Source organism: Pseudomonas sp. BNK-7, assembly GCF_048072025.1.
Taxonomy (GTDB): Bacteria; Pseudomonadota; Gammaproteobacteria; order Pseudomonadales; family Pseudomonadaceae; genus Aquipseudomonas; species Aquipseudomonas danubii.
The window spans coordinates 4839565-5064270 of sequence record NZ_CP182252.1 but is presented as its reverse complement, the minus strand read 5'-3'; the positions used below and the strand labels follow the sequence as shown (position 1 = coordinate 5064270).

Annotated in this window: 214 protein-coding genes, 2 tRNA genes and 11 pseudogenes (2 of these 227 cut by a window edge); 116 read left to right on the top strand and 111 right to left on the bottom strand. The window is 62.3% G+C overall.

Annotated features, from left to right (window positions below):
* Window positions 1-1340, top strand: partial view of a DUF2357 domain-containing protein gene (locus tag ACMGF8_RS23015; protein WP_416757233.1) — the 3' portion only. 415 nt of this gene lie to the left of the window's left edge; only the last 1340 of its 1755 coding nucleotides appear in the window; its start codon lies beyond the left edge, outside the window; it ends in the stop codon at window positions 1338-1340.
* Window positions 1341-1555: 215 nt separating this feature from the next.
* Here ACMGF8_RS23015 and ACMGF8_RS23010 read toward each other — a convergent pair whose 3' ends face one another.
* From ACMGF8_RS23010 to ACMGF8_RS22960, 11 genes are all read right to left on the bottom strand, one after another.
* Window positions 1556-2620, bottom strand: coding sequence for a tyrosine-type recombinase/integrase (locus ACMGF8_RS23010; protein WP_416757231.1), 1065 nt, complete (start codon window positions 2618-2620; stop codon window positions 1556-1558).
* A gap of 3 nt (window positions 2621-2623) precedes the next feature.
* Complete coding sequence (locus ACMGF8_RS23005) at window positions 2624-2890, bottom strand: DUF4224 domain-containing protein (protein WP_416757229.1); 267 nt, start codon at window positions 2888-2890, stop codon at window positions 2624-2626.
* A 9-nt stretch (window positions 2891-2899) separates the two neighbouring features.
* Window positions 2900-3643, bottom strand: a complete 744-nt coding sequence (locus ACMGF8_RS23000; RefSeq protein ID WP_416757227.1) for a DNA cytosine methyltransferase — start codon at window positions 3641-3643, stop codon at window positions 2900-2902.
* Entirely contained in the window at window positions 3601-4581 is a 981-nt protein-coding gene (locus ACMGF8_RS22995) for a hypothetical protein (protein ID WP_416757226.1), read from the bottom strand. The genes ACMGF8_RS23000 and ACMGF8_RS22995 overlap by 43 nt, the downstream gene beginning before the upstream one ends.
* Complete coding sequence (locus tag ACMGF8_RS22990; RefSeq protein ID WP_416757224.1) at window positions 4578-4997, bottom strand: hypothetical protein; 420 nt, start codon at window positions 4995-4997, stop codon at window positions 4578-4580. The genes ACMGF8_RS22995 and ACMGF8_RS22990 overlap by 4 nt, the downstream gene beginning before the upstream one ends.
* Window positions 4998-5041: 44 nt before the next feature.
* Window positions 5042-5368 (bottom strand): pyocin activator PrtN family protein, encoded by a 327-nt coding sequence (locus ACMGF8_RS22985; protein ID WP_041118669.1) that lies wholly within the window; start codon window positions 5366-5368, stop codon window positions 5042-5044.
* On the bottom strand, window positions 5361-5540 hold the full coding sequence (locus tag ACMGF8_RS22980; RefSeq protein ID WP_016966897.1) for a hypothetical protein: 180 nt from the start codon (window positions 5538-5540) through the stop codon (window positions 5361-5363). Before ACMGF8_RS22980 ends, ACMGF8_RS22985 begins: the two co-directional genes overlap by 8 nt.
* Window positions 5527-5811, bottom strand: coding sequence for a phage antirepressor KilAC domain-containing protein (locus ACMGF8_RS22975; protein ID WP_102863746.1), 285 nt, complete (start codon window positions 5809-5811; stop codon window positions 5527-5529). Before ACMGF8_RS22975 ends, ACMGF8_RS22980 begins: the two co-directional genes overlap by 14 nt.
* A gap of 9 nt (window positions 5812-5820) precedes the next feature.
* On the bottom strand, window positions 5821-6405 hold the full coding sequence (locus tag ACMGF8_RS22970; RefSeq protein ID WP_416757221.1) for a hypothetical protein: 585 nt from the start codon (window positions 6403-6405) through the stop codon (window positions 5821-5823).
* The gene (locus ACMGF8_RS22965; RefSeq protein WP_258717740.1) at window positions 6402-6581 is read right to left on the bottom strand and encodes a hypothetical protein; all 180 of its coding nucleotides are present in this window, start codon (window positions 6579-6581) and stop codon (window positions 6402-6404) included. The genes ACMGF8_RS22970 and ACMGF8_RS22965 overlap by 4 nt, the downstream gene beginning before the upstream one ends.
* A gap of 77 nt (window positions 6582-6658) precedes the next feature.
* Window positions 6659-7408, bottom strand: a complete 750-nt coding sequence (locus ACMGF8_RS22960; protein WP_041118665.1) for an XRE family transcriptional regulator — start codon at window positions 7406-7408, stop codon at window positions 6659-6661.
* A gap of 101 nt (window positions 7409-7509) precedes the next feature.
* Here ACMGF8_RS22960 and ACMGF8_RS22955 point away from each other — a divergent pair, with 101 nt between their 5' ends.
* The 17 genes from ACMGF8_RS22955 to ACMGF8_RS22875 all read left to right on the top strand — a co-directional run bounded on the left by ACMGF8_RS22955 (window position 7510) and on the right by ACMGF8_RS22875 (window position 20819).
* Window positions 7510-7734 (top strand): helix-turn-helix transcriptional regulator, encoded by a 225-nt coding sequence (locus tag ACMGF8_RS22955; protein WP_080774206.1) that lies wholly within the window; start codon window positions 7510-7512, stop codon window positions 7732-7734.
* Between the two features lie 326 nt (window positions 7735-8060).
* A complete protein-coding gene (locus tag ACMGF8_RS22950; RefSeq protein ID WP_263001015.1) occupies window positions 8061-8579 on the top strand; it encodes a phage regulatory CII family protein in 519 nt (172 codons plus the stop codon).
* Window positions 8572-8796, top strand: a complete 225-nt coding sequence (locus ACMGF8_RS22945) for a TraR/DksA family transcriptional regulator (protein ID WP_060839754.1) — start codon at window positions 8572-8574, stop codon at window positions 8794-8796. The genes ACMGF8_RS22950 and ACMGF8_RS22945 overlap by 8 nt, the downstream gene beginning before the upstream one ends.
* Entirely contained in the window at window positions 8789-11008 is a 2220-nt protein-coding gene (locus ACMGF8_RS22940) for a VapE domain-containing protein (RefSeq protein WP_416757217.1), read from the top strand. Before ACMGF8_RS22945 ends, ACMGF8_RS22940 begins: the two co-directional genes overlap by 8 nt.
* A complete protein-coding gene (locus ACMGF8_RS22935; protein WP_258717734.1) occupies window positions 11001-11366 on the top strand; it encodes a hypothetical protein in 366 nt (121 codons plus the stop codon). Before ACMGF8_RS22940 ends, ACMGF8_RS22935 begins: the two co-directional genes overlap by 8 nt.
* Before the next feature lie 520 nt (window positions 11367-11886).
* The gene (locus ACMGF8_RS22930) at window positions 11887-12228 is read left to right on the top strand and encodes a phage holin family protein (RefSeq protein ID WP_123430619.1); all 342 of its coding nucleotides are present in this window, start codon (window positions 11887-11889) and stop codon (window positions 12226-12228) included.
* A gap of 60 nt (window positions 12229-12288) precedes the next feature.
* The gene (locus ACMGF8_RS22925) at window positions 12289-12606 is read left to right on the top strand and encodes an HNH endonuclease (protein ID WP_416757214.1); all 318 of its coding nucleotides are present in this window, start codon (window positions 12289-12291) and stop codon (window positions 12604-12606) included.
* A gap of 174 nt (window positions 12607-12780) precedes the next feature.
* Entirely contained in the window at window positions 12781-13311 is a 531-nt protein-coding gene (locus tag ACMGF8_RS22920; RefSeq protein ID WP_416757212.1) for a P27 family phage terminase small subunit, read from the top strand.
* Complete coding sequence (locus tag ACMGF8_RS22915) at window positions 13274-15109, top strand: terminase large subunit (protein WP_416757210.1); 1836 nt, start codon at window positions 13274-13276, stop codon at window positions 15107-15109. The genes ACMGF8_RS22920 and ACMGF8_RS22915 overlap by 38 nt, the downstream gene beginning before the upstream one ends.
* Window positions 15106-15294 (top strand): hypothetical protein, encoded by a 189-nt coding sequence (locus ACMGF8_RS22910; protein ID WP_102879060.1) that lies wholly within the window; start codon window positions 15106-15108, stop codon window positions 15292-15294. Before ACMGF8_RS22915 ends, ACMGF8_RS22910 begins: the two co-directional genes overlap by 4 nt.
* 2 nt (window positions 15295-15296) lie before the next feature.
* A complete protein-coding gene (locus ACMGF8_RS22905; RefSeq protein ID WP_077934314.1) occupies window positions 15297-16568 on the top strand; it encodes a phage portal protein in 1272 nt (423 codons plus the stop codon).
* Entirely contained in the window at window positions 16565-17548 is a 984-nt protein-coding gene (locus ACMGF8_RS22900) for a S49 family peptidase (RefSeq protein WP_416757208.1), read from the top strand. Before ACMGF8_RS22905 ends, ACMGF8_RS22900 begins: the two co-directional genes overlap by 4 nt.
* A gap of 81 nt (window positions 17549-17629) precedes the next feature.
* Window positions 17630-18949: a phage major capsid protein gene (locus ACMGF8_RS22895; protein ID WP_077934312.1), complete on the top strand. Its 1320-nt coding sequence runs from the start codon at window positions 17630-17632 to the stop codon at window positions 18947-18949.
* A gap of 54 nt (window positions 18950-19003) precedes the next feature.
* Window positions 19004-19351, top strand: a complete 348-nt coding sequence (locus ACMGF8_RS22890; protein WP_416757205.1) for a hypothetical protein — start codon at window positions 19004-19006, stop codon at window positions 19349-19351.
* A gap of 2 nt (window positions 19352-19353) precedes the next feature.
* On the top strand, window positions 19354-19941 hold the full coding sequence (locus tag ACMGF8_RS22885; protein ID WP_416757203.1) for a hypothetical protein: 588 nt from the start codon (window positions 19354-19356) through the stop codon (window positions 19939-19941).
* Window position 19942: 1 nt separating this feature from the next.
* A complete protein-coding gene (locus tag ACMGF8_RS22880) occupies window positions 19943-20305 on the top strand; it encodes a head-tail adaptor protein (protein ID WP_416757202.1) in 363 nt (120 codons plus the stop codon).
* Window positions 20298-20819: a hypothetical protein gene (locus tag ACMGF8_RS22875; RefSeq protein WP_207166031.1), complete on the top strand. Its 522-nt coding sequence runs from the start codon at window positions 20298-20300 to the stop codon at window positions 20817-20819. Before ACMGF8_RS22880 ends, ACMGF8_RS22875 begins: the two co-directional genes overlap by 8 nt.
* Before the next feature lie 275 nt (window positions 20820-21094).
* Here the strand turns inward: ACMGF8_RS22875 and ACMGF8_RS22870 are convergent, their stop codons facing one another.
* A complete protein-coding gene (locus ACMGF8_RS22870) occupies window positions 21095-21430 on the bottom strand; it encodes a hypothetical protein (protein ID WP_102881008.1) in 336 nt (111 codons plus the stop codon).
* A 446-nt stretch (window positions 21431-21876) separates the two neighbouring features.
* On the opposite strand from ACMGF8_RS22870, the gene ACMGF8_RS22865 reads away from it, so the two are divergent.
* The 16 genes from ACMGF8_RS22865 (at window position 21877) to ACMGF8_RS22790 (ending at window position 34767) form a co-directional block, all read left to right on the top strand.
* A complete protein-coding gene (locus ACMGF8_RS22865) occupies window positions 21877-22467 on the top strand; it encodes a hypothetical protein (RefSeq protein ID WP_416757199.1) in 591 nt (196 codons plus the stop codon).
* Window positions 22464-22664, top strand: coding sequence for a DUF2635 domain-containing protein (locus ACMGF8_RS22860; protein ID WP_077934305.1), 201 nt, complete (start codon window positions 22464-22466; stop codon window positions 22662-22664). The genes ACMGF8_RS22865 and ACMGF8_RS22860 overlap by 4 nt, the downstream gene beginning before the upstream one ends.
* A complete protein-coding gene (locus tag ACMGF8_RS22855; RefSeq protein ID WP_123473517.1) occupies window positions 22664-24160 on the top strand; it encodes a phage tail sheath subtilisin-like domain-containing protein in 1497 nt (498 codons plus the stop codon). The genes ACMGF8_RS22860 and ACMGF8_RS22855 overlap by 1 nt, the downstream gene beginning before the upstream one ends.
* A gap of 57 nt (window positions 24161-24217) precedes the next feature.
* Entirely contained in the window at window positions 24218-24565 is a 348-nt protein-coding gene (locus ACMGF8_RS22850) for a phage tail tube protein (protein ID WP_077934303.1), read from the top strand.
* A complete protein-coding gene (locus tag ACMGF8_RS22845; protein ID WP_416757197.1) occupies window positions 24562-24858 on the top strand; it encodes a phage tail assembly protein in 297 nt (98 codons plus the stop codon). The genes ACMGF8_RS22850 and ACMGF8_RS22845 overlap by 4 nt, the downstream gene beginning before the upstream one ends.
* A 130-nt stretch (window positions 24859-24988) precedes the next feature.
* A complete protein-coding gene (locus tag ACMGF8_RS22840) occupies window positions 24989-27043 on the top strand; it encodes a phage tail tape measure protein (protein WP_416757195.1) in 2055 nt (684 codons plus the stop codon).
* Between the two features lie 4 nt (window positions 27044-27047).
* Window positions 27048-28298: a DNA circularization protein gene (locus tag ACMGF8_RS22835; protein WP_210693388.1), complete on the top strand. Its 1251-nt coding sequence runs from the start codon at window positions 27048-27050 to the stop codon at window positions 28296-28298.
* A gap of 3 nt (window positions 28299-28301) precedes the next feature.
* A complete protein-coding gene (locus tag ACMGF8_RS22830; RefSeq protein ID WP_416757193.1) occupies window positions 28302-29417 on the top strand; it encodes a phage baseplate assembly protein in 1116 nt (371 codons plus the stop codon).
* A complete protein-coding gene (locus tag ACMGF8_RS22825; RefSeq protein WP_416757191.1) occupies window positions 29414-29920 on the top strand; it encodes a phage baseplate assembly protein V in 507 nt (168 codons plus the stop codon). Before ACMGF8_RS22830 ends, ACMGF8_RS22825 begins: the two co-directional genes overlap by 4 nt.
* A 2-nt stretch (window positions 29921-29922) precedes the next feature.
* Window positions 29923-30321, top strand: coding sequence for a phage GP46 family protein (locus ACMGF8_RS22820; protein ID WP_025128913.1), 399 nt, complete (start codon window positions 29923-29925; stop codon window positions 30319-30321).
* Window positions 30311-31351 (top strand): baseplate J/gp47 family protein, encoded by a 1041-nt coding sequence (locus tag ACMGF8_RS22815; protein WP_416757189.1) that lies wholly within the window; start codon window positions 30311-30313, stop codon window positions 31349-31351. The genes ACMGF8_RS22820 and ACMGF8_RS22815 overlap by 11 nt, the downstream gene beginning before the upstream one ends.
* The gene (locus ACMGF8_RS22810; protein WP_416757187.1) at window positions 31339-31947 is read left to right on the top strand and encodes a YmfQ family protein; all 609 of its coding nucleotides are present in this window, start codon (window positions 31339-31341) and stop codon (window positions 31945-31947) included. The genes ACMGF8_RS22815 and ACMGF8_RS22810 overlap by 13 nt, the downstream gene beginning before the upstream one ends.
* Window positions 31948-33210: a phage tail protein gene (locus ACMGF8_RS22805; protein ID WP_305949671.1), complete on the top strand. Its 1263-nt coding sequence runs from the start codon at window positions 31948-31950 to the stop codon at window positions 33208-33210.
* Window positions 33211-33220: 10 nt separating this feature from the next.
* On the top strand, window positions 33221-33646 hold the full coding sequence (locus tag ACMGF8_RS22800; RefSeq protein WP_416757185.1) for a phage tail assembly chaperone: 426 nt from the start codon (window positions 33221-33223) through the stop codon (window positions 33644-33646).
* A gap of 51 nt (window positions 33647-33697) precedes the next feature.
* On the top strand, window positions 33698-34249 hold the full coding sequence (locus ACMGF8_RS22795) for a glycoside hydrolase family 19 protein (RefSeq protein ID WP_305949673.1): 552 nt from the start codon (window positions 33698-33700) through the stop codon (window positions 34247-34249).
* Window positions 34246-34767 (top strand): lysis system i-spanin subunit Rz, encoded by a 522-nt coding sequence (locus ACMGF8_RS22790; RefSeq protein WP_416757183.1) that lies wholly within the window; start codon window positions 34246-34248, stop codon window positions 34765-34767. The genes ACMGF8_RS22795 and ACMGF8_RS22790 overlap by 4 nt, the downstream gene beginning before the upstream one ends.
* A 241-nt stretch (window positions 34768-35008) precedes the next feature.
* On the opposite strand, the gene ACMGF8_RS22785 is transcribed toward ACMGF8_RS22790, so the two are convergent.
* From ACMGF8_RS22785 to ACMGF8_RS22770, 4 genes and pseudogenes are all read right to left on the bottom strand, one after another.
* Window positions 35009-36250 carry an MAC/perforin domain-containing protein gene (locus tag ACMGF8_RS22785; RefSeq protein WP_416757181.1) on the bottom strand — a complete coding sequence of 414 codons (1242 nt, stop codon included), beginning with the start codon at window positions 36248-36250 and terminating at the stop codon, window positions 35009-35011.
* Between the two features lie 124 nt (window positions 36251-36374).
* A complete protein-coding gene (locus ACMGF8_RS22780; protein ID WP_115580271.1) occupies window positions 36375-37454 on the bottom strand; it encodes a hypothetical protein in 1080 nt (359 codons plus the stop codon).
* Window positions 37455-37543: 89 nt separating this feature from the next.
* Window positions 37544-37743, bottom strand: a pseudogene (locus tag ACMGF8_RS22775) (integrase core domain-containing protein); the annotation flags it as partial.
* Between the two features lie 42 nt (window positions 37744-37785).
* A pseudogene (locus ACMGF8_RS22770) lies at window positions 37786-38117 on the bottom strand (transposase); the annotation flags it as partial.
* A gap of 266 nt (window positions 38118-38383) precedes the next feature.
* On the opposite strand from ACMGF8_RS22770, the gene ACMGF8_RS22765 reads away from it, so the two are divergent.
* From ACMGF8_RS22765 to ACMGF8_RS22750, 4 genes are all read left to right on the top strand, one after another.
* Window positions 38384-38905 carry a fimbrial protein gene (locus ACMGF8_RS22765; RefSeq protein WP_416757179.1) on the top strand — a complete coding sequence of 174 codons (522 nt, stop codon included), beginning with the start codon at window positions 38384-38386 and terminating at the stop codon, window positions 38903-38905.
* A gap of 47 nt (window positions 38906-38952) precedes the next feature.
* Window positions 38953-39693, top strand: a complete 741-nt coding sequence (locus ACMGF8_RS22760; protein WP_416757175.1) for a molecular chaperone — start codon at window positions 38953-38955, stop codon at window positions 39691-39693.
* Between the two features lie 118 nt (window positions 39694-39811).
* The gene (locus tag ACMGF8_RS22755; RefSeq protein ID WP_416757173.1) at window positions 39812-42370 is read left to right on the top strand and encodes a fimbria/pilus outer membrane usher protein; all 2559 of its coding nucleotides are present in this window, start codon (window positions 39812-39814) and stop codon (window positions 42368-42370) included.
* A gap of 58 nt (window positions 42371-42428) precedes the next feature.
* Window positions 42429-43364 carry a fimbrial protein gene (locus ACMGF8_RS22750; RefSeq protein ID WP_416757171.1) on the top strand — a complete coding sequence of 312 codons (936 nt, stop codon included), beginning with the start codon at window positions 42429-42431 and terminating at the stop codon, window positions 43362-43364.
* Between the two features lie 123 nt (window positions 43365-43487).
* Here the strand turns inward: ACMGF8_RS22750 and ACMGF8_RS22745 are convergent.
* Both ACMGF8_RS22745 and ACMGF8_RS22740 read right to left on the bottom strand, forming a co-directional pair.
* A pseudogene (locus tag ACMGF8_RS22745) lies at window positions 43488-44554 on the bottom strand (IS630 family transposase).
* Between the two features lie 941 nt (window positions 44555-45495).
* Complete coding sequence (locus ACMGF8_RS22740; RefSeq protein WP_102863569.1) at window positions 45496-46458, bottom strand: bifunctional GNAT family N-acetyltransferase/nucleoside diphosphate kinase regulator; 963 nt, start codon at window positions 46456-46458, stop codon at window positions 45496-45498.
* A 354-nt stretch (window positions 46459-46812) separates the two neighbouring features.
* On the opposite strand from ACMGF8_RS22740, the gene ACMGF8_RS22735 reads away from it, so the two are divergent.
* On the top strand, window positions 46813-47151 hold the full coding sequence (locus tag ACMGF8_RS22735; protein WP_416757169.1) for a hypothetical protein: 339 nt from the start codon (window positions 46813-46815) through the stop codon (window positions 47149-47151).
* On the opposite strand, the gene ACMGF8_RS22730 is transcribed toward ACMGF8_RS22735, so the two are convergent.
* On the bottom strand, window positions 47115-47528 hold the full coding sequence (locus ACMGF8_RS22730) for a hypothetical protein (RefSeq protein WP_416757167.1): 414 nt from the start codon (window positions 47526-47528) through the stop codon (window positions 47115-47117). The genes ACMGF8_RS22735 and ACMGF8_RS22730 overlap by 37 nt on opposite strands.
* 265 nt (window positions 47529-47793) lie before the next feature.
* Between ACMGF8_RS22730 and ACMGF8_RS22725 the strand changes: the two genes are divergently transcribed.
* From ACMGF8_RS22725 to ACMGF8_RS22715, 3 genes and pseudogenes are all read left to right on the top strand, one after another.
* Entirely contained in the window at window positions 47794-48153 is a 360-nt protein-coding gene (locus ACMGF8_RS22725) for a hypothetical protein (RefSeq protein WP_416757165.1), read from the top strand.
* 193 nt (window positions 48154-48346) lie between these two features.
* Window positions 48347-48739, top strand: coding sequence for a VOC family protein (locus ACMGF8_RS22720; RefSeq protein WP_416757163.1), 393 nt, complete (start codon window positions 48347-48349; stop codon window positions 48737-48739).
* Window positions 48740-48821: 82 nt separating this feature from the next.
* Window positions 48822-49052 (top strand): annotated as a pseudogene (locus ACMGF8_RS22715) (IS5/IS1182 family transposase); the annotation flags it as partial.
* An 80-nt stretch (window positions 49053-49132) separates the two neighbouring features.
* Here ACMGF8_RS22715 and ACMGF8_RS22710 read toward each other — a convergent pair.
* From ACMGF8_RS22710 to ACMGF8_RS22700, 3 genes are read right to left on the bottom strand one after another with little or no spacing between them, the layout of a single operon-like run.
* Window positions 49133-50176, bottom strand: a complete 1044-nt coding sequence (locus ACMGF8_RS22710; RefSeq protein WP_416757161.1) for a hypothetical protein — start codon at window positions 50174-50176, stop codon at window positions 49133-49135.
* 36 nt (window positions 50177-50212) lie between these two features.
* The gene (locus tag ACMGF8_RS22705; RefSeq protein ID WP_102863142.1) at window positions 50213-50599 is read right to left on the bottom strand and encodes a hypothetical protein; all 387 of its coding nucleotides are present in this window, start codon (window positions 50597-50599) and stop codon (window positions 50213-50215) included.
* Between the two features lie 11 nt (window positions 50600-50610).
* A complete protein-coding gene (locus ACMGF8_RS22700; RefSeq protein ID WP_102863143.1) occupies window positions 50611-51171 on the bottom strand; it encodes a hypothetical protein in 561 nt (186 codons plus the stop codon).
* Between the two features lie 162 nt (window positions 51172-51333).
* Here ACMGF8_RS22700 and ACMGF8_RS22695 point away from each other — a divergent pair, with 162 nt between their 5' ends.
* A complete protein-coding gene (locus tag ACMGF8_RS22695; RefSeq protein WP_146036404.1) occupies window positions 51334-51813 on the top strand; it encodes a hypothetical protein in 480 nt (159 codons plus the stop codon).
* A gap of 464 nt (window positions 51814-52277) precedes the next feature.
* Here the strand turns inward: ACMGF8_RS22695 and ACMGF8_RS22690 are convergent, their stop codons facing one another.
* On the bottom strand, window positions 52278-52523 hold the full coding sequence (locus ACMGF8_RS22690) for a hypothetical protein (protein WP_250330675.1): 246 nt from the start codon (window positions 52521-52523) through the stop codon (window positions 52278-52280).
* A 199-nt stretch (window positions 52524-52722) separates the two neighbouring features.
* Here ACMGF8_RS22690 and ACMGF8_RS22685 point away from each other — a divergent pair, with 199 nt between their 5' ends.
* The 3 genes from ACMGF8_RS22685 (at window position 52723) to ACMGF8_RS22675 (ending at window position 54110) form a co-directional block, all read left to right on the top strand.
* On the top strand, window positions 52723-53226 hold the full coding sequence (locus ACMGF8_RS22685; protein WP_102863146.1) for a hypothetical protein: 504 nt from the start codon (window positions 52723-52725) through the stop codon (window positions 53224-53226).
* 75 nt (window positions 53227-53301) lie between these two features.
* The gene (locus ACMGF8_RS22680) at window positions 53302-53535 is read left to right on the top strand and encodes a YceK/YidQ family lipoprotein (RefSeq protein ID WP_102863147.1); all 234 of its coding nucleotides are present in this window, start codon (window positions 53302-53304) and stop codon (window positions 53533-53535) included.
* A gap of 122 nt (window positions 53536-53657) precedes the next feature.
* Window positions 53658-54110, top strand: a complete 453-nt coding sequence (locus ACMGF8_RS22675) for an anti-virulence regulator CigR family protein (RefSeq protein ID WP_416757157.1) — start codon at window positions 53658-53660, stop codon at window positions 54108-54110.
* A gap of 70 nt (window positions 54111-54180) precedes the next feature.
* Here the strand turns inward: ACMGF8_RS22675 and fabF are convergent, their stop codons facing one another.
* On the bottom strand, window positions 54181-55449 hold the full coding sequence (fabF, locus tag ACMGF8_RS22670) for a beta-ketoacyl-ACP synthase II (RefSeq protein ID WP_416757155.1): 1269 nt from the start codon (window positions 55447-55449) through the stop codon (window positions 54181-54183).
* Between the two features lie 115 nt (window positions 55450-55564).
* Between fabF and ACMGF8_RS22665 the strand changes: the two genes are divergently transcribed.
* Window positions 55565-56050: a winged helix-turn-helix transcriptional regulator gene (locus tag ACMGF8_RS22665; protein WP_416757153.1), complete on the top strand. Its 486-nt coding sequence runs from the start codon at window positions 55565-55567 to the stop codon at window positions 56048-56050.
* Here ACMGF8_RS22665 and ACMGF8_RS22660 read toward each other — a convergent pair.
* From ACMGF8_RS22660 to ACMGF8_RS22645, 4 genes are all read right to left on the bottom strand, one after another.
* Complete coding sequence (locus tag ACMGF8_RS22660; RefSeq protein WP_102863151.1) at window positions 56037-56942, bottom strand: hypothetical protein; 906 nt, start codon at window positions 56940-56942, stop codon at window positions 56037-56039. The two genes, ACMGF8_RS22665 and ACMGF8_RS22660, sit on opposite strands and share 14 nt — an antisense overlap.
* A gap of 190 nt (window positions 56943-57132) precedes the next feature.
* The gene (locus ACMGF8_RS22655) at window positions 57133-57846 is read right to left on the bottom strand and encodes an HAD family hydrolase (RefSeq protein ID WP_102863152.1); all 714 of its coding nucleotides are present in this window, start codon (window positions 57844-57846) and stop codon (window positions 57133-57135) included.
* 105 nt (window positions 57847-57951) lie between these two features.
* A complete protein-coding gene (locus ACMGF8_RS22650) occupies window positions 57952-58485 on the bottom strand; it encodes a hypothetical protein (RefSeq protein WP_102863153.1) in 534 nt (177 codons plus the stop codon).
* Between the two features lie 56 nt (window positions 58486-58541).
* Window positions 58542-59174, bottom strand: coding sequence for a TetR/AcrR family transcriptional regulator (locus ACMGF8_RS22645; RefSeq protein ID WP_102863154.1), 633 nt, complete (start codon window positions 59172-59174; stop codon window positions 58542-58544).
* Between the two features lie 93 nt (window positions 59175-59267).
* Between ACMGF8_RS22645 and ACMGF8_RS22640 the strand changes: the two genes are divergently transcribed.
* The gene (locus ACMGF8_RS22640; protein ID WP_207166007.1) at window positions 59268-59876 is read left to right on the top strand and encodes an NAD(P)H-dependent oxidoreductase; all 609 of its coding nucleotides are present in this window, start codon (window positions 59268-59270) and stop codon (window positions 59874-59876) included.
* A 574-nt stretch (window positions 59877-60450) separates the two neighbouring features.
* On the opposite strand, the gene ACMGF8_RS22635 is transcribed toward ACMGF8_RS22640, so the two are convergent.
* Complete coding sequence (locus ACMGF8_RS22635; RefSeq protein WP_102863156.1) at window positions 60451-60939, bottom strand: AAA family ATPase; 489 nt, start codon at window positions 60937-60939, stop codon at window positions 60451-60453.
* Window positions 60940-61306: 367 nt separating this feature from the next.
* Here ACMGF8_RS22635 and ACMGF8_RS22630 point away from each other — a divergent pair, with 367 nt between their 5' ends.
* From ACMGF8_RS22630 to ACMGF8_RS22620, 3 genes are all read left to right on the top strand, one after another.
* The gene (locus ACMGF8_RS22630) at window positions 61307-61570 is read left to right on the top strand and encodes a DUF1652 domain-containing protein (RefSeq protein WP_102863157.1); all 264 of its coding nucleotides are present in this window, start codon (window positions 61307-61309) and stop codon (window positions 61568-61570) included.
* Between the two features lie 280 nt (window positions 61571-61850).
* Window positions 61851-62057: a hypothetical protein gene (locus tag ACMGF8_RS22625; protein WP_416757149.1), complete on the top strand. Its 207-nt coding sequence runs from the start codon at window positions 61851-61853 to the stop codon at window positions 62055-62057.
* Window positions 62058-62424: 367 nt separating this feature from the next.
* Window positions 62425-62511 (top strand) — tRNA-Leu (locus ACMGF8_RS22620).
* An 80-nt stretch (window positions 62512-62591) separates the two neighbouring features.
* Here the strand turns inward: ACMGF8_RS22620 and ACMGF8_RS22615 are convergent.
* Both ACMGF8_RS22615 and ACMGF8_RS22610 read right to left on the bottom strand, forming a co-directional pair.
* Window positions 62592-62984: pseudogene (locus ACMGF8_RS22615) on the bottom strand (tyrosine-type recombinase/integrase); the annotation flags it as partial.
* Between the two features lie 27 nt (window positions 62985-63011).
* Entirely contained in the window at window positions 63012-63167 is a 156-nt protein-coding gene (locus ACMGF8_RS22610) for a hypothetical protein (protein ID WP_416757147.1), read from the bottom strand.
* Between the two features lie 283 nt (window positions 63168-63450).
* On the opposite strand from ACMGF8_RS22610, the gene ACMGF8_RS22605 reads away from it, so the two are divergent.
* Window positions 63451-63768, top strand: coding sequence for a hypothetical protein (locus ACMGF8_RS22605; RefSeq protein ID WP_416757145.1), 318 nt, complete (start codon window positions 63451-63453; stop codon window positions 63766-63768).
* A 125-nt stretch (window positions 63769-63893) separates the two neighbouring features.
* On the opposite strand, the pseudogene ACMGF8_RS22600 reads toward ACMGF8_RS22605, so the two are convergent.
* Window positions 63894-64219 (bottom strand): annotated as a pseudogene (locus ACMGF8_RS22600) (hypothetical protein); the annotation flags it as partial.
* A 39-nt stretch (window positions 64220-64258) separates the two neighbouring features.
* Between ACMGF8_RS22600 and ACMGF8_RS22595 the strand changes: the two are divergent.
* The 4 genes and pseudogenes from ACMGF8_RS22595 to ACMGF8_RS22580 form a co-directional block, all read left to right on the top strand.
* Window positions 64259-64573, top strand: a pseudogene (locus ACMGF8_RS22595) (hypothetical protein); the annotation flags it as partial.
* A 175-nt stretch (window positions 64574-64748) separates the two neighbouring features.
* On the top strand, window positions 64749-65045 hold the full coding sequence (locus tag ACMGF8_RS22590; protein ID WP_305949965.1) for a hypothetical protein: 297 nt from the start codon (window positions 64749-64751) through the stop codon (window positions 65043-65045).
* 92 nt (window positions 65046-65137) lie between these two features.
* A pseudogene (locus tag ACMGF8_RS22585) lies at window positions 65138-65789 on the top strand (hypothetical protein).
* Window positions 65786-66165 (top strand): annotated as a pseudogene (locus tag ACMGF8_RS22580) (phage tail terminator-like protein). The pseudogenes ACMGF8_RS22585 and ACMGF8_RS22580 overlap by 4 nt, the downstream one beginning before the upstream one ends.
* A gap of 90 nt (window positions 66166-66255) precedes the next feature.
* Here the strand turns inward: ACMGF8_RS22580 and ACMGF8_RS22575 are convergent.
* Window positions 66256-67035, bottom strand: coding sequence for an SGNH/GDSL hydrolase family protein (locus ACMGF8_RS22575; RefSeq protein WP_416760358.1), 780 nt, complete (start codon window positions 67033-67035; stop codon window positions 66256-66258).
* Between ACMGF8_RS22575 and ACMGF8_RS22570 the strand changes: the two genes are divergently transcribed.
* A complete protein-coding gene (locus ACMGF8_RS22570) occupies window positions 67004-67420 on the top strand; it encodes a hypothetical protein (protein WP_305949963.1) in 417 nt (138 codons plus the stop codon). The genes ACMGF8_RS22575 and ACMGF8_RS22570 overlap by 32 nt on opposite strands.
* A gap of 39 nt (window positions 67421-67459) precedes the next feature.
* On the opposite strand, the gene ACMGF8_RS22565 is transcribed toward ACMGF8_RS22570, so the two are convergent.
* Both ACMGF8_RS22565 and ACMGF8_RS22560 read right to left on the bottom strand, forming a co-directional pair.
* A complete protein-coding gene (locus tag ACMGF8_RS22565; RefSeq protein WP_416757143.1) occupies window positions 67460-67720 on the bottom strand; it encodes a hypothetical protein in 261 nt (86 codons plus the stop codon).
* A gap of 30 nt (window positions 67721-67750) precedes the next feature.
* Window positions 67751-67993, bottom strand: coding sequence for a hypothetical protein (locus tag ACMGF8_RS22560; protein ID WP_162884059.1), 243 nt, complete (start codon window positions 67991-67993; stop codon window positions 67751-67753).
* A gap of 224 nt (window positions 67994-68217) precedes the next feature.
* Between ACMGF8_RS22560 and ACMGF8_RS22555 the strand changes: the two genes are divergently transcribed.
* Complete coding sequence (locus ACMGF8_RS22555) at window positions 68218-68625, top strand: acyl-CoA thioesterase (RefSeq protein WP_207166003.1); 408 nt, start codon at window positions 68218-68220, stop codon at window positions 68623-68625.
* 353 nt (window positions 68626-68978) lie between these two features.
* Window positions 68979-69362, top strand: a complete 384-nt coding sequence (locus ACMGF8_RS22550) for a c-type cytochrome (RefSeq protein WP_102863236.1) — start codon at window positions 68979-68981, stop codon at window positions 69360-69362.
* 280 nt (window positions 69363-69642) lie between these two features.
* On the opposite strand, the gene ACMGF8_RS22545 is transcribed toward ACMGF8_RS22550, so the two are convergent.
* Window positions 69643-70173 (bottom strand): GNAT family N-acetyltransferase, encoded by a 531-nt coding sequence (locus ACMGF8_RS22545; RefSeq protein WP_416757140.1) that lies wholly within the window; start codon window positions 70171-70173, stop codon window positions 69643-69645.
* Between the two features lie 347 nt (window positions 70174-70520).
* On the opposite strand from ACMGF8_RS22545, the gene ACMGF8_RS22540 reads away from it, so the two are divergent.
* The gene (locus ACMGF8_RS22540) at window positions 70521-70658 is read left to right on the top strand and encodes a PA0050 family protein (RefSeq protein WP_240322014.1); all 138 of its coding nucleotides are present in this window, start codon (window positions 70521-70523) and stop codon (window positions 70656-70658) included.
* Window positions 70659-71152: 494 nt separating this feature from the next.
* Window positions 71153-71884 carry an ABC transporter substrate-binding protein gene (locus tag ACMGF8_RS22535; protein ID WP_416757137.1) on the top strand — a complete coding sequence of 244 codons (732 nt, stop codon included), beginning with the start codon at window positions 71153-71155 and terminating at the stop codon, window positions 71882-71884.
* 132 nt (window positions 71885-72016) lie between these two features.
* Here the strand turns inward: ACMGF8_RS22535 and mddA are convergent, their stop codons facing one another.
* Window positions 72017-72790, bottom strand: a complete 774-nt coding sequence (mddA, locus tag ACMGF8_RS22530; RefSeq protein WP_416757135.1) for a methanethiol S-methyltransferase — start codon at window positions 72788-72790, stop codon at window positions 72017-72019.
* 112 nt (window positions 72791-72902) lie between these two features.
* Complete coding sequence (locus tag ACMGF8_RS22525; RefSeq protein ID WP_416757133.1) at window positions 72903-73838, bottom strand: hypothetical protein; 936 nt, start codon at window positions 73836-73838, stop codon at window positions 72903-72905.
* A 343-nt stretch (window positions 73839-74181) separates the two neighbouring features.
* Between ACMGF8_RS22525 and ACMGF8_RS22520 the strand changes: the two genes are divergently transcribed.
* The 5 genes from ACMGF8_RS22520 (at window position 74182) to ACMGF8_RS22500 (ending at window position 76624) form a co-directional block, all read left to right on the top strand.
* Window positions 74182-74376: a hypothetical protein gene (locus ACMGF8_RS22520; protein WP_205413474.1), complete on the top strand. Its 195-nt coding sequence runs from the start codon at window positions 74182-74184 to the stop codon at window positions 74374-74376.
* 29 nt (window positions 74377-74405) lie between these two features.
* On the top strand, window positions 74406-75182 hold the full coding sequence (locus tag ACMGF8_RS22515) for an APH(3') family aminoglycoside O-phosphotransferase (protein WP_250330663.1): 777 nt from the start codon (window positions 74406-74408) through the stop codon (window positions 75180-75182).
* A gap of 198 nt (window positions 75183-75380) precedes the next feature.
* Window positions 75381-75773, top strand: a complete 393-nt coding sequence (locus tag ACMGF8_RS22510; RefSeq protein WP_102863243.1) for an MliC family protein — start codon at window positions 75381-75383, stop codon at window positions 75771-75773.
* A gap of 227 nt (window positions 75774-76000) precedes the next feature.
* Window positions 76001-76159, top strand: a complete 159-nt coding sequence (locus ACMGF8_RS22505) for a hypothetical protein (protein WP_162884058.1) — start codon at window positions 76001-76003, stop codon at window positions 76157-76159.
* Window positions 76160-76303: 144 nt separating this feature from the next.
* Complete coding sequence (locus ACMGF8_RS22500) at window positions 76304-76624, top strand: YbjQ family protein (RefSeq protein WP_102863244.1); 321 nt, start codon at window positions 76304-76306, stop codon at window positions 76622-76624.
* 34 nt (window positions 76625-76658) lie between these two features.
* Here the strand turns inward: ACMGF8_RS22500 and ACMGF8_RS22495 are convergent, their stop codons facing one another.
* Together ACMGF8_RS22495 and ACMGF8_RS22490 are read right to left on the bottom strand one after the other, a co-directional pair.
* The gene (locus tag ACMGF8_RS22495) at window positions 76659-77051 is read right to left on the bottom strand and encodes a VOC family protein (RefSeq protein ID WP_306400145.1); all 393 of its coding nucleotides are present in this window, start codon (window positions 77049-77051) and stop codon (window positions 76659-76661) included.
* Between the two features lie 88 nt (window positions 77052-77139).
* Window positions 77140-78780: an ABC-F family ATP-binding cassette domain-containing protein gene (locus tag ACMGF8_RS22490; protein WP_102863574.1), complete on the bottom strand. Its 1641-nt coding sequence runs from the start codon at window positions 78778-78780 to the stop codon at window positions 77140-77142.
* 173 nt (window positions 78781-78953) lie between these two features.
* Here ACMGF8_RS22490 and ACMGF8_RS22485 point away from each other — a divergent pair.
* A pseudogene (locus ACMGF8_RS22485) lies at window positions 78954-79337 on the top strand (carbonic anhydrase family protein); the annotation flags it as partial.
* A 195-nt stretch (window positions 79338-79532) separates the two neighbouring features.
* On the opposite strand, the gene modC reads toward ACMGF8_RS22485, so the two are convergent.
* The 9 genes from modC to ACMGF8_RS22440 all read right to left on the bottom strand — a co-directional run bounded on the left by modC (window position 79533) and on the right by ACMGF8_RS22440 (window position 86666).
* Window positions 79533-80615, bottom strand: a complete 1083-nt coding sequence (gene modC, locus ACMGF8_RS22480; RefSeq protein WP_207165993.1) for a molybdenum ABC transporter ATP-binding protein — start codon at window positions 80613-80615, stop codon at window positions 79533-79535.
* 4 nt (window positions 80616-80619) lie between these two features.
* Window positions 80620-81300 carry a molybdate ABC transporter permease subunit gene (gene modB / locus ACMGF8_RS22475; RefSeq protein WP_102863247.1) on the bottom strand — a complete coding sequence of 227 codons (681 nt, stop codon included), beginning with the start codon at window positions 81298-81300 and terminating at the stop codon, window positions 80620-80622.
* Window positions 81301-82068, bottom strand: a complete 768-nt coding sequence (gene modA, locus ACMGF8_RS22470; RefSeq protein WP_102863248.1) for a molybdate ABC transporter substrate-binding protein — start codon at window positions 82066-82068, stop codon at window positions 81301-81303.
* A 211-nt stretch (window positions 82069-82279) separates the two neighbouring features.
* Window positions 82280-83344 (bottom strand): NAD(P)H-dependent flavin oxidoreductase, encoded by a 1065-nt coding sequence (locus ACMGF8_RS22465; protein WP_250330659.1) that lies wholly within the window; start codon window positions 83342-83344, stop codon window positions 82280-82282.
* Between the two features lie 167 nt (window positions 83345-83511).
* Window positions 83512-84585: a bifunctional DNA-binding transcriptional regulator/O6-methylguanine-DNA methyltransferase Ada gene (gene ada, locus ACMGF8_RS22460; protein WP_416757128.1), complete on the bottom strand. Its 1074-nt coding sequence runs from the start codon at window positions 84583-84585 to the stop codon at window positions 83512-83514.
* A gap of 31 nt (window positions 84586-84616) precedes the next feature.
* On the bottom strand, window positions 84617-85351 hold the full coding sequence (gene alkB / locus ACMGF8_RS22455) for a DNA oxidative demethylase AlkB (RefSeq protein ID WP_416757126.1): 735 nt from the start codon (window positions 85349-85351) through the stop codon (window positions 84617-84619).
* The gene (locus ACMGF8_RS22450; RefSeq protein WP_305949955.1) at window positions 85341-86057 is read right to left on the bottom strand and encodes a 2OG-Fe(II) oxygenase; all 717 of its coding nucleotides are present in this window, start codon (window positions 86055-86057) and stop codon (window positions 85341-85343) included. The genes alkB and ACMGF8_RS22450 overlap by 11 nt, the downstream gene beginning before the upstream one ends.
* A 103-nt stretch (window positions 86058-86160) precedes the next feature.
* Window positions 86161-86331 carry a hypothetical protein gene (locus ACMGF8_RS22445; protein ID WP_162884057.1) on the bottom strand — a complete coding sequence of 57 codons (171 nt, stop codon included), beginning with the start codon at window positions 86329-86331 and terminating at the stop codon, window positions 86161-86163.
* A 32-nt stretch (window positions 86332-86363) separates the two neighbouring features.
* Window positions 86364-86666, bottom strand: coding sequence for a DUF1883 domain-containing protein (locus tag ACMGF8_RS22440; protein ID WP_011061687.1), 303 nt, complete (start codon window positions 86664-86666; stop codon window positions 86364-86366).
* A gap of 209 nt (window positions 86667-86875) precedes the next feature.
* Here ACMGF8_RS22440 and ACMGF8_RS22435 point away from each other — a divergent pair, with 209 nt between their 5' ends.
* The 4 genes from ACMGF8_RS22435 to ACMGF8_RS22420 all read left to right on the top strand — a co-directional run bounded on the left by ACMGF8_RS22435 (window position 86876) and on the right by ACMGF8_RS22420 (window position 89251).
* Entirely contained in the window at window positions 86876-87226 is a 351-nt protein-coding gene (locus tag ACMGF8_RS22435; RefSeq protein ID WP_102863253.1) for a hypothetical protein, read from the top strand.
* A 157-nt stretch (window positions 87227-87383) separates the two neighbouring features.
* Entirely contained in the window at window positions 87384-88034 is a 651-nt protein-coding gene (locus tag ACMGF8_RS22430; protein ID WP_305949954.1) for a c-type cytochrome, read from the top strand.
* A gap of 65 nt (window positions 88035-88099) precedes the next feature.
* Window positions 88100-88951, top strand: a complete 852-nt coding sequence (locus tag ACMGF8_RS22425; protein ID WP_371826213.1) for a c-type cytochrome — start codon at window positions 88100-88102, stop codon at window positions 88949-88951.
* 69 nt (window positions 88952-89020) lie between these two features.
* The gene (locus ACMGF8_RS22420) at window positions 89021-89251 is read left to right on the top strand and encodes a hypothetical protein (protein WP_102863256.1); all 231 of its coding nucleotides are present in this window, start codon (window positions 89021-89023) and stop codon (window positions 89249-89251) included.
* A 15-nt stretch (window positions 89252-89266) separates the two neighbouring features.
* Here the strand turns inward: ACMGF8_RS22420 and ACMGF8_RS22415 are convergent, their stop codons facing one another.
* Entirely contained in the window at window positions 89267-89548 is a 282-nt protein-coding gene (locus tag ACMGF8_RS22415; protein ID WP_102863257.1) for a hypothetical protein, read from the bottom strand.
* A gap of 464 nt (window positions 89549-90012) precedes the next feature.
* Between ACMGF8_RS22415 and galU the strand changes: the two genes are divergently transcribed.
* A complete protein-coding gene (gene galU, locus ACMGF8_RS22410) occupies window positions 90013-90852 on the top strand; it encodes a UTP--glucose-1-phosphate uridylyltransferase GalU (RefSeq protein WP_007935647.1) in 840 nt (279 codons plus the stop codon).
* Between the two features lie 131 nt (window positions 90853-90983).
* A complete protein-coding gene (gene gorA / locus ACMGF8_RS22405) occupies window positions 90984-92342 on the top strand; it encodes a glutathione-disulfide reductase (protein ID WP_115580245.1) in 1359 nt (452 codons plus the stop codon).
* Here the strand turns inward: gorA and ACMGF8_RS22400 are convergent, their stop codons facing one another.
* Window positions 92343-93350: a DNA-binding protein gene (locus ACMGF8_RS22400; RefSeq protein ID WP_416757121.1), complete on the bottom strand. Its 1008-nt coding sequence runs from the start codon at window positions 93348-93350 to the stop codon at window positions 92343-92345.
* 180 nt (window positions 93351-93530) lie between these two features.
* Here ACMGF8_RS22400 and ACMGF8_RS22395 point away from each other — a divergent pair, with 180 nt between their 5' ends.
* The 3 genes from ACMGF8_RS22395 to ahpF all read left to right on the top strand — a co-directional run bounded on the left by ACMGF8_RS22395 (window position 93531) and on the right by ahpF (window position 96883).
* The gene (locus ACMGF8_RS22395) at window positions 93531-94469 is read left to right on the top strand and encodes a site-specific integrase (RefSeq protein ID WP_416757119.1); all 939 of its coding nucleotides are present in this window, start codon (window positions 93531-93533) and stop codon (window positions 94467-94469) included.
* Between the two features lie 151 nt (window positions 94470-94620).
* Entirely contained in the window at window positions 94621-95184 is a 564-nt protein-coding gene (gene ahpC / locus ACMGF8_RS22390) for an alkyl hydroperoxide reductase subunit C (RefSeq protein WP_011061677.1), read from the top strand.
* Window positions 95185-95317: 133 nt separating this feature from the next.
* Entirely contained in the window at window positions 95318-96883 is a 1566-nt protein-coding gene (gene ahpF / locus ACMGF8_RS22385; RefSeq protein WP_102863261.1) for an alkyl hydroperoxide reductase subunit F, read from the top strand.
* Window positions 96884-97055: 172 nt separating this feature from the next.
* Here the strand turns inward: ahpF and gloA are convergent, their stop codons facing one another.
* Window positions 97056-97577, bottom strand: coding sequence for a lactoylglutathione lyase (gene gloA, locus ACMGF8_RS22380; RefSeq protein WP_102863262.1), 522 nt, complete (start codon window positions 97575-97577; stop codon window positions 97056-97058).
* 244 nt (window positions 97578-97821) lie between these two features.
* Here gloA and ACMGF8_RS22375 point away from each other — a divergent pair, with 244 nt between their 5' ends.
* Window positions 97822-98304 (top strand): DUF4946 domain-containing protein, encoded by a 483-nt coding sequence (locus ACMGF8_RS22375; RefSeq protein WP_240322092.1) that lies wholly within the window; start codon window positions 97822-97824, stop codon window positions 98302-98304.
* Window positions 98305-98536: 232 nt separating this feature from the next.
* Here ACMGF8_RS22375 and ACMGF8_RS22370 read toward each other — a convergent pair whose 3' ends face one another.
* The 3 genes from ACMGF8_RS22370 to ACMGF8_RS22360 all read right to left on the bottom strand — a co-directional run bounded on the left by ACMGF8_RS22370 (window position 98537) and on the right by ACMGF8_RS22360 (window position 101661).
* Window positions 98537-98902, bottom strand: a complete 366-nt coding sequence (locus ACMGF8_RS22370; RefSeq protein WP_102863264.1) for a histone-like nucleoid-structuring protein, MvaT/MvaU family — start codon at window positions 98900-98902, stop codon at window positions 98537-98539.
* 245 nt (window positions 98903-99147) lie between these two features.
* Complete coding sequence (locus ACMGF8_RS22365; RefSeq protein ID WP_250330653.1) at window positions 99148-100686, bottom strand: EAL domain-containing protein; 1539 nt, start codon at window positions 100684-100686, stop codon at window positions 99148-99150.
* Window positions 100687-100767: 81 nt separating this feature from the next.
* On the bottom strand, window positions 100768-101661 hold the full coding sequence (locus ACMGF8_RS22360; RefSeq protein WP_102863266.1) for a LysR family transcriptional regulator: 894 nt from the start codon (window positions 101659-101661) through the stop codon (window positions 100768-100770).
* Between the two features lie 85 nt (window positions 101662-101746).
* Between ACMGF8_RS22360 and ACMGF8_RS22355 the strand changes: the two genes are divergently transcribed.
* The 3 genes from ACMGF8_RS22355 to hpaR all read left to right on the top strand — a co-directional run bounded on the left by ACMGF8_RS22355 (window position 101747) and on the right by hpaR (window position 104583).
* The gene (locus ACMGF8_RS22355; protein WP_250330652.1) at window positions 101747-102703 is read left to right on the top strand and encodes a DMT family transporter; all 957 of its coding nucleotides are present in this window, start codon (window positions 101747-101749) and stop codon (window positions 102701-102703) included.
* A gap of 251 nt (window positions 102704-102954) precedes the next feature.
* Window positions 102955-104031: a 4-hydroxyphenylpyruvate dioxygenase gene (gene hppD / locus ACMGF8_RS22350; RefSeq protein WP_102863267.1), complete on the top strand. Its 1077-nt coding sequence runs from the start codon at window positions 102955-102957 to the stop codon at window positions 104029-104031.
* A gap of 129 nt (window positions 104032-104160) precedes the next feature.
* Window positions 104161-104583 carry a homoprotocatechuate degradation operon regulator HpaR gene (hpaR, locus tag ACMGF8_RS22345; protein WP_102863268.1) on the top strand — a complete coding sequence of 141 codons (423 nt, stop codon included), beginning with the start codon at window positions 104161-104163 and terminating at the stop codon, window positions 104581-104583.
* A 51-nt stretch (window positions 104584-104634) separates the two neighbouring features.
* Here the strand turns inward: hpaR and rarD are convergent, their stop codons facing one another.
* The 3 genes from rarD to ACMGF8_RS22330 form a co-directional block, all read right to left on the bottom strand.
* The gene (gene rarD, locus ACMGF8_RS22340) at window positions 104635-105516 is read right to left on the bottom strand and encodes an EamA family transporter RarD (protein WP_102863269.1); all 882 of its coding nucleotides are present in this window, start codon (window positions 105514-105516) and stop codon (window positions 104635-104637) included.
* A gap of 201 nt (window positions 105517-105717) precedes the next feature.
* Window positions 105718-106731, bottom strand: coding sequence for an aldo/keto reductase (locus ACMGF8_RS22335; RefSeq protein ID WP_207816297.1), 1014 nt, complete (start codon window positions 106729-106731; stop codon window positions 105718-105720).
* 203 nt (window positions 106732-106934) lie between these two features.
* Window positions 106935-107837, bottom strand: a complete 903-nt coding sequence (locus ACMGF8_RS22330) for a LysR family transcriptional regulator (RefSeq protein ID WP_102863271.1) — start codon at window positions 107835-107837, stop codon at window positions 106935-106937.
* Between the two features lie 100 nt (window positions 107838-107937).
* On the opposite strand from ACMGF8_RS22330, the gene ACMGF8_RS22325 reads away from it, so the two are divergent.
* Together ACMGF8_RS22325 and ACMGF8_RS22320 are read left to right on the top strand one after the other, a co-directional pair.
* The gene (locus ACMGF8_RS22325; protein ID WP_102863272.1) at window positions 107938-108669 is read left to right on the top strand and encodes an SDR family oxidoreductase; all 732 of its coding nucleotides are present in this window, start codon (window positions 107938-107940) and stop codon (window positions 108667-108669) included.
* Window positions 108666-109076: a hypothetical protein gene (locus ACMGF8_RS22320; protein ID WP_102863273.1), complete on the top strand. Its 411-nt coding sequence runs from the start codon at window positions 108666-108668 to the stop codon at window positions 109074-109076. The genes ACMGF8_RS22325 and ACMGF8_RS22320 overlap by 4 nt, the downstream gene beginning before the upstream one ends.
* 77 nt (window positions 109077-109153) lie before the next feature.
* Here the strand turns inward: ACMGF8_RS22320 and ACMGF8_RS22315 are convergent, their stop codons facing one another.
* The gene (locus ACMGF8_RS22315; RefSeq protein ID WP_207816299.1) at window positions 109154-110464 is read right to left on the bottom strand and encodes an MFS transporter; all 1311 of its coding nucleotides are present in this window, start codon (window positions 110462-110464) and stop codon (window positions 109154-109156) included.
* Between the two features lie 155 nt (window positions 110465-110619).
* On the opposite strand from ACMGF8_RS22315, the gene ACMGF8_RS22310 reads away from it, so the two are divergent.
* Window positions 110620-111750 (top strand): sugar diacid recognition domain-containing protein, encoded by a 1131-nt coding sequence (locus ACMGF8_RS22310; RefSeq protein ID WP_115580239.1) that lies wholly within the window; start codon window positions 110620-110622, stop codon window positions 111748-111750.
* A 257-nt stretch (window positions 111751-112007) separates the two neighbouring features.
* A complete protein-coding gene (locus ACMGF8_RS22305) occupies window positions 112008-113150 on the top strand; it encodes a glycerate kinase (protein WP_416757111.1) in 1143 nt (380 codons plus the stop codon).
* Window positions 113151-113626: 476 nt separating this feature from the next.
* Here the strand turns inward: ACMGF8_RS22305 and hpaI are convergent, their stop codons facing one another.
* The 8 genes from hpaI to ACMGF8_RS22265 all read right to left on the bottom strand — a co-directional run bounded on the left by hpaI (window position 113627) and on the right by ACMGF8_RS22265 (window position 121075).
* A complete protein-coding gene (gene hpaI, locus ACMGF8_RS22300) occupies window positions 113627-114427 on the bottom strand; it encodes a 4-hydroxy-2-oxoheptanedioate aldolase (RefSeq protein WP_102863278.1) in 801 nt (266 codons plus the stop codon).
* A gap of 10 nt (window positions 114428-114437) precedes the next feature.
* The gene (hpaH, locus tag ACMGF8_RS22295) at window positions 114438-115241 is read right to left on the bottom strand and encodes a 2-oxo-hept-4-ene-1,7-dioate hydratase (RefSeq protein ID WP_102863279.1); all 804 of its coding nucleotides are present in this window, start codon (window positions 115239-115241) and stop codon (window positions 114438-114440) included.
* A gap of 2 nt (window positions 115242-115243) precedes the next feature.
* The gene (locus tag ACMGF8_RS22290; RefSeq protein WP_416757108.1) at window positions 115244-116551 is read right to left on the bottom strand and encodes an MFS transporter; all 1308 of its coding nucleotides are present in this window, start codon (window positions 116549-116551) and stop codon (window positions 115244-115246) included.
* 162 nt (window positions 116552-116713) lie between these two features.
* Window positions 116714-117103, bottom strand: coding sequence for a 5-carboxymethyl-2-hydroxymuconate Delta-isomerase (locus tag ACMGF8_RS22285; protein ID WP_102882626.1), 390 nt, complete (start codon window positions 117101-117103; stop codon window positions 116714-116716).
* Between the two features lie 135 nt (window positions 117104-117238).
* Entirely contained in the window at window positions 117239-118090 is an 852-nt protein-coding gene (hpaD, locus tag ACMGF8_RS22280; protein ID WP_416757105.1) for a 3,4-dihydroxyphenylacetate 2,3-dioxygenase, read from the bottom strand.
* Window positions 118091-118144: 54 nt separating this feature from the next.
* On the bottom strand, window positions 118145-119605 hold the full coding sequence (gene hpaE, locus ACMGF8_RS22275; RefSeq protein WP_416757103.1) for a 5-carboxymethyl-2-hydroxymuconate semialdehyde dehydrogenase: 1461 nt from the start codon (window positions 119603-119605) through the stop codon (window positions 118145-118147).
* Complete coding sequence (locus ACMGF8_RS22270) at window positions 119606-120406, bottom strand: fumarylacetoacetate hydrolase family protein (RefSeq protein ID WP_416757101.1); 801 nt, start codon at window positions 120404-120406, stop codon at window positions 119606-119608.
* Between the two features lie 9 nt (window positions 120407-120415).
* On the bottom strand, window positions 120416-121075 hold the full coding sequence (locus ACMGF8_RS22265) for a fumarylacetoacetate hydrolase family protein (RefSeq protein WP_416757099.1): 660 nt from the start codon (window positions 121073-121075) through the stop codon (window positions 120416-120418).
* A 207-nt stretch (window positions 121076-121282) separates the two neighbouring features.
* Between ACMGF8_RS22265 and hpaA the strand changes: the two genes are divergently transcribed.
* Window positions 121283-122212, top strand: a complete 930-nt coding sequence (gene hpaA / locus ACMGF8_RS22260) for a 4-hydroxyphenylacetate catabolism regulatory protein HpaA (protein ID WP_416757098.1) — start codon at window positions 121283-121285, stop codon at window positions 122210-122212.
* Between the two features lie 122 nt (window positions 122213-122334).
* A complete protein-coding gene (locus tag ACMGF8_RS22255) occupies window positions 122335-123426 on the top strand; it encodes a DUF1176 domain-containing protein (RefSeq protein WP_102863287.1) in 1092 nt (363 codons plus the stop codon).
* Between the two features lie 9 nt (window positions 123427-123435).
* Here the strand turns inward: ACMGF8_RS22255 and ACMGF8_RS22250 are convergent, their stop codons facing one another.
* Genes ACMGF8_RS22250 through ACMGF8_RS22230 form a run of 5 tightly spaced genes read right to left on the bottom strand, consistent with a single transcriptional unit; the run spans window position 123436 to window position 129380 of the window.
* Entirely contained in the window at window positions 123436-125097 is a 1662-nt protein-coding gene (locus ACMGF8_RS22250; RefSeq protein ID WP_416757097.1) for a GMC family oxidoreductase, read from the bottom strand.
* Between the two features lie 35 nt (window positions 125098-125132).
* On the bottom strand, window positions 125133-126434 hold the full coding sequence (locus ACMGF8_RS22245) for a carbohydrate porin (RefSeq protein ID WP_416757096.1): 1302 nt from the start codon (window positions 126432-126434) through the stop codon (window positions 125133-125135).
* Between the two features lie 51 nt (window positions 126435-126485).
* A complete protein-coding gene (locus ACMGF8_RS22240; RefSeq protein ID WP_416757095.1) occupies window positions 126486-127550 on the bottom strand; it encodes a 2,3-butanediol dehydrogenase in 1065 nt (354 codons plus the stop codon).
* On the bottom strand, window positions 127547-128812 hold the full coding sequence (locus ACMGF8_RS22235) for an MFS transporter (protein ID WP_416757094.1): 1266 nt from the start codon (window positions 128810-128812) through the stop codon (window positions 127547-127549). The genes ACMGF8_RS22240 and ACMGF8_RS22235 overlap by 4 nt, the downstream gene beginning before the upstream one ends.
* 34 nt (window positions 128813-128846) lie before the next feature.
* Window positions 128847-129380, bottom strand: coding sequence for a 2,4'-dihydroxyacetophenone dioxygenase family protein (locus tag ACMGF8_RS22230; RefSeq protein WP_060839573.1), 534 nt, complete (start codon window positions 129378-129380; stop codon window positions 128847-128849).
* A 308-nt stretch (window positions 129381-129688) separates the two neighbouring features.
* On the opposite strand from ACMGF8_RS22230, the gene ACMGF8_RS22225 reads away from it, so the two are divergent.
* Window positions 129689-130657 carry a helix-turn-helix domain-containing protein gene (locus tag ACMGF8_RS22225; protein WP_416757093.1) on the top strand — a complete coding sequence of 323 codons (969 nt, stop codon included), beginning with the start codon at window positions 129689-129691 and terminating at the stop codon, window positions 130655-130657.
* A gap of 22 nt (window positions 130658-130679) precedes the next feature.
* On the opposite strand, the gene ACMGF8_RS22220 is transcribed toward ACMGF8_RS22225, so the two are convergent.
* The 5 genes from ACMGF8_RS22220 to ACMGF8_RS22200 form a co-directional block, all read right to left on the bottom strand.
* Window positions 130680-130940, bottom strand: a complete 261-nt coding sequence (locus ACMGF8_RS22220) for a hypothetical protein (RefSeq protein WP_250330642.1) — start codon at window positions 130938-130940, stop codon at window positions 130680-130682.
* 405 nt (window positions 130941-131345) lie between these two features.
* Window positions 131346-132467, bottom strand: coding sequence for a class II histone deacetylase (locus ACMGF8_RS22215; RefSeq protein ID WP_305949934.1), 1122 nt, complete (start codon window positions 132465-132467; stop codon window positions 131346-131348).
* Window positions 132468-132529: 62 nt separating this feature from the next.
* On the bottom strand, window positions 132530-133720 hold the full coding sequence (locus ACMGF8_RS22210) for an MFS transporter (RefSeq protein ID WP_416757092.1): 1191 nt from the start codon (window positions 133718-133720) through the stop codon (window positions 132530-132532).
* 24 nt (window positions 133721-133744) lie between these two features.
* Window positions 133745-134617, bottom strand: a complete 873-nt coding sequence (locus ACMGF8_RS22205; RefSeq protein WP_250330639.1) for a transporter — start codon at window positions 134615-134617, stop codon at window positions 133745-133747.
* A 136-nt stretch (window positions 134618-134753) separates the two neighbouring features.
* Window positions 134754-135731: a helix-turn-helix transcriptional regulator gene (locus ACMGF8_RS22200; RefSeq protein ID WP_102863297.1), complete on the bottom strand. Its 978-nt coding sequence runs from the start codon at window positions 135729-135731 to the stop codon at window positions 134754-134756.
* A 214-nt stretch (window positions 135732-135945) separates the two neighbouring features.
* Here ACMGF8_RS22200 and ACMGF8_RS22195 point away from each other — a divergent pair, with 214 nt between their 5' ends.
* Complete coding sequence (locus tag ACMGF8_RS22195) at window positions 135946-136797, top strand: helix-turn-helix domain-containing protein (protein ID WP_115580222.1); 852 nt, start codon at window positions 135946-135948, stop codon at window positions 136795-136797.
* An 83-nt stretch (window positions 136798-136880) separates the two neighbouring features.
* Complete coding sequence (locus tag ACMGF8_RS22190) at window positions 136881-137231, top strand: VOC family protein (RefSeq protein ID WP_102863299.1); 351 nt, start codon at window positions 136881-136883, stop codon at window positions 137229-137231.
* 17 nt (window positions 137232-137248) lie between these two features.
* Here ACMGF8_RS22190 and hpaC read toward each other — a convergent pair whose 3' ends face one another.
* Together hpaC and hpaB are read right to left on the bottom strand one after the other, a co-directional pair.
* Window positions 137249-137761: a 4-hydroxyphenylacetate 3-monooxygenase, reductase component gene (gene hpaC, locus ACMGF8_RS22185; protein ID WP_102863300.1), complete on the bottom strand. Its 513-nt coding sequence runs from the start codon at window positions 137759-137761 to the stop codon at window positions 137249-137251.
* Between the two features lie 154 nt (window positions 137762-137915).
* Window positions 137916-139478: a 4-hydroxyphenylacetate 3-monooxygenase, oxygenase component gene (gene hpaB / locus ACMGF8_RS22180; RefSeq protein WP_305949930.1), complete on the bottom strand. Its 1563-nt coding sequence runs from the start codon at window positions 139476-139478 to the stop codon at window positions 137916-137918.
* Between the two features lie 378 nt (window positions 139479-139856).
* Between hpaB and ACMGF8_RS22175 the strand changes: the two genes are divergently transcribed.
* Together ACMGF8_RS22175 and ACMGF8_RS22170 are read left to right on the top strand one after the other, a co-directional pair.
* Window positions 139857-141482 (top strand): methyl-accepting chemotaxis protein, encoded by a 1626-nt coding sequence (locus ACMGF8_RS22175; protein ID WP_102863302.1) that lies wholly within the window; start codon window positions 139857-139859, stop codon window positions 141480-141482.
* 85 nt (window positions 141483-141567) lie between these two features.
* On the top strand, window positions 141568-142767 hold the full coding sequence (locus tag ACMGF8_RS22170; RefSeq protein ID WP_416757091.1) for a pyridoxal phosphate-dependent aminotransferase: 1200 nt from the start codon (window positions 141568-141570) through the stop codon (window positions 142765-142767).
* Between the two features lie 90 nt (window positions 142768-142857).
* Here the strand turns inward: ACMGF8_RS22170 and ACMGF8_RS22165 are convergent, their stop codons facing one another.
* From ACMGF8_RS22165 to ACMGF8_RS22075, 19 genes are all read right to left on the bottom strand, one after another.
* Window positions 142858-143853: a 2-hydroxyacid dehydrogenase gene (locus ACMGF8_RS22165; protein WP_416757090.1), complete on the bottom strand. Its 996-nt coding sequence runs from the start codon at window positions 143851-143853 to the stop codon at window positions 142858-142860.
* Window positions 143854-143872: 19 nt separating this feature from the next.
* Complete coding sequence (locus tag ACMGF8_RS22160; protein WP_102863305.1) at window positions 143873-145168, bottom strand: MFS transporter; 1296 nt, start codon at window positions 145166-145168, stop codon at window positions 143873-143875.
* Between the two features lie 82 nt (window positions 145169-145250).
* Window positions 145251-146213 carry a sugar kinase gene (locus ACMGF8_RS22155; protein ID WP_416757089.1) on the bottom strand — a complete coding sequence of 321 codons (963 nt, stop codon included), beginning with the start codon at window positions 146211-146213 and terminating at the stop codon, window positions 145251-145253.
* The gene (locus ACMGF8_RS22150) at window positions 146206-146988 is read right to left on the bottom strand and encodes a sugar phosphate isomerase/epimerase family protein (RefSeq protein ID WP_250330634.1); all 783 of its coding nucleotides are present in this window, start codon (window positions 146986-146988) and stop codon (window positions 146206-146208) included. The genes ACMGF8_RS22155 and ACMGF8_RS22150 overlap by 8 nt, the downstream gene beginning before the upstream one ends.
* Before the next feature lie 75 nt (window positions 146989-147063).
* Window positions 147064-148089 (bottom strand): LacI family DNA-binding transcriptional regulator, encoded by a 1026-nt coding sequence (locus ACMGF8_RS22145; RefSeq protein WP_416757088.1) that lies wholly within the window; start codon window positions 148087-148089, stop codon window positions 147064-147066.
* A 122-nt stretch (window positions 148090-148211) separates the two neighbouring features.
* Window positions 148212-149177 (bottom strand): alpha/beta hydrolase, encoded by a 966-nt coding sequence (locus tag ACMGF8_RS22140; protein WP_250330633.1) that lies wholly within the window; start codon window positions 149175-149177, stop codon window positions 148212-148214.
* A 160-nt stretch (window positions 149178-149337) separates the two neighbouring features.
* Entirely contained in the window at window positions 149338-150279 is a 942-nt protein-coding gene (locus ACMGF8_RS22135; RefSeq protein WP_102863309.1) for a choline ABC transporter substrate-binding protein, read from the bottom strand.
* 237 nt (window positions 150280-150516) lie between these two features.
* Window positions 150517-152379, bottom strand: coding sequence for an autotransporter outer membrane beta-barrel domain-containing protein (locus tag ACMGF8_RS22130; RefSeq protein ID WP_416760355.1), 1863 nt, complete (start codon window positions 152377-152379; stop codon window positions 150517-150519).
* A 603-nt stretch (window positions 152380-152982) separates the two neighbouring features.
* Window positions 152983-153624: a DUF1345 domain-containing protein gene (locus ACMGF8_RS22125; RefSeq protein WP_102863311.1), complete on the bottom strand. Its 642-nt coding sequence runs from the start codon at window positions 153622-153624 to the stop codon at window positions 152983-152985.
* A 1121-nt stretch (window positions 153625-154745) separates the two neighbouring features.
* The gene (locus ACMGF8_RS22120) at window positions 154746-155372 is read right to left on the bottom strand and encodes a glutathione S-transferase (protein ID WP_102863313.1); all 627 of its coding nucleotides are present in this window, start codon (window positions 155370-155372) and stop codon (window positions 154746-154748) included.
* Window positions 155369-159010: an AAA family ATPase gene (locus ACMGF8_RS22115; protein WP_416757087.1), complete on the bottom strand. Its 3642-nt coding sequence runs from the start codon at window positions 159008-159010 to the stop codon at window positions 155369-155371. The genes ACMGF8_RS22120 and ACMGF8_RS22115 overlap by 4 nt, the downstream gene beginning before the upstream one ends.
* A complete protein-coding gene (locus ACMGF8_RS22110; RefSeq protein WP_250330815.1) occupies window positions 159007-160251 on the bottom strand; it encodes an exonuclease SbcCD subunit D C-terminal domain-containing protein in 1245 nt (414 codons plus the stop codon). Before ACMGF8_RS22110 ends, ACMGF8_RS22115 begins: the two co-directional genes overlap by 4 nt.
* Window positions 160252-160505: 254 nt before the next feature.
* A complete protein-coding gene (locus tag ACMGF8_RS22105; protein WP_250330816.1) occupies window positions 160506-162140 on the bottom strand; it encodes a BatD family protein in 1635 nt (544 codons plus the stop codon).
* Window positions 162137-163879, bottom strand: coding sequence for a VWA domain-containing protein (locus ACMGF8_RS22100; RefSeq protein WP_102863317.1), 1743 nt, complete (start codon window positions 163877-163879; stop codon window positions 162137-162139). The genes ACMGF8_RS22105 and ACMGF8_RS22100 overlap by 4 nt, the downstream gene beginning before the upstream one ends.
* The gene (locus tag ACMGF8_RS22095; protein ID WP_250330817.1) at window positions 163876-164952 is read right to left on the bottom strand and encodes a vWA domain-containing protein; all 1077 of its coding nucleotides are present in this window, start codon (window positions 164950-164952) and stop codon (window positions 163876-163878) included. The genes ACMGF8_RS22100 and ACMGF8_RS22095 overlap by 4 nt, the downstream gene beginning before the upstream one ends.
* Complete coding sequence (locus ACMGF8_RS22090; RefSeq protein WP_102863319.1) at window positions 164945-165439, bottom strand: DUF4381 domain-containing protein; 495 nt, start codon at window positions 165437-165439, stop codon at window positions 164945-164947. Before ACMGF8_RS22090 ends, ACMGF8_RS22095 begins: the two co-directional genes overlap by 8 nt.
* Window positions 165436-166377 carry a DUF58 domain-containing protein gene (locus ACMGF8_RS22085; RefSeq protein WP_102863320.1) on the bottom strand — a complete coding sequence of 314 codons (942 nt, stop codon included), beginning with the start codon at window positions 166375-166377 and terminating at the stop codon, window positions 165436-165438. Before ACMGF8_RS22085 ends, ACMGF8_RS22090 begins: the two co-directional genes overlap by 4 nt.
* A 5-nt stretch (window positions 166378-166382) precedes the next feature.
* Window positions 166383-167342, bottom strand: coding sequence for an AAA family ATPase (locus tag ACMGF8_RS22080; RefSeq protein WP_003218556.1), 960 nt, complete (start codon window positions 167340-167342; stop codon window positions 166383-166385).
* 576 nt (window positions 167343-167918) lie between these two features.
* A complete protein-coding gene (locus tag ACMGF8_RS22075) occupies window positions 167919-168275 on the bottom strand; it encodes a hypothetical protein (protein ID WP_102863321.1) in 357 nt (118 codons plus the stop codon).
* A 554-nt stretch (window positions 168276-168829) separates the two neighbouring features.
* Here ACMGF8_RS22075 and ACMGF8_RS22070 point away from each other — a divergent pair.
* On the top strand, window positions 168830-173689 hold the full coding sequence (locus tag ACMGF8_RS22070; protein WP_102863322.1) for an NAD-glutamate dehydrogenase: 4860 nt from the start codon (window positions 168830-168832) through the stop codon (window positions 173687-173689).
* Window positions 173690-173802: 113 nt separating this feature from the next.
* On the opposite strand, the gene ACMGF8_RS22065 is transcribed toward ACMGF8_RS22070, so the two are convergent.
* The 3 genes from ACMGF8_RS22065 to ACMGF8_RS22055 form a co-directional block, all read right to left on the bottom strand.
* The gene (locus ACMGF8_RS22065) at window positions 173803-174528 is read right to left on the bottom strand and encodes a DUF4377 domain-containing protein (RefSeq protein ID WP_416757086.1); all 726 of its coding nucleotides are present in this window, start codon (window positions 174526-174528) and stop codon (window positions 173803-173805) included.
* Between the two features lie 345 nt (window positions 174529-174873).
* Window positions 174874-176238, bottom strand: a complete 1365-nt coding sequence (locus tag ACMGF8_RS22060) for a hypothetical protein (RefSeq protein ID WP_416757085.1) — start codon at window positions 176236-176238, stop codon at window positions 174874-174876.
* A 181-nt stretch (window positions 176239-176419) separates the two neighbouring features.
* The gene (locus ACMGF8_RS22055; protein ID WP_416757084.1) at window positions 176420-176731 is read right to left on the bottom strand and encodes a hypothetical protein; all 312 of its coding nucleotides are present in this window, start codon (window positions 176729-176731) and stop codon (window positions 176420-176422) included.
* Between the two features lie 243 nt (window positions 176732-176974).
* Between ACMGF8_RS22055 and ACMGF8_RS22050 the strand changes: the two genes are divergently transcribed.
* From ACMGF8_RS22050 to ACMGF8_RS22040, 3 genes are read left to right on the top strand one after another with little or no spacing between them, the layout of a single operon-like run.
* Window positions 176975-177631, top strand: a complete 657-nt coding sequence (locus tag ACMGF8_RS22050) for an STN domain-containing protein (protein WP_416760353.1) — start codon at window positions 176975-176977, stop codon at window positions 177629-177631.
* Entirely contained in the window at window positions 177628-178173 is a 546-nt protein-coding gene (locus ACMGF8_RS22045; protein ID WP_102863326.1) for an RNA polymerase sigma factor, read from the top strand. Before ACMGF8_RS22050 ends, ACMGF8_RS22045 begins: the two co-directional genes overlap by 4 nt.
* Window positions 178174-178211: 38 nt before the next feature.
* The gene (locus ACMGF8_RS22040; RefSeq protein WP_102879105.1) at window positions 178212-179162 is read left to right on the top strand and encodes a FecR family protein; all 951 of its coding nucleotides are present in this window, start codon (window positions 178212-178214) and stop codon (window positions 179160-179162) included.
* Window positions 179163-179358: 196 nt separating this feature from the next.
* Here ACMGF8_RS22040 and ACMGF8_RS22035 read toward each other — a convergent pair whose 3' ends face one another.
* Both ACMGF8_RS22035 and gspH read right to left on the bottom strand, forming a co-directional pair.
* A complete protein-coding gene (locus tag ACMGF8_RS22035) occupies window positions 179359-179967 on the bottom strand; it encodes a PulJ/GspJ family protein (RefSeq protein WP_102863328.1) in 609 nt (202 codons plus the stop codon).
* Complete coding sequence (gene gspH / locus ACMGF8_RS22030; RefSeq protein WP_416757083.1) at window positions 179964-180428, bottom strand: type II secretion system minor pseudopilin GspH; 465 nt, start codon at window positions 180426-180428, stop codon at window positions 179964-179966. Before gspH ends, ACMGF8_RS22035 begins: the two co-directional genes overlap by 4 nt.
* Window positions 180429-180555: 127 nt before the next feature.
* On the opposite strand from gspH, the gene ACMGF8_RS22025 reads away from it, so the two are divergent.
* Window positions 180556-180984 carry a type II secretion system protein N gene (locus ACMGF8_RS22025; RefSeq protein ID WP_240322011.1) on the top strand — a complete coding sequence of 143 codons (429 nt, stop codon included), beginning with the start codon at window positions 180556-180558 and terminating at the stop codon, window positions 180982-180984.
* A 3-nt stretch (window positions 180985-180987) separates the two neighbouring features.
* Here ACMGF8_RS22025 and gspI read toward each other — a convergent pair whose 3' ends face one another.
* Window positions 180988-181374, bottom strand: a complete 387-nt coding sequence (gene gspI / locus ACMGF8_RS22020; RefSeq protein ID WP_416757082.1) for a type II secretion system minor pseudopilin GspI — start codon at window positions 181372-181374, stop codon at window positions 180988-180990.
* A gap of 148 nt (window positions 181375-181522) precedes the next feature.
* On the opposite strand from gspI, the gene gspG reads away from it, so the two are divergent.
* The 10 genes from gspG (at window position 181523) to ACMGF8_RS21970 (ending at window position 206516) form a co-directional block, all read left to right on the top strand.
* Window positions 181523-181969 carry a type II secretion system major pseudopilin GspG gene (gspG, locus tag ACMGF8_RS22015; protein ID WP_102863332.1) on the top strand — a complete coding sequence of 149 codons (447 nt, stop codon included), beginning with the start codon at window positions 181523-181525 and terminating at the stop codon, window positions 181967-181969.
* Between the two features lie 8 nt (window positions 181970-181977).
* Window positions 181978-182961, top strand: a complete 984-nt coding sequence (gene gspK / locus ACMGF8_RS22010) for a type II secretion system minor pseudopilin GspK (RefSeq protein WP_416757081.1) — start codon at window positions 181978-181980, stop codon at window positions 182959-182961.
* Window positions 182958-184142 (top strand): type II secretion system protein GspL, encoded by a 1185-nt coding sequence (gene gspL, locus ACMGF8_RS22005; protein WP_416757080.1) that lies wholly within the window; start codon window positions 182958-182960, stop codon window positions 184140-184142. Before gspK ends, gspL begins: the two co-directional genes overlap by 4 nt.
* Window positions 184135-184695, top strand: a complete 561-nt coding sequence (gspM, locus tag ACMGF8_RS22000) for a type II secretion system protein GspM (protein ID WP_102863335.1) — start codon at window positions 184135-184137, stop codon at window positions 184693-184695. The genes gspL and gspM overlap by 8 nt, the downstream gene beginning before the upstream one ends.
* Window positions 184692-187082: a type II secretion system secretin GspD gene (gene gspD / locus ACMGF8_RS21995; RefSeq protein ID WP_250330823.1), complete on the top strand. Its 2391-nt coding sequence runs from the start codon at window positions 184692-184694 to the stop codon at window positions 187080-187082. The genes gspM and gspD overlap by 4 nt, the downstream gene beginning before the upstream one ends.
* Before the next feature lie 1072 nt (window positions 187083-188154).
* Window positions 188155-189576 (top strand): type II secretion system ATPase GspE, encoded by a 1422-nt coding sequence (gene gspE / locus ACMGF8_RS21990; protein WP_102879117.1) that lies wholly within the window; start codon window positions 188155-188157, stop codon window positions 189574-189576.
* Window positions 189576-190787 carry a type II secretion system inner membrane protein GspF gene (gspF, locus tag ACMGF8_RS21985; RefSeq protein WP_102863338.1) on the top strand — a complete coding sequence of 404 codons (1212 nt, stop codon included), beginning with the start codon at window positions 189576-189578 and terminating at the stop codon, window positions 190785-190787. The genes gspE and gspF overlap by 1 nt, the downstream gene beginning before the upstream one ends.
* Before the next feature lie 543 nt (window positions 190788-191330).
* Window positions 191331-192488: a substrate-binding domain-containing protein gene (locus ACMGF8_RS21980; RefSeq protein WP_102879118.1), complete on the top strand. Its 1158-nt coding sequence runs from the start codon at window positions 191331-191333 to the stop codon at window positions 192486-192488.
* A 151-nt stretch (window positions 192489-192639) separates the two neighbouring features.
* Complete coding sequence (locus ACMGF8_RS21975) at window positions 192640-193800, top strand: substrate-binding domain-containing protein (RefSeq protein ID WP_102863340.1); 1161 nt, start codon at window positions 192640-192642, stop codon at window positions 193798-193800.
* A 335-nt stretch (window positions 193801-194135) separates the two neighbouring features.
* Window positions 194136-206516 (top strand): filamentous haemagglutinin family protein, encoded by a 12381-nt coding sequence (locus ACMGF8_RS21970; RefSeq protein ID WP_416757079.1) that lies wholly within the window; start codon window positions 194136-194138, stop codon window positions 206514-206516.
* Window positions 206517-206621: 105 nt separating this feature from the next.
* Here ACMGF8_RS21970 and ACMGF8_RS21965 read toward each other — a convergent pair whose 3' ends face one another.
* On the bottom strand, window positions 206622-207074 hold the full coding sequence (locus ACMGF8_RS21965; protein ID WP_102863342.1) for a hypothetical protein: 453 nt from the start codon (window positions 207072-207074) through the stop codon (window positions 206622-206624).
* A gap of 90 nt (window positions 207075-207164) precedes the next feature.
* Entirely contained in the window at window positions 207165-208370 is a 1206-nt protein-coding gene (locus tag ACMGF8_RS21960) for an MFS transporter (protein WP_115580191.1), read from the bottom strand.
* A gap of 124 nt (window positions 208371-208494) precedes the next feature.
* On the opposite strand from ACMGF8_RS21960, the gene ACMGF8_RS21955 reads away from it, so the two are divergent.
* Entirely contained in the window at window positions 208495-209403 is a 909-nt protein-coding gene (locus tag ACMGF8_RS21955) for a LysR substrate-binding domain-containing protein (protein WP_416757078.1), read from the top strand.
* Between the two features lie 13 nt (window positions 209404-209416).
* Here ACMGF8_RS21955 and ACMGF8_RS21950 read toward each other — a convergent pair.
* Window positions 209417-209491 (bottom strand) — tRNA-Gln (locus ACMGF8_RS21950).
* 171 nt (window positions 209492-209662) lie between these two features.
* A complete protein-coding gene (locus tag ACMGF8_RS21945) occupies window positions 209663-210367 on the bottom strand; it encodes a hypothetical protein (protein ID WP_416757077.1) in 705 nt (234 codons plus the stop codon).
* Between the two features lie 177 nt (window positions 210368-210544).
* Between ACMGF8_RS21945 and ACMGF8_RS21940 the strand changes: the two genes are divergently transcribed.
* From ACMGF8_RS21940 to ACMGF8_RS21915, 6 genes are all read left to right on the top strand, one after another.
* The gene (locus ACMGF8_RS21940) at window positions 210545-212140 is read left to right on the top strand and encodes an FAD-binding oxidoreductase (RefSeq protein WP_416757076.1); all 1596 of its coding nucleotides are present in this window, start codon (window positions 210545-210547) and stop codon (window positions 212138-212140) included.
* A gap of 4 nt (window positions 212141-212144) precedes the next feature.
* Complete coding sequence (locus ACMGF8_RS21935; RefSeq protein ID WP_416757075.1) at window positions 212145-213740, top strand: glycerol-3-phosphate dehydrogenase/oxidase; 1596 nt, start codon at window positions 212145-212147, stop codon at window positions 213738-213740.
* Window positions 213741-213760: 20 nt separating this feature from the next.
* Window positions 213761-215335 (top strand): FGGY-family carbohydrate kinase, encoded by a 1575-nt coding sequence (locus ACMGF8_RS21930; RefSeq protein ID WP_207816335.1) that lies wholly within the window; start codon window positions 213761-213763, stop codon window positions 215333-215335.
* A gap of 128 nt (window positions 215336-215463) precedes the next feature.
* Complete coding sequence (locus ACMGF8_RS21925; RefSeq protein ID WP_102863349.1) at window positions 215464-215967, top strand: hypothetical protein; 504 nt, start codon at window positions 215464-215466, stop codon at window positions 215965-215967.
* Window positions 215964-216212, top strand: a complete 249-nt coding sequence (locus tag ACMGF8_RS21920) for a DUF4287 domain-containing protein (protein WP_102863350.1) — start codon at window positions 215964-215966, stop codon at window positions 216210-216212. The genes ACMGF8_RS21925 and ACMGF8_RS21920 overlap by 4 nt, the downstream gene beginning before the upstream one ends.
* A gap of 154 nt (window positions 216213-216366) precedes the next feature.
* The gene (locus ACMGF8_RS21915) at window positions 216367-218493 is read left to right on the top strand and encodes a TonB-dependent receptor family protein (protein ID WP_416757074.1); all 2127 of its coding nucleotides are present in this window, start codon (window positions 216367-216369) and stop codon (window positions 218491-218493) included.
* A gap of 1 nt (window position 218494) precedes the next feature.
* Here the strand turns inward: ACMGF8_RS21915 and ACMGF8_RS21910 are convergent, their stop codons facing one another.
* Window positions 218495-218992, bottom strand: coding sequence for a hypothetical protein (locus tag ACMGF8_RS21910; protein ID WP_102863352.1), 498 nt, complete (start codon window positions 218990-218992; stop codon window positions 218495-218497).
* Between the two features lie 217 nt (window positions 218993-219209).
* Between ACMGF8_RS21910 and ACMGF8_RS21905 the strand changes: the two are divergent.
* Window positions 219210-219986 (top strand): annotated as a pseudogene (locus tag ACMGF8_RS21905) (PAS domain-containing protein); the annotation flags it as partial.
* Window positions 219981-220523, top strand: a complete 543-nt coding sequence (locus ACMGF8_RS21900) for a methyl-accepting chemotaxis protein (protein WP_371826212.1) — start codon at window positions 219981-219983, stop codon at window positions 220521-220523. The pseudogene ACMGF8_RS21905 and the gene ACMGF8_RS21900, both read left to right, overlap by 6 nt.
* Window positions 220524-220627: 104 nt before the next feature.
* Here the strand turns inward: ACMGF8_RS21900 and ACMGF8_RS21895 are convergent, their stop codons facing one another.
* Complete coding sequence (locus ACMGF8_RS21895; protein WP_115580184.1) at window positions 220628-222340, bottom strand: amidase; 1713 nt, start codon at window positions 222338-222340, stop codon at window positions 220628-220630.
* A 147-nt stretch (window positions 222341-222487) separates the two neighbouring features.
* Window positions 222488-223078 carry a hypothetical protein gene (locus tag ACMGF8_RS21890; RefSeq protein ID WP_416757073.1) on the bottom strand — a complete coding sequence of 197 codons (591 nt, stop codon included), beginning with the start codon at window positions 223076-223078 and terminating at the stop codon, window positions 222488-222490.
* Between the two features lie 521 nt (window positions 223079-223599).
* On the opposite strand from ACMGF8_RS21890, the gene ACMGF8_RS21885 reads away from it, so the two are divergent.
* Window positions 223600-224706, top strand: the 5' portion of a protein-coding gene (locus tag ACMGF8_RS21885; protein WP_416757072.1) for a diguanylate cyclase. It continues 279 nt past the right edge of the window; 1107 of the gene's 1386 nt are visible here — the first part of the coding sequence; it begins with the start codon at window positions 223600-223602; the stop codon falls past the right edge of the window.

Sequence of the window (224706 nt, the reverse complement as noted above, 5' to 3'; positions counted from 1 at the left end):
GTACAGACTACATTGCAATGCGCGATGAAGTGTCGGGCATGCTACGCAATTTGGCGATGGCGGCCAACGCACGTACCTACGGCCTTGCAGCTCCAGCTAAAGACCGCAACCCTACGCTAGTTGAGTGGTTTGCCTTGGTAGAGTCGCACTTTGGTGAGTTTTTCAAACTGGCCAATGCCATCGCTAGAAATCCGCATAGTGGTTTGATGAAGAAGACTGCGCTCGTTGCTACTGAACGAGCGCGCCGTGTCACTCGACAAACCATTGGTCGAGCTTTGCGCCGAGAAAACGGAGGTTCTGTAGTTCCATGCCTCGGCATAGCCCTACCACGCAAAATAGGCGAAAGCGTCTCGTCATCCACCTTTGACACGCCGGAAAACCGTTACTATAAAGCGCTGGTCAAAGAAACCTACCGAAACATTCGTACGCTCTCCAAAACCGAAAACTCTGGTGACGAAGATGCTAATCGTTCCGCAGAGGCCAAATTTTTCGAATCTATACGTCCTCGGCTCAAAGCAATGGAACGCCAGGTGGAGTCAGTCCTGCGCTCGCCATTTCTCGACCTGGTCACAGATGTAGGGCTTATGCGACCCAACTCGATGGTCCTGCATAAGCACCCGATATACTCTCGATTCGATAAGTTATGTCGACTACTCAACGGCGGCCTATCGTTTGCCGGCGACATAGTGCCCATTGGCATAAAAGAGACTTCACAGCTCTACGAGTATTGGTGCTTTCTGAAAATTGTCGCGCTACTACGTAGCCGCTTCGACCTGGCTGAACAAAGCGTGGTTGCTTTCCGACGACTTAAGATGACGGTCGCTCTTAAAAAAGGAAAGCAGTCAGCAATGCGGTTCGTACATAAGCCGACCGGGGGCGAAATGTTCCTAATATATAATCGGCTCTTCAGTAAGTTACCTACGATTGCCCAGCAGCCTGACAACGTTATTCAGTTCGCTAGTGCTGAGCGCTTCTACATTTTTGATGCTAAATACCGGATTCAATTCGACTACGACTATATCAATCAATATGGGGGGGTTGGGCCGACGACTGATGATGTGAATACGATGCACCGTTACCGCGATGCCATCGCCATTCCACACCCGATGAAAGCAGGAGCCTGGGAAAAGGGGGCGGTTATTGGGGCCGTTACTTTGTTTCCTTACCCAAATGAGGCCGCGTATCGCTCACACAAGTTCTTCAAGAGTATCGAGCAGGTGGAGATTGGTGGCCTCCCATTCATGCCTCAAGCAACTAATCTAGTGACCGAAAAAATTAGCGATATCTTAGCTAGTCAATATCCCGAGTTAATGGCTATCACAGCCGAAACAAAAAATTGAGTCAAAGCGTGAATTCACGCTCCTACTCTATTTTGTCTCCATCGTCAGCGCTAAGCTAAAAAGTCTTGCAGGACGAATGTATAGCGAAGAGTTCAAGAGCTAACGCGGACTCAAACCGTTCGAGTTCTGGCAAGCACAAATGAGCTGCAGACACTAAAGAATTAGAAAGCCGCATTTGGCTGTATGTTGCAAATCATAATTTTGGTGGTATGTGCCTATTTTGTAGGTTTAACAATCTCGCCAACACGGCGATAGACCTTCTTGGTCATCTCCTCGGTTGAGTGCCCGAGGAGCCGACTTGCATGCGTTAACTCAATTTCACTGGCCGCCTTCGGCCGTATGTCCTTGAACTGAAACTGCCGAATGCTGACCGCCAGTGCCGGATCGCCATCGGCCGCAGCCTTGATGGCGGCCTTCTCCCGCGCATCGTCCCAACGGTTACGAAGCATTTGCTGGCTCATCCGTAGCCCTGAGGCGTTGGTTATCAGCGTCGACGTTCTGATACCGTTGATGGCCCTGCGTTCCTGCAGATCCTCGATAAAGGCGCTCAACCCTGACTGGACGCCTTCCTCCGCCAGCCGCAGGCGCAGGCGCTTTTCGGTCTTGCCCTGGCCAATCAGCAAGAACCCATTGTTCAGGTCGGTGGCGGCGATCTTGAGCACGTCCGCGGGGCGTTGGCCGGTCAGGTAGGCCAGATCCATGGCGTCCTTCAGTTCCTGCACCGCCTCAGCGTAGACGGCATTCCATACGGTCTCGCCTGCGTAGTAGTCCCTGGGTTTTTCCTTGTTGCGGCGGACGCCGAAGCACGGGTTGGCTTTGTCGGTCAGGCCCCACTCTCGGGCAATGGTGAACGCGTGAGAGAGCAAGGCGATTTCTCGATTGGCCCGGACCTTGGCGGTTCTAGCATCGCGGTATTGGGCGATCACTTGGGGGGTGATCGATTCGATAGGCGCGTTCTCAAAGGCTCTCCTGAGCTGCTTGAGTTCCTTGCGGTTGTCCGACTGGGTGCGGATCGATTTGCCGGGGATGATCTCCTTTTCGTACCGATCGAATACGTAGCTCATCAGGTGGTTGGGCTTGGGTGGCGCTCTGCGCTCCAGCCTGGCCCATTCCACCTTGGCCTGATCGAGGTCGGTGCCCAGTGGGATTTCCTTGCGCTTGCCGGCGGCGTCCCTGCCGTCGTAGTAGTACGCCGTCCAGATCTGGCCGTTCTTGCCCTTTCTGATACGGCGCACCATGCGCGGCGGCAGGTCGCGGTTGGCTGTGGTTCTCTTGCGCATGTATCAGCTCACATTCGCAAGGTTGAGTGTCCAGACTTCAGTCACGGCACTAGCTGCAGAGGGTTTAATGCCGGCTAACTTCATCCTGGCGTAAACCCGGCCAACGATGGGGCGCCGTGCACCGGTCAGAACAAACTCCCAATGGTTGTTGGTCAGCCATTGGATCTGTTTGGACGGGAGCTGATAACCCGTGATGGTTGCGAGTTCTTCGTCGGCCAGGGTTTCGCTTTGTAATGAGTTAACTGCATATGGGGCGTTCTTAGTGCTCATGCGGCGACCTCACTTTGAAAGCTCAAGAAATGCAGTTGCTGCCACTCTTGGATCTTGGCCGTTTCCAATGGCGCGGTTCCTGTCCATCCGATCGGCCATCCCATGAGGCTTTCCCAGAAATCCGGGTTCACATAGAGCTTGCCGGTGGGTGTTCCACGAAGCTTGTTCTGGCTTCCTCCTACCTCCTGAAAGGTTCCGCCCCAGCGGCTGGAGCCATGGCATGGAGTCGGCCACGATCCAGCAACGGGTTCGGGTGTGGGGGGCGCCAACGTGGTTCGATCCCAGCACTCCCCATCGAGCAGAAAACCCCAGCTCGGCCAGGTCACCGAGCACTGTTCCAAGTCCTCGGTGAGTGAGAGCTGACGAGTTCTCCACGAACGCAAATCGGGGTCGTACTTCGCTAATGATTCTTGCCATGTGCCGCCAGAGGGAGCTCGCTTCCCCTTCAATACCGGCTTTTTTTCCTGCTTGGGATATGTCGGTGCAAGGAAACCCCCCAGAAACCACGTCAACAAACCCGCGCCATGGGTATCCGTCGAAGGTACGAACATCGTCCCATATGGGGAATGGTGGAAGGTTTCCTTCATTTTGGCGCTGGAGCAGTCGTCTAGCGCAGAAGGGATTGAGTTCCACGGCGCAAATGGGTATCCACCCAAGGAGTTTTCCTGCGAGAAGGCCGCCACCAGCCCCTGCGAAAAGTGCCAACTCATTCACGCAACCTCCTTCATAGACGCGACGTCTGGGAATGGGCATGCTCTTTTCTTTTTGATGGCTGGGAGCCATAACGCATGAAAAGTTTCAGCATGCCTCCGGAGATGAGGATCGCCAGTATTTGGGTCGTTTGGGTATTTATGGCGATAGGAGTGCTGGGGTGGGCGCTGTTTGTGTTGCTTGATGCGTTTGACTCCAAGAAGGACGCCGCTGCTTGGGTTCAGGCGATTGGGTCTATAGGTGCCATCTTGGCCGCTGGTGCCGTTCCAGCCTGGCAAAGGCGACTTGAAGCAAGACGCAAAGAAACAGATCAGATGCAGCAAAAAATTGCGGACTGCTTCCAGCTGAGACGCCTGATCGAGGAAGTTAAGCATCTGCTTGCCAGGGGAGTTAAATCCCCTAACTCCTTTGGTTCGGGCGTAGTACTTGTAGAAGCTGGGATGAGGGACATCCTCCAGCGTCTTAGCTCTTTGGAGGTTGGCCGCTCTGATAAGGTTTTGCTCAAATGCACCTATGACACTCGGCTGATTGTCTTGGATTTTCTTGGAATGATCAGGCCTCACGACGTGTGTGGTGATGGTCATCGTACCAATCTTGTAGGAAGGCTGGACGTTATCGATGATTGTCTTCCTCCCTACATTGTCAGTTTGGAGGACGGTGTTATGGAGATAAGTGCAGGCACCTAGTGCACCTCTATACCCCTCGACAGGCTGCGCGAGCGGCCCACTCTGAGCGTTCAGCGTTGCTCCAGGTGTGGCTGCCCCGCGCAGCTTTTCGTGGGGTGTTCGCGCCTCGGTGGTGCTGCTGGCAAGGGCAGTAATGCCTGCTGCTGCGCAGCAGAGGCTCTTTGTTTTCTGCGCGTCGACGCTGGCGGCGTTGCGGAGCAAAGCGGTCATGGCTTGGGCGGTGGGCTGAGCGTGCGGCATGCCGCTTTCCTCCGGTTTCTGATAGCGGGTTGGTCCACCGATCTGCTGGCTCATGCCGCTTCCTCCTTTGCTGCTGGCTCCACTAGGGCGGCCATGGCCAGGGCTTGATCGCGCAGCGAGCGCGAGTCTCTTTCGAGTTTTTTTCCGGTTTTGAAGGCGCTGAAGGTATCGGCGGCGATGCGCAGCAGATCTGCGATGGCCAGCAAGGTCTGCCGATGTGCTGGTTTGAGGGTTTGGCTGTCCTGCAGGCGTTCGTAGAGTTTCGCAAGCCGTTGGTTATCGGCTCGCACGAACTTGAGGGCGGTTTTCAGCTCGCGCAGGACTCTTGCGTTGTCCGCTTCGGCAACGGCTTTGCCTTCCTCGATCCCGGCCTCTCGGCCATTGCTCCGGCCAATCAGGTAGCCGGCCCAGTAGAGCAGGGCGATGGTGAGTATCAGGCCGATCAGGGCAATGATCTGTATGTGGGTCATGTGGTGTGCTCCGGTGGGTTTGGCTGGTGGTGGCAGCCTTTGGGTTATTGGTCGTGCTCGTTGGCGTCGTGCTGTTGCTTGGCGTGTTCTTCATCTGCCCGGTAGGCGCGGATGTCGATCAGAGCGGCAACGTGGCGGATGTGTGCGTACTTCGGGGCTTTACGGCTGCTATCCAGGGTGGTGACGGGCAGTTGAATGCGGCCGCTGCTGATCTCGGCGGCGAACGACTGTTCGTTGAGGTTGCGGAAGTACTGCACGCGGATCTTTTCCAGCGGGATCAGTACATCGCCGAAGGTGCGATACAGCAGCTCGACGGTGGCGGTTTCCGGTGCTGGCATCAGGCGCAGCGGGGTCTGGTTGGCGTTACTCATTGGCTTGCTGGCTCTCCATGCGCTGGCGGCGTTTCGGGTGGTTCCAGGTAATCAGGCAGTGGGCTTTGGTCAGCTCGCGCAGATGCTCGGGTACCTCAAGGAGCGCAGCGTTGCGCTCCTCTTTGGTCCGTAAGGCGATGATCTGGCGGGCGTACTCCCTAGGCCACGTCACGGCGATCTGCCGGGATAGCGGGCAGGGCGAGGCCCAGTTGTTCGGCAAGCCATGGGATGCCGGCCTGCCGTACCCGTGTTGACTGGCTGTACTGCATGCCAAGTCTGTCGTGGTACCAATTGCCGTCCTTGATGCGCAGGTACTCCCTATCCCGCACCGGGAAGGCCGGCAGGTTGTGTTCGGTGAGCAGGTGCTTCTCGCGCATCAGCTTGATCAGGGCAGGACGAGTGAGGCCGAAGTACTTGGCGGTCTTTTCAAGGTTGCGTTCCATGACCGCCTCCTAAGCAGCGTGCGCGGCGGGAGTCGCCAGCGCTGCCAAGTGCAGGATGGATTCACAGACGTCCTGGTACATCTGCACGTCGCTACCCGAGACGGTGAAGCACTTGGTCCGTGGGCTTTTGATGCCGATGCTCAGGATAACGGTGACGCCCTTGCGCGTTCGGGTGCGGTGCACGGCCAGACGAATCGGCAGTTCAAATCCGAGATCCAGATCGAGGAAGCCACCCAGGCACACCACACCAAACACCTGCTCGCGCTGTTGGGCGCTGAAGGCTCCGAACACGCGCTCGGCGTGTCGTGGTGGAGCCAGCTCGGCGTTAGGATCGATTGGGCCGTTGGCGATTTCTTCGATGAAGTCAGCCAGCTTCAAGTGGGCTTTCTTGTCGTTGGCCAGGGTCAGCGTGTGGCGTTCGCTGCCGACCTCGACCACAAAAGTGACGTCTGCCTGGGTGCGATCAACCTTCAGCCGAAGCTTCAGCGCCGTGCGCTGTGGTGAATCGCGCAGGGTGTGGTGGAAGGTTTCGCTCAGGTTGACCTGGGCCTTGAGCAGTTGCAGCGTGCGGTTGTCGACTCTGAATTTGTTCATGCCGCGTCGCCTCCGCCGTTCGGATCGAAGGGGGAGGGCCCGCGTTTTTTTGCCACGAGCTTAAGTTTTCTGTCGTGAAGGACAACCAGGCAGCCGGTATTGGATTGCAGCTGCTCGATCAGTTTTGGGTTTCTGGCACATGCCGGATGGACGTGCAGTGTCGCGGTGGTGTGCATGGTATTGCCTCGCTCTGTGGTGGAAGAGTGAGGCAAATATCACGCAGTGTGTTTGTCCGTGTCAATACGTTGTGTGATTAAATATCGGCCGAGTTATGGAGAAAGCGTGATGACTTCAAAATTCCCCCCACAAGGTGAATGTCTAAAACGTCTTCTTCTGGCACGTGAATGGGGGCGTGCAGACCATTAATGCTGTCTAGCCTGTACATCCCATCACGCAGGTAGATGAACTCTTTGATCATTGTTTTACCTGATGCGGTTCGGACCATCACCTCATCACCGCTGTAAAAGCTTTTGTTGGGCTCAATTAGGACAAATTCCCCGTTTTTTATTCGGGGCAACATGCTGTCGCCTGTCACTTTGAGCCCATAAGCATCGGGATCATCGCTGTGGATATTCAGATATCCATCATCATGCCCAGGTGGCAAGGCGAGCTCTTCGAAATAGCCCTCATTACCCAACTGGGCATTGCCTGTAACGGGGACTGTCCCGTCTTTTGCCCATCCTATATTGCTGCTTACAGGCTGCCCTTTGTCGCTAGAGCGGCCGAACTCCCTGACAGCTCGATCCTCAGAGCGAACACGGCCTTGGATGTGCTCGGGTAGCGATTCAATTTCGGATCGATCGCGGCCCGCCACTAGGTCGGGTAATGACACCCCGAGGGCAGTAGCCAGTATTTCTAAATCTTGCAGATTAGGTTGGCGTGTTCCTTTCTCATAATTGCCAATACGAGATTGGGACTCCCACCCACAGGCATGAGCAAGAGCCTGTTGGCTCATGCCGGTAGCCTTTCTTAATTGCTTGATGCGATTGCCTAGTGTGTTCATGTGCTTTTTTTACCACGATATGAAATTTATTTTTCACACTTTGCGTGTTGAAAAGTTCACGTTTCGTGCTTAAGATTGCCGCGTGTTATCGGAGACCCCTTATGAACCGTATTGCTGAGCACCGAGAGAAAGCAGGTATTAGGCAAAGAGATTTGGTGGTTGAGCTTGGTTGGACGCAGACGCGTGTTAGCAATTACGAGGCCGGGCGGCGCAATGCTGGGCTATCGGAATGTCGAGCAATTGTTCGTGCGCTAAACAAGCTTGGCGCTGCATGTTCGCTTGATGACGTTTTTCCGCCTGATTTAGGTGGAACTCAAGCAGCTTAGAAAAAAGGCGATCCGAAGATCGCCCAGTTCCTCCCGGCACACACCACCACAGTGTCGCCAGGTCGCGGTTTAGGTAGGCGTGCACACCACATGCAAAAACGTCTACTTCAACCGCGCTTTCAAGGCTCGGAAGCCTTGGGTTGCTGCCTTCTCCACCACAGATAGGGCAGCTGTTGCGCCAGAGGTGAACAACGGATTGTTCGCCTCGGCACGGTGCCGGTGTCGATCCCGAAGATCTCGCCGGCGTTTGGGCCCTTTCAAGCCACGCGGCAAATGTATCACCACTGCATGCTGCGCGGCACTGGCAACTTTTAAGGATTAATGCCATGAGCCGTATCGCTTTGAACTCTGTTGAGCGGGCCAAGCGGGAAGTCTTGCCGCTCGATCTCGCGCTTTACCATGCCGCCCGGGACTATCCTGGTGGCGCCGCAGCCATCGCCGCCACCACCGGCCGCAACCCGACCACGCTACAGCACAAGCTGTCTCCCACCCACCCTAGCCACAGCATCAACATTCAAGAATTTGGCGAAATCCTGGAGCTGACCAAGGACCGGCGCATTCTCGACGCGGTGCATGCCTTGGTAGGGGACACGATCTGGCAGGAGTTGGCCGAGGCTTACACCAACGACATGCCGGAGACGCTGACCACGGGCATCGCGGTGTACTTCCGTCAGGTCGCCGACCTGGCCGACACCTGGGCCAAGAGCATCGGCGATGGCGTGGTAAGTGATGCCGAGCTGGCCGAAATTCGTCTGCAGGTATTTCGCGGCATACAGGGGCTGCTAGGCATGTTCAACCGTGCCTGCTACGTCAACCAGACCACTCGGGGGGCGGACCATGGCTGACATTGCGGATTTTGCCAACGATCTGGTGCAAGAACGCCTCGATCAAGCGCTTGCGGCGCGTCAGTTGCTGAGACCTGAGTTGGCGGCGCATTCCTTCCTCATCTGCGAAGACTGTGACGGTCCTATTCCCGAAGCGCGCCGCTTGGCGCAGCCGGGTTGCACCATGTGTGTGACCTGTCAGGAGATCGATGATGTGCGGAGGGCCCGCCATGCTTGATGAGGTCTTGGGGCAGTTCGCCGATTACGGCCTGGAGCCCGCGCAGCCGTTGGTGTTCGGCAAGCTCACCCGCTGCAAAACGGCGCAGGATAAGGGCAAGGAGAAAAACGGCTGGTACGTGGTGCATGAGCACTACACCGAGAAGGGCGAAACACTGATCTTCGGCAGCTTTGGCGATTGGCGTTCGGGTGTGACGCAGAAGATCAAGGTCAAACCCGGGCGGATGAGTGCCGAGGAGCGTGAGGTGATGCGCGCCCGGCAGGAAGAGGCGAAACGCCGGGCGGCGGAAGTCGCCGCCAATGCAGCGCGTCGTGCGGCAAAGCGTGCCGCCGGGTTGTTCAAGCGGATGCCGGAGAAGGGCAAAAGCGCTTACCTAGACCGAAAGCAGATCGTTGGTTTCGGTGTGCGCTATGCACCGCGCTCGGGGGCTTTTCTGGTGCCCATGAGCAACGTGCGCGACCAGATTGTGGGCCTGCAGGTTATCTATCCTGAGAAGCAGCAGAACACTGGCCGCGACAAGTCCTATTGGCCTTACGGGATGTCGAAGGATGGGGCCTTTCATTTGGTCGGTCCACACCCGGAGCCGGGTGAGCCGATTCTGGTTTGTGAGGGGTACGCGACCGGCGTCAGCCTGCATATGGCGACTTCGCTGACTGTGGCCATTGCCTTTGATGCCGGCAACCTCATGCAGGTGTCCAAAGCGATGCGGGAGCGCTTTCCGGGTCGTCCGATCATTGTCTGTCGGGATGATGACTGGAAGACAACACGTCCTAACGGAGAACCCTGGAATCCCGGCAAGGAACGAGCGGAGAACGCAGCGGCGGTGGTCGGCGGCCAGGTGGTGGCGCCGATCTTTTCCGGCGAGCGAGAGATCAAGTGGACCGACTTCAACGACCTGCATTGCGCCGAAGGTTTGGAGGCAGTGCGTCGTCAGGTGCTGGCGGTGGTCAGGCCACCCGCTGCGGGTGGCTGGCGGGATCTGTTGGCTCGCAGCGACAGCGGCATGCTGATCGCGCACATGCAGAACGTTGAACTGATCCTGAGCAATGATGAGCGCTGGGCCGGGGTGATTGGCTTCTGTTCGTTCAGCGCCAAGATCGTCAAGCTGCGGGTACCGCCCTATGGCGGCGACACCGGCGACTGGGCCGACATCGACGACATGCTGGTGATGAAGTGGCTCGCGCAGCAGTACAACCTGCGGGTCAAGGTCGGGAACGTGATCGAGGCGGTGAGCGTGGTGGCGCACTATCGGGCGTTTCATCCGGTGCGCAATTACCTGCGCGGCCTGGAGTGGGACCGCGTGCCCCGGCTCGACTCCTGGCTCACCGAGATCATGGGCGTGGAGCCGACCGACTACAGCTCAAAGGTCGGCAAGCGCTGGATGGTTTCGGCGGTGGGCCGGGTGATGGCGCCGGGGTGCAAGGCGGACTCGGTGATGATTCTGGAAGGTGCACAGGGCGCCGGTAAGTCAACGGCCATGAGCATTCTCGGTGGTTCGTGGTTTATGGACACGCCGTTTACCCTGGGTGACAAGGATGCGTTCCAGGCGATTCGGGGCAAGTGGATTATCGAATTGGGCGAGTTGGACAGCTTCAACAAGGCCGAGTCGACCAAGGCCAAACAGTTCTTCTCGGCCTCGGTGGACACCTACCGCGAGAGCTACGGCCGCAGAACGATGGACGTGCCACGCCAGTGTGTTTTCGTGGGCACCACCAACCAGGATGAATACCTCAAGGACGCCACCGGCAACCGGCGTTATTGGCCTGTGGCCTGCACCAAGGTCGACCTAGAGCAACTGCGGCAGATCCGCGACCAGCTCTGGGCCGAGGCGATGTTCTGCTATCAGGCGGGTGATATCTGGTGGGTGATCCGTGACGAAGCGCCGTTGTTCGCCGAGGCGCAGGAAGAGCGCTTTGTGGTGGATGAATGGGAGGTGCCAATTCTGAAGTGGCTGGAAGAGTCGCACTTGGGGGAGACCACCACCGGCAGTCAGATCCTGGCCGAGGTTCTGAAAATCGACCCTAGCCATTGGGACAAGCCAGCGCAGATGCGTGTCGGCTCAATCATGCACCGGCTGGGGTGGCGCAAGAAGCGTATGCCAGCGTTGACGAAGAGCGGCGTGCGCCCGTGGGCCTATCAGAAGCCGACCAGCTGGGGGCGCGGCTCTGCATTGCAGGTGGCGCCGATGGAGGAGGAGCCTTGCTTTGATTAAGCGAATCGACGAGATGCTCAAACTCTGGGCTCAGGATCTGCACATGCCCACGACCCAGGCCATCGGCACCGCAGGCGGCGGCAACATGATCGCCATGCTGATGGAGTGCAAAGGCGAGCTGATACGGGGAACCCGTGGCAGTCGGGTGCTGCTGGATGAATCAGCCGATATCGAGCTGATCGTCAACAAGCACCTGCCGCCCGAGCTGGCACTGGTGGTGATGGAGCATTACTGCAATCACGACAGCCTGCTTTCGCAGAAGATGCTGCACTGCGGCTGTAGTGCCAGGACGTACTACCTGCGTTTGCATGAGGCTCACGTGTACATCGACGGATTGCTCATGGGGAGGGCTGCTTGAGCCTTACCCTGGCTGCGTCTGCTGCTGTCCTACTGGCTCGCCTTGTCCGACCGCGTTTTAACGCAGCAGGACAAGCGCGGGCCTTGTCATTCGTGGGCTGTCCTACTGTCCAACCGCTCAGCGCGTCATGCGCACACATGAGCGCAGCGGGCACACACTACGCGCCGTGGGCGCGCACGCGTGCCTTTCAATTTCTTCTTACAGGCGAGAAAGGAAAAACAGAGGTAGGACAGTAGGTCAGAGCCTTGTATTTCGGGGCCTGTAGCTGTCCTGCCTGACTCACTATCAGTGGGACAGGCAGGACAGCGCCCAAGGCGCTGATAGCCGAAATAAAGATATTCGCCGACATTGCCTAGGCGTTCACTAGACATTCACCGGGTGGCGTTAAAACAGGGTTGCTGCCAGTAAAATCCACCTGTAAAAAGTAGCCATCTTCGATAGGTGCGACCGCAGAGAGCGGCAGGCACCCACACACCAAACCCGGCCCTTGCGCCGGGTTTTTGCGTTTAAGGGGCAGGCGATGACGAACGAGCAACAAGCACTGGCAGAGATGCCGATCTGGTTAGTGATCGTCCTGGCCCTAGTGGGCGGCGTGTCCGGCGAGATGTGGCGGGCAGACAAGGAAGGGGCGCGAGGTTGGGCATTGGTTCGGCGTCTCGCGCTGCGTTCCGGTGCCTGCATCGCCTGCGGGATGGCGGCGATGATGTTGCTGATTGGTGCAGGGGTTTCGATCTGGACGGCGGGCGCCTTCGGTTGCCTGACGGCGATGGCTGGGGCGGATGTCGCCATTGGCTTGTACGAGCGGTGGGCGGCCAGGCGGATTGGAGTTTCGCAACCGCCCTCCGGCGATGGAGCGGTCTGAGCATCGCAGGGGTCCATAACCAGGGCTTTCCGGCTTGAGTTGGTAAAGGAGGATGAACTGATGCCCGCACCAGCAATGCCAGCGAAGGTCATCAGCCCCTACAACTACCGGTGGCAACAAGCGCGTGAAGGTTTTCTGCGCAAGCATCCGCTGTGTCGCAATTGCGAGCGGCGCGGCATCGTCGAGGCGGCCGGTGTGGTTGACCACATCGTTCCTCATCGCGGCGACATGACCCTGTTCTGGGATCGCAACAACTGGCAGTCGCTCTGCATCCCTTGCCACAACTCGTACAAGCAGCGGCTGGAGAAATCCGGGCGCGAGGTTGGCTGCGATCAGGGCGGAAAGCCCCTGGATCCGGGCCATCACTGGAATCGGTGAGCGCGCACCAAAATTGTGCAAAAAATGACCATTTTTCGGGGAGGGGGGGCAAAAAATCCTTTCCCGAAAACGTTCTAGACCGTTCGCCCCTCTCTCTGTGCAACGCCGGGAAAAATGGCAAGGGGGGGTATGAAAAGGTCAGGGGGTTAAGGCCCGATTTTCAAGGAGGTTCACATGGCTGGAAACGGCAACTCAGGTCGGACGGCCAAGCCGACAGTGCTGCATTTATTGGATGGCAACAAGAGCAAGAAGAACTTCGGCGCCTTGATGGATGACCTGACATCCTCGGCGATTCCGGTTCAGGCCCCGCCGATGCCCGACTGCCTTTCCGATGGTGCGGTCGCTGAGTGGGAACGCCTGATTCCAGACCTGCTGGTTCTCGGACTGGTGACCAAGCTCGACATGATGGCGCTCGCCAGTTACTGCGAAGCCGTCGCCGATTGGCAGAGCTTCCGTCGCCGGATTGCAGAGGTCAATGCCCAGCACGCCGGCCTGGAACAAGGCGACATCCAAACTTTCGCCACTGGAGCCAAGCAGATATCCATCTGGCGCCAGTTGGCGAACGACGCCGAGAAACGTGCCAACGCCGCCGGGGCGCAATTCGGATTCTCGCCTATGGCGCGTCGCAATCTGAAAGTCACGGCGCCACAAGGTGAGCTGTTCCCTAATGAGCCAAAAGACGCCGCCAGCAAGTACTTCAGCTGATCTGGACCGTGCCACCGAGTTCGCTCGGGCGGTCATTGCCAAGCAAATCGTTGCTGGCCCCGATGTTCGCAATGCCTGTCGTCGGCACATGCGCGACCTGCGTAGCGGGCACAAGCGTGGCCTGGTCTTCGACTTGGAGTCAGCCAATCGGGCCATCGGCTTTTTTGAGGATGTCCTCTGCCTCAACGGCGGCGAGTATGAAGGACTTCCCTTCATCCTGGCCCCGTGGCAAGCCTTCATCGTTGGCAGTCTGTTTGGTTGGAAGACTCAGGACGGTTACCGGCGCTTTCGGATTGCCTACATCGAGACGGCCAAAGGCAGTGGCAAGTCGCCCCTGGCGGCGGGCATCGGCCTGTATGGCTTGGTTGCGGACGGCGAGGCTCGGGCTGAGATCTACGCTGCAGCCACGAAAAAGGATCAGGCCATGGTCCTGTTCCGTGATGCGGTGTCGATGGTCGACATGTCGCCGCACCTCAACGCTCGGCTGCATCGTTCGGGTACCGGGGACAAGGTCTGGAACTTGTACTACCCGAACGCGGGTTCGTTCTTCAAGCCGATCAGTGCCGACGATGGCCAGTCCGGCCCGCGTCCGCACATCGGGTTGCTGGATGAGGTGCATGAGCACAAGACCGCGACGGTCATCAACATGCTGCGCGCTGGTACCAAGCACCGGAAACAGGCGTTGATCGTGATGATCACCAACAGCGGCTCGGACAAGACCAGCGTTTGCTGGGAGCACCACGAACTGGGCTCGCGGATCTGTGCAGGCAAGGAAGACAACGACAGTGTCTTCGCCTTCATCTGCAGCCTGGACAAGGGCGACGATCCGTTCAAGGACGAAAGCTGTTGGCCCAAGGTCAACCCAAGCTTGGAGTTTGCCCTCGACGGCCAGGTCGATGGGATCCCGGGTCGCAAGTACTTGCGTGAACAGGTCGCCGAAGCCCGCGGTATGCCATCAAAAGAGGCGGTGGTCCGGCGGCTCAATTTCTGCGAGTGGACCCAAGCCTCTGCGCCGTGGATCTCGTGGGACGTCTGGAGTCAGGCCGCGCAGCGGGTGCGGATGTCGGTGTTGCGTAACCGCCCTTGTGTGGGCGGACTTGACCTGTCCAGTACCACGGACCTGACGGCTTTTGTGCTGCTGTTCTTCCCCACATACGAGGATCCGCACTGGCGGTTGCTGCCGTATTTCTGGATACCAGATTTCCAGCTGGCTGATCGCGAGAAGCGCGACAAGGTGCCGTACCTGGCCTGGATCAAGGCCAAGGAGCTGGAAACCACGCCGGGCAAGGCCATCAGCAAGCTGTTTGTGCTGCGGCGGTTGCAGACCATCTGCGGCTACTTCGACGTGCGCAAGATCGCCTATGACCGCTGGCGTATCGAGGATCTCCAGCAACTTATGGATGAACATGACATTTGCTTGCCGGAGATCGCGCCCTTTGGTCAGGGCTACAAGGACATGGGCCCCGCGGTGGACGAGTTCGAGCGGCGTCTGCTGGGCAACATCGAGCGTGCGCCACCTGTGCTTGATCCGGACGCCGAAGACGCCGAGTTGATCAGCGATGCCACGGTGGCCGATCTGGTTGAGCCACTCCGGCACGACGACAACCCGGTCATGACCTGGTGCGCGAGCAACGCGGTCATCACCGCCGACCCGGCCAACAACCGCAAGGCGGACAAGTCCAAGGCCATCGGGCGCATTGACGGCATTGTCGCCAGCATCATGGCGACGGGCATCAGTGGGTCGGTCCCTGTGGCTTCCTCGGGTAAATCCATCTACGACGAAGGGGTAAGCATTTGACTCTTATCGCATGGGCCGCTTGGCTCGCTGGCGCGTTGGGCTTCGGCCTGTTCATTGCCGGTATCGCGTTGATCCACATTCCGGCGGCGTTCATCGCGGCCGGGCTCTGCCTGCTGGTCTGGGCCTACATTGCCGATAAGGCCGCCGCGGCCTTGCACAACAAACAATCCCCCGGAGGTGGCTGATCATGTTCTTCAGCAATCTGCTGGGGCCCCGTGACGGGCTTACTGTCAATGACGGTGCCGGATTGTGGAGCAGCCTCATTGGCTCTGTCCGGTCTGCGGCGGGGGTGAAGGTCACCGCGGAGAGCGCGCTGGCGATTACCGTTCTGCAGAACTGCGTCACGCTGTTGGCCGAGAGTGTGGCGCAGCTGCCGCTGGAGATGTACCGGCGCATGGGGGAGGGCAAGCGTGAAGCCGCCTTGAATCATCCGCTGTATGACGTGCTGCGCTACCAGCCCAACCCCTGGCAGACGCCTTATGAGTACCGGGAGTGCAGCCAGCTTGCGGTGGGTTTGCGGGGCAATGCCTATAGCTTCATTGACCGGCACGACGACGGATCGGTGAAGGGACTCTACCCCTTGCACAACGATAAGGTCAGCGTGCTGAAAGGGGCTGACCTGATGCCGTATTACCGGATCGGGGCGCAGGATCCGGTGCCTATGCGGCTGATTCACCATGTTCGCTGGCACACCAAGAACCACTACACGGGCATGTCGCCGATTGAGCTACATGCCGATGCTGTGGGGCTGGCCCAGGCAGTACGGCAGTACGCCGGCAAATCCTTCCAAAACGGCACGGCTGTCAGCGGCGTGATCGAGCGGCCAAAGGAGGCTGTAGCGATCAAGAGTCAGGCCGCGATTGATCACATTCTTGATCAGTGGGGGAGCAAGTTCTCTGGCATCGACAACGCCAAAAAGGTCGCGATGCTTCAGGAGGGGATGACCTTCAAACCGGTGTCCATGAACAACGTCGATGCCGAGCTGCTGGGCATTCTCAAGGTGACGGGCACCGACTTGGCGCGGATCTACAAGATCCCCCCGCACATGATCAACGACCTGGAGAAGGCCAGCTACAACAGCCTGGAGCAGTTGCTGATCCAGTATGTGATCTTCGCCTTGCTGCCCTGGGTCAAACGGCATGAGGAAGCAATGATGCGCGACTTCCTGCTGCCGGCCGAGCGCCGTGAATACTTCATTGAACACAACCTGTCCGGCCTGCTGCGCGGTGACCAGAAAAGTCGCTACGACTCCTACGCCGTGGGGCGCCAGTGGGGCTGGCTGTCGATCAACGACATCCGCCGCCTGGAAAACATGCCACCAGTGGCCAACGGTGACAGCTACCTGCAACCGCTCAATATGACCGACGTGGCCCACGGGCTGCCGAATCTGCACAACCCCGACGTCCGTGCCCAGCTTGAACAGCAGCGCGACGACATAGTGAGGATGCTTGCCGCATGAAACAACACCTGCGCGCCGCCAGTCTGCTGTTCAATCAGCCGCTGTTGATTACCCCGGACATGCTCGATCTGGCTGTCCGCTGGGCCAACCAAACCATGAGCCTGAATATCGTCAACCTCAACTTGTCCGGTGCTGGAGCAGATCCGGGTCCAAAGCTGGGTTTCTACGATGACGACGACGGCCCGAGTCCTGCCGAGCGGCTTGAAGAGCAGCGGCGCTCCGCCGTTGCTCAGACAGGCGTTGAGGTGATTCCGGTTCATGGCTTTCTGGTCAGTCGCGCCAATCACCTGAACGTGTGCGAAACCATGACCAGCTATGAGGGGCTGCGCGCTTCGCTCAAGCAGGCCGTTGCCGATCCTATGGTCGAGCGCATCGTGCTGGACATCGACAGCCCTGGCGGTAGTGCGGTGGGCTGTTTCGAGTTGGCCGCTGATATCCGCGCCGCGAGCCTGATCAAACCCATCACGGGCCTGGTCAACTTCTCGGCGTACTCGGCGGCCTATTTCATTGCTGCGGCTTGCACCGAAGTGGTGGTAAGCCAGACCTCGGGAGTGGGTTCGATTGGCGTGATTGCCAGCCACATGGACCGCTCCCGAATGCTTGAAGGGGCTGGGGTGAAAGTCACCACGGTCTACGCCGGCGCCCACAAGAACGATCTGAACCCCAACGAGCCGCTGAGCGAGCAGTCGTTGGCGTTTCTCAATGCCGTGGTGCAGGAAAACTATCAGCTGTTTACGGGGGCGGTTGCCCAGTATCGCAACCTCGACGTGGCCCAGGTTATTGCCACGGAGGCCGCCTGCTATTGGGGGCAGGCCGCTGTCGAGATCGGGCTTGCGGACAGGCTGGAGTCGCCGCAGATGGCGGTGGATGGCATCGCCCGTGCGGTTGCGCTCAGCCGTGCCCAGCGCTCGCCCGTCGCCCAAGCGCGGCAACGCATCGCCGTACAGGCCGCGGCCTTTGCAATCCAAGCCCAGGCTTGAGTTTCACTCACTCTGACCGCGTTCGCGGCAGTGATACCCAACCGCCAATCGGCGGTTTTTTATTGCCCAGGAGGCAACAGCATGTCTTTAGTCACACAACTGCGTAGCGAACGCGCCCGGCTCAACGGCGAGATCCAGGCGCTGGCCAAGATCGAAGCCGACGGTGGTTCGCTGTCTGTCGAGCAGCTCGCTCAGTTCACTCAGCTCGGGGCTGAATTCAATGCCCTGGGCGACAAGATCGCTCGCGCCGAGTCGGCCGAACGTGCTGCCGCGGCCAGTGCGACACCGGTCGAGGAGGGTGCTCAGGGCATCAACGGGCCGCCCCGTGTCGCTGGCCCCTATGCAGCCAAGCCAGTCCCGGGGGCCAACATGGCGCAAATGGTGCGGGTACTGGCCGCCACTCGGGGCGATCAGCACGCCGCGGCCAAGATGGCTCACGACTCCGGGATGAACCCTGAAATCGCCATGGCCCTCAGCACTGTGACTCCGGGGGCTGGCGGTGTATTGGTGCCGCAGGGCTTCTCCAGCGAGGTGATCGAACTGCTACGGCCGAAGTCGGTGGTGCGTAGCATGGGTGCGGTTTCGCTGCCGCTGCAGAACGGCAGCCTGACTATTCCGCGGATCAAGGGCGGTGCAATCGTCGGTTACATCGGCAGTGAAGAGGACATGCCCGCCACTGGCATGCAGTTCGATGACCTCAAGCTGTCGGCGAAAAAGCTGGCCGCGTTGGTGCCCATCAGCAACGATCTGTTGAGCTACTCGGGCGTAAACCCGAATGTGGATCGCCTGGTGGTGAACGATCTGACCAGCGCCGTGGGCCTGGCCGAGGATCTCTCTTTCTTGCGAGGTGCCGGCACCGGCAACCTGCCCAAGGGGCTGCGGTTCTGGGCGCCTGCTTTCAACGTGTTTGATGCACCCACTGATCAGACCCTCGCTGCGGTCGAGCTGGCGCTTTCCGCCCTGATCCTGCGGCTGGAAAACGCCAACTCCAACATGCTGGCGCCGGGGTTTGTGATGGCGCCTCGCACCAAGCGCTGGCTGTCGGCGCTGCGTGTTGGTGACGACGGTAAGGGCGCAAAAGCCTATCCGGAGCTGGAAGAAGGCAAGCTCAAGGGCTTCCCGGTGGCGACCACCACTCAAGTGCCGATCAACCTGGGGGCTGGCGGTGATGAGTCGGAAATCCATTTTGCTGACTTCGCCGACTGCTTCATTGGAGAGGATGACGCAATGGTCATCGACTTCAGCAAGGAGGCCACCTACAAGGATGCCGGCGGCAACCTGGTGAGCGCCTTCCAGCGGGATCAGACCCTGGTGCGGGTGATTGCCAAGCACGACTTCGGCCCACGTCATGTCGAGTCGGTAGCGGTCATGACCAAGGTCAAATGGGGCAGCACCCTTTAACCCTATCGGCCCGGTTTGCCGGGCCAACCCAATTCCCGATTAGAGGTTCAGCTCATGTCCGTTGCAGCGTTAATCATCGTGTTGTTCATCAAGGCTTGGCGCGGCTACGCCCCAGGCGAAATTGCCGGCTTCAATGAAGATACTGCCGAGGGGCTGATTCAGGGCGGTTTTGCAGAGGAATATACCGGCGCGGAGGGTCGGTCGCCCGCCGCCAGTGGCAAGTCTTCTACTCGGGCCAAAGCCCCGGCGAAGTCCAAGCCTCAGACCAAGGACAAGCTTGAAGGCGCTCCCGACTCACCCGCTACCGGTGCAGAGTTTGGTAGTGAGGGGGCAGGCGGGGCTGACAACGCTGGCGATGCTGATCCTGAAAAGGATGAGTCTGCCGACGATGAGAAGCCCTAGTCATGGCCATGCTGATCAGCTACACCGGGCCGGAGCCGCTGACGTATGACGATGTGGTCGCTCAGTGCCGGCTGGATCCCGACGACGATGACACCGCCGAGCGTGATCTGATCGAACGGATTGTTATCCCTGCGGCCCGTGGGCTGGCAGAGGAGGCAACCGGTGCAGCGATCCGCAAGGGGCAGTATCGTGAACATCTGCCGAAAGTCCCTGCAGGCAGTGCTTTTGCTGCCACCAAGGGCCAGGCTTTCGAGTTGCAGAGTATTGCCCTTGGTGCCACGGCGGGGGCGGCGTTGCTTGATCCTGCTGCGGCCTACCTGGTCAACGGTGGTAAGGAGTCGTTTGTTTACACTCAGCAGGGCCTGCCGTGGCGGGATGTGGTGGGTAGCTGTCCTCAGGGATTGATGGTCACCTATCAGGCGGGCATCGAGATCGAGGACCACCCCTCTGTTCGGCACTATCTACTCCTGGCCGCCGCCTGGGCTTACCGGCATCGTGAGTTGCTGGTACTTGGGCAAACCCTCAACGAGTTGCCAGACCGTTACCTGTTGACCTTGCTGGCGGGTATCACCGTTCCGCCGAGGATCTGAGATGGCCTTACGCGAACCCGGGGCGGGCGAGCTGAATCGGCGGGTGCGTGTCCGTCGCCGGTCGGATTTGCCCGCCGACAATATTGGACTCGACTCTGTTTTCTCTGAAAGCAAATGGCGCTGGGCGATGATCGTTCCGGCAGGGACGGGTGTGTATGTCGATGGCATCCAGACCGACAATAAATTCACCCACTGGATAACCCTGCGGTTCCTGAAGGGGGTCACCAGTGACCATGAGGTGGTACACGGCAGCACCCTCTACCGGGTCAAGCGCAGTGCCGATATGAACGGCAGCCATCGCTTTACGCTGCTGCAGGTGGAGGAGCTGGGCGAGTCTCAGGCAGGAGGCAACATCTATGTCTAACTCGGCTTCAGTTGATGGCTACTTGCACTTCGAAGGCTTCGACGAATTCCAGCGCGATGCCTTCGATAAGAAGGCGATCCGCGCCGGGATGCGCAAGGTTGGCCGGTTGGTCACCCAGCGGGCGCAGATGAACCTCGCCTTAGGAAAGGGCCAGGAAGGCTACCCGGTCAATCGCACCGGGGCGACATTGGAGTCGATTTCTTTCAAGGTGTCCCGCTCGGGTTTTCTGGTGAAGATCGCCCCCCGGAAAACTGCGGCCATGGCTGAGTTTTACCCAGCCTACCTGCACTACGGGGTGAAGCGCGGCAGGCGCCTGGGCAAGCTGGCGCCAGGAAAGGGCAAGGGCAAGTCCAACCGGCGAGCTGCTGGTGCTCGTGCGGCGGCCCTGGCAGAGCGTGCGGCGGGTGAGTGGCGTATCAAGCCTCGTGACAACTACATGGCTGATGCGCTGCAGGACTCAAGTTCTGATGTGAAGGGCATTCTCAGTGCGGCCTTCGCCAACGCCTTGCGTTGAAGGATGGTGATGCCTGTTCTGAACATGCGCTACATCAGGTAGCAGACCACTGTAATCCTTAAGACGTGCATCATGTTTGAATTAGCATCTTCTCGGCTCAGGGCTCTGTGGTTTGAGCATCCTCAGTCAGAAGGTTTGCAGGGCTTGGTAGTTGACCTGCTGCTGAGGATAGCGATGGCGGGAAAACCGGTGGCTGTGCGCTATGTGCAATAAGGGGGAAGTAGCTGATTGATTTGTAAATCGTTTTGAGCTGCGCCTAATACGGCGCAGTTCCCTTAGTTCGAAACTGCAGCTACTTTTTGGCCTGTTTCATTTAAATTGGCGAACACGCCGTAAACAGTCGTTACTGAAACCCACATAACAGCCGCGACGCCGAGCAAAATTGTTGCTCGCTGACTTGAGAGAACACCAAGGTCGGAAGCCTTCGCAACGCAAGTCTGGAACCCTAAATATAATGCGGGTGCAAAACTACCCCATGCTGTACAGATAATTACTGCATGTTGAAGATCTGGTTTCGCGCGAACCTTCCAAGAAATGATGAAGTAGATAATTAATAGCAGGATGGATCCAACGGCAAAGATTAAAGCTGCGCCGTCTAGCTCAATCTCCATTGGTCTCATCCTTAGCGGCGCTCCTGCCGATCATTGCTCCAATAACTGCTCCTACAAGAGCCCCGCCGATACCTGGAAAAAAAAGGTTAGCGACTGCTGCTCCACCGATGGTTGTGGCGAGCATTGTCACGTCTGGATTCGAAGTCGGGCTTTTTGGTTTGGTGACTTGTTCAGTCTCCTGGTCTGAGGAAGACCTGGGATCAAGATCTGTATTTTGCACCACTTACATACCCTCCATGTGTACGAGGACCACCATTTAAGCGGTCTCTAGTGGAAGTATAGCTATACCAACGTTTCGTTTACTAGGCCATGCCCTTCCTCACAATACGGGCCGAACCCCTTCAGCTATCGAGCTGTCGAGTGTTTTGCAGTCGCGCCAGGTCAACGCATTCTCTGAGCGATCACAGTCTCTCGAACACCTGACTCGATTTCGGAGTTTATCCCTAATGAAATTAAACCCTGTTGTTGCCCAGTTGCGGGCGACCTGTCCGACCTTTGCCCATCGGGTCACGGGCGGCATTGATTGGGATGCTGTGGCGGACAGCGCCAAGTTGGATTTGCCTGCCGCCTACGTGATCGCTTCCGCCGATGCGGCAGACGATAACGTGGCTCAGAACACCGTGGTTCAGCGAATCACGGACCAGTTCGCCGTTGTCGTCGTTCTTGAGGCCACGGACGAACGAGGGCAGGAAGCCAACGACCTGTTGCACGACATCAGGGCCGAGTTGTGGCGTTCGCTGATTGGCTGGAAGCCAGCGCCCGAGTACACGCCCCTGGAGTACGGCAAGGGCGCCTTGCTCCACATCAGCCGCGCTCGGGTCGTGTATCAGATGACCTTCGTCGCGTCCTTCCAGCTTGGCCGCAACCTTCCCCAAGAGCTTGGCGAAACCTGGGCCGAGCTGGCAGCGGATGGCCTGGTGCCGTTTGAGGGGGCGACTTTCAACATGGACTGCATCGATCCGGCGGATCCGAACCTGAAGCGGCCCGGCCCGGATGGGCGCATCGAAGTCAAATTTTCAGGAGACGCAACACCATGACCCAGCGCATCACAGTGGTACCGGCCTCGGGCCGCGCAGTGCCTGACCCAGAAGCCGGTGATCTGTTGCCGGCTGAGGGGCGGGAAGTTCCGGATAACGCCTGGTGGCGACGTCGCTTTTTGGATGGCGACGTAACGCTCAAGCCAACCAAACCCGCCAAGGCCGTCGCCGCGGCGACTCAAGAGGGGCCGAAGTAATGGCTATCGGATTCAGCAACATCCCCGCGGATATCCGCGTTCCGCTGTTCTATGCGGAAATGGACAACTCCGCAGCAAACACCGCCGCTTCGGCCATGCGCCGCTTGATCGTCGCCCAGGTGAACGACAACGCACCCAGCGAAGGTGCCGGCAAGTTGGTGCTGGTGCCCAGCGTGGCATTGGCGAAAAGCATTGGCGGCCAGGGTTCGATGCTCGCCGCGATGTACGACACCTGGCGCAAGGCAGATCCCATTGGCGAGATCTGGTGTTTGCCGCTGCTGAGCACTGAGGGGGTCAAGGCAGCGGCCAAGGTCACTCTGTCCGGCACTGCCACCGAGTCCGGTCTGTTGAGCCTGTATGTAGGCGGTGTTCGTGTTCAGGCCACCGTCACAGCGGCAGCAACTGCCGCGGTGGCTGCCTCGGCACTCGCGGTAAAAATCAACGCAGCCGCCGATCTGCCAGTGACTGCCAGCGCTGCTGGCGGCGTTGTGACGCTCACTTGTAAATGGTCGGGTGAGAGCGGCAACGATATTGGCATCGTCCTGAACCGCCTGGGCAAGACCAATGGCGAATTTACCCCGGCGGGGCTGACCGTTGAGCTGACCCAGATGCTGGGTGGCGCGGGCGTTCCGGATCAGGTTGACGCCATTGCCGCGTTGGGTGATGAGCCCTTTGAATTCATCTGTGTGCCCTGGTCCGATACCACCACGCTGAACCAGTGGCAGGCGGTCATGGATGACAACGTGGGGCGCTGGAGCTGGGCCAAGCAGTTGTTCGGTCATGTTTACAGCGCGAAGCGGGGCACCGTCGGCACCCTGGTGGCCGCCGGTCAGGCGCGCAACGATCAGCACATCACCATCCAGGCCCTGGAAAGCGGTGTGCCGCAGCCGGTGTGGGTCCAGGCCGCGGCTCTGGCGGCACGTACGTCAGTTTTCATTTCCGCCGATGCCAGTCGCCCCACGCAAAGCGGTTCGCTGCCGGGCCTGGATCCGGCCCCGGCCAGTGAGCGTTTCACCCTCACTGAGCGTCAGTCACTGCTGAGCTACGGGATCGCGACGGCGTATTACGAGGGGGGCTATGTGCGCATTCAGCGTTCGATCACCACCTACCAGAAGAACGCCTACGGTCAGGCTGATAACTCCTACCTGGACAGCGAAACCATGCACCAGTCGGCGTTCATCATCCGCCGGATGCAAAGCGTGATCACCAGTAAGTATGGGCGCCACAAGCTGGCGAACGACGGTACCCGGTTTGGCGCCGGCCAGCCGATTGTCACGCCGAGCACTATCCGCGGTGAGCTGATTGCCCAGTACGCCAAGCTTGAGCTGGAAGGGCACGTGGAAAACGCCGAGCTGTTTGCCGAGCACCTGGTGGTCGAGCGTGATTCGCGTGACCCGAGTCGTGTAAACGTCCTGTTCCCGCCGGACTACATCAATGGCCTGCGCATCTTTGCGCTGCTCAATCAGTTCCGCCTGCAGTACGACGCGGCGGCGTAACGCAGTCATTGCACCTACAGCCCGCCATGAGCGGGCTTTTTCATTCGGGAGAAGACCATGGGTCAATTAGTGGCGGGTACCGCCTACGTCAAAGTCGACGGTGCGCAGCTCACCATCACTGGCGGGGCTGAGGCTCCGTTGATGACGGTGAAGCGAGAGACGGTCGCGACGGGTTTCTACAAGGAAGAAGACCTGCCGCCGTACCTGAAGATGACAGCCATCCTGTCCCCGGATCTGGACTTCAAGAAGATCGTCAACGGGCGTGACATGACGGTCACCTGCGAGTTCAAGAACGGCAAGGTGTTCGTGTTGGCAGGGGCCTATCTGGTCGGGGAGCCCTCCTACAAGGGCGATGACGGTACCGCCGAATTTGAATTCAACGGCATCAAGGGGACTTGGCAATGAGTCAACCAATCAAGCTGCAGGTGCCGATTGAAGCGCACGGTGAAACGCTGGCCGAGCTGACCCTGCGCCGCCCGACGGTGCAGGAGGTGCGGGCCATCAAGGCGCTGCCCTACAAGATCGACAAAAGCGAAGAGGTCGGCCTCGACATGGACGTCGCCGCTAAATACATCGCGGTGTGTGCAGGCATCCCGCCTTCGTCGGTCAACCAGTTGGATCTGGTCGATCTGAACGCTTTGAGCTGGGCGGTGGCCAGTTTTTTCATGACTGCGGCGTCCACGCCATCGACGACCTGATCGCGCTGGCCTACGACCTGGCCTGGTTCTGGAAGATCGACCCCGAACAGATGATGGCCAGGCCCCTGGACCTCATTCTTGAATCGCTGAGCCACGCCCAGCGGATAAACCAATCCCAGCAGGTGCAGTGATGGCGGACAAGTTCCAGCTCAAGGCGTTGATCACGGGCGTTGACAAGCTGTCGCCAACGCTCACCGGGATCTGCAAGAACGTCGCGGGCTTTCGCAAACAGATGGAAAGCTCCGGCCTGGGCAAGATTGGTTTCCGGGATCTGCTGCAGGGCGGGGCATTCGCCGCGCCCTTTGTTGCTGGAGCGAAGGCGGCCATCGACTTTGAATCGTCCATGGCGGACGTGCGCAAGGTGGTGGATTTCGACACCCCGGAGCAGTTCAAGCAGATGGGCCAGGATGTGCTCGGGATGTCTGAGCAGATGCCGATGGCGGCGAGCGGCATTGCCGCGATTGTTGCTGCGGGCGGTCAGGCGGGCTTTGCTCGGGAAGAGCTGAAACAGTTCGCTGAAGACGCGGTAAAGATGGGGGTTGCCTTTGATCAGACCGCCGACCAGTCCGGCGACATGATGGCCAAGTGGCGAACCTCTTTCAAAATGACCCAGCCGGAAGTTGTGGCCCTGGCGGACAAGATCAACTACCTGAGCAACACAGGGCCTTCATCGGCGCAGCAGGTAGCGGACATCGTGACCCGCATCGGCGCGCTGGGTGGCATCGCGGGGCTTTCCTCGGGGCAGATCGCTGCCATGGGTGCCACCCTGGCGGGTGTGGGCGTGCCGAGCGAAGTAGCTGCAACAGGCATGAAGAACTTTATGCTGGCCCTGACCAAGGGCGGCGCGGCAACCAAGCAGCAGTCACAGGCGTTCAAGTCGTTGCGCCTCGATGTGAAACAAGTTGCCAAGAGCATGCAGCAAGACGCTCAGGGCACGATTGAGGACGTTCTTGATCGCATCGCGAAGGTTGACCCAGCAAAGCAGGCAGGCTTGCTCACACAGCTTTTCGGCACTGAGTCGGTGTCGGCGATTGCCCCCATGCTGACCAACTTGGACTTGCTGAAAACCAGCTTCTCCGCGGTAGGGAAAGAAGGCAAGTTTGCTGGCTCGATGCAGCTTGAGTATGAGACGCGATCCAAGACGACGGCCAACGCCTTGCAACTGATGCAGAACCGGGTGAATCGGTTGGGGGTTGAAGTCGGTGCAGCTCTTTTACCGCCGCTTAATAGTCTGCTTGCGGCGGTCGGTCCGCTGATCTCCCAGGTATCAGCACTGGCGGCAGAGCATCCTGAGGTAATCAAAGGTGTCTTGGGGGCAGGCATTGCTTTTACAGCAATGAGCGTGGGTGTTTGGGCCGCGGTTGCTGCAACGAAGGTGCTTAACCCACTGATTAAAGCTAACCCCATGGTTAGGATCGCAACACTGATTGCTATGGCTGTTGGGTTAATTATCGCCAACTGGTCCACCATCGGGCCGTACTTCCAGGCGCTGTGGGAGAAGATCAAGGGCCCGGCCATGGTGTTGTGGGGCTGGTTTAAACAAGCCTTCGCTTTCACTCCGCTGGGCTTGGTGATCGAAAACTGGGGGCCGCTGACCGAGTTCTTCAAGGCCATCTGGGGAGTGTTGGTTGCGATCTCTGGCCCGGCCTGGGATCTCATAAAGCACATGTTCGACTGGTCCCCGTTGGGAATCATCATCCAGAACTGGGAGCCGATCACCGCTTGGTTCAAGGGGTTGTGGGAAAAAATCAAACCCATCATTGAGCCGATCCTGCGCTTTATGGGCGCCGGGGAGGGTGGTGACGGAATCATCAAGACCGCGACCGATAAGGCCAACGCCTTCGCTGAGGAACAGCGCAAGCGCAATGCCGGGGAGGGCGGCGGTACCGGTGACTTCCTGCGCTCGGACGCTGCGAAGGTCATGCAAGAGCGGCAATCGTTCTTGAACAAGACCCAGGGCGGGGCCAGTGCCGGCGATCTGTTGCGGGCGCCGGGCCAGGTTCCGCCACCGGGTAGCCTGCTGCAGCAGACTGCCGCAGCAAACGCCCAAAGCCTGAAGGGCCAGATCGATATCAACCTCAACGGCGCGCCGCCCGGGTCCACGGTCGAAGAGTCGAAAACCAACCAGCGCGGCCTGAACATCAAGCCGAACGTTGGGCGGCGCACTGTCGGTGCAGAGAGGTAGCAGAATGGAAAGGACATGGCGCGACGAACTGCTGCCGGCGTCATTCAGAGGCATCAGCTTTCTGATTGACCGGGCCGCGGTGCCGGTGGGCATGAAAGGCCAGTTGCACGAATTCCCCCAGCGGGATGAGCCGTACTTTGAGCAGTTGGGCCGGCAGTCGCAGGTTCACGCCCTGACGGTGTGGATCATCGGTGACGACTGTTTCGAGCGGCGTGACAAATTTCTCGAGGCAGTCCAAACCCGGGGAGCAGGGGAACTGGTGCACCCCTGGCTCGGGCGAATGCAGGTCAAGGCTGGCGAATGTGAGATGAACCACAGCCGACGCGAGGGCGGCCTGGTCGCCTTCGACGTGGTGTTTTATCCGGATAAGCCGCTGCAATTTCCGGTGGCCCGGGTCAACACCCAGCAGCAGGTGGTCAAGTCGTCGGAAGGTCTGCTGGACTCCGCGCTGGCCCGGTACAAAGCAGCGATGGCGAAAGTTGACCAGGCTCGCCTGGGCATCATCGGTTTGCGCAATAGCTTGTCGAGCGTTTACAGCGTGATTCAGCAGCAGTTCGCGCCGCTGGTGGGCCTGTTCACGAACCTCAATGGTTTTGTGCAGTCGTTGATCAACTCGCCCGGAGCGCTGGGGGCGTTGTTCTCCAGCTACTTCAGCGACTTCACCGGCCTGGACTTCTCAAGCCCTGGATCCAGTTATCGCGGTTCCATTGCTTCCGCGACACAGCACAGCGAGGCGGTGACGGGCATCAACACGGTGAGCCAGGCCGCAGGGGCTGACACGAACGCAGCCGCACAGGCTACGGCTGATCTGGTGCAGGACGCACTGCTGGTGCAGGTGGCGCTGATCGTCAGCGAGATGCCGGTGGCGAGTCAGCCGGTATCGAACGACTCCACCCCATCGGTTGATCAGCAGGCTGTGCAGCCAGTTGAACGGCCCGAGGTGCCCGTGGCGGATGATGTCATTGAGCTGCGGGACAGCCTGAGCGAGGCGATCTATGAAGCCTCCCTCAAGGCGGACCCGCAGCACTATCAGGCCCTGACCAACCTACGCCAGACGCTGGTGAAGCACCTGACTGCCGTAGCCCAGTCTGGCGTGCGCCTGGTGGAGATCACCCCCGCCGAAGCGCTGCCAGCCCTGGTGCTGGCGTATCGGCGCTTCGGCGACGCCACGCGGGCCGGGGAGGTGGTGCAGCGCAACCGCATTCAACACCCCGGCTTTGTGCCGCCGGTCCCGCTCAAGATCGCACGGGAGTAACCCATGCTCGATACACAGAACGTCGTCAGCCTCACGGTTGACGGTGTGGATTACAGCGGCTGGAAATCAGTGGAGATCTCGGCAGGGCTGGAGCGCCAGGCCCGGGACTTCAACCTGGGTATTACCTGGAAGTGGGGCGATCAGAAGATCGAGGTGCCGATCAAACAGGGTGCAAAGTGTCAGGTGAGCATCGGCGATGACCTGGTGCTAACCGGCTGGGTGTTCGGTACGCCGATCAGCTATGACGACAAGCAGATCACTCGGTCGGTCACCGGGCGGTCGCTGCCGGCGGATCTGGTGGACTGCGCCGCGGTGAACAAGCCGGGGCAGTGGAATAGCCAGGGCGTGCTGTCGATCGTCAAGGCGCTGGCCGCGCCCTACAAGATCGCCGTGCGCAGCGAGATCCCCGAAAGCTCGAAGCTGTCCGACCACACCATTGAGCCCGGCGAGTCGGCGTTTGAGTCCATTGACCGACTACTGACGCTGTTCCGGGTGTTCTCCACTGATGACGCCCGCGGTAGGGCGGTGCTCGCCAAACCGGGCAGCGAGGGGCGGGCCTTCGATGCGCTGGCCGTGGGGCGGAACATCAAAGCCGGCGATGCTCCGCTCGACTTCTCTGGGGTGTATTCGGAGTACCAGGTGCTGGGACAAAAGACCGGTACCGATGAAGAGTTCGGCGAAGCAGCGGCGGAAGTGTCGGCCAAGGTTACGGACGAACGAACGACCCGACGGCGCGTGAAGATCATTCAGGAGTCGGGACAGGTCACCCAGGAGCTGGCCCAGGCCCGGGCCAACTGGGAGCGCAGCACGCGAATGGGCAAAGCGCTTTCCGCAACCTACACGGTGCAGGGCTGGCGGCAATCGAACGGCCAGCTGTGGAAGCACAACATGATCGTCCGTGTTGTAGATCCGATCATTGGCTTCGACCGCGACATGCTGATCGCCGAGATCACCTACAGCCTGAGCGACCAGGGCATGACCACGAAAATGCTGGTCGGCCCGCCGGATGGTTTCGAGCCCGAGCCGGACGATTCACACAAGAACCGCAAGCTGAAGAAGGGCGGCAAGGGCGACAACTTCGAATACCTGATTCCCGCTGACTACGAGCCTAAAAAATGAGCCTGATGAAGATGCTTGCCCGCGGCACGGTGGTACTGGCCGACGCGGCGAAGAAGCTGCAAACCCTGCAGGTGCGGCTGACGGCTGGAGAAGTGAAGGACAAGGTTGAACACTTCGAACCCTATGGCCTCACCAGCCACCCACTGGCGGGCGCTGAGGTGTTGACGGCGTTCCTCGGTGGGGATCGGTCCCATGGGGTGGTACTGGTGGCTTCAGATCGCCGGTACCGCGTGCAGGAGTTGAAGCCCGGTGAGGTCGCTATTTACAGCGACGAAGGCGACAAGGTGCACCTCAAGCGCGGACGGGTGATCGAGGTGGTCACCGAGACGCTGAACATCACCGCCAGTGGCGCCGTGAACATCGATACACCGCTGCTCACACAGACAGGGAAGATTGTTTCACAGGGTGACCAGATTGCTGGCGGCGTCAGCCAGATCAAGCACGTTCACGGCGGCGTCATGCCTGGCCCGGGCCAGACCACCGCGCCTGTTCCAGGGGGCTGACGATGATCATATCGGGAACCCTTGAAACCTCGCTTGTTCGGGCTGTGGTGATCAGCCTGTTTACCTGGCGCCGTGCCGCGACCGATGACCCGATTGACGATGAAGAGCGCTTCGGCTGGTGGGGCGATAGCTTCCCGGCGGTGGTCGATGATCGGATCGGCTCCCGCCTGTGGTTGTTGCGCCGGGTAAAGCTCACCCGAGAAACCCAGCTCGATGCCGAGTTCTATGCCCGGGAGGCCCTGCAATGGCTGCTCGACGACGGCGAGGTCATTCGCATCGAGATCCGCAGCGAGCGGGCCACGGACAGCCGCCTGAACCTCGGTGTAATTCTGACCATCTCCACGGGCGAACGCCTGGAGATCCACCCAACAGAGCTATGGCAGGTGATTTATGCCGTTTGAAACCCCCACGCTTCCCGTGCTGGTCAATCGCACACAAAGCGACCTGGCCGGCGATGCGTTGCGGCGCTCCGATGCTCAGGTGTTGGCCCGAACGCTGAGCGGTGCTGCCTTCGGCCTGTACGGTTACCTGGGCTGGATCGCCGAGCAGATTCTGCCGGACACGGCTGAAGTCGAAACACTGGAGCGGATCGCCTCCCTTCGCCTTAATCAGCCAAGGAAGGCTGCCCAGCCGGCCCACGGTACGGCCAGTTTTACCGCAGCTGCCGGCGCGGTGCTGGATGCTGACACGGTATTGCAGGCCAGTGATGGCCGGGGTTACCGCGTCACTGCTGAAGTAACCACCGTTGCCGGTACCAACACCGCAGCGCTTGAAGCGGTGGACGCTGGAACGCTGGGTAACACGGACGCTGGCCTGGTGCTAAACCTCGTTCAGCCAGTCCAGGGGGTAGCTGACTCGTTTGTCGTCCTAGCCCCCGGCCTGCTGGGTGGTGTGGCCCAGGAAAGCGTGGAGTCATTGCGGGCCCGCGTCATTCAGTCCTATCGCGTGATACCTCATGGCGGCTCGGCGGATGACTATGAAACCTGGGCGTTGGAATGCCCAGGCATTACCCGGGCTTGGACCCGACGGCTGTACCTGGGGCCGGGCACCGTGGCGGTGTTCGTAATGCGCGACGACGATACCGATCCGGTGCCAACAGCTGAACAACTGGCCGAGGTGAAGCAGTACATCGAGCCGCGACGACCGGTAACGGCTGAGGTGTACGTCTTGGCCCCAACGCGCAAACAGGTGGTGTACAGCATCCGGCTGAACCCGGATACCTCTGCAGTTCGAGCTGCAGTCGAGGCGCAGTTGCGTGACCTGCATGCGCGTGAGGCCGCGCTGGGTGAGGCTCTTTTGCTGACTCACATCGCCGAGGCCATCAGCGGGGCCGCTGGTGAATGGGACCACCGACTGGTGGCGCCGGTTACTGATGTAGCAGCCGAGCCTAACGAGCTGCTGACGTATGGGGGCTGCCTATGGCTGGCTTGAGAACGGCGCAGCAGTACCGCGCCCAGTTGAGGGCGTTGCTTCCCGCGGGGCCGGCCTGGGAGCCTGAGCGCGTCCCTGAGTTGGCGTTAGTGCTGACGGGCTTGGCGCAGGAGCTGGCGCGCATCGAGGCCCGGGCTTTCGCTTTGCTGAATGAGATGGATGCCGGCGGCGTGAATGAGCTGGTGCCTGACTGGGAGCGCGTCATGGGGCTGCCAGATCCTTGCATCGGGCTTGAGCCCGTATTTGAGGACCGCCGTCTGGCAGTGCGCCAACGGCTGACGGCAGTCGGCGGACAATCCTGTGGCTACTTTATCGAGATCGCGGTTCGCCTCGGCTACCCCGAACCCACCATCACGGAACGCCGGGCGCCGCGGTTTGGCCGCTCCCGCTTTGGCGCAGCCCACTTCGGCACCTGGTCAGCACAGTTTATGTGGACGCTCAACACCGGCCCGCGCCGCCGCCTGGGTCGGCGCTTCGGTGCCAGCTACTGGGGCGAGCGATTCGGGGTCAACCCGAGCGGCGCCCTGGAGTGTGTCATTCGTCGCAGCGCCCCGGCGCATGCACTGGAATCAATCAATTATGGGGTGGGTGTGTAGATGGACTATCCGAGAAGCGTACCGAACGTGGGGCTGGTCAATGGCAAGTTTGTTGACGAGAACACCGCGACCGGGCAAGTCGGCTCGCTGATCCCGTCGAGCTGGGGCAATGCGGTAACTGATGAGCTGCTGAACGTCATTCAGGCCGGTGGTGAGCAGCCAGCAGAGAACGACAATGACCAGCTGTTGGCCGCGATCAAGGCCATTGTGCGGGACTCGATCCCGCCGGAGAAGATCCGCACGACGCTTGCTGAGTACGGCATTACCGACGCTTACACCAAGTCGGTGACGTACACAAAGGCAGAGGTCGAGGCGCTGCTCAAGAACATGTCAGCGCTGCCTGTGGGTGCCATGGTGCCGTTTCCAAAAGGGACTGTGCCGGCGGGCTTTCTGGAGGTGGATGGCAGCGTGCAGAGCGCGGTGACCTATCCCGACCTGGCGGCGTACCTGGGGACCACATTCAACCAGGGTAACGAAGGGGCGGGGAACTTCCGGTTGCCTGATTCCCGGGGTGAATTCCTGCGCGGCTGGGACCATGGGCGTGGGGTTGATGCTGGTCGGGGGCTTGGCAGCAAGCAGCTTGACGCGATGGAAATCATTACAGGTAACGTCGGGGGAGTGCGCAATGACACCGCTTCTGTAACTCCGAGCGGACCGTTTTCCACTGTCAGCGAAGCGGGCAATTTCGCGACCGGTCCTGGTCGCCTTACCAGTGTTGTGTTCGATTCCTCAAAAGTTGTTAGAACGGCAACCGAAACTCGACCGCGCAATCTGGCGGTTATGTGGTGCATCAAGGCGTGGAACGCCCCAGTCAATCAGGGAAACATTGACGTTGCGGCGCTGGCCTCGCTAGCCGCCCAAGCGACTGAGATTAATCAGGGCACAGCAAAAGTCGCCACCACAGCGCAAATGCTTGATAGCGCGAACGACTTTGTTTTGTCGACACCGAAGAAGCTGCGTTGGGGCTTCTCGATCAGTCTCGCGGCGAATGGATACATTGCGTTTCCTTCCTGGCTTGGCGGACTGGTTCTTCAGTGGGGTGCATCCCTAGGTTTCAGCTCCACCCCTGTCGCTGTGACATTCCCGATGGCATTTCCTAATGCTGCTTTTGCGGTAGTGGCCACTACTCACATAGGGGCAACGAATGCCGCGCCGACCCAAGACGCTGTCGCATCGTTTGGGCTATCGCAGACGGGGGTCAGCTTCAGGACCAACGCGGGCGCCGCACCTAACGGCGCAAAATACATCGCAGTCGGCAACTGAGGGAGGCCATATGCGCTTTTATAGTCAGACAACTCAAACAACGTACCTGCGCGGCATGCACGCGTCGATGCCGGCAGATGCAGTCGAAATCACTGATGAGCTTTACATTGCGGTGGTCGGTAACCCTCCTGCAGGCAAAGCTCGCGCTCACGATGAACGCGGTCTGCCATACCTTGTCGATGCCCCTGAGGTGGTCCCAGATCCGGCAGCACTGGAGCGCGAGTGGCGCGACGATGAGCTGTCCTCGGTGATGTGGTTGCGCGAGCGTCACCGTGACCAGCTCGAAATAGGCACGGCTACCACGCTGACAGGTGATCAGTTCAACGAGCTGCTGTTGTACATGCAGGCCCTGCGCGACTGGCCGCAGTCATCTGACTTCCCACAAGCCGAGCACCGACCAGTGGCGCTGCCCTGGATCGCTGAGCAAGTCGAGTAGACGCCCCGCACCGACGGGGCGTTTTCATTTCTGACCTACGAGGTTCTACTTATGCCCATCACAACGCAGCAACTGCTGCAGATCCTCCCCAACGCCGGCGCTAAAGCCGGCGTTTTTGTTCCTGCTCTCAACGCCGCCATGAGCAAGTACGGCATCGTCACCCGCCTGCGCATGGCGGCGTTCATCGCGCAGATCGGTCACGAGTCCGGCCAGCTTCTGTACGTGCGCGAGCTGGGCAGCGATCAGTACTTGAGCAAGTACGACACCGGCACCTTGGCCAAGCGTCTGGGCAATACCCCCGAAGCGGATGGCGACGGCCAGAAGTACCGGGGCCGGGGGCTGATTCAGGTCACGGGCCGGGCGAACTATGAAGCCTGTAGCGAAGCGCTGTTCAGCGATGCTCGACTGCTCAACACCCCGGAGCTGCTGGAAACCCCAGTCTATGCCGCGCTGTCGGCGGGCTGGTTTTGGCAGCGGGCGAGCCTGAACACTCTGGCCGACAAGGGCGACTTTCTCACCATCACCAAGCGCATCAACGGCGGAACCAACGGCTTGGCGGATCGCGAGGCGCTGTATCAGCGTGCATTGAAGGTGCTGCCTTGAAGGCCCCGGCCTGGCTGTTGCCGGTCCTGGCCCTGGTGCTGGGGTTCGCCTTGGGTGGTTGGCTGGCCTGGACGTGGCAGGCCAACGCCTACGGCAAGGATCTCGCTGATCAGGCCGAGGCGTACAGCACTGATCGCGAGCAGGCCGCCACGGCGGTGATCAACTGGCAGGAAACCCAGCAGGACGCCCGCCGGGCGCTGGAGGACCGCCTGCAGGCGAATGACGAAACCCATTACAAGGAGCTGCGCGATGCTCAAACGAAGCAGGCTCGCCTGCGTGATCGGCTTGCTACTGCTGACCTGCGGCTGTCAGTCCTACTCAACACCGCCGCCTCGGGTGGTAGTGGTGGGGTGTCAGCCACCGCCAGCACCTGCGGCGTGGTTCATGGAAGAGCGCGAGCCGAACTTGACCCAGCGGCTGCTCAACGAATTGTCACCATCGCTGGAGACGGTGACCAAGGATTGATCGCTTTGGCGGCCTGCCAGAGCTATATCAAAGAAATCGTTTCAACGAAGTAAAAAGGAGCGGTCGGGCCAGATGCGTCAACATCTAACCCGGCTGCTGTCCTCGCAGAAAGTTTCTGCAAGTCCCGCCAAGGCTCTTGCTCTGTACATAAAGCGCGGCGAGATGAGGTGCTTCGGCCCATCGGAAGCATCCCGCCCGCGGAGGCCGAAGCAAACCACTGCACCGCTCTGGAAACTCCGGCCATAGCCCCCGTCACGAAGAGCAGTCAGCCCCCGGCAAAACTGGCGCGGTTCATCACCCGTTGCTGAACAGAATCTGCTGCACGTGGGTCGTATACTTGCCAATATCGATCACCGTCTGCCGGTTTCTGACCGTATTATAGGTATGATATTCGTCCATCAATTTCAGGCAACGTCGCGCCACCCGCATATCCCTGAGAAGCGCCAGGGTCGGGTAGAGTTCCATGTGATCGATCACGTCCCAATTGATGGCGGGTTTCAATGATTCCGTCCAAGCATCATAGGTGTTCGCGGTGACGGATCCGCCAATTTTGGTCAGGGACGTCTTCTCGTACTTGCTGATATTCGATTCCGATTCCTCATGGCCTTCGCTATGGGTGTAGTCCGAGCCACCACCGAAGCCCTTGATGGCCAACTTGAAGCCGACCGAGAACTCCTTTTCCTCCGACCGGGATTCCGTGTATTCCGATACCTCGGCGTTTTCCTCGCTGACCAGCATGCCGCCCAGGGTGAAGGTCCGAGCGACATAGTAGCCGCGGCTGTTCAAGGTTTCGATCAAGTTGACATAGGCGTCAATTTCGTAGCTTGGCGAGATGGCCGTGGCGATGGCGCTTTCGAAATCGGAAACCAGGACGAGGTTCGCGCGCTCTTGGGAGAGGGCGACCTTATTCACCATGTACTTGCCAAGCAGGTACTGTTTTACTTTTTTCGATGTCGTCGTATGGGATTGGGCATAGGAGAAGTCGGTCTGGCCTCCGCCGATGGGGGTTGTCACCGATACCGAGCTTTTGTCGGAAGTGGTCAGGGCCAAGGTGTTCCCCACCTCGGAAAAGGTGGAGATGACGCGGTTCTCGCTCATGTAGGTGGGCTTGGTCGACGCGGGGAGCTGGTTGGCGTTCCATGAGGCGATACAGGGCTTGAAGGTCCGATAAAACCCCTTGTCTTCCGCCGCCGTGATGCCCCGATAGATTTCAATCTCGTTGAACAGGGCCAGCTTTTGGCTGGTGGTGAGATGATTGTAACGGTCCACCGTCTTGTCCGGATCCTCCAGGCCCGTCGACGCCACGCCAATCATGAGCGTGCCGGAGCCATCGGCGCCGACCAAGGCCGACAAGTGCACGTCGTCTTCGTCATCCCGATCGACCGGGGCGCCGCGGAGAAGAAAATCATCGGCGGAGGTCATAAGCTCTTTGCTGGTCAGAACCTCGCGGGTTGCCGTTAATGAGGCGTTCAGATCCAGGGCCACGTTGCGACGTTGACCATCGGTGCGTTCGACTAAAACAAGTGTAGTTGCCATATGTCTTATTCCTTTTTTATGTGTATCTTTAAAGGGGATAATCCAATTACCCTAGAGGTGGTAAGTATCGTGGTGGGCGGTAGGGCGCGTTCATCTCATTTGATATGAGGTGCAGTGATCGTTTTCAATCCACGGCCCAAGGACCGGGCGTGTTCAGGACATTAATGACCTTGTCAGCGGATTCCTTGTCCTTGAAGACGAAGAAGTAAAAGATAACCGCGCCAATGACGTTCTGGTTGGGGTCATCTTCTTTGAGAACCTGGATCGAGCCGAAAGTTTGGTCTGATTGGGGGCCGCGCGAGGGGGCGCCCGTCTCGATGGAATCGCCCGGTACGTAGACATCCCCGGACGGGTCTCCTGGAGTGAATCGCTCGTTTGCCGCCACGCTCTTGAGATTTAGGCTCGCGCCCTGAAAAGCCATCGATCGGGGGGCGGTGGGCGCGGGCGCTTCCATGTTACTGGTGTAGGTTTTGCCATTTTTTTTATAACTAGTAAGACGCCATGTTTTCACCGTAATTTTTTGGTAATACACAACTTCCTGTGTTGGTATGTTGAGTGATGCCGTACTCTCAATTTGGATAGAATTATTAGAGCTTTGATAGCGTCTCAGGGTACTGAAGGATTGATGGTTGGGGTTGTCCCCATATGTATTGTAGAGGGAGCTGCAGATAGTGTCCTTTTCGCTGCTCACCGAATAACCAAAGCCAGCCGCGCCCCAGGAACTGATTTCGAAGTTCACCACTGAGCCTTTCTCGCAGATGACAACCCGATCGTAGAAGGCGTTGCTCTGCTCGTTGGTCGGTTGAACATCCCTCAGCATGATGGGATCGAATTTTCCCTGGTTGGCGGTTATGGCCTTGCTGTCACTCTTATTCAGAGTGATCCGAACCCCGGCGTTCCGGTTGTAGAGCCAATCCGTCTGGGTGCCAAAAAGGTCGGTCTTGTTTCCGGCCACCAAAGCCATTTGCACGATGGTGTTGGTGTTTGTCGTGGGGTCGGGAAAGGCAATGCTTGAAATGGGCTTGCGGGCCTCTACGGAGCGATCGTTCAGGATGGTTTTTTGTTCAGTGAACCCATTGTAATATATGAAGTTGTAATCATCCGCCGCCGCCCCGATCTTGTTCCGAAGCACGGAAAGGTAGTCTGTGGGGAGGGCATCAACAATACGTTTGTTACCGCTCAAATAGACGGAGTACTGTGACATGGGATATTGCTTCCTAGTTTGATGGATTCCCTAGGATAGTACATATACAAATTGGACTTGCCCCTACAAAACCGGACACCAACTCCCCGTTAAACTGATGCAGCTGCCAAGCGCCTGAACTCCCTCGGCGAGCGATAGTTCAATGCGCTGTGCGGATGCTGCTCACATTGTAATGCTCAAATGCAATTGCCAGGTTACGCAGCGCCGTTTCTCGATCCGGCTTGGGCATGTGCGCGACGTAATCCCGCTTGATCGTCTTCACGAAGCTCTCGGCCATGCCATTGCTCTGCAAGCAGCGATCGATGACGTCCAGGATGCCCAATGCCAGTTACTGCTTCTCCAGCAGATGTCGGAAATTCATGATCGTGGTGTCTTCGCAGATCGGAGCGCTGAGCGTCAGCCGGGCGAACTGACGCATTGAGGTGATTTCATAGAGCGCTTCTTCCATGTCGGGGTCGCTGAGAGAAAACCAGTTCTGCAGCAGATGAATGCGCAGCATGGTCTCGAATGGATACGGCTGCGACCACCGCCAGCCTTTGGGTAATGAGGTTCGATCAAGGCCACCTGTCCGCTCCAGGTAACGAACTGTTCCATCTCGGCCAGGAGTCGCTCGCGACGTGTCTGCTGGCGCTTGCCGGCATACTCGAAATCGGAAAAGCTCATCTGATTCGTGGGACTGGCTGGTGCTCGTAGCGAAAGGAGTGAGCTATTTCAGCACAGCAAGCGGATGCTGTACTGAACTTGATCGGAGAACCCTTAAGTCCAAGAGGTGCTTACAAAACCAAGGGCTATTCACAACAATTCACTATAAGAATCTTCCTATTTATTGAGAGAAATCTTGAAATTATCATTCAGGTGGCAATGGACTAGATAAAGGGCATGAAGCCGTTAATTTATCATTCTGATAGTGAGATCACGAGAAACTCCTAATGAAAAAAATTCTTATAACCCTCGCTGCTAGCGCAGCTGTAGTGAGCACCTTCAGTGCCTCTGCTGTTGACGGCATCATCAATTTCACTGGCTCGGTCAGTAACCAGACCTGCACCATTGAAGGCAACACTGGCACCACCGCCAAAACCGTGACCATGGATCAGGTAGCTGCTTCGTCGATGGCGGCCGTAGGCCAGACTGCCGGCCGCAAAGATTTCACCTTGGAGCTCACCGCGTGCACAGGCTCCAGTGCACTAGTGCGTTTTGAACAAGGCGCCACGGTTGACGCAGCCACCGGTAACTTGATCAACCAGACCGCTGGTGGTTCTAACGTTCAGATCCAACTCCTGAATGCCAACATGGAACCGATCAACTTACAGACCAACTCAAACTCTTTGTCGACTGCTATCACAGATAAAGAAGCTAGCGTGAAATTCTATGCGCAGTATGTGGCAGCAACAGCCGCTGCTACAGCCGGTCAGGTGACTTCGAGCGTGCAGTTCTCGATGGACTACAATTGAGTGCTAACGCTCGCAGCCTAGCTGCGAGCGCTTTCAGGGCCAATTTTATGAAAACCTGTCTTGCTTGCTTTGCCGCAATGGCGCTTGGCGGTTTACTGCTCAGTGCTATGAACACTGCTTCGGCCAATGTGGTAATTGCCGGCACTCGTTTGGTGTATCCCGCCAATGAGCGCGAAATCACCATCAAGCTGGATAACGTTGGCAATGAACCTGCGCTGGTACAAGCGTGGGTCGACAGTGGCAATGCGGACTCAAGAGCCGATCAGGCCAATGCCCCTTTTCTTCTAATGCCACCTGTGGCACGCATTTCGCCTAAACGCTCGCAAACGCTGCGGATGACTTACACCGGTGATCCGTTGCCGCAGGATGTGGAGTCTGTGTTCTGGCTAAACATACTGGACGTCCCACCGCTACCCAAAAGTGCCGATAACAACTTTATGCAGGTGGCTTTCAAATCCCGCATCAAGGTGTTCTTCCGGCCGGAAGGCTTGACAGGTTATGCCGATGACACACCTGCGGCAGTGACCTGGAAGCTGGTCCCGCACGGCGAAGGTTTTGCTTTACGCGGCACTAACCCGACTGTATTCAGCGCTTCGTACAACAAAACCGAGCTGTTGGTAGGTAGCAAAACCTACAGCAGCAACGGTGGATTGATTCCGGCCAGAGGCGTCTTCGAATTCCCGTTGGAAGGTCTGCAAGCTCGCCCGCAGGGCAGCGCCACTGTTCGTTACGAATGGATCAACGACTACGGCGCGGCTAAGTCGGTTGAGACCAAGCTGGGCGATTAACACTAGCTGCATTAGTCCACGCATATCCCCACGCACTTAACCCAATTAAGAGTCAGCCTATGCGGCTGCGCTGTGATTGCTTGCTTTTATGTAGCAGGCCGGCTCAGGACTCCCAGCGATGTTTGAACTCAGCCTTCTGCGTGCGCAGATCAAGGCGCAGCACCTCCGTACAAGCATGTTGCTTATCGCTATGCTAACCCCCTGTGTGGTACTGGCAGATGACGACGAACAAGTCGACTTCAACCCTAGCTTCATGACTGATAGCGAGGGTCGGTTGATGGACCTTTCTGCTTTCAAAAACGGCAACCCGCTTACCCCAGGGACCTACCGCACCGACATTTACCTCAACGGTAAATGGCAGGGGCGTGAGTCGTTGATCATCACCAAAGAGCGTGCTGGTGCGGCAGCACATTTTTGCTTCAAGCTCGAAGCCCTCAAGCGGTGGGGCTTGAACCTCGACTCGTTGCCCAACCAAGCTACCTTGGCTTCACTACTGCACGATACCGGTTGCGTCGAGCTGTCACGCCTAGCGCCTGATATCCAAGTCGACGTGGACATGAGCGAATTACGCGCGGACTTGACCATCTCCCAAGCTTATCTTAAGCGGGTTTCACGCGGTTACGTGGACCCCAATAACTGGGACAGCGGCATGAACGCAGCCTTTGTGAACTACAACTCCAACCTGTATCAGAGCGAGGCCCAAGGTGTGGCCAGTACTCAGTCTTATGTGGGGGTGAACACAGGCATCAACGTGGACGAGTGGCGCTTGCGTCATAACGGGTCCTATAGTTACAAGCGATCCGCCCGCAGCGCTTCGCAGAGTGGCTACACGTCCAACAGCAGCTACGTGCAACGTGACCTCACCGGGTTGAGGTCACAGCTGACCCTTGGCCAGTACTACACCCCCGGCGAGCTGTTCGACAGCGTGCCGTTCAGTGGGGTGCAAGTCAGCAGCGATGACCGCATGCTGCCTGACTCCATGCGCGGTTTTGCTCCGCCTGTGCGTGGTGTGGCCGACACTAACGCCAAAGTCACCATCCGCCAGGGCGAGAGTATTCTCTACGAAACCACCGTGGCGCCAGGCCCTTTCGTTATAGATGACCTGTACAGCACCGGCTACTCAGGCGATCTGTCGGTGACCGTCACTGAGGCAGATGGGCGTGCTCGCTCATTCGTGGTGCCTTTCGCCTCCGTGGCGCAATTGCTTCGCCCTGGTACTTCGCGATTCAGCGTGAGCGTCGGTAAGTACCGCGATGAGTTTTTGAGCAAAACGCCGAACTTCATTCAGGGCACGTATCAGCGCGGTTTGTCAGATAAGTGGAGCGCCTACACCGGCAGCATCATCGCTGAACGCTACATGGCCGTGCAAGGCGGTGCTGCCTGGAGTACACCTTGGGGGGCAATGGCACTGGACGTGACGGAGTCCCAAGCTAGCGATTGGGCGAAGACCCAAGCAAACCTCGATACGACCATGCGCGGTCGTAGCTATCGGCTGACCTACAGCAAACTGCTGGCCGCGACCCAGACCAACTTCACCGTGGCCGCCTATCGCTTTTCCAGCGAGGGCTACCTGAAATTCAGCGACTACGCCCAACTGCAAAGCGGCGATAACGCTTCAGGGCAACGTCAGCGCAGCCGTTTTCAGATCAACGTCAATCAGCCCTTGGGCAATGGACGCGGCAGTGTTTACTTCACCGGCTCGGCACAGAACTATTGGAATACCGAACAGCGTAGCAACGTGACGTATCAGGCGGGGTACAGCAATGGTTATAACTGGGGCTCATTCAACCTCAGCGCCAGCCGGACCAGCGACTATCAAGGCGCGTTTGACACTCAATATACGGTTGGCTTCAACATTCCGTTCGGTCGCACCCGCTCCAATTACGTCAGCACCACTATGCGCTATGCCGACAATGGCAACAGCAATACCCAAGTCAACTTGGGCGGCAGCGCGGGCGATGACAACCGGTTGAACTACAACGTTTACGGCTCAGCAGACAAAAACGCGGGAGCCTCTACCACGAGTGCGGGCTCGACCGTGCAGTACCGTACAAATAAAGCCCAAATCAGTGCTGGCGTGGACACTGGAAAAGACTATAAGCAGGCCAACGTGGGTATCAGCGGCAGCCTGGTGACCCATACGGGCGGGGTGACGTTCAGCTCAGAGCAAGGTGAAACCATGGCACTGATCGAAGCCAAAGGAGCCGCCGGGGCACGGGTCAATAACAGCTCGACTGCCGTGATCGACAGCAATGGTTATGCGCTGGTGCCGGGGCTGGTGCCTTATCACCAGAACGACATGTCTATCGACCCAAAAAACACCGATGACTCGGTTGAGCTCGAAAGCACATCGCAAATGATCGCACCGCGTTACGGGGCCATTGCACGGGTGCAATACGCGACCGTTTCCGGCACGCCAGTGTTACTGCACGTCACCCGTGACGACGGCAAAAGCCTGCCGATGGGTGCCCAGGTTGAAGACAATCAGGGCAACTACCTGACCATGGTGGGCCAGGGTGGACGGTTGTTCATTCGGACGGATAAGACCCAGGGTCAATTGGTGATCCGTTGGGGTAACAAAGAGTTTGAAAGTTGTAGTGTCGATTATGTTCTGGCGGCCGTAAATACTAAGCAGCGAGGCTATACTCGATTGGACAGCACGTGCGCAGTGCAATGAGGACTGTATTGATAAGCAGCCAAAGCCACTGCATTGTGAGATTATACAGAGAGGGGTTATGAAGGCACTATTATTCAGATCTAAGTCCTGGGTTGGTGCTGTAGCGGGAGTTTTTTTTGCCCTGGATTCAACAGCCTCATGGGCATACTGCAAGCCGATGACGCCGGGGGTGCCTAGATATAACTTTAGCGTGCCGACTCTGAGTATTCCTAGAGACACACCCAACGGCACTGAAATATATCGCTCGGATACAATATCGCTTGGCGCTATCGCTGCTATTATTTGTGACGCGCCCGGTGCTTCCGGTTATCGATCAATTAGAGGAGCCACAGGAAATTCCGACCCAAGCCCAATAGGAAGCTCGGGGCTGGGCTGGAGGTTGTGGATTGACAATGATTATGCCAAGCAATATCCGAGCGGAAAAACATATTATAAGGGTGGCCCCTATGAGACGAACCGTAAAGTTGGTATTGTTCTATATAAAATGAGCGAGATATCATCCGTAGATGCAGGTGTTTTAGGCCATTTTTATGTGCAAGATCAAATAATGTATTCTATAGCGCTAGACAATTCCATAAATGCTGTTGTACGTAGCTGCGAGACACCTTCAATAAATGTTAATCTTGGACCCCAGTACAGTGGTAAGTTTAAGGGGGTTGGCTCCACCATCGGCGAAAGGAATTTCAGTATTAAGCTCAATAACTGTCCGGCTGGTATCAATAGCATAAGTTATCGTCTTGATCCGGTAAATACTGCCCTAGACGCTAAAAGCGGTATCCTTGCACTTGATCCTAATGGCGCTACAGGCGTCGGTATCAAAATTATGGATGATAATGGTGCATCCGTAGGGTTAGGGGAAATCCGTAAGTTCCTAAGTAACGTCTCCGCAGGCAACCACACTATTCCTCTGAAAGCGGCCTACTATAAATCATCCGACTCGGTGACGGGCGGTGCGGCCAATGCATCAATGCAATTTACCATTATTTATCAATAAACCAAGCCTGAAGCGCTAAACTTTTACACCTAAATATTTAGGTGGGCTATACTCACTTTCGGGGTCGCAGAAATAGGTTTTTTCAACCTGACTTAGTTGCTGGCTTCCTAGTGTTCTGAGCGCTTAATTCATTAGCTTATTCTTTATCACACTCAGCTTTGCCATATGTATCGAACTGATGATGGTCGCTGCGGTCTTAGTACGTTTGAACGACTTGGCTGAATGCTCGTTATGAGCAGTAACACTGGTGAAGACACCTCGATACAGCACACGTCTCTCCAGCTGTTAAAACCAGCCTTCCACCGCGTTTAGCCAGGACGCACTGGTCAGCGTGAAGTGCAGCTTGAAGCGCGGATGTTTTTCCAACCGGTCTTAATCGCTGCGGTTTGTGGGTCGAATTGTTGTCCAGGATCGCATGGAGATCCAGCTCGGCAGGTGTGTTGTTATCAATCTGCCGGAGGAAATCCAGAAACTTCTTGGCCCGGTGCAGCTGGGTAATCCGGCCCATTACTTCACCGGTTATGATGTCGAACGCGACGTACAGGCTCGCCGTGCCATGGCGCTTGTAATCATGGGTTCGCCGCTCAATCTGCCCAGGCCGAAGTTGCAGCATTGGCTGAGTACGATCCAGCGCCTGGATCTGAGTCTTCTCGTCAACCGACAGCACCATGGCGTTGTCCGGAGGACTCAGGAAGAGCCCAACCACATCAATGACTTTCTCGGCGAAGTGCGGATCGTTGCTGATCTTGAATGTCTTCAGTCGGTGCAGCTTGAGATCGGACACAGCCTATATCTGTCGGACTTGCTAGGTGGTAACGCGAGCGTACTTGGCCATCAACCTGACGCTCCAGTGCGTAGCTTCCTTGGGAATTCGCTGTGTTGTCAGGGTCAGGATTTCTTTGACTTTCTCAGCGCCCAGCTTCAAATGCTGACCGCTACGCGGGAGGTCGTTCAGGCCGTCGATGCCCGACTCCAAATAACGCTTTCGCCACTTGAACACGGTCGGTGTCGTGATCAGTAACTGCCACAGATGGCAATGGGAGTCACCACTTCATTAAGCAAAAGCAGTATCCGTACACGCTAAGCAAGGCTCTGCTCAGGGTACTCATGCGCAGCCAACCTTGAAGCGTAAGAACGTCGGTGGGTTGCAGTGCAAAGTAAGCAACTGGACGAGGCAAGCCTGGAACCATATCGGGGTAAGGGGTGCACAGTATATCGTTGTAGATTAGAAAACGAACTACCCGCTCGCGACACTAGAGGCTTATCGAGCAGCGGCTGTCGTTGTGTTCTGAGCCTCTTAGGGGCGCAAATCAGTTCCGCAATCAAAATCAGGACCCGCGTAGGCCGTGGGCTGCAGCCTTTCTAGGCAATGGTACTTGCGGAACGGATATGTCACTAACTAACTGAAAATCATGAAGTTTTATCTGGATTGCAAATCCGCCTACGCCGGTTCGATTCCGACCTCGGCCTCCACCCTTGAAAACCCCGTAGATTAACGTCTACGGGGTTTTTTATTGCCCGCTTGAAAGTGCTGGCGCACCAAAACTTTCCTATTTCGTCGGGCTCGCGATGTCTCGGACGCGAACGTAAATCTTCTTCGTAGTCTCCTGTTTCGAGTGTCCGAGAAACCGGCTTGCATCGCCTAAATCGAGAATTTTAAGCGCTTACGCAAACATCTCGACACATGCAAAGGCCCTGAAGGCATGAGAGTTTGTGGCTTGGCTGGTGCCGGCAGAGCCAGATGTCTGCGACCCTTATTCAGCCCCCCAAAAAAAAGAAGAAAGGTCGCAGTGTGATCACTGTCGGCGGCGGTGCTTTCGGTGTTGGGAGGAGGCCGCAAGCAATAAATTAGTCAGTTTCCTATTTGCTCTTCAATGCTGCAGGCGCCGCCCTCCGTGACCGGTGGTGGCAATTTGATTTGGGTTGGGGGATTACGGGAATCCGTCGATTTAGAGAATTCAAATTGTCGTAGGAGTCGGCTAGATCCGTTCTGCCGACTCCTGCTTTCGCAACGGGCTCCGCGCCCACCCTTGCCCCTACAACGAGCCGCTCAGGCACAGAACGCGAGGCGCCGTCCTTTGGGTTGGGGAGTCCTCGCCTCTGATGGGTGAACACCGAGCGAAAGGCGCAATTATAGGTGGAAATCGCCCGCAGCCTCCGGCTGGTAAAGCACTTTCCTGATCTCAATCCGGCGGGTCCGATCAGAAATCCGCCAGTCGATGGTGTCCCCCTCCTGATAGCCAAGGATGGCGGCGCCTATATCGGAATACACGGAATGCTTCCCTGCGTTGCTGTCCGCGTCCTCAGGGTAGACCAAGGCTACTTCGATCTCTTCGTCGTCCAGTTGCAGCAGGGCCCTGGAGTTCATCGTGACGACATTGCGCGCCACCTGCTGCGGCTTGACGACAATGGCTCGCTCAAGCTCATGTTCGAGTTCAAAAACGGCCGGGCCTTGCTCGAGCGCGATCAGGCTCTCGAGCCTGGCCTTGTCGATTTCGGTGATGTAGATCTCAGTGGAGTCGGCAAGGGTACCTTCGCGCAATAACTGGAGATAGCGCCCCGCCGTCATGGAAAATGATGTCAATGTCGGCGTTTCGCTTTCAAGCAGAAAGCCGCTGCGCTGAAAGGCTTTCAGCGAGCGCGTGTTATCCGGGTGAATCTTGGCGATGAGCTTCTCGGCCCGCATGTCGAGGAAGGCCAGTTTCATGCCTTCGCGGATGGTGCGAGCGCCAAGGTTTCGGCCCCATTTGTCGCTGTCTCCGATGACCAGAACTATCTCGCAATTGGAGCCGGTCTTGATCAGACGGACAAAGCCCACCGGCGCGTCATGCCGGTCATAGGCCATGAAGAATCGGCCGCCCCGGTTGAACAGATGGGTCAGGATCGGCAATTGAGTTCGATCGATGACTTGCTCGATGGAGCGAGAGACATCGCGTGAATCGCTCAGATAGCAGGTAACGCGCTCATCCTCCAACCAATCCATCAACGTCAGCGCGTGCGCCCGAGTAATTTCAGGGCACAGCGAAATGAAAGGCTTGTTCATCTTAACCACACTTATTTGTAAAGGATGGAAGCCCGCCATGGCTATGGTCATTACGGTTCGTCGGCAGCCGGCCATTTTAAGATATACCGCGAGTAATGGCGAACATCCCGGCTAGTTCGAGTAAATCATCGTTTTGCCGAGCACGAGCACGAGCACAAGCACGAACCAGTCAAGCGCTCAAGCCTCGATGAAGCCGATTACATTCAGAATGATCAGCGCTGTATCGTTCTGCCCCTTGATGCGGTACCACACCAGCCGAGACACCTTTCTGGTGGAAATCGGCAAAAAAAAGAAGTTCGGCGAAGAGAGGACTCGTCAGCTCTGGAAGGCCTGCGTGGCTTGGATTGACGGTGTTCTGGAGGTTCGTCGAGAGGCCGCGTAGTTCCTTTCAATTATGATCTTTGAGTGGAGTTTTCTATCAAGGGAGGGAAGGGGAATGTCCAGTTCAGGAGGGTCATCAGCCAAGTATCGAAGGCAAACTTTTGGTGCAGCCTCGGTAGGCCGGGCCAATCCACGAGCGGCAAAGCTCTTGGCTCCGTCACCACCACCCGCGGCGACGTGAGCCGCTATCAGTTCCGCCTGGCTGCGTTTCAGCGCAGCACCGCCGATGTGTGCCTGGAGATGCCCAGCCTGGCCGATCTATTCTTTGAGCTTATGTTTCCTCTTGGCTGCAATAAAATCTTGAAAGCTTTTAATAAAGCCTTGTCTTATGTCGGGCAATTTTTTTTTAGAATCAGAAAGTAAAGATAGATAGGAGTTGTGTCACCTGTGCCTGCCTCTATCCAGCGCTCTTCAGTTTCAAAGCAAAAAAGAACAGAGCGTATGAGGAACGAAAAGTTTTCATCTGATTGACGGTGCTGTTTCTTTACCGCCCAGAGTTCTAGTACAAGCTTTCTCCGGAGATATCCATCGCTTTCTATACGCTCTCGCAGGATACTATCTTCAATATATGGAGTCAGCACCTTCAACTTAGAATCAGAAATGGTTGCAAGTACACCACCGTCAATCAGACTGAGCAAATAGCGAGCGTACTGACGTTTCATTTCGCCGAAAGACACGCTCGCTTCAAATAACGCCTCTTCAAGGCAATCAAACTCTTGAACCTCCAGGCTATCAATCATTATACAGCTCCAGCTTTTACTCTCATCGCGCAGCAGCAATCGGCCTAAAGCGGCCTGAGCAGATTCGGGAAGGGGTTCGAATCTCTATTTTCGCGACCCTGGTTGCATTTGGCGAACTGGTTGTTGGCTAGGGAGGTGAGGTTGTGGGGCAAAAATGGAGTAATCCATACGCCAAACTGAATCGCCCCTGCGCATCGTGCAGCTCGGGCACCGTCGATGTTGGTTAGAATGGCGTGTTGAAGTCTATTGCTCGCAAGGGAATCCAATGAGCACTGAAAAGCCAGAGCTTTTGTTCATCCTTCAAAGTTTTCTAGATAATGTTTATGAGAAGGCTTCGAAAAGCCAGAGTGTTTTCCTCAAAAGGAATCTTGGCCACTACACATACGCGGATGAAATACTCTTCGTCTACGTGACGATCTTCCCTAAAGAGGTTGAGCTTGTTTTTGAGAGCAAGCAGGTAAGTTGCGGAGTTTTTAGTATTGCTTTGGATATGTGCATGTCCAGTGGAGAAATACTGGCTGGCGACCTGCTGTCTCTGAATGGGAGATGCGAGGAGATCAGCGCGGCATTGGCTTTGCAAGAAGACTGGGTGTTGGCCCTGTTGTTAAAGTGCTTGGGCAACTGAGTCTTTTTTCAGGAGCGTGGACAACGCAGGCGTTCCGGTTTACCGGTTCGCGAGCGCGGAGTTTATGCAGTTGGCCCAGAGTGTGTAAAAACCGCTTCCAAGACCGGCGGAGTATGTTTCAGGAGAGGAGTTGAAAACAGCCTGGAAACTCTTGGTATGGTGCGAGACGGTTTCCTCTTATTAGGACAAAAAAATGATTTCACATGTATTCATCGGAGTGAATGACTTCAATCGAGCACTTGTGTTTTACCAAGGGGTCATGCAGATGCTCGGACTTGATCTCAAGTTCACAGACCTTGAACGCCCATGGGCGGGCTGGAAACACCCCGACACTGCACGCCCTCTTTTCGTGCTGGGCAAGCCGTTCGACGGCGAATCTGCGGCGCTAGGCAATGGGCAAATGATTGCTCTGCTGGCACCTAATCGACAGCGCGTAGACAACGCCCATGCCCTGGCGTTGGCATTGGATGGAACATGTGAAGGCGCTCCGGGCTCGCGACCCGAATACCACCCGAATTTTTATGGGGCGTATTTTCGAGACCCTGAAGGAAACAAGCTTTGCGTCTGTTGTCACGATCCGGAGTAGGTCAAGTGTGGGATCTATTTTTGGCCTGAAATCGTGAACAAAACATTGTCGAGAACCCCGGCGCCTGGAGCGAGAGGCTCAACGCAATTTCACCAGCGCCAAACTGAAGCGGCGAATGGAAGAAATTGAATCGAGCATCAACCGTTACCTGACGGCACTTGATGCTGCCGATCGGCAAGAACCAACAGTCTCCGAGCCCAGCGCCGTGCGGCTGGAAGAGAAAATCGTCAAGTTGAAGACGCAAATGAAAGAGCTTCAAGCAATTGAAGTTCAGCTCAACGAATCGCCGGACCTGAAAGCAGCCGTTCATGACTGACCCCTTTTGAGCATTGGAAGTCCCTAAGAAATCAGTTCCGCAATCAAAATCCTGCCCCGCATACCCCCGGACTTGCCTTACTTGGACAGCGACAACGGCACCCCCCAGATGGGATCTTCCATGCCTTGTTTGCCCAGCGGCGTGATCTGCATGGGCTGGAGCCTGGACAGCAGTTGCCGGTGCTTCTCGCTCAGGTTGCGCTGCTCGATGAGGTGCTGCGAAAAGCTCATGGGTGCCGGCCAGGTGTAGACGGTCAGGTTGTCGAGCGGACACTCGATTTTTTTCGGATCGATCGCTCGGCACTTCGACTGCTGGTACTTGTAGCCAGGGGTCTTCAGATGCATGCGCGGGGCCAGCAGCAATTGCCCGCCCTGGATGGTGAAACTGGCGAGCGCCTTGTCGACCGGCAGGCGCGCCTGGACCTTGATCGCGGGAATGTCGCGAGAGTCGGTCTGTTGGTAATAACCGGCCGGGGAGCCCGCCGTCGTCTGGGTATATTGCTGTTCACCCCAGCTCACGCAGGCACCCGAGGCCCTGACTACAGCGGTACAGACACGCTCGGTCTTGGTCTCGCTGCCATAGGTAGCGTCCTTCCAGACCTCTTCCCTGTAGTACTCGCGATACAGTTCAGGGGACAGGTAGGCGGTCCCGTTGGCGCCACGGCCCGAACCGGGTGGACCGCTGCGGGCGCCGACCTGGTCAAGCAAACCGCGGAGCTGGTAGTCATCGCCGCCGGTCAGCAAGTATTTGCCGGGTGGCAGGATATGCACCTCGAAGGCCTTGAACAGGTAGGTTTCGCCAGGCGGTCTCTGCAGCGCGTTGGTCTGGAACTTGCGGCCGAAGGTCACCTTCGGATTTTTCTCGTATTCCCAGATCACCGTTGGCGTCCATTGCGTCATGGTCAGCGCATCGCTCAGCGACTTGTGCGGCATCACGTCCGCCACCAGCACTACCGCCATGTTTGCCTTGAGTGCTGCGTCCACTTGGTCCAACAGCTGCGCGTAGCGCGGATCGTCTATGCTGCCGTAGGCACCCGAATCGAGATCGGAGACGCAGCCGCAGAGAGATAGGGAGAGAAGCAACGCCGTGGGAAGGGCAAAACGCAGTCGGAACAGTCTCATGTATCAGTCCTTGAACTATCTATGTCGGGCCAGCCACTAAGGCGCCAAGGCGACGCCCGTGCAGCGGCCACGAATGGAGAAGTCCTTGATCTGTCTGGCCTTGTCGACAGTCATGGAGAGGGTGCAGCCGCTCGTGTGAGTGACATCGTCCCAGTAGTTGGTGTGGACCATCACGCCGCCCTGCATCTCGCTGGAGCTGCCGACCACTTCCTTTTTCACGTAGGAAGTGTCGCGGTACCACTGCATTTGCACCTCGCTGCGGTCGGGCGAGGGCTGCATGCGTCCGGGCGGGCCGAAGAAGTCGATGGCTTCCTTGGCATCGCGTCCCTTCCATTGCTGGCCGGCCCTGTATTCCGGGAGGGTGGGAATGCAGCCGCTCAGCAAAGGCAACAGCAGGCCGAGGGCAAGTAGGTGCCGGGTCATGACGGCCTCCTTCATTGCGCGCTGTTGCCGAGCATTGCGTCCAGGCTCTGCACGGCCTCGCTGTTGGCCTGGATGCCGTACAGTTGCTGGAACATGGCCTGGACGGTCTCGACCATGCGGCCGGCGGCCATTTTGCCCATTGGCAGCATCTGGTTGTTCTCGCGGTTGCCTGCTGCGCAGACGAAGGCGAAGGTGCGCTGCAGCCAGTAGTCTTTCGGGGCGATCCAGCCCTGGGCAGTGGTCACGTCCTTCATGGCGTGGTCGAAGCGGCGCATGGCGCGGGCGCTGTCGAAGCGCACTTTGCGCTCCTTGCACTTGTACTGGATCTCGTAGGCCGCCAGCACGGGCATCGCCGGGTCTTCGAAGATCTGCATGATCATGGCCGACTGCACCCCCTGGGGCTTTTGCAGGATGCCGGCGGCATCGGCGACGAATACCTCGTTGTGGTAACGCTCGCCCTTGCCGTAGACGATCCAGTATTCACCTTGAGGCGTGGCGAGTGCCGTGCCGCTGGTACACAGCAGGATGAGTGATAGCGGCAACCATCTGGCGCGGGGGAATGGAATCGCCATGATATTTCCTTCCTTGATGGGGCTTGTCCGTGGCCGCATGGGACCGTCCAGAAGAAGGAATATAGGTCTGGCCGGCAGTAGCGGTCGATTAGGGCGGATGTGCTAATGGCGCATTGCCGTTATCGATCGGGTCAACGAAACCTGTGAGTGGCGGTCGTCTGCATGATCAGAACCTTGGGCATGCACAGGTGCGGTGTTAAAGTGCCGCCACTGAAAAGGGAGAGCGGGATGCGGGGCCAGATACTGGATATCTCGACAGAGGTCGAATCGTTGCTCCTGCAGCTGGGGGCATCAGGCCGAGGTCTGCATGAAAAACTGAGTTCCATTGAGGGAATGATCAGCCCCCCAATGGCGAAAAAGATCCGCTGGATTGCGAGCGTGCGCAACAAGGCGGTTCATGAGCGTGTTGTCGAGGTGGATCTTGAAGACTTCAGCAAGGGCGGGGTGCAAGTAGTCGCTTATCTGAAGCAGCTTGTTGCTTCGATCACACCTAAGCAGACCAAGCACAAAGAACCGCAAGGTTCGCCTGAGCCAGGCAAGTCCTGGGCCGAGAAGGATGGTTGGGAGAAGACCAAGACGGTCGGTACCTATATGGCGGCCGGCGCAGCTGTGGTCGCTTGGTTGTTCATGTCCTCCAAATGAGTCTTCACGATTGCTTATGGCCCGGTTCTCTTGCCGGGCTTTTTCGTTTCCGGCGGCCTGATGCTGGAAACTGTGGTTCTGGAAAGACGCGGTATTGCTGAGTATTGGGCGTTGTGTCACTGAGTGCTGCGTTGCCTGGCAATCACATCTCAATAGTTGGCATGGTGCTTTTGCCGCAACTTATCAGTTGCCCCGCCGTGACCTGTAGTCCACTTGTTGGTTTTGCCGCGTACCCGGCAAAGAAGCCGACGGACACCAATGCAATGTAGAGGACGGTTTTTCTCAGGGCCATGCTGGCACTCGCTCACTGTTTGATAGGGAAATGTCCAGCACTGATCCTCATTGACGGAAAAGGTTCCAGGTGAACGATGTTGCGCGTGCTTCACTAGGGACGATGCAAGTTTGGCCATTGGCGGTGATTCGGCCCCGGGCTCAACTTGCCACGGGGTGGCAAGTTGCACTATTCAGCAAAGGCTATCGGCTGGAGAGGGTATGGAAAGGGGTGGAAGGCCCACGTCGCGAATGGCCGCGGCGAGTTTGTCCTGATAGATCGTCAGAATGGAGTAATCCAGCTTTTGGGTGATGTTGGCGCCGTCTGCGCAATTGGCCAGGAGTTCATCCAGGGCGCCGGCCACCAGGTCTGCGGTGACTTGCAGGACATTCAATCCAAAGCGGTTATCGACAATGACCAGATTCGTTAAGTCGTACATACAGCCCCTATGGTCACTGTGCTTATGAGTAGTGGCTATGAGCCATGATTATTTTAACTAAACGGCAGGTGCGCTGTCATCGGGAGAAGATGGGCGGTGTCGCGGGCTGATAGGCGTTTGCGCTTCTGAATTTTCAGCACGCCTGTGGCAGCCCTGTGTACCATTGCTGCCCGCGAAAAAAGCACCAGAGGCAATCTGCATGCTGATATTGAAAAAGGGCGACAACCAGGGCTTGAGGGTAGGGCCGCGCTGGCCGTCCGCAAAGGTGTTGATGGAGCGCGAAGTCTTTGTGCAACTGCTCAAGGTCCAGTCCAGCCTGCCGCGTTCGGTGCAGTTGTTGGTGACCCGGGGCTACGAGCGCAAGAGCAGTTACCTGGGGTTTTTCAGGACGCTGTCACGCTGGCTGGGGATCAGGTTGTTCTGCCTGTGTTATCCAGGGCGTAAAGAGGAACTGGAGGATATCTTCGGTTCCAATGGCCATGATGTGGATGGCACTCATATCGATGTGTCCATTGTCTTCAATGGCAAGCGCCTGCGCTTTTTACCACTGGGGGTGTTTACCCCGCCGGCGCGCCAGCAACAGTTGCAAGGGCGGTACTCGGCTGTCGTTGATGAGGTCAAGAACCTGTTGAAGCGTCACGGTTTCGAGATTCATCGCAATCACACGGAAAGCCTGCAGATTCATTGCGACTACAAGGCCTGATAGCCAGGAACCGCCGTCCTGGGCTCGGCTGCCGAGTCCATAGCGCTCATGTCCTGAACGTAATAAGGAAGTTATGTGTTGCGAAGTCTGTTGTTGCTGGTGTTGAGCTTTGTCTTGAGTGGATGCACGGCCCTGATGACTCGCACTACTCCCATGAGTTGCCCCTATATCGGCGTGCGCATGGATTGGGCATTGGCTAAGGAGAACAACGGTGTGCTCTGGCCTTTTCTGGCGTTGGATGCTCCATTCTCCGGCGTGGTGGATACGCTGATGTTTCCCTTCGAATATCAGTACAGCTGCACGCTTTGATCTTGAGCTGGCCGATGACCTGCCGCTCACTCATGGCGGCCTCTGTGTGTCTGACCTTCGATCACTGACAGAGACGACCGTCTACAGTTAAGTGTGACCTTGGCTTCCCAAAGAGAACCGACATGCTCAAGTCTCGCTTGTTGATCGCTGTTCTTGCCGGCGTGCTCTTGGCTGGCGCTTCCCCTCTGGCGTTGGCCGACCCCGGAAATGGCAAGGGGCAGGGGCATTCCAAACACAGTTCTCAGGGTGACCAGGGGGGGCATGGCAAGGGGAAGAAGTCAGACGCCGATGACTGGAGTCATGGCCCCAGTGTCGATCGCGGCAGTGTCCTGGGCATATTGGGTGGGCACCGTGACTACTGGAGCCCGGGACCGGCGCTGCCTCCAGGCATTCAGAAAAACCTGGCTCGGGGCAAACCTCTGCCCCCGGGAATTGCCAAGAAGCTGGACCACCGGCTGTTGGGGCAGCTTCCTCGCTATGACGGTTATGAATGGCGGCAGGCCGGAACCGACCTGATTCTGGTGGCTATCGCCAGCGGGATCATCTACGAAGTGCTCAATGACGTCCTCAACTGATTGGCGGGCCTGTTGAGGTTTCAGCCTGTCGTGGCTGAAATCTCAACATCGAGTCCGTCTTCTCGAAGCGTTATTGCCAGCGCTTGAACAGCACGCTGGCATTGACCCCACCAAAGCCGAAACCATTGGACAGTGCGTATTCCATGGCCATTTTGCGTGCCTGGTTGCGCACCAGGTCAAGGCCCTCGGCGGTGCTGTCCGGGTTGTCCAGATTGAGGGTTGCGGGCGCGATCTGGTCACGCAGGGCGAGGATGGCAAAGATCGCCTCGATGCCGCCGGCGGCACCCAGCAGATGCCCGGTGGCGGACTTGGTGGCGCTGATGGCCAGGCCGCTGCCGGTGCCGAATACAGTCCTGATGGCAGCCAGTTCGCCCTTGTCGCCCACTGGCGTGGAGGTGGCATGGGCATTCAGGTGCTGGACCTGAGAGGCTTGCACGCCGGCCTGGCGCAAGGCTTGCTGCATGGCACGCCGGGCGCCGTCGCCATCTTCCGGCCCCGCGGTCATGTGGTAGGCGTCGGCGCTGGTGCCATAGCCCACCAGCTCCGCGATGGGCTGTGCGCCCCGAGCCAGGGCATGTTCCAGCTCTTCGATGACCAGCAGTCCGGCGCCTTCACCCATGACAAAGCCATCCCGTGCCTGATCGAAGGGGCGTGAAGCCCGTTCCGGGGTGTCGTTGTACTCGCTGGACAGCGCTCGGGCTGCGGCGAAGCCTCCCAGGCTGACCCGATGGATCGCCGCCTCAGCTCCACCACAGACGGCGATGTCGATTTCACCGGCGCGGATCATCCGCGCGGCGTCGCCAATGGCCTGGACTCCGGCAGCACAGGCAGTGACTGGCGCTCCCAATGGTCCCTTGAGGCCGTGGCGGATCGAAACGTGACCTGCCGCCATGTTGCTCAGGAATGACGGAATGGTGAACGGCGACAGGCGCCGCGGGCCCTTGCTGTCGGTGGTTCGCACGGCATCGGCGATGGCCGGGAAGCCGCCTACACCAGAGGCAATGATGGTGGCTGTACGTTCCTGGGCCTGGGGACTATCGGGTTTCCAGTTGGCCTGGGCCAGGGCTTCTTCGGCCGCCGCCAGGGCGAAGAGGATGAAACGGTCCATCTTGCGCTGTTCCTTGGGGGCCAGCAGCCGATCCGGGTCGAAGCCGGCCTGGGGATCCTCGAGCGCGTCTGGCACCTGGCCGCCAATGGTGGTGGGCAGCTCCTGGATAAACTCTTGCGGCAATTGACGGATTCCGGATTGTCCCGCCAGCAGGCGCTGCCAGACCTGCTCGACCCCACAACCCAGTGGAGTGATTGCGCCCATACCGGTGACTACGATGCGTTTACTCATGCGGGTCCTGCTCCTTAGTTGGTTTGCGTGGGGAACAACGAAACGTGGACGATACTATCATCATGAAAGTAACATCCGAATCCACAAATACTGAGGTGCATCGCAGGAGCCAGCCATGCAACGAAAAAGTCTGATCGACGCTGAATGTCCCATTGCCCGCAGCCTGGAGCGGGTCGGCGAATGGTGGAGCATCTTGATCATGCGCGACGCGCTGCATGGCCTGAGGCGCTTCGACGAATTCTCCCGCAGCCTGGAGATCGCCCCGAACATGCTGACCCGACGCTTGAACTCACTGGTGGAGGCGGGGCTGTTGGAGCGCCAGGCCTACAGCGAGCGCCCCTTGCGCTATCAATATGTGCCTACAGCCAAGGGCGAGGATTTCCGTGTCGTACTCATGGCCATTGTAGCTTGGGGCAATCGCCACTACGCGCCCGAGGGCGAAAGCGTGCAACTGGTCGAGCGTGAGAGCGGACGACCTGTGCAGCCAGTGATGGTGGATGTTGCCGATGGTCATCTGGTGCCGTTGCAGGCGTGCACGGTACAGGCGGGACCTGCTGCCAGCGTCGGCATGCGTCAGCGACTGATGGCTATGGTGGAGTGAGTCCGGTTTGGGGCTGGCTCCGTGGAGCGGCTGCGCTGCCGGGCGGCTCGCTCTGGACGGTGGGTCCCGGGAGAAGGACGGAAGGATTGAGGTTACTGGGGATCAATTTGCCTACCACGTAGCCGCTGTGGCTGATCAGGGCCAGCAACAGCAGTGTGTTATGCAGTTTCGGCAACACCTCCAGCACCCAACTGCCTGAGCCCAGGCTATGGCCGACGGCGGCGCCATAGACAAACACCACCACCATGGTGATCAGCAGCATCTGCAGGCGTGGCAGGTCGACGATGACGCCATTGGTCACGTCCTCGCCGCGAATCAGGTCGGCCAATCGCGCATCCTTCGGGTCACTCTTCATCAGTACCTGGCCTTTGGCTGACGGCAAGGCGACCAGGCTCTGGCTGTCGAGCAACTGCTGGCCGGTGGTTGCCAGAGCGTTGGTGTCTGCAGGCTGCTCGGCCTTGCGGTTCAAGGCCATGGGGGCTGTGACGAAGCTGGCCAGGCTGAAGCCCATCAACGCGATCAGGTTGTAGTCCAGGTCCACCATCAGCGCCGTAGTGGCGTTTCCCCGGACAATGTTGCCGATGTACACCGTATACAGAGTGGCCAGTACCAGCAGTGTCCACAGGGTCATTTGCAGGCGTGACAGCGAATACCGGTTGCGCTCGTCAATCAGCACCCCAAGTACCCGTCCGCGAATTCGCAGACCGGCGAGGACGAACAAGACGAACAGGCCGGCCAGGCAACTGGCCCAGGCGCCCAGGCGTGGCCAATCGAATGCAGGTGCAACTGTCAGGTACGAGGGAGGGGTGGGGTGACTCAGAAGTAGGGCGGCGGGTGCGCCGGTCGCGAGCAACACGGCCAGCGTACGCAGCAGATAGCCATTGGTTTTCATCGTGGCAGGCCCTCTCCTTGTGTGGGCGGCTGTTTTTCCTTGGTCTGCGAGGCCGCTCTTGTCTCCAGGCTGCTTGACGTCGCGGGCGCCCTCCGGCTCATGGCCGCAGGGGCGCCTGCTGTTGGGTATAGCGAATCTTTTTCCTGGCCGTTTGCCGTTGGTCGGGTGTTGTGTAGGGGGGCGGCGGGTGTCAGCGAGCGCCAAGCCCGCGGCGCCAGGCCGGGTGGAAGTGTCGCCAGTGCGCGTCCTGTGCCGCCGCCAGGAGTTCGCGGTCACCCCGGGTATCGCCCCAGGCCCTGAGTCGATATTGGTTCAATGGGCCGTAGACACTTTCCAGGCGCAGTACCTTGTTTTCGCAACGGCAATTGTGGCCGGCGATGCGGCCGGTCAGCACGCCATCGACCACCTCCAGTTCGGTTCCGATCAGGCTGATGCCCAAGCGTGTGGCGAAAGGCTGCAGCACCAGGGCCGGCGACGCCGAGCACAGGGTCACCAGCGCTCCGGAACGCAGTTCCCCGGCTACGGCTTGCAGCCCACTCGGGCGCATCAGTCGGGTCCAGGATTTCAGGCAGAAGGCTTCGGCCTGTTGCTGGAGCCACGCCGCCTCGATGCCCTTGAGAAAGGTGCTGATCAATTGCGCCTTGAGTCGGTCGCGGTCAACGCGACGAGTCAGGTAACCCAGACTGGGTAGCGCCAGCTTGAGTATCCGTTGGTTGAACCCGCGTTGCCCGAAGGCAAACTTCAGAAAGGGCACAAAACTGTCGTGGCGAGTGAGGGTTCCGTCGAAGTCGAATACCGAAAGCACTGGGTTGGCATCGGCGTTGAGTCCAACGGTGTCCGGGGGTAGCGGCTGTGTTTCAGCCTCAGCGCTCAGGGGCGGCAGGGTCTTAGGGGGGGGCGACATAGCTGTTCTCGGTGGTTGCAGCCGCTTGATTCGCGGCCGGTATTGCCAGTAATGGATGCAGTTTACGCGCTCCAGCCTTTAGCCGCGGGCCGGATAGCCGGAGGATCAGAGGCGCAGCATGGGCAAAGGTTTCCAGGGGCGGATCAGCAGTTGCTTGAAAGACAGCTGAACCAGGCGCAGATGAAAGCCTGCATCAGGAAAGGCTGAAAATACCCGGCGGCGATCGTCTCGCGAGAGGCCGAAATTCAACATTCCCAGCGACACATCTATCCAGTCGGCTCGGCGAAAACGTTCCACCAGGCTGCCTGGGGGTGGGGCGGCGGTGATCTTGTGGTGCTGTTCGATCATTGCCAGCACTTCGGCTTTCCACTCGGACCTGTCTATTTCATCCAGGTGGTTTTCAGCCAGGCGCAGCGATGGCGGTAGGTAGTCGAACGTCTTGGCGGTCCAGATGCCCAGGTCGTGGAAGGCGCCAGCTATGGCCAGTTTCTGCAACTGCTGGGCATCGGCATTGATGAGCAGGTTGCAGAAGTTGATGACCCGGTACACGTGGTTGCGATAGCCGGTGAAGTCCTTGCCCAACTCTTGGCGATAGCGTTCCAGCAATTGATCCAGCGGTTCCAATCGTGTCAGCAACATTGCTTTTCCCTTGCAGGACTGGCGCTGGGGCCGGTCATTGATATCCGGGCAGTGGCTCATTGGGTTGCAGAGGTGCTGGCGCGTGCTCTTTCAACCATGGCCACGATGGTGGCGCAGAGTTCTTCCTGGGCTTGTGCGGGAGTGATTTCTCCCAGCGCCGCCGCGTGGGAAACCGCTTCGGCCGCACCCAGCATGGCGCGCAGCCCGGCCCTTGCGATCACGGCTCCGGTAGCGAAGGGTTCCAGAGCATGGCGGCATTTCTCTAGGAATATTGCCTGGTACTCGCGCTTGATGATCTCAAGCTCCGGCGAACTGGCCAGGGCGGCAATCACCCCGGGGATTTCGCGGCCCTGCAGTAGCACGCAGTCGACGTAGGACGTGGCAATGACTGCCGCGCGGGCGGCAAGGGTCGGTTCGCTGGTTTGCAGGGCCTGTTCCATCAGCAGCGTCTGGCGCTGGTCGAAGTCCTGATACAGCGCCGCCAGGAGCACCGCTCGAGTGCCGAAATGGTCGTAGACCACCGGCTTGGTGACGCCGGCCTGTTCCGCCAGATATCCCAGGGTGAGCGCCTCGGTGCCGTGCTCACGGACAATCTGCCAGGCGACGGCCATCAGTTGTTGCAGGCGTTGCTCCCGCGACAGGCGCCGTCGCGGCGATGAAGTGGAATCGGTTTTCTGACTGCTTGACATGGCTATATACCAAAAGTAACTTATCGGCAGTAACTTACTAAAAGTATATAAAGCTCAATCCCCCAGCGCAATCCGTCCGCAGGAGTACTCGCCATGCATGCACTTATTATTGTCGCCCATCATGATCCCAAGTCTCTCACCCATAGCCTTGCGGCGCAGATTGCCGAGGGGCTGGGGGGCGGTTCCGGGCATTCATTCGAGATTGCCGATCTCTGGGCTGAAGGGTTCGAACCACGCTTCGGTGCTGCCGATATTGCTGTGCATCGTACCCAGGTGCTTCCTCCCGCCGATGTGCTCGCCGAACAGGCACGGATCGACCGCGCCGATGCTCTGGTGCTGGTCTATCCGGTTTATTGGTGGTCCATGCCGGCGCTGCTCAAGGGTTGGATTGATCGCGTGTTCTCCAATGGCTGGGCCTTCGATTTTCGCGCGGACGCCAAGCTGGAGAAGAAGCTAGGGCGTCTGAGCGTGCACCTGATAGGCGTTGCCGGGGCCGACGTTGGCACTTATGAGCGACATGGTTATCTCGGCGCGATGCAGACCCAGATCGACCATGGAATCTTCGACTACTGCGGCGCCAGGGTACTGACCTCGCAACTGATGTTTGACTCGGAGAGCGGCGATGTGGCGCCTTGCCTGGAGCGGGCACGAGCGCTAGGGCAGGCACTGTTCAGTACCACCGCAGTCGTCGAGTCGGCGTGAGAAGAGGGCTGGAACCGTTTTCAACGCAGTATCACTTTCGTACAAAGCCTAGCCCCAGCAACACCAGGCAAAGGTGGACAGGCACAGCATCAGGGGCAGGGCGTCGAGAAAGTCATTCATACCCACACATTCCATTCAGGCAAGTGCCGGCAATTTAAGGTGAGCAACGTTGTCTGTCTGTTGCGATTCTGTGAATTTTCAGCGCATTTTCGTTTAACGGTGGACGGACTCTCGCACTGCGGTGATGGGCAATTCAGGCGCATCATCTTGGTGCCTAAAAAGGTGCGAGAAGGCGTGACATGAAACTAAAGTACTCAAAAAAAGTGTGGATATTTAATGACTTAGGTGATTTTATTTGCGTTTTTTTCTTCAAAATATCTTGTTACAGAATGTACTGTTCCGTTACTATAGCTCCGCGTTCACCTACCACGGTTTATGCATTTTTAGCCCCAAGTGTCCATCAGCTACTTGGGCTTTTTTTTGCCTGAAATTTGTCTCCGCCGCCTTTCTCGACGCACCCTTCCTACGCAAGCTTCAGAAGCCGGCCCGGCATTACGGGCGACAATCCCGCAATTCAATGCTCCAGGATGTGCAGTCCTTCTTCAGTCTGTGGAAGCTCGAAGTAACGGCAGATCAGCTCGAATTGTTCCTTGCTGGTACTAAAGGGGTGATCTCCCTGGCTGTTACGTTCCCGCAGTCTTCTCAGGCAGACATCCTCATCGACATTCAACAGGTGCAGTCGATGCTCGACCTGTGCTTGATCTGCCAAGGCTCGCAACCAGGCGCGTTGGGCCAAAGTATTGGCGGGGAAGTCCAGTACGACATTGTTGCCACCACGCAACAGACTGATCAGCAAAGGCTCCAGCGCGTTTTTCAGGCGCTGGGCATGCAGCGCATAGTCAGCAACTGAATGAATAAGGCCCGGATACAACTGCGCCAGCCATTGGTCCTCACAGATCAACACGCTGCCGGGAGCCTGGGCCAGTCGCTTGGCCAGTGTGGATTTACCCGAGGCGATCTTGCCGCACAGCAGGTGTAGAACAGCAGGGGGTGAGTGGCTCATGTTTGTCTCCTGGGGTTTGCGCTTCAGAAGACGGGTGATAAAACCCGCCTCCGAGGCGGGATGATTAGGGGTTGAACGACCGCTAGCCCACCTTGCTGATGCAGGCGGTCATAATCGCGGCGGGGCGGGACTGAAGATTCAGGTTCATAGGTTTGAAACTTACACAACTGACGGAAAAAAGCACAGCGCAGAATAACGCTGGAGAAGCAGGTAGACCCAGGCGATCAGTGCGTGGCCTGGCGCAGAATCTGCGCAGTAGAACTGAGAGGTAGTTAGCATTTGTTGTGTGTTTTTTCGATACAAAGGATCAGGCGCTGACCTATTCTGAATGGGAAAAATCCACAAAATTCCACACAGGCGATAAGCCATGCTCTCCACCAGCGAGCTTTGCCACATCTTGGAGTCCGGCTTTCTCCCGCTTTCCTGCGTCTGCAGCGTGCATCCCAGCGGCTCCCTGACGATCAAGATCTACGATGCCGATTCAGGCCGGGTGGATTTATTGTTAACCGGAGTCTCGACTGCCGAGCTCACCAGTGTGCGCGACATCTCCAACCTGATCGGCGAGTTGCGTACTGAGCTGCGGGCAGGGCGCAGAGGCTTTGCCGGTGGTTTTACCAACTACGCTGGTTAACACCCCCCAGTTGTCATTGGTGACAGTTGAACATGTCATTCCGAACGCATAGTTTTGTGGCGTTCGCCCGGTATCTATGACTCTTTACCGGTTCATGGATGGCGAGGTCATGTGTACTGGGCGAACTCCGTTGGCTATCGATGTGCTTATATCCAGCCCAGGGCCTGTAGTATCCCATCGCAGCGTCAGTATCTGGTCAATGAACCGGGACGCGGCATGCCATGACTTTTGACTCTTCGATCTGTCCTTGCGGATTGACTCGATATCAAGGACGACCTCCATGAACATAGGCAATACGCCTCCCGCCAATTACACCTACGCACAACTGTCAAAGGTGCTGGAAAACAACCGCACAGCGACCCAGGTCAAGGGCCCCGAGGCGCCAGTGGAACAGGCGTTTTCGACTCACCTGGAAACCGAGTTGGCCGTCTCCCAGGACGACCCGCACAAACTCAAACTATCGTTGAATTTTCTGGCTGAGGCTTGAGACCTGCCAAGGGCCCGCTTCGCGCTGAACGCATTGCATGGTTTGACTGGCGCCCCTCTCGAATGAACTTGTGGCTGGTGATAAGTCTTTATAAATCAGTTGGTTGGATAAATTCTCCGTGTTAGTCTTGGCGCCGCTTAACAAGTCGACGCGATGTTTGATGACCCTATCCAGGATGATCAGACCGCCGCTGTAGGCTGCTGATTTACTGTGTTTTTTTACACAGGACTCAGAGTGAAGGGAGAGGTTTTTTTGCCTGCTTCGACCTTGCTTCACAAGGACTGGATGTATATATTCCACACCCTGCTTTAAGCACTGGCCGGTCTGATGCCGATTGACTGTTCCAGTGCCGCGTGATCGCGCTACCGCCCGAATGGCGAAACTGGTAGACGCATGGGACTTAAAATCCCCCGCTCGTAAGGGCGTGCCGGTTCGATTCCGGCTTCGGGCACCATCTATTTCAAGGGCTTGCACGGTTTTTTTGAGTGAGCCTTATCCTTAACTGCTCCGCAATTTCAAATACTGCTCCGCAATTCACTTTGTTGGCGAGACCTTCTTACCTATCCGATTGCGAATGTAGTGCTCGGTCATGACGACAGTTGTGTGCCCAAGCTGGTCGCGTGCCTGCAGAATATCTCCGCTAGCTTCGAACTTCTCCATGCCTGCTTTTGCGCGCAGATCCCTCATTTGAAAATCAGCCTTTTTAACCCCGGCCGCCTCTCGAGCAAGGTCGAATCTTCTTCGTAGCATTGCGACCGTCAATGGTGTGCCATCTTCCAAAACGATCAGCCGCGTCGAGCGGAATTGGTGGGAGTCCTTCCTCGCCATTATTCGATCAAGAACTATCTTCAGTTCGCCAGTGATTTCGATGCGGCGCTTTGCCTTGGTCTTTCCTTGTTGAACAGCTAAGCGGCCATCGCGGATATCCACGCCGCACGTAGCGGCAGAAGGTGGTTACTCGGCCTGCAGCCGGTAGTAGGTGGTGCACCGGCACCTTGGACAGATCATGTCGCTGACGCCCGAGCCGTACTTCTTGGTTGGCACTTTTAGCCGCTCGCTTTCCATGTCCTTGTTCTTGCAGCGGCAGCACTGAACTTTTATGTCGGACATGCGTGTTTCCCGCCCGCCATCGCCGGCAGGCTTTCCGATTGTGAGGGTGTTGTTTCAGATGGTGCTGATTTGCCCTGGCGTTGCGCCTGGCTGTGGTTTGCAGCGTTCGCCCGGCCTAGTCCTTCATTTCAAGTCCAGGGCTCTCGGGTCGGGTGGACTCTTCTGGACCAGTCCTGTCGGAGTGTGACCCGTCCGCTGAGTTTTACGACTCAGCTGGCTTGGGCCGTGACGGTTTTGTTGAACTTAGGTAACTTGGCATTTTCCCTTCACGGATGACGGACTCATGCCAAGAACGAATCGTATTGCAAAAAATGCCCTGAGCATCTCGCTGCTGGGCCTACTAGTCACTAGCACATTGACCTTGGCAGAAACTCAAAAGGTGACCGATCTGTTAAGCAGTGGCTATGAGATCAAAGCCGCCTACCAGTCGCCAGCAAGAGTCGGCACGGTTCACTTTCTAATCTTGCAAAAAGGCTCGTCTGCGTTCCAATGTATGAGCTACGGCTCCGAATTAAGGCCGAAATTCTTCGACTATTCCAACACCTACTCTTGCGCAAAAGTTCAGGATCTGATTCCGGTCCAGCCTAACCTCGGGCAATGAACTAAAAGTGCATTTACGGTTATGGGTAACGCTGGATTTGGTCTAGGCCGCGCAGGTTCGGCAACGTCATTCATGGCCTTGGTCCCGTGTAGATCCGGTAGAGCATGTAGAGGGCGGGGAGGACATGGCTGCACCTCCCGACGCGCCCAGTAGCAGACCGGGCCGTCGTCGGTGTCATGGATAGCCAAGCAGAACCAGCCTTCGCCTTCAGGCTTGCCCGGCTCCCAGTAGCCGCAGTGCGGCTCGTCGGACTGGAAGTAGCGATCTGCACCTCTTCCGGTGCGTCTGTCTCCAGGCTGATCATGACGAGCTTCAGGCCCTGCTGTGCGACCCAAGCCTTGCACTTTTCGCCGTCGCCCTCGTCGAAATCCGGCAACTCGGGGTGCTGGAACATTCCGTATTCGTCGCGAACGACCGGTGCTGCTTGGATCAGTTTGATTTCTTCAGGCATGACTTCGTCTTTGGCCGCCATAGCGGCTGACTTTGAAGGGGGAGGGAGGTAACCATCCGCGACATCAAGCCTGCCGAGTACGATCCTGATACCGACTCGGCCGGCCCTGACACCATCATCGAGCAGACGGCCAAGGGCATTCTGCTCGACTTCACAGGCCTGGAGTTCCAGAACAACAGCCTCATCAAGCAGGGCGACAAGAAGCTCAAGGTCGACGCCCAGGGGCTGGAGTGGGCGCCGGATCTGCTGAACAAGGTGGTCATACAAGGCCGCACCTGGTACATCGTTCCGCCGCTGAAAGAGATCAACCCGGCAGGTACGCCGATTCTGTACGAGCTGCAGGTGCGTTCATGAGCCGGCCCGAATGATGACGGCAGTTAAGATAAACCCTGGAGTTGCCTGTAAGGCGTAGGCTTCGAAAGGTGGCTTTCGCACTACCTGTATTGATGGGTGGGCAACGACTCGATGCCGTAACGGCGTTGTGCTTTTATCTTCCGGCTGTGAGTAAAGTATATGGATATGCGCGGTATTGTATTTGCTGTTGGCGCGGCTGTTTTCTTTTCAGTCGCTGCACATGCAGACACTGATGATCAAAAAAGAGATCGTTGATCGCTGCAAGTCACAGATGGATAAGTACGGATCAGTGATGGTGAAAGCCTGCGTTGACCAAGATCTAGAAGCGGTCACTGGCCTTAAGCAAATCCCAGATGAGCATAAGAATACCGTTGCACGCTGCATGAAGCAGATGCGTAAGTACGGATACAGTATGGTGAAAGAATGCGTCGATCAGGACCTTGAGGCGGCGAAAGCCTTAGGTGAGTACTGAGTCACTATTCTCTTATGCGATGACCTCCACTATTCGAAAGCCCGCCTCCAAGCGGGCTTTTTTACGACTGATGATCAGGGAGGTGTTCAGCCATGTCTTCGCGTTACGCGGGCAGGAACGGCAGCTTCGCCGAGAACATCCGCCAGTTCGCCGAGCAGGCCCAGGCCGGCATTGACGCTACCGTTCGCGAGATCGTGATCGAGATTGGCAGCAGCGTGATTCGCATGTCACCAGTGGGAACCCCAGAGATCTGGACGGCCAACGTGGCGCACCGTGCGGCCAATACGCGGACAGCCGACGACTACGACTTCAAGGTCTCGGTGCGCAACACGCTGATCAACCTGGACGAAAGCAACTTTACCAAGTCTGGCAAGCTGCGACATGAAGTACGCTAAGCCCCTGACCAAGGCCGAGCGTGACCAGAACTTCAGCGTCAGCGGCCTGGTCGCCGGCAAGGACTATGTCGGCGGCCGCTTCCGGGGGAATTGGCAGTCCTCGATCGATACACCCGCCGACGGTACGCTGGATCAGGTCGATCCTTCTGGAGGTGTGACCCTGGCCAAGCTGCGGCTGCAGGTCGGGCAGCTGACAGCAAGCCAGACAGCCTACATCGTGAACAACTTGCCTTATGCGGTGCCGCTTGAATACGGGCATTCAAAGCAGGGCCCCGGAGGCATGGTCCGGATCACGTTGGCCAGGTTCCAGCAGATCGTCGACGAAGCCATCAGGAACAACCAGGTATGAGCCATAACGTGGTCGCCACTAGCTACCAGGCCCGGGTTATTGCCTGGGCGAAAGCCAGAGTTCCACCGGTGAAAGTGGTCGTCGAGAACGAAGCCTACACGTTGCCGACGGACACTGCGAGCAACACCCTGGGTGGCATCACCGGATGTACAGCGGCGTCTTCCAGGCCAGCGTAGTAGTGCCATCTGGCAAGTATCGCGGTCCGGCCGGCGGTCTGGCTGACGAGATCAGCGCTCTGTTTTCGCTGTATGAGCGGAACGAGAAGGCCGGCCTGACGGTGGTGACCATGATGCCACCAGACCAGGGCCCCGGCATTCAGGGAGACACCAACTACTCCGTGCCCGTGTCCTTCCAGTACCGCGCCGACACCAACTGATCGTCATCACACCAGAATCGCACGCATGCAGATTGAGTGATCAGGGTTACACGATGGATGATGCAACAAAAGCGCGCTTGCAGTGGCTGACTACCAGCCCTTTGCTTTGATGAAGTCGTAAACAGTACTGGCAACGATCTTGTTTCCAGCATCATTCAAGTGAAGGCCGTCAATCAGCAGCGATGGCGGGATCTTGCCGGAGTTGAACGCGACCATGTCGTCAGATGATGCAGGATTGTAGCTACCTACAAGAGTCTCTCTTATATCAATCCAGTGCTCTGGGTATTTTTCGGAAAGTTGCTTGTTGAGTTCGACTATTTGCTTAAACTCGGCGCTCTCGGATGATTCAAAGATTGCATCAGTAACCCCCATGACAACAAAGTGGTCGTTGTCTTTCAGCGAGTTAATCATGAGTTCAATGTTTTCAACTATGGTCTCGTTTGAGAGTTTGCTGAGGATGTCATTCCGACCTGACCAGATTACGACGACGCTGCTTGTCCAGTCGGCCTGATCGATGATGAAGGGGGTATTAGGGCTTGTGGCGACTGGATCGCCTGACTTCGCGCGTTTGAATTTGGTTGTCCCGGCCAGGTCTGGTGCTTGCTCATTCCAGTCGACGGACAGCGTGCCCGGCACGCCCGCCAGCGAGCCCGAATACTTCAGCTTCCCGTAGTTCGACTTGCTGGACAGATTTGAGTGGGTCGTTGACTCAATGGCAACCTCGCCTGATGCGGGGATGACCCCACCTGCTACGGTCATCAGCGGTGGTTTCGCGCCGAACTTCGAAGCTATCTGGGTGGATGTCATTCCCTCGATACCGTTGTTTGTGACGGCCCTGATGTCCAAATTCTTAAGCGCCAGGGTTTGCAATATTTTGGGGTATGGTGCTGAAACTCCTTTTGCAGTACCGGACGTCAGCGAGTCACCCCAGCAGCTGATTATGGCTCTAGGATTTTTGTACTTAAGTACTCCCGGGATGGATATGAGCGAAAGGACTACAAACAGGATGATCGCAGTATTTCTCACAGGAAGAGTTTTGCCTTTAGTGTTGGATAAGGGAATGCAGGTTAACCTGTCCTCGATTGGAGCATTGTCTCAGGTTCCGAAGAGATTTTCTCGTTCGGCAGGACGCCAGAGGAAGAGGGATGATCAGTTTCAGCACATGAGCCAGCGCCGGAAAAATAGTACAGCAGGCAGTACATCGGAAGTCGTGCTTTTGAGGTTGGCCCAGCAAAGTCGGGTGTTTTTTGCCTGAATTAGACTCCGGCTTCGGGCACCATCTAAAATCAAGGGTTTACGAGCGAAAGCCGGTGTAGATGCCTGTACCTTTCCGCTCAGAAGTTATCCAATGGCCCGCAATTCGCTTTGTGGGTGAGACCTTCTTGTCTTTACGGTTGCGAATGTACTGCTCGGTCATCATTACGGTGGTATGCCCAAGTTGATCGTTGGCCTGCATGATATTGCCGCTCGACTCCACCTTGTCTGTGCCAGCAATGGCGCGCAAATCACGCATCTGGAAGTCGGGTTTTTCAACTCCTGCGGCCTCTCTGGTCATATCAAACGCGCCTGCGTAACATCGCCGTCGTCATGGCGTGCCAGCTTCTGCCACGGTCAGCCGCATCGAGTGGAGCTGGTGGGATTTCTTCCTTGCCATTATTCGATCAAGAACAATCTTCAGCTCGTCAGTGATTTCAACATGGCGTTTAGCCTTGGTCTTTCCTTGCTGAACAGTCTGACGGCCACGCACGACACCTTCAAAGTGGAGCATTCCCTTGAGCTGACGCTTGCTGAAGCCACGTAGCGCCGCGCCAGCGCGGCATACGCTCATTGTTACCCCAGACACGTCCATCGGCGGCGACCCAGCCGGTCACGGTCTAGATGCTCGCGGCTTCTGGGGATTGCTGCATCACGACTTTTTTCAGAAATGACTTCGTCCTTGGCCGCTATACCGTCTATGCAGTGGAGAAGGGAGGGAGGTATCGTGTCCTTGGGCAAACAGCAGCTGCGAGTTGGTTGTTATAACTTCGTCACTCAATATTAAGGATTGATCTTGTGCCGAACTCAGTGATTATCAAGAGGAAGGTATTGTTCGGCGACTGTGATCCGGAGGGGATTGTCTATACACCTAGGTTTTCGTACTTTGTGGTTGAGGCCGTTCATGATGCACTTACAGTTTGGCTGTCCGGACCCGGATTAAGAACGCTGCTAGGTTTTAATTTACTGCCTCCAGCAAGGGCCTTCTCGCTGGAGTTTCTTCATCCGGTCACTTGGGATGATGAGCTTTCAATTAAGGTAAGTGTTTCCAGTGTTGGGCTTCACTCGTTCGCATTTTTAGTCGAGGGCAGTTTGACGCCAGATGTTATGGCGTTTACTTCTAGCCTTACACACGTTTGCGTCTCACCGATTACCAGAGAAGTTATTGAAGTTCCTTTGCAACTGCGGGCGTTACTCCAGCCATGAGCGTTATAGTCGATTGGACGAGACAGAGTGGGCGTGGCGCGTGCGGGCTTAACCTTTTTCCAGCTCACCCAGTTTCCTGGCGTGCGGTGCGTCACCACTGAATTGCGTGCTGCTGATGACGTCGGCCAGTTCTAGAGGGGATTGTTCTGTTAAATCAACGAGCTGATATCAGGCTAGTGCTCGGGCATGTCAAACGAAATACCCTTTGGTCTGAAGTTTACTTCTCGGGGGGAAGCGTCTTGCTAATGAATGATCTCGGTCTAGATGTTCTCGAGAGAGTTGAATGTTGTAGAGGTATGACCGGGGTTTTCCTTCGATTCAGATCTGGTTTTTCCAATAAGGCCACATAAAAAATGAAAGCAAAAGTATTACTCATCGTTTCGCTAGGGGTTATGTCGTTGATTCAAGCATCTCTATCTTTCGCGGATAATGCCAATGGAAAAAATCTCTATTTACAGCGATGCGCTATGTGTCACGGAGCAGATATCAAGGGGACGGGGCCGTTGGCAAATAAAAGCAATCCGCCCACGCCTGATCTAACGACATCCGCATTTAAAAAGCGCCTAAATGATTATCCAGGCGTTATTGTTTCATCAGTCATACTGCGACCCAATGGCGACTTGATTCCAAGAACTTTACGGGAGAATGGTGTAAAGCTATCGCCATTCTCTTGGCGGGTTAATGATTTTCGCGATTTAAATCAATATATGAGTGGTGTGATTTTAAAAAGCCGATGATTTTTAGAAGAGGCGCGTGTACAGAGTTATAAGGGGGCGTGGCATCCTTCATTGCCAGTAACTGATCATGTACAAGTGCATGAGATACTCGGGTGTGCAAGGCTCACAGATCTATGGTGAGCGCTCTGCTGGAGTCAAGGGCTCACGAGCAACCGAGATTGATTTGCGAGAAATCAAGGTTCGCGGTGAGCTTGAAATAGACAGGAAGTGTATTGGTGGTACATAGCTGAATGCTCCTGTCTGTGAAATGCGAAGCCCGGCCAAATGCCGGGCTTTTGTATTAATCAAGGCGACTCGGCTTCTCTATTTTGTAGAGCAGGTACTCTTGAGTGCGATCAGTGAGTTGTCTGATGGCGCGATGGGAGAGGTGCCCGCCGATTTTTTCCATGGCGCGTTGAGAGCGAACGTTCTGGCTGTCAACGTGAAACCAAACGGTGTCCACCCATTGAAATGCATGGGTCAGCATTAAATGTTTCAACTCTCTATTGGTTCCGCCTCCCCAACGATCACGAGCCAGGAAGGTGTACCCGATCGTCACTTCTCGCTTCTTCTCATCGAACTCGTAATAACGAGAGGAACCGATCACTTGGTTATGGCTGCGATCGATAACGATAAGCGCGCCTTTTGAAGCAAGTGCCTCGTTAAACCAATGGTGAAATACGGGCTCCTGATAGCGCGTTGGGCTTGGATGTTGAGCCCAGATCAGAGGGTCGGATGCCACACGGTACAGCGCTTCGAAGTCATCATTTTCCAGTGGGCGCAGTTCAAGCGTTTCACCAATAGTTGAGGGGGCGAGTGGCAGTAGTTGCATCATTTTTTCCTTTGGGCTCAGGAGTGGGCTTGTCTGTTCACTGTCACGTAGGTGGCGTTATCGATTGGACTACCTTCGAAAGGTCTTAGCCTATCCGATAGGAGTGATGACTGCGGGTTCGCTTCGTCTCTGGCGCGACAATGCACCACACTGGCGCAACCGACGTGACTGGTCTTTTCTGTTTCGGGTCCTTTGGCGTGCTCGCTGACCGATCTGGTGGCAGGCGCGTGAGGGACGGGTGTTTGGGGCCCGGTTCTTGAACCTACGGTTTGCGAGTGCCCCTAAGTGTTTGCTCGTGCCCTCGATAGTGGGCATGGATTGCTCGTCTAATGACCAGGAGGTTACAAATGAAGAAAGTCATGTTGGCTGTGCTGCTGCTCTGTGGTTTTTCCCTGACTGCCCAGGCTGCGTGCCCGGTATTTGGCCCATCCAAGGACCCGTGCAGCGGTCCGGTGTTTGGTCCTTCTACTTGCGAATGCCCTTAGTGCAGGTCATCTGGCAGGTCCGGTTGAATCCGGACCTGCTTTCTGAAGTTGGCACTGTCCGCTCTCAAGCAGGCTATTAAGCGTGCCCCCCTTGGAACCCGCCCTGAGCGGGTTCTTTATTGCCTTGAGAAAAGATCGGCAGGGGAGCCAACCGAGTACGCTAGACGGTATGTGCTGTTTACCGCACTCAAACGGCGCGGTTCTGATTAAATGAGGCTGGTTTTTACAGGAGCTTCTTTGTTATGGAAAATCTGTTCAGGCAACCATTGTTCGTAGTTGGCATGACCCTGCTCGCTGTGGGAATGGGCACCTCTAACCCCGGTTTTTGGATACCCGGGAGCGTTTTTATGATGATCGGTTGGTCGCAACGGCGAAAGGGTTGAGGCGGCTGTTCTCATAGTGCAAAGACAGTGATGCGCGAGTCCGAGTCCATCAGTTAGCTGTTGCCGGTCACCGGTCCTGCTTTTTTCTGAACCTCATTCACGGAGCAAAACATGAGTGCTATCAACCAAGCGGTCCTGGACGATCTGGCACCGCAAGGCGTGCTGCGGGCCGCGATTAATTTTGGCAACCCAGTCCTGGCGCAAAAAGGTAGTGATGGTTCGCCGCAAGGTGTGTCGGTCGCCTTGGCAGGCGCTCTGGCTGAAGAGCTCGGCGTAAGTTTGCAGATGGCCACTTTCGATGCTGCCGGCAAGGTCTTTGCGGCGTTGGAGGAGGGCATCTGGGATGTCGCTTTTCTGGCTATCGAGCCAGTGCGTGAGGAGCAGATCGCCTTCAGCGAGCCTTACGTCATCATTGAGGGCACCTATCTGGTGGCGGCGGATTCACCTTTCCAGGCGGTCGAGGATCTTGACCAGCCAGGCCTGCGGTTGGCAGTGGGCAAAGGTGCGGCCTACGACCTGTTTCTGTCTCGTACGTTGAAACATGCTCAGCTTGAACGGGCGGAAACTTCGGCGGGTGCGGTCGAGCTTTATCTTCAACAGCATCTTGATGCGGCGGCCGGCGTGCGCCAATCCCTGGAGCAGATGGCGGCCAACACTCCGGGTTATCGTGTACTGGAGGGTGCGTTTACGGCTATTCGTCAGGCCATGGCAGTGCCGCGGCAGCGGGAAGCAGGCGCGACCTATGTCAGGGACTTCATCAAGCGCAAGAAGGCCGAAGGATTCGTCAAGGCCGCACTGGCCCGGAGCGGGCAGACCGATGTGACTGTCGCGCCTCTTCAATAGCGACGTATTGGTCATATCAGGTCCATGTCGACGGCAGGTGCGTTTCTCTTGAAGGACCTGTGGGGGAGGGGAGTGACTGTTGGAGACGTCCTCCCAATCAGGATTTCAAGAGCGTTCAACCTTCTTCGCAACTCAGGTTTTTTTGCGTGAAGGCAGCAGCATGCCAACCTGCTGTTTATAAGCCAGGTATTGCTTGCCAAAGACTCTGGCCATGTCTTTCTCTTCGAGATGGGTTCCCACGAATATGTAGGCGGTGCAGGTCAGTGCGAACACGAGGTGTCCGACAGTCATCTCAGGCGTTGCCCAGAAGGTTATGAGAAAGCCCAGGTACATGGGGTGGCGAACAACCTTGTAGAGAAAGGGCGTGATGAAGTTGAGGGGCTCCGGCTGGGTTTTGTAGATGCCACGGTAAGCCTGTTTCAAACCAAATAACTCAAGATGGCTGATCAGAAAGGTTGCCATTAGCGCAAGCCCCCATCCCGCCCAGTACAAGCCGTTCAGCAACCCTCTGAAACCCTCGGCCTGAACGGTCCAGACCACGGCCGGGATGGGTTGCCACAGGATGAACAAGAGGATCAGCATCAGGCTGCTGCATAGAACATAAGTCGCTCGCTCTATGGGGGCGGGAATGATCCTGGTTATTTTTTTCTTGAAGCCTTCGCGGGCCATGACGCTGTGCTGGACCGCGAACAGGGTGATAAGGGCGATATCTATAACTGTTGCAACCAGCCCATGGTGATATACCCCTGAGTCAATGTTTTTTGGTACCAACAACGAACAGAGAAAACCAATCAAGTAGAGAAAGGTCAGGAGAAAAATCACGTAGCTGCAGAGGCTGTAGAGCAGATAAAGCAGGTTTTTGGCAGTGTTTCCGGTTGTTTTTTTCAGTTTGTAGTCCGCGTTCATGAACGATTCCTTTCGGTCATGGCGGAGACTGCAAACTTGCGCCCAGAGTGGAAACTCAATTAATCGACGCTTAAACCTAGCACTGATTGTCGCTTGCTGTTCCTTGGCTGTTTCAGCGTTGTCCCGGATCCGGCTGCACTAGATGCCGCCAGGGAAATACTTGCCGGGCAAAATGCTTTACGTAGCCGCCTCCAGTGGCCTGGATCACCATGAACTGCAATGCAGGGCGCAGTTGTTGCAGGCTCTCGAGCTGTTCCAGGCTCAGGCAGGTGTTGCGCAGGCGCAGCGCCCTCAAAGGGTCGCAGGCAGTACTGGCGAATAGTTGTTCATAGTCGGCGAAGGAGGTGACGGACTGTTCTTCGCGCTGATCCGCCCAGTTGTTCTGCAGCGCGCTGGATTCGGTGAAGTCCAGGTTGCTCAGCCGCGGCAGATTGTCCGAGCTGGCCAGGTTGGCAATGAAGTGCTGGGTGTCCCAATGGCCGCCAATACGCAGGTTGGTAAGGTGCGGCAGATGGACCTGGAAGAAGCTCGAGTCGGGGGCATTGGGCAGGGTCAATTCGCTCAGATGCGGCGCCTTGGCGACAAAGCGGGCGATCTCTCCTGCTTCCTCCATCAGCATGCCGGCTTTCTGGATCAGCGAGGCATTGTGATCCTGGGGCTCGCTGGGGCGAACCGACAGCGACCTGAGAATGGGAAAGTTCACGTCGCTGTCCAACAAGGGCGTGAACTCCCATTCGCGGGTGCCGTTTGACCCTTGGTCCGGGCCAGAAAAGGCCAGGGAACTGAGGGTGTCGGCCACTGCCTGGTCGGCGAGGCATTCCAGGGTCCAGGCAAAGGGCTCTTCCCACAGGTCGCCATGAAACTCCAGATGCAGGCCACCACGCATTGGGGCCAGGGCCAGGTAGTTGTAGTCACTGACCCACAGCGGCCCCGTCAGGTCTTCGGGGTGGTCGTCGCGCTCGGCTGCCTGGTCCCGGGTGAAGCCATGGATGCGTTGCTGCAGGTCCAGCAGGCGCTGGTAACCCGGCGAGGACAAAGGGGTAGGCATGGCTGGAATCCGCTGTTGGGTGGGGCCGGGCTGAGCCGCTGGCGAGGGGCGTCGATGATAAGTCCTGTCGCCTACCTGAGTCTTGGTCCGGCACAGTGCCCTACACATTTTTCAACAAATTGACCATGTCCCCGGGGGGGCAGGGAGCACTAGGATCGCCCTTTCATGCACGGGTCTTGTGGACCTTTAGGAGTTTTACCCCATGCCACAAGGGCTATTGCCTCATTCAACCACTGGATTGCTGGCCAGCTCGCTGCAGGGCCGGGGCGTTGCCCGGCAGTTGCACCGCGAGCTTGAAGACTGGGCGGCCGGGTAGGGCGCGCGCTGGCTGCGGTTGAGCGTGGTGTTCGAGAACGTCCGGGCCGAGGGTTTCTGGAGAGCCTGTGGCTATGTCGAGGCCCGTACCCGTGACGGGATAGAGCTGGGCCAGTTACGGCACAGGGTGCGCATCATGATCAAGCCGCTGTCCTCGGACTCCCTTGAAGACTACTTGACCCTGATGCCCCGCGATCGGGTCGAGCCCCCGGTATCGGTCTGATAAAAATGGTTGGAAACAGTGTGACCCCCATGACATTGAAACTGCCTGAGGCCATCGCGCGCTTCATTGGTGATGCGCAGCTAGTCCCGGACACCGTGGGTGAGTCGCCTTGCCGTGTGTATAGCTTCCTTCGCGGCAACGAGCGCTTCTTCCTCAAGTTCTCGGCGGCTCTCTATGCCCCCACCACCTACAGCGTCTTGCGGGAGGCTCGTGTACTTGATTGGCTGGACGGGCGCCTCAAGGTTCCCGAACTGGTGCTGGTGGAGTCGGGGGGTGAAGGCGAGTTTATGATTACCCGCTCTGTGCCGGGTGTTCCATTGTCCTCTTGCATAGCCGCCGGCCAACCGGCACTGCCGCTGTTTCGCGAGGCGCTGCATCAAATGCAGTCAGTGGCGGTGGACGAGTGTCCATTCGATGCCGGAGTCTCGATGCGCCTCGCCGAGCTGGATTACCTGATGGCCCAGGGACTGTGCGCTGCGGAATATGACCTGGCCCAATGGCCTGGGTTGGCCGGCCCCGAGGCCCTGCGGACGCATCTGCAGCGTACCCGGCCCATTGAAGACCTGGTTTTTTCCCATGGTGATCTGGGGGACAGCAACATCTTCATCGATGGTCGCGATGAGCTGTATTTCATCGATCTGGGGCGGGGCGGGTTGGCCGACCGCTGGCTGGACATCGCCTTTATCCAACGCGATCTCCGCGAAGTGCTTTGCGAGGCGGACGCGGCTGAGTTTCTCCAAGGCTTGGGACTCCCGGACAATCCTTCAAGGCGGATCTTCTTTGAACAGTTGGACGAGCTGTTCTAGCTGATGGGATCAGGCACCTGTAACGGCGACGTGCAGGGTGGGGCGATGCATCAATATCTGGTTCCGCAAGCTTCAGCCCTGCACACGAGCCCTCTGCTCTGGAGCGGTCGGCAGGACCGGGCGAAGGCCTCTCGGGCATGAACTAAAATCGCTATCACCAGTCCCATGGGGCATCTTTGACCATTCGGGGGAAATACCGTGAAAACTCGTCTCGCAACGCTCTGCGCCGCGGCTCTGGCTTCGGCCCTGCCGATTTTGACCGAGGCTGCCCAGGCGCAGGCGCCCGCCCCTGAGCCGACCTATCAGAGCCAGGTGGCGCGCTATCAGTGCGAGGGTAATGTCCGCATCGATGCGGCCTACCTGAATATCGACAATGGCACCTCGTTTGCCACGCTCTACTACAAGGAGCAATTGATTCCCATGCACATTGCTCGCTCGGCTTCCGGCGCGCTGTATGTGGCAGACGATGAACAGAACAGCTTTCGCTGGCACACCAAGGGCAAGCTGGGCGTGTTGTCGTTCCTGGAGGCAGATCACACCGCCAAGGAGCAGCAACTGCTCAAGGACTGCCAGGAGATTGATCCGCAGTAACAGCTCCCCCGCAGAGGGGCTTGAGGCAAAAAAAAGCCCGCGCGAGCGCGCGGGCGAACTGTAGTTGCTTGAATGAGCGAAGCAACTATACACAGACGGAGTTAGCGTCTGGGTGAAAGAAGTTTCATCTTGCTCAGGGTGTGTTTTGTCGGCAAAAACGAGCCATTACCGGATCTGTTCTAACCTGAAATGGCGAGTCAAAAATCCCTTCAGGAAGAGAGGTGGGCATGGCAACACAACAGCAACGCCCTTATGAGCAGGAGCGCAGTGACGAGGCGGCGCAGTACCAGGTCGAGCACAAGGAGCCGCCACCGCAAACCTGGAAACACCCGGACGATGGCAAGAGCCTGTCGGAACTGGACGAAGAACGTCCCTTGAAGCCCTGATCCCAAGCCCCGCTCCAGAGCGGGGCTGTTGTGTGTGGCGACGCCATTGTCGCCCATGACCGACCCTCACCGTCGCTCTGATACCATCGCCAGCCTTAATGTCCCGGGAGCTCGGGACGGAATGTCTGTTCAAGGGAGAAATACATGATTGTCACCACCACCGCCCATATCGAAGGTCGGGAAATTGCCGCGTATCTGGACATCGTCAGTGCTGAATCCGTCCAGGGTATCAACGTGGTCCGCGATCTCTTTGCCGGCATGCGCGACTTCTTTGGTGGTCGCTCTCAGACCTTGGAGCGCGCCTTGAAGGAAGCGCGGATCCAGGCCACCAGTGAAATCAAGGAGCGGGCCCGTCAGTTCAACGCCGACGCAGTGGTCGGCGTGGATTTCGAGATCAGCATGCCTTCTGGGCGTGGCGGCATGGTGGTGGTGTTTGCCACCGGGACCGCCGTCAAGCTCAAGTAACGTTCTGCCCGACTTCCTCCCGTACTCCCTGGACTCAAGCACCCACTGGGGTGCAGAGCTCCACCAGGGTGCCATCCGGACAACGCACGTAGGACACCGTCTGCCCCCAGGGTTTGCTGCTGGGGGCCGCAAGTTCCTGGGCGCCCTGTTCCAGGGCTCGGGCATGGGCTGCATGGACGTCGTCGGTTACCAGTCCCAGTTCCATGCCCAGAGGGTGCGGCGAGGAATGGGCGGCGACGTGGCCAGCCTTGAAGTTCAGTTCTGCCAGGTCGTGATCGGCGAAGGCCAGGGTGGTGCCACCGGTTTCCAGTTCACCGTAGGTGCCGGACTCATGGAGAAACCGCCGCTTGAAGCCGAAAGCCTGCTCAAAGAAGGCCAGGGAATCTTCGACCTTGGGCACATAGATGATGGTGTAGCCGAACTGCATGGCGTGACGCTCCTTGTCTATGGATAAGAGGACGCGAATCTAGCATGGGCACGCGCCTGTCCGCGGTTTTTTGCGATAAGGCACTGTGTTATTGGCGACGCTCCAGTAACTCCCAGCCCCGTGGGGACCATTGCAGCTCATGGGTCGGTGCCAGGGCCTGGAGGAAGTCCTGATCGTGGGACGCCACTACCAGTGCCCCGGGGTAGTCCCGCAGGGCTTGTTCAAAGGCCTGTACCGATTCCAGGTCCAGGTGATTGGTTGGCTCGTCGAGCAGCAGCAAGCGCGCCGGGCTGCCCCCCCACAATGCCAGCGCCAACGCCGCTTTCAGCCGCTCTCCGCCGCTCAACAGGGCGCAGGGTTGCTGCACCCGCCGAGCATCCAGTTGCAGGCGTGCCAGGCAGGTGCGCAAGGCACTTTCCTCCAGTGGTGTAGCGGCATTGGCCAGTTGCTCCAGCAATGAGGTGCCGGGGGCCAGTTGCAGCAGGTGCTGGTCCAGATAGGCGCTGTTCACCGTCACCCGGCAGTCGCCGCTCAGGGGTTGCAATTGACCGGCGAGCATCTTCAGCAATGTGGATTTACCGCAACCGTTGGGGCCGATCAGGGCAATGCGTGCCGGGCCGCTGATGTTGCAGGTGAGATAGGACGCCGGCGACCGGCGGTCCAGCCAGGGCAATTGCGCCTGCTGCAGGTTGAGCACTGGCTGGCCTGCCTGCAGGGTGGTATCGGGCAGGGTCAGCAGGGTCGGTTGTTGCGCGGTAACCCGGGCATAGGCACTGCGTACTTGCTCATCAAGGGCGCTCTTGTGCCCCTGATGGCTGTGACGCACCTGACCCATGATGTCCCGGGCGGCGCCGAGTATCTTGGCTCGCTCGAAGCTGGAGATGTTGGCGGTCTTGGCGTATTTACGCGATGTAGCGGCGTGGCGCTGGATGGTGTCGTGCTCGCGTTGCAGACGCTTGTGTTCACGGCTGCGCTGGGTGCGGGCATGTTCCAGTGCCGCCTGGGCGGCATCGTCATGGGCCTGACGCTGAGCCTGGTACAGCGCGTAGTTGCCGCCGTAGACCTGGGCTCCCTGGGGACTGAGCTCAACGATGCGTTGTACCTGCATCAGCAACTGGCGGTCATGGCTGACCAGGATCAAGCCGCCGCGCCAGTGGCGCAGTTGCGCCATCAGCCAGCAGCGTCCGGCACGGTCCAGGTGGTTGCTGGGCTCGTCGAGCAACAGCAGGTCGGCGTCGCTGAGCAGAGCACCGACCAGCACCACTCGGGCCAGTTGCCCGCCGCTCAGGCTCGCCGCCGGATGATCCGGTTCCAGGTGTTGCAAGCCGGCCTCATCCAGAGCCTGACGCAGGCGCTCGGCCAGGTCCCAGCGGTCATCCACCCGCAGCAGGTCTTCCGGGTCGGCGTTACCGGCTGCCAGGCGCTGCAGGGCCCTCAGGGCATCAGCGACGCCTGCGACCTGGGCCACCGTCTGCTGCGGAGCAGGCAGCGGGTCCTGGGGGACATAGGCGAGGCTGGCGGCGCAATTGAGGCTGCCGGAAGAGGGCTGCAGTTCTCCGGCGATCAGGCGCAGCAACAGGGATTTACCCATGCCATTACGCCCGACTATGGCCGTGGGCAGGCGATCGAAGCTGAGGGTCAGGGCATCGAGCAAGGTTTCGCCATTGGCGAATTGATAAGTCAGCTGGTTCAGTGAAACCAGCGCAGGCAGCCGGGTGACGTGAGTCATCAGCACCTCCGGAAAATGTGTTAGCAGGCCAATGAGCACTTGCAGGGCTCATTGCGAAGACATTTTGGGAAGGCTTAGTTGTTCACGTCGGCAATCGTCCAGGGACGGGAAAGAAGGTGCGTAGCCTAACCGCGGAATTATCTGGCTGACAAGCCCGCTGAACCTTCAATGCCCGTATCGCCGGGAATGTCGCCAACAGTGACCTGATCGGCAGTCTGGAGTTCGCCTGTGCGGCCGCCGGGGCCAAAGTCATTCTGGTGATGGGGCATACTGCATGTGGCGCCATCAAAGGTGCTATCGACAATGTCGAATTGGGTAGCCTGACCGGGCTGCTGAACAAGATCAAACCGGCCATCGGTGCAACTAAGTACGCTGGAGAACGCAGCAGTAAGAACGATGAGTTTGTGGATGCAGTGGCCAAGACCAACGTGCAGAACACCATCAATGAAATTCGCCAGGAAAGTTCCATGCTGAGCCAGTTGGAAAAAGAAGGAAAAATAAAAATAGTCGGTGCCATGTATCACTTGAGCGGCGGAGTGGTTGAATTTACTACCTGAACTATTTCCCTCTGAAATAGTGTTGTCATTTGTCGTAGTTGCTCGATGGATCGAGACTCCAGGGCAACTACGATGAAGTAATCGAACCCGTTCTAGTGTGGAGACCTCTTTTTTATATCCAGGCGCGTTTCAACGTGAAGTTCAGGCGATCGGTACCGGTTCGGCGCGCATGCCGAAGGGCTGGCTTGCCCGGTGTCACGCCAGTACCGCCACCGCCTTGATCTGCGCCCAGAGTTGTTGACCGGGGTGCAGGTCGAGCTGATCCCGGGAGTAGCGGGTGATGCGGGCCAGCAGCGGGGTGCCGGCCGCGTCCAGGCGTACCAGGACGTGGGCGGCGTTATCTGCGGGAATCTCGTCGCTGACGGTCACCGGCAGGCGATTGAGAATGCTGCTGTGTTCGCTGGCCTGCAGGCTTAGGCTGACGTCCCGGGCCTGGACCTTGAAACGCAGGGACTTGCCCAGCGCCAGGGGCTGGTGGGCCACGCGAACCCGTAATTGACTGTCGGGCAGTTGCAGGGTCAGCAGTTGGTAGGTCGCGTCATAGTCGCTGACCCGGCCTTCCACCACGACCCCGGCGTCATCCCCCAGAGCCAGGGGCAGATCCAGTCGTGCCAGGGTTTGCCCGATGGGACCGCTGGCCAGTGCGCGGCCGTCACTGAGCAGCACGATATGGTCGGCCAGCCGCGCCACTTCATCCTGGGAGTGGCTGACGTACAGCACCGGGATATCCAGCTCGTCGTGCAGCCGCTCCAGATAGGGCAGGATTTCACCTTTGCGTTTCGAGTCCAGGGCTGCCAGGGGTTCGTCCATCAGCAGCAGCCGTGGGCTGGTGAGCAGGGCTCGAGCGATGCCGATGCGCTGGCGTTCGCCGCCCGAGAGGTTCTGCGGGTGGCGCTGGAGCAGGTGGCCGATGCCCAGCAACTCGGTGGCCTGGGCCATGTCCACCCGGCGCTGCTGCCGGGGAATGCGGCGCAGGCCGAACTCCAGGTTGGCCTGGACCGACAGGTGGGGAAACAGGCTGGCCTCCTGGAATACATAACCCAAGGAGCGCTTGTGGGGCGGGATGAACAGCTGGCGCTGGCTGTCCTGCCAGATTTCATCGTTGATCTGGATCCGCCCACGTCCGGCCTTTTCCAGGCCGGCAATGCAGCGCAGGCAAGTGGTCTTGCCCGAGCCCGAATGGCCATAGAGCGCGGTGACGCCGCGCCCCGGCAGTTGCAGGTCGAGGTCCAGGGCAAAGTCGTGGTAGTCCAGGTTCAGCTTGACGTGAATGCTCATCGACTCAGCTCCAGCCAGCACGGGTCTTGCGGCTGGAGTACAGCGCCAGCAGCACCAGGAACGAGAACACCAGCATGGCGCCGGCCAGCCAGTGGGCCTGGGCGTACTCCATGGCCTCGACGTGATCGTAGATCTGCACCGAGACCACCCGGGTCTTGTCAGGGATGTTGCCGCCGATCATCAGCACCACGCCGAACTCGCCGACGGTGTGGGCAAAGCCGAGAATCGAGGCGGTGATGAAGCCCGGCCGGGCCAGAGGCAGGATCACCGAGAAGAAAGTGTCCCAGGGATTGGCGCGCAGGGTGGCGGCCACTTCCAGAGGGCGGCTGCCAATGGCAGAAAAGGCGTTTTGCAGCGGTTGCACCACAAAGGGCATGGAATAGATCACCGAGCCCAGCACCAGGCCGCTGAAACTGAAGGTCAGGGTGCCCAGCCCCAGGGACTGGGTGAACTGGCCGAAGAAGCCGTTGGGCCCGAGGGCCAGCAGCAGATAGAAACCTATCACCGTGGGTGGCAACACCAGGGGCAATGCCACCACGGCGCCGATCGGCCCGCGCAACCAGGAGCGGGTGCGCGACAGCCATAACGCAATCGGAGTACCGATGACCAGCAGGATGAGGGTCGTCAGGGACGCCAGTTTAAGGGTCAGCCAGATGGCGGAAAAATCGGCACTCGAAAGGCTCATTTACAGTTGATAACCGTAGGATTTGATGACGGCGGCGGCTTTGGGCCCCTTGAGGTAGTCAACCAGCGCCTTGGCGGCCGGGTTGTCCTTGCCCTTGTTGAGGATCACCGCATCCTGCTTGATTGGATCATGCATCTGGGCCGGGACTATCCAGGCTGAGCCGCTGGTGACTTTGCCGTCTTTATAGATCTGCGACAAGGCGACAAAACCCAGTTCGGCGTTGCCGGTGGAGACGAACTGATAGGCCTGGGTGATGTTCTGGCCCTCGACGATCTTGGCCTTGACCTTGTCGGTCAGGCCCAGCTTGGCCAGCACCTGGGTCGCGGCCAGGCCGTAAGGCGCCGCCTTGGGGTTGGCAATGGACAGGTGCTGGTACTGATTGTCCTTGAGCACCTGGCCTTGGCTGTCGACGTAGCCGTCCTTGGCCGACCACAGGGCCAGGGTGCCGATGGCGTAGGTGAAGCGCGAGCCCTTGACGATGTCGCCCTCGCTTTCGAGTTTCTGCGGGGTGCTGTCGTCGGCAGAGAGGAAGACCTCGAAAGGCGCGCCGTTCTTGATCTGGGCATAGAACTGCCCGGTGGCACCGTAGGCGGCCACCAGCTTGTGGCCTGTGTCTTTTTCGAAGTCGGCGGCGATGGCCTGGATCGGTGCGGTGAAGTTGGCAGCGACCGCCACCTGGACTTCAGCGGCCTGGGCCGAGCCGAAGGCGAAGAGGGCGAGCAGGCTAGCGAGGCAAGTCGGGGCAAAACCTGAAGCACTAAGGTTCATCGAACAGCTCCATTGGAGAAAAGGGCGCGTTGGGCAGCGAATGCTCGGAGGGAGTCTGCACCCAGGGCAGCGAGTGTCGCTGTATAGCGAAATATATAGCGAATTCTCGATCAGCGGAACTGTGCCGCAGGCCTCGCTGGCAAAGGGCTGCAACCGGCACATCAACCGGTGCGGCAACCAGCACCGCGACCGTGGTCGCGGCGCCGGCCGGTCAGCGCCGCTTGAGCTGCGCCAGGGCCTGTTCGGCCAGACGCTGGGTCAGCTCGTAGGCAGGCAGCTCCACTCCCAGGCGCAGGGCCTGGCCGGACCAGAGATTGGCGAAGTCGGCATCGTCCTTGGCCTTCAGCGGCAGCAAGGCTCCGCCAGCGCGGGGAAACGCTGGCGCCAGGGAACTGATGGGGCCGATTTCGCGCATCACCCGGTTGACGATGCCTCTAGCGGGGCGGCCGGTGAACAGGTTGGTCAGTGCGGTCTGGCTTTCCTTGGCGGTACGCAGGGCCCGGTGATGGGCGGCGCTGATGTTGGCTTCTGGAGTGAACAGGTAGGCAGTGCCCAGCTGGACTGCCGAGGCGCCCAGAGCCATTGCCGCGACAATGCCCCGGGCGTCGCCGATGCCACCGGCGGCGATCACCGGCACCTTCAGTGCATCGACGATCTGCGGCACCAGGGCCATGGTGCCCACCTGGGTGTTGAGGTCGTCGCTGAGGAAGATTGCCCGGTGGCCACCAGCTTCGTAGCCCATGGCAATCACCGCGTCGCAGCCGCGCGCTTCGAGCCATAGAGCTTCGTCCACGGTGCTGGCCGAAGAGAGCACCTTGGCCCCGGTGGCCTTGACCCGGGCCAGCAGCGTCGGCTCTGGCAATCCGAAGTGAAAACTCACCACCTCGGGCCGCAGCTCTTCCACCAACTGGCAACCCGCTTCGCCGAAGGGCGCCCGATTGCTGACCGGCGTCGGTGCATCGAAGTCGGCGCCCAGTTCGCGGTAGTAGGGTTGCAGGGCGTTCTTCCAGCGGCTCTCCTGCGCGCTGTCCACGGCCTGTACCTGATGGCAGAAGAAGTTCAGGTTCAGCGGCTGCCGAGTGGCTGAGCGAATGACCTGCACTTCCTGGCGGATCTGTTCCGGGGTGAGCATGGCGCATGGCAACGAGCCCAGACCGCCGGCCCGGGACACGGCAATCACCATGGCGGAGCCGTTGGCGCCCGCCATGGGGGCTTGAATGATGGGCAGGTCGATGCCCAGCAGATCGAGGAGGCGACTATCGGTCCATTGGCTCATGTGCATGGTTCTCCGGCGGCAGGATTGGACGAGGCAGCCGGTGGTTTTTAGCAGGAGAGGGGCGTCCTCGGCCAGCTGACTTTTCCCGGGGGTGCTCAAGATCGGGCATTTGCCACGGACTTTGAGGTCTATACCAGCGCCGATTCGCTGGCGATCTACATCGGGATTCAGGCCTCGGACAGCGTTTCGCGTTCCAGCAACTGACGCTTGCGCTCCACGCCCCAGCGGTAGCCGGAAAGACTGCCGTCGCTACGCACCACCCGGTGGCAGGGGATCGCCACCGCCAGGGTGTTGGCCGCGCAGGCCTGGGCCACTGCGCGCATGGCCTTGGGGGCACCGATACGCTGGGCGATCTCGGCGTAGCTGGCGGTGCTGCCGACGGGAATGCTTTGCAGGGCCTGCCACACTCGTTCCTGGAATACGGTGCCGCGCAGGTCCAGGGGCAGGTCCAGGCCGATGGCCGGCGCCTCGACAAAGCCCACGACCTGGGCGACCAGGCGTTCGAAATCTGCGTCGGCACCGATCAGGTTGGCGCGGGGAAACTTGTCCTGCAGTTCCTCCACCAACGGGGTGGGGTCGTCTCCGAGGAGGATGGCGCAGACGCCCCGGTGACTCTGGGCCACCAGGATCGCGCCCAGGGAGCACTGGCCCACGGCGAAGCGGATATCGGTGTTGGGCCCGCCAGCGCGGTAGTCACTGGGTTTCATGCCCAGCAACTGATCTGCAGCTTCATAGAAACGGCTGTTGGAGTTGAAGCCGGCGTCGTACAGGGCGGTGGTCACCGTGTGCCCGCTTTGCAGATGGCTGCGGACTTTGCGCGAGCGTTGCGCATTGGCGTAGCCCCGCGGTGTTAGTCCGGTGGCGGCCTTGAATACCCGGTGAAAGTGGTAGCTGCTGACGCCCGCATGCTGCGCCAGTTGCTCCAGGCTGGGGGCCGACTCGGCGGCCTCGATCTGCCGACAAGCCGCGGCCACCAGTGCCGCATGGTGCGCGGCCACCTGGGTCTGGTCGCTGGCCTGACGCTTGCTCGGACGATAACCCGCCGCCTCGGCCTCTTGGGCGCTGTCGAAGAACTCGACGTTTTCCGCCTTTGGCAGGCGCGACAGGCTGCTGGGGCGGCAGTACACCCCGGTGGTCCGGACGGCATAGACGAACGTCGCATCGGCGCGGGCGTCGCGTTTGAGCACGGCTTGCCAGCGTGGGTCCTGTTCAATCTGTTGTTTGCGTGTCAGGGCATTCATGGTCGGTGCTCGGCGCGGAGTGGCGGCCAGATTAACGGCCCGGTGCCTGATCGGCACTCCGGGGCTTGCGGTTGAACTCTACCTCTGAGCCGGCACGGCGAAAGGTCAGGTTGATCCGTTGCTGGCCGAGCAGGGGATGGCTGCCGTCCTTGAGGGGCAGCACCCCGTGATAGCGCAGGCGATCGACGCCGCCCCAGACCACCACGTCGCCGTGCAGCAATGGCACCCGCTGGCTTTTGTCGCCGCGCTGCTGGCCGCCGAAAAGGAACATTGCCGGCAGACCCAGGGACAGGGAGACGATGGGGGCGCTGAAGTCGCGCTCGTTCTTGTCCTGGTGCAGGGACATCTTCGCGCCGGGCCGGTAGCAGTTGATCAGGCACGAGTCGGGGTTGAAGCCTTTGAAGCCGGCGGTTTCGGCTGCCGTCTGCGCCAACTGGCGGAACACCTCGGGCATTGCCGGCCAGGGACGCAGGCTTTGCGGATCAATAGGGCTGTAGCGATAGCCTTTGCTGTCGCTGGTCCAGCCCAACAGGCCGCAACTGCTCAAGCCGACGGACATGGTAAAGCCGCCGGGCGTGATCATGTGGCGAAACGGCGCCGCGGCCAGCACTTCCTCAAGTTGTGGCAGTAGCCCTTCGATCCACGGCAGGGCGAAGCCGCGCAGGACGCGGGACTGGGGGCCAAGCACCTCGATGCGTGCCGGCTGTTGCAGATCGCTTTCATCGAAAAGCCCGAGGCTGCCGGGCGGCTCATGGCTACAAGGCATCGTGAAAAATCACTCCAAGGGTGTGGCGCTGGCCGCTGTGTACGCGACTGACGCCATGGCGCAGGGTGACTCGATAGTACCCGCGGGAACCTTTTACCGGCCGATGATGCACGGCGAATATCACCCCATCACCTTGCTTCAGACCAATGACCTGTGGCCGTGACTGCATACGCGGACGCTGCTCGGTGAGCACCAGTTCGCCGCCGGTGAACTCCGTTCCAGGCTGGGACAGGAGGAAGGCCGCTTGCAAGGGAAATACGTGCTCGCCATACAGATCCTGATGCAGGCAGTTGTAGTCCTCGGGGCCGTACTGCAGTAACAGCGCAGTGGGGCGCTGCTGTCCCGCGCTCTGGCAACGCTGGATGAATGCCGAATGTTCTGCCGGGTAGCGGATGTCGATATTCAGGCTCTGGTTCCAACGATTGGCCTGGTCCACCAGATACGAATACAGCTGCTGGCGCAACTCGGCGACCGGTTCCGGCAAGGGGTAACGGAAGTACTGGTACTGGCCACGGCCGAATCCATGGCGGGCCATTATCACTTTCGAGCGAAACAGCGCAGGGTGTTTGTACAGATCCCTCAGGGACTGGCATTGGCCGGCACTCAGCAGGCCTTCGAGGCGGGCGCAGCCGTCTTGGTCGAGGGCCTGCTCAATACGGGCCCAGTCCAGTTGTTGCAGGCGATCCTGGAGCGAGGAAACAGGCATGGCGGGAGTGTCCTGGGTGCAAGAGATTTCCTCCAGTCTGGGGCTCAGGCACCCCATGCACACTCCGCTGCTTGCGCTTGAATCGGTCTTGGGCAAAGACGGCCTACAAGGCCTTGCTGACACTGACGTCGCTGATGACGTCGTCGGACTGGCCATGCAGGGCTTCCAGGGCGGCCCGGGCTTCTTCCTGGGTACCGTTTTCAAGCTGAGCAAATTCGAAGCGGCGCTCACCATTGAGCTTGTATTTGATGACGTATTTGGTGGTCTGAGGCACGGGGTTACCTGTTGTCGCGAGGAGGTTGGGGCTTAGCGCAGTTTCGAGCTGGAGCGACGAATGATGCGGATCGAGTGAGTCAGGTTCGGCTTGCGGGTCACGCTGATGGGGCGCCGATTGACGGTGTCGATGGTGATGTTCCAGAAGCCGGTGCTGGGGGCGGTGATCTTGGCGGGGAACTTGTCGAAGGCTCCGCCGTGATAGGTGTGACGACCGCCATTCTTGAAGCTGCGGAAGTTGGCGTCGCTCATCAGGCGAATGTTGCAGACCTGGGAGCATTCGATGACGACGATATCGTCTTCGTTCAGGTGCTCGCGCTGGTGGATGAATTTCATGGGCGCCTCCAGAAGGGCTATATCTACAAAAACAAAACGTTGGCGTGGGCGATGGCGCAGTTTATCAGGCCCAAAGGGTTATTATTCGGCCCCGGCCTCGGGCTTTGACAATTTAAAACAGTTATTTGGATTTTTATCGGCGATAAAGCCGTGCCTCTGGAGAAAAGCAGCGCCTGTGCTGTCGGATGGATTTTTATTGGAGATTTTATATGAAGCGCTGGGTGTGGGTTCTGGCCATGGCCATCAGCGGTTGTGCCTCCGTCTCGGATATCAACCAGACGCCGCCGACCCTGAGTGTCATCTCTGGCAAGAAGCCCCAGGAGTACGCCAATTGCCTGTCTGGGAAGCTCTCCGGCAGCCGTGGCGCACTGCAGGTTGAGCCGCGCAAGGAAGGTTACCGGGTGATCGTCCCGCAGAGCCTGTCGGCGGCTCCGGCGGCGGTGTTCTACATCGATGAGCGCTCTGGCGGCAGCAGCATCAAGCTGCATGAGCAAATGTCCAACAACCCCCTGCGGCCACAGGACGTGCGCAAGGCGGGGGAGGCCTGCATCTCCGGCTGACCCCAAGCCCAGGGCCGCGCCAGGGCCCGAAACGGCTCTCGTGAGCAGCATCAGATACCCGCACCAATTTCGCATTGTCGCTATGGATCGATTGCCCTACTATTTGTGTGCTTATACCCGCTGGGTCTAAGCATATAACTAGAATAATGGAGTCCATATGATCCCACTGGATCGAATGCTATTGAGTGGCCTGATGCTGCTGATTGCGCAATCTGCACACGCCGTGGATGGGCAGAAAGTCTTCACCCAAGGCGGCACTCAGCCTGGGGCAACAGCTTGTCTGGCCTGTCATGGAGCGGACGCGATGGGCCTGGCCCCCGCCGGGTTCCCGCGTCTTGCCGGCTTGCCGGCGGGCTATCTGGCCAAGCAGTTGCGTGACTTTCGCAGCGGTGCACGCAGCAGTCCGGTCATGCAGCCTCTGGCCAAGGCGTTGAGCGAAGACGAAATCACCGCCGTGACCGCCACCCTCGCGGCCATGCCCGGGCCGAAAACCCAAGCGATCGGCCGTAGCCAGGCCGCCAGCGGTGTCGGTGAACGCCTGGCCTTGCGGGGCGCCTGGGAGCGGCAGGTTCCCGAATGCGTCAGTTGTCACGGGCCTGGTGGTGTCGGTGTCGGTGTGGCTTTTCCGCCCCTGGCCGGGCAACCGGCCGGCTACCTGGTGGCGCAACTCAATGCCTGGCGCGATGGCAGTCGGCACAACGACCCCAACGACCTGATGGGGCATGTCGCCAAGTCCTTGAGTGCCGAAGAAGTCACCGCAGTGGCGGACTACTTTGCCAGCTTGCAACCTCAGGAGGCGCGGCCATGAAACTATTGATTGCCGGGCCGTTGATGGCATTGCTTGCCGTTCAAGTTCAGGCCGCCTCCATCGCCATGGAGGATCAGTCGCAGATACCGGCGCCAAGCGCTCCCGCTCATACCCAGTACTTCCAGCCGCCGGCCGAGGGCGAGTTACCGGACAATGCCTACGGCAAGCTGGTGCGCGAAGGTCATGCCTTGTTTGTCGACACCAAGCGCCTGGCGCCGCAGTACGTGGGCAACGGGCTCAATTGCAGCAACTGTCACCTTGACCAGGGCCGCCTGGCCAACTCCGCGCCGCTTTGGGGCGCCTATCCGATGTATCCCGCCTACCGCAAGAAGAACGACAAGGTGAACACCTTTGCCGAACGCTTGCAGGGCTGCTTCCAGTTCAGCATGAATGGTGGCAAGCCGCCGGCGGCGGACAGTCCGGAGATTACTGCGCTGTCGGTCTATGCCTACTGGCTGGCGAGCAAGGCGCCCCTGGGCGTGGAGCTGCCTGGAAGGGGGTATCCGGATGTGGCCCAGCCTGCCAAGGGCTATGACCTGAAGCGGGGCGCGGCGGTGTATCAGGCGCAATGCGCGGTCTGCCATGGCGAGCAAGGTCAGGGCCAGAAGGCTGGCGCGGACTATGTGATGCCGCCGCTTTGGGGCAAGGATTCCTACAACTGGGGCGCGGGGATGCATCGGATCAATACGGCGGCGTCCTTTATCAAGCACAACATGCCCCTGGGCAAGGGCGGCAGCCTGAGCGACCAGCAGGCCTGGGATGTGGCGGCCTTCGTCAACAGCCACGAGCGGCCCCAGGACCCGCGCCTGGTGGAGGGCTCCATCGAGAAGACCCGAATCAAGTTTCACGCCAATGACGGGGTAAATTTGTACGGTCAGACAGTAGAGGGCGTGCTGATAGGCCAGGGCATCCGATAAACTATCCCCTATCGTCAACGATGCCGCCCGGGTTCAAGCCTTGGCGGCATCGTCTTTTTGGGAGAAAGCATGAAGCGGGAACACGTCAGGGAAAAGCATGCAGAGGGCTTGATCTCTGCCACTCACGTGATTCAGAACCCGGCCAACTCCGGGGAATGGATTGTGTTTTTCAAGAAGAGTGCCGGACGCAGCTACTTTCTGGTGGATGAGAGCGACGAGGTGGAATCCTTTTCCCGTCTTGACGATCTGATCGAAACCATTCGCGGCCTGGGCATCAAGTTTGCCGAGATTCACATGTAGTGGGGCGTTTGCCCGCTATTTGCAGACGACTATCACGCTGCGGCTTTTGTAGTTGCCAACGTCGACTCCCAGGGTCTTGTCGCTTTCCTTGGGGGCGGGTGTGCCTTCGGTGCTGACGATCTGATAGCCCGTGCCGGCGCAGGACGCTTCGGCTTTTTCATAGCAGCTGGCCCAGGAGCCGGCTTCCCCGGAGCAGTCGATGCTCAGGCCTTGTTCGCCATTGGTCAGATAGGTGTTGGAAGCCGTGGCGCATCCGGTCAGAGCCAGTACAGCGGTGACTGCGAGAAGTCTGTTCATGGGGGGATTTCGTTGTCTGGGAGGGGGATGTGTTGGGAGGCGGGTATCGATGTGGCGATGCTATAGCTAATAGCCATTTCGGTACAGCGCATCACCTTAGTCCGCAGGCATTGCCGAAAAGTGCCGCATCTGGATATAGCAGCTCTTGTGTCGGGAATCCAAGGGCTATTTCGTTGCCGTCGACGGTGCCATCAGTGTTGCGTGGAAAATGCAATTGTCTGTGCCTTTGCGGGCTCGCATGGGAAGCATCTCGATCTGGCTGGTCAAGGCTCCAGGTGGCGGTTTACAAGCCCTGTGAGGTGATGAAGGTTTACGCCGTGCGCTATCTGGAGGATGCTGCGGAACTATCTGGCGCTTTATTTCTCTATGATGGCAGCGGTTAGCCAGCGCGGGGCATTGTAAGGTGCACGCGGCCTGATTAGACTGCGCCGAAACTCGTACGCACAGCCTTTTTAAGGACTCATATGATCAAGAAATGCTTGTTCCCAGCAGCCGGTTACGGTACTCGCTTCCTGCCAGCGACTAAAGCCATGCCTAAAGAAATGCTGCCGGTGGTGAACAAGCCACTGATCCAGTACGGCGTTGAAGAAGCGCTGGATGCTGGACTGACTGAAATCTCCATCGTGACCGGCCGTGGCAAACGCGCCCTCGAAGACCACTTCGACATCAGTTACGAGTTGGAAAACCAGATCAAGGGCACCGATAAGGAAAAGTACCTGGTTGGTATCCGCAAACTGCTGGATGAGTGCTCGTTCTCCTACACTCGCCAGACCGAAATGAAAGGTCTGGGCCACGCGATTCTGACCGGTCGCCCGCTGATCGGTGATGAACCCTTCGCCGTGGTACTGGCAGACGACCTGTGCGTCAACCTCGAAGGCGACGGCGTGCTGACCCAGATGGTCAAGCTGTACAAACAGTTCCGCTGCTCGATCGTGGCCATCCAGGAAGTCGACCCGCAGGAAACCAACAAGTACGGTGTGATCGCCGGCGAGATGATTCGCGACGACATCTATCGCGTTCACAGCATGGTCGAGAAGCCAAAGCCGGAAGACGCCCCGTCGAACCTGGCGATCATCGGTCGTTACATCCTGACGCCGGACATCTTCGATCTGATCGAGCAGACCGAGCCGGGCAAGGGGGGTGAAATCCAGATCACCGATGCCCTGATGAAGCAGGCGCAGAACGGTTGTGTAATGGCCTACAAGTTCAAGGGCACGCGTTTTGACTGCGGTGGCGCCGAGGGTTACATCGACGCGACCAACTTCTGCTTCGAGAACTTCTACAAGACCGGCAAGGCGTACTGATAGTCGCCTCGCGGGGTTGTCGGAAAAAGCCACCTTCGGGTGGCTTTTTCATTGCCCGCCCTTATGTAAAGCCACGGCGCTGACCCGATCGCCATCTGCGGTTATGCTGTCAGTCTGCCTGGGAGAGTGAAATGGCCTACGATTTTGATCTTTATGTAATTGGTGCCGGTTCCGGCGGTGTACGTTGCGCACGCTTTGCTGCGGGTTTCGGGGCGAAAGTCGCGGTGGCCGAGAGCCGCTATCTGGGCGGTACCTGTGTCAACGTCGGCTGCGTGCCCAAAAAACTCCTGGTGTACGGAGCCCACTTCGCCGAAGACTTCGAGCAGGCCTCGGGTTTTGGCTGGTCACTGGGCGAGGCGAACTTTGATTGGGCGACTTTGATCGCCAACAAGGATCGCGAAATCAATCGCCTTAATGGCATCTACCGTAATCTGCTGGTCAACAGTGGCGTGACCCTGCACGAAGGCCATGCCAAGTTGATCGATCCTCATCAGGTGGAGGTCAATGGCCAGCGCTACAGTGCCAGGCACATCCTGATTGCCACAGGCGGCTGGCCGCAGATTCCGGATATTCCCGGTCGCGAGCATGCCATCAGTTCCAATGAGGCGTTCTTCCTCAACGCTTTGCCAAAGCGTGTCCTGGTGGTGGGCGGTGGTTACATTGCGGTGGAGTTTGCCGGGATCTTCCACGGCCTGGGTGCCGATACCCAGTTGCTGTATCGCGGTGATCTGTTCCTGCGTGGCTTTGATGGCGCGGTGCGCAAGCATTTGCAGGAAGAGCTGACCAAGCGCGGCCTGGGACTGCAATTCAATGCGGATATCGAACGCATCGACAAGCAGGCCGATGGCAGTCTGGAGGTCACCCTCAAGGACGGTCGCAAGCTAGCAACAGATTGCGTGTTCTACGCCACTGGGCGTCGGCCGATGCTCGACAACCTGGGGCTGGAGAATACCGGTGTCAAACTCGATAAGCGCGGCTTTATCGAGGTCGACGACCAGTACCAGAGCAGCGAGCCGTCGATCCTGGCCATTGGCGATGTAATTGGTCGCGTGCAACTGACACCTGTGGCCCTGGCAGAAGGCATGGCCGTGGCTCGGCGTCTGTTCAAGCCGGAACAGTATCGCCCGGTGGATTATCGGATGATTCCGACGGCGGTCTTCAGCTTGCCGAATATCGGCACCGTTGGCTTGACCGAAGAGCAGGCGCGCGAGGCGGGGCACAAGGTGCAGATCTTCGAAAGCCGTTTCCGGCCGATGAAGCTGACGCTGACCGACTGCCAGGAGCGCACCCTGATGAAGCTGGTGGTGGATGCCGAGAGCGACAGGGTGCTGGGGTGCCACATGGTTGGACCTGATGCCGGGGAAATTGTCCAGGGCCTGGCGATTGCCCTGAAGGCGGGAGCCACCAAGCGCGACTTCGACGAAACCATCGGCGTGCATCCGACGGCTGCCGAAGAGTTCGTTACCCTGCGTACCCCTGTCGCGGACTGATCACGCGTCTGCAGGCGTGTCTGGCTGCGCCTTGGTTGCCGCAGCCAGGCGCAGCGCCTCAAGGCCGGCCTCGGCCTTGGCGGCGCGCAACTCCATTTCCTTGCTCAATCGAGCCTGGTTGTCGGCTCTTTCCATGAGTGCCTGAATCTCCTCCGAGGCTACGCGCAAGCGTTCCTGGAGCAGGGTGACGGCGCTGTCCTGACGCGCCAGCTGCTCGCTGAGCAGTGCTTGCGATACGGTGCTCTTGCTCGCGGCGTCCTGGGCCAGCTTAAGCTCCTTGTGGGTGGCTCGCTGCTCGCTGAGCAGACGTTCATTGTCACGATGCAGTTGGGTGATTTCGTCCTGGCGTACCAGTGCGCTCTGCTGAGCCTGGCGCAGCTCCATTTGCACCTGTTGGATCTGGCCTTCGTGGCGACGCTGTTCCTGTTCGCGTTGTTCCTTGCTGGCGGCGCGATAGTGCTCCAGGGCGTCCCGGGCATGCAGGTGCTTTTCTTCCAGGGAGCGGATCTGTTGCTCCTTGTCTTCCAGGCGCAGATGGCAATCCTTCAAGGCTTGATTGAGTTCGGCGTTGCGGGTCTGTTCGCTCTGCAGCATGGAGCGGGTGTCTTGCAGGGCGGCACTTTCCCCGGCCAGGGCGCTGGCCTGGATTTGTAGCTGCTGTTGCAGTTGCTCTTGGGTCTGCCGCGCTTGCTCCAATTGCTGCTCGAAGGCCCGCTTCTGTTGTTCGGAGTGGGCGAGGGCCTGTTCCAGAGGTTCCTGGGCCTGCTCCTGCAGGCGTTGAGCCAGTCGTCCCACCAGTTCGCTCAACTCTTCATCCAGCGGTATCGGGCCCGCATCTCGGCGGCTGGTGCCGTCATCCAGCTCCTTCAAATAGCGATGGATGGTGGTTTTCGAACCGGTATTGCCCATTTCTATGCGTACTGCATCGATGCTGGGGTGTTCGCCGCGGGCAAGAATCGCCTGACGCGCTTTCTTCACCACCGCCTTGTTTATGCCTCCGCGAGCCATGGCTCCTCCAACGATTTGATACTGTGATACATGGTATGTAATTGATGGTTATTGTACAGATGGATGAAGCTGCTAGATAGAGAAAATATGACCTGGGATATTGTAGTATTACCCAGTGTCATGGGGCATGCGGCGCTTCTTTGTCTTTTGTGGCCGTACATCTGCCGGGGTTGAATTGTCATGAGTGAACTGGATCGTTACCTGCAAGCCGCTACCCGCGATAACACCCGTCGCAGTTATCGGGCAGCGATCGAGCATTTCGAGGTGCAGTGGGGCGGGTTCCTGCCGACGACGGCGGAGAGCGTGGCCCGTTATCTCGCGGCCTACGCCGTGGAGTTGTCGATCAACACCCTGAAGTTGCGCCTTTCTGCCCTGGCTCAATGGCACAACAGCCAGGGCTTTGCCGATCCGACCAAGGCGCCGGTGGTACGCCAAGTGTTCAAGGGCATTCGTGCATTGCATCCAGTGCGTGAGAAACAAGCCGAGCCCTTGCAGTTACGGCACCTGGAGCAGGTGATTGGCTGGCTTGACGAGGAGGGCACAGCCGCTGCCGCCGAAGGCCGTCAGGCCGACCTGTTGCGAGCACGCCGCGACCGGGCGCTGATCCTGCTGGGGTTCTGGCGGGGTTTTCGCAGTGATGAACTGTGTCGCTTGCAGATCGAGCATGTGCAGGCTGTGGCCGGTTCCGGCATCAGCCTCTATCTGCCGCGCAGCAAGGGTGATCGCGACAACCTGGGGCGCACTTTTCACACGCCGGCGCTGCAGCGCTTATGCCCGGTGCAGGCCTATGTCGACTGGATCAACAGCGCCGCACTGGTGCGCGGTCCGGTGTTTCGCAGCATCGACCGCTGGGGCCACCTGAGCGAACAGGGGTTGCACGCCAATAGCGTGATTCCGTTACTGCGCCAGGCCCTGGAGCGCGCCGGCATTGATGCCGAGCATTACACCAGCCACTCCCTGCGCCGTGGTTTTGCCACCTGGGCCCATCGCAGCGGGTGGGACCTCAAGTCCCTGATGAGCTATGTGGGCTGGAAGGACCTGAAGTCCGCCATGCGCTACGTGGAGGCCAGCCCGTTCATGGGCATGGCGCTGATTGATCCGCAGCCGGTCCGCCGGTAATCAAAGGTTTCTTCTATTAATACTGTCGGCTGATAGTCAAAGCCAATCGATAGCATCAGGTTTGCCAATGAGCCAAGCGGCAAGTCATTGGTTAGGATTCTCCCCATCAAGTTTTCACCCAATGTTTTCAACCACTGATGGAGAGTCAACGATGCCTATCATCAACAGCCAAGTTAAACCGTTCAAAGCTACCGCATTCAAAAACGGCGCATTCGTCGAAGTGTCGGACGCTGATCTGAAAGGCAAATGGTCTGTCGTGTTCTTCTACCCGGCTGACTTCACCTTCGTTTGCCCAACCGAGCTGGAAGACCTGGCCGACAACTACGCCGAATTCCAGAAACTGGGCGTTGAGATCTACAGCGTTTCCACCGACACCCACTTTGCTCACGCTGCCTGGCACAACACTTCGCCAGCCATCGGCAAAATCCAGTACACCATGATCGGCGACCCGACCCTGGCCATCTCCCGCAACTTCGACGTGCTGATCGAAGAAGCCGGTCTGGCTGACCGCGGCACCTTCGTGATCAACCCGGAAGGCCAGATCAAGATCGTTGAAATCAACGATGGCGGCGTAGGTCGTGACGCTTCCGAGCTGCTGCGCAAGATCAAGGCCGCTCAGTACGTTGCCGCTCACCCAGGCGAAGTCTGCCCAGCCAAGTGGAAAGAAGGCGAGGCCACTCTGGCTCCGTCCCTGGACCTGGTTGGCAAGATCTAAGTCCATGCATTACCCAAGGGCGGTGATCCGCACTTAAGTCAGCTGCACCGCCCCTAAAACGCCCGGGCGAGATTCGCTCGGGCGTTTTTTTTTACCGAACCATCTCTTTATTCAGAACATGGAAATCGCCCGTATGTTGGACGCCAATCTTAAAGCTCAGTTGAAGTCATACCTGGAACGGGTCACCCAGCCGATCGAGATCGTCGCCTCCCTCGACGACGGTGCGAAATCCCAGGAAATGCTCGCGTTACTCAAAGACATTGTCAGTCTTTCCAACCAGATTACGTTGCTCGACAACGGTACCGATGGGCGCAAGCCGTCGTTCACGTTGAATCGCCCGGGAGGCGATATCAGCCTGCGTTTCGCCGGTATTCCGATGGGCCACGAATTCACTTCCCTGGTGCTGGCCCTGCTGCAAGTGGGCGGCCATCCGTCGAAAGCCAGTGCTGAAGTGATCGAGCAGATTCGCTCGCTCAAAGGCGAGTTCAACTTCGAAACCTACTTCTCGCTGTCCTGCCAGAACTGCCCGGACGTGGTCCAGGCCTTGAACCTGATGGCGGTCCTCAACCCGAACATCCGTCATGTGGCGATCGACGGCGCGCTGTTCCAGGCCGAAGTCGATGAGCGCAAGGTCATGGCGGTGCCCAGTGTCTACCTCAATGGCGTGAACTTCGGCCAGGGCCGCATGGGGCTGGAAGAGATCCTCGCCAAGCTCGACAGCGGTGCGGTAGAGAAGCAAGCGCAGAAGCTCAACGCCAAAGAGGCCTTTGATGTGCTGGTGGTCGGCGGCGGTCCCGCCGGTGCTTCGGCAGCCATCTACGCCGCTCGTAAAGGCATTCGTACCGGGGTCGCGGCCGAGCGCTTCGGCGGCCAGGTACTGGACACCATGGCCATCGAGAACTTTGTTTCGGTGAAAGAGACCGAAGGGCCAAAACTGGCCGCGGCACTGGAAGAGCACGTCAAGCAATACGACGTCGACATCATGAACCTGCAGCGAGCCAGTGCCCTGGTGCCGGCCAAGGAAGTGGGCGGCCTGCATGAGATTCAGTTTGAAAGCGGCGCCAGCCTGAAGGCCAAGTCGGTGATCCTGGCGACAGGTGCCCGCTGGCGTGAAATGGGTGTGCCGGGTGAGCAGGAGTACAAGGCCAAGGGCGTGTGTTTCTGCCCGCACTGCGATGGTCCGCTGTTCAAAGGCAAACGGGTGGCGGTGATTGGTGGCGGTAACTCCGGCGTCGAAGCGGCTATCGACCTGGCGGGTATCGTCAGCCACGTCACCTTGCTGGAGTTCGACAGCAAGCTGCGGGCCGACGCCGTGTTGCAGCGCAAGCTGTACAGCCTGCCCAACGTCAAGGTCATCACCAGTGCCCTGACCAGTGAAGTGAAGGGTGACGGGCAGAAGGTCACCGGCCTGGCCTACAAGGATCGCGATTCGGGTGAATTCCACACGGTGGACCTGGAAGGCATCTTTGTGCAGATCGGCCTGCTGCCCAACACCGACTGGCTCAAGGGCTCGGTAGAACTGTCGCCTCGCGGCGAGATCATCGTCGATGCCCGTGGCGAGACTTCGCTGCCCGGCGTATTTGCTGCCGGAGACGTGACCACCGTGCCCTACAAGCAGATCGTGATTGCGGTGGGTGAGGGCGCCAAGGCTTCCCTCAGTGCATTCGATCACTTGATCCGCACATCAGCACCGGCTTGATCGGCCGCTGAACAAACAAAACCCCATGAGCCTGGCTCATGGGGTTTTTTTATGGCTGCCTGGGTCGGCGCCGGCTTGCCAGTGAAGAGGCTGTTGGGCCTGGCGCAGTCCTTGCGGATGCGTTCGCTGGCAATCCAGTTCCTACACAGGCCGGCTCTGCACCTGTATCGGGTTACAGCGGCGCTGGCTGGATGATCTCGACCCAGTAGCCATCGGGGTCCTTGATGAAGGCCAGGCTCTTCATGCGACCATCATTCAGGCGCTTCTGGAAGTCGCAGCCCAGGGTCTCGAAACGTTCGCAGGCAGCGACAATATCCGGTACCGAGATGCAGATATGGCCGAAGCCACGCGGGTCGGTGTTGCCGTTGTGGTAGGCGAAATCCGGATCGTTCTCGGTGCCGTGGTTGTGGGTCAGTTCGAGAATCCCGGGGATCGACTTCATCCATTCGGTACGGGCCGCAGCGTCGGCCGGAATCTGCGACTTGTCCACCAGTGCGAGGAAGTACAGGCTGAATTCGGCTTCGGGGAAATCACGTTTTTCCACCAGGGAAAAGCCCAGGACCCGAGTGTAGAAGTCCAGGGAGCGAGTGATGTCCTTGACCCGCAGCATGGTGTGGTTGAAGACGAAACGAGCAGTGGCTGCGTCCGGTTGGGCGGTCACGCCAGGGAAAGTGTTGAGTTCGTTGAGGCTCATGGGCCCTCCAGAAGAAAGTGCGGCAAAGGCTGCCCGCGAGGGCGGGGAAGTCCTTGTCTGGCAATGGTTCGGACATCCTTGGAAGCGGGCAATGATACGCAACTGGACAGGATGGCGCCAAACCCAAAGCTCCTGATCTATTGCCCATTCCTGGCGCCGGGCTCAGACTTCAAGGCCCGTTTCTTTAGTGTGCCAATCCATGATCGAGTCGCTTAGAGCCCAGGCTGTGGCCGTTTTACTGTTGATGTTTGCGGGCGTTGTCCAGGCGCAACCGGAGGTTGCCTGGCCCGAGGGCTGGACTGTGGAGCCAGTGCCGGTCCAGGAGGCGGATCAGGCTGCCCAGGTTTCCCGGCAGCGGGCGGTGAAGAATGATGCCGCGGGCAATCCGCAACTGGTCATGGAGTTGACCATGACCCAGGTGGAACGCGGGCATGTAGTCAATCTTCAAGGGGTATTGCTGGAGATGCGCAAGTCAGTGCAGAAAGACTTTGCCCGCAGTGGATATCAGAGTGTCTGTAACAAGATTCATGCTGCGCAGTTGAGTCGTCTGGACGCTCTGGAGACCACTTGTACCATTACCCAGAATGGGCGACATGTGTTGTCGCAAACACTGGTGGCGGCACTGGATGAGGATAAGGCTTATGTACTTTCATACGCCGGTCAGGCGGCGGCTTATGCCGATAGTCAGGATCAGATACTGGCTGTACGAAATAGCCTCAAACTTTAAGGAAAAATCTGAAACAGTCGGTTTGCTTTTCGCGTGTAGCGAGTTCGTTTTCGAGAAAGGCATTAAGCGACTAGTTGCTTTGGGGGCTGGCTTTATAGCAAAGCCTATCGCGAGATGGCTGATTGCCATCGGTTGGGCTGGATCTTCCCTTAGATTCAAGTCGTAATAAGAATACTCTTGTCAATGTAAAAGGCCCTGCATATGCAGGGCCTTTTTCAGGTGGCGGCTTTGTTCAAGCGCGCAGCCAGGAATCCACAGTGGCAGCACCGTACTGTTCTTTCCAGGCTTTCAGGCCGCGATGATTGCCGCCCTTGGTTTCAATCAGTTCACCGGTGTGCGGGTTCTGATAGACCTTCACCACACGTGCGCGGCGCTGTTTAGGGGCGTTGGCTTGTGGCAGGCCGCTTTTGCCCAGGTTGGGATCAAGGATTGCGATAATGTCACGCAAACTCTTGTCGTAGGATTTCATCAGGGCCTGAAGTTTCTCTTCGAACTCGATTTCCTTTTTGAGTCCGGCGTCGTTCTTCAGGGATTCAAGCTGCGCGAGCTGTTCTTGAAGTGCTTTTTCTGCAGCACGAAATTCAGCAAGTCTGGACAATATCTTCACTCCAATAGTCTATTTTGGCTGATACAAACCACAAACAAAGCTATAAGCCATAAGCCGGTTAAGGCTCGATTAAGTGGCCTACCTGTGAATCTTGTACAGGCGGGAAAAATTGTAGTAGTTAATGGCGCGAGAGTAAATCAGGTTGTTCTTGTTCAAGCCTGTATTTGCCAATTGAATCAAATTGGTGCGTATCCCGAGTTACCGTAGTCGAGCACTTAATGTTCTGGTATGGCTATTTAATGGCGCGCCAGGGCCGCAACAAATTCCGCACTGGGCATGGGGCGCCCAAATAAATAACCCTGCAGGAAATCCACGCCTTGAGCCGCCAGGTAATCCCGCTGCTCGGCAGTTTCAATACCTTCGGCGACGATGCCCAGATCGAGTTTGGTCGAGAGTTGAATAATGCTGTCGAGTATATGCAGCGACAGTGCGTCGGCACCGATCATGGCGACAAAGCTTTGATCGATCTTCAAGTAATCGACATTGAACTGACGCAGATAACCCAGGCTGGAATGCCCGGTGCCGAAGTCGTCGATGGCGATCATTACCCCGAGTTCATGCAGAGCGGCAAACAGCTGCTGGGTGGTGGCTGTGGGCTCGATCAGTTCGCGTTCGGTCAACTCCAGCACCAGGATCACCTTGCCGGGAGGGAAGGCGGCGAGAAACTCCCGGCAGTCCTCCAGCAACTGCAAGTCATGGCAGTGACTGGCAGTGATGTTGATGCCGATATGAAAACCGTCGGTGAAGCCAGCGGCGTGGGGGGCCAGCACCTGCATCGTCTGCTGCATCAGCGAACGGGTCATGGGCACGATCAGCCCGGAATGTTCGGCGAAAGGGATGAACAGGTCCGGACGCACGAGTCCCTCTCGCGGATGTTGCCAGCGCATCAGCACTTCAATGCCGGCCCATTGCAGCGTGTCACCGCGCACCACCGGCTGAAAGTATGGGATGAACTCCCGGGCTTCCAGTGCCCGGCGCAATTCATGGCTGGGAGAGGCGGAGCGCTTCTGCAACCAGTGGGCCAGGACACCGGCGCCGGCACCGAGAAAGACCAGCAGGCTGAACAACGCCGGGTACTGGCTTTTCATGTATTTCCAGATGTCCCCCTCGGGAAATCCTGTACTGACGCTGTAGGGATAACGCGATGAACTCAGATGCAGGGGGGCCACTGCTGCCAGTGGCGGTGCGCCGTCGTGGACCCCGCCATCACTGGACAGCCAATGCTCGCCCACCTGCAGCCGCAGATGAGCGAAGCGGCTGATCAGGCGCAGGGCGTTGGTCAGGTGATAACCGTCGATGGTCGCCAGGGCCGAGCGCTCCAACTCACTCAAGCGGTAGATCAGCAGCGCGGTGTTGGGGGTGACGGGGTTGCCACTCATGAGCCAGAGCCGGCCGTCAACGTAATCCCGGGGATCGAGGGGCACCGGATAGCTGCCCAGCAATGAACTGCAATAGTTGTTGTTGCGCCACACCAGGTTGGTCGAGCGCACGAATGGTCGGCGAGTCACTTGGTTCCTCAGGGCCAGTTGCCGTACCTCGTCGCACTCCAGGCCTGCCTGGGGCAGCAGCGCCCTGGCGGCAATATCGGTGTTGTCCAGCATCAGGTCGAACTGGCGGATGGCTTCCTCGGCGGTTTCCAGGCTGCTGCGCACCAGCGCTCGTTCGGCCTGGGCGTAGAAAATGACGGCCCCCAGTCCGATGGGAAGCACAATCGCCAACACTGTCCAGAGTCTGCGGGTAGAACGCTTGAGCGGACCTTTGGCGGTCAGGGGCATGGATCGAACCTGTGGCGGAGGAGGGGCGGGCCAGCGTCTGGCTGCCGCAGCGGTGGCGGCAGCCTCCTGACATTGTCTGGATCATCGCAGGATAGACGGCTTTGGATGACGATACAGACGTTGCGCATGCTGGATGAAGGCCAGTGTCGCCGGCGATGCCTGGCGCCGATCGAGCACGGCGATCCCCACTTGGCGCCGCACCGGCGGCGACAGGGGCTTGCTCCCATAGCGGGCGTCCGCAGTCGGGGGCAAGGACAGCTCGGCCAGAATGCTCAAGGCGTCACCCCGGGCCACGGTTTCCAGGGTGCTGAGCAGTTGCGAACTGCGGTAGCGGATGTTGGGGCTCAGGCCGGCGCCGATGAACAGGCGCGTAACCAGCTCGGCCGAGCCGGCTTCGGTCAGCACGAAGGGATCGTGACACAGCTGTTCGAGGCGGATCTCTTGCTCCCGGGCCAGGGCATGACCTGCGGGAATCAGCGCCATCAACTGGTCCTCGATCAGGGCGAAGGTATCGAAACGCTCCTCGGGCAACACCACGAAGCCGACGTCGACCCGTCGCTCCTCCAGCCATTGCAGCACCTGGCGATCCGGCCCCTCGTCGATATGCACCTCGATCCCCGGATGCTCGCGCCGGTACTCCTCGAGGATGGATGGCAACAGGCGCATGGAGGAGGTGGGGCCAAAGGAGCCGATGCGCAAGGTGCCGCGCTTCATGCCCCGAGCGTCGGCGGCCTCCTGTTCCAAGGTCGCCGCCAGCCCCAGCATGGCCCGGGCCCGCAGCAACAGTTGGCCACCAATATCGGTGAGCTCGACCTGGGCCTGATGGCGGCGGAACAACTCGACCCCCAGTTCCTGTTCCAGGGACTTGATGGCGTGGGACACGGCCGACTGGGTGATGCCCAGGCGCGTGGCGGCGCTGGTAAAACCCGCCAGTTCGGCCACCCGGGAGAAGATCTCCAATTGGGTCAGGGTCATGAGTAAAAGCTCATTTTACGATGATTAGTCATTAGACAAAGAATGACCTCAGAGCACAAATCCACGACCACAGAGCAGCATGATCATGAGTGAAAGCAGTATTAGCGGCGCCCTGGCGGCCGATCACGCAGACCTGTCGGTCTATTGCAAACTGGTGGCAGTGACCATGATCTGGGGCGGCACCTTCGTCGCCGGGCGTTACCTGGCCGGCGGGCTTTCCCCCTGGCTGGCTGCCAGTCTGCGCTTCTTGCTCGCCAGCCTGGCCCTGCTTGGCTTCATGGCGGTGGCGCGCATTGCCCTGGTCAGACCCAGCCTCAAGCAGCTCGGCCAACTGGCGCTCCTGGGGTTCTTCGGCATCTTCTTCTACAACCTGTGCTTCTTCCTCGGCCTGCAACAGGTCAACGCCTCGCGGGCGTCCCTGATCGTGGCGCTCAATCCTGCGGTGATTGCCCTGGCGTCCTGGGCACTGTTCAAGGAACGCCTGAGCCGGCGCAAGTTGTTGGGCATCCTGTCGTGCCTGAGTGGCGCGGCCCTGGTGATCTGCAGTCGCGATCCTTCGGCCCTGGCTGCCGGGGCAGGGGGCTGGTATGGCGACCTGCTGATACTCGGCTGCGTCCTGGGTTGGGGGGTGTACTCGCTGTGTTCCAAAGCTCTCAATCAGCACCTTGGCCCGTTGCAGACCGTTACCTATTCGATCCTGATGGGAACCCTGATGCTGTGGGCTGCAACCCTGGCCCGGGGTGAGTTCGACCTGCATGCCATTGTCCGCCTGGACCTGAGCCAGGGCTTGAGCCTGCTGTACCTGGGCGTCCTGGGTTCCGCGCTGGCCTATATCTGGTATTACGACGGCCTGCGACGCATCGGTGCCACCCGCTCCGGAGTATTCATTGCCCTCAACCCGCTGACGGCAGTCCTGCTGGGCGCACTGTTGCTGGGAGAGCAACTGAGCCTGGTGATGGGAATGGGCGGGGTGTTGATTCTCGGCGGCATCTACCAGTGCAACAAACCCCTTGCGGGCCAGGCGAAAAAGGCGATTTTATAGAGAATGCGGACAAAGGCTTTTACGCTGTGTAGAATCCGGTTACGCATACAATAATAAAGTCTTCTGGCAGCAGAAGCCTCGTCCCCCAGCCTGTAAGACAGGGTCGAAATGAAGATTCTCGGGTTTCAACTGATCTACGGTGACTTCCTCGCCCGCAGCGTGCGGGGCATCTCCTGCGCACCGCCTTCTTTCCTCAGCATTGATAGCAACTAACGATCCGTTAATTCTAAAAATATGATGAGGCGCCAACCATGGCAGATATCTTCGAAAACCCAATGGGCCTGATGGGCTTTGAATTCATCGAATTCGCATCGCCTACCCCCAATACCCTCGAACCGATCTTCGAGATCATGGGTTTCACCAAAGTCGCGACCCATCGTTCAAAAGACGTGCATCTGTACCGCCAGGGTGCGATCAACCTGATCCTCAACAACGAACCCCACAGCGTTGCCTCGTACTTCGCCGCTGAACACGGCCCGTCGGTATGCGGCATGGCGTTCCGGGTCAAGGATTCGCAAAAGGCCTACAAGCGTGCCCTGGAACTGGGCGCCCAGCCGATCCACATTGAAACCGGGCCGATGGAGTTGAACCTGCCGGCAATCAAGGGCATCGGCGGCGCGCCGTTGTACCTGATCGACCGTTTCGGTGAAGGCAGCTCGATCTATGACATCGACTTCGTGTTCCTCGAAGGCGTGGACCGCAACCCACCGGGTGCCGGCCTGAAGATCATCGACCACCTGACCCACAACGTGTATCGCGGGCGCATGGCCTATTGGGCCGGCTTCTACGAGAAGCTGTTCAACTTCCGCGAGATCCGTTACTTCGACATCAAGGGCGAATACACCGGCCTGACCTCCAAGGCCATGACCGCTCCGGATGGCATGATCCGTATCCCGTTGAACGAGGAATCGTCCAAGGGCGCCGGGCAGATCGAAGAGTTCCTGATGCAGTTCAATGGCGAGGGCATCCAGCACGTGGCCTTCCTCACCGACGATCTGGTGAAGACCTGGGACGCGCTGAAGAAGATCGGCATGCGCTTCATGACCGCGCCGCCGGCAACCTACTACGAGATGCTCGAAGGCCGCCTGCCGAACCACGGCGAGCCGGTCAATGAGTTGCAGTCCCGCGGCATCCTGCTGGACGGCTCCTCGGAAGCCGGTGACAAGCGCCTGCTGCTGCAGATCTTCTCGGAAACCCTGATGGGGCCGGTATTCTTCGAATTCATCCAGCGTAAAGGCGACGATGGTTTCGGCGAGGGCAACTTCAAGGCACTGTTCGAATCGATCGAACGCGACCAGGTGCGTCGCGGGGTACTGGCCACCGAGTAACCCTCGGCAGGCTTGAACACAGAGCCCGATCAGGCCATGCCTGATCGGGCTTTATATTGCCTGTCGGTTGACGATAGTGAATGTGTTAATGTTTCCGCCTTTGTTTCCCAGCCCTTGACCGATGCCTCGATGAACACACCCAGACCGTCCCTGACCTTGACCCTGTTGCAGGCCCGTGAGGCCGCCATGGCCTTTTTCCGCCCCTCGCTGAACCAGCACGACCTGACCGAGCAGCAGTGGCGGGTGATCCGCATCCTGCGCCAGAACGGCGAGCTGGAGAGCCACCAACTGGCAAAGATGGCCTGCATCCTGCCACCGAGCATGACCGGCGTGCTGACCCGCCTGGAGCGTGACGAGTACGTCAGCCGTCGCAAATCCCCGGAAGACCAGCGCCGCCTGTTCATCACCCTGACCGACAAGGGCCAGGCCTGTTTCGAATCCATGAGCGGCGACATGGAAATCAACTACCAGAAAATCCAGCAGCAATTTGGCGAGGACAAGATGCAGGCCTTGCTGGCCCTGCTCAATGAGCTCAAGCAGATCAAACCCTGATCCCCAACGGCGCCCGAACCTGGGCTGCCCAGGCCCATGCGGGCGCGTCGATCAGTTGCGGCGCTGGCGCAGCAGGTGCCTGACCCCTTCGAGCACCAGCACCAGCACCGCCAGCCAGACCGGGATGTAAGTCAGCCATTCCCCGGCCTTGATGCTTTCCCCCAGCAGCAACGCGACAAACAGCAGCAACACCGGTTCCACGTAGCTGAGCAGGCCGAACAGGCTGAAGGCCAGCAAGCGGCTGGCAATGACATAACACGCCAGCGCCGAAGCGCTGATCACCCCCAGCAGAGGAATCAGCAGGTACAGGCCGGGATGGCTGTCCACCACGGCAAATCCCTGTTCGCCGCCTTGCACAAACCACAGTGCCACCGGGATCAACAGCGCCATGTCCAGCCACAGGCCACCCAGATGATCGGTGCCCAGGCGCCGCCGCAGGACGAAATACACCGGGTAGCCCACGGCCACCACCAGGGTCGCCCAGGAAAAACTGCCCACTTGATACAACTCGTTGAGCACCCCGAGGCAGGCCAGCAGCGTGGCCACTTTCTGCAGGCGCGACAGACGCTCGCCATACACGATGCGTCCGGTCAGGACCATGGTCAGCGGCAGCAGGAAGTACCCCAGTGACACATCCAGGCTGTAGCCGTTGAGCGGCGCCCACATGAACAGCCAGAGCTGCACCCCCACCAGGGCCGACGACAGCAGCAACACCAGGCTCAGCAGCGGTTTGCCTGCCACCTGGCGCAGCACTTGGCCGACCCGGTGCCACTCGCCGCTGAAGATCATGAACAGGGTCATGCAGGGCAGGGTCAGCAGCATCCGCCAGCCGAAAATCTCCACCCCGGTCAGGGGCGTCAGCAGGGAGGTGTAGAAATACATGACGGCAAACAGCACCGACGCCAGGACCGATAAGGCAATTCCTTTAGACACACTGTCCTCGTAATACCCGAACGCTCGGGACACATAGAAATAGGGGGGAGAAGCGAGGGGGAATATAGAGGGTCAGGCGCGAGTTTTTTGCTCTGATTGCGCCATCGTGGCGGGATTTTTTCTCGTTTATGGCCACAGTGCCGCCGAGCCTGCTGAGCCCAAGGCCGGTGGCGCGCACCTTTGCGCCGCCACCGGCAGCGTTCAGCCCAGGTGCGGAAAACGACCGGAGACGAAATGACTCACATCGTTGAAGCCCGGCGTCGAGGCGTGCCCCGGGGTCACCAGGGCGTCGATGAAGGCTTCATCCTCTGGGCTGATCTTCACCTCAAGGGCCCGGGTGTAGGCGTCCCACTGGGCTTCGGTACGCGGACCGACAATCGCTGAACTCACCGCCTGGTTGTTCAGCACCCAGGCGATGGCGAACTCGACGATACCGATCCCGCGGTCCTGGGTGTAGGCCTGGATCTGCTGGGCGATGCGCAGGGATTCCACCCGCCACTCGGTTTCCAGGATGCGCTTGTCCTGGCGTCCGGCGCGGCTGCTGCTGTCCGGGGCCGTGTCCGGCGCGTACTTGCCACTGAGCACGCCACGGGCCAGTGGGCTGTAAGGCACCACGCCCAGGCCATAGGCCTTGGCCGCGGTGATCTGCTCGGCCTCGGCCTGGCGGTTGACGATGTTGTACAGCGGCTGGCTGATGACCGGGCGGTCCACCCCCAACTGGTCGGCTACGCGAATGGCCTCGGCAATCCGCCAGCCTCGGTAGTTGGACAGGCCCCAGTAGCGGATCTTGCCCTGGCGCAGCAGGTCGCCGATGGCCGAGAGGCTCACCTCCAGCGGAGTGTTGTGGTCCTCGCGGTGCAGGTAGTAGATGTCCAGGTAGTCGGTGCCCAGGCGGGTCAGGCTGGCCTCGATGCCGTTGAAGATGTGCTTGCGGCTCAGGCCGCTGCGGTTGGGCACGCCATCCGCCGGGCCGAAGCCGACCTTGGACGCCAGCACCCACTCATGGCGGTGGCGGGCGATGGCTTCACCGACGATTTCCTCGGAGCGGCCCTGGGTGTAGACGTCCGCGGTGTCGATGAAGTTGATCCCCTGGTCCCAAGCCTTGTCGATGATGCGCAGCGAGTCTTCGGTGCTGGTCTGCTCGCCGAACATCATGGTGCCCAGGGTCAGGCTGGAAACCTTGAGACCGGAATGGCCGAGGGTGCGATAGCTCATGGGCGAAATCCTTGTGCTAGAAGGGTGGCCGGGGCATCTCCGGCCGTGGGGGCGACCATCAAATACCACAACGCCGGGCTAGCGCAATGCCTGAATGGCGCCTCCTCGCCGGGGCCGGCCTTTCGGCAAAGAGGCCCATGAGATCGCCTGCAAGGACATTGCGCAGGAGCCGGCTTGCCGGCCAGCCGCCCCCGGACCGGCGCTCAACACGGGCACAGCGCCCGACAGCGCTGCAACACAAAGCTGTGCAGCAGGCGCACCCGCTCGGAAACCTGCAGGCGATGGGGGCACAGCAGATTGAACGGCGCCCGTTCCCCTTGCCAGTCGTCGAGCAGCGGCACCAGGCGCCCGGCGCGGATATCCTCGGCCACATCCAGCCGGGCCTTGTAGACAATGCCGTGGCCGGCCAGGGCCCAGCGCCGGGCCACTTCGCCGTCGTCGCACAGGTAGTCGCCGCGCACGGGCACCTCGCGAGTCTCGGCGCCACGGCTGAAACGCCAGCTGTCATAGGGTTGGCCGTTACGCAGGTAGAGCAGGGCACTGTGGTGCGACAGGTCTTCGGGGGACTGCGGGGTGCCGCAACGGGCCAGGTAAGCCGGGCTGGCGCACACCAGGCGACGATGTTCGGGGAGGATCGGCAGGGCCACCAGGCTCGAGTCCGCCGGCACGCCAAAGCGCAGGGCCACATCCACGGTGTCGCGGAACAGGTCGGCGTGGCGGTCATTGAGCCGCAGTTGCAGGCGCAGTTGCGGGTGCTCGGCCTTGAATTCGTCAAGCCAGGGCAGCAGCGCGTTGCGTCCGAAATCCGAGGGCGCCGACAGTTGCAGCACACCGGCCAGGCCCTGGCTCTGCTGCTTGAGCGCCTGCTCACCGTCCTCCAGGGTGGCCAGGGCCAGACGCACGCTTTCCAGGTAGCGGCGCCCCTCTTCGGTCAGGCGCATGCTGCGGGTGGAGCGCGCCAGCAGGCGGCTGCCCAGGCGGGTTTCCAGGCGCTTGAGGGCGATGCTGGCCGCAGCGGCCGTCATGCCCAGGGAGCGGGCGGCGGCGGAAATGCTCCCGGAATCGGCCGTGCGCACGAAAATTTCCAGGTCGAGGATTGAGCTCATTAGTAAAAATCCTTTAAAGATCTTTGCGTTTTAGCGGGATTTTTCCTCGATTGGCAAGCTGTGAAGATGCAATCACCTTTACATGACCCAGGGGATCGCAATGACTCTTTCCAATCCAAGCTTGCAGCACAAGACCGTGGTGGTGATTGGCGCCGGCAGCGGCATCGGTGCTGCCGTGGCCCGTCAGGCGGCCGCACGCGGGGCCAAGGTGGTACTCGCCGGGCGCAGCCTCGACGCCTTGCAACGGCAGCAGGCGCAGTTGCCGCCCTCGGCCCGCAGCCTCGCCGTGGACATCACCGACGCCGCCAGCCTCGGTGATCTGTTCAGCGCCGTGGGCGCCTTTGACCATCTGGTGATCAGTGCCGGTCCGGCGATCACCGCCAAGCCCCTGGCCGACACCGATCTGCTGGATGCCCAGCGGGCGTTCGAGGTGAAGTTCTGGGGCGTGTGGCGCGCGGTCCAGGCGGCGCTGCCCCATCTGGCGGCTCAAGGCAGCATCAGCCTGACCTCAGGTTTGCTGTCACGCAAAATGGTTCCCGGACAAGTGCTCAAGACCACCCTCAATGCCGCTCTCGAAGCCCTGGGCAAGCACCTGGCCAAGGAACTGGCGCCACGCCGGGTGAATGTCATCAGCCCTGGGGTCACTGCCACCGAAGCCTATGCTGGTCTGACGGCAGAGGCCCGGGCAGCAATGTTTACCCGCACCGCCGCCAGCCTGCCGGTGGGTCGTGTCGGCCAGCCGGATGACATCGCCGCGGCCTTTATCCTGGCCATGGAGAACGGCTTTATCAGCGGCAGCCTGATCGACGTCGATGGCGGTGGCCTGCTATGAGCTGGCGCTTCGATCACCTGGCGTTCAACTGTGCCCAGGGCCAGGCGTTGCAGCAGGCATTCGCCGATCTGTTGGGCCTGCAAGCGGGACGGCGTCCCCCGTTTCCCTTTCCCGGGCGCTGGCTGTATCAGGACCGGCAGGCGCTGGTCCACGTCATCGAACAGGCCGATAGCCCCGAGCCGCAACTGAGCCACATCGCCTTCAGCACCCAGGAGGCGGCCGACGCCGTGTTACGGCGAGTGCAAGCCAGTGGCCTGGAGCATCAGGTGGCGCAGGTCCCGGAAGACGGCATCTGGCAGATCTTTGTCCGCTTGCCCGGCGGCCTGGTGCTGGAGCTGGATGCCCCGGCGGCGGGGGAATTGAGCATCAGCCACGACTACGCCCGGCACGGTGGCGCCCCGAGCTGAGGCCGGCCATGAAAAAGCCCGTTGGAGCAGAGGCTCGAACGGGCTTTTTTCGTTGCTGGGCGGTGTGTTGCCGGGGTTCAGCGGTTCAGGGTGCGGGTCATGCGCAGGGCCAGCAGGCTACCGCCGACAATCACCCCGGCCAGCAGGTACAGCGCGGCATCGGTGGAGCCGGTGCTGTCCTTGACCCAACCGACCAGGTAAGGGCTGAGGAAGCCGGCCATCTGGCCCATGGAGTTGATCAGCGCCAGGCCACCGGCCGCGGCTCCGGCACTGAGCAGGGCGGTGGGCACCGGCCAGAACATCGGCAGGCCGGTGAGGGCGCCCATGGTGGCGAGGGTCAGGCCGAGGATGGCCAGGGCCGGGGTGCTGGCGAAGTTCACCGCGATCAGCAGGCCCACGGCGCCCATCAGCATCGGCACCACAAGGTGCCAGCGGCGCTCCTTGCGCAGGTCCGCCGAACGGCCCACCAGCAGCATGAACACCGCCGCCAGCAGGTAGGGAATCGCACTCAGCCAGCCGATCACCAGATTGTCGGCAAAGCCCAGGTTCTTGATGATCGACGGCAGCCAGAAGTTGATCGCGTAGACCCCGCTCTGGATGCAGAAATAGATCAGGCCGAAGGCCCAGATCGCCGGGTTCTTGAACACGGCTGCCAGGGAATCGCTGGTGGTTTTCGGCTGGTTGGCGGCGTCCGCGGCCTGGTCGGCCTCCAGCACCGCGCGTTCAGCCGGCGTCAGCCACTTGGCGTGGGCGAAGCTGTCGCTGAGCAGGAAGAACGCCAGGGCGCCGAGTACCACCGTGGGAATGCCCTGCAGCAGGAACATCCACTGCCAGCCGGCGAGGCCGCCTTGTCCGGCCGCGAAGTGATTGAGAATCCAGCCGGAAAACGGGCTGCCCAACAACCCTGAGACCGGGATCGCCGACATGAACAGGGCCATGATCCGGCCCCGGCGGAAGGTCGGGAACCACTGTGAAAGGTACAGCACCACCCCGGGGAAGAAGCCGGCTTCGGCGGCTCCGGTGAACAGGCGCAAGGTATAGAACTGGGTCGGCGTGGTGACGAACAGCAGGCAGGTGGACAGGGTGCCCCAGGTGATCATCATCAGCGCGATCCAGCGCCGTGGGCCGAACCGGTTCAGCGCCAGGTTGCTCGGTACGCCGCACAGCACGTAACCGATAAAGAAGATCCCGGCGCCCAGGCCGTAGACCGTTTCACTGAATTTCAGGGCATCGAGCATCTGCAACTTGGCGAAGCCAACGTTGACCCGGTCGAGGTAGTTGAACAGATAGCAAACGAAGATGAAGGGGATCAGGCGCAGGGTGATGCGCTTGTAGACGGCGTGCTTGTCGTCAGCCTGGGCCAGTGGGGCAGCGGCGCTCTGTGACATGGAGTGTCTCTCTTTATTATGATTTTTTGCGGTGCAAGGGTAACGTTGACCGCCCCGAGAGTCTCAGTCACACCGAGGTCGCTGTCTTTGTGCCGGCGCACAGCGATTGGCCGCCGACCCTGTGCCACTGAACAACGTCCAAGGACCTTCCCTCTATGTTCGAACTCGATCATGACCTGGCACAGGACATCGTCGACCGCACGATGGCCATCCTGCCCTACAACGTCAACGTCATGGACAGCCAGGGTCTGATCCTGGGCAGTGGCGAGCCGGAGCGCATCAACACCCGCCACGAAGGCGCGCAACTGGTGCTGGCCAACGGCCGGGTGGTGGAGATCGACGAGCCCACCGCACGCCAGCTCAAGGGGGTGCAGCCGGGGATCAACCTGCCGTTGCTGCACGACCAGCGGCTAATCGGCGTGCTGGGCATCACCGGCGATCCGGCGTTGCTGCGCACCTACGCCGAACTGGTGCGCATGACCGCCGAGATGCTGGTGAGCCAGCGCCACCAACAGGCCGAACAGCAATGGCGGCGCCAGCGTTGTGACGATCTGCTGGCCCTGCTGTTGAGCGACAGCGGCGACTCGCCACGGCTGGTGGATGAAGCTCGGCAGATGGGCCTCAAACCGCAATTGGCGCGCACCCCTTACCTGTTCGAACTGGCACCGGAGCAGCCCGTGGGGCAGGGCGTCGAGACCCTCAGCACCTGGCTGATGAGCCGCTACCCGGACAGCTGGTGCGTCAGTTCGTCAAAGACCTCCCTGCTCTGGTGTCGCCCGGCGAACTTCAGCCTGGACAACCCGCGCCTGCTGGAAAAACTCGACGGCCAGGGCTGGAACATCCTGCGGGTTGCCGTGGGCGGGCAGGCCGATGGCCTGGCCGGATTGCGCCGTTGCTATCGTCGGGTCGGCGACCTGTTGGCCTACGGCCGCGACCTGCTGCCGGACTCGCGCCTGCTGACCCTCAACCGCTACCGTCTGCCGGTGATGCTCTGGCGCCATCGCAACGACGACGCCCTGGACGAGTTGCTGACCCCGTTGCGCAAGGTGCTGGCCAAGGACAGCAACGGCCAGTTGCTGGCGACCTTGCGCAGCTGGTGCGACCACGATGGCCAGAGCCAGGCCTGCGCCGACGCCCTGGGCATCCACCGCAACAGCCTGCGCTACCGCATGGAGCGGATTGCCGAACTCAGCGGCGTCGACCCCTTGCGCCTGGACGGCATGCTGGCCCTGTACCTGGGGGTGCAATTGCTGCCCCCCAACACGGCTCAACACAATCCCCTGTAGCCGCTGCCGAGCCATGGCGAGGCTGCGCAAAGGCCCGCAGGGCCTTGCCTGGCAATCTCCCGTCAAACCTGCATCGCCTTCAAGCCCCTCGCGAGCGCTCCGCGCCCGTTCGCAGCCTGCGGCAGCGGTTTCAACGCTAGGCGAGGCTGCGCCGTTGTAGCAATGAACAATAAAGCGCCCCCGGACTTGTGCAGCGGACCGGGGCCAGCGCCTGCGCCAAGTGGCAGCATGGCGGCACAAGAACCGGAGAACACCCCATGAAGATCATCATCGCCCCCGACTCGTTCAAGGACAGCCTGAGTGCCGCAGGCGTGGCCCAGGCCATTGCCCTGGGGCTGGCCGAGGTCTGGCCCGACGCCGAGCTACGTCAATGCCCGATGGCCGACGGCGGCGAGGGCACGGTGGAGTCGATTCTCGCCGCTTGTGACGGGCAGCTGCGCAGCCATCGGGTCCAGGGACCGCTGGGGGCGCCGGTCGAAGCCCGCTGGGGCTGGCTGCCCCAGAGCCACACGGCAATCATTGAAATGGCCGAGGCCAGCGGCCTGCAATTACTGGCGCTGGACCAGCGCGATGCCTGCAACAGCAGCACCTTCGGTACAGGGGAACTGATCCTGGCCGCGCTGGAGGCCGGGGCCCAGCGCATCATCCTGGCCATCGGCGGCAGCGCCACCAACGACGGTGGCGCCGGTGCCCTGCAAGCCCTGGGTCTCAAATTGCTGGATCGCCAGGGTCAGGTACTGCCCCGGGGTGGTCTGGCCCTGGCTGATCTGGCCGGTATCGAGCTCGATGGCATGGACCCGCGTCTGGCCCAGGTACGTTTTGAAATCGCCGCCGACGTCAACAACCCGCTGTGTGGCGAGCACGGTGCCTCGGCGATCTTCGGCCCGCAGAAAGGTGCCTCGCCGCAACAGGTGCAAGCGCTGGACCGGGCCCTGGGGCACTTCGCCGACCTGTGTGCCCAGGTGTTGCCCAAGGACCTGCGTGACGAACCCGGCAGCGGCGCGGCGGGCGGCCTGGGGTTTGCCGCCAAGGCGTTCCTCGGCGCGCAATTTCGCCCGGGGGTGGAAGTGGTGGCGGAGCTGGTGGGCCTGGAACAGGCCATGCGCGGTGCCAATCTGGTGATTACCGGTGAGGGCCGCTTTGACGCCCAGACCCTGCGCGGCAAGACCCCCTTTGGCGTAGCGCGCATTGCCCGGGAGCAGGGCGTTCCGGTGATCGTGATTGCCGGCACCCTGGGCGAGGGTTACCAGCAGATGTACGCCCACGGCGTGGACGCAGCCTTCGCCCTGACCAGCGGCCCCATGAGCCTGGAGCAGGCCTGCCGCGAGGCCCCGCGCCTGCTGCGCGAACGCGCCGCCGACATCGCCCGCGTCTGGCGCTTGGCCCGCAACGCCCGCTAGATACTCGCTGGAGCTGGCTGGCCAGCGAAGTTCGTTAACCTGCGCGGGTGGTGGGCATATTCGTTGCTGCGGTAATGGCCGCTCAGGGTTTCGCTCTTACAGTGGCGGTTTGGGGTACATATCCATTTCCGCGGGTGCGGCGGCTGGCGGTTTCGCCCTTACGGCGAGTCACTTTGGGGCCCCAAAGTAACCAAAGGGCTTTGCCCCTCCACTCGGTGCCTCGCTGGGGCTCGGCATGCCCGAACTCCGGCATTGATCCGTGGGCCGCCGCCACCGGCCATCCATGGCCGGGTGGCGGCTAACCCGGCATCCCTGCCGGGTTACCCACGGCTCAATGCCTGCGTTCGGCCATCGTGGTTAACGGGGCGTTCAGATCAAGATCAAGATCAAGAGCCAGACGGCGGCCTTGCGGCCGGCCTGAAGCAGTGGGGACAGTGAGCTGGCTGGCCAGCGAAGAGGCTACCAGCCAGCGTTCGTCAGTAAACCCCGCCTTCGCTGGTAGGGGTGTCCAGGGTCTTGTACTGGCCGGCCAGGCTCTGCAAGCCTTTCATCAGGACCGTGGTATCTACGCCCACCGCAACAAAATTCGCCCCCAGTTCGATGCAGCGCCGGGCCAGACGCTGATCGGCACTGAGAATCCCCGCGGCCTTGCCCGCCTGACGAATCCGCACGATGGCGTCTTCAATCGCGGCCACCACCTCGGGGTGCCCGGGGTTACCGCGCTGGCCCATGGCCGCCGACAGATCCGCCGGGCCGATAAACACGCCGTCGACTCCGTCCACCGCGAGAATCTCATCCAGGTTGCGCAGGCCTTCGAGGTTCTCGATCTGCACCAGCAGGCACATCTGCTCGTCCGCCTGATCCAGGTAGCCGGCGATGCTGTTCCAGCGCGATGCCCGGGCCAGGGCGCTGCCGACCCCGCGCACCCCCAGCGGCGGATAGTGCATGGCGCGCACCAGCTGACGTGCCTGTTCGGCGCTTTCCACCATGGGAATCAGCAGGGTCTGGGCGCCGATGTCCAGCAGTTGCTTGATCAGCGCGGTATCGCCAATGGGCGGGCGGATGATGCCCTGGGCTGCGTAGGGCGCGATGGCCTGCAGCTGCGCCAGCAGGCTGCGCAGATCGTTGGGCGCGTGTTCGCCGTCCAGCACCAGCCAGTCGAAACCGGCGTTGGCCGCCAGCTCGGCGCAGTAGCCGTCGGCCAACCCCAGCCACAGGCCGATCTGCGGTTCGCTGTGTTGCAGTCGTTGTTTGAACAGGTTCAGAGGCATGTCCATGGCTGTCTCCTCAGACAAAGCGGCAGGCAATGCTGCCCAACTGATCGTAGTCCACGTGGAAGACATCCCCGGGACGGGCGGCCACCGGGCGCGTGAAGGAGCCGCCGAGAATGATCTGCCCGGCCTCCAGGCCGACGTCGTAGGCCGCCAGCTTGTTGGCCAGCCAGGCCACGCCCTTGGCCGGGTGGTTGAGTACCGCGGCAGACACCCCGGACTCCTCGATCACGCCATTGCGGTAGAGCACCGCCGGCACCTTGCGCAGGTCCACATCCCCTGGGCGCACGGCGCGGCCGCCCATTACCACCCCGGCGTTGGCGGCGTTGTCGGAAATGGTGTCGAACACCTTGCGCGTGGCCTGGGTCTGCGGGTCCACTTGCTGGATGCGCGCGTCGATGATCTCCAGGGCCGGGATCACCCAGTCGGTGGCGTCCAGCACATCGAACAGCGTGCAGTGGGGGCCTTTCAGGGGTTTGCCGAGGATGAACGCCAGCTCCACCTCGACCCGCGGCACGATAAAGCGCTGGAAGGGAATGTCCGTGCCTTCATCGAACAGCATGTCGTCCAGCAAGGCGCCGAAATCCGGCTCGGTGATGTTCGACGATACCTGCATCGCCCGGGACGTCAGGCCGATCTTGTGGCCCACCAGCTTGCGGCCGTCGCGGATCTTCTGCTCCACCCAGCTGCGCTGGATGGCGTAGGCATCCTCGATGCTGATGTCGGGGTATTGCAGGGACAACTGGCCGATCTGTTCGCGGCTGCGTTCGGCGGCATTGAGGCGCGCGGCGGCTTCTTGGATATCCGAAGGGCTGAGCATGGTTATTTCTCCCGAGGGTTGACGATATGGGCTGGCACCCGCAGCACCAGCCAGGCGCCCAGGGCGATCAGCAGGGCCAGGGCATAGAGGGCGAGGCTGGCGCTTTGGGTGGCGTCGCGCACCACGCCGATCAGGTAGGGCGCGAGGAAGGCGGCCACACTGCCGAAGGAACTGATCAGGGCAATGCCCGCGGCCTGGGTGCTGCTGGCGAGAAAGGCCGGCGGCAACTGCCAGAACATCGGCAGCGCGGCGCTGGCGCCCATGCCCGCCACCAACAGGCCGAACATCACCAGCCACGGGTCGCCCGGGGCCAGCCCGGTGAGAGTCAGGCCGAGGCTGGACATCAATAGCGGTATCGCCAAATGCCAGCGGCGCTCGCGCAGGCGGTCCGAAGAACGGCCAACGCCGAGCATGAACAGGCAACCGGCCAGATAGGGCAGGGCGCTGAGCAGGCCGACGTTGCTGTCCCGGGCGATGCCGGCGTGGTGGATCAGGGTCGGCATCCAGAAGGCGATGGTGTTCACCGCCAGCATCACCGCGAAGTAGATGCACACCAGCAGCCAGACATGGCGCTCCGTGAGGATGTCGCTGAAGCGGTTGATGGACTTGCGCTGTTCTTCCTGTTGCAGCGCCTGCAACAGCTGGGCTTTCTGCGCCGGGGTCAGCCAGTTCACCTGCTCGATGCTTTCCGGCAGGGCCTTGAGCACCACTAGACCCAGCAACACCACGGGCAAGCCTTCGATGAGGAACATCCATTGCCAGCCGCGTAGGCCGCCGAAGTCGTGGAAGCTTTCCAGAATCCACCCCGACAAGGGCCCGCCAATCACTCCGGCCATGGGCACGGCGATGGCGAACAGCGCGGTGACCTGACCGCGGCGACTGGCCGGGAACCAGCGGTTGAGCAGCACCAGGATGCCGGGGAAGAAACCCGCCTCGGCGACCCCCAGCAGAAAGCGCAGCACATAGAAGCCCCAGGCGCTGTCGACCAGCATCAGGGCACTGGACAGCAGGCCCCAGACCAGCATCAGCAAGGCGATCCAGCGCCGTGGCCCGACCCGCTCCAGGGCCAGGTTGCTGGGCACCCCGAACAGCGCGTAGGCCACGAAGAACAGCCCGGCGCCGAGGCCGTAGACGCTGTCGCTGAAGCCCAGGTCCTGGGTCATCTGCAACTTGGCGAAGCCGATATTGATACGGTCCAGGTGGGCGAAGATGTAGCAGACGAACAACAGCGGCATCAGCCGCCAGGTGATCTTGCGATAGCAGTCATTGACCTCGGCCACAGGAGCCTCGGCGATTGCGGGATGGGACATGGGGAGATCTCGTTATTGTTCTTGTGTGGGTCGGTTTGCCAGCGAAGTCTGCCTCGGGGCTGGCGCCTGGCTTGCGGGCCTGTTTGCTGGCAAGCCAGCTCCTACGGGTGGCATGGGCGTTGTGCAGGAGCCGGCTTGCCGGCGAAAGGGCCGGCACAATGCTCAGGCCTGTCCGCGCAGGAACTCATGCACGTTGTTGTGCTTGAAGTTCAGCTCGGCATCCAGCTCGCTCATCTCGAACGACAGGGCCAGCAAGCGCTGCGCCTGCAGCGTGGCGAAGTGGGCCTTGATGATGTCGAACAGCCCCTCGGCCACTTGGCGCCGGGTGGCCAGGTCACGACCGGCACCCACTTGCAGGCGCATATGGACAAAGGCGTAGTCGTGCTTGCCATCGGCCATGCGCCAGGTGTCCAGGCGTACCCCGCGGCTGCGAATGCCCCCAAGGGGAAACACGCCCGTGGCGCCCAGGTAGTCATGAACCTTGCTGAACAGCCCTGGCAGATCGGCGGCCTGTTCGATGTTGTCGGTGTACTCAGCGATGAAATGCGGCACGGGAAGTCTCCTTGGGAGGCAGCGGCAAGCGTCAAGCTGCAAGCCACAAGAGCGGACTCCTGTGACTTGAGGCTGGTGGCTTGGCACTGCGTTCGATTGTGTCTTGCAGCGAGTGGCTGGAACTTGCCGCTGCTTCTAGAAGATGGCGTTGATCTGGCCGGTGCCGGAGCTGCCGAACAGCGGCGTGATGATCTCCGCCGGGCGCTGGTGTTCCGGCCCGCCCAGCAGCCCCAGGAGCATTGCCGTGTCGTGCATGCCGCCTTCGCCATGGCAACTGGTGGCGTAGTCCGGGAGCATGGCGCAGAACTCGCGAAAGCGACCCTGCTGCCACAGCTCCACCACCCGCTGGTCCACCTGCTTGTCGAATTCCCGGGTCCAGTTGTGGATGTTGGCCTCGGCTTCGCGGTCGTTGGAGAAACGGTGGGACAGCGAGCCGGACGCCAGCACCAGGACCTTGCGCTCGCTCTTTTCAATCGCCCGGCGCACGGCGGCGCCGAAGGTGAAGCTGTCCTCCAGCTTGTGCCAGGCGCACCACGCGGCGATGGACACCACCTTGAAATGCTCGGCGGCGGGCACGTCCATGTGCATGTAGCGCATGGGCACCAGGGTGCCGTACTCCAGCTCCAGGCTGGGGATGTTGTGGGCCAGGGTGCGCACGTCGGCGGCGTTGGCCTCGGCGGCGATCAGCTTCCCCAGCTCCGGGCAGCCCTGGTAGTCGTAGGTCATGTTCTTGATGAAGTGCGGCAGCTCGTTGCTGGTGTAGGTGCCGTTGAAGGCTTCACCACAGTTGATGTGGTAACCGCTGTTGACCAGCCAGTGCACATCGAACACCACCGCGGTGTCGGCCCCCAGCGCCCGGGCGCGGCGAGCAATTTCCTTGTGCCCGGCAATGGCCGCCTCACGGCAGCCGTGGTGCTTGCCCGGCAGTTCGGACAGGTACATCGATGGAACGTGGCAGACCTTGGCGGCCATGACGACTTCGCCCATGGTGCTTCTCCTGAAACATCTTCTTGTTGGCGTGATCCGGGACGGTTGTAAACCTTACACGCCCCAGCGCGGGATGTGATGGCTGCCCATGGAGAGGCAGACGTTCTTGATCTCGGCAAACACTTCGAAGCTGTATTCGCCGCCTTCGCGGCCGGTGCCCGAGCCCTTGACGCCACCGAAGGGCTGGCGCAGGTCGCGGACGTTCTGGCTGTTGATGAACACCATGCCGGCCTCGATGCCCAGGGCCAGGCGATGGGCCTTGCCGATGTCCTGGGTCCAGATGTAGGAGGCCAGGCCGTACTCGGTGTCGTTGGCCAGTTGCAGGGCCTGGGCCTCGTCCTTGAACGGGATCAGGCACACCACCGGGCCGAAGATTTCTTCCTGGGCGATGCGCATCCGGTTGTCGACGTCGGCGAATACCGTGGGCTGGATGAACTGCCCGCGGGCCAGGTGCGCCGGCAGGTTGGCCGGGCGTTCCAGGCCGCCGGCCAGCAGGGTCGCGCCTTCTTCCAGGCCGATGCGGATGTAGCCGGTGACCTTGTCGTAGTGGGCCTGGGTGATCATCGAGCCGACCTGGGTCTTGGGGTCCTGCGGGTCACCGACGAGCAGGCGCTTGGCCCGGGCGGCGAACTCCTTGACGAACTGCGGGTAGACGCTTTCCTGGATGAAGATCCGGCTACCGGCGGTGCAGCGCTCGCCGTTCAGGGAAAAGATGGTGAACAGCGCGGCGTCCAGGGCCCGTTCCAGGTCGGCGTCCTCGAAGATCAGCACCGGCGACTTGCCCCCCAGTTCCATGGAGTACTTCTTCAGGCCGGCGGTCTGCATGATCTTCTTGCCGGTGGCGGTGCCGCCGGTGAAGGAGATCGCCCGCACGTCCGGGTGGCGCACCAGGGCATCGCCGGCGGTGGCGCCGTAGCCCTGGACGATGTTCAGCACCCCGGCGGGAATCCCGGCTTCCACCGCCAGCCGGCCCAGCTCGTTGGCGGTCAGCGGCGACAGTTCGCTCATCTTCAGCACCGCGGTGTTGCCCAGGGCCAGGCAGGGCGCGGTCTTCCAGGTGGCGGTCATGAACGGCACGTTCCATGGCGACACCAGGGCGCACACGCCCACCGGCTGGTACAGGGTGTAGTTGAGCATCTGGTCGTCCACCGGATAGCTGTGGCCGTCCATGCGGGTGCAGACCTCGGCGAAGAAATCGAAGTTGTGCGAGGCCCGGGGAATCAGCACGTTGCGGGTCTGGTGGATCGGCAACCCGGTGTCCAGGGTTTCCAGCTCCGCCAGGTGCGGCACGTTCTCCTCGATCAGGGCGCCCAGGCGGCGCATCAGCCGGGCGCGCTCCTTGGCCGGGGTATTGGCCCATTTCGGAAAGGCATCCTTGGCCGCCGCTACCGCCTGGGCGATCTCCTCGGCGCCGCCGCTGGCCACCTCGCCAATGGCTTCGCCGGTGGCGGGGTTGTAGTTGGTGAAGACTTCACGGCTTTCGACTTCGCGGCCGTTGATCCAGTGCTTGATCATTTATGCGTGCTCCTTGGCCACGGCGGTGGGCTCTGGGTGGGCGTGATGGGCGAAGAATTCGCTTTCGCTGACGATACGGTTGACTAGCCGGCCGACGCCTTCGATCTCCACCACCACTTCATCGCCGGGCACTACATCGCTGAGGCCTTCGGGGGTACCGGTGGCGATCATGTCCCCCGGTTGCAGGGTCATGAAGCTGGACAGGTATTCGATCAGGTAGGGGATGTCGAAGATCATGTCGGCGGTGCTGCCTTGCTGGCGCAGTTCGCCGTTGACCCAGGTGCGCAGGGTCAGCTTGTTGGGTTCGGGCACCTCGGCGGCGTCGATGATCCACGGGCCCACCGGGGTGGTGGCGTCGCGGTTCTTCACCCGCAGGTTGGGCCGGTAGTAGTTCTCCAGGTAATCGCGGATCGCGTAGTCGTTGCACAGGGTGTAGCCGGCCAGGTAGTCCAGGGCGTCCTCGCGCTTGACGTTGCGCGCGGTCTTGCCGATCACCGCCACCAGCTCGCACTCGTAGTGCATGTAGGCGACGTTGTCCGGGCGCCAGGTCACCTGCTTGTGGCCGGTGTAGGTGCCCGGCGACTTGATGAACACCAGGGGCTCGGTGGGCGGCTTGAAGGCCAGCTCGGCGGCGTGGTCGGCGTAGTTCAGGCCCAGGGCGAACAGGGTGCCGGTGGCCGGTGGCAGCCACTGCACCTGGTCTTCGGCCAGGACCCGGCCGTCCTCCAGTTGCAGGGTGTTGGGGCCGGTGACCCGAGCGTCGTGGACCTGGCCCTGATAGCGGATGCGCGCGTGTTTCATGTCGGTTCCTTATTCGGCAACGATGCTGTTGGCCAGACGGCCCAGGCCGCTGATCTGTACTTCGACCCGGTCGCCGGGCCGCACATCGACCCGGCCTTCGGGAGTGCCGGTGATCAGCACGTCTCCGGCATGCAGGGTCATGAATTCGCTGATCTCGGCAATCAGCTGGGGGATGTTGCGCACCAGGTTGGCGGTGCTGTTGTGCTGCACCCGCTCGCCGTTGACGAACAGCTCCAGGCTCAGGTCGTGGGGATCGCTGATCTGGGCGGCCGGCACCAGCTGCGGGCCGATGGCGCAGAAGCCGTCGCGGCATTTGGCCTTGACTGCCGGGCGGTAGTAGCTGTCTTCCGGCAGGCTGAACTCGTTGACGATGGTGTAGCCGGCCACATGCTCCAGGGCGTTTTCCAGGCTCACCCGGCTGGCACGCTTGCCGATCACCACCCCCAGGGCCGGGCCCGGTTGCAGGCGTTCGACGTCCTTGGGAAACACCACCGGTGCTTCATGGCTGTTGCGGGTGTTGGGGGGCTTGATGAACAGCACCGGCTTCACCGGAGGCTTCTGGTAGGGCGGCTGGGTGAAGCTTTGCAGATGGCTCTGCAGCAAGCCCTGGTAGTTCAGCGCAACGCCGAACAGGGTGCCGCCGGCGTGATCGTTCAGTGCACGGCTCATCGAGCGTCTCCTGGTTCCTGGTGTGGGGCCCCGCAGTGCGCTTGCCGCTGGCGGGGTGAATTCGTTAATGTATTAACGTTATATTTAATATGTTAATGATCGTCAAGCGCCAGCCTGAACGATTGCGTCTTGCCCTGGCGGGCCAGCCGCGAATCGCGCAGGATGCCAACGCTCTGCGTGCTGAAAAATAAAAAACAGAAGGGTGCCATGAACCCACGTCAACCCATTCCCAACATCAACATCGGCCAGGTCTACGATCAGCGCTACGCCGATGCCCAGGTGCATTACGACAAACTCAGCAACCTCGCCGGCTTCTTCGGGCGCAACATGCCGGTGCACCGCCACGACCGTTTTTTCCAGGTGCATTACGTGCAAAGCGGCGCGGTGCGGGTCTACCTCGATGACCAGCAGTACCTGGAGTCGGGACCGATGTTCTTCCTGACCCCGCCGACCATTCCCCATGCCTTTGTCACCGAGGCCGACAGCGAGGGCCACGTGCTCACCGTGCGCCAGCAGTTGGTGTGGGAGCTGATCGGCGCCGATCCGACGCTGGCCCCCGCGCCGCTGGTGCCACCGGCCTGCGTGGCCCTGGCGCGGCTGGGGCCGCAGTTCGCCGGCGAGGTGCGGCGCCTGGAGTGCCTGTTCCATGAGTTGCAGCAGGAAATCGCCGGGCAGGACGCGGGGCGCGAGCCGGCCCTGGAAGCCCTGACCCGGCTGCTGATGATCAGCCTGCTCAGGCTGTCGGCCAATTCCCTCAAGGCCCGTCCGGCACGCCACGAAGACCTGCAGATCTTCCATCGCTTCAACGAGCTGATCGAGGCCCGCTACCTGGAGCACTGGCCCCTGGCGCGCTACGCCAGCACCCTGGGGGTGACCGAGGCGCGGCTCAACGACGTCTGCCGACGCATTGCCGACCTGCCGTCCAAGCGCCTGGTGTACGAGCGCCTGATGCAGGAGTCCAAGCGCCTGCTGCTGTTCACCGCCAGTTCGGTGAATGAAATCTGCTACCAGCTGGGCTTCAAGGACCCGGCCTATTTCAGCCGCTTCTTCCAGCGTTACGCCAAGACCGCGCCGGGGGAATACCGCGCGCGCCAGGGCCAGACCAACCCGCCAGGGGCCGACGCGCCAGGCCCTTGAGCGCTGGCGCCGGGCCGTTCGGCGCGGCTGCGATGCCTCGCCCCGGGGCGCTGGCGATGGCGGTATTCGAACCTGGGCGAGCGTGGCAGAATCCGCGCCTTTGTCTGACCAGGAGCGTCGTCATGCTGCGTCCCGCTGTGCTGTCTTTGCTGGTGCTTGGCGCCGCTCCCTGCCTGGCCCAGGAGCTTCCGGAACTGACCCCGCTGTGGGTGCAGCAGCAGGGCTGGATCAGCGCCTGCGACAACCGCCGCGACTGCCAGCTGCTCTACACGCCGAACATCGGGTTTGCCGAGCCGGTCAACCACCTGACCCTGATCATCCGCAGCCAGGCCGGTCCCGAAGGCCGGCTGCAGCTGCAACTGGAGCACCAGGGCGCGCCTATCGAGCCCAACGCACTGCGCCTGGACGGCCGCCCGCTGGAGCCCGCCTTGCTGGCGGCGCTGGTGCAGGAAGTGGAAGCCCCCGACAGTACCCGGCAGCAGCAGTATTACCGGGTTGACGATCAGGCCCTGGCCCGGCAATGGCTGGCGCGGTTGCGCAGCGGGCAGGTGCTGGAACTGCCGGGGGCGCAACCGGCCCGGGTGCTTCTGACCGGGCTGGCCGAATTGCTGCAACAGGTCGATCAGGTGCAGCACCGCCAGGGCACGCTCAGCGCCCTGGCCACGCCCGGCGAACAACCGGCCAGCGCGGTGCCCAGGGTCCAGGCGGCCCCGGCGCTGCGCCCCTATCCCGGGGTGACGCCGCTCAGTGCCCGGGAGCGCAGGGGGCTGCGGGCGGCGGTGCAGAAAACACTCCCTCCGCCCAAGTCGGAAGAGGACGACGACTACGTCATGCCTGCGCGCATCGAGCTCTATCCGCTGACGGCGCAGCAGGCGCTGGTGTTCGAGTTCTCCGACTGCGGCGCCTATATCTGCCTGTTCGACATCAGCAGCCGCTCGCGCACCGCGCCCTATGCGCTACAGCCCCTGCTGATGCAGGCATTGCCGGACGGCAGCGTCGACCATACTGGCGGCATCAACTATGACCCCGAAACCGGGACGCTCAGCAGTTTCCTCATGGGCCGCGGGATCGGCGACTGCGGGGAAATGGCCAGCTGGCACTTCGACGGCCAGGCCTTCCAGCTCACCGACTACCGGCGCATGCCCAATTGCAGTGGCCTGGGCTATGACAACTGGCCGGTGCTCTGGAGTGCCGAGGCGCCGAAGCGCCCCTGAACCCTGGCCTCAGGCGCACGCGTGGCCCTGGGGCTCGGCGCTCGGCTGTGCCAGTGACGAGCCCAGCAGCAGGTCGGCGGCCTTTTCCCCGATCATGATCGCCGCCGCGTTGGTGTTGCCGGTGATCAGGCTCGGCATGATCGAGGCGTCCGCCACCCGCAGTCCCTGCAGGCCGTGGACCCGCAGTTGATCGTCGACCACCGCCAGTTCGTCATGGCCCATCTTGCAGCTGCCCACCGGGTGGAACACCGTGCCCAGGTGCTGGCGGATCCATTGCTCGATCTGCTCCTGGCTCTGCACCTGCGGACCGGGCAGCAGTTCGCCCTTGAGGCGCCGGGAGAAGGCCCGGGTCGAAGCCAGCTGGCGCACCAGGCGCAAGCCGGCCACCAGTTTGCGCAAGTCTTCCGGGTGGCTGAGAAAGTTGGCCTCGATCAGCGGTTTGTCGTGGGGATCGGCGGAGTTCAGGCGCACTCGACCTCGGCTTTGCGGATGCATCACCGCCACATGCAGGCTGATGCCATGGCCCACGGGAATCAGGCGCCGGGGCTGGTTCTTCAGGGCCGGGGCGACGATCAGCCCCAGCTCCGGCACCGGGTCTTCGGGCGTAAGGCGCAGAAAGGCCCCGGACTCCACGGTGTTCGACGTCAGCGGGCCCTGGCGCCGGGTCAGGTATTGCCAGGGCGAACGGGCCAGGGGCAACAGGCCCTTGGGCGAAAGACCGTAGCCCAGCTCCGGGTCGCTGCGGTACATCAGCACGATGTCCTGGTGGTCCTGCAGGTTCAGGCCGACCCCGGGCAACGGGTGGCGCGGCAGGATGCCGTGGGATTTCAGTTCCTCCGCCGGGCCGATGCCGGAGAGCAGCAGCAACTGCGGCGAGTTGATCGCCCCGGCGCACAGGATCACTTCCCGGCGCGCCTGCAATTGCCGGACCTCGCCGTTCTGGCTGATCTCCACGCCGCTGGCGCGAGTGCCTTGCAGCAGCACCCGGTGGGTCAGGGTGTTGCTCAGCACGGTCAGGTTCGGCCGCTGCAGGATCGGGTGCAGGAAGGCCCGGGCCGCGCTGCAACGCTCGCCGTTGACCTGGGTGACATGGAAGGGCCCGAAGCCTTCCTGTTCCGGGCCGTTGAAATCCGGGTTGTAGCGCCAGCCCAGCTTCGTGGCCGCCTCATAGAACACCTGGTTGACCGGGCTCGGGCTGCGCTGCTCGGCCACGTTGAGCTCGCCGTGCTGGCCGTGCCAGGGCGAATCCCCCGGTTCGAAATGCTCCGAACGCTTGAAATAGGGCAGCAGTTCGTCATGGCTCCAGCCCTGGTTGCCGGCAGCGGCCCAGCGGTCGAAGTCCTGGCGATGACCACGGATGTAGATCATGCCGTTGATGGCGCTGGAGCCGCCCCAGACCCGGCCGCGGGGGCAGGGGATGGGCTGGTCGCCGCTGGCGGCCTGGGCGCTGAATTGATGCATCCAGTTCCAGCGCGGGTTGGCGATCAGGCGGATGATCCCCGCCGGTGTACGCACATAGGCCGCCGGCAGCAGGCTGCGGTCGCTGGGGCCAGCCTCGATCAGGCACACCTGAAGCTTAGGATCGGCGGACAACCGGTTGGCCAGCACGCAACCGGCGGAGCCGGCGCCGACCACGATGTAGTCGAAGGTTTGCGTGGTGTGTTCAGTCATGGGGATACCTCTTTGGGCAGTCACAGAAATCCATCTCACAGCCCCAGCAGCGAGCCGACGTCGAGGGTCACTTGCAGGCCGACGACAAAGCCGTTGCCGCTCAGCTCGCGGGCTTCGGGGTTGTAGAAATTGTCCGGGTTGATCAGGTACTGGACGCTGGGCTCCAGGGCCAGTTGCCGGGTCAGGGCGATGTGGGCGTTGGCTTCCAGGGCATAGACATTGCGCTCGCCCAGGCGCGGATCGCCGCCGTTGGCGGTCCGTGCCTGTTGCTGGAAGCGCAGTTGATGATCGTTGAGGCGCAGGTAGCTGGCCTTGAGGTTGAGCTTGTCCCGGGGCCGGTCGAAGGGCGCCAGATAGGTCAGCCCGGCTTCGGCGAACTGGCTGAAGGGCTGTTTGTCGTCGGCCGCCGCCGACAGCGAACCGAACAGCAGCAAGGCCTGGGGCGCGGTGCCGGTGCCGGCGTCGGCGCGCCATAGTGCCTGCTGGAACTTGAAGAAGGCGCCGCCGCTGCCGAATGCGGTGGCCCCGGTCAGCGGATCCACCTGTTTGGCGGTGTTGTAGTAGCCGTTGAGCTCGTAGTGGGCGCTGTAGGCCTCTTGGTTCTGGCGGCCGAGGCCCAGCAGCAGGCTGGTGCCGCTGGCGTCGTCGGTGCTGAAATCCAGGCCCTTGCGCTCCTTCAGGTAGTCCACCGGGTTGGATTCGAAGGCGCCGCCGTGCACGTACCACTGGGGCGTCAGCCGGTACTTCAGGTAGCCGCCCCAACTGCCGTAGGGCGGCGGCAGGATGCCGGTGGAAGAGTCGATGATCGGGTCGTTGCAGGTGATGGTGCTTTCGCAGTTGTAGATATAGAAGTAGCGCCGCGCGTTGGTCCGCCCCAGGCTCAGGTCGACCCGGCCGTCGAGCCAGGTCTGCTGGTAGGTCAGCAGGCTCAGCTGGTGGCTGGTGAGGTCGTTGTGGATCGGCGCGCCGCCAAAGTAGCTGCCGGCGGCGCCTTGCCAGTTGCGCGAGGTGGGTACGCCGGTCTGCTGGTCGAGGATGAACAGGGTCTGTTCGACGTGCAGCGCCGCGCCGTCGAGGTCGGCGAAGGTCCCCAGGTCGATATCGGCGCCGACGAACAGGTCGCCGCTGTTGCCGAAGCTGTGGGGCCGCGGGCCGGTATCGAGGTTCTTCATCGCCAGGCTGAGAAACTGCACGTGGGGCGTAATGCCCTGGTCGGCCAGGTAGTCGCCCAGCCCGGACAGTGGCCCGCTGCGGGGCGCAGCCGGGGCATCGGCGAAGCCATCAAGGGGCAGCAGCAAGGCTGCCAACAGCGGGCACAGCGCATAGGAAGCATTCATGTCGGGTACTCGTTTCTTGTTGTTTTTGTCTTGAGTGTTGAAAGCGATGGGTCAGGCCTCGGCCAGGGCCGGCGTCGGGTTGATCAGCACCTTGATCTGACTCTTGTCGTGCAACAGCGCCTCGAAGCCCTGTTCCACCGCCTGCTCCAGGGCCAGGTAGCGGGTCACCAGCCGCGACAGGTCCAGGCGTCCGCTGGCCAGCAGCTCGATCAGTTGGGGGTACACATGGCGGTAGCCGACGCTGCTGAGCAGGCGCAGTTCGTTGTTCACCAGGTGGAAGGCGTCGACCTGCACTTGGCCCATCAGGCCCACCAGCACGGCCTCACCGCCCTTGCGCAGGCAGTGCAGGGCATGGCTCAGGGTCTGCTGGCTGCCGGCGGCCTCAAAGGCTGTGTCGAGGCCGCCGTCGCTCAGTTGCCGCAGGCGCTCCTGCAACTGTGGGTCGGCGCCGTCCAGGGCGGCGCTGGCGCCGAATTCCAGGGCCAGGCGCCGGCGCTCGGGGTCCAGGTCCACGGCGTAGATGCGCTCCACGCCCCGCAACCGTGCCAGCAGGATCAGCAGCAGGCCGATGGGGCCCAGACCGAACACCACGCAACTGTCGCCGGCCAGCAGGCTGCTCTGGTTCAGGGCGTGGTAGGCCACCGCCGCCGGCTCCAGCACGGCGGCCTGCTTGAAGCTGACGCGCTCTGGCAGCCGGTGCAGCATGTAGGCGGGCACCAGGGCCTGCTCGGCAAAACCGCCGTCGCCCATCAGGCCGATAAAGCCCATGGACTCACAGAGGTTGTACTGGCCCATGCGGCAGTATTGGCATTCGCCGCAGCGATACTCCGGCTCCACGGCCACCCGTTGCCCCAGCAGGCTCGGATCGACACCGGGACCGAGGGCCACCACCTGACCGCAGAACTCATGGCCCAGGGTCAGTGGTGCCCGGCAGCCGGACAGCGGGTGGGCCGCGTGCTGGGGAATCGAGTGCGGCCCATCGGCGTACTCATGCAGGTCACTGCCGCAGATACCGCAGTAGGCCACCTGCAGCAGGACTTCCCCGGGGCCGGGCTGGCGCAGTTGCACCTGGCTCAGGCGCAGGTCCCGGGCGGCGTGCCAACGCAGTGCGTTCATGGCTGGTTTCCTTGCAGGACAGAGGAGGTGTGCTGGCGCTGTTGACGGGCCAGCACCGCCGGAGCGGTTTCCTTGAGAAACAGCGCCAGTACCGCTGCCAGCAAGGCGCCGCCACAGGACATCCACATGACGATGGACAGGCCGAAGCGGTCGGCGGCGAACCCGGCGACGGTCGGGGCGACGAAGCCGCCCACCAGTTCACCGATGCCCATGATCAGGCCCAGGGCCGTGGCCATGACTTCACGGGGCACGGTTTCCGCCGGAATGGTGGCCATGAACAGGGTGAAGCAGCCCAGGCCGGTGTAGGTCAGCAGCATCAGCCCGCCGAGCATCCAGGGCGAAGACGCATAGAGCAGGGCCATGGGGCAGCAGGCGGCGATCAGCGAGAACAGCACCAGGGTCGGTCGCCGGCCGATGCGATCGGAGATCGCCGGCACGCCGAAGCCCCAGAGCACCCAGGCGCCGCCCAGGCAGCTCATCACCGTGCCCATGCTGGCCGGGCTGTAGTCGCGGACCTTGACCAGAAAGGTCGGGGTGAAGGAAATCAGAATGATGAACCAGGTCAGGAATACGCAGCTGATCAGGGTGCAGAGCACGATGTTGCGGCTTTTCAGCAAGGCCAGCCGATGTCCGCTGCCCTTGCTCGGTGCGGCGTTGGTTCGGGATTCGCTCCGTGGCGGGTCCGGGTGCACGTAGCGCCAGATCAGCAGGGCGATCAGCAGGCCGGGAACCAGCGAGAGGATGAAAGCGTGGCGCCAGCCATAGGCTTCGGCCAGGGCAATCAGCAGCGGCGGGCCGATCACCGCCCCCAGCAGCCCGGCCGCCGAGCCTTGCAGCAGGCCCATGTTCAGGCCCCGGCGCTGGGGCGATGAAGCCTCCACCATCAAGGATTGTGACAAGGGCAGGATTGGCCCTTCGGCCAGTCCCATGATGGCGCGAAACAACAGCAGGCTGAGGAAACCGGTGACCAGCCCGGAGAGGGCCGAGCACAGGGAAAACAGGATCACCGCGACAATCAGCAGCGGCTTGCGCACGCCACGGCGGTCCGACCAGGCGCCCACCAGGGCGCCGGACACCGCCCAGGCCAGGGCCAGCACCGACGACAGCATGCCCAGGTGGCGGTTGCTCAATTGCAGTTCGTCGGCCATGAAAGGGAACAGGAAGGACAGCGCCAGACGATCGAAAAAGACAAAGCCGAAGGTCAGGAACAGCACCCCGAGCAAGGTGTTCTGGTAACTGGCCTTGTTGTTTTTATAAGCCATGGTGGTTCTCCAAAGGAGGTGTGAGCGGCGCAGGTCAGCGAAACAGGGTGTCGATATGGGCCGCGCCCAGGCCGATCTTTTCGTAGTGTTCGCGGCACAGGGCGATGTAGGAGTGCACGTCGAAATAACCGTCGGGCTCACCCTGTTGGTCGAGCCAGATCAAAGGGCCCTTGACGATGAAGAACACCCGCATCGGTTGCTCGTGCTCGTAGGCCACCAGGGTGTGGCCTTCGCCCGGGGTTTCGTAGACGAAGTCGCCGGCGCTGGCCGTCCATTCGTGCTCCAGGTAGCCCCACTTGCCGGACAGGGTGTAGGCGAAGACTTCGTGAGGGTGGTAGTGGCGGTTGACCAGCCCGGCGCTGCGGGCCATGAGGATGTCGCACCAGCGGTTCTCGCTGGGGGAAATCCACAGCGGTCGCGACGACACGGTTTCGGTGAAGGGCACGTACAGGCTCAGGTCGTCGCTGGCGGCATTCGGCAGGTAGACCTCGGGCTTGGCGTCGGGCTTGAAACAGTGGGCGATGGGCTGCAGGTCTTTCCAGAACTCACGGGTGGCGGCTTCAGGCATGGTCGACCTCGATTGTTGTGATAGGGGGGCGTCATGGGGATGACTGAGGCGACTTTAGGCCTACGGCTGGACGCCGGTTTGATTGAATCGGACCGATTTGTTGTCTGTTTCGGACGGGGATTTTTCCTACCGAAAATAGCGAGGTGACGAGGCCGTTCCGGCGAACGGCTCTCACGGCGTTTCAAGTTGACAGGCTATATGGTTCAGATGTTAATGAATGGCCGCAGCCCGCAGATCATGCGGCCCCAGGTGCCCGGACACAGCCTTGCCGTCCGGGGAATATCCAGCCGCCCATGAGAAGAACAACAATGTCTCCATGCGCCTTGCTCGAAACCCGGCACGCCAGCACCCAGGCGGTCGACCCGGATCACCGCCTGAGCTTCTGGGAGGACTACAACGCCAGCACCCTGGTGGGGCTCAAGTGCAACTCCTACGCCGACGAGGGTTTCACCGCCCGCCAGGACAACCTGCAGTTGGGGGCCATGCGCCTGGCGCGCATCGTGGGCAATGAACACGTGGTGGAACGCGATACGTCGATGATCCGCGGTGTACCCAAGGATTCGATCTTCGTGTCCCTGGTCACCGGCAGCGGTTCGTTCTTCTATCAGGACGGCGCCTGTCAGGTGCTGGAACCTGGGGAGCTGGTGGTCTACCGCACCGACAAGCCTTACCTGTTCGGCTTCTGCGGGGCGATGCGCCAGTTCATTTTCGACATTCCCCAGGAGCAGTTTGCCGAGCGCTGCCTGAAGCGTTTCGACCGGACGCTGAAGATCAGCGTGCACAGCGCAGTTCAGCGCTTGCTGTTGCGCACCCTTGGCGAGCGCACCCGGACGTTTTTCCAGCAGCCGCTGTGTGGCGAGGCCGAGACCTACCAGGAACAGGCCTTCGAACTGCTGGCCAGCATCATCGCCGGGCAGGTTGGAGAACGGCCCATCAATGCCCTGAGCGCTTCCTACCTGCTGGCGGCCAAACAGTGCATTCATGAACAGTTGGGGGACCCGGCCCTGAGCTGCGAACGGGTCGCGGCCCAGACCGGCATTTCTACCCGGCACCTGGCCCGGCTGTTCGCCATGGAGAACACCGTGCCCAGCCGCTTCATCCTGGAAAAACGCCTGCAGCAGGCCCGCCAGCTGCTTTGCAGCAGCCAGGGGGCAAGCCTGGACATCAGTGAAATCGCCTACCGTCATGGCTTTGTCAGCCAGGCGCATTTTGCCCGGGCGTTCAAGGCCCGTTATCAGCAGACACCCAGTGAGGCCCGGGCCCTGGAGCCGTTATAGCCAGGGCATTGCCCGCGGTGCTTCAGTCCGCCGGTTCCGTCGGCGGCGTGCTCCCGGCGGACCCGTGCCCGGGTGGCGCAGCCTGTTCGGAACCGCGACGCAGTGCGGCCAGGCCGCAGCTGTGCAACAGATCGTCCAGCGCTTGCTTGGCGGTATCGGCTACGGTGGTTTCCCTTGGGCCGGGGGGAGGTTCGTGAAGTTGTGCCGCTTGCTGCAACAGGCGGGCGCGGGCCCTCTGCCAGAAGTAGATCTCGTCGAGGTATTGCTTGGTCTTGCGGTCCATGGACATCTCCTTTGTCTCAGCGGATAGGCAAGCCCCCGATCAGTGGGAAATCCCGGCAACCGGGGATAGCGGGCAAGCAGACGGACAGGCCCCGGCGCACGACACACCCGATCCCGAAGGCAAAGGCGCGTTGCTACGACACGCGAGAGTTCTTCCTGGGGTGAACGGCGAAAAAACGGACCCGTGGGTCAGGTTATTGAGGAGAGAATAGAAAACCTTTGGCCATCGTCAGGGCGAATGTGCCGGAGGGCTGCGCGAGGCGGCAGGCAGAGGAGCGGGGGGACGGGGCTCGGGCCGCGGCCATTGGCGTGGCGCAATAACGTGTGCGAGAGCTGATAAGGCAGGCAGTGGCTGATGTCCGGCGTCAGGCCGCTGAACATCAGCCCTGGGAGGGCGCCGGGCGGGTCAGCGAGCGGCGGTCGCTATGGCCACGGCCTGACGGTCCAGCAACTGGCGCTGAAAGGCCGTGAAGTCCTGCTTGGGCTGCTGCTGGCGCACGAACTCCAGCATCGGGTCCTGGACCGCGGTACGGATGCCCGACAGTGCTTCCAGGGTCGCCAGCCCGCAAAAAGGCACATAGGCCTCGGAGTAGCCGCCTTCGTGCACCAGTACCAGGCGTCCCCGGCACAGGCGTTCGGCAGCGTCGCGCAGGCACTGGGTCATCTCGCGGAAGGAGTCGCTGTGCAGCAGCATCCGCGCCAATGGGTCCACGGCGTTGGCGTCATAGCCGCAGGCGACGATGATCAGCTCGGGCTCGAAGCGTTCCAGGGCCGGTACCACGATGCGCTGCATGGCGTACAGGTAGGCATCATGGCCACCACCGGGCAGCAGCGGGATGTTGATGTTGCAGCCCAGGCCAGCGCCGCGGCCACGGTCGTGCTCACCGCCGTAACCCGGTGGAAAGCAGCCGTCCTGGTGCAGGGACAGGGTCAACACGTCGGCCCGCTCTTCGTAGATCGACTGGGTGCCGTTGCCGTGGTGCACGTCCCAGTCGATGACCGCTACCTTGCCCAGGCCATGGCGGACCTTGGCGGCCTCGATGGCAATGGCGATGTTGGCCAGGAAGCAGAAGCCCATGGCCTGGTCGCGGGTGCAGTGGTGTCCCGGTGGACGGGACAGCGAGTAGGCGTTGTCGGCCTCACCGCTGAGCACGGCGTCCACGGCGGCCAGGGCCAGCCCGGCGGACAGCTTGGCGATTTCATAGCTGCCGGGTCCCACAGGCGCCTCGTCGCCCAGTTGACCACCGCCGGCATCGCTCAAGGCCTTGAAACGTTGCAGGTAGGCGGCACTGTGGACCCGTAGCAGATCGTCCTCGGTGGCCGCAGGGGCACTGCGCAGATGCAACTGACGGGTCAGTCCGCAGACATCCATCAGGCTTTTCAGCCGGCGCTTGGTTTCCGGTGATTCAGCATGCCCCGCGGCAGACGGCGGCTGGACCCAGCCGCCTACCGGGAGCGTCAGGACGTGGGGGCTGCCGCTGTGCCACAGGCAGCGTTCATCGAAGAAAAAAGCCGTTCTACAGGTCATGGTGATATCCATTTTTCAAGGAAAGTGTTGTTCAAGGACGCGGCGGTGCTGCCCGCTGGCCGTCATCGCCCCTGGGGCTGGGAAGGGGCCTGGAGGGCGGGCCGGCAACTGAGTACCAGCGCCAGGGACAGCAAAGTGATGACGGCCCCCCCCAGCAACAGGCCCTGGAAGCCGCCGCTGCTTTCGATCAGGCGCCCGGCCAGGGTCGGGCCTATGGCCAGGCCGGCGCTGATCACCAGATTGGAGGCGTTCATCAAGCGCCCGCTGCGATCCATCTCGGCCATGCGCGCCAGGATCAGCGGCAGGATGAAGGTCCAGGTGAACTTGAACATCAGCGCCGCCAGCGCGAAGCGCGCCAGCTGCGGCTGGCCCAGAAGCGCCAGCACCGAGCCCGCCATCAGGCCGTAGCCCAGCAGGAGCAGGGCGCTGCGGGGCAGGCGGTCACCGAACAGGGTGGCGCACAACGCGCCGACGATGCCCATCAAGGTGGCGATGGCCAGGATGTCGCCGTTGGTCTGCGCCGAGAGGCCGGACTGGCTGCCGATTGCGCCGATGAAGGTCCAGACCCCGCTGAGGCTGATGTAGAAGGTGAGGATGCCGAGTATTCCCAGGCTCGCCTTGAGCCAGGAGATCGCTGGGGCTTGCGCGGCATCGGCGGCCGGGCGCGCAGCGCCTGCTGGAAAACAGCGGGCCAGGGGCAGGCACAGGGTCATCAGCAGCGCCAGGATCAGGTAGCAGGCGCCCAGGCCGAAGCGTTGGAAGAGCATGGGCAACAGGCTCAGGCCGACCGCGCCCAGCACCAGTTGGCCCATCACCCAGAAGCCGTAGGCCCGGCTGGGACTGGGGCTGGCGGCGGCGCTGGCCAGGCAGATGATCATCAGCGAGCCGCCTGCCAGTGCGCTGCCAAAGCGCGCCATCAGCAACAATGAATAGTCGTGGGCCAGCATCGACAGCAGGTTGGCAACGATGAACAGCACGGCGCTGCACAGTGCGGCGCGCCGCCAGTCGATGTGTTTCAGCCACCAGATGGCCGGCAACGTGGCCAGGCTCATGGCCCCCAGTTCGGCGGAGAACAGGTCGCCGATCTGTGTGGGGCTCAAGTGCCACTGGCTGGCCAGTTGGGCGGCGATGGCCGGGGCCATCAGCAGTACCGCGGGAGTGATGGCGGCGAACAGCACGATGGCGGCCAGCAGCCCCAGGGGGTGGCGAGTAGCTGGCGCGGTGGCGCTCAAAACGGCGTTCTGGGTGTTCATGGACAGGCTCCAAAGGCAAGGGGTTCAGAACACGTGGACCAGGCGCAGCAAGGCGTCGGTGCCGGCAAAACCGTTATCGGTGGCGACGTTCTGCGACAGGCTGAACATCAGCTGGTTGCGCTTGTCCAGCCAGTGCCCGACCTCGAATCCGGCCTGGGTGTAGCGCTTGTGGGTGTCGTTGATCCGTCGGTCGTTGATCCGCAGTTCGCCGCCATCGGCGTGGATCAGGCGCAGGGCGCCGTAGGTCGCAGGGGTGAAGTCGTAGGAGGCGAAGGCTTGCAGGCGATAGAGCGGGTCCTGTTTCAGGTCGCTGCCGAAATAGTCGTCGTTGGTGCCGTACAACTGGGCTTCGAGGTTGGCCTCCAGCACCCATTTTTCCCCCAGGCCCTGGGTGTAGTTGTAGACAAAGGTCGCGCCCCAGCGATTGGCCCCCGGGGAGACGTCCGGGTTGCGGCTGTGGTACTCGCCCAGCGGCAGCGTGACCAGGGTCAACAGGCCGCTGTAGGTGCGGGTTTGCGGCTGGTTGATGAAAAACAGCGTGCCCCCCACCTGAGGATCACCGAAACCGCTCTCACCGGTATGGCGTTCGGCGCCGGGCAAGCGAGCGTTGATGTCGGCGAAGGGCACGATGAACTGTGGGGTGCACAGGGTGCCGCACAGGTCGCTGAAGAACACCTGGCGGTAGGCCATGGCATTGACTCGCAGCTCGGCCTTGCCGCTGCTGTCGGCCGGGCCGTGAAAGTCGCCGGCACGGGTGGCCGGGAGGTACAGCACCCCCAGGCGGGTGCCCACGGGGGCGGCGAAGAAGTCCCGGGCGTTGAGGTCCGCGGCGTTGAGCGACAGGCTGGCCAGGGTGCCAGCCAGGGCCAGGGTGGTGCGGGTAATGAGCCTTGTCATGGGCGGTGCGTCTCTTGTTGGAGTTGTTGTTCGGCGAAGGGCTCGCCGGCACACGGCAGTGGGGCAAAAAAAGGGCAAAGGCTGCCCGTGGCCGTCAAATACGACGGCGCAAATCAGCGCAGGTCAGGGGGTGGGGTCAGTCGGGCGGGGCGTGGAGCAACTGGGCGATGCGCGCCTTGTCCTTGACCCCGAGCTTGCTGTAGATGGCGCGGATGTGATGGCGCACGGTGTTGGGCGACATGCCCAGGTCCCGAGCCACTTCCTTGTAGGTCTTGCCATCACCGAAGCACTGGGCGACGGCGTTTTCCCGGGGGCTGAGCTTGGGCAGCAGGCTGCGGCTGCGGGCCGCCAGCAGGTACAGGTCGCCCACGGCCGAGCAGTCGATCTGCAGGCGCTTGCCCTCGAAACCGTTGCCATCGAGCTTCATGGGCAGTTGCGGACCGTTCCACTGCGGCCATTCATGCAGCAGCAGATCGACAAAGCCGCGCTCGGCGCACTGCAGCACACCGCGCTGGTCGCACACGGCCAGGGCCAGATTGCGCGGGCGGGTGAGTTTCTCGCGCATGGCCACCAGGGTGCGGATCTGATTGGCCGACACCGCTGCCACCAGGTGCAGCATCAGGTTGTTCAGCACATGGCAGTCGTCCCGGGTAAAGGCCGGGGCGCCAGGGGCACGGTACAGGGCCAGGTGGTTGCTCAGTTGGGTATGGGGATCGATGTGCACCACGCATAGCAGCTCGCCGATGTTGTACTGGCGCCCCAGCCAGTTGAGTCCGGGGCCGTTGTGCGGATCGGCCATGTCGACGATCACCGCCCGTCCCGGCACTTCGTGCACCCGGTTCACGGTGACGTCGATGTGGCGGATCGATTGCCAGTCCGCCAGGTAGCTCGGTGGCAGGCGGTACAGGTAGCAACTGTGTTCATCCGGCAAGCCGTCGACCAATGCGGCGCGGCCCCACCAGGCACTGTCGAAGGGCAAGAGTTTGCAGATGCGCGCCAGGGCATGCTGGTGAAGGTTTTCGATGTCCTTGTTCTGCGCCAGTTGCTGCAGTTCCAGGGTCAGCTCGCTGAAGGCCTGCAACAGGCTGGCCGGAGCGTGATCGAGTCGGTTCATGGGTCTGTACCTCTGTGCGACGTTGTTATTGTTTTCGTCACGGAAGGGGTTGAGGACCATTACGCCTGGGGGACGTGGGCAGGGCCTGGTGCGAGTATCGATGGCTTGGCCGGCCACCGCCATCCTACAGATGCAGGAGGTGGCCCATGGCCCAGCGGCGCGGGTCGCTTATGCTTCAGCTGGTCAACCATGATCACTATTGGGAGTGAGTTCGATGCCAATGCAGCCTTTCTCTGTTTCGCACTGCGTCACAGGGTTTGATGCCATCAGGCTGCGGCCCTGGGGCGGTCGCTTGTACGGCTTCAGCGAAACACTGCCGGGCACCGTGCGGCGGCTTGAGGTCGCGCAGCCACAGGTCAAGCTGGTCATCGGGCTGGCGTCCCCCTACGGGCTCGCCGCCAATGGGCGCGAGGAGCGGTGCCAGGCGTTCGTGGTGAGCCGCCCGGCAGCTCCGGTGATCGTCGAGCAGAGCGGTGTGCATTCATGCATCGAGGTGGAGCTACCGCCCTGGGCCGCGTACCGCCTGTTTCAGGGTGATGGCCAAGTGCTTGCCAGCCCTTGGCTGGATCTGCGGGAACTGTGGGGCACGTCGGTGTGCTTGTTGGTCGAGGCACTGGAAGAAAACCCTTGCTGGACGAGTCGATTGCAGCGGGTCGAAACCTTTCTTGCCGAGCGTTTGCAGAACTCGCGCCGTGAGTTGCCCGAGATGCTGCGCCGGGCCTGGGAGGAACTGCAGCGAAGCGCTGGCGGTACCTCGATCGGTGATCTGAGTCAGCAGGCCGGCTGCAGCGGACGGCATTTCGCCAGTCGCTTCAAGGCCCATCTGGGACAAGGGCCCAAAGCCTGCGCCCGGCATATTCGTTTTGCTCGCGCCCAGCAGTTGCTGGAATCGCTACCGGCGCTGGAGCTGGTGCAGGTTGCGGTGCTGTGCGGCTACAGCGACCAGAGCCACTTCACCCGGGAGTTCCAGGCATTCGCCGGCTGCTCCCCGGGAGCCTATGCCCGAAGCGGCTGGGCCGATATTCCTGGCAAACCGGCATCGTTGCTCGAAGGCCGGGAGAATTGAGTGACCCGGTCAGTTTTATTCAAGACCCGCCGAGCCTTTGCAGCGGACAGTGACAGCTCTGTCTCTGTGAACGTGGAGGATGTATGCCAGGTAGTCTTTCTCATGTGGAAATCGGGGTTGCCGACGCTCCGCAGTCGCTGGTTTTTTTCCAGCGCCTGTTCGACTGGTCGCCGCAGCGGTTGGGTGCAACGGAGGATGCCTGGTTGCAGACGCCCTCGATCCGGGTCGGCGTCCATGGCGACGATCCGCAGTCGCGCATGGTCGTGTATTTCCGGGTCAGCGACATGGCCGACAGCGTGTCCCGGGTCCGGGCTCTGGGGGGGCAGGCCGGTGACATCAGTCCCCACGAGCCCGGTTTCGGTCGGTTCTGCCAGTGCCATGATCCCCAGGGCGTGTGCTTCGGCCTGCATCAGCCGGACCCCCTTGAATCCTAGCCAGGGCTGGGAGGCGTTCAGGCAGCCTGGCCAGGGCGCTGCAGGCGATGGAAGCAGCGGCTGAAATACACCAGCGAGTCGCCTTGCTCGCGCACGCTGATTTCATCCAGTTCCACCAGCATCACCGAGTGGGTGCCGATTTCCTGGACCTCGGTGATGCGTCCCTGGAGGCTGGCCAGGGCGCCCTCCAGCACCGGCAGGGCCTGCAGACCGTCGCGCCAGGGGTGCAGGCCGAAGCGCTGGTCCATGGCCACCTCGGTCATGCCGGCAAAATGCCGCGCCACGTCCTCGTGTTCGCCGCTGAGGACGTTGATGCACAAATGGCCGTTGCCCTTGAACACCGGGTTCAGGGCGCTGTTGCGGTTGACGCAGACCATCAGGGTCGGCGGGCTGTCGGTGACCGAGCAGACCGCGGTGGCGGTGATGCCGCAACGGCCGGCGGGGCCGTTGCTGGTGATGACGTTGACCGCAGCGGTCATGTGGGCCATGGCGTTGCGGAAGGCGAGTTGCTTGGGATCGAGTACAGACATGACGAATTCCTCATGGACGCAGGGCATTGCGCTGCAGGAGCCAGCTTGCCGACGAAGAGGAGCTTGTGGTGCTCTGGCGGGCGCTTTCGCTGGCAAGCCAGCTCCTACGACAACAGGTGGACATTGGCCTTTTCCGTAGGAGCCGGCCTCGTGGCTACTGGCGGATGCGGTCCAGCATGTTGATGTCGTCGGGGTTGCTCAGGTGCGGCACGGTCCAGCCATCGAGGTCGTAGTCGCCCAGGCATTTGTCCACCAGGTCGGTCATGGCCTTCATCGAGCCGCTGGCCTGGGCGTGGCGCAGGCACTGCATGCGGATCTCGTCCTGGCTGCCGGCATAGTTGATCTCGTACAGCTCGTGGCGGCCGCCGAACTCGGTGCCGATGGCGTCCCACAGCAGCTTGAGAATCTTGATCCGCTCTTCGTGGCCCATGCCCCCCGAACCGCGGCAGTAGGTACTGAGGTACTGGTTGAGCACCGGGTCCTTGAGATCGCGGGAGCCGGAGGGCAGGTAGATCAGGCCGCTGGCCACCACCTGCTCGATGATCTTCTTGATGTCGGTGTAGGCCTGGGGCGCCAGCACCCGGTAGGCCTGCAGGGCCTGGGTGCTGGGCAGGTAGACGCCGTTCATCCATTCGCTGGCGTTGCCGTGCATGGCGTCGGTCAGCGACCAGAACAGGTTGCGCCAGGCCACCACTTCGCCGACCTGGGCCTGGACCCCGCGAAACTCCAGGGAGCCGGTGCATTGCAGGGCCTTGACCAGCAACCCGGTGATGAAGTCCAGCTTGACCGCCAGCCGGGTGCAGCCCTGCATGGGGAACAGCCGACCGAAACCGCCCTGGGGGAACCACTGGCGGCAGCGCTCGAAGTCGCGGTAGATCAGCACGTTTTCCCAGGGGATGAACACCTTGTCCATGATCAGGATCGCGTCGTTCTCATCGAAGCGGCTGGACAGCGGATAGTCGAAGGGCGAGCCGGTCATGCCCGCCTGCAGTTCGTAGGACGGGCGGCAGATCAGCTTCATGCCGCGGGTGTTCATCGGGGCGATGAACATCAGGGCGAAGTCGGTGTTGTCCCCCAGCAGCTGGGCCGAGCCCTGGCCGACGAAGTTGTAGTGGGTCAGGGCCGAGTTGGTGGCCACCACCTTGGCGCCGCTGACAATGATCCCGCCCTCGACTTCCTGGTCCACCGAGATGAACACGTCCTTGACCTGATCCACCGGCTTATCGCGGTCGATGGGCGGGTTGACGATGGCGTGGTTGAGGTAGAGGCAGGCTTCCTGGATGCGCTTGTACCAGGTGCGGGCGTTGTCCGCGAAGCGCCCGTAGAACTCCGGGTTGGCCCCAAGGGCGCTGCCGAAGGCGGCCTTGTAGTCGGGGCTGCGGCCCATCCAGCCGTAGGTCAGGCGCGACCAGTCGGCGATGGCGTCGCGCTGCTGGCGCAGTTCATCGGGGCTTTTCGCCGAGCGGAAGAATTTGTGGGTGTAGCCGCCGTTGCCGGTGTCGGTGTCCCAGCACAGTTGTTCCTTGGTGGCCGGGTCGTGCAGGGCGTCGTACAGGCGGGCCATGGAGGCCGCCGAGTTGCGGAAGGCCGGGTGGGTGGTGACGTCCTTGACCCGGTCGCCATAAATGTAGATTTCACGATCATCGCGCAGGCTGGCCAGGTATTCGGCACCGGTCAGCGGGCGGTCGGTTGCGGCACGAAAGTCTTCAGGTTTCATATCCAGTCTCGGCGTTGTTTTTATTGACTGGGGCCATGATGGGCAGGGGCGGGCGCTGAAAAAATGGCTTTTACGGCGAATGAATTGCACTTTTCATAGGGCGCGTTGGCGCTCTCGGGCTGGGTACGGCGCACTGTTCTGGCGCGGCGAATCACGGCTTTATCGATTCACTTCGCGTTGTGTTGTCTCAGGCCTGACACAGGGGGCACATTTCGAAATATTTTTGCCAATCAGACAGATGAAAGCTCAAGTTCGGCCGATATCTCTGATAGGCCCATGGACGCTCTTTCCGTGGTGTCCCTCGTCGATGCAGTCCTGATGCGTCGGCCGATAAGGGCATGGATGCTCGCCGCCCCGTTCTCCTTCGAGACTCGTCCTATGTCCTTGCGTAACCTGAATATCGCCCCGCGTGCTTTCCTCGGTTTTGCCTTTATTGCCCTGCTGGTCATGGTGTTGGGCGTGTTTGCGGTGAACCGCATGTCGATCATCCGCGACGCGTCCCTGGAAATGGAAAGCAATCAGCTGCCCAGCGTCGGTTATCTGGGCAACCTGACCGAGAACGTCCTGCGCCTGCGGATTCTGTCATTTCGCGTGCTGGTGAACCGCGAGCCGGCCGGCCTTGCCGAAGCCCAGACCCGCATCGGTGTGCTGGTGGACAAGGCCAGGCAGGCCCAGGCCAGCTACGCGGCGTTGCCGGCGGGCCCGGAGGAAGTGGCGCTGTACAAGACCTTCAGCGCGACCCTGGACAATTACCTGCTGGCGCAGAAGGAGATGCTCGAGCTGTCACGCCAGGACAAGCTGGAGGAACTGCGCACCTTGATCAACACCCGGATCAAGGACGGCACCGATCAGATGGGCGAGCAGTTGAACAAGCTCATCGCGATCAATGCCGCGGGCGCCAAGAGTGCCTCCAAGGCGGCCGGCGAGCACTACGACAGTGCCATTGCCGGGATCGTCATCGTCGCGCTGCTGGCCGCATTGCTGACCATCGTGCTGGCGCTGTTGTTGACCCGCAGCATCGTCACCCCCCTGAACAAGGCCCTCAACGTCGCCGAGGTGATCGCCGGCGGCAACTTGCGCCAGGCCATCGAGGTCGACGGTCAGGACGAGCCGGCACGCCTGTTGCGCGCCCTGGCGCAGATGCAGGCCAGCCTGCGCCGCACCATCGAGCAGATCGCCGGCTCGGCGACCCAGCTGGCTTCGGCCTCGGAAGAACTCAGCGCAGTGACCGAGGAAGCCTCTCGCGGCGTGCAGCAGCAGAACACCGAGATCGAACAGGCCGCCACCGCAGTCAACGAAATGACCGCAGCAGTGGAAGAGGTGGCACGCAACGCAGTGTCCACTTCCGAGGCGTCCCAGCAGTCGACCCAGGCCGCCCGCGAAGGCCGCGACCGTGTGGTGCAGACCGTCGAGGCGATCCAGACCATGGCCCATGACGTGCAAAACACCTCGGTGATGATCGAAGGCCTGGCGACCCAGGGCCGGGACATCGGCAAGGTGCTGGACGTGATCCGCGCCATCGCCGAGCAGACCAACCTGCTGGCGCTTAACGCCGCCATCGAAGCGGCCCGTGCCGGCGAGGCCGGGCGTGGCTTTGCCGTGGTGGCCGACGAGGTGCGGGCCCTGGCCCATCGCACCGCCCAGTCGACCCAGGAAATCGAGAAGATGGTGGCCGGTATCCAGAACGGCACCGGCGAAGCGGTGGAGTCCATGCAGCAGAGCAACCGGCGGACCCAGAGCACCCTGGAGCTGGCCCGCGCCGCTGGCGAGTCCCTGGAGCAGATCGCCGAATCCATCAATCAGATCAACGAGCGCAACCTGGTGATCGCCAGTGCCTCGGAAGAACAGGCCCAGGTGTCCCGCGAGGTGGACCGCAACCTGGTGAACATCCGTGACCTGGCGATCCAGTCGGCGGCCGGGGCCAACCAGACCAGTTCAGCCAGTCATGAACTGTCGCGCCTGGCGGTGGATCTCAACGCCATGGTGGCGCGCTTCGTGGTCTAAGGGCGCGAACGGTGGGGCGGGGCGCTCGACGAGTGCCCCGCCAGCACCTAGGGTTTTGGCTGAAGCATCTTGCATGGAGAAAGCGATGCGCTACTCAGCCCTGACCCAACGGATTGTCGGAGAAGGTTCCGCTGCCTGGAACATCCACTACCGGGCCCTGGCCCTGCGCGAGCAGGGGCGGGATGTGTTGCTGCTGACCATTGGCGACCCGGATTTCGATACCCCCAGGCCCGTGGTCCAGGCCGCGATCGACAGCCTGCTGGCCGGCGATACCCACTATTCGGACGTGCGCGGCAACCTGGCGCTGCGCAGCTGCATTGCCCGGCGCCATCATCAGCGCTGCGGACAGATTGTCGACGCCGAGCATGTGGTGGTTTTGCCGGGCGCCCAATGCGCGGTGTTTTCCGTGGCCCAGTGCCTGCTCAATCCCGGGGACGAGGTGCTGGTGGCCGAGCCCATGTACGTCACCTACGAAGGCGTGTTCGGCGCCTGCGGGGCCCGCATCGTGCCGGTGCCGGTGCGGGCCGAGCAGGGCTTTCGCGTCGATCCGCGGGACATGGCGGCGCGGATCACCCCGCGCACCCGGGCCATGTTGCTCAACAGCCCGAACAACCCGTCGGGCGCGAGCCTGTCCCTCGACGACTGGCAAGCCCTGGCGCGGCTGTGCTTTGCCCACGACTTGTGGCTGATTTCCGATGAGGTCTATTGCGACCTGCTGTACCAGGGCCAGCACTTTAGCCCCGGCAGCCTGCCGCGCATGGGCGAGCGCACGGCCACCATCAACAGCCTGTCCAAGTCCCATGCCATGAGCGGCTGGCGGGTGGGCTGGGTGATTGCCCCGCCGACCCTGGCCGGGCACCTGAGCAACCTGGCCCTGTGCATGCTGTACGGCCTGCCGGATTTTGTGCAGAACGCCGCAGTGGTGGCCCTGGACAGCGACCTGCCGGAGCTGGTGCAGATGCGCGACGAGTACCGACGGCGCCGGGACCTGGTGTGCGCGCTGCTGGACCAGTGCCCGGGGCTGACCCCGATCTGCCCGGATGGCGGCATGTTCGTCATGGTGGATGTACGCCGCACCGGGCTGGACGCCCAGGGCTTTGCCGACCGCTTGCTGGACGAGCATGGCGTTTCGGTACTGGCCGGTGAAGCCTTCGGCCCCAGCGCCGCGGGCCACATTCGCATCGGCCTGGTGCTGGACTGCGAGCGCCTGGCCGAGGCCTGCCGGCGCATTGCCCGCTGCACCGAGCAGATTCTCGAACAACGCCCCGCAACCCTCCACCTGTAGGCGCCGGCTTGCCTGTCATGCACTGCCCTGGCGAACGCGTTTGCCGGCAAGCCCGCGGTTGCAGAGGTGTTCGCCAGGGGCACGCGGCGGTTAGGCCTGACGCTGCGATGGAGCGGTCCAGGCGGCGCTGTTCACCAGATTGGCAGGGCGCTGCCCCGACAGGGCTGCCAGCAGGTTGTCCACCGCGCAGCGGGCCATGGCTTCACGGGTTTCGTGGGTGGCCGAACCGATGTGCGGCGTGGCCACCACATTGGGCAATTGCAGCAGCGGTGAGCGGTGGTCCAGCGGTTCGCGCTCGAACACGTCCAGCCCGGCGCCGCGTATCCGTCGTTCCTGCAAGGCTTCGATCAAGGCCGCTTCGTCCACCACCTTGCCTCGGGAAATATTGATGAAGATGCTTTGCGGACGCATCAGCGCCAGTTCACGACGGCCAATCAGCCCTTGGGTTTTCTCGGTCAAGGGCAAGGTCAGGCAGATGAAGTCGGACTCTTGCAGCAGTTGCTCCAGGCTGCGGTAGCGGGCATTGAAACGTTGCTCCACCGCCGGCTTGGGGCTGTTGCTGTGGTAGATCAGCGGCATGCCGAAGCCGAAATGTCCACGCTGGGCCAACGCCTCGCCAATGCGCCCCATGCCGATGATGCCCAGGGTCTTGCCGTGCACGTCGCTGCCGAAATGCAGCGGTCCGATGTTGCGGTTCCATTGCCCGGCGCGCACCAGATTGGCCAGTTCCACCACGCGCCGGGCGGTGGCCAGGATCAGGGCGAAACCGGTGTCGGCGGTGGTTTCGGTGAGCACGTCCGGGGTGTTGCTCAGCAGAATCCCGCGTCGGGTCAGGTAGTCGATGTCGTAGTTGTCGACCCCCACCGAGACACTGGCCACCGCTTGCAGGCGCGGCGCCAGGTCCAGCAGTTCGGCGTCCAGGCGCAGGCTGGCCCCCAGCAGGCCGTCGGCGCTGGGCAGGGCCTGGCGCAGGGCCTTGAGGCCGGTTGGGCCCAGGTCCTCGATCAGGGTGACCTCGGTCTGTTCCTGCAGGCGCGCCATCAGCGACGGCGAGAGTTTCTTGTACAGCACCAGGTGTTTTTTCATGACGGTTCTCTGTGGCAGTTCAGGAGTGGGCCAGGCGGCGCGGCAGGGGCAGGCCCTTGGCCCGAGGCGCTCCGGCGCCGGGTGTCAGCAGCAGGGTCAGTAGCACCGAGAGCAGCAGGGCGCCGCTCATCAGCAGGTAGGACATCCCCGGCGAGCCGGTGGCGCTGTTCAGGTAACCCACCAGATAGGAGCCGCCGAAGGAGCCCAGGGCGCCCATGCTGTTGATCAGGGCCATGGCGCCGCCGGCGACGTTGGCCGGGAGAATCTCCGGAACGATGGCGAAGAACGGCCCATAGGGCGCGTACATGCAGGCTCCGGCGATTACCAGCAGCCCGTAGGACCACCAGAAGTGTTCGGCGCCCAGCAGGTAGGAGGCGTAGAAGGCGATGGCGGCCACCAGCAGCGGCGGCCAGACGAAGCGCTTGCGTTTCTGGGTCCGGTCCGAGCCCCAGGACACCCCGAGCATGGCGATCACCGCCGCCAGGTAGGGCAGGGCCGAGAGCCAGCCGGCCTCCACCATGTCCATTTGCGCGCCGTGCTTGAGGATCGAAGGCAACCACAGGACGAAACCGTAGACCCCGATGCTCCAGCAGAAAAACTGCAGGGCGAGGATGATCACCTTGGGCGAGCGGAAGGCCTCGGCGTAGTTCTTCACCGCCTTGATGCCCTGCTGTTCGGCGGCCAGGGCGCTTTCCAGGTCCTGCTTCTCCTGGTCGCTGAGCCACTGGGCCTGGCTGGGCCGGTCATCGGCCAGGCGCCACCAGATAAAGGCCCAGAGCACCGCCGGCAAACCCTCGATGATGAACATCCAGCGCCAGCTGAAATGCTCCACCAGATAGCCTGAGACCACCGACATCCAAAGCATGGTCACCGGGTTGCCGAGGATCAGGAAGGTGTTGGCCCGGGAGCGTTCGGCCCGGGTGAACCAGTGGCACAGGTACACCAGCATCGCCGGCATCACCGCGGCCTCCACCACCCCGAGCATGAAGCGGATGGCGATCAGCGTGTAGGCGTTGGACACGATCCCGGTGAGGGTGGCCAGGCCGCCCCAGAGGATCAGGCTGACGAAGATCAGCTTCTTCACGCTGCGTTTTTGCGCGTAGATCGCCCCCGGCACCTGGAAGAAGAAGTAGCCGAGGAAGAACAGCGCCCCCAAAAGCGAGGACAGCCCCGGGGTGATCTGCAAGTCGTCGGCCATCCCGGAGGCGGCGGCAAAGCCGTAGTTGGCGCGGTCCAGGTAGGCCAGGCTGTAGGTGATGAAGACGATGGGCATGATGTACCACCAGCGGCGGGCGGCGAGTTTGAGCGTGTCCATGAAAGTTCTCCTGAGCTTGTTGTTTTTGTCGCAACAGGTGGTTCTGGGTGTTCGTTTCCCGGATGAGCCGGTACGCCAACTGCTATGAGGCGCAGGCGGTTTTCAGGGGCGCTGCCTGGTCGGGCAGTTCGTGGCGCCTGGGCAGGCCTTCCATGTCGCCACGGCTTTGTACTGCGCGGCTGCCCAGCCAATTGGCCCGCTGCACCGCCTCGCTCACGCTGAGGCTTTCCAGCAGGGCGCTGATCAGGCCCACGGCGAAGGCATCGCCGGCACCGACGGTGTCCACCACCTTGGCCACCGGCACACCGTCGACGAAGCCGGCGTCCAGATGGGTGCGGTAGTAGGCGCCATGGGCCCCGAGCTTGATCACCACCGCTTCGGCGCCCTGGTCCAGGTAGAAGGCGGCGATGTCCGCCGGGTCGTCACGCCCGGTGAGCAGGCGGCCCTCGCCGAGGCCCGGCAGCACCCAGTGGGCCAGGGCCGCCAGGCGGTTGATCTCGCGGATCATCTGGGACTCGCTGGCCCACAGGCTGGGACGCAGATTGGGGTCGAACGACACGCTGCGGCCGCTGGCGCGCTGGGTCTGCATCAGGTGGCCGGACAGTTCCCGGGCCGAATCCGAGAGGGCTGGGGGAATGCCGGTGGCGTGCAGGTGACGGGCCTGGAGCAGGGCCGGGGCCAGGTCGTCGAGGCTCAGGTGGCTGGCGGCCGAGCCGCGGCGGAAATACTCCACCCGCGGGTCGTCGCCGGTGTCTTCCCGGGACTTGAGCTGAAAGCCGGTAGGGTGCAGCGGGTCGCGGCGCACGAAGCGGCAGTCCAGGCCCTCGGCCTGCAAGGTGTCGAGCACGAAGCGTCCCAGGGAGTCGTTGCCGACCCGGCTCAGCCAGGCCACCTTGAAGCCCAGGCGCGACAGGCCGATGGCCACGTTGCTGTCGGCCCCGGCAATGCGCTTGTGAAAGTGCTCGACCCGGGCCAGGTCGCCGCTGTGCTCGGCGACGAACATGGCCATGGTTTCCCCGAAGGACAGAATATCGATCTCAGACATGGGCTGGCTCCAGTCGCGACTGGCCTAGGCGGGCCAGCAGGTCGACCTGCTCGGCGCTCACCTGCAGCAGGTCGTCGCCTTGCAGGGGGTATTCCACGGCCCGGGTTAGACCTTGATTCATGTGCCGCAGCAGGTGTTCCCACTGCTGCAACTCTGCGGTGCCGGGCGGCAGGGCCACCCGCTTGCCGTCGTCCCGCAGCCGGACCGCCTTGCAGTGCAGGTAATCCACATGCCGGCCCAGCAGGCGCGCGGCTTCCAGCGCCGACTGCTGCTGCCACGCCCAGTTACCGATGTCGAAGGTCATGCGCAGGGGCAGGTTCCACCCTTGCACGGCGTTGAAAAAAACCTGGAAGGGCTCGATGCGCCCGCCATGCACGGTCTGGTCGTTTTCCACCAGCAGGGTGAGGGGCTGGCCTGACAGCAGGCTGGCCAGGCTGCCCAGGTCGTGATGCTCGGTGAAGTGGCCGAGGGACACTTTCAGACGCTTGGCGCCGAACGCCCGGGCCCGTTGCAAGGTGGCGGACAGCTCGGGGTTGGGTTCGTAGCCCTCGGCCAGCCACAGCTCCAGGGGCGAGGAAAATACGCTTTCCAGGCCATGTTCCCGGGCGCTGCGGGCCAGTTCCTCGGGCTTCTCGTGGGTCAGCAGTTCTTCGCGCCACTCGATGCACGAAGCGCCGGCGGCGGCCACCAGGGAAATGAAATGGCCCTGGCCGTGCTGGCGGACCAGATCCGCGCCGTAGCTGGACAGACTGATGGAGACGGGTGATTGATGCATGCTTCAGACCTCTGAAACCGGTTTCATTTTTATTCGAGAAAACCCGGGACACGCTGCGATGCAGGGGGCTCGGGATTACACAGGGGGTTTTCGGGTGGAGCCGCGAACCATCAGTTGCGCCGCAAAGTCCAGTACTCGCGCCGGGCCGGCATCGCCTCGCAGGCGCTTGAGCAGGCATTGGAAAGCGGCGGTGCCTATGGCTTCGGTGGGCTGGGCCAGGGCCGTGATGCCGCTGCCCACCAGGGGGTACCAGTCCAGGTCGTCGAGGGCGATCAGGCCGATGCCTTCGAACAAGGGGCAATCCAGTTCACGCAGGACCCGGGTCGCCGCCAGGGCCGCCACGCCGTTGGCGCAGAACAGCGCCTTGGGGCCAGGACCGGGAGCGTCGAGAAAGTCTTTCAGGTGGCGCGCGAGGGCCGCGCCGGTCTCCAGTGACTGGCCACGCAAGGCCGGGCGCCGGGCGACTTCGTCCTGGAAGGCGGCACTGCGTTCGAGTCGTGAGCTGGTGCCGTCATGGGGTTCGCTGACCAGCAGCAGGTCACGGTAACCCTGTTGCTCCAGGTGTTCGATGGCGCTGTGCACTGCCGCCGGGTTGTCCAGGCCCACCAGATCGGCGTGCAGTGATTCAAGCTTGCGGTCCACCAGGACCATGGGCATTTCCTGTTGCAACTCCTGCAACTGCTCCAGGTGATGACCCAGGGTGTTCACGATCAGGCCTTCGATGTTGTAGGCCCGCAGGTTGGCCAGGTGCTGGGCTTCCTGCTGGTCGTCACGGTCGGTGTTGCACACCACCAGGCTATAGCCGTGCTGGCGGCAGGCGGTTTCCACGCCATGCATCACGGCAATCGAGTAGGGGTTGCGGATATCGGCCACCAGCATGCCGATCAGGCGGGTGCGCCCGCGTTTCAGGCCGCGGGCCATCTGGTTCGGGCGGTAGCCCAGCGCGCTGATGGCCTGCTCGATGCGCAAGGCAATGGCATCGGAGAGCAGGGCGCGGTCTTCGCCGATAAAGCGCGACACACTGGCCTTGGAGACTCCGGCGTGGCGGGCGACATCGAGCATGGTGACGCGGTTGCGCTGGGCGGCGGAAAACTGATTCACGGGCAACGACCTTATTCTTGGAATTATCGGTTTGCAGTGCTTCCGGGTACGGTGCTGAAACCGGTTTCAGGAAACCGCAAAACCCATTCTGCCGTCAAGGGCGCAACGTCGATAAATCGCTATCAGGGCTCAAGTTGGCTGACCAACGGTAGGGCTCGGGTTGGCTCAAGAAACTCGCGCAGGGCCCGCAGCAGGGCGTCGTACAGCCCATCGACTTCCGCCGCCAGCCCTCTGGCCCGCAGGCAGCCATGCACCAGGCCCAGGCCCGGGTACAGCTGGCTGGCGACGCCGGCCTGCAGCAGGCGCTGGTGATAGCACTGGCCGTCGTCGCGCAAGGGATCGAACTGTGCCAGGGCGATAAAGGCCGGCGGCAGGTGACTGAAGTTCTCTGCCCGCAGCGGCCGGGCATAGGGCGAGGTGGGTTCGGGCTCCGGCAGGTACAGCGCCTGGAAACAGTCCAGGTCACTGCTGCTGAGCAGCGGGGCATCGGCGCACTGGCTGCGCGAGGGCAGGTTGGCGGCACCGCCGAGCCCGGGATAGACCAGCACCTGGGCGGCGGGCAAGGGTTCAGCGGCATCCCGCAGGGCCAGGCACAGGGCGGCGGCCAGATTGCCCCCGGCGCTGTCGCCCATCACCAGCCGACGGCGGTGATCCAGAGGCACAGGGCCCAGCCCCTGCTCCAGAGCCCGCCATACCGCCAGGCAATCGTCGAACGCGGCCGGGAACGGGTGTTCCGGGGCCAGCCGGTAGTCCACCGCGATCACCAGCGCCTGCAACTCGTGGGCCAGATGGGCGGTGATGAAATCGTGGGAATCCAGGCTGCCCAGCACCCAGCCGCCACCGTGCAGGTACAGCAGCCAGGGCCAGCCACACTCCGGGGCGGCGCGGTCGGGGTGATAGAAACGCAGCGGCACCTGGGCCAGTTGCCCTTGATGCACGGCGAGGCCGGGCGGATGGGCCGGAGTGAAGTCCCGGCACATGCGCTCATAGCTGTCGCGCAGGCCCTTGAGGCTGCTGTCGGCGCTGGTGTAGCTCAGGGTGCGCTGGACGAAGGCCGCCAGCTCGGCAGAAAGCGGGTAATGGCTCATGGACAGTCCTGGAGGGTAGGCGCCGGGTTGCCGGCGAACGAGCCCGGGAAATCGTCATCATTGCAGCGCCTGACCGAAAGAGCCGCCGCAGGGCGTTGCGTTTGTCGGCGAAGGGCCCTGAGGCCGCCTTCGCCGGCAAGCCGACTCCTGCGCCGGGCGGTTACAGGTTCGCTTTGACCGCAGCCACACCCTCGCGGCCGTCGAAGGTGGTGACCCCCGTCAGCCAGCGCTGCAGGTCTTCTGGGTGCTCGCGCAGCCACTGGCGGGCCACTTCCTGGGGCGCCTTGCGTTGCATGATCGGTACCATCAGCTGGCTTTCCTGGGCGGCGCTGAAGCTCAGGTTCTGCAGCAGCCGATGCACGTTGGGGCAACGCTCGGCGTAGTCCGGCGCGGTGACCGTGGACACCGTGGCCGCCCCCTCGTTGGGGCCGTACACGTCTTCGCTGCCGGTGAGGTAGGTGATGGCCATGTTGATGTTCATCGGGTGCGGGGTCCAGCCGACGAACACCACGAACTCCTTGCGATTGATCGCCCGCTGCACCGCCGCCAGCATCCCGGCCTCGCCGGATTCGATCAGCTTGAAGCCCTTGAGGCCGAAGTGGTCGGTGTCGATCATGGTCTTGATCGTGGTGTTGGCGCCGCTGCCTGGCTCGATGCCGTAGATCTTGCCCCCCAGCTGCTCCTTGAAACGGGCGATGTCGGCGAAGGTTTTCAGGCCCGCCTGGGCCACGTAGTCCGGCACTGCCAGGGTTGCCTGGGCATCCACGAGGCTGGGCTGGGCCATGACCTTGACCTGCCCGGCCTCGAGGAAGGGCGCGATGTTCTGGTCCATGGCGGGCTTCCAGTAGCCGAGGAAGATGTCCAGGCGCTGGTCGCGGATGCCGGCGAAGATGATCTGCTGCACCGCGCTGGTCTGCTTGCTGTCGTAGCCCAGCCCGGTGAGCAGGACATCGGCCACGGCGCTGGTGGCGATCACATCGGTCCAGTTGACCACCCCCATGCGCACGGTCTTGCAGGACGCGGGCTCGGCGGCCCAGGTGGGGGAATTGAGCAGTGCAGTGGCGCAGAGGAGCAGGAAACAACGCTTGAACGGTGTTTTCATCAGAGGATCTCTTCCGGCAGGTGGCTTGTTGTTCAGAGCGGCGTCTTGTTGCGCCGTACTGGCCACCTTACGTGGCCCCGATGGCCCGGGAAACGCTCTGTAGCGACCGGCTTTTGCACTGTGACGACTGCCCGGGCGCACTTCACGCCTACAGGCTTGTCGAGGTAGTGATCAGCAACAGCCCTGGCGGTGCGCCAGGGCTGATGTGGATACCGCGAGACAGGGCAGGAGCCGTTATCAGAACTGGTAGGTAAAGGCGGTTCGAATACCGGTCGTGTCGTTGCCGCCCGGCTCCTGTGTCCAGAACACACCGGCATGCACGGCGCTGTTCTGGTTCAAGGCATAGCTTGCCCCGGTGCCCGCGGCAAAACGGGTGTCGTGCTGTTTATCGGCCTGGTAGGTATAGCGGCCCAGGTAGTCCATGCGCGCTTGAAAGGCATCCTGGTCTTTGTCCAGGTCCTGGATCAGGCCCAGGCTGGCATTGAGCTCCAGCTGTTTTGTCAGGCGTTTGGCCGTCCGTACGCCGGCATTCAGGCTGGTCACCGAGCGCTGCATTTTTGCGTAGCTGGCCGCCATGACGGCGCCGCTGCGCTCGCTATAGCCCTGGCGGCTGACTTGAGTCTGGCTGAGGCCGATGTAAGGCGTCACGGTCAGGCTATCGAGCCGCAGGCCATAGGCACCCTCGATGCTGAAGGCCCTGCCACGCAGGCTCGAACGCCCTTGACCGGCTTCGGTATAAGCCAGTTGCTCACGGCGGATATCGACCTTGGACGACAGGTAGGCCGCAGCCAGACGCCCCTGCCAACCCAGGCCCTGGCCCGATTCGTCCACGGCAACGAACATTGCCACTGCGGGTGCGTTGGACCCTGCCTTGGTGTAGTTGTCCGGCAACTGTTGATCGAGGTTCTGGTCCAGGGTGATGCCTACGCGCAGATGGTCGCTAGGACGGGCGCCCAGGGTCAGACTCGTGGAGGTCTGGCGAGTCTCGCGGTTTCTGCTGTAGCTGGGACCAACACCTATACAGAACGAGCCGCTGTCGATCTGGCACTCCTGGCTCATCAACCGATCCAGTTGCGCACTGCGCAGGTCCAGGACTCCCCATGCCTGATTGGCGCTTTTGGCCATCGCGGTCCGGGTGTTGTCCAGATCAAGCAGGTGAGTGCCGGTTTCCGTGATCTTCCACAGTGCGGCGTGTAGGTCACCACTCGCCGTGAGGCTCAGGCCGACGGCAATATTGCCGTCGGCGGACACGGCAGTCGCTGCCGAATGTTGGCCGCCTAACGTGCCCAGATCGATCATGCCGTCGGCATCGGTGTGTCTGAAGGCGTGGTTATCGCCCTCTGCGGTAGTGGCAAAACCGACGATAACGCGGCCGTCGGCGGATGCCGCGCTAGCGCTGGAGTCGCCCCCCCAGGAGCCGAGCTCGACCATGCCGTTGGCGTCAGTGTGTTTAAACGCTTGAGTACCGCCGGTGATAGTTTCCGAACTGCCCACGACCACCTGGCCGTCGGCGGATATTCCCAGAGCCTGGGAAGATGTTCCGCCGAGGGTGCCCAGGTCGGTCATGCCGTTGGCATCGGTGTACTTGAACGCGTGTTGTACGTTCGAATCCGTATCGATGTCCGACTGCCCCACGACGACGCTACCGTCGCCGGACACCGCAGTTGCAAGGGAGTCGCCACTGTTGTCTGCCTTCAAGGTCCCCAGATCGATCATGCCGGTCGTCTCCGTGTGCTTGAAGGCACGAGCACTCCCCAGGAGATTCGAGGCGTATCCAACGACCACGGCGCCATCAGCGGATACGCCGTTGGCGCTGGATGATTCGCCGCCCAATGTGCCCAGATCGATCATGCCGGTCGCATCGGAGTACTTGAAGGCGTGAGTCGAGTCAGGGGTGTCCGATTTTCCCACGACCACACTGCCATCGGCGGATATGGCATGGGCATAGGCATGGTTTCCACCCAGGGTCCCCAGATCGACCATGCCAGTCGCATCGCTGTATTTGAATGCGCGATCTTGGCCTGTGGGTAATGTTTTGTTTACCGCGATTAGACGACCGTCGGCAGAGACGCCGAAGGCCATAGAGTACTCGTTACTCAAAGAACCTAAATCAATGCTGTCGATTGCAGTGATCGCATGGGACTGTACTGAATAAACGACGCTGTATAGCAGGGTAATAGCTGTTATTACGGATGGGTATTTCAACGTTGTAACCTTTTGGCGAAGCAGAAAACACAACAGTCTGTGGAAGTTACAGGCTGCTTTGGGGGTGGCTGTTTGCTGTTGGGCCCATGGATTGGGTGCGCGGGCGCTCTATTGCAAGTGCTTTCGTCATTTGGACATGGCGAGGTCGGCAAACTTCAGGTTCGGGAAAAAAGGGGGGTTAGTTGAAGGCGAGGGACTAACGTTAAGAAGTTAGTTGGCTAAATCCAGGGCTGTAAAAGGCGGCTATTTTATTTTTAGTGAGAGGGCGGGTCTTTAAGATGATTCTTAAATTGCTCTTGAAGTGTTGGGGCGATTTGTTCGGAAGGTCGATCAGCACAACTGAATTTAGTTGCTTGGTGTTGGCGGTCGTTCGAATTAGATCAACTAGGGTTACCCAGCCTGACACTTGCTATATGGCACCCCGGACGAAGCCGTCGCGATTCTCACTGACGATCCCGCGAAGCTGCCAGGACTGGGCTCAAGCCGTCTTGTACCGGTTCAGCTGAACAGCCCGGCGGCAATATTGATGGAAAAACCGAGGATCGCAGTGTTGAACAGAAAACCGATCAAGGACTGGGCGAGGACGATCTTGCGCAGCTCGCGGGTGGCCACGCCGACGTCCGAAGTTTGCACCGCCACGCCGATGGTGAAGGAGAAGTAGAGGAAGTCCCAATAGTTCGGTGTGGTCAGTTCCTCGGCAAAGCGCAGGGCCGGTTCCTTGCCATTCCAGGTGTAGTAAAGGCGGGCGTAATGCACGCTGAAGATCACCCCCACCAGCAACCAGGAACCGATCACCGTGAGCCCGGTGAAGCCGTAATGCAGCAGACGCTGAGGGGTATCCAGGTCCTTGCTGCCCACCAGCTCCAGGGTAATGGTCACCAGACTGGCGATGGCGGCGACGCAGACGATCAACAGCACCAGCCCGGCGTTTTCGTCCTCGGTTTCGGCGATGCGTTTCACGTCCTCGGCCCGGGCCCGCACGGTCAGCCAGAACATCAGCGCCAGGTAGGTCCAGACCGCGGCGTTCCAGCCGATGAGGAGCTTGCTGGTCAGGGTGTGCGCGGGGGCGAGGATGCCGACGGCGCAGCCGATCAGCACGCCGAAGGTCAGGCGGGGGTGGGTTCGGATCACGAAAGGCATGGGGGCTCGCAGCTTCAGGGCAGTGGGGGAACATTAGCATGTAGGGGGATTTGGATAGGGGGGGATAGCGGTTGCTGTGGGTGTGGCGGCTGGCGGGTTTGTCTTGATGGCTTGGGGGTTGGGGGTTGGGTACATATCCGTTGCTGCGGTAACGGCTGCTTATGGTTTCGCCCTTACGGCGAGTCCCTTTTTTTCAAACGCCAAAAAAAGGAACCAAAAAACGCTTGCCCCTCCATGGGCCCCTCGCTGTGGCTCGGGGTGCCCTCGCTTCGGCATTGCTCCGGGGGCCCGCCGCCAACCGGCCATCCATGGCCGGGTGGCGGCTAGCTCGGCATCCATGCCGAGCTGCCCCCTACGCAACGCCTACGCTCGGCCGGCTGGGAAGGGGCCTGAAGATCAAGATCAAGATCAAGATCAAAAGCCAAAGCCAAGGTGCGCAGGCCGGCTCCTTGTAGCCGCTGCCGAAGGCTGCGAACGAGCGCTCGCGCTCGCAAAACCAGGCGGCGCGATAGGTCAGGAATATCGGGGAGGCAGGTTTAGCGTCTCCTGCGGAGCCGGTCGCAGCCTGCGGCAGCGGCTACATGTAACGCGAACGGTGATGAAACAGGCCGGCCGGCAGGCCGCCGTCAGATGTTGATCTTGCTCTGGCTTTTGATCTTGATCTGAACGCCCCGTTAACCACGATGGCCGAACGCAGGCATTGAGCCGTGGGTAACCCGGCAGGGATGCCGGGTTAGCCGCCACCCGGCCATGGATGGCCGGTGGCGGCGGCCCACGGATCAATGCCGGAGTTCGGGCATGCCGAGCCTAGGCGAGGCACCGAGTGGAGGGGCAAGAGCTTTTGGTTACTTTGGGCTCTTTCCAAAGTGACTCGCCGTAAGGGCGAAACCCTAAGTGGCCGCACCCGCAGGAACGGATATGTACCCAAACCCGCTGTAAGAGCGGAACCGTAAGCGGCCGCACCCGCAAGAACGGATATGTACCCAAACTCGCTGTAAGAGCGAAACCGCCAGCGGCCGCACCCGCAGGAATGGATATGTACCCAACCCCGCTGTAAAAGCGGAACCATAAGCCGCCGCACCCGCAGCCCCGGATATGTACCCAACCCCACAACAAAAAACTCACGCCAAAGTCTTGGCCATGACCCCCACAAACAACTCCGATTCAAGAACCCCCTGCAACCACTCCTGCAACGCACGATAAGGCGTCTGCGCAAACCACTCCCGGTCCACATGAGCAAACTGGCGAACAAACGGCAGCAGGGCCATGTCCGCCAAGCTCGGATGCGCCGCCAGCAGATAGCGTCGCTCCTGCAGCAGGCGCTCCAACTGCGCCAGAAACACCTCGCCCTGGGCCCGGTAATGCTCCATGGGCGCTTCGGGATAACGCTCGGCGTACTTGTAGCGATTGAGGTGCACCTTGAACACCTGATCATTCTCGGCAATCAAGGCCGCCATCTGTGTCTGGGCCTCGGGGGCGCCGATGAGCCGCCAGTTGTCCGGATCATGCTGCTCCAGCGCCCAGTGCATGATCTCCAGGCTCTCATCGATCACCCTCCCATCCACCGCCAGCACCGGCACCGTGCCCTTGGGCGACAGCGCGAGCATCTCGGGTGGTTTGGCCTTGAGGCTGACCTCGACGATCCGCACCGGCACCTGGGCATAGCGCAGCGCCAGGCGCGCACGCATGGCATAGGGGCAGCGGCGGAACGAGTAGAGGGTCGCCTCGGGCATAGGCCGCGTGCTCATTTCACCTCCAGGGTGCTCAGGCCGTTGCCCTGGCGGCTGACCTGGATCTGCACCGGAATCCGTTCGTGCATTTCCTGGACGTGGGAAATCACCGCCACTTTGCGTCCCTGGGCCTGCAGGCCGTCGAGGGCGTCCATGGCCAGTTGCAGGGACTCGGGGTCGAGGCTGCCAAAACCTTCGTCGATAAACAGCGATTCGATCTTCAGGGTGCTGGAGGCCATGGACGCCAGACCCAGGGCCAGGGCCAGGGACACCAGGAAGGTTTCGCCGCCGGACAGCGAGTGCACCGAGCGCAGTTCGTCGCCCATCTCGGTGTCCAGCACCAGCAGGCCGAGCATGCTGCCGCCGCGCTTGAGGCGGTAGCGCCGCACCAGCTGGCGCAACTGGGCGTTGGCGTGGTGCACCAGCAGGTCGAGGTTGTAGGCCTGGGCGATCTTGCGGAAGGTGTCGCCGGTGGCCGAGCCGATCAGGGCATTCAGGCGGGCCCAGCGCTGCCATTGCTGGTAGGCCTCGTTGATGCGCTGGCTCAGGGCCTGGTTGGCTTCCTGGCGGCGCTGGTCCTCGCTTTGCCGGGCGCGCAGTTCCGCCACCTGCTGTTCGCTGGCGAGGGCTTGTTGCTGCAGCTCTTCAAGGGCCTGGGCCAGTTGCCCGGCCTCCAGGTTGCCGTTGTGCTGGGCCTGGTGCTGTTGCAGGCGTTGCTGGCGCTCCTGGAGCAGGACCTTGGCTTGTTCGATGGCTTTGTCGTTGGCCTGCAGGCGCTGGCGCAGTTGCTGGATCTGGTCCTCATCCAGTTCCAGCAATTGTTGCAGCCCGGCGTCATCCAGTTCCGGGTGCTGGGCGCGCCATTGCTCGATGCTGCCGGCCAGTTGCTGCTGTTCGCTGTCCAGGGCTTGCAGGCGCTCTTGCCGGGCCTTGAGTTCGGCGCTCAGTTGGATCAGTTGCTGCTGCAGCTCGTGCTGCTCGTGCTGGGCCTTGGCCTGGGCGCTGCGGGCCTGTTCCACGGCTTGATCGAGCTGCTGCTGCCAGAGCTCGGCGCTAGGGTGCGACCCCAGCAGGGCGGCCAGCTGGTCCTGGCAGGCCTGCTGCTGTTGGCTCAGGGCGTCGAGCTGCTGCTGAGCGTCGCTCAGTTGCTGCTGGCGGGTCAGTTGGCGGTCCTGTTCCTTGTCCAGCAGCAGTTGGCGCTGCTGTTGTTCTTCGGTTTCGTCCTGGCGCTCGCGCAGCTGTTCGATGCGCTGCAGGACCTGCTGGTCCAGTTGCATGAAGGTGCTGGCCGGGTCACGGCGCAGGCCTTCGAGCACCTCGGCCGGCAGCAGGTTGTTGAAGCTGGCCAGTTCTTCCTCTAGACGCTGCTGGTCGGCGGCCAATTGCTCCTGCTGCTTGTGCAGGTGCTGGGCCGCCTGCTGGCTGGCGTCTTGTGCTTGCTGCAACTGCTGCTGGAGCCGCGTGGCGTCCTTTTGCAGGGTCAGCAAGGCATCCAGGCGGCTCTCATCCTGGGTGATGCTCTGTTGCAACTGTTCCAGTTGCTGGCGCAGCCAGGCATCGCGTCGCGCCGGGTCCTGGTCCAGCAGGCTGGCACTCTGCGGGTGGGCTTGCAGGCTGGGGGCCAGTGCCTGTTGCTGGCTGGCCAGTTGTTCCTGTTGCTGGAGGAATTCTTTCTGCTGGGCGATCAGGCCCTGGACCTGGGCCCGCAGTTCGTTGAGCTGTTCCTTGAGCCTGTCCACCGCCTGACGGGCGTTGGCTTCTTCGCTCTCGTCATGGCGCCCCAGGCTGTGCAGCAGGGCTTCGGGCTGGTGATAGGGGTGCTCGACGCTGCCGCACACCGGGCAGGGCTGATCGTCCTGCAACTGCTCGCGCAGTTCCTCGACACTGGCACTGCGGGCCAGGCGCTGGCGCTCCAGCAGGGCCTGGGTGACGCTCAGGGTCTGCTCGGCGACGCTCAGTTCGGCCTTGGCTTGCAGACCGGCCTGGTTCAGTGCTTCACGCTGGGCGGCCACGGCTTGTTGCTTGTCTTGCAGGGCCCGGCCGCGCTGGTCCAGTTCCTGTTGCTGGGCCCAGAGCCGTGCCAGCTCTTCGGTGGCCCGTTGTTGCTTGCGGTTGTCCTTGAGCAGGCCGTCCAGCAATTGGATCTGCTCGGCCACGGCCTGGGGTTCGGCACCGGCTTCGCTGTAGAGCAATTCAAGGTGGGAACGTTGTTCGGCCAGTTGCTGAGCCGCGGTGCTGGCCCGCTGTTCCAGGGCTGGCAGTTCGCTCTGGCCCTGATTCAGACGGTTGCCGATCAGCATCAGTTGCTGCAGGCGTTCGCGGTAGAGCGTCCAGGCTTCGCTCAAGGGGGCGAGGGCGGCGCTGTGCGCCAACTGCCCGGCGATCCGCTCCAGGCGCTCACCCACCAGACGCTGCTTCTCCAGCAGTTGGGCAATGCTTTGCTGGCCTTGGGCACTGGCGCTTTGTGCGCGGTCACGGGTTTCGCCGGCGTCGCTCAGGCTCTGGCCAAGACGGCTCAGGTTGCCCTGTTCGGCAAAGGCTTCGCGCAGCAGCGGGACGCTGTCGCTGTGCTGGCTCTGGGCCTGGGTCAGGGCGCTATCGGCGTCGAGCACGTGCTGTTGCAGCTGTTGGTGACGTTGTTGCAGCTCAACCTGTTGCGCGGCCTGCTGCTCGATCTGTTGGCGCAGGGGCTCCAGGGCTTGGCGCAGCTCGATCTGGCGCAGGAATTGGTGACGCTGCGGCGCCAGTTGCTCCAGCCGTTGCAGGCGCAGGCGCTGCGGAGCCAGGGTCTGAGCCTCCTGCTCGGCCTGTTGCAACTGCTCGCTGGCGTCCTGCTGTGCCTCCTGCCATTGGCGCAATTCCTTGAGCCAGCTGTGCTGGGCTTCCAGCTGCTTGAGCTGGGCCTGCTGGGTCTTGAGCTGCTGTTGGGCGTCGTTGAACTGCTGATCCAGTTCGGCCCGGGCCTCGGGGTCCAGGGGGACGATGCCGCTGGCCTGGGCCTGGAGCGCCTTGTGGGCCTCGTCGGCTTCTTTGCTCTTGCTGTAGGCCCGGCGCCCCAGCTGGCTGTAGATCGCGGTGTTGGTGAGCTTTTCCAGCAGCTCGCTGCGTTCCTTGTCGTCGGCCTTGAGAAAGGCGCTGAACTCGCTCTGGGCCAGCATCACGGCGCGGGTGAATTGCTCGAAGTTGAGGCCCAGCTTGGATTCGATCAGCTGTTCGTAGTCGCGCTTGCTACTGGCCAGCAATTGATTGCTGTCCAGGTCGGTGAGGCTCTGCCGGCTGGCTTGCAGCTTGCCGTTGGCCTTGTCGCGAGCGCGGTTGGCTTCCCAGCGGGCGCGGTAGCGGCGCCGGTCGATGCCGACAAAGTCCACTTCGGCGAACCCGCTGCCGGTGCCACGGCGCAGTAGGGTGCGTGGGTCGCCGGTGGAGATATCGCTGTCGACCTCGGGAACCTTGTTTTCCTTGGCGATCTTGTTCAGCCGCGGCACCGCGCCGAACAACGCCAGGCACAGGGCGTCCAGCAGGGTGCTTTTGCCGGCACCGGTGGGCCCGGTAATGGCGAACAGGCCGGCGCTGGCCAGGGGCTCGGCGGTGAAATCGATCTCGAACGGACCGGCCAGGGAGGCCAGGTTCTTCAGGCGGATGGCCAGGATCTTCATGGCTGTTCACCTTCTTGCTGAACGTCCTGCAACAGCAGGGCGAAATCCTTGAGGGTGGCGTCGTCCACTTCATTGGCGTAGGCGTCGCGCCAGGCCCGGCGGAACAGTTCTTCGGGGCTCAGTTGATCCAGTTCTATCAGCTCGGCGCCGCTGTCTTCAGCGTCGCGGCCGCCGTTACCGGCGTATTCGGCGGCAATCCGTACCAGACGCACGGCCTTGCCTTGCAGGGCGCTTTCCACTTGCTGGCGCAGGTCCGGTTGCGGTTCGTCCAGGCGCACCCGCACTTCCAGCCAGGGCTGGCGCTGTTCTTCGGCCAACAGGTCGATGTCCGGCAGATCGCCGAGCTGGCTCAGGATCTCCCCCAGGGGCGCCGGGCCCAGGCGTTGCAGGTTGACCGCCCGGGGAATCAGCCGCGGTTCGACGCTGACCAGGGTCTGGCCGTCCAGGCGCACATCGAGGATCTGGTGCGGGTAGTCGATTTCGGAAAACGATAGGGGAATCGGCGAGCCGCTGTAGCGGATGCGCTCCTCGCCATTGACCTTCTGCGGCTTGTGCAGGTGCCCCAGGGCCACGTAGCTGACGTCCGCGCCGAACAGGCTGGCGGGCAGCGCCTCGGCATTGCCGATGATCAGGCTGCGCTCGGAGTCTTCGGACACCGAGCCACCGGCCATGTGCGCATGGCTCACGGCGATCAGGGCCTGGCCCGGCTGGCGCTTGGCATTGGCCGCTGCGATCAGCCATTCATGGACCTGGGCGATGCCCTTGAGGTAGTCGTCTCCCAGCTGCGGGCCGGTGACTTCCGCCGGACGCAGGAAGGGCAGGGCCAGGCACCAGCCGACAATTGCGCCGCTGGCGTCGGGCAGGGGCAGCAGCAGGCGCTCGGCGTCCAGCTGGCCGTCATCCAGCCACAGCACCCGGCCCAGGGCGTGGGTGCGCAGGCGGCGCATCAAGGGGGCGGGCAGTTCGATACGCGAACCGGAATCGTGGTTGCCGGCGATCATCACGATGGTCAGGGCCGGCTGCTGTTCGTGGGCGCTGACGATGAAGTCGTAGAGGCGTTCCTGGGCTTTGACCGGCGGGTTGACGGTATCGAAGATATCGCCGGCGATCAGCAGCACGTCCGGTTGCTCGTGCTTGAGCTGGCGCAACAGCCACTCCAGAAAGCAGGCATGTTCGAAGTCGCGCTCCTGGCCGTGGAGGTTCTGGCCCAGGTGCCAGTCGGAGGTGTGAAACAGACGCAAGGCAAACTCCGCATGAAAAAGGCTGGCCGCACAGAAGATGACCGCGGCGAAAGGGTCGAGAGTTTACTGGCAAACGCGTGTTTATGCCCGACGCTGCGGCAAATGCAGGCGCGATTGGCCCAGCGGCTTGGCTCCAGGGAGGTGGCTGTAGGAGCGGGCTTGCCAGCGAAAGGGCCCGCCCAGGCGCTGCATGACTTACCGGCCTCGTCGCCGGCAAGCCGGCTCCTACGCCGCAGGGGGCTGCACGGCTGCTGTTATTTGGGGTACAGCGGCGGCAGGCTGGTGGTGTCCGCCACTGGGGTTTGCACTCGCTCGTTGATGGGGATGGCGCGGATCGCTCGCCAGAGTTCCTCACCTTGCCAATATTGGCCGGTCTCGCTGTAGAGGGCGCCGTTGAGGCCATCCAGGGCATCGGACAGGGGGATGAAACGCGCGGCCATGTCGGCCAGGGTTTCCGGTTGCTGGCGCGCCCAGGCGTCCAGGGCTTGTCGGGTGGCCTGGGGGTCGTTGGCCTGGCAGGCGCGCTTGAGGTCGTCCAGCAGCGAGCGTGGGCTGGGGCCGGTCTGGGCCGCCCGCAGCACCGCCGGTTGCGATCGCGCACGCCACCACAGGCCAAAGCCCAGCAGGGTGGTGCAGGCCAGCAGCAGGGTGCTCAGTTGCCACAGCCACAGGTTGCCGCTGTCGACGCTGATCGGCGCGTTGCCCGCCGGGGTGTCCACCACCAGGCTGGGGTTGTTCGCCACTTGCAGGGTTCGCGCCGGCAGGCTGGTCTGTTCCAGGCGATCTTCCAGGGTGTTCCACCAAGTGATCTCCAGGGCCGGCAGTTCGAGGTCGCCGGTGCGGGTCGGCACCAGGGCCTGGCGCTCTTCGCGAATCCCCAGCAGGCCGTGCTCGATGTGCTGGTTGCTCAGTTGCGGCTGGTCCGGGTAGCTGCGCAGGCCATTGATCTCGGCCTGGGGCAGTGGGGGCAGTTGGGCGCTGGACAAGCCCTCGGCACTCAGGGTCAGGCTGCGAGTCAGGGAATCGCCGACCTGCGGGTGATCGGGTTCCGGGCTCCAGCTTTCACTCAGGCTCAGGCTGCGGGCCGGCAGCCAGGGGATATCGGCGGGGTAGGCGGCAGGCTTGGCCAGCACTTGCAGGCTCAGTTCGGCGGAGCTGACGTGGATCAGCTTGCCGGGCTTGGGGGTCTGGGACGCCGGCTCCTGACCGGTGCTCGGGTTGGCCGGGGTGGCGGTGAAGGTCAGCGCCGGGATCAGCAGTTCGCCGCTGCGCTGGGGATAGACGGCGTAGCGCATCTCGATCACGCCATGGCGCACGCCATTGATGAGTTTTTCGTAGGTGCGCGGCTCTCCCAGTTGCTCGATCCGGGCATCGCTCAGTTGCAACGGGCTCAGGCTGCTGTCGTCGAACAGCGGCACGGAATGGTAGATGTGCAGGGTCAGCAGGGCCTGGGCCTGGACATAGACCTTGGGCTGATCGAGTTCGGCGTGGATGAACACCGGTTCCAGGCGGCTGTCCTGATCCTGCACCGGGCTGGCGTTGACTTGCAGGGTCAGGGCCTGGCTCTGCAGGTTGCCCAGTTGCAGCGGGGCGATTTCCAGGGTGCCGGTGTGGCGCGGCAGCAAGGTGACGATCCAGCGGGTGCTGGCGTGGCTGTCGCCAAGGCTGTTGAGCTGGTTGACCTGGCGCGTACCGCGCACTTCGAACTGGCTGTCCAGGGACGTCAGGTCGGGCTTGCCGAACTGGGTGACGTCGGTGGACTCCAGGGTCAGCTCGACAGTCTCGCCGGAGTTCACCTGGTTGCGGTCCAGGCTGGCGAGCAGCCCGGCAGCCTGGGACGCCGAGGTCCAGAGCGCGAGGGCGAGCAGAAGGGCGGTGCAGCGGGTCATCGAAGTTTTCCCTGATCCTGATGTTGTTGCTGTTCGTACCAGAATTTACGCCTCAGCAGTTCTCCCGGGTCGTCCGGGATCTTGCGCAGCCATTGCTCCAGTGCCTGCTGGTGTTCGGCGTCCAGGCTGTCCTGGGCCGGACGCAGGGGCGTGGTGGTGTGCTGGTCGTCCAGCTCACTGCCGGGCACCTCACTGTAGCCGTTGCGCTGCGGGTCGGGCGCTGTGGCCTGGCCCTCGTTGGCCGCAGGCTGCCCGGGGTTGTCCGGGGGTTCGCTGGCGGTGGCCGGCTGGGTGGCCGTCGCGCTGGGTCCGGGGGTGTTGCTGTCGTCGCTGTCGGGGTTTTCCGGCTGCTGCGGCGGCGTTGGCGGGGTGGCTTGCTGCTGTTGCAACAGGCTTTCCACCAGGGCCTTGTTGTGTAGCGCCGGCTGCAGCTCGGGCTGTTGTTCCAGGGCCTGTTCGTAGGCGTCGATGGCGGCTTCCAGCTCACCACTGCGCGCCAGAGCATTGCCGCGATTGTAGTGGGCGCGGGCGTCGTTGCCTTCGGCAAAGCGCTCGGCGGCGGCATTGTAGTTGCCGGCCTCGTACAAGGCCACGCCTTGCCATTGCGGGTCCTGGAAGTGTCGTGCAGCCTCGGCCGGGCGCTGCTGTTGCAGCAGGCGCTGGCCTTGCTGGTCGGGGCGCAGCCACAGGTCGTTGAAGTCGAAGGCGTAGCTGGGTTGCGGCGCGGCCAGTAGCAGCAGCGGCAGGCAGAACAGCCAGCCCCGGCGTCCGGCGCAGGCCGCCAGCAGCAACAGGGGCAGCAACAGCCAATAGCCCTGGTCGGCCCAGGTGTCCAGGCGCAGGGTCTGGCCGTCGCTGCGCACGCCTTGCGGCCCGCCCGTCAGACCCAGGCCCTTGAGGTCGCTGTCGTCCAGGCGCGCCTGACGGTAACGGCCACCCACTTCGCCAATGAACTGCTTGAGGTCCGGGCTGTCCAGGCGCGATACCAGGATCGCCCCCAGGTCGTCCTTGAGGTAGCTGCCGTCTTCCAGGGCCACCGGGGCACCGTCGCGGCTGCCGAGGCCGAGCATCAGCAATTGCGGTGTTCCGCCGTCAAGCGCCTGGCGGATGCCCTGGCGTTCCTGTTCGCTGAGGGAGGAGGCCATCAGCAACACCCGGCCCTGGCCCAGGGCGCCCTGGTCCAGCAGCTTGAGGGCCTTGAGCAGGGCCAGGTCGGCGCGCTGCCCGGCCTGGGGCATGATCGATGGCTTGAGGGCGTCCAGCAGGTTGCGGCTGGTGGCCAGATCATCGGACAGCGGCACCAGGGTGTGGGCGCTGCCGGCGTAGACGACGATCGCGGTCTGGGCGTCGCTGCGCAATTGCAGCAGGTCCAGCAGTTTGTGCCGGGCCTGTTCCAGGCGGTTGGGCGGCACGTCGCTGGCGAGCATTTGCGGGGTCAGCTCCAGCAGCACCACCAGCGGGTCGGCGGGTTTCTGGCTGGTCTGTTCCACCCGCTGCCAACTCGGGCCCAGCAGGGCCAGCACCGCCAGCAGCCAGGCCAGGCCCAGGGCCACCCAGGGCAGTTTGCTTTCGCGGCCGTTGCCGCCGCTGAGCAGGGCGGCGTGAAAGGCCGGTGGCAGGATCATCTGCCAGCGTCCGGCGCGCTTCTGCCGGTGCCAGAGCTTCCACAGCAGCAGCGCCAGCAGTGGCAGCACCAGCAACCATCCGGGTCGGAACCAGTGGGGCCAGAGACTGATCATCGACGCCTCCGCAAGCGCAGGCGCTTGAGCCGCTGGCGCCAGTCATGGGCCGGCAGCAGGAAGCTCGACTCGCTGAAGAAGCGCTGCAGCGGGTTGTGCGGCCAGCGCTCGCGCAGCACCAGCAGCACGCTGAGCAGCAGCGCCGTGGCCAGGGGCCAGTGGTACAGGGCCTGGGCCGGGCGGGCCTGGGTCGGTTGCTGGGCCACCGGCTCCAGTTGGTCGAGGGTGTCCTTGATGGCTTGCAGCTCCTGACCGTCACGGGCACGGAAGTAGCGCCCGCCGGTGACTTCGGCCAGTTCCTTGAGGGCCGGCTCGTCCAGGTCCAGGCTCGGGTTGAGCCCCAGCAGGCCGAGGGTCGCGCCCTGGTCCGGGTCGGCCCCGATGCCGATGGGATAGATTCTCACCCCTTCCTCGGCGGCCAGGCGTGCAGCGGTAATGGGCGGGATTTCGCCGCCGTTATTGGCGCCGTCGGTGACCAGGATCAGCACCCGGCTCTGCGCCGGGCGCTGGCGCAGACGTTTGAGGGCCAGGCCGATAGCGTCGCCAATGGCGGTGTTCTTGCCGGCGATGCCGATCTTCGCTTCATCCAGCCAGATCCGCACCGTGCGCCGGTCGAAGGTCAGGGGCGCCTGCAGATAGGCCTTGCTGCCGAACAGGATCAGGCCGACCCGGTCGCCCTCGCGGTGTTCGAGAAAGTCCCCCAGCAGGTGCTTGACCAGGCTCAGGCGGCTGACGTCTTCGTCCTGCCATTGCATGTCGGGAAAGTCCATGGAACCGGAGACGTCCACCGCCACCAGCAGATCGCGGCCGCTGGCGGCCACCGGCAGCGGTTCCCCCAGCCATTGCGGGCGTGCCGCGGCCAACAGCAGCAGGACCCAGAGCAGGATGAAGCGGGCCTGCTGGCGCCAGGCCGGCAGGTGGGCCCGGGCCCGGCGCTTGGACAGGCCTTCCAGGTCACTGAGGAAACTCACTTTCAGCGCCGGCTCGCCGCTGTCGGCCACCGGCAGCACCAGGCGCAGCAGCCAGGGCAGCGGCAGCAGGGCGAAGATCCACGGCCAGGCGAACTCAAACATGCTTGCGAATCCAGGTGTCCACCGCCTGGGTCAGGCCGGCGATGGCTTTGTCGTCGAGCTTGCACTCGGGTTTGTAGGCGCCTTCCACCAGCACCATCCAGCGGGTCAGACCGGCGGCCGGACAGCGGTTGTCGAGAAACGCCAGCCACTTGCGGCCATTGAGGGTGTGGCTCTGGCTGTAGGGATAGTGGTTGCGGCACAGACGCTTGAGCAGGGCGTTGAGGGCCTGCAGCCAGGCGCCGGCCGGGGCGCCGTCATAGGGCTTGGGCAGCAGCGCCAGTTCCGCCAGGGCGGCCAGGCGCACCGGGTCCAGGGGCTGTTCGCTGCGCGCGCGCGCAGCTTTGCGTGGCCACAGATGACGCCAACGCCAGGCCGCGAAGCCGAGCACCGGCAGTAGCAACGCCAGCAGCCACCAGCCTGGTGCTGGCGGCCACAGGCCGATTGCGGGCGGCGGCAGCAGCGGTTGCAGTTGTTCCAGGCTGCTCATCGGCCGGCTCCCGGGCGCTGCGGATTGAGGTACTCGCGCAACTGCTCGACCATTTCGCTCTGGGTGCTCAGGGGCATCAGCAGCACCCGCAGTTTTTGCGCCAGGCGTTCCCAGCGGGCGATGCGCGCTTCACTCTGGGCCCGGTAGGCCTGGCGCAGTTCGTAGTTCAGGGTGTCCAGTTCCAACTGCGCGCCGCGCTCGGCAAAGCGCAACAGCCCGGCGGCGGGCAGGGCATGGTCCAGGGGGTCGGACAGCGGCATCAGCAGCAGGTCGCAGTGCCGCGACAGCAGGCTCAGCTGTTGCTCGGCGGCGTCGCTCAAGGCGCGCTCGTCGCAGATCACGATCACCAGGCTGCCGGGGCGCAGCACTTCACGGCCGCGCAGCAGCGCGGTGCCCAGGGCATCACGCTGGGGCTGGGCTTCGCTGTGCAGCGACTGGTTGACCCGCACCAGGCGGTTGAGCAATTGCAACAGGCTTTGCTTGCTGCGTCGCGGTTTGATCTCGTAGTGCTCGTCGTCGCCGTAGACCAGGCCGCCGACCCGGTCGTTATGACCCAGGGCGGCCCAGCCGATCAGGCTCGCGGCCTGGGCGGCGAGCACCGACTTGAACATCAGCCCGGAGCCGAAGAACAGCTGGCGGCTTTGCTCGACCATGATGAAGATCGGCCGCTCGCGCTCCTCGTGGAACAGCTTGGTGTGGGGTTCCTGGGTACGGGCGGTGACCCGCCAGTCGATGGTGCGCACGTCGTCTCCGGCCTGATAGACCCGCACCTGATCGAAGTCCACACCGCGTCCGCGCAGCTTGGAGTGATGCAAGCCGATCAGCGGGCTGCGCTGGCTGGGGGTGGAGAACAGCTGCACCTCGCGCACGCGGTGGCGCATCTCGATCAGCTCGCCGAGGGTGATGCGAATGCCGGGTTCGGCGATGGCTTGAGTCATGGAGATCAGGCGACGGCAACGACGTCGAGGATGCGCTGTACCACACGGTCCTGGTCGATGCCTGCCGCTTCAGCCTCGAAGGACAGAATGATGCGGTGGCGCAGCACGTCGAACAGCACCGCCTGGATGTCTTCCGGGCTGACGAAATCGCGCCCGGCGAGCCAGGCGTGGGCCCGGGCGCAGCGGTCCAGGGCAATGGAGCCGCGGGGGCTGGCACCGTAGGCGATCCACTCGGCCATTTCCGGGTCGAACTTGGCCGGGGTGCGGGTGGCCATCACCAGTTGCACCAGGTATTCCTCCACCGCGTCGGCCATGTACAGGCCGAGGATTTCCTTGCGCGCGGCGAAGATCGCCTGCTGGCTGACCCGACGCTCGGGCTTGGTTTCGCCATTCAAGGCTTCGCCGCGGGCCTGCTGGAGAATGCGGCGTTCCACGGCGGCGTCCGGGAAGCCGATCTTGACGTGCATCAGGAAACGGTCGAGCTGGGCTTCGGGCAGGGGATAGGTGCCTTCCTGCTCGATGGGGTTCTGGGTCGCCATCACCAGGAACAGGGGCGACAGTTCATAGGTGCTGCGCCCGACACTGACCTGACGCTCGGCCATGGCCTCCAGCAGCGCCGACTGGACCTTGGCCGGGGCACGGTTGATTTCGTCGGCCAGCACCAGGTTGTGGAAGATCGGGCCTTGCTGGAACACGAAGCTGCCGGTTTCCGGGCGATAGATCTCGGTGCCGGTGATGTCGGCGGGCAGCAGGTCGGGGGTGAACTGAATCCGATGGAATTGCGCTTCAATGCCTTCGGCCAACTCTTTGATGGCCTTGGTCTTGGCCAGTCCTGGAGCGCCTTCGACCAGCATGTGGCCGTCGGCGAGCAGGGCGATGAGCAAGCGCTCGATGAGTTTTTCCTGGCCGAGAATCTGCGTTGAAAGAAAGGTTCGCAGCGCCAATAGCGCTTCACGATGTTCCATCGGTGACTGTTCCTGGAGAGGGTGCGCCCCGGGCGTTGAACTAACGTCGGGGCTGGGGGCGATACTTTAATCCATAGCGGGGGTCGGCGACTAACGGGGAAAACCTGATTTAGCCAATTAGTCGAAAAAAAACACCGCCATCCACCGATTCCCGCGGGCGGTTCCTGTAGCCGCTGCCGCAGGCTGCGAACGGTTTGGGCGGCATACCGACGCAGGAGACGCGGGGATCTGGAGCGCCACCGAGGTTTGGCGGGAGGCCGTCAGGCAAGGTCCTGCGGACCTTTTCGCAGCCTCGCCACAGGCTCGGCAGCGGCTACAGGCATTGCCAGGATGTGCGGCTGTTGTAGCCGCTGCCGCAGGCTGCGCACGGCTCCGCAGGAGACGTAGGGATCTGGAGCGCCACCGAGGTTTGGCGGGAGGCCGTCAGGCAAGGTCCTGCGGACCTTTTCGCAGCCTCGCCACAGGCTCGGCAGCGGCTACAGGCGTTGCCAGGGCTGTTGTAGCCGCTGCCGCAGGCTGCGCACGGCTCCGCAGGAGACGCGGGGATCTTGAGGGCGCCGCAGGTTCAACGGCGGGTCAGGGCAGCTGGCTGATGTAGGTGCCGGTGCCCTTGAGGATGTTCTGCAGGGTCAGTTCCACTTCGGCCAGGTCCGAGGCGGCGGTGCTGTGGCGGATTTCCAGGTGGTCGGAACCGTTCAGGGCGTCGGCGTCGGCCGCGGCGATTTCGATCAGCAGGGTGGTCGGGCTCAGGGTGACCTTGACGCCATCGAGGGTCGAGGGCTCGCCGTCGAGGGTGATTTCCAGCTCGTCCTCATCCGGGTAGCGGCTCATCAGGAACATCTCGCCCTGGCTGCTGTGGCAGCAGAGCATGGCCATGTTGTCTTCTTCGTCGTCGCAAGGGTTGGCGATCAGGTGGGCAGTGGTCATGAGCATGGGGGCATTCCTGGGGCGGGGCCGGCAGCGGCCGGACAGGGCACAAAGAAACAATTCTGCCAGCCCGAGGGAATTTCTGCTGGCTTGTCTGTCAGAGAACAGGTCGTGAACAGTCATCACCTGCAGCGTCACTTCTGGTACGCAAGTACCGTGAAACCGGGGAAAAACCCTGGTTTTTCTCCGTCGCCTGCTAGTGTTGTTCAGGGCACCGTCCGCCAGTTGCGTGCCGTTGACCGAATATGTCGCAGCATCGCAAGCAGCTGTCGCGTTCCACTCGTTAAGCTGCGCAGCGGACAATTTGTTCTCAAGTGCAATTGGGGGGGCGTCCGAAGGGTGATGGTCACCTGTAAAGGCATTGCGCGCTCTGCAAGCGCCAGTCGTTTTTGCAGATGCCCATCCCGGGAAGGTGAATGTGACCTGCGCGTCTCGTCCAGCTTCACCCACCTGGCATCCTGCAACCTCTGCCCGAGACCAGGAGCAGCATGCACCACCGCCCCGCAAGGGGTTTGCACGCGACGCTACCATCAATAACAAGCCCAAGCGGAGTACCACAGATGGCGTTCTTCACCGCAGCCAGCAAGGCCGACTTTCAGCACCAACTGCAAGCGGCACTGGCCCAGCACATCAGTGAACAGGCACTGCCACAAGTGGCGCTGTTCGCTGAACAATTCTTCGGCATCATTTCCCTGGACGAACTCACCCAGCGTCGCATGTCCGACCTGGCGGGCTGCACCCTTTCTGCCTGGCGCCTGCTTGAGCGCTTCGATCACGCGCAACCGCAAGTGCGCGTCTACAACCCCGATTACGAACGTCATGGCTGGCAGTCGACCCACACCGCGGTGGAAGTCCTGCACCACGACCTGCCGTTTTTGGTGGACTCGGTCCGTACCGAGCTCAACCGTCGCGGCTACAGCATCCACACCCTGCAGACCACCGTGCTCAGCGTGCGCCGTGGCAGCAAGGGCGAGCTGCAAGAAATCCTGCCCAAGGGCACCCAGGGCGAAGGCGTGCAGCAAGAGTCGCTGATGTACCTGGAGATCGACCGCTGCGCCAATGCCGCCGAACTCAGCGTGCTGGGCAAGGAACTGGAGCAGGTGCTGGGTGAAGTGCGGGTCGCCGTGGCCGACTTCGAGCCGATGAAGGCCAAGGTCCAGGAACTGATCGAAAGCATCGACAACAGCCAGTTCGCCATCGCTGCCGATGAAAAGACCGAGATCAAGAGCTTCCTGGAATGGCTGGTGGGCAACCACTTCACCTTCCTCGGCTATGAAGAATTCGTGGTCGGCACCGATCAGGACGGCGGGCATATCGACTATGACCCCAGCTCCTTCCTCGGCCTGGCCAAGCTGCTGCGCGCCGGCCTGACCAGCGATGACCTGCGCATCGAAGACTACGCCGTCAACTACCTGCGCGAACCGACGCCGCTGTCGTTCGCCAAGGCCGCGCACCCCAGCCGCGTGCACCGTCCGGCCTACCCGGACTTCGTCTCGATCCGTCAGATCGATGCCGACGGCAAGGTGATCAAGGAATGCCGCTTCATGGGCCTCTACACCTCCTCGGTGTACGGCGAAAGCGTGCGAGTGATTCCCTACATCCGCCGCAAGGTGGAAGTCATCGAGCAGCGCTCGGGCTTCCAGGCCAAGGCGCACCTGGGCAAGGAACTGGCCCAGGTCCTGGAAGTGCTGCCACGGGACGATCTGTTCCAGACCCCGGTGGACGAGCTGTTCAGCACCGTGATGTCCATCGTGCAGATCCAGGAGCGCAACAAGATCCGCGTGTTCCTGCGCAAGGACCCGTACGGTCGCTTCTGCTACTGCCTGGCCTATGTGCCGCGCGACATCTATTCCACCGAAGTGCGGCAGAAGATCCAGCAAGTGCTGATGGATCGCCTGCAAGCCACGGACTGCGAGTTCTGGACCTTCTTCTCCGAGTCGGTGCTGGCCCGCGTGCAGCTGATCCTGCGGGTGGACCCGAAACAACGCATCGACATCGACCCGCTGCTGCTGGAAAAAGAAGTGGTGCAGGCCTGCCGCAGCTGGCAGGACGACTACGCCAGCCTGGTGGTGGAAAGCTTCGGCGAAGCCCACGGCACCAACGTGCTGGCGGACTTCCCGAAAGGTTTCCCGGCCGGTTACCGCGAGCGTTTCGCCGCGCACTCGGCGGTGGTGGACATGCAGCACCTGCTGAGCCTCACCGAAGCCAACCCGCTGGTGATGAGCTTCTACCAGCCCCTGGGCCAGGTGTCCGGCCAGCGCGAGCTGCATTGCAAGCTGTACCACGCCGACACCCCGCTGGCGCTGTCCGACGTGCTGCCGATCCTGGAAAACCTCGGCCTGCGCGTGCTGGGTGAGTTCCCGTACCGCCTGCGCCACAACAATGGCCGCGAGTACTGGATCCACGACTTCGCCTTCACCGCCGCCGAAGGCCTGGACCTGGACATCCAGCAGCTCAACGACACGCTGCAGGACGCCTTCGTCCACATCGTCCGTGGCGATGCCGAGAACGACGCCTTCAACCGCCTGGTGCTGACTGCCGGCCTGCCATGGCGCGACGTGGCGCTGCTGCGTGCCTACGCCCGCTACCTGAAGCAGATCCGTCTGGGCTTTGACCTGGGCTACATCGCCAGCACCCTGAACAACCATACCGACATCGCCCGCGAGTTGACCCGGTTGTTCAAGACCCGTTTCTACCTGGCGCGCAAGCTCACCAGTGAAGACCTGGAAGACAAGCAGCAGCGTCTGGAACAAGCGATCCTCACCGCCCTGGACGACGTTCAGGTGCTCAACGAAGACCGCATCCTGCGACGCTACTTGGACCTGATCAAGGCCACCCTGCGGACCAACTTCTACCAGACCGACGCCAACGGCCAGAACAAGTCCTACTTCAGCTTCAAGTTCAACCCGCACCTGATCCCCGAGCTGCCCAAGCCGGTGCCCAAGTTCGAAATCTTCGTCTACTCGCCACGGGTTGAAGGCGTGCACCTGCGCTTTGGCAACGTGGCGCGCGGCGGCCTGCGCTGGTCCGACCGTGAAGAAGACTTCCGTACCGAAGTCCTGGGCCTGGTAAAAGCCCAGCAAGTGAAGAACTCGGTGATCGTGCCGGTGGGCGCCAAGGGCGGCTTCCTGCCCCGTCGCCTGCCATTGGGCGGCAGCCGGGACGAGATCGCGGCCGAGGGCATCGCCTGCTACCGCATCTTCATTTCCGGCTTGCTGGACATCACCGACAACCTGAAAGACGGCGCCCTGGTACCACCGGCCAACGTGGTGCGGCATGACGACGATGACCCGTACCTGGTGGTGGCGGCGGACAAGGGCACTGCGACCTTCTCCGACATCGCCAACGGCATTGCCATCGACTACGGCTTCTGGCTGGGCGACGCCTTCGCCTCCGGCGGTTCCGCCGGTTACGACCACAAGAAGATGGGCATCACCGCCAAGGGCGCGTGGGTCGGCGTGCAGCGCCACTTCCGCGAGCGCGGGATCAATGTCCAGGAAGACAGCATCACCGTGGTCGGCATCGGCGACATGGCCGGCGACGTGTTCGGCAACGGCCTGTTGATGTCCGACAAGCTGCAACTGGTGGCGGCGTTCAACCACCTGCACATCTTCATCGACCCGAACCCGGACCCGGCCACCAGCTTCGTCGAGCGCAAGCGCATGTTCGAGCTGCCGCGTTCGGCCTGGACCGACTACGACACCAGCATCATGTCCGAAGGCGGCGGCATCTTCTCGCGCAGCGCGAAGAGCATCGCCATCTCGCCGCAGATGAAAGAGCGCTTCGACATCCAGGCCGACAAACTGACCCCGACCGAGCTGCTCAACGCCTTGCTCAAGGCGCCGGTGGACCTGTTGTGGAACGGCGGGATCGGCACCTACGTCAAGGCCAGCAGCGAAAGCCACGCTGACGTCGGCGACAAGGCCAACGACGCCCTGCGCGTCAACGGCAACGAGCTGCGCTGCAAAGTGGTGGGCGAGGGCGGCAACCTGGGCATGACCCAGCTGGGTCGTGTGGAATTCGGCCTCAATGGCGGCGGTTCCAACACCGACTTCATCGACAACGCCGGTGGCGTGGACTGCTCCGACCACGAAGTGAACATCAAGATCCTGCTCAACGAAGTGGTGCAGGCCGGCGACATGACCGACAAGCAGCGCAACCAGCTGCTGGCCAGCATGACCGACGAAGTCGGCGGCCTGGTGTTGGGCAACAACTACAAGCAGACCCAGGCCCTGTCCCTAGCCGCGCGCCGTGCCTACGAGCGTGCTGCCGAGTACAAGCGCCTGATGAGCGACCTGGAAGGCCGTGGCAAGCTGGATCGCGCCATCGAGTACCTGCCGACCGAGGAGCAGCTCACCGAGCGCGCCGCGACCGGCAAGGGCCTGACCCGTCCAGAGCTGTCGGTGCTGATTTCCTACAGCAAGATCGACCTCAAGGAAGCCTTGCTCAAGTCCCTGGTGCCGGATGACGACTACCTGACCCGTGACATGGAGACCGCGTTCCCGCCGAGCCTGGTGGCCAAGTTCTCCGAAGCCATGCGTCGCCATCGTCTGAAGCGCGAGATCGTCAGCACCCAGATCGCCAACGACCTGGTCAACCACATGGGCATCACCTTCGTGCAGCGCCTGAAGGAGTCCACCGGCATGAGCCCGGCGAACGTCGCCGGTGCCTACGTGATCGTGCGGGACATCTTCCACCTGCCGCACTGGTTCCGTCAGATCGAAGCCCTGGATCACCAGGTCTCGGCCCAGGTGCAACTGGAGCTGATGGACGAGCTGATGCGTCTGGGCCGTCGGGCGACCCGCTGGTTCCTGCGCAGCCGTCGCAACGAGCAGGATGCCGCGCGCGATGTCGCCCACTTCGGTCCGCACCTGGCGGCCCTGGGCCTCAAGCTCGACGAACTGCTGGAAGGCCCGACCCGCGAAGGCTGGCAGAACCGTTACCAGGCCTATGTCGAAGCCGGCGTACCGGAGTTGCTGGCGCGCATGGTTGCAGGCACCACTCACCTGTACACCCTGCTGCCGATCATCGAAGCCGCCGACGTGACTGGTCAGAGCGCGGCCGATGTGGCCAAGGCCTACTTCGCCGTGGGCAGCGCCTTGGACCTGCCGTGGTACCTGCAGCAGATCAGCGATCTGCCGGTGGGCAACAACTGGCAGGCCCAGGCCCGTGAAGCCTTCCGCGACGATGTGGACTGGCAGCAACGGGCGATCACCATCAAGGTGCTGCAGATGGCCGATGCGCCGGACGACATGGAAGCCCGCGTGGCCCTGTGGCTGGAGCAGAACGCGAGCATGGCTGATCGCTGGCGCGCCATGATGGTGGAAATCCGTGCCGCCAGCGGCACCGACTACGCCATGTATGCCGTGGCCAACCGGGAACTGCTGGACCTGGCCATGAGCGGTCAGTCGGTGCTGTAACGGCCTGACCCCGCCCTGAACAAAAAAAGCCCCGTATCGCAAGATACGGGGCTTTTTTATTGCCTGGCGTCGGTGCCTGGCGTCGGTGCCGGCAGGCGGTTGTCGGGTAAGGCTTAGCGGGTCTTGGCCGAGGCGTCCTGCTCGACCACCATGTCCAGCACGTAGACCGTGGACGGGGCGTCGGCAGGCGGGTTCTTCCATTCGTATTGCTTGACCCGCAGCACGTTGCGCACGCCGTCCTGGTGCTCGTAACCCTCGATGGACTGGTACAGCGGATGCCAGGCGTCCTGGGTCGGCAGTTGCAGGCCGGCGGCATCGTAGCGGCGCTCACGCACTTGCAGGCACTGGAAGTCGGGGATCAGCGGGTGGCTGCATTTGACGGTCTGGGCCGCCACTTCCAGGAAGCGCGTCTGGCCCTGGCTGCCGTAGCGGGTCTCGGGGGTGGGCTGGCCTACGAACTTGAGCTGGGTGCCGTCCTGGGTGGTCAGTTGCAGGGTCGGAGTCGATTCGTCGCCGCCGAAGGTGGTGCGCAGGTCGCCCTTGAACAGGCGGCCGACTTCGGCATCCAGGGTCATCAGGCTGGGGTCGCAGGCCATCATGGTCGAGGCCAGGGGCTGGACCTTGAGCACGCCGTTTTCAGACTGGAAACCGCCGAACTGGCGGTTGCAGCCGCCGCTGATGTTGAGGTTCTGCCCGGTGAAGGTCAGGCGCAGCTGGCGCTCGATGCCCTTGTCCAGGGCGGCAACGGGTTTGCCCGCCGCGTCGCTGGCCGAGACCAGTTGCCAGTAGTAGGCGGTCAGTGCTGGTTGGGCGCTGACGGAGGCAGTGCTGGCGGGCATGGAAGAGGATCCTTCAGGGGGAGTGGACGCCGGGGTGCAGGCCTGGAGCAGGGCGGCACAGACGGATACGAGGAGGATGTTTTGCTTCATGGTTCGCTCTTTCAGCCTTGATGGAGTATGGCCTGGCGCATGGGCGGCAGGCCCAGGCCGGTAACCTGTGGCAGTGATGCGCGGCGCCCGCCACCTGGGCAGGGCGCCGCCGGACGACCGCTGCCGTTACCGATTGCGATGTGACAGCACTGTGCCAGTTCGGTTTCATGGTCGCTGGCCAGCGGGAGTGTTACCAAATCTTGCGCGCGCGTTGCAAGCAGCGCCCCGGATTGCCCGCCGCCCAGTGTCCCGGGCTTACCAGAACCAGTAAGGCAGGAATTTGGGCGTTGGTTCATTGGCCAGTTCCAGGTGATAGGTGATGGCGTTGAAGAAGAACCCATCGAGCAAGAGAAACGCCGCCACGCCGAACGCCAGGACGATCACCTCGTAATGCCGGTGCTCGGCGTATTGCCGGCCGATCCAGTAGCGCACGCCGCTGAGCAGGACAAAGCTTGCGAACACACCGGCGAAGTTGGGCTGCAAGGGCTGGGCGGCAAACGCGTTGTAGCCCAGCACCAGCAGCGCCAGGACCGCGCCGCAGGCCGGCAGGTTCAGGCACAGGCGCAGCAGGCGTTTGCGGGTGGCGCTGAACAGGCCGTTGGGGTCGACGAATAGATAGGCCGCCAGCAGGGAAATGGCCGGGGTGATGGACACGATGTAACGCGCCTTCTTCGAGTTGGGAATGCTGAAGAACAGGATCAGCACCAAGAACCAGGCGCCCAGGTACAGCAGCAGGCGCGGTGCCGACGGCGGCGGCGCGCTGAACCCCGGCCTGGCGCTTCTGACCATGACGCACAGGGCGTAGAACGCGGTGAAGCTGTAGGTGATCAGCCCGACGCTGAAGTAGAAGTAATAGCGTGGCGAGTGATTGCTGGCGATCCGGCCCAGGCCCTGCATCTCCAGCACTTGCTGCATGAAGGCGTCACCGCCCTGCACCTGGGCGGCCCAGGCCAGCAGGGCGACCCCGGCGGCGAACAGCAGGCCGCTCAGCAGCGAGAACCCGACCAGGGTCCGCCACTGCCGGCTCAGCAGGTAATAGGTGCCGACCACCAGTGCCGGGCCGATCATGCCGATCGGCCCGCGCAGGGCAAAGCCCAGGATCAGCCCAAGCAATACCAGCGCCAGGCGTGCGCGCTGTTGCTTGAGATCGGCGGTGTAGGCCAGGTAGAAGCAGCCCGCGGTGATCAGGGCGGGGTAGATGTCCAGGGCCAGGGAGTTGACGCTGTCCAGGAACGCCCAGGTGAACAGCGCAAAGAGCACGCCGCAGACGCCCCATTTCTGCTCATGCAGGGCCCCCAGTTTGTAGATGAACACCAGCATCAGCGACGCGGCAATGCACAGGGGCAGGCCCATCGACAGCACGGACAGCTGGCCGAAGGGCAGCGACGCCAGGTAGACCAGCACCGTGTTGACAACGGTGTAGTCGGGATACGGCTGCAGATCCTCGGCGATGGGGAACAGCGTCATGCCGTGCTGCAGCATGTAGTCGGCGAAGTCGACGAAGCGCGTGGTGTAGTTGAGGACGGCCGGTTTGTATTGCAGGCCCATGAGCAGCACCAGGGCCACCAGGAAAATACTCAGGCCGGGTCGTTGCCAGATTTGTTTTTGAACGCTTTCCATGTTCACAACACACAAAAAAGCCGACGGTATGGTGGCCAGCACTCGAACGCGTGCACGAATGGCGGCGTGGCAGGTTGCTGGCACCGGTGTTTGGGTGCAGCAATCTAGCGCGGCCGAGGTTAACGGCCGGTATAGGGGCGCAATCCCGATAGTGGCCGCTTGAGGGCGGAGGAACTGGCCCTCAGGGCCGTTGCGGCTTGACCGAGGTGCCGAAGGTATTCCCCATGCGCACGCTGGTGGCGGCCGGTGTCGAGAGCCCGACCTGGTTCGGCGGGCGCTTGTGCACCGGGTCCTCCATGGCCTGTTGATTGGCCTGGGCCGCCTTGACGGCGTCCGGGGCGTTGCCCATCTGTTTGCTCAGGCAGTTGTAGTCGGGGGCCTTGTAGCCGCCGACGCTGACTTCCACACAACCCTCGCGGGCCTCCTCGGCCTGCAGCGTCCAGGGCAGGGCGCACAGCAACAAGGTGGCGGCGTATTGGCTTGAACGATTCATCCTGGCCTCCTGGCAGACCCGGGAAAGCGGGCCTCGATGCCGGCCGAGTGTAGTGCAAACCGATGACTGAAAAAGTGATGGTTTTTTTGCCGTGGCCGTAACACCAGATTCATAAACTGGCCTCAGGATGACGCTTTTAGGGATTGGACTGCAGTGCAGCGACGCAGCGCGCAGGTCGGGCGATGGACTTCATTGCACGGGGGCTTGGCGACCTGTGTGCTGGGGTTCGTGCTGCTGGCGTTGATGCCGCAGGGCTGGGGCCAGCCCGCTGTCGAGGGACCGCCCCGGGTGGATTCCCAGGCCTTGCTGACGCTGGAGATTCCGGCGAAGAACCTGGTGGATGCCCTGGAGCTGTTCAGTCGCGCCACAGGAATGGCGGTGCTGGTGGATCGGGAGTTGACCCGGGGGCGGCGGTCGGTGGGGATCAAGGGCCGCTACAGCGCTCAGGAGGGCTTGAGTCGCCTGCTGGCGGGCAGTGGCCTGATGGCCCGTTATGCCCGCAGCGATGCCTTCACCCTGCAGGTGCCGCAGGCCACGCCGGCCACGCCGCTACCGGGTGCGGGAAGCAGCCGGGCGGCGCGGCTCAACAGCAGTTATGCCAGTGCCGTGCAACAGGCGGTGGAGCACAGTCTGTGTGGTTCGGCGCTGACCCGTCCGGGCCGCTTTCGCGCCTTGCTGCAACTGTGGATCGGCGCCGATGGCCGGGTGCAGCACAGCCGCCTGGTGAGCTCCACCGGCGATCTGCAGCGCGATGAAGCCTTGGTGCAGCGCCTGGCCGACACCCGGGTTCAGCGCCAGGCGCCCAGCTCGCTGCGCCAGCCGCTGACCTTACTCTTGATACCGGACACAACAGGGAAACGCATGGACTGCAGGGAATGGGAAGGAGCTTCCGGGGTATGAAAAATACCGCACAGAGTGCGATGGTCAGGCTGTTCCTGACGTCCTACGAGGACTTTCGGGTGCGCTTGCGCAGGCGCCTGGGCTCCGAGGACCTGGCCAACGACGTCCTGCATGAAACCTACCTGCGGGTCGACCGCATGGAAGAGCCGCCCAACCTGCTGCAACCCAATGCCTACCTCTATCGCATGGCCCTGAACATTGCCGCCGACCGCCGCCAGTCCGACGCCCGGCTGCTGACCGGCGACGAGGTCGAGGAACTGCTGCACATCGCCGATGACACCCTGGACCCGTCGCGGGTGGTGGGCGGCCAGAAAGAAATCCAGACCCTGCTCAAAGCCCTCTACGAACTGCCGGCGCGGCGGCGCAAGATCTTTATCGCCGCGCGCCTGGAAGAGGCGCCGCACCTGGAAATTTCCCAGCGTTTCGGCATTTCCACACGGATGGTGGAGAAAGAAATCAAGGCTGCCCTGGGCCATTGCGCCTTGCGCCTTGAAAGAAAAGTCATTCAGCGGTTCGGTCCCGGGGCCGGAAAACTGTCCTAGACAAAGAGTCCCTGATCAATCCGTGAGTACCTGCGCGCTTGAACATTTTTAGCATCTGCACCCCCCAGGCCTCGGCGGACCCGCAACTGCTGAGGGAAGCCCAGGACTGGCTGGTCCTCCTGACTTCGGGGCGGGCCACCGTGGCCGACGCCCGGGCGCTGCGCCAATGGTGCGCACAAAGCCCGCAGCACGCGGCCGCCTTCGAGCACACCAAGGCCCTGTGGCACTGCCTGCAACCGGCAGCCCAGCAGCTGGAGCAACAGTCCCGGCCCCGGCACTTGGGGCGTCGGGCGTTCCTGGGTGGCGCGATTGCGGCGTCGGCGGCGCTGTTCATGGTGCGGTTCACTGTCCCGGGCGGCTTTGCCGGGCTGACCGCGGATTTCGCCACCGACGTCGGTGAGCAGCGGCGGGTGGACCTGGCCGAGGGCGTGAGCCTGGAGCTCAATACCCAGACCCGCATCAGCCGCCGCGACCCAGGCGCGGGCGAGCAGGGCATTGAACTGCTGGAGGGCGAGGTGGAAGTCTTCAGCCACAGCACCCAGGCGCTCAAGGTCCAGGCCGGAGATGGCTGGCTGAGTGCGCGCCAGGCGCGCTTCAATTTGCGCAACACCGATCATCAGGTGTGCGTGACCTGCATCGAAGGCAGCCTGCAAGTGGCAGTGGCGGGGCGCAGCATTCGCCTGGACAGTGGCCGACAACTGACCTACGACGCCAGGGCGGTGGGCGAGCCGATCGCCGTGGACCCCCGCAGCGTGATCGCCTGGCGCGAGCAGGTGCTGGTGTTCGACAACGCCAGCCTCAACACCGTGATCAGCGAGATCAACCGCTATCGTCCGGGGATGCTGGTGCTGCTCAATGCCGAGTTGGGCCAGCGCAAGGTCCAGGCGCGCTTCAACCTCAACCAGTTGGCGGGCGTGGCCTTGCTGATTCGCGACGCCTATGGCGCCAAATGCACCGAGCTGCCCGGTGGCGTGGTACTGCTCAGCTGACCCCCCGCGAGATCCCTGCGTCTCCTGCGTCGGAATGCCGCCCAAACCGTTCGCAGCCTGCGGCAGCGGCTACACAAACCTGATTCGGCACTGGCCTGTAGCCGCTGCCGAGCCTGTGGCGAGGCTGCGAAAAGGCCCGCAGGGCCTTGCCTGGCGATCTCGCGTAGAACCCTCAGCGCTTCGAACCCGCAGCGTGTTAGAGCAAGGGCCCTAGCACTTGCCGGTAGCGCTCTTCGCCCTGGGGTGTTTGCCGCACCAGGCGGATCTCCAGGCCCGGGGGATTGTCCTGGCGATTGCCACTGAGTTGACGCCAGCCTTTGTCAGGGTTCCAGACCCGTACCTGCAAGTCGCTGACCCGGCCGAGCACGGCCACTCCGTTCTTGGGCGCCGGCAACGGATAGCGGTCCCGAACCTCGGCCTCGGCGCGGTACAGGGTGTCGCCCTTGAGCCACCAGCGCACGCGTTGCAAGCCAACCCCCGGGGCGGGGGCGCTGCGGATCACTTCCAGGCGAAAGCCCTTGCTGTCGGAACTGCGCACGCTCAGCGGGGCGGGGCTGTCGGGTTCGGCTTCGTCGGTCTCGCCCAGGTTCGGTTCGCGCAACTGGGAAGCGGCCCGCAAGGCCACGTCGCGCTCCAGCTGATTGAGGCTGCGCAGCAGTTCCTCGGTCTGTTCGGTACTGGCCCGCAGATGGCTGTCGGCCCGGGTGACGCTGTCCAGGCCGCGCCAGGCAATCAGGCTGACCAGCGCCATGAGCATGATCGCCACCATCACCTCGATCAGGGTAAAGCCGCGTTGTGTCGTCATGGCTGGCTCACCACCCGCAACTGGCCGCTGGCGCTGCGTTCTACCCGCAAGCTGTTCTGGCCGTCGGACAGCACCACCTGCAGTGGCGGGTTGATCCATTCGGCGTTCAGTACCAGGCGCTGCCTGGGCTCGATATGCACCTGCAGCGTCGGGCTTTGCCACTGCCGTGGCCGCAGTTGCCGGTCGTGGCGAAAGTCGTCGATGCCGCTGCCCTCGTCCTCGCGGCGGCTGAAGGTATAGCCCTTGGCCGTGGCCCGCCAGGTGATCGGCCGGCCGTCGGCCCGGGCTTCGGCCTGGGCCACTTGCAGCAACTGGGCCAGGCCTTCGGCGTCCTGGCGCAGGGTCTGCAGCGGATCGGGGCGGATGCTCAAGCCCACGGCGGCGCTGGCGATGCCGATGATCACCAGCACCACCATCAGTTCGATCAGGGTAAAGCCCTGTTGCTTGCCTGTGTGTCGCACCTTGTGCTCCTTGGCGACGGGACTGGCGTGCCCGACGCAGATGATCGTGCAGTGAAATAAAACCGTGAGAATTGAGCGGTAGGCTGTGGCAACGGACAAACAGGAGGTCCCGCCGATGCTACGTGCCATGTCATTTCCGTCGCGCCTTGACGCCCCCCGGTTGCTGCAATACGCGGCGTTGCTGGCGGCCCTGGCCGGTGTTGCCACCTGGTCGTCGCTGCTGCTGACCCCGGCGCAATCCCAACCCCCGGCAGTGGCGCCCCAGGTGCTCGCCGCGCGCTCCGACAACCCGGCCTTGCAGTGGTTTGCCAACCAGCCGGTGCAGGTGGATATCAAGGTGTCCGGGGTCATGGCCGGCGCCCGTGGCGCGGTGGCGATCCTGAGCCTGAACGACGGTCCGCCGCGCAGCTTCCTGGCCGGCGAGCAACTGACCCAAGGGGTGCGCCTGGCCGCCGTCGAGGCCGACGGCGTGCTGATCGAGCGCGGCGGCGAACAGTCGCGGATCAAGGTCAGCAAGCTGCCGGACTCGCCGCTGCTGCCACGGCTGACACGCTGACCCTCACTGGCGCGGCGCCTGGGGCCGGCTGATCAGGGTTTCCAGGCGGGCCAGGGGCGGCGCCTCGCGGCTGCGCTCGTGCACCTGGACGCTGACCCGCACCAGCCCGGGCGCGGTCGCGGCGCCAATCGCCTGTTCGCAGCGCAGCTTCAGGCGCCCCTGGTCGCAATCGACGCTCTTCAATCCGCTGGGCAAACGGCCTTCCAGGCGCAACTCGGCGAGCCGGCTCTGCGCCGCCAGCAAGGCCAGGGACTTGTCCCGCAGCAGGCCGTTGCTCTGGGTCATCAACCCGGCCACGCGCACTGCCGCGGCCATCGCCACGGCAATGATGGCCAGGGCCACCAGCACCTCGATCAGGGTAAATCCAGCTTGTTTGGACACGGCTCGCATGGGCCCCTCGCGACTGGGAAACAGCCTCGCAGACTAGCCTGCGGGCTTGACCGAATGGCGACTGAAACTCCCGAGGTTTTTCAATACCACTGACATATCTTCTTGCAACACTGCGCGACGAATCGAACTCAAGCCAAGGAATGTCGAGATGGATATCGCGCCTGTCACCTCAACCGCAGCACCCCGAAGCCAGCGTGGCTTCACCCTGATCGAGATCATGGTGGTGGTGGTCATCCTCGGGATTCTGGCCGTGATGGTGGTGCCCAAGGTCCTGGACCGTCCGGACCAGGCTCGGGCCACGGCGGCCAAGCAGGACATCGCCGGCCTGATGCAAGCCTTGAAGCTGTATCGCCTCGACCACGGCAGCTACCCGAACATGAACCAGGGCCTCAAGGTGCTGGTGGAGCGTCCGGCCAATGCCAAGGACAGCAACTGGCGCTCCTACCTGGAGCGGCTGCCCAACGATCCCTGGGGCCGTCCGTATCACTACCTCAACCCGGGGGCCAATGGTGAGGTGGATGTGTTCTCCCTCGGTGCCGACGGCCAGCCCGATGGCGACGGCGTGAATGCCGATATCGGCTCCTGGCAGCTGTAAGGCCGGCCATGAACAGCCATTCGCCCGATGCGGCGAAGCAGCGTGGCATGGCCATCATCAGCGCCTTGCTGATCGCCGCGGTGGTGGCGGTGCTGGCCGCCGCCATGCTCTCCCGGCAAAGCACCTTGACCCGCAGCGTGGAAGCCGAGCAGGCGCGGGTGGTGGGGATCGGGGTGTTGCAGGGCGGCCTGGAATACAGCCGGCAATTGCTCTGGGACGCCCGTCAGCGTGACGTCCTGACCCGACTCGACCAGGCCTGGGCGCGGCCCATCGGTGATCAGGCCCTGGGCGGCTTCAACGCGGGGTTCCAGGGCCGCCTGCAAGACCTGCAAGGCAAGTTCAACCTGCGCAATCTGGTGTTCAACCAGCAAGTGGACCCGGTGCAGTTGCAGGCCTTCGAACAGCTGTGTCAGCTGATCGGCATCGACAGCGCCCTGAGCCGACGCATCAGCCAGCGGGTGATCGCTTCCTATCCCCAGCGCTTGGGCAGCACAGCGCACGCCGCCAGCCAAGCGGGCAGCTTTAACAGCGGTCGCCTGACGTCTCCGGGCGCGGCGACCCAGACCTTGCCGCCCCGTCAGCCGATGCTGCGCAGCCTGGACGAGCTGCGGGGCATACAGGGTCTGGACGAGGCCCGGCTGGCCCGTCTTGAACCCTACGTCAGCATCCTGCCGGGCAACACCTGGATCAACGGCAACACCGCCAGTGCCGAGGTACTCACGGCGGCGGTGCCGGGGCTGCCACTGTCCCGGGCCAAGGCCCTGGTGGCGGAGCGTGATGCCGGGCACTGGTTCATCAACCGTGGCGACTTCCTCAACCGGCTACGCATGCCGCACCTGGCCCTGGAGCAGATCAAGATCGGCATCACCAGCGAATGGTTCCTGCTCCAGGGCCGGGCTCGCCGCGATCAGCGCCGCGTCAGCCTGGAGGCCCTGTTGCACCGTCCCGAGGACCGCATGCCCCAGGTGATCTGGTCGCGGGTGGGGGCATGAGTCGCTTGCGCATCGCCTTGCCGCCCCTGGCCGAACTGATCGCGGCTGAGCCGCCATTGGCCTGCCCGGTGGACTTCGCCCGGCTTGATCGCAGTGGCCGGGCGGGGGAGATCGGTCGCTGTCCCCTGGGGCAACTGGCCCAGGGTGGCAAGCCGGTGCCGGTGGAGTGCTTCCTGCATCCGTTGGACAGCCTGCTGACCCATATCGAATTGCCTCAGTTGCCGGCGGCGCGGATCAAGGCCGCGGTGGACTGCGCCGCCCAGGCGCTGATCCTCGGCCCCAGTGAGCAGATGCACGTGGCCCATGGCGCCCGGGATGCCCAGGGGCAGGTGGCCCTGAGCTGGTTGCCCAAGACCGCACTGCAAGCCCTGGGGCGTCTGTTGGCACAGGCCGGCCTGAAGCTTCAGGGGCTGTACCCGGCGCCTTATGCCTTGCCGGTGCCGCCGCCGGGGCAAGCCAACCTGTGCCTGCTCGATGGCCAGCTGCTGCTGCGCCAGAGCAGCGGGCAGGGCAGCGTGCAGCCGCTGGTGGAAGAAACCCTGGAGCAGTTGCGGGCTTCGGGCTGCGAGGTGGGCTGGATCGGCGATGCCGCGCCGCCGGCCTGCCAACTGCTGCCGGGCGAGCAACGCTGGAGCGGCCCGCTGCCGGGATGGGGCTTGCACGCTGGCGCTGTGGCGGGGGGCGTGAAGGTCCAAGGCTGGGGCCGGGCCCTGGGGTGCTGCGCCCTGGCCGTGCTGGTCTGGGTCGTGGGGCTGAACCTGTATGCCGCCCGTGAGGCCGAGCAGGGCCAGCGGCTCAAGGCGCAGATGAGTCAGCGGGTCAAGCAGGTGTTCCCTCAGTTACCGGTGGTGCTCAATCCCCTGCAACAGGCCCGCCAGCAACTGGCGGCGCAGCAGAGCGGGGCGGCTGACCCGACCCAGGTGTTCAGCCGTCTGTTGCAGCAGGCCGGCAGCGCCATGCCCTTCATGGTGGGCAGCGTGCAGAGCCTGAGTTTCGCCGAGGACCGCTTGCAGCTGGAGCTGCTGCCGGACACGCCCAAGAGCGCCGACAGCGCCTGGCAGGGCGCCTTGACCCAGGCCGGCTACAGCGTCCGGGCGCAGGGCAATGGCTGGAGCCTGAGCCCGGCCGCAGACGAGCCGGCCAACGTCGCCGACACCCCCCCGGGAGCTGAAGATGAATAAGGCCAGGCTGGCGCAGTATCAGGCGCGCTGGTCGCGTCTGCGGACCCAGTTCCAGGCCCACTGGAACACTCTGGCGCTGCGGGAAAAACGCCTGCTCAGCGCCACCGCCCTGGGCGTGCTGGGGCTATTGCTGTGGTGGCTGCTGATCCAGCCGCCGCTGAAGACGATCGATTACTGGCAAGCCGAGACGCCGAAGCTGCGCGCCCAGGCCGAGGCCCTGGAAGTGCTGTTGCACGAGGCGGCGGGCCCTGACAGCCGGGGCGCGAGCCTTGAGCAATCCTTGCGCCAGACCCTGGACGGCGCCGGGCTCAAGGACCACTACCAGTTGCAACAGCCTGATGAAGCCGGCCCCGAGAGCTGGCGGTTGACCTTTGAGCAGGCCCCGGCGGATGCCGTGGTCGGCTGGCTGCTGGGGGCTCCCCGGCAGCTTTCACTGCAGGTGGTGGAGGCCCGTCTGCAACGCGCAGCCGCGGCCGCCGCCCAAGACTCGGCAGGCACACTGTCCGGGACCGTTCGCATGGATCAGGCGCAGGGCGCTAAGGAAGCTTCATGAAGTGGTCAGGTTGCAATTACGTGCGCCAGTGTCGCAAGGCCGCACCTTTTCTGCTGCTGGCGTTGGGGGCCTGCAGCAACACCCCGTCCACCACGCCGCCGCCCTTGCTGGTGGACAGCGAACTGGGCCAGCCTCTGGCCAATACCCAGCGCAGCGGCGATGCCCTGCTGGATCGCCAGCGCTTGCAGGCACAGCAGGCTCAGCGGCCGAAAGTCCTGCATCCGGTGACCAACAGCAGTCGCGGCCACAGCAGCCCGCGCAGCACCAGCGTGCCGCGCAACCCCCTGGGCAATCAGCCGGTGCAACTGAACTTCGTCGACGCCGATATCCAGGCGGTGGTGCGGGCCTTGTCCCGCTCCACCGGCCAGCAGTTCCTGGTGGACCCGCGGGTCAAGGGCAGCCTGACCCTGGTCAGCGAAGGCCAGGTGCCGGCCCACCAGGCCTACGACATGCTGCTGGCGGCGCTGCGCATGCAGGGCTTTTCCGTGGTGGACGTGGGCGGCGTGGCCCAGGTGGTGCCGGAGGCCGATGCCAAGCTGCTGGGCGGACCGATCTACAGCGCCGACAAGCCAGCGGGCAACGGCATGCTGACCCGCACCTTTCGCCTGCAATACGAAAATGCGGTGAACCTGATCCCGGTGCTGCGGCCTATCGTTTCGCCGAACAACCCGATCAACGCCTACCCGGGCAACAACAGCATCGTGGTCACCGACTATGCCGAGAACCTGCAGCGAGTCGCGCAGATCATCGACGGCATCGACACCCCCAGCGCCATCGACACCGATGTGGTAGCGGTGCAGAACGGCATCGCCGTGGACATCGCGACCATGGTGGCCGAACTGCTGGAAACCCAGGGCGCCGACCAGACCCAGAAAATCAGCGTGATTGGCGACCCGCGTTCCAACTCCATCATCATCCGTGCCGGCAGCCCGGAGCGCACCGAGCTGGCGCGCAACCTGATCTACAAACTGGACAACGCCCAGAGCAACCCGAGCAACCTGCACGTGGTCTACCTGCGCAACGCCCAGGCCGGCAAGTTGGCCCAGGCCTTGCGCGGGCTGCTGACCGGCGAAAGCGACAGTGGCAGCAGCGACGGCGCCCGGGCCATGCTCAGCGGCATGGGCGGCAACAGCCAGAGCGGCCAGAGCCCGACCCAGAACAGCAGCGGCACGCCCACCGGCAGCGGCAACGTCAGCAGCAGTGGCAGCAGTGCCTACGGCCAGGGCAGCAACTCCGGCAGCGGCTTGAGCGGCACTGGCCAGGCAACGGATCAGAACACCGCCTTCAGCGCCGGCGGGGTCACCATCCAGGCCGACGCCACCACCAACACCTTGCTGATTTCCGCCCCGGACCCGCTGTACCGCAACCTGCGGGAAGTCATCGACCAGCTCGACCAGCGTCGCGCCCAAGTGGTGATCGAAAGCCTGATCGTCGAAGTGGGCGAGGACGACGCCAGCGAATTCGGCGTGCAGTGGCAGGCCGGCAACCTGGGTGGGCGTGGTGGCTTTGGCGGGGTCAACCTCGGCGGCAGCGGGCTGCTGGGGACACCGGCCAGCAAGACCAGCATCGACGTCTTGCCCAAGGGCCTGAACATCGGCGTGGTCAACGGCACCGTGGACATCCCGGGGATCGGCAAGGTGCTGGACCTCAAGGTCCTGGCCCGGGCGTTGAAGAGCAAGGGCGGGACCAACGTGTTGTCGACGCCGAATCTTTTGACCCTGGACAACGAGGCGGCGAGCATTTTTGTTGGCCAGACCATTCCCTTTGTCACCGGCAGCTATGTCACCGGAGGCGGCGGCACCAGCAACAACCCGTTCCAGACCGTGCAGCGTGAAGAAGTGGGCCTGAAGCTCAATGTGCGGCCGCAGATTTCCGAGGGTGGCACGGTCAAGCTGGACATCTACCAGGAAGTCAGCAGCGTTGATCCTCGCGCCTCGGTGGATGCCGGGACCGTGACCAACAAACGCGCGATCGATACCAGCATCCTCTTGGATGACGGGCAGATCATGGTGCTGGGGGGGTTGCTTCAGGACGGTTACAGCCAGAGCAATGACGCGGTGCCGTGGTTGTCGAGTATTCCTGGACTTGGGGCATTGTTTCGCAATGAGAAGCGCAGCATTACCAAGACCAACCTGATGGTGTTCCTGCGGCCCTACATCATTCGTGACAGTGGCGCGGGGCGCAGCATTACCCTCAATCGTTACGACTTCATGCGCCGGGCGCAGGGGGAGTTGCAGCCGGAGCGCAGTTGGGCGATGCCGGATATGCAGGCGCCGCAGTTGCCTTCGGCGGCGAAGGCGATTCCGGGGGCGGTGCCGGTTTCGTTGCAGACGCCTGGGGTTGGGCAGGGGCCGCGGGCGACGATCAGGGCGGTGCCGGTGCAATGAATGGGGAGTTGATTCGTTATGGCGGGGAGTGGGGCATATCCGCTGCTGTCGTAGCTGGCAGTTTCGCCTCTGTGGCGAGGGGGATGGAGTGCCTATCTGCTGCTGCGGGTTTGGCGGCTGGCGGGTTTGTCTTGATGGCTTGGGGGTTGGGGGTTGGGTACATATCCGGTGCTGCGGTAACGGCTGCTTATGGTTTCGCCCTTACGGCGAGTCCCTTTTTACAAACGCCGGAGTGCCGGCCCAGCAAAAAGGAACCAAAAACGCTTGCCCCTCCATGGGCCCCTCGCTGGGGCTCGGGGTTCCCTCGCTTCGGCATTGCTCCGGGGGCCCGCCGCCAACCGGCCATCCATGGCCGGGTGGCGGCTAGCTCGGCATCCATGCCGAGCTGCCCCCTACGCAACACCTACGCTCGGCCGGCTGGGAAGGGGCCTGAAGATCAAGATCAAGATCAAAAGCCAAGGTGCGCAGGCCGGCTCCTTGTAGCCGCTGCCGCAGGCTGCGAACGAGCGCTCGCGCTCGCAAAACCAGGCGGCGCGGTGGTTCAGGAACATTGGGGAGGCAGGTTTAGCGTCTCCTGCGGAGCCGGTCGCAGCCTTCGGCAGCGGCTACATGTAACGCGAACGGCAATGAAACAGGCCGGCCGGTAGGCCGCCGTCAGATTTTGATCTTGATCTGAACGCCCCGTTAACCACGATGGCCGAACGCAGGCATTGAGCCGTGGGTAACCCGGCAGGGATGCCGGGTTAGCCGCCACCCGGCCATGGATGGCCGGTGGCGGCGGCCCACGGATCAATGCCGGAGTTCGGGCATGCCGAGCCTAGGCGAGGCACCGAGTGGAGGGGCAGAGCGTTTTGCTTACTTTTGCGCTTTTCAAAAGTGAGCCGCTGTAAGAGCGGAACCGTAAGCCGCCGCACCCGCAAGAACGGATATGTACCCAAACCCGCTGTAAGAGCGGAACCGTAAGCCGCCGCACCCGCAAGAACGGATATGTACCCAACCCCGCTGTAAAAGCGGCCCCACAAACGGCCCCACCCGCACCACCGGATATGCACCCCACCAGGAGGCACAAGCAATGACCACCCAGCTCCCCTACGCCTGGGCCAAATCCCAACGCATTCTCCTGCGCCACAGCGAGCAGGGCGCCACCCTGCTGGTCTGCCCCTCGACCCCCGGCTGGTCCATCAGCGAAGCCCGCCGCCAGTTCGGCCCCGCACGCCTGGAACGCATCCGCGACGACGAGCTCGACGGTCTGTTGGCCACGGCCTACGCCGACACCGGCAGCGCCGCAGCGGTGGTCGGGGCCGCGGAGAATGAGGTGGACCTGGACCGCCTGATGCAGGACATGCCGGAAATCACCGATCTGCTGGACACCCAGGACGGCGCCCCGGTGATCCGCATGATCAATGCCTTGCTCACCCAGGCCGCGCGGGATGAGGCCAGTGATATCCATATCGAGCCCTTTGAAACCCACTCGGTGGTGCGCTACCGGGTCGACGGCACCCTGCGCGATGTGGTCTCGCCACGCAAGGCGCTGCACGGGGCGCTGGTGTCGCGGATCAAGATCATGGCCCAGTTGGATATCGCCGAAAAACGCTTGCCCCAGGACGGCCGCATCGCCTTGCGGGTGGCCGGCCGGCCCATCGACATTCGGGTGTCCACGGTGCCCACTGGCCATGGCGAGCGGGTGGTGATGCGGCTGCTGGACAAGCAGGCCGGGCGCCTGCAACTGGAAACCCTGGGCATGGACCCGGACCTGCTGGCGCGTCTGGATGGCCTGATCCGCCAGCCCCACGGCATCGTCCTGGTCACCGGGCCCACCGGCAGCGGCAAGACCACCAGTCTCTACGCCGCCCTGGCCCGGCTGGATGCCAGCACCAGCAATATCCTCACCGTCGAGGACCCGGTGGAATACGACCTGCCGGGCATCAGCCAGATCCAGGTCAACGCCAAGATCGACATGACCTTCGCCCTGGCGCTGCGGGCGATCCTGCGCCAGGACCCGGACGTGATCATGATCGGCGAGATTCGCGATCTGGAAACCGCGCAGATCGCGGTCCAGGCTTCGCTTACCGGGCACTTGGTGCTGGCCACCCTGCACACCAACGACGCGGTGTCGGCAGTCAACCGCCTGATCGACATGGGGGTGGAGCCGTTCCTCCTGGCCTCGTCAATGCTCGGGGTGCTGGCCCAGCGGCTGGTGCGGCGCTTGTGCAACCAGTGCAAGCAAGCCGATCCGGCCAATCCCGGCACCTGGCACCCGGTGGGTTGCCCGGCCTGCAACCACATCGGCTACAGCGGCCGCACCGGGATTCATGAGCTGTTCTGCATCGACGATGACATCCGCAGCCTGATCCACCAGGGCGCCGATGAGCAGGCCCTGCGGGCCGCCGCGCGGCGGGCCGGGATGCTGAGCATGCGTGAGGACGGCGAGCGCTGGGTACGCAGCGGCGCCACCGCACCGGAAGAAATCCTACGTGTGACACGGGACGCCTGATGAATCGCTATCGCTACGAAGCTGCCGACGCCCTCGGCAAGATCGAGTCCGGCCACCTGGAAGCCGACAGCCAGGGCGCGGCTTTCGCCAGCCTGCGCAGCCGCGGCCTGACCGCGCTGCAGGTGCAGTTGGACAGCAACCCAGGCAGCGGCGCAGCTGGGGGGCTCTTCAGCCCCAGGCTCAGCGACAACGACCTGGCCTGGGCCACGCGCCAGCTGGCCAGCCTGCTGGGGGCCAGCCTGCCTCTGGAGGCGGCGCTCAGTGCCACGGTGGAGCAGGCCGAGCGCAAGCACATTGCCCAGACCCTGAGCGCGGTGCGCGCGGATGTGCGCAGCGGCATGCGCCTGGCCGAGGCCCTGGCGGCGCGGCCCCGGGACTTTCCGGAAATCTACCGGGCACTGATTGCCGCAGGTGAAGAGTCCGGCGACCTGGCCCAGGTCATGGAGCGGCTGGCGGACTATATCGAGGAGCGCAACGGCCTGCGGGGCAAGATCCTCACTGCCTTTATCTACCCCGGGGTGGTGGGCCTGGTGTCCATCGGCATCGTGATCTTTCTGCTCAGTTATGTGGTGCCCCAGGTGGTCAGCGCCTTTTCCCAGGCGCGCCAGGACCTGCCGGGGCTGACCCTGGCCATGCTCAACGCCAGCGACTTCATTCGTGCCTGGGGCATCCAGTGTTTCGGCGCCCTGGTGGCGGGGTTCTGGGGGTGGCGGCTGTACCTGCGAAACCCCCGGGCACGCTTGAGCTGGCACAGCCGGATTCTGCGCCTGCCGCTGTTCGGGCGTTTTGTCCTGGGGTTGAACACCGCGCGTTTCGCCTCGACCCTGGCGATTCTCAGTGGCGCCGGGGTGCCGCTGCTGCGGGCCCTGGACGCGGCGCGCCAGACCCTGTCCAACGACCGCCTGAGCCAGAGCGTCAGCGAGGCCACGGCCAAGGTGCGCGAGGGGGCCAACCTAGCGGCTGCGCTGCGGGTGGAGAAAGTCTTCCCGCCGGTGCTGATCCACTTGATCGCCAGTGGTGAAAAGACCGGGGCCTTGCCGCCGATGCTGGAGCGGGCGGCCCTGACCCTGTCGCGGGATATCGAACGCCGGGCCATGGGCATGACCGCGTTGCTCGAACCGCTGATGATCGTGGTCATGGGGGGTGTGGTGCTGGTGATCGTGATGGCGGTGATGCTGCCGATCATCGAGATCAACCAGCTGGTGACCTGAACCGCACATCCCGACCTGACCTGACCGCGTCCGGTCCGGTCCGTAGGCGCTGGCTTGCCAGCGAAGGCGTCGGTCCCGGCGATGCAGGTCTCGCGAGCCCCTTCGCCGGCAAGCCGGCTCCTACGAGGGGCGTAGCGAAGGTGTGCTCCGAAGCGCAGGGCAGGGCAGCCAGAAAATTTCACGCGGCCTGCCTCACTCCCGACCTGGCAATCGGCCAAGCTCGGGTTCCTTGTTCTGTCATGTTCCGGCGCTGTCTGCACCCGCTTCGGCGCTTGCAGAGCGATGTCGGCGCCTGCTCGGACAGACTGGCGCTCAGCGACCCGGGAAAGGCCCGGAAAACGGCGCCAAACACCCGAGAATCTTTTGCCAAAACAGTCGGTTTCTCCCGAGGTTTTTTCCTTTATCTGTCACCGGAAGCTGCGAACTTCTCTCTCCATGGCCTCACCCCTCAAGCCCTCTGGATCAAGGCTTCTGGCCCGAGTGCCATGGCGTCATGCAAGAGCTATTCACCCAACGTACGAACACGACGAAAGGAGATTCTTCATGTTTAAGCGCAACGTTCTCGCGGCATCCCTGACCCTGGCTGCCCTGTGCTCGGCACAGGCTGCTCTGGCTGATATCAACGGCGGTGGCGCCACCCTGCCACAACCGCTGTACCAGACCGCTGGCGTACTGACCGCCGGCTTCGCTCCCTACATCGGCGTAGGCAGCGGCAACGGCAAGGCTGCCTTCCTGAACAACGACTACACCAAGTTCGTGGCCGGCACTACCGGCAAGAACGTGCACTGGGCGGGTAGCGACTCCAAGCTCAGCGCTGCTGAGTTGAGCGCCTACGCCACCGGTCACGAAGCGGCCTGGGGCAAACTGATCCAGGTGCCTTCGGTGGCCACCTCGGTAGCCATTCCGTTCAACAAGGCCGGCACTGCTGCGGTCAACCTGAGCGTCAATGACCTGTGCGGCGTGTTCTCCGGCCGTGTTTCCGACTGGAGCCAGATCGCCGGTTCAGGCCGTACTGGCGCCATCACCGTGGTTTACCGCAACGAAAGCAGCGGCACCACCGAGCTGTTCACCCGCTTCCTGAACGCCAAATGCGCCGAGACCGGCACCTTCGGCGTGACCACCAACTTCGCTACCAGCTACACCGGTGGCCTGCCTGCCGGCGCTGTGGCCGCTGTGGGCAGCCAAGGCGTGATGGATGCCCTGAACGCCGGCGACGGCCGCATCACCTACATGAGCCCGGACTACGCCGCGCCGAGCCTGGCCGGTCTGGACGACGCCACCAAGGTGGCCAAGGTGGCCGGCGTTTCGCCTGCACCTGCCAACGTTTCCGCCGCCATCGGTGGCGTTCCGGTTCCAGCTGCGGCCGATCGCGGCAATCCGGACAAGTGGGTACCTGTCTTCGGCAAGGCCGGCGCAACCGGCACCGTGCCTTATCCCGATACTGGCTACCCAATCCTGGGCTTCACCAACCTGATCTTCAGCCAGTGCTATGCCGACGCCACTCAGAGCGGCCAGGTGCGTGACTTCTTCGCCCGTCACTACGGCGCGACCACCAACAACGACGCGGCCATCACCGCCAACCGTTTCGTACCACTGCCTACCGCTTGGAAAACCGCGATCCGCACCACCTTCGTGACCGCTTCCAACACCCTGAGCATCGGCAACACCAACGTCTGCAACAACATCGGTCGTCCGCTGTAACGGCGAACCCCACCGAGCGGCAACACCCGATCAGCAACGGTTTCGGCCGTTGCTGATTTTTTTCATCCAGCATCTGTTCAGAGCGCGCATCCAGCGGGCTTACGCCCTCCGAACGGCCAGTGACATCACCGGATAGGACAGGAGTCTTGTCATGCCCAAAGCTCAATGGTTGATCGCTTCACTGTTATACGGCGCGTTCTGCGTCCAGCAGGCCCAGGCGGATATCAACGGTGGAGGCTCGACCTTTACCCGGCCGCTGTATCAGACCGCCGGGGTGTTGACCGCGGGGTTTGCGCCCTACATTGGCGCGGATCAGGGCCGGGACAAGGTGGCTTTTCTACAGAACAACTACAGCGTGCTGGTGCCTGGCGCAGCCCCCAAGACCGTGCACTGGGTGGCCAGTGAGTCGAGGCTGAGCGCGGTGGAACTGAGCAACTACGCCTTGGCCTATCAGGCGCAGTTCGGCAAGCTGATCCAGGTGCCTTCGGCAGCCACGAGCGTTGCAATTCCGTTCAACAAGCCCGGCAGCCATGAACTGGACCTGAGCATCGACACCTTGTGTGGGGTGTTCTCGGGGCGTCTGTCCCGCTGGGAGTGGATCCAGGGTTCCGCACGTAGCGGCCCGATCACCGTGGTTTATCCCAAAGGTAGCAGCGGCTTCACCGAGCTGTTCACGCGTTTCCTGAATGCCAAGTGCAATGAAACCGGGACCTTTGCCGTGACCACCTACTTTGATTCCAGCTATTCGGGCGGGCTGCCGGCCGGCGCGCTGGCGGCCAATAGCGGTGACGCCATCATGACGGCGGTGAATGCCTGGGATGGCGCCATCACCTTCATGAGCCCGGCCCTTGCGGCACCGACCCTGGCCGGTCTGGATGACGGGAACAAGGTGGCCAGGATTACCGGCGTCTCGCCGGCGCCGGCCAACATTGTCAATGCCATCAATAGCGTTGCGCTGCCTCCCATCGCCGAGCGCAGTAACCCGGACAAGTGGGTGCCGGTGTTCGGCAGGAACTGGGAACAGGGCGTCTTGCCTTATCCGCAGAGTGGCTATCCGATCCTGGGCTACACCAACCTGATCTTCAGCCAGTGCTATGCCGATGCCACTCAAAGCAATCAGGTCCGTGACTTCTTGGCTCGCCACTATGGCGCGCTTGAGGCTCGAAACAATGACCAGGCAATCAGGGCTCAGGGCATGCTGCCCTTGCACCCGTCCTGGAAAGCCGCCGTGCGTTCCAACTTCCTGAGCGCCACCAATGCCTTGAGCATCGGCAATCCCAACGTCTGCAACGGCATCGGCCGGCCACTGTGAGCGGGCTCCGGCAGCGGCTTGGGCCGTTGCCGGAGCCCAACGTCGCCTGCATTACACCCGCTAGATGAATTTTTCGTGACATCCGTTCGGTCGCGCTCCGCGCCAACGGCCTATCCCCTAAAGCAGTGACGCGTGCCCTGGGCCCTAGGCTCTGTACGAAAAGATTTGAGACGAAGGTCAGGCAAGGCGAAAACGGTCGAGGAAGCGGAGTTTACGGGTTGTAAATGAGCATTCCGAGACCGTTTTCAACGCAGCATCACCGAGTATCAAGGCTTTTCGTACAAAGCCTACAAGCGTCGCGCTCCCGTGGGCGTCATAACAAAGGATGAGTAGTCATGGTTCGCTGCAAACCACCGGTCAAATCCCCAGCCCAGCGCCTTGATGGCGAGTTGCCGAGCCTGCGGCTCAAGCCCCTGGCCCAGGCCATTGCCTTGCTGATGGTGGCGGGCAGTGCCCATGGCGCCACGGCCTTCAGTTCCGGCTGGTTCGCCGCCAAGGGCGCGTCCCAGGCCGCCACCGCTGCGCGCACCAACGGCCAGGTGCCGGGGATTCCGTCGTTGTCCCAGCAGACCCGGGCCAACCAGCAGTTGCAGCGTTCCTTGAGCAATCTCAACGCCAGCGTCGCCGCCATTGCCGCCCAGCAGGCGGCCCAGGCCGCAGCGCGTCAGGCGGCCTTTGGTACGGTGAGCCAGATTCCCGATGGCCTCGGCCAGGGCGGGCTCAAGGTCGACAACAGCCTGGCCCAGGGCTGGATCAACGCCAAGGGGCCGGTGCAGAGCCAGTCCGGCGGCAAGACCACGGTAACCATCGAACAGACCGCCGACAAAGCCATCCTCAACTGGGAGACCTTCAACGTCGGGCGCAACACCACCGTGGATTTTCAGCAGCAGTCCAACTGGGCGCTGCTGAACAAGGTCAATGACCCCAACGGTCGGCCCAGCGAGATCCAGGGCCAGATCAAGGGCGCCGGCACGGTGATGATCATGAACCGCAACGGAGTGATCTTCAGCGGCACCAGCCAGGTCAACGTGCGCAACCTGGTGGCGGCTGCGGCCACCATCAGCGACGAGCAGTTCACCAAGCAAGGCCTCTATGTGGACGCCAACGGCACCCAGCCGACCTTCACCGATGCCCTGGGCAAGGTCCAGGTGCAGCGCGGCGCGCTGATCCAGACCCACCCGGCAGCCAGCTCCACCGAGTCTGGCGGCTACGCCTTGCTGCTGGGGTCGGAAGTGGAAAACGCCGGCACCATTGTCACCGCCAAGGGCCAGACCACCCTGGCGGCCGGCGACAGTTTCTACATCCGCCGCGGGGTCGGCACCAGCGGCAACCAGCACTCGACGACACGGGGCAACGAGGTCGCCACCTCGCTCAAGCCCGGCAGCACGGCGGGCACGGTCAGCAACACTGGCCTGATCATGGCGTCCACCGGCGACATCACCCTGACCGGGCACCGGGTGCAACAGAACGGCGTGGCCCTGGCCAGCACCTCGGTGGACACCCGCGGCACCATCCATTTGCTCAACGCCGCCAGCGACAGCAGCGGCAGCGTGACCCTGGGGCAGGGCAGCACCACCGCGATCCTGCTGGACAGCAGTGGCAACACCGCCCTGGACAGCCAGCGCAACAATGGCCTGATCAACCTCGACGGCACCCCGACCAACCTGATCAGCGGGCCGTTCAACAACTTGAGCAGCGTGGCCGACCGCAGCGACCAGTCGCGGGTGGAGATCGTCAGCGGCGGCACCGTGGATTTTCAGAACGGCTCCATCACCCTGGCCACCGGTGGCCAGGTGGCGGTCAGTGCCGGGCAGCGCAGCCTGGTGCGCGACGGTGCGGTGATCGACGTGGCCGGCGCGGTTGGGGTCAAGGTGGCGATGGAGTCCAACACCATCAAGATCAACGTCCAGGGCAACGAGCAGCGCGACTCGGCGGGCAACCGCGACAGCGGCCAGTTGATCAACAACGATGTCTGGGTCGACCTGCGCGAGCTGGTGTTCGTTCCGGCCGGTACCAACGGCTATGCCACTGATCGCTGGTACACCGCCGGCGGCCTGCTGGAAGTGGGCGGCTACCTGGGCACCCAGGGCCACAACATTGGCGAGTGGATGGCCCAGGGCGGCACCCTGACCTTCACCGGCAAGGAGGTGGTGACCCAGTCCGGGGCCCAGTTGAACCTGTCCGGCGGCACCGTCGATGTGCAGGCCGGCTATATCCAGCAGACCTGGCTCAAGGGCGTTGACGGGCGCCTGTACGAGCTGTCCCGAGCCCCGGGGGATTTGCTCTACACCGGCATCTACAAAGGCTACGTGGACAGCAGCCCGCGCTGGGGCCGCACCGATTACTACTACAACCCGCTGATTGCCCAGCAGCGCCGCTACGAGGCCGGCTACAGCGTCGGCCGCGACGCCGGCAAGCTGGTGATCGGCACCGGCAACGCAGTGCTTGAAGGCCAGCTGGTCAGCGAAGTGTTCAAGGGCGACCGCCAGACCCAGGCGCCCAACGTCAACCTCGACGGCTACCAGCAATCGCACAAGGCCGCGGCCCAGCGCGCGCAACTGATCATTGGCAACTACACGCCGATCTACAACAAGGCCAGCGGCACCCTGCGCTATGCCCTGAGCCCAACCGTGGACAAGGTGCTGATCGAGGCCAACCAGCAGCAGATTGCCGCCGGCCTGGACCTCGCCACAGCCCTGCCGGCCAACCGCCAGGGCCAGCTGGTGCTCGACAGCGACACCCTCAACGGCTTCCAGTTGGGGGCGATCAAGGTCGGCGCCAAACAGCAGATTCAGGTCAACGGCGCGCTGCAGGTGGCGCACGGTGGCGATATCACCCTGTTCGGACCAGAGGTCCAGCTCAACGCCAACCTCACGGCCCACGGCGGCAGCATCAACGCCGGCAACGTGCTGAACCAGGTGGATGTGAACCGCAACTTCGTGGTCGGCGATGTGATCCTCGCGCCCAGCGGCGGCGCCCAGGCCCGGGTCGAGGTGGCCGATGGGGTCAAGCTGGATGTCAGCGGACGCTGGAGCAACCTGGCCCTGGACCCGTCGGACAGCAGCGGCCTGGCCTTTATCAACGGTGGCAAGCTGTCGTTGCGCAGCAGCGGCGACCTCAACCTGGGCAACGGCACCCTGGTGGATGCCAGCTCCGGCGCCAGCCTCGGCTACGACGGCAAGGCCAGCGGTGGCAAGGGCGGCGACGTGACCCTGGCCGCCGATGGCCAGCTCGACCTCAAGGGCGAGCTGCGCGGCCATGGAGTCAACGGTGGCGGCACCCTGGCCCTGCAGGCGCACAAGGTGCTGATCGGCGCCAAGGATGTGGCCCCGCCAGCCGGAACCTTGCAACTGGCGGGGGACTTCTTCAACAAGGGTTTCGGTGCCTACGACATCACCGGCAATGAAGGCCTGACGGTGGCCGACGGCGCCCAGGTCGAGGTCAAGATGCCGGTCTACCGCCTCGCTGCCCAGGCTGGCAGCAGTGCCACTGGCAGCGATCCGGCCAGCGTTCTGCAGCCCTGGCTGCCGGACCTGTACCAGCAAGACGCGGCCAAGGGGGTGCTGACCCAGCGCCGTGGCGCCGGGTTGACCCTGAGCGCCGGCAATCAGTACTCCACGGCGGCCCAGTTGGCCACCACGGCGTTGTCCGTGGGGCAGGGCGCGGTGATCAGTGTCGACCCGGGGCAGGCCATCAACCTGCGCAGCGTCGGTCAACTGACGATGAACGGCACCCTCAATGCCTGGGGCGGCAGCGTCAGCCTCGGTGGTTTGACGGTGGCCAGTTCCGAGGCCGCCAATGCCGCCGGCCACGGGCGTTCGATCTGGGTCGGCGAGCAGGCGCTGATCGACGTGGCGGCGCGGGCGGTGAGCGCGGTGGACAACCGTGGCCGTCATTACGGTCAGGTGCGCAATGGCGGCAAGATCGCCATCGGCGGCGAGATCGACCTGGCCAGCGGCATTGCCAAGGCCAGCGACCTGTTTGTGGTGGTGCGCGACGGTGCGCGTCTTGACGCTTCCGGGGCCCAGGCGGCCCTGGACATTCCCGGCCAGGGCCGGGTGCAGGTGGTCAGCAACGGTGGCAGCATCAGCTTCGCTTCCAACAACGGCCTGTACCTGGACGGCCGCTTCGTCGCCCGGGCCGGGGGCGCCGGCGCGGCGGGGGGCACCTTGTCCCTGGCCCTGGAAAGCCCGTACTACATCAAGAACGCGGTCAACGACCGGGTGCTCAAGGCGCGGGAGCTGGTGCTCAGCCAGGTCCACCAGGGCAGTGGGCTACCGGCCAGTGCCGACGCCGCAGCCGCCAGCCTGGAGTACGGCCATGGCCGCCTCGGGGTGGATCAGGTCACGGCCGGCGGTTTTGACAATCTGGCGCTACTGAGCAACGGCCTGCTGAGCTTTGACGGCGATGTGTCGCTGAACATGGGCCAGAGCCTGCGCCTGTACAGCGGCGCGCTGAACCTGAGCGAGAGTGCCGCGGCCAACGCCCGGGTCAATCTGTCGGCGCCCTACCTGTTGCTGGCGGGCATCCTTGCGCCACTGGAGGCCAAGGATCAGTACCTGCGCCCGGTGTCCACCGGGACGCCATCGCAACGGGGCACCCAGGCGCAGTTCAATGCCAGCGCCAATCTGATCGATGTGCGCGGCAACGTGGTGTTCGGCAGCAAGGGCACCTTGCGCCAGGCCGACAACAGCCTGCTGAGCGTCGAGCGGCGTGGCTTCGACCATGTGCAACTGACCAGCCAGGGCGATATGCGTTTCCTCGCCGGGGCCGGTGTCGATGTGATCGCCAAGGGCATCAGCACCCAGCTGCTGACCCAGGGCGACATGACCCTGCGGGCCGCGCAGTTGTACCCGGCCACCGAGGTCGGGGCCCGGGTGATTGCCGGTTACCTCAACGATATCTCCGGCACCCGCATCAACTTCGACCCCAGCCGTACCCTGACCATCGGCCGCACCGGAAATGGCGACCCGGCGGTGCCGTACTCGGCCTTCGGCCGCCTGCAACTGGGTGCGGCCAGCATCAAGCAGGGCGGGGTGATTCGTGCGCCCCTGGGCCTGATCGAGATCGGCAACCTGGGCGCCAGCCAGGTGGAGTTGCTGCCCGCCAGCCTGACCTCGGTCAGTGGCAAGGGCCTGGTATTGCCTTACGGCGGCACCGTCGACGGTCAGGTCTACAAGTACAACGGCAAGACCGTGACCTTCCTCGGCCAGGGCGCCCTGGTGAATGAGAACAGCGACCTGAGCGTCGGGGTGATCCTCGGGGGCCAGTCGGTGCAGGTGCAACCCAACGCCACCGTGGACCTGTCCGGTGGCGGCGAGCTGCTGGGGGCCGGGTTCATTTCCGGGCGCGGCGGTTCCACCGATGCGCGCTACAGCCCGCTGGTGCAGATCGGCGCCAACGGCAGCTTCATCCTGCCGGGCCTGGGCAGCAACCCGATCTACGCCATCGTCCCCGGGGCACAGCCGGGCTATGCGCCGGTGGCTCCGGAAGGCGGCGCGGTGGACCCGTTGATCGGCCAGCAGATCACCATCGGCAGTGGCGTGCCGGGGCTGGCGGCGGGCACCTACACCCTGATGCCGTCCACCTATGCGCTGATGCCGGGGGCCTTTCGCGTCGAAATCAACGGCTTGGCCGGGCTTGGCAGCGAAAGCGCTGCCCAGCAGCTGCGCAATGGCTCCTGGTCCACCGCCGGGCGCCTGTCGATCGCCAACACCGGGATCAGCAACAGCGTGGCCAGCCAGTTGATCCTGACCTCGGCCGATACCCTGCGGCGCTATTCCCAGTACAACGAAACCGGCTACGCCCAGTTCGCCCTGGCCGATGCGGCGCGCCTCGGAGTGCCCCGGCCGATGCTGCCGGTGGACGCCAAGACCCTGAAGCTGGCGCTGCAAGCGGGGGCTGGGGAGCAGGCCTTCTCCTTCCGCGGCATCGGTCGTTTCGACGCCGCCCAGGGCGGCTACGGCGGCACCGTGGCGATCTTGAACATGGGCAGCGGCGGCATTGAAGTGGTGGCCGCCGGCAAGTCGGCCACCAGCGGCTTCAGCGGCGTCACCCTGGACGCGGACAGCCTCAATACCCTGGGCGCGGCGCGGCTGATGCTCGGTGGCCTGACGCTGGTCAAGTACGGCCAGGGCGGCAACTACATCACCCTGGCCGAAGGCATCAACGCGCCCAAGGGCTCCATCACCTTGCGCGAAGGCGTGACCCTGGCCGCGCCGGAAGTGTTCCTGGTGAGCAACAGCGGCGAGATCGTCCTGGAGCAGGGCGCCTCCATCAACACCCTGGGTCGCGGCAAGGCCAGCTATGACGCCCGGGACGGCTTCACCTACCAGGTGGCCAATATGCTGGCGGTGTCCAATGGCCTGCTCAATGTCATCAGCAAGGTCCAGGCCGGCGGGCAAAGCAGCGGCGGCATCAAGGTCGGTTCCTGCGCCAGCGCGCCCTGCAGCGGGCAGACCGCGCTGTATTCCGAAGGCAGCATCGTCGCCCTGACTGACAACACCTTCGAACTGGGTGATCAGGTGCGCTACGGCACCCGCCACCTGAACCTGGGCCTGAACAACATCAATGTCGGCAGCCCCGAAGCCCTGGCGGCCGCGGCGGCGGGCAACCGCCTGCCCAGTGGCATGACCCTGACCCAGCAAGTGCTGGATCGCCTGCTGCGTGGCGACACCCAGTTCGGTGCGCCGGCCCTGGAGACCCTGCAGCTCTCGGCGCGGGACGGTTTCAACTTCTACGGCAGCGCCACCCTGGACACCTACGACCCGCTGACCGGCAAGTCGCTGCTGAGCAACCTGATGCTCTCCACTCCGGCGATCTACGGCGCGGGCGGGGCCAATGACGTGGCCAGCATCCACACCGCCAACCTGATCTGGCAGGGCGCGGTGACCCCGGCCGGGGCGGTGGTGGCCGGAGGGGCCGGGACCGGCAGCGGGCGTCTGCAGATTGACGCCGAGCGCATCGAGTTCGGCTACGGCGCCTTCGCCCAGCCCAGCACCACCCAGAGCTTCGACCGCCTGGCCCTGGGCTTTGCCAACGTCAACCTGAATGCCAGCCAGCGCATCACCGCCAACCACAAGGGCAGCCTGGCGGTCTACCAGAGCCAGGGCGCCTTCGACCCGCTCAGCGGCTTTGCCTACAGTGGCGGCAACCTGAATATCCTCACCCCGCTGATGACTGGCGAGGCCGGCTCGGTGAACCGCATCAGCGCCGGTGGCGCCATCGACATCGGCGCCTCGGCGGGCCCCCGTGGCGCGGCCAATGGCCAGGGCGCGGAACTGTCCCTGCAGGGCGACAGCATCCGTCTGGCCAGCGCCGTGGTCCTGCCCAGCGGCAAGGTGACCCTGGGCGCCCGTGGCGATGTGCTGCTGACCGACGCGGCGCGGGTCGATGTGGCCGGTCGCGCCATCGCGTTCAACGACCTGACCCGATACGGCGCCGGCGGCGAAGTGTTGCTGCAAAGCCGCAGCGGCAACGTGCTGCAGGCGGCCGGCTCGACCATTGATCTTTCGGCCAGCCACAACCAGGCCGGCAAGCTGCGGGTGGTGGCGCTGGACAGCGCGGCCGGGCGGGTCGACCTGGCGGGCAGCATCCTCGGCGGCAGCAGTGGCCAGTACGATGCCGGCGGCACCCTGGTGCCGTTCCTCGGCGGCGCGGTGGAAATCCAGGCCCAGCACCTGGGTAGCAGCGGCAGCCTGGACGAGCAGTTCGCCGCCCTCAACCAGCGCCTGAACCAGGGGCAGGTCTTTGGCGCCCGCAGCTTCCAGCTCAAGCAGGGCGACCTGACCATTGGCGACGGGGTCAAGGCCAGCAGCATCAACGTCTCGCTGGACCATGGCAGCCTGCGGGTCAGTGGGCGGGTGGACGCCAGTGGCGCTCGGGTCGGCAGCATCAACCTGGCGGCCAGCCAGGGCCTGACCCTGGACAGCGGCGCGCTGCTGGACGCCCACGGCAGCACGCTGCGGGTCGACAGCTTCGGCAAGATCATCGACTCGCCGAACCGCGCCAGCGTGGTCCTGAGCTCGGGCCAGGGCCGCCTGACCCTGGCCGACGGCGCGCGCATCGACCTGCGCCACGGCACCGATGTGGCGTCGGGCAGCGCCCCGGGGCAGAACGACGGCCGCAGCCGCGGCACCCTGGAACTGAACGCGCCGCGCATCGTCCAGGCGGACCAGAGCAGCAATGACATCGACATCGATGCCCGTGGCCGCCTGGATATCCAGGGCGCGCGCTCGATCGCGGTCAACGGCATGATCAGCTACGACGATGCCCCGGAAAAAACCGACGCCACCGCCAGCGGGCGCCCTTACCAGGAGATCACCCAGGCCTACCTGGAGGCCAAGCACCTGCAAAGCACCGCCTTTATCAACGCTGCGCTGCAGAACAACGACCTGCTGCACAACAAGCTGGCCGGCCTGAACAACGCCACCTACGCCGATGCCTTGCACCTGCGGCCCGGGGTGCAGATCGTCAGCAAGACCGCCGACGGCGACCTGGTGGTGCAGGGCGACCTGGACCTGTCCGGCTACCGTTACGCCAGCCTCAACCCCCACACCCAGAAGGACGACAACGTCTACGGCTCCGGTGAAGTGGGCAGCCTGAGCCTGCGCGCCGGTGGCGACCTGAACGTCTACGGCAGCATCAACGATGGTTTCGCCCCGCCGCCGGGCACCGATGACGACAATGGCTGGATTTTGCGGGCCGGCATCGACTTCACCGGTGGCGATATCGTGATCCCGGGGGGCGGCCTGTCCCTGGCCGACGGCACCCTGTTCCCTGGGGGCAGCACCCTCAACTACGACTTGCCGATCAAGGCCCTGACGCTGCCGCAGGGCACGCGCCTGCCGGTGGCGGCGACCCTCAGCGAGAGCCTGGTGCTGCCGGCGGGCACGGTGCTGGCCGCCGCGGTGCGCGACAGCAACGGTTCGTTGCTGTTCGCCGCCGGCACCCTGTTGAACCAGAGCCTGACCCTGAACCCGGGCAGCGTGCTGGAGGCCGGCACACTGCTGACCGCCAATACTGCGGTGAATGCCCTGACCTGGCCCAAGGGCGTGCCCCTGCCGGGCGTTGCCGGGGCGCGTAACCTGGTGGTGCTCGACGGTGGCAAAGAGCTGTCCCGTGGGGCGCTGATTCCTTCGGGCACCGATATCAAGCTGCCGGGCGGGGTGGCCTCGGTGCTGTTGCGGCCGGAAAACGGCGGGCGCCAGGGCAAGCTCTGGGCCATCGCGCCGATGCTGACAGAGGGCGCACAGTCCTGGTCCCTGCGCCTGGTGGCCGGGGCCGACACCGCGGCGGCCGACAGCCGCGTGCTGCAGAGCCAGACCACGGCCGGCAACCTGCACCTGGCGGACAGCCATTACGGGATGTTCGGTCAGGCGCAGTATGTCTGGACCGAAGAGGGCTCCCTGGACTTCTTCGGCGACGACAGCATGGTCGGCCAGCCGGTCAACTTCGACGAGTTCGGTGACCCTGCGCTGTGCGACAACACCCCCAGCTACTGCGCCGTCGGCGACTCCTACGCCCTGGTGCCCAGCAGCACCCGGTTCAGCGTCGTGCGCACCGGTGCCGCCGACCTCGACCTGCTGGCGGCGGGCAACCTGAGCATGGATTCGCTGTTCGGCGTGTACACCGCCGGCACCTCCTCCAGCGCCACCTCGGCCAGCGATCCCTACAACCTGGCGCGGGGAGGCAACGGCCAGAAAGTACTGAACAACGTCGCCGGCGGCTACGAGTCCCTGGTGGACGGTGGCGCCAGCAGTGTCTACCGGACCTGGTACCCGGACGGCGGCGGCAACCTGCGGATCAAGGTCGGGGCGAACCTCGGCGGCAACATCGTGACCCTGCCCAACCAACTGCCCCCGGGCCGCCCGGTGGCCAGCGACACCGGCAACGACTCCAGCAACGTGGGCAACTGGCTGTGGCGCCAGGGCAATGACCTGAGCGGCGGCGTGGCGCGGGACACGGCCTGGTGGATCAACTTCGGCACCTACACCGCCAACAGCGCTGGCGGTGCCGATCAGATGGTCGGCTTCACCGGCTTCGGCACCCTGGGCGGCGGCAACCTGGAGGTCGAGGTCGGCGGTGATGCCGGTGCCCTGGCGCCCATGGCGGCGCCGGTCTACGCCAGCTACGTCAACCCGCGCAGCACCGGGCTGATCCTGGCGGTGGGCAGCACCGGCCGGGTGGCCGCCGATGGCAGCCGGCAAGTGACCGGCGGTGGCGACCTGACCCTGCGCGTCGGCGGGCAGGTCAACCCCTACAGCCAGGTCGGCTTTGGCGTGTTCAACGGCGCCCTGGTGAACCTGCGCGGCCATGCGCAACTGAGCAGCGCAGCCCTGGGCAGCCTGGACCTGCACTACGGCGCCCAGGCGGCGGACCAGAGCCGCAGCGAAACCCGGGCCTTCGAGCCGCAGCGGGCGACCCTGGCGGTGGCCGCAGGCGGCATGACCCTGATGCCGGGCGATGCCACCTTCAGCCTGTCGACCCGTGGCGACCTGGTGCTACAGACCGTGGCCGACCCCGGCGCGCGCGCCCTGGCCAATGGCTGGGCCTACCAGGGCGCCAGCGGGGCCACCGGTATCGGCCAGAGCTGGTTCTCCCTGTGGACCGAGCGCAGCGCCATCGACCTGTACTCGGCCGGGGGCAACCTCACGCCGTTGACCAGGGGCACGGAAACCGACATGGCCACCGTCTACCCGCCGACCCTGCGCGCCGTGGCGGCCAGCGGCAGCCTCTACTACGGCCAATCCAGCCTGTATGAGGCGGGGGCGGCGGTGGTTCCGGCGGCACTGGTGCTGGCGCCTTCGCTGTACGGTCAGTTGCAGCTGCTGGCCGGTGACTCGATCTACGGTGGCGAGTTGACCGTCAGCCGCTCCAGCGCTTCGGCGCAGGCGCTGGCGACCCCCGAGCACCCAGCCTTCATGGCCACCAGCGCGACCCTGGAAGGGATTCCCCTGGCGGCCAGCGGCAATCTCTCCGCCGATGGCAACCGGGCCCGCGGCGGGGTGTTCCCGCTGTTTGCCTTCGGTCCCAACACGGCGACCAACCAGTGGGCGGGCAACACCGAGCCGTCGCGGTTCTATGCCATCAACGGCGACTTGCTGGGGGTCAGCAGCGGCCGCGTCCTGACCCTCACCACGGCGTCCGACCCACGCCTGGGGCAGACCTACTATGAAGGCGGTGGCGCAGTCTGGATGAAGGCCGGCCAGGACATCGTCAGCAGCGGCACCGGTCTTGGCGGGGCCAAGGGCGGCAACAGCACCTATGGCGAATACACCTTCAGCGGCAACCTGTTCGTGCACCACAACCCCAACGACATCTCCATCGCCAGTGCCGGGCGCGACATTCTCTACAGCAGCTTCAACGTTGCCGGCCCCGGTACCCTGGAGCTGACCGCGGGGCGCAACATCCTCATGGAAGACCGGGTCAGCGTCACCAGCCTCGGCGCCGTGGCGGCGGGGGACAGCCGTCCCGGGGCGAGCATCGTGATGCAGGCCGGGGTCGGTGCCAGCGGCCCGGATTATCGACGCTTTGTCGAAGCCTATCTGGACCCGAGCCGCCTGGCTCAGCCTGGCGAAAGCCTGTCGGCGGGCAAGGTGGCCAAGACCTACGAGGGTGAGCTGCTGGACTGGCTGGCGCAGCGCTTCGGCTTTGTCGGCGACAGCGCCCAGGCCCGGGCCTACTACGCGGCCTTGCCGGCGGAGCAGCAGCGGGTGTTTGCCCGGGAGGTGTATTTTGCCGAGCTCAAGGCCGCCGGGCGCGAGTACACCCAGGACGGCGGGATACGCCAGGGCAGCTACGCCCGGGGTCGGGCGGCGATTGCCGGGCTGTTCCCGAGTACCGATGTGGCCGGCAACCCGATCACCTACAAGGGCGATATCACCCTGTTCGGCGGCGCCGGGGTGCACACCGATTTCGGCGGCAATATTCAGATGCTGACCCCGGGCGGCCACCAGACCTTCGGCATCGAAGGCACCGCGCCGCCGGCCTCGGCCGGGGTCATCACCCAGGGCGCGGGGGACATCCAGCTGTACTCCCTGGGCAGCATCCTCCTGGGCCAGAGCCGGATCATGACCACCTTCGGCGGCTCGATCATGGGCTGGTCGGCGGCGGGCGACATCAACGCCGGCCGGGGCTCCAAGACCACCGTGGTCTACACCCCGCCCAAGCGGGTCTACGACACCTGGGGCAACGTCAGCCTGTCACCGTCGGTGCCCAGCACCGGGGCCGGGATCGCCACCCTCAACCCGATTCCCGAGGTGGCGGCCGGCGACATCGACCTGATCGCACCCCTGGGCACCATCGATGCCGGCGAGGCGGGTATCCGGGTCTCGGGCAACGTCAATATCGCCGCACTGCGGGTGGTCAACGCGGCGAACATCCAGACCCAGGGCAAGTCGTCCGGGGTGCCGGTCACGGCGGCGGTCAATACCGGCGCCATGAGCTCGGCCAGTGCCGCGGGTTCGGCGGCGTCCCAGGCAGCGGAGGAGGCGGCGCGCAATCAGCAGGCGGCAGCCAGGCAGGGCCGGGCGTCCATCGTCACCGTGGAAGTGCTGGGCTTTGGTTCCGAACCGGTGCAACGCCAGCGTGAAGAAGCCAGCCGCGCCCCGGGCTACAACCCCGACAGCCCAGTGCAGGTACTGGGGGCCGGGCCCTTGAGCGAACAGGCCCGGGCGCGCCTGACCGATGAGGAGCGTGGGCAACTGACGCTGTAAGGTGCTCTCGTGGTAGCAAGGCGTGGGATGAAGGTGCTGCCCAGGGGGCGTATGGCCCTGGGCAGCGACGGCCCCGCCGTGGCGGGGCCGTTTTGCAGCGGGTGGTCAAACCGTGGCGATCATGCACCCTATGGCGCCGGATTCCTGGTAGATGACCCGGGTGTTGTGGGCGTTGGCGAAGTCCCGCAAGCCACGTTTGGCAACGTCGCTGTACCCCAAGGCCACAGCCCAGCGTGCCGCGACGGGGCTGGTGTACTTGGTGAGTTTTTCGATGTCCTTCTGAGTTTCGGCCAGCAGCTTGTTGCCGGCGTTGGTGGCACTTTCCACCTTCAGCTCAATGGCGTAGTTCTCACCGTTTTGCTGGGCCAGCACGTCCAGGCGCAGGCCTGAATTCGGATTGGGATAGGGCACTTCGCGGGCGGCGGCCACATGGGCCGAACGCAGCAGCATCAGAAACTCCACTTGAAACCACACCTCCCAGGCGGCGCCGGTGCTGATGGCGGCTTCGATGCGGGCGTGGTCGCTGAGGATGAGTTGGCTGAGGTCGGTGTTTTTCATCGGGTATTCCTCTTTGTTGGGGGTGCAAAGAGGAACGTGCGGAAGGGGGCGGGTGTGAATCTGCTGGTTGTGCCAGCACAGGATCAAGCCTCAATCCGCCTCCCTGGCTACAGGCTGGCTCAGGTTGGCCGCGCCCAGGCAGTAGAACAGCCCCCCGGCGACAATGAACGCTCCCAGCATGTAGAAGATCCAGTGCGCCGGCTGGCTGGCCAGGACCATGCCGCAGAGTATCGGGCCCAGGGCGCCGCCGAGGCTGGAGAGGTTCTGGGCGCCGTAGTACAGGCCCCGCAACGCCTCAGGGGCGATCAGGTCGATGAACATGTACTCGGCGGGAAACACGATGATTTCCCCCAGGGTGAACACCACCATCGACAGCACCCACAGCGGCAGGCTGGTGGACAGGCCAAACCCGCTGATCCCCAGCAGGAACAGCCCCAGCCCGGTTGCCAGCCAGCGGTTCAGATGGCGCGGGGAAATCCTGCGGCCAATGCTGTACTGCAAGGCAATCACCAGCAGGGCGTTGGTCGCCACCAGGGTGCTGATGATGCGGTAGGTGGCCTCCGGGGACGTGGTGACCACCAGGTACTGCGAGAGGTAGGCCGAGAACTGGCCAAAGACCACGGCGCTGAGCAGGCCGCCGAGGGTGAAGCACACCAGGCGGTAGTCCCGCAGCAGCTGTTTGCCCAGGGTCGGGAAGGAGAGTGGCGTGGATGTGGCGCCAGCGGCATCCAGCTGTCTGTCGCCCCAGAGGTGGTGGATGGCCAGGAACCCGGCGCCCAGGGCGGCGGATATCAGGAACGGCAGGCTGATACTCAGGTGCGCCAGCCCGGCGCCGAGAAACGGGCCCACGGCGTAGCCGATGTTGGTCAGGGTGTACTTGATCGAGAAGGCTTCGCTGCGTTGCTCCACCGGCAGGCGCTGGGCAAAGCCGGCCTTGATCGCGATGTCGATCACCGCGTAGGCCAGGTTGATCAGCACCAGGCACAGGTAGAACAGCCACAGCTGGCGGGCGGTGAAGGTGCCGACAAAACCCAGGGTGAACAGCGCGCAGCAGCCGAGGATCAGGCGGTGGCTGGGGGTCCTGTCCACCAGGAATCCGCCATACAGGCTCAGCAGCGAACCGAGGATCAGGCTGCTGCCGATCACCAGGCCGATGTCGCTGACCGGCAGGCCGAAAGCACTGTTCAGGTAGATCACCAGATAGGGCAGGGTGATGGCCCGGGCCAGGGTCAGCACCAGGGTGCCGGTGAGCAGCAGGTTGATCGCCTTTGGGTAGCCTTTCAGGGTGCGCAGCATCCGTGCCTCATCGTCTGTAGCAGGGTCTTGGGAGAATGCCAGTCAGCTTACTGGGGAATCTGATTCTGTTTTATGATGATTTTTACCCAATGAATGGAATCAGATTCATGAATGCGAGGCACCGATGTTTTCTTCCGAGCGCTTGAAGGGGATCGATGTATTTGTCTGCGTCGCCGACTGCGGCAGCTTCAAGGCCGCGGCCGAGCGCCTCAACCTCACCGCTTCCGCCGTCAGCAAGGCGATTGCCCGGCTGGAAGGGCGGTTGCAGGCACGGCTGTTCCAGCGCACCACTCGAAGCCTGGCGCTGACCGACGCGGGGATGGCTTTCTACCGCACCTGCAGCGGTGTGCTGGCCGATCTGGAAGAGGCCGAGCTGGCGCTGAACGCGGAACACACCGAGCTGCGCGGGCGGGTGCGCATCGATCTGCCCGGGACCTTTGGCCGCTCCCAGGTACTGGCTGCCGTGTTGCGGTTTGCCCGGGAACACCCCGGTTTGCAGCCGCACATCACCTTTTCCGATTCTGCCATCGACCCCCTCGAAGCCGGCGTGGACATTGCCGTGCGCCTCGGCGGTTCGGAGCTGTGGCCGGCGGCACTGGGGCATCGCTGCCTGGGCCGCGAGTGGCACCTGTTCTGCGCCTCCCCCGATTACTTGCGGCGCCATGGCACGCCGCTGACCGACCAGGACCTGGAACGGCACCAGTGCATTGCCTATGGCTGGGTGGACGGCCGGGTCAGCCCCTGGAACTTTGCGACCGGACGTCCGGGCGAGAGCGAGCGCCGGGTCATGTCCGCCAGTTGCGTGGTGGGGGATGGCGAGGGGCTGCTGATGACCGTGCTGGACGGTTACGGCATCGCGCAATTGCCTTCGTGGCTGGTCAAGCAGCAGCTGGCGCAGGGCACCCTGGTCGAAGTGCTGCCGCAGTGGGCCAGCGAAGGGCAGGCGATTCATCTGCTGTGGCTGAAAAACCGGCAGGGGTTGCCCAAGGTCAGTACATTGCTGGAGGTGCTGGAACGGAGTCTGGGGGGATGAACATGAAGAAAAATGGCAGGGGCGGCTGGATTCGAACCAACGCATGGCAGGATCAAAACCTGCTGCCTTACCGCTTGGCGACGCCCCTGTAGCTGTTGCGACGTTACTTGCTTTGACTGCCGGTCCGGGGAGGGCCGCTGCAAGAACGGGCGCAAATTTATCAACTTATAGACGGGCTGTGAAGCCCCCCAATGCAAAAAAATGAGTTTGAAAACAGCTGCTTAGTCTTTTTCTGAGCGCTTTTATCCGCCCTGGGGCTTCAGGGGGCCAGGTAGCCGGGCTGTGAATCCTTCAGGGGCCGGGCCATGGCCAGTGCGCGGCGGATGGCCCGCAACTCCGCGCCTTGCAGGAGGCGCCGGCCAAAATCATAGTCGTCGCCCCCCGGGCCCAGGTGCACCGAAAGCAGCCCGAACAGTTGTCCGCCCAGGTCCTCGATGAACATTTCCATATAGGTTTCGTCGCGGCGGTAGGCGCTCAGGTAGATCAGCCCCTGGACCTCGGCGCGACCACAGTTGTCGATGGCCTCCCAGGTCAGGCAACGGCCCTGTCCATTCTCGATCAGCGGCATGTGCCAGGCGTCCTGTGCCAGCGGCTGGGCGCGCAGGGCCGTCGGCAGTGGCTGGCAGGACAGGACCAGGAAGCGGTACCTCGGCCGGCCATGGTGGATGGCATTGCGTGGTGTCGGCGGCTCGGGCGCCGGGCCGGTGATCCGCACCCGCAGCAGCTGGCTCAGGGCAATTTCCGAAGGCTGCTCGTTCCAGCCATTGAGGTCGGCAACCGGCGGGCACCAGATCAGTTGCAGGGTTTCGCCGATCAGGATGTCGTCCCGGTGCTGGAAGAAGGCCGAGTGTTCCTCGCCCACCACGGGCAGCAAGTCGTGCAGGTGCAAGGTCGGCGCGCCGTAGTCGATGCCCAGGTCGGTGGACCAGAACAGCGGGGCGCAGGTTTTCAGGGGTGCCGGCATGGACGCGAGCCTGTGATGGGGAGGGTGAGGATTCTTCGGTAATTGGCGCCGGATGTCACCTGTGCCTGACTCAATCGGCTACATCCTCTGGCGCGATGCGACCGTGACAGCGTTCAGCCGCGCACTAGTATAGGGAGCCTGAAGCAAGACCTATAAGAACAGCACAAGGACACACGTATGCGACGCTGGAACGGCTGGGGGGATGTATCCACGGTGGTCGAATTGCCGGCCCAGGGCGCGGGATTTCTCGCCGAGCGCCTGGGCCCGGGGCGCCGCTTGCCGGAGGCGACTCTGGAACAGGCGCTGGCCAAGGTGCCGGCCTCACGCCTTGCTGCCCACCCGCTGTATTGCATCGATCCCCAGGAACGCCTGCTGCATGCCCGCGGCCAGAGCCTGCCGGACTGGCTGGCCCTGCGCGAGGGCGAGCTGGGGGTCTATCCGGATGCCGTGGCCTTTCCGGAAACCGCCGAGCAGATCCGCCAGTTGCTGGCCCTGGCCGAGGACCGCGACCTGTGCCTGATTCCCTACGGCGGCGGCACCTCGGTGGCCGGGCATATCAATCCGGGCTGGTCCGAGCGGCCGGTGCTGACGGTGTCCCTGGCGCGCATGAGCCGCCTGCTGGAGCTGGACGAAGACAGCCTGCTGGCCACTTTCGGCCCCGGTGCCAGTGGCCCGCAGGTGGAGAGCCAACTGCGCGCTCGCGGCTACACCCTGGGGCACTTCCCCCAGTCCTGGGAGCTGTCGACCCTGGGCGGCTGGGTGGCCAGCCGCTCCAGTGGCCAGCAGTCGCTGCGCTATGGGCGCATCGAGCAGCTGTTCGCCGGGGGCACCCTGGAGACCTTTGCCGGGCCGATGGCCATCGCCACCTTTCCGGCGTCTGCGGCCGGGCCGGATCTGCGGGAAGTGGTACTGGGCAGCGAAGGGCGCTTCGGGATCATTTCCGAGGTCAAGGTCAGGGTCAGCCGCTTGCCGGACGACGAGCGCTTCTACGGTGTGTTCCTGCCGGACTGGACCCAGGCGCTGCAAGCGGTGCGCGCCCTGGCCCAGGCCCGGGTGCCGCTGTCGATGCTGCGCCTGTCCAATGCCCTGGAGACCGAAACCCAATTGGCCCTGGCCGGCCATCCGACGCAGATCGCCTGGCTGGAAAAATACCTGTCCCTGCGCGGTGCGGGGCCGGGCAAGTGCCTGCTGACTTTCGGCGTGACCGGCAATCGCCAGCAGAATGCCTTGTCCCTGCGTCACGCCCGGCGCCAGCTCAAGGGGTTTGGCGGGGTCTTTACCGGGACGTTGCTGGGCAAGAAGTGGGCGCAGAACCGCTTTCGCTTTCCCTACCTGCGCGAAAGCCTGTGGAATGCCGGCTACCTGGTGGACACCCTGGAAACGGCCACCGACTGGAGCAACGTTGATCGCCTGCTGCAACGCATCGAGGGCAGCCTGCGTGATGGCCTGGCCGCCGAGGGCGAGCAGGTGCATGTGTTCACCCACCTGTCCCACGTCTATGGTGAAGGGTCGAGCATCTACACCACTTACGTATTCCGCCCCGACGCCCAGTACCCGGCGACCCTGGCGCGCTGGCAGGCCCTCAAGCACGCCGCCAGCCAGACCATCGTCAATCACCACGGCACCATCAGTCATCAGCACGGAGTGGGCAAGGACCATGCGCCGTACCTGCTGCGGGAGAAGGGCGCGTTGGCCGTCGACACCCTGCAGGCCTTGAGCCGCCACTTCGATCCCGCCGGGCGCCTCAACCCCGGCACCCTGCTGGAGCAGTAACGCCATGAGCCAGGACTGGAACGGCCAGTGGCGCCAACAGGCGCTGCCCGGGCTGGGGGCGCAACCCTGGGACCTGATCGTGATCGGCGGTGGCATCAGCGGCGCCGGCATCCTGCGGGAAGCGGCGCGGCGCGGCTGGCGTTGCCTGTTGCTGGAGCAGCGGGACTTTGCCTGGGGCACCTCCAGCCGTTCCTCGAAGATGGTCCATGGCGGCTTGCGCTACATCGCCAAGGGCCAGTGGCGCCTGACCCGGGACTCGGTACGCGAGCGCCAGCGCCTGCTGCAGGAAGCCCCCGGGCTGGTGGAACCCATGAGTTTCCTGATGCCCCATTACCGTGGCAGGTTCCCCGGGCCCAAGGTGTTCGGTGGCCTGTTGACCCTGTATGACGCCCTGGCCGGGCGCCGCAACCACTGCTTTCACGATGCCGCGCACCTGCGCTTCCTGGTTCCGGGGGTGAAGGAGCCGGGCCTGCTGGGGGGCACCTGTTTCCTGGATGCCCTGACCGACGATGCGCGCCTGGTGATGCGGGTGCTGGCCGAAGCCCGGGCCGATGGCGCCGTGGCCATCAATGGCCTGCGGGTGACCCGCCTGCTGCGGGAGAACGGGCGGGTGTGCGGGGTGGCGATCGAGGACAGTGAAACGGGCGCTGTGCACACCCTTGGCTGCGCGGCCCTGGCGGTGGCCACCGGGGCCTGGGCCGAGCGCCTGCGTCCGGCCCAGGCTCCGCGCCAGCTGCGCCCGTTGCGCGGCAGTCATTTGCTGCTGCCGGGTTGGCGCCTGCCGGTGGCCCAGGCCTTGAGCTTCATGCATGCCGAGGATCGGCGGCCGGTGTTCGTCTTCCCCTGGGAAGGCGCCACGGTGGTGGGCACTACCGATCTTGATCACCGCGACGATCTGGACCAGAGCGCCAGCATCAGTCAGGAAGAACTGCGCTATCTGCTGGCCGCCTGTGCCCAGCAGTTTCCCCAGGCTCAGGTAAGCGCCGCCGATGTGCTCTCGACCTGGGCCGGGGTGCGCCCGGTGGTGGCCGGCGCGGGGGGGGAGCAACAGGGCAAGCCGTCCAACGAAACCCGCGAGCATGTGCTGTGGCAGGAGCCCGGCTGCGTGACCCTGGCCGGCGGCAAGCTCACCACCTTCCGGCCCCAGGCCATCGAGGTGCTGCAAGCCTGTGGCGCCATGCTCGGGCGCAACGTGGAGGACGACCGCGAGCCGGTGTTCGCCCCCCAGGCGCCGGTGGACATTCCCGGGCTCAGCGCGGCTCAGTTGCGGCGCCTGGCCGGGCGCCATGGCCGCGACTTGCCCCGCGTAGCGCAGCGGGTGGCCGAGCTGGGCGGCGATTGCGTCGGCGCCAGCGACACCCTGTGGGCCGAGCTGGCCTTTGCCGCCGAGGCGGAAATGGTCCTGCACCTGGACGACCTGCTGCTGCGCCGCACCCGCATCGGCCTGCTGCTGGCCGAGGGCGCCGCCCAGTACCTGCCGGCCATCCGCCGCCTGTGCCAGCCCCGCCTGGGCTGGGACGATGCGCGCTGGCTGGCCGAAGAACAGCGCTACCGCGACCTGTGGCAGCGCCATCACAGCCTGCCCCCCGTCACCGATTGAGCCCCAACCAAGAGAGCCCCATGGACACGCACAACAACAATAAGCAGGACTACCTGCTGGCGATCGACAACGGCACCCAAAGCGTGCGCGCGCTGCTGTTCGACCTGTCGGGCAACCTGCTGGGCAAGGGCAAGGTGGAGCTGGAGGCCTATTTTTCAAGCCAGCCCGGCTGGGCCGAACAGCACCCGGACTATTACTGGGCCAAGCTCGGCGAAGCCTGCCAATTGCTCTGGCAGCAGACCGGCATCGACCGCTCGCAGATCCGCGGCGTGTCCCTGACCACCCAGCGCGGCACCCTGATCAATGTCGACGCCCAGGGCAAGGCCCTGCGTCCGGCCATTCTCTGGCTCGACCAGCGCCAGGCCGAGGTCGAGGGTCGGATCAAGGGGCCTTGGGGCTGGCTGTTCAAACTGATCGGCGCCGAGGCCACGGTGGACTATTTTCGGGCCCAGGCCGAAGCCAACTGGGTGGCCCAGCAGCAACCCGAGGTGTGGGCAGCCACTGACAAGTTCCTGCTGCTCTCGGGCTTTCTCACCCATCGCCTGACCGGCAACTTCGTCGACTCCGTTGGCTGTTGCGTGGCGTACCTGCCGTTCGACTACAAGCGCCTGCGCTGGGCCGCCCCCAGCGACTGGAAATGGCAGGCCCTGGCGGTGCGTCAGGAGCAGTTGCCGACCCTGCTCAAACCCGGCGAAACCCTGGGCCGGATCAGCGCCGAAGCCAGTCGCCACACCGGTATTCCCGAGGGCTTGGCGCTGATTGCCGCCGGTGCCGACAAGGCTTGCGAAGTCCTGGGCTCGGGCGTCCAGGATTCCACCACGGCCTGCCTGTCCTACGGCACCACGGCGACCATCACCACCACCCGTTCCCGCTATCTGGAAGTGGTGCCGCTGATTCCGCCGTACCCGGCGGCGGTGCCGAACCACTACAACTGCGAGGTGATGATTTTCCGCGGTTACTGGATGGTCAGCTGGTTCAAGCAACAGTTCGGCCTGCGGGAAGTGCAGCAGGCAGCCGAGCAGGGGCTGGAGGCGGAACAGCTGTTTGATGCCCTGGTCCAGGCGGTGCCGCCCGGGTCCATGGGGCTGACCCTGCAACCCTACTGGTCGCCGGGCATCCGCGAGCCGGGCATGGAAGCCAAGGGCGCGATGATCGGCTTTGGCGACGTGCACACCCGGGCCCATATCTACCGGGCGATCCTCGAAGGTTTGGCCTATGCCCTGCGCCAGGGCATGGAACGCATGGAGAAACGCTCCAAGCTGAAGATCACGCGCCTGCGGGTGGCCGGCGGTGGCTCCCAGAGCGATGCGGCGATGCAACTGACGGCGGATATCTTCGGCCTGCCGGTAGAGCGCCCCCACGTCTATGAGGCCTCGGGGCTGGGGGCGGTGATCGCCTGTGCGGTGGGCCTGGGCCTGTACCCGGATTTTCCCACGGCCATCAGCGCCATGACCCGGGTCGGCGCGGTGTTCGAGCCACAGCCGCAAGCGCAGCAGATGTATCAGCGGCTGTACAGCGAGGTCTACCTGCGCATGTACCGCCAGCTCAAGCCGCTGTACCAGAGCATCCGCGAGATCACCGGGTATCCGGCCTGAGGACACGGCAGGCGCAGGTCGCCGGGGCAAGGATTCCCTGGCGAAAAAAAAGGTCCTGCCGGGCAAGGCTCATCTATCGTCATCAAGGTAGACGGATCTCTCCGAAAACCTGAACCGACGAGCTGAACATGAACCGCCAGGAAGCACTGAACATCCTATGGAAGCGACTGTTCATCATCTTTGTGCTGCTGTTGGCGGCGTCCCTGGGAGCGGTCGCCCTGGCCGACGGCTACACCATCCCCTCGGTGGTGTTCATCGTCGGCAATATTGGTGGTTATGTGGGGTTTCACCGGCAACTGTCACACCTTTGCGAGGAGGAGATCATCAGCCTGTGCAGTTCCTGGTTCAATGTGCTGCTGCCGTCGTTCATTGGCGGCATCCTGGCGGGCCTGCTGTACATCCTGTTCATCTCCGGCGTGGTGCAAGGGGAACTGTTTCCCGAGATCGTCAGGGACAAGAGTTGCAACTACCCCGAGAACAGCTTCTATGTGATTTTCTGCCAGCACGCTGACGGCTACGCCGCCTACGGCAAGTTGCTGTTCTGGTCCTTCGTTGCCGGTTTCAACCAGAACTACGTGGTCGATCTGATCGAAAACATCAAGGGCAGTAAAAAAGCACAGGGTGAAGCATGAGCAAAGACGGTAAGACCCAAGACAACAAGAGCCAAGCCAGCCAGGTCAAAGGCCCGGCGTCGTACTTTCCTTCCATTGAAAAAAACTACGGTCAGCCCATCAGCCACTGGCTGGAGCTTCTTGGCGCCCTCAGCGGCAAGAAGCACATGGAACTGGTGGCCTGGCTCAAGTCCGAACACGGCATGGGGCATGGTCATGCCAATGCCTTGGTGGCGCACTTTCTGGCGGGGGCCAAGACCCCTTAGCGCTGCGTGCTGGACGCTGTGGCTTCGCCAGTGAAGGCGTGACTGCCGACATCCGCTTTCCTGGCGAAAAAAAGCCCAATTCCCCTGTGTTCTCTTGGTTCTTTCCTGCGTCGCAACTTGCATTGCCCCCTTTCTGCCTGTCGGAGTTTTCTCGATGTCTTCGCCAAAATCCTTGCCCACGGCCCTGTTGGGCCTGGCCCTTGCCTGCCCGGCAATCGCCGAGACCCGGAGCGTGGAGCTGGCCCCGGCGCAGGTCCTGGGGCAGGAGCAGGGCGCTGAGGGACAGCAGGTGGCAGAGGCCGAGGCGCGGCTGGCCCAGGTGCCGGGCGCCAGCAATGTGGTGGACATGCGCCGGCCGCTGCAGGGGCGGGTGGCCAGCAACCAGGATGTGCTGGCCTATCAGCCCGGGGTCTATGCCCAGTCCGCCGGGAACGAAGGGGTGAAGATCTCGATCCGTGGTTCGGGCATCAACCGCGCGCCGGGGGCCCATGCCTCGGGGCTGTACACCATGCTCGACGGCTTGCCCCTGACCGGCCCCGGCGGCACCCCTTATGAATTGCTCGAGCCCCTGTGGGTCGATCACGTAGAGGTGCTGCGCGGCGCCAATGGTTTCGACCGTGGCGCCCTGGCCCTGGGGGGCGCCATCGACTACATCAGCCACACCGGCTACGACGCACCGCTGTTGCAGGTGCGCTACGCCACTGGCAGCCACGGTTATCAGCAGCGTCAGCTCAGCTCCGGGCAAGTGCTGGGGAATTTCGACTACTACGTGTCGCTGACCGACGCCAACGCCGACGGTTACCAGGACCACACCCGCAGCCAGAGCAAGGGGCTGATTGGCAACTTCGGCTACCGCTTCAACCCGAACCTGGAAACCCGTTTCTACCTGCGCTACCGCGAGACCGACAACGATCTGGCCGGGCGGGTCAGCAAAGGTTCCATCGAGCACGACCCACGGGCGGCCAACCCGGCCTATGTCAACCGCGACGACCGGCGCAAGCAGCCGGGCAGTACCTTTGTCGGCAACAAGACCACCTATTACATCGACGACGATTCGAGCATCCAGACCGGTCTGGTCTACCACGATTACCCCATGGACCTGCGCGAAGGTCCCAACCGCCTGAAGGTGGCCTACAGCGACGTCAGCGGCACCTTCGACTACAAGCGCCGCGACACTCTCTGGGGCCGGGAAAGCCGCAGCACCCTGGGCCTGCGGGTCACCAAGCACCTGCCCAATGACGGTGCCAGCGAGTTTGTGCGGATTCCCACAGGCAATACCGCCAGCTATGCGCCAGGCACGCGAATCCGCAACTTCACTTACCAGGGCTCGGACACCGTCCTGCACTTTGGCAATGACCTGGAAGTTGCCGATGACCTGTGGCTGACCACGGGCCTGGCGGCCATCTACACCCGGCGCGAAAGTGCGGTGACCTACCCCGAGGGCGGCGGCAAGACCAGCCTCGGCGATTGGGACTACGCGCCGCGCCTGGGCCTGCGCTACCAGCTGACACCGAATGTGCAGCTGTTTGGCAATCTCAGCCGCTCGGTGGAAGCACCGCACCCTTGGTCGTTGATCTACAGCTCGAACCTGCGCTTCCCGGCTGGCAGTGGCGTCGCCACGGGCGCCCAGCGCGATCCGATCGAGCTGCGCAACCAGACCGCCACCACCCTGGAGCTGGGCGGCCGCGGCGATAGCAGCCTGGGCGAGTGGAGCCTGGCCTGGTACTACGCCCAGGTGCGCCACGAACTGCTCTCGGTATGGCCGGACGCCAACGCCACCATGCCCTACGAACTCAACGCCAGCCCCACGGTGCACCAAGGCGTGGAGGCCAGCCTGCAGAGTGAGCTGTGGTCGCAGCCAGGCGTCGGCCGCCTGAGCCTGCGCCAGGCCTACACCTTCAGCGACTTCCACTATCGCGATGACGCGCGTTTTGGCGACAACCGCCTACCGGGCCTGCCGATGCACTATTACCAGGGCGAGTTGCGCTACGACTGGCCCCTGGGTTTCTTCGCCGCCGTCAACACCCAACTGGTGTCCAAGGTGGCGGTGGATTACGCCAACAGTTACTACGCCGACCCTTACGCGCTGTTCGGCGCCACCCTGGGCTACAACGCACCAAAGAACGACTGGCAGACCTGGGTCGATGTGCGCAACCTGACCGACAAGCGCTACGCCGCCACCGTTACTCCGGGCTACGACGACAAGGGGCTGGACGCGGCGCGCTCGACCCCGGGAGAAGGCTTGGGGGTGTACCTGGGTGTGTCCTGGAGCTTGCGCTGACTCAGTTCCTAAAATACAGCTCGTCCAGCTGCCGCCGGCGGATCACCAGGTACTCCTCCCAGACCTTGGGAAAGTCCTCGTCCCGGGTGAAGGGAAAGGTCAGGTAGACGGTGCGACCGATGACACTGATGTACTCCCGCACTCGCTTGTACGCCGGTTGCTCCAGCAGCGAGATGTATTCGTCATAGGCGTAGTGGTAGTGGGAAATGGTCACCCGGTGGGGCGCGATCATGCAGCGGGAGAAGTCGATCACCCAACCGTGACTCATGCCGTTGCCCAGGTACCCGTAGACCCCGTCCTCGGACAGGCTGATGAAGTTCCGTGCCTGCTCGCCATCCTCATCGTTGACCAGCACGATCTGGGTTTCGAAATAGCGGATGGCCTGTTGCTCGGGGCCGCGCAGGTGCAGGTTCCAGCTGATGGCGCCCATGCGGAATTCACCTTGTTCGGCAAATTCGGCAATCCAGCCGTTGGCGAGGGTAATGCGGTGTGTGGTCATGGTGAGTGGTCCGGCTCGGGCGGTGCATGGGGAAGGGCGCTAGTGGCGTGGCGCGGGGATTGTAACCACCAGGCTGGGTGCATGGCTTTATATCAGGGGAGAAAATGGAGCGCTGCAAACAATGCTTCTATAGTGTTTTTGCAGCACAAAAAAAGCTGAAAACAAACCCCCAACGGTTGCCGATAGCAAAGAGTCTCTCCTTTAGCAGGATGCGCCCATGTTCAATACTCGTTTGAAAATGCAGTTGCAGTCCCTTCAGTCGGAGCTTTCAGTGGCTCGACAGTTGCTCAAGGGGATTGAGACTTGCCTTGTGCGTGCGGTCCTTGACGCCAACTACAACGTTATAGATGCCAATGAAGGCTTTCTGAACATGTTGGGGTGTGGCGCCAACCAAGTACTGAACAAACCGATCGACAATTTCATTCCGCAGTATGTACGGCAGATGGATTGCTATCGTCGTTTGCTCGACAGCGTGAACAACCACGACGCGGTTATCGATACTTACCGTTTTCAGCGTCCCGATGGTGGACTGTCGTGGTTTCGCGGCCTCTGGCAGCCGATTGTCAATCAACAGGGGCAATTGGAAAGTATTCATGCCTTTGGTTCGAACATCACCGAGACCGTTGACACTTCGGCGGAGAATTCGGCGTTCATTCAAGCGCTGCTGCGCTCCACTGCGGTGATCGAGTTCGATCTTCAAGGCCATATCCTGCAAGCAAACGAGCAGTTTCTGCGCTCAATGGGCTATGAACTTGGGCAAATCAAAGGCAAGCACCACAGCATGTTCTGTGACCCAGCCGATGCCGCGTCCAGTCATTACAAGGAGTTCTGGGCGACCCTCAATCGCGGTGAATTCGTGGCTGACCGTTTCAAGCGCGTCGATGCCCATGGTCGAGTCGTTTGGCTGGAAGCGACCTACAACCCGGTGCACAACGCACAGGGCGTCCTTTACAAGGTGGTCAAGTTCGCCACGGTCATTACCGAGCAAGTGGCTCGCGAGCAGCAGGTGAACGAGGCGGCGACCATCGCGTTCGAGATCTCCCAACAAACCGACATCAGCGCCCGCCGAGGCGCCGACGTGGTGCAGAACACCGTGCAAACGATGCGCATGATCTCGGATGAAATGCAGGCGGCATCCGCCGGGATTGAAGCGTTGGGCAAGCAATCACTGCTGATCAGCTCGATTGTCCAGACCATTGGCGGCATCGCCCAACAGACCAACTTGCTCGCGCTCAACGCCGCAATCGAGGCGGCGCGGGCCGGTGAGCAGGGCCGGGGGTTTGCCGTGGTCGCCGATGAAGTGAGGCAGTTGGCGGGGCGCACCAGTGCCGCTACCGAAGAAATCGTCAGCGTTGTACAGCAGAACCAGAGTCTGGCGGATGCAGCCGTAAGCGGCATGGCCAACAGTCGCGGGCAGGCTGAAGAAGGCCTGGCACTTGCCAACGAGGCCGGCTCGGTGATTCTCGAAATCCAGGAGGGCGCGCGCCAGGTTGTGGGGGCCGTGGGGCGTTTCGCCAATCAGTTGAAATAGCCTGCGCAACATACCGTCGCGCGCCCCTGGCGGTGCGTCGCTGTGGTGCGCTGTCAGGCGGGTAAAGGCCCGGGGCGCCTTATGGGCGCCTCGGACCTTTGCGCTTAGCGAGCGAGTGACAAGGCCGGCGTGCGTGGTGGAATCAGGCGCTTGCTGCCGGTGGATTCGAAGGCCGACGCCAGGCGCAGCAGGCTCGAATCGTCATAGGCGCGGCCAGCGAAGGTCAGGCCGACCGGCATGCCGATGTCTGCCATCACGCCCATCGGCACGGTCACCGTGGGCACGCCCAGGTGGCGGATCGCGAGGTTGCCGTTGGCCACCCACACACCGTTGCTCCAGGCGATGTCCGCCGACTCGGGGTTGATATCGGCATCGGCCGGGCCAACGTCGGCCACGGTGGGGAACAGCACCGCGTCCAGCCCCAGGCGATCCATCCACTCTTCCAGATCGATGCGCCGGGTCTGCTCCAGGCCGCGCAGGCCGTCAGCCAGGGAGGCGATCTGGTCCCAGGTCTTGAGCCCGCGCTTGGCCATGGTCACGTACTGGTCCATGCCGGCGGCCAGGTCGTCTTCGCGGTTGGGCAGGGTGCCGGGGTCGTGGGGGAAGATCTGCGGCCCATCGACATCCGCCAGGCGGTTGAGCTTGGGGTCGTCGTTGGCCCGCAGGAAGTCGTCGAAGGCCCAGCCCGAGAGCTCCCACAATTCGTCATGGAGGAACTCCTTGCTGACCAGGCCGCGGTTGTACACGGTCGGTGCGCCGGGGCGGTCGCCTTCGCAGTTGGACACCAGGGGGAAGTCCACTTCCAGCACTTCGGCGCCGGCGGCTTCCAGGGCTTGACGCGCCTGTTGCCAAAGGTCGATCACCGAGGGCCGGGTGTGAATGCGCTGGCCGGTGGGGCCGCCGATGCCGGGTTTGTCGCTGGTGCCGGCTTCCGGGTCGGCATTGATGTACATGCGCGGCACACCAAAGCGTTTGCCCTTGAGCGCCGTGGCGTCGGCCGCCAGTTGCGGGTAGGACGCCGGGCGCACCGAGCTCACGCTGGGGATCGGCACCCAGGGCTGCAGGCGCCACAGGTCGCCGCGGGTGTCCGGGTCTTCGGCCACCACCACGTCCAGCACTTGCAGCAGGTCGGCCATGGTCCGGGCGAAGGGCACCACCACGTCCATGGTCGGGGTCAGCGGCCAGTTGCCGCGCACCGAAATCACTCCACGCGATGGTGTGTAGGCGCACAGGCCATTGTTGGAGGCCGGGCCACGCCCGCTGGACCAGGTTTCCTCGGCCAGGCCGAAGGCGGCGAAGCTGGCGGCGGTGGCCGTGCCGGCGCCATTGGAGGAGCCCGAGGCGAAGGGCGCGGTCAGGTAAGCGGCGTTGTAGGGGCTTTCCGCGCGGCCATACACCCCGCGCTGCATGCCGCCGTTGGCCATGGGCGGCATGTTGGTCTTGCCCAGGCAAATGGCCCCGGCGCCCCGCAGGCGCTCGATGGTGAAGGCGTCGCGGTAGGCCACCAGCTCGGCAAAGGCCGGGCTGCCCGAGGCGGCGGTCAGGCCCTTGACCAGGTAGCTGTCCTTGGCGGTGTAGGGAATGCCGTCCAGCGGGCCCAGGGTCTGGCCCTTGGCGCGACGCTCATCGGACGCTGCGGCCTCCTTCAGGGCCTCGGGGTTGCGCACCACCACGGCGTTCAGCGCGGTGGCGGTCTGCGGGCCATCGTAGGCATCGATCCGCGCCAGATAGGCCTGGACCAGTTCCACGGCGGTGGTCCGGCCTGATTCCAGGGCGGCGCGCAGGTCGGCAATGGACACTTCGGTGACTTCGATCATGGGGCTACCGCCGTTGGCTGGTGGGTGAGGAGGTCAAGAGGGCGCAACGGAGCGCGGGTGTTCGGGTAATGGCTGTGCATGGTGATTCTCGTGGTACGGCTGGGCACGACAAGGGGTGCAAGGGAAAACTGTGGGCCTTTTTAGCATCTAGTGCGGGGCAGAGGAACCGTTGAACTCGCCCAGGTAGTCCAGTGTCGGCGTGCTTTGCGGCGGGCGCTGATTGGGCCCGGAGGCAACCGATCGCTGGTCGCCATCAATCGACTCGCTGCCGACGATGATGAAGTGGCTGTAATGCGCCTTGATCCGCGAGCGCAGCCGTTGTTGCTCGGCATCACTGCGGATCAGCGATTCCAGGTATTGCGGGCAGTCGTCTTTGCCGATCAGCTCGACGAAATCGGCGTCCATGTAGTAGCCCAATTCCTGCCTGAGGCGCCAGCTGGGATTACGTTCTTCCCAGGCGCTGAATTCGGCGTCGCTGGCATCCGCCGCAGGTTCGGGCTCCCACTGTTCGAAGGCGAACCGTTCAGCCTCGGCCTGGCTGGGGAAGGGGGCGGCGAACAGGTGAAAGGCGAAGTAGGCATCGGCGGCCTCGAGCAGGGCCCGGTTGGCGGCCCCGGCCTGTTCCTGGGGCTGGACCGGATCGGGCGTTGCATCCGCTTCATGGGGCGCCTGGAGTGTGTCAGTGGCCGACGGTGCCGGCTTTTCGAGAGGGTCGAACAAGGTGCTGAAGACGCTCATGGGCGGTCCTTGCGATCAGTGAGGCGGGCGGTTTGGGGGCAACTCTGGCCTGAGGCGGCGCATTGTGACGGGTTGGGGCTGGTGTGAAAACCATGGGCCGTGCGCCACTGGACGCCTGGTCATTTTATCGATTGCCAATCGGAGCAACCCGGGTAGACTGCGCGGCTCTAATAACTGACGCCTTTATAGCCAAACAGTGCAGGCGTTTCGACGATGTTCGACGGATGATTATCCATGTGTCTAGGGCGCACGGACGTGAATGATCCATAGCCGGCAGGCAGTTGGCGCAACATCGAAATCCACTGTCTGCTTGCTCATCCGGACTTTTTTACATGCCTACCCGGCCCAAGCCCAAGCTTAATCTTCGTGTGCTGATTCTGGTCTTCGTACTGTTTGCAGCATTGGCCACCCTGGCCAACAGCTTCTGGGTCATGTTCAAGATCCAGTAGCAGGAGCTCATTGAAAACGCCCTGCAAGTCAACCAGGCCTATGCCGCTCGGATCGCCTCCGGTGTGGAGCAGGTGCTCAGTTCCGATCAGGATCGCTTGAAGTATGCCGCCGCTGTTCTGGGTGGAGACTTTGACGATTCGCAACGACTGGCCGGCGAAGCCCAGCGCTTGCTGGGGCAGGACAACAGCTTCAACTCGGTACTGATCACCAACGCGACCGGCACCATCATCGCCTCAATGCCCGAGCACCTGCATCTCAATGGCCAGTCCCTGCAAGACCAGACACCGCTCAGGCTGCGTCAACCGATCATCAGCAAGGCCTTCAAGTCCATTGCCGGCAATCTGCTGGTTTTTGTATCCCAGCCGGTGTTTGACGGCAAAGGGCGGTACCTGGGGCTGGTCGGCGGCAGCATCCGACTTGAACAGAAGAACGCCCTTCAAGATTTGATGGACCGGCAGGTCCGTGAGGATGGCGCCCATGTCTATCTGGTGGACAGTAATCGGCGGGTTCTCTATCACCCCTATCCCGAGCAGATCGGCCAGATCGTTGCCGATGACCCGATCGTCGATGCGGCCTTGAGCCAGGGCGGGGGGGCATTGCAGGCGCTGGATGCCCAGGGCGTGGAAATGCTCGCGGGTTTCACCCATGTGCCCAGCAGCGGTTGGGGGGTGATCGCCCAGCAGCCCCTCGGCAACATCCAGGCCACGCTGCAGGTAACCATGTCCAAAGTCGCCAAGGGCATACTGCCGCTGGCGCTGTTCGGCCTGGTGCTGATCTGGTGGTTGGGGACGAGGATTTCGGCGCCGCTGTCGCGGCTGGCCGAGAGTGCCAGGCGCCTGGACAGCCCTGAGAGCTATGAGCGCATCAGCGCGATCCCGGCGCAGTATTCTGAAAGTTGGCAGATACGTCGGGCGCTGCTGCTGGGCACCAGCCTGCTCCAGGAAAAGATCGGCCGGCTCAACCAGCAGGCGCAAAGTGATGCGCTGACCGGGCTGGCCAACCGGCGGGCGATGCAGGACACCCTGGCGCATTGGCAACAGGCCAATCAGCCGTTTGCCATCGTTTCCATGGACATCGATCACTTCAAACGGGTGAACGACACCTTCGGCCATGGCGTGGGGGATGAAACCCTGAGAGCGATTGCCGACCTGATGAAGCAGAACTCGCGCACTGACGAC

Coding starts and splice junctions, on each gene's coding strand:
- ACMGF8_RS21915 (WP_416757074.1), top strand. CDS start 216,367: ATGTCTTCGCCAAAATCCTTGCCCACGGCCCTGTTGGGCCTGGCCCTT.
- ACMGF8_RS21965 (WP_102863342.1), bottom strand. CDS start 207,074: ATGAAAAACACCGACCTCAGCCAACTCATCCTCAGCGACCACGCCCGC.
- ACMGF8_RS22205 (WP_250330639.1), bottom strand. CDS start 134,617: ATGACAAGGCTCATTACCCGCACCACCCTGGCCCTGGCTGGCACCCTG.
- fabF (WP_416757155.1), bottom strand. CDS start 55,449: ATGAGTAAACGCATCGTAGTCACCGGTATGGGCGCAATCACTCCACTG.
- ACMGF8_RS22240 (WP_416757095.1), bottom strand. CDS start 127,550: ATGAACGCACTGCGTTGGCACGCCGCCCGGGACCTGCGCCTGAGCCAG.
- ACMGF8_RS22090 (WP_102863319.1), bottom strand. CDS start 165,439: ATGAGCAGCCTGGAACAACTGCAACCGCTGCTGCCGCCGCCCGCAATC.
- mddA (WP_416757135.1), bottom strand. CDS start 72,790: ATGAACGCGGACTACAAACTGAAAAAAACAACCGGAAACACTGCCAAA.
- ACMGF8_RS22605 (WP_416757145.1), top strand. CDS start 63,451: ATGCCAAGAACGAATCGTATTGCAAAAAATGCCCTGAGCATCTCGCTG.
- ACMGF8_RS22740 (WP_102863569.1), bottom strand. CDS start 46,458: ATGACCATAGCCATGGCGGGCTTCCATCCTTTACAAATAAGTGTGGTT.
- ACMGF8_RS22355 (WP_250330652.1), top strand. CDS start 101,747: ATGAGTGAAAGCAGTATTAGCGGCGCCCTGGCGGCCGATCACGCAGAC.
- ACMGF8_RS22495 (WP_306400145.1), bottom strand. CDS start 77,051: ATGCAGTTCGGCTACACCATCATCTATGTGCCCAAGGTCGAAGATTCC.
- ACMGF8_RS22035 (WP_102863328.1), bottom strand. CDS start 179,967: ATGACGACACAACGCGGCTTTACCCTGATCGAGGTGATGGTGGCGATC.
- ACMGF8_RS22315 (WP_207816299.1), bottom strand. CDS start 110,464: ATGTCACAGAGCGCCGCTGCCCCACTGGCCCAGGCTGACGACAAGCAC.
- ACMGF8_RS22805 (WP_305949671.1), top strand. CDS start 31,948: ATGGACTATCCGAGAAGCGTACCGAACGTGGGGCTGGTCAATGGCAAG.
- ACMGF8_RS22985 (WP_041118669.1), bottom strand. CDS start 5,368: ATGAGTAACGCCAACCAGACCCCGCTGCGCCTGATGCCAGCACCGGAA.
- ACMGF8_RS22915 (WP_416757210.1), top strand. CDS start 13,274: ATGAGCCAAAAGACGCCGCCAGCAAGTACTTCAGCTGATCTGGACCGT.
- ACMGF8_RS22765 (WP_416757179.1), top strand. CDS start 38,384: ATGAAAAAAATTCTTATAACCCTCGCTGCTAGCGCAGCTGTAGTGAGC.
- ACMGF8_RS22235 (WP_416757094.1), bottom strand. CDS start 128,812: ATGGCTTATAAAAACAACAAGGCCAGTTACCAGAACACCTTGCTCGGG.
- ACMGF8_RS22465 (WP_250330659.1), bottom strand. CDS start 83,344: ATGAGCCAATGGACCGATAGTCGCCTCCTCGATCTGCTGGGCATCGAC.
- ACMGF8_RS22825 (WP_416757191.1), top strand. CDS start 29,414: ATGAGCCTGATGAAGATGCTTGCCCGCGGCACGGTGGTACTGGCCGAC.
- ACMGF8_RS22325 (WP_102863272.1), top strand. CDS start 107,938: ATGACTCTTTCCAATCCAAGCTTGCAGCACAAGACCGTGGTGGTGATT.
- ACMGF8_RS22310 (WP_115580239.1), top strand. CDS start 110,620: ATGTTCGAACTCGATCATGACCTGGCACAGGACATCGTCGACCGCACG.
- ACMGF8_RS22335 (WP_207816297.1), bottom strand. CDS start 106,731: ATGAGCTATCGCACCCTCGGCCATTCCGGTCTCAAGGTTTCCAGCCTG.
- modA (WP_102863248.1), bottom strand. CDS start 82,068: ATGAACCTTAGTGCTTCAGGTTTTGCCCCGACTTGCCTCGCTAGCCTG.
- ACMGF8_RS22890 (WP_416757205.1), top strand. CDS start 19,004: ATGTCCGTTGCAGCGTTAATCATCGTGTTGTTCATCAAGGCTTGGCGC.
- ACMGF8_RS21970 (WP_416757079.1), top strand. CDS start 194,136: ATGGTTCGCTGCAAACCACCGGTCAAATCCCCAGCCCAGCGCCTTGAT.
- ACMGF8_RS22630 (WP_102863157.1), top strand. CDS start 61,307: ATGCTCTCCACCAGCGAGCTTTGCCACATCTTGGAGTCCGGCTTTCTC.
- hpaR (WP_102863268.1), top strand. CDS start 104,161: ATGAACACACCCAGACCGTCCCTGACCTTGACCCTGTTGCAGGCCCGT.
- ACMGF8_RS22375 (WP_240322092.1), top strand. CDS start 97,822: ATGTTTGCGGGCGTTGTCCAGGCGCAACCGGAGGTTGCCTGGCCCGAG.
- gloA (WP_102863262.1), bottom strand. CDS start 97,577: ATGAGCCTCAACGAACTCAACACTTTCCCTGGCGTGACCGCCCAACCG.
- ACMGF8_RS22415 (WP_102863257.1), bottom strand. CDS start 89,548: ATGAACAGACTTCTCGCAGTCACCGCTGTACTGGCTCTGACCGGATGC.
- ACMGF8_RS22900 (WP_416757208.1), top strand. CDS start 16,565: ATGAAACAACACCTGCGCGCCGCCAGTCTGCTGTTCAATCAGCCGCTG.
- ACMGF8_RS22565 (WP_416757143.1), bottom strand. CDS start 67,720: ATGACCAGAGAGGCCGCAGGAGTTGAAAAACCCGACTTCCAGATGCGT.
- ACMGF8_RS22795 (WP_305949673.1), top strand. CDS start 33,698: ATGCCCATCACAACGCAGCAACTGCTGCAGATCCTCCCCAACGCCGGC.
- ACMGF8_RS22210 (WP_416757092.1), bottom strand. CDS start 133,720: ATGAACACCCAGAACGCCGTTTTGAGCGCCACCGCGCCAGCTACTCGC.
- ACMGF8_RS22545 (WP_416757140.1), bottom strand. CDS start 70,173: ATGCAACTACTGCCACTCGCCCCCTCAACTATTGGTGAAACGCTTGAA.
- ACMGF8_RS21945 (WP_416757077.1), bottom strand. CDS start 210,367: ATGCCGGCACCCCTGAAAACCTGCGCCCCGCTGTTCTGGTCCACCGAC.
- ACMGF8_RS22290 (WP_416757108.1), bottom strand. CDS start 116,551: ATGTCCCATCCCGCAATCGCCGAGGCTCCTGTGGCCGAGGTCAATGAC.
- ACMGF8_RS22140 (WP_250330633.1), bottom strand. CDS start 149,177: ATGAGCCATTACCCGCTTTCTGCCGAGCTGGCGGCCTTCGTCCAGCGC.
- ACMGF8_RS22640 (WP_207166007.1), top strand. CDS start 59,268: ATGCATGCACTTATTATTGTCGCCCATCATGATCCCAAGTCTCTCACC.
- ACMGF8_RS22965 (WP_258717740.1), bottom strand. CDS start 6,581: ATGCACACCACCGCGACACTGCACGTCCATCCGGCATGTGCCAGAAAC.
- ACMGF8_RS22960 (WP_041118665.1), bottom strand. CDS start 7,408: ATGAACACACTAGGCAATCGCATCAAGCAATTAAGAAAGGCTACCGGC.
- ACMGF8_RS22880 (WP_416757202.1), top strand. CDS start 19,943: ATGGCCTTACGCGAACCCGGGGCGGGCGAGCTGAATCGGCGGGTGCGT.
- ACMGF8_RS22930 (WP_123430619.1), top strand. CDS start 11,887: ATGACGAACGAGCAACAAGCACTGGCAGAGATGCCGATCTGGTTAGTG.
- ACMGF8_RS22785 (WP_416757181.1), bottom strand. CDS start 36,250: ATGGCAACTACACTTGTTTTAGTCGAACGCACCGATGGTCAACGTCGC.
- ACMGF8_RS22550 (WP_102863236.1), top strand. CDS start 68,979: ATGAAAGCAAAAGTATTACTCATCGTTTCGCTAGGGGTTATGTCGTTG.
- ACMGF8_RS22160 (WP_102863305.1), bottom strand. CDS start 145,168: ATGGACACGCTCAAACTCGCCGCCCGCCGCTGGTGGTACATCATGCCC.
- ACMGF8_RS22080 (WP_003218556.1), bottom strand. CDS start 167,342: ATGGAACATCGTGAAGCGCTATTGGCGCTGCGAACCTTTCTTTCAACG.
- ACMGF8_RS22760 (WP_416757175.1), top strand. CDS start 38,953: ATGAAAACCTGTCTTGCTTGCTTTGCCGCAATGGCGCTTGGCGGTTTA.
- ACMGF8_RS22610 (WP_416757147.1), bottom strand. CDS start 63,167: ATGTCCGACATAAAAGTTCAGTGCTGCCGCTGCAAGAACAAGGACATG.
- ACMGF8_RS22955 (WP_080774206.1), top strand. CDS start 7,510: ATGAACCGTATTGCTGAGCACCGAGAGAAAGCAGGTATTAGGCAAAGA.
- ACMGF8_RS22425 (WP_371826213.1), top strand. CDS start 88,100: ATGGAGGATCAGTCGCAGATACCGGCGCCAAGCGCTCCCGCTCATACC.
- hpaC (WP_102863300.1), bottom strand. CDS start 137,761: ATGTCTGTACTCGATCCCAAGCAACTCGCCTTCCGCAACGCCATGGCC.
- ACMGF8_RS22250 (WP_416757097.1), bottom strand. CDS start 125,097: ATGACTGAACACACCACGCAAACCTTCGACTACATCGTGGTCGGCGCC.
- ACMGF8_RS22220 (WP_250330642.1), bottom strand. CDS start 130,940: ATGGACCGCAAGACCAAGCAATACCTCGACGAGATCTACTTCTGGCAG.
- ACMGF8_RS22830 (WP_416757193.1), top strand. CDS start 28,302: ATGCTCGATACACAGAACGTCGTCAGCCTCACGGTTGACGGTGTGGAT.
- ahpF (WP_102863261.1), top strand. CDS start 95,318: ATGTTGGACGCCAATCTTAAAGCTCAGTTGAAGTCATACCTGGAACGG.
- ACMGF8_RS22810 (WP_416757187.1), top strand. CDS start 31,339: ATGGCTGGCTTGAGAACGGCGCAGCAGTACCGCGCCCAGTTGAGGGCG.
- ACMGF8_RS22100 (WP_102863317.1), bottom strand. CDS start 163,879: ATGATCAGTCTCTGGCCCCACTGGTTCCGACCCGGATGGTTGCTGGTG.
- ACMGF8_RS22840 (WP_416757195.1), top strand. CDS start 24,989: ATGGCGGACAAGTTCCAGCTCAAGGCGTTGATCACGGGCGTTGACAAG.
- ACMGF8_RS22230 (WP_060839573.1), bottom strand. CDS start 129,380: ATGCCTGAAGCCGCCACCCGTGAGTTCTGGAAAGACCTGCAGCCCATC.
- ahpC (WP_011061677.1), top strand. CDS start 94,621: ATGCCTATCATCAACAGCCAAGTTAAACCGTTCAAAGCTACCGCATTC.
- ACMGF8_RS22695 (WP_146036404.1), top strand. CDS start 51,334: ATGATCAGAACCTTGGGCATGCACAGGTGCGGTGTTAAAGTGCCGCCA.
- ACMGF8_RS22365 (WP_250330653.1), bottom strand. CDS start 100,686: ATGCCCCTGACCGCCAAAGGTCCGCTCAAGCGTTCTACCCGCAGACTC.
- ACMGF8_RS22430 (WP_305949954.1), top strand. CDS start 87,384: ATGATCCCACTGGATCGAATGCTATTGAGTGGCCTGATGCTGCTGATT.
- ACMGF8_RS22050 (WP_416760353.1), top strand. CDS start 176,975: ATGCCGCAGGGCTGGGGCCAGCCCGCTGTCGAGGGACCGCCCCGGGTG.
- ACMGF8_RS22925 (WP_416757214.1), top strand. CDS start 12,289: ATGCCCGCACCAGCAATGCCAGCGAAGGTCATCAGCCCCTACAACTAC.
- ACMGF8_RS22780 (WP_115580271.1), bottom strand. CDS start 37,454: ATGTCACAGTACTCCGTCTATTTGAGCGGTAACAAACGTATTGTTGAT.
- ACMGF8_RS22950 (WP_263001015.1), top strand. CDS start 8,061: ATGAGCCGTATCGCTTTGAACTCTGTTGAGCGGGCCAAGCGGGAAGTC.
- ACMGF8_RS22870 (WP_102881008.1), bottom strand. CDS start 21,430: ATGGAGATTGAGCTAGACGGCGCAGCTTTAATCTTTGCCGTTGGATCC.
- hpaE (WP_416757103.1), bottom strand. CDS start 119,605: ATGATCAAGCACTGGATCAACGGCCGCGAAGTCGAAAGCCGTGAAGTC.
- ACMGF8_RS22800 (WP_416757185.1), top strand. CDS start 33,221: ATGCGCTTTTATAGTCAGACAACTCAAACAACGTACCTGCGCGGCATG.
- ACMGF8_RS22855 (WP_123473517.1), top strand. CDS start 22,664: ATGGCTATCGGATTCAGCAACATCCCCGCGGATATCCGCGTTCCGCTG.
- ACMGF8_RS22125 (WP_102863311.1), bottom strand. CDS start 153,624: ATGCCTTTCGTGATCCGAACCCACCCCCGCCTGACCTTCGGCGTGCTG.
- ACMGF8_RS22400 (WP_416757121.1), bottom strand. CDS start 93,350: ATGGCTCGCGGAGGCATAAACAAGGCGGTGGTGAAGAAAGCGCGTCAG.
- ACMGF8_RS22440 (WP_011061687.1), bottom strand. CDS start 86,666: ATGAAATTCATCCACCAGCGCGAGCACCTGAACGAAGACGATATCGTC.
- ACMGF8_RS22995 (WP_416757226.1), bottom strand. CDS start 4,581: ATGAGCCAGCAGATCGGTGGACCAACCCGCTATCAGAAACCGGAGGAA.
- ACMGF8_RS22115 (WP_416757087.1), bottom strand. CDS start 159,010: ATGAAGATCCTGGCCATCCGCCTGAAGAACCTGGCCTCCCTGGCCGGT.
- ACMGF8_RS22190 (WP_102863299.1), top strand. CDS start 136,881: ATGCCAGGTAGTCTTTCTCATGTGGAAATCGGGGTTGCCGACGCTCCG.
- ACMGF8_RS22730 (WP_416757167.1), bottom strand. CDS start 47,528: ATGATTGATAGCCTGGAGGTTCAAGAGTTTGATTGCCTTGAAGAGGCG.
- ACMGF8_RS22095 (WP_250330817.1), bottom strand. CDS start 164,952: ATGTTTGAGTTCGCCTGGCCGTGGATCTTCGCCCTGCTGCCGCTGCCC.
- ACMGF8_RS22650 (WP_102863153.1), bottom strand. CDS start 58,485: ATGTTGCTGACACGATTGGAACCGCTGGATCAATTGCTGGAACGCTAT.
- ACMGF8_RS22685 (WP_102863146.1), top strand. CDS start 52,723: ATGCTGATATTGAAAAAGGGCGACAACCAGGGCTTGAGGGTAGGGCCG.
- ACMGF8_RS22665 (WP_416757153.1), top strand. CDS start 55,565: ATGCAACGAAAAAGTCTGATCGACGCTGAATGTCCCATTGCCCGCAGC.
- ACMGF8_RS22305 (WP_416757111.1), top strand. CDS start 112,008: ATGAAGATCATCATCGCCCCCGACTCGTTCAAGGACAGCCTGAGTGCC.
- ACMGF8_RS21890 (WP_416757073.1), bottom strand. CDS start 223,078: ATGAGCGTCTTCAGCACCTTGTTCGACCCTCTCGAAAAGCCGGCACCG.
- ACMGF8_RS22085 (WP_102863320.1), bottom strand. CDS start 166,377: ATGACTCAAGCCATCGCCGAACCCGGCATTCGCATCACCCTCGGCGAG.
- ACMGF8_RS22835 (WP_210693388.1), top strand. CDS start 27,048: ATGGAAAGGACATGGCGCGACGAACTGCTGCCGGCGTCATTCAGAGGC.
- ACMGF8_RS21895 (WP_115580184.1), bottom strand. CDS start 222,340: ATGATCGAAGTCACCGAAGTGTCCATTGCCGACCTGCGCGCCGCCCTG.
- ACMGF8_RS22865 (WP_416757199.1), top strand. CDS start 21,877: ATGAAATTAAACCCTGTTGTTGCCCAGTTGCGGGCGACCTGTCCGACC.
- gspK (WP_416757081.1), top strand. CDS start 181,978: ATGAACAGCCATTCGCCCGATGCGGCGAAGCAGCGTGGCATGGCCATC.
- ACMGF8_RS22435 (WP_102863253.1), top strand. CDS start 86,876: ATGAAGCGCTGGGTGTGGGTTCTGGCCATGGCCATCAGCGGTTGTGCC.
- ACMGF8_RS22270 (WP_416757101.1), bottom strand. CDS start 120,406: ATGAAACACGCGCGCATCCGCTATCAGGGCCAGGTCCACGACGCTCGG.
- ACMGF8_RS22070 (WP_102863322.1), top strand. CDS start 168,830: ATGGCGTTCTTCACCGCAGCCAGCAAGGCCGACTTTCAGCACCAACTG.
- ACMGF8_RS22725 (WP_416757165.1), top strand. CDS start 47,794: ATGAGCACTGAAAAGCCAGAGCTTTTGTTCATCCTTCAAAGTTTTCTA.
- ACMGF8_RS22060 (WP_416757085.1), bottom strand. CDS start 176,238: ATGGAAAGCGTTCAAAAACAAATCTGGCAACGACCCGGCCTGAGTATT.
- gspD (WP_250330823.1), top strand. CDS start 184,692: ATGAAGTGGTCAGGTTGCAATTACGTGCGCCAGTGTCGCAAGGCCGCA.
- ACMGF8_RS22625 (WP_416757149.1), top strand. CDS start 61,851: ATGAACATAGGCAATACGCCTCCCGCCAATTACACCTACGCACAACTG.
- ACMGF8_RS22200 (WP_102863297.1), bottom strand. CDS start 135,731: ATGAACCGACTCGATCACGCTCCGGCCAGCCTGTTGCAGGCCTTCAGC.
- modB (WP_102863247.1), bottom strand. CDS start 81,300: ATGAGCCTTTCGAGTGCCGATTTTTCCGCCATCTGGCTGACCCTTAAA.
- ACMGF8_RS22990 (WP_416757224.1), bottom strand. CDS start 4,997: ATGACCCACATACAGATCATTGCCCTGATCGGCCTGATACTCACCATC.
- ACMGF8_RS22175 (WP_102863302.1), top strand. CDS start 139,857: ATGTCCTTGCGTAACCTGAATATCGCCCCGCGTGCTTTCCTCGGTTTT.
- ACMGF8_RS21925 (WP_102863349.1), top strand. CDS start 215,464: ATGAACCGCCAGGAAGCACTGAACATCCTATGGAAGCGACTGTTCATC.
- gspF (WP_102863338.1), top strand. CDS start 189,576: ATGAATCGCTATCGCTACGAAGCTGCCGACGCCCTCGGCAAGATCGAG.
- hpaI (WP_102863278.1), bottom strand. CDS start 114,427: ATGGACATGCCTCTGAACCTGTTCAAACAACGACTGCAACACAGCGAA.
- ACMGF8_RS22245 (WP_416757096.1), bottom strand. CDS start 126,434: ATGAATGCTTCCTATGCGCTGTGCCCGCTGTTGGCAGCCTTGCTGCTG.
- ACMGF8_RS22945 (WP_060839754.1), top strand. CDS start 8,572: ATGGCTGACATTGCGGATTTTGCCAACGATCTGGTGCAAGAACGCCTC.
- ACMGF8_RS22920 (WP_416757212.1), top strand. CDS start 12,781: ATGGCTGGAAACGGCAACTCAGGTCGGACGGCCAAGCCGACAGTGCTG.
- ACMGF8_RS22675 (WP_416757157.1), top strand. CDS start 53,658: ATGCTCAAGTCTCGCTTGTTGATCGCTGTTCTTGCCGGCGTGCTCTTG.
- ACMGF8_RS22820 (WP_025128913.1), top strand. CDS start 29,923: ATGATCATATCGGGAACCCTTGAAACCTCGCTTGTTCGGGCTGTGGTG.
- ACMGF8_RS22755 (WP_416757173.1), top strand. CDS start 39,812: ATGTTTGAACTCAGCCTTCTGCGTGCGCAGATCAAGGCGCAGCACCTC.
- ACMGF8_RS22815 (WP_416757189.1), top strand. CDS start 30,311: ATGCCGTTTGAAACCCCCACGCTTCCCGTGCTGGTCAATCGCACACAA.
- gspL (WP_416757080.1), top strand. CDS start 182,958: ATGAGTCGCTTGCGCATCGCCTTGCCGCCCCTGGCCGAACTGATCGCG.
- ACMGF8_RS22395 (WP_416757119.1), top strand. CDS start 93,531: ATGAGTGAACTGGATCGTTACCTGCAAGCCGCTACCCGCGATAACACC.
- ACMGF8_RS22975 (WP_102863746.1), bottom strand. CDS start 5,811: ATGGAACGCAACCTTGAAAAGACCGCCAAGTACTTCGGCCTCACTCGT.
- ACMGF8_RS22515 (WP_250330663.1), top strand. CDS start 74,406: ATGACATTGAAACTGCCTGAGGCCATCGCGCGCTTCATTGGTGATGCG.
- ACMGF8_RS22710 (WP_416757161.1), bottom strand. CDS start 50,176: ATGAGACTGTTCCGACTGCGTTTTGCCCTTCCCACGGCGTTGCTTCTC.
- hpaD (WP_416757105.1), bottom strand. CDS start 118,090: ATGGGCGAAGTCGTCATGGCCGCCAAGGTCTGCCACGTTCCATCGATG.
- ACMGF8_RS22850 (WP_077934303.1), top strand. CDS start 24,218: ATGGGTCAATTAGTGGCGGGTACCGCCTACGTCAAAGTCGACGGTGCG.
- alkB (WP_416757126.1), bottom strand. CDS start 85,351: ATGCCTTGTAGCCATGAGCCGCCCGGCAGCCTCGGGCTTTTCGATGAA.
- ACMGF8_RS22750 (WP_416757171.1), top strand. CDS start 42,429: ATGAAGGCACTATTATTCAGATCTAAGTCCTGGGTTGGTGCTGTAGCG.
- ACMGF8_RS22120 (WP_102863313.1), bottom strand. CDS start 155,372: ATGAGCACGCGGCCTATGCCCGAGGCGACCCTCTACTCGTTCCGCCGC.
- ACMGF8_RS22505 (WP_162884058.1), top strand. CDS start 76,001: ATGGCAACACAACAGCAACGCCCTTATGAGCAGGAGCGCAGTGACGAG.
- ACMGF8_RS23000 (WP_416757227.1), bottom strand. CDS start 3,643: ATGCCCATTCCCAGACGTCGCGTCTATGAAGGAGGTTGCGTGAATGAG.
- modC (WP_207165993.1), bottom strand. CDS start 80,615: ATGAGCATTCACGTCAAGCTGAACCTGGACTACCACGACTTTGCCCTG.
- ACMGF8_RS22255 (WP_102863287.1), top strand. CDS start 122,335: ATGCTGCGTCCCGCTGTGCTGTCTTTGCTGGTGCTTGGCGCCGCTCCC.
- ACMGF8_RS22450 (WP_305949955.1), bottom strand. CDS start 86,057: ATGCCTGTTTCCTCGCTCCAGGATCGCCTGCAACAACTGGACTGGGCC.
- ada (WP_416757128.1), bottom strand. CDS start 84,585: ATGAATGCCCTGACACGCAAACAACAGATTGAACAGGACCCACGCTGG.
- ACMGF8_RS22105 (WP_250330816.1), bottom strand. CDS start 162,140: ATGACCCGCTGCACCGCCCTTCTGCTCGCCCTCGCGCTCTGGACCTCG.
- ACMGF8_RS22320 (WP_102863273.1), top strand. CDS start 108,666: ATGAGCTGGCGCTTCGATCACCTGGCGTTCAACTGTGCCCAGGGCCAG.
- hpaH (WP_102863279.1), bottom strand. CDS start 115,241: ATGCTCAGCCCTTCGGATATCCAAGAAGCCGCCGCGCGCCTCAATGCC.
- gspE (WP_102879117.1), top strand. CDS start 188,155: ATGACCACCCAGCTCCCCTACGCCTGGGCCAAATCCCAACGCATTCTC.
- ACMGF8_RS22970 (WP_416757221.1), bottom strand. CDS start 6,405: ATGAACAAATTCAGAGTCGACAACCGCACGCTGCAACTGCTCAAGGCC.
- ACMGF8_RS22885 (WP_416757203.1), top strand. CDS start 19,354: ATGGCCATGCTGATCAGCTACACCGGGCCGGAGCCGCTGACGTATGAC.
- gspM (WP_102863335.1), top strand. CDS start 184,135: ATGAATAAGGCCAGGCTGGCGCAGTATCAGGCGCGCTGGTCGCGTCTG.
- hpaA (WP_416757098.1), top strand. CDS start 121,283: ATGAACCCACGTCAACCCATTCCCAACATCAACATCGGCCAGGTCTAC.
- ACMGF8_RS22500 (WP_102863244.1), top strand. CDS start 76,304: ATGATTGTCACCACCACCGCCCATATCGAAGGTCGGGAAATTGCCGCG.
- ACMGF8_RS22525 (WP_416757133.1), bottom strand. CDS start 73,838: ATGCCTACCCCTTTGTCCTCGCCGGGTTACCAGCGCCTGCTGGACCTG.
- ACMGF8_RS22135 (WP_102863309.1), bottom strand. CDS start 150,279: ATGAAAACACCGTTCAAGCGTTGTTTCCTGCTCCTCTGCGCCACTGCA.
- ACMGF8_RS22195 (WP_115580222.1), top strand. CDS start 135,946: ATGCCAATGCAGCCTTTCTCTGTTTCGCACTGCGTCACAGGGTTTGAT.
- ACMGF8_RS22940 (WP_416757217.1), top strand. CDS start 8,789: ATGCTTGATGAGGTCTTGGGGCAGTTCGCCGATTACGGCCTGGAGCCC.
- ACMGF8_RS22535 (WP_416757137.1), top strand. CDS start 71,153: ATGAGTGCTATCAACCAAGCGGTCCTGGACGATCTGGCACCGCAAGGC.
- ACMGF8_RS22360 (WP_102863266.1), bottom strand. CDS start 101,661: ATGACCCTGACCCAATTGGAGATCTTCTCCCGGGTGGCCGAACTGGCG.
- ACMGF8_RS21910 (WP_102863352.1), bottom strand. CDS start 218,992: ATGACCACACACCGCATTACCCTCGCCAACGGCTGGATTGCCGAATTT.
- hppD (WP_102863267.1), top strand. CDS start 102,955: ATGGCAGATATCTTCGAAAACCCAATGGGCCTGATGGGCTTTGAATTC.
- ACMGF8_RS22155 (WP_416757089.1), bottom strand. CDS start 146,213: ATGTCTGAGATCGATATTCTGTCCTTCGGGGAAACCATGGCCATGTTC.
- gspG (WP_102863332.1), top strand. CDS start 181,523: ATGGATATCGCGCCTGTCACCTCAACCGCAGCACCCCGAAGCCAGCGT.
- ACMGF8_RS23005 (WP_416757229.1), bottom strand. CDS start 2,890: ATGAGCACTAAGAACGCCCCATATGCAGTTAACTCATTACAAAGCGAA.
- ACMGF8_RS22845 (WP_416757197.1), top strand. CDS start 24,562: ATGAGTCAACCAATCAAGCTGCAGGTGCCGATTGAAGCGCACGGTGAA.
- ACMGF8_RS22720 (WP_416757163.1), top strand. CDS start 48,347: ATGATTTCACATGTATTCATCGGAGTGAATGACTTCAATCGAGCACTT.
- ACMGF8_RS22065 (WP_416757086.1), bottom strand. CDS start 174,528: ATGCCCGCCAGCACTGCCTCCGTCAGCGCCCAACCAGCACTGACCGCC.
- ACMGF8_RS22570 (WP_305949963.1), top strand. CDS start 67,004: ATGTCCAAATTCTTAAGCGCCAGGGTTTGCAATATTTTGGGGTATGGT.
- ACMGF8_RS22645 (WP_102863154.1), bottom strand. CDS start 59,174: ATGTCAAGCAGTCAGAAAACCGATTCCACTTCATCGCCGCGACGGCGC.
- ACMGF8_RS21975 (WP_102863340.1), top strand. CDS start 192,640: ATGCCCAAAGCTCAATGGTTGATCGCTTCACTGTTATACGGCGCGTTC.
- ACMGF8_RS22705 (WP_102863142.1), bottom strand. CDS start 50,599: ATGACCCGGCACCTACTTGCCCTCGGCCTGCTGTTGCCTTTGCTGAGC.
- ACMGF8_RS22165 (WP_416757090.1), bottom strand. CDS start 143,853: ATGAAAAAACACCTGGTGCTGTACAAGAAACTCTCGCCGTCGCTGATG.
- ACMGF8_RS22540 (WP_240322014.1), top strand. CDS start 70,521: ATGAAGAAAGTCATGTTGGCTGTGCTGCTGCTCTGTGGTTTTTCCCTG.
- ACMGF8_RS22075 (WP_102863321.1), bottom strand. CDS start 168,275: ATGCTCATGACCACTGCCCACCTGATCGCCAACCCTTGCGACGACGAA.
- ACMGF8_RS22055 (WP_416757084.1), bottom strand. CDS start 176,731: ATGAATCGTTCAAGCCAATACGCCGCCACCTTGTTGCTGTGCGCCCTG.
- ACMGF8_RS21980 (WP_102879118.1), top strand. CDS start 191,331: ATGTTTAAGCGCAACGTTCTCGCGGCATCCCTGACCCTGGCTGCCCTG.
- galU (WP_007935647.1), top strand. CDS start 90,013: ATGATCAAGAAATGCTTGTTCCCAGCAGCCGGTTACGGTACTCGCTTC.
- ACMGF8_RS22045 (WP_102863326.1), top strand. CDS start 177,628: ATGAAAAATACCGCACAGAGTGCGATGGTCAGGCTGTTCCTGACGTCC.
- gspI (WP_416757082.1), bottom strand. CDS start 181,374: ATGCGAGCCGTGTCCAAACAAGCTGGATTTACCCTGATCGAGGTGCTG.
- ACMGF8_RS22150 (WP_250330634.1), bottom strand. CDS start 146,988: ATGCATCAATCACCCGTCTCCATCAGTCTGTCCAGCTACGGCGCGGAT.
- ACMGF8_RS21935 (WP_416757075.1), top strand. CDS start 212,145: ATGAGCCAGGACTGGAACGGCCAGTGGCGCCAACAGGCGCTGCCCGGG.
- ACMGF8_RS22265 (WP_416757099.1), bottom strand. CDS start 121,075: ATGAGCCGTGCACTGAACGATCACGCCGGCGGCACCCTGTTCGGCGTT.
- ACMGF8_RS22700 (WP_102863143.1), bottom strand. CDS start 51,171: ATGGCGATTCCATTCCCCCGCGCCAGATGGTTGCCGCTATCACTCATC.
- ACMGF8_RS22690 (WP_250330675.1), bottom strand. CDS start 52,523: ATGTACGACTTAACGAATCTGGTCATTGTCGATAACCGCTTTGGATTG.
- ACMGF8_RS22490 (WP_102863574.1), bottom strand. CDS start 78,780: ATGACTCACGTCACCCGGCTGCCTGCGCTGGTTTCACTGAACCAGCTG.
- ACMGF8_RS21920 (WP_102863350.1), top strand. CDS start 215,964: ATGAGCAAAGACGGTAAGACCCAAGACAACAAGAGCCAAGCCAGCCAG.
- ACMGF8_RS21955 (WP_416757078.1), top strand. CDS start 208,495: ATGTTTTCTTCCGAGCGCTTGAAGGGGATCGATGTATTTGTCTGCGTC.
- ACMGF8_RS22225 (WP_416757093.1), top strand. CDS start 129,689: ATGTCTCCATGCGCCTTGCTCGAAACCCGGCACGCCAGCACCCAGGCG.
- ACMGF8_RS22635 (WP_102863156.1), bottom strand. CDS start 60,939: ATGAGCCACTCACCCCCTGCTGTTCTACACCTGCTGTGCGGCAAGATC.
- ACMGF8_RS22025 (WP_240322011.1), top strand. CDS start 180,556: ATGTCATTTCCGTCGCGCCTTGACGCCCCCCGGTTGCTGCAATACGCG.
- ACMGF8_RS22655 (WP_102863152.1), bottom strand. CDS start 57,846: ATGTCGCCCCCCCCTAAGACCCTGCCGCCCCTGAGCGCTGAGGCTGAA.
- ACMGF8_RS22860 (WP_077934305.1), top strand. CDS start 22,464: ATGACCCAGCGCATCACAGTGGTACCGGCCTCGGGCCGCGCAGTGCCT.
- ACMGF8_RS22875 (WP_207166031.1), top strand. CDS start 20,298: ATGTCTAACTCGGCTTCAGTTGATGGCTACTTGCACTTCGAAGGCTTC.
- ACMGF8_RS21960 (WP_115580191.1), bottom strand. CDS start 208,370: ATGCTGCGCACCCTGAAAGGCTACCCAAAGGCGATCAACCTGCTGCTC.
- hpaB (WP_305949930.1), bottom strand. CDS start 139,478: ATGAAACCTGAAGACTTTCGTGCCGCAACCGACCGCCCGCTGACCGGT.
- ACMGF8_RS23010 (WP_416757231.1), bottom strand. CDS start 2,620: ATGCGCAAGAGAACCACAGCCAACCGCGACCTGCCGCCGCGCATGGTG.
- ACMGF8_RS22560 (WP_162884059.1), bottom strand. CDS start 67,993: ATGAGCGTATGCCGCGCTGGCGCGGCGCTACGTGGCTTCAGCAAGCGT.
- ACMGF8_RS22215 (WP_305949934.1), bottom strand. CDS start 132,467: ATGACCTGTAGAACGGCTTTTTTCTTCGATGAACGCTGCCTGTGGCAC.
- ACMGF8_RS22895 (WP_077934312.1), top strand. CDS start 17,630: ATGTCTTTAGTCACACAACTGCGTAGCGAACGCGCCCGGCTCAACGGC.
- ACMGF8_RS22420 (WP_102863256.1), top strand. CDS start 89,021: ATGAAGCGGGAACACGTCAGGGAAAAGCATGCAGAGGGCTTGATCTCT.
- ACMGF8_RS22330 (WP_102863271.1), bottom strand. CDS start 107,837: ATGAGCTCAATCCTCGACCTGGAAATTTTCGTGCGCACGGCCGATTCC.
- ACMGF8_RS21940 (WP_416757076.1), top strand. CDS start 210,545: ATGCGACGCTGGAACGGCTGGGGGGATGTATCCACGGTGGTCGAATTG.
- ACMGF8_RS22170 (WP_416757091.1), top strand. CDS start 141,568: ATGCGCTACTCAGCCCTGACCCAACGGATTGTCGGAGAAGGTTCCGCT.
- ACMGF8_RS21930 (WP_207816335.1), top strand. CDS start 213,761: ATGGACACGCACAACAACAATAAGCAGGACTACCTGCTGGCGATCGAC.
- ACMGF8_RS22905 (WP_077934314.1), top strand. CDS start 15,297: ATGTTCTTCAGCAATCTGCTGGGGCCCCGTGACGGGCTTACTGTCAAT.
- ACMGF8_RS22660 (WP_102863151.1), bottom strand. CDS start 56,942: ATGAAAACCAATGGCTATCTGCTGCGTACGCTGGCCGTGTTGCTCGCG.
- gorA (WP_115580245.1), top strand. CDS start 90,984: ATGGCCTACGATTTTGATCTTTATGTAATTGGTGCCGGTTCCGGCGGT.